General features: G+C 73.8%; 228 protein-coding genes, 2 pseudogenes and 1 riboswitch (1 of these 231 cut by a window edge). Of the genes and pseudogenes, 109 read left to right on the top strand and 121 right to left on the bottom strand.

Features of this window, described 5'->3' with window-relative positions:
- The 5 genes from ACNJ93_RS32250 to ACNJ93_RS32230 all read left to right on the top strand — a co-directional run.
- Nucleotides 1-1,004, top strand: partial view of a YncE family protein gene (locus ACNJ93_RS32250; protein ID WP_418961009.1) — the 3' portion only. 130 nt of this gene lie to the left of the window's left edge; 1,004 of the gene's 1,134 nt are visible here — the last part of the coding sequence; the start codon falls outside the window, past its left edge; its stop codon occupies nucleotides 1,002-1,004.
- 141 nt (nucleotides 1,005-1,145) lie between these two features.
- Nucleotides 1,146-3,452: a molybdopterin cofactor-binding domain-containing protein gene (locus tag ACNJ93_RS32245; protein WP_418961008.1), complete on the top strand. Its 2,307-nt coding sequence runs from the start codon at nucleotides 1,146-1,148 to the stop codon at nucleotides 3,450-3,452.
- 10 nt (nucleotides 3,453-3,462) lie between these two features.
- Entirely contained in the window at nucleotides 3,463-3,939 is a 477-nt protein-coding gene (locus tag ACNJ93_RS32240) for a (2Fe-2S)-binding protein (RefSeq protein WP_418961007.1), read from the top strand.
- A gap of 93 nt (nucleotides 3,940-4,032) precedes the next feature.
- A complete protein-coding gene (locus tag ACNJ93_RS32235) occupies nucleotides 4,033-5,148 on the top strand; it encodes a sulfite oxidase (protein ID WP_418961006.1) in 1,116 nt (371 codons plus the stop codon).
- A 95-nt stretch (nucleotides 5,149-5,243) separates the two neighbouring features.
- Nucleotides 5,244-5,693, top strand: a complete 450-nt coding sequence (locus ACNJ93_RS32230) for an SRPBCC family protein (RefSeq protein WP_418961005.1) — start codon at nucleotides 5,244-5,246, stop codon at nucleotides 5,691-5,693.
- A gap of 43 nt (nucleotides 5,694-5,736) precedes the next feature.
- Here ACNJ93_RS32230 and ACNJ93_RS32225 read toward each other — a convergent pair whose 3' ends face one another.
- Complete coding sequence (locus ACNJ93_RS32225) at nucleotides 5,737-6,360, bottom strand: isochorismatase family protein (protein ID WP_418961004.1); 624 nt, start codon at nucleotides 6,358-6,360, stop codon at nucleotides 5,737-5,739.
- Between the two features lie 140 nt (nucleotides 6,361-6,500).
- The gene (locus ACNJ93_RS32220; protein ID WP_418961003.1) at nucleotides 6,501-7,529 is read right to left on the bottom strand and encodes a GlxA family transcriptional regulator; all 1,029 of its coding nucleotides are present in this window, start codon (nucleotides 7,527-7,529) and stop codon (nucleotides 6,501-6,503) included.
- A gap of 297 nt (nucleotides 7,530-7,826) precedes the next feature.
- On the opposite strand from ACNJ93_RS32220, the gene ACNJ93_RS32215 reads away from it, so the two are divergent.
- From ACNJ93_RS32215 to ACNJ93_RS32190, 6 genes are all read left to right on the top strand, one after another.
- Nucleotides 7,827-8,555 carry a class I SAM-dependent methyltransferase gene (locus ACNJ93_RS32215; protein WP_418961002.1) on the top strand — a complete coding sequence of 243 codons (729 nt, stop codon included), beginning with the start codon at nucleotides 7,827-7,829 and terminating at the stop codon, nucleotides 8,553-8,555.
- 79 nt (nucleotides 8,556-8,634) lie between these two features.
- A complete protein-coding gene (locus ACNJ93_RS32210) occupies nucleotides 8,635-8,901 on the top strand; it encodes a hypothetical protein (protein WP_418961001.1) in 267 nt (88 codons plus the stop codon).
- 322 nt (nucleotides 8,902-9,223) lie between these two features.
- Nucleotides 9,224-10,324 (top strand): UDP-glucuronic acid decarboxylase family protein, encoded by a 1,101-nt coding sequence (locus ACNJ93_RS32205; protein ID WP_418961000.1) that lies wholly within the window; start codon nucleotides 9,224-9,226, stop codon nucleotides 10,322-10,324.
- Between the two features lie 112 nt (nucleotides 10,325-10,436).
- On the top strand, nucleotides 10,437-12,326 hold the full coding sequence (locus ACNJ93_RS32200) for a glycosyltransferase (protein ID WP_418960999.1): 1,890 nt from the start codon (nucleotides 10,437-10,439) through the stop codon (nucleotides 12,324-12,326).
- A 35-nt stretch (nucleotides 12,327-12,361) separates the two neighbouring features.
- Nucleotides 12,362-13,384, top strand: coding sequence for a UDP-glucose 4-epimerase GalE (gene galE / locus ACNJ93_RS32195; protein ID WP_418960998.1), 1,023 nt, complete (start codon nucleotides 12,362-12,364; stop codon nucleotides 13,382-13,384).
- Between the two features lie 55 nt (nucleotides 13,385-13,439).
- Nucleotides 13,440-14,852 (top strand): UDP-glucose dehydrogenase family protein, encoded by a 1,413-nt coding sequence (locus tag ACNJ93_RS32190; RefSeq protein ID WP_418960997.1) that lies wholly within the window; start codon nucleotides 13,440-13,442, stop codon nucleotides 14,850-14,852.
- Between the two features lie 129 nt (nucleotides 14,853-14,981).
- On the opposite strand, the gene ACNJ93_RS32185 is transcribed toward ACNJ93_RS32190, so the two are convergent.
- From ACNJ93_RS32185 to ACNJ93_RS32165, 5 genes are all read right to left on the bottom strand, one after another.
- Nucleotides 14,982-15,833 carry a GNAT family N-acetyltransferase gene (locus ACNJ93_RS32185; RefSeq protein WP_418960996.1) on the bottom strand — a complete coding sequence of 284 codons (852 nt, stop codon included), beginning with the start codon at nucleotides 15,831-15,833 and terminating at the stop codon, nucleotides 14,982-14,984.
- A 143-nt stretch (nucleotides 15,834-15,976) separates the two neighbouring features.
- Nucleotides 15,977-16,198, bottom strand: a complete 222-nt coding sequence (locus tag ACNJ93_RS32180) for a hypothetical protein (protein ID WP_418960995.1) — start codon at nucleotides 16,196-16,198, stop codon at nucleotides 15,977-15,979.
- Between the two features lie 56 nt (nucleotides 16,199-16,254).
- Nucleotides 16,255-17,034, bottom strand: coding sequence for an SDR family oxidoreductase (locus ACNJ93_RS32175; protein ID WP_418960994.1), 780 nt, complete (start codon nucleotides 17,032-17,034; stop codon nucleotides 16,255-16,257).
- Nucleotides 17,031-17,630, bottom strand: a complete 600-nt coding sequence (locus tag ACNJ93_RS32170; RefSeq protein WP_418960993.1) for a GNAT family N-acetyltransferase — start codon at nucleotides 17,628-17,630, stop codon at nucleotides 17,031-17,033. The genes ACNJ93_RS32175 and ACNJ93_RS32170 overlap by 4 nt, the downstream gene beginning before the upstream one ends.
- A gap of 115 nt (nucleotides 17,631-17,745) precedes the next feature.
- The gene (locus ACNJ93_RS32165) at nucleotides 17,746-19,434 is read right to left on the bottom strand and encodes a right-handed parallel beta-helix repeat-containing protein (protein ID WP_418960992.1); all 1,689 of its coding nucleotides are present in this window, start codon (nucleotides 19,432-19,434) and stop codon (nucleotides 17,746-17,748) included.
- Nucleotides 19,435-19,702: 268 nt separating this feature from the next.
- Here ACNJ93_RS32165 and ACNJ93_RS32160 point away from each other — a divergent pair, with 268 nt between their 5' ends.
- Both ACNJ93_RS32160 and ACNJ93_RS32155 read left to right on the top strand, forming a co-directional pair.
- Nucleotides 19,703-20,746: a LacI family DNA-binding transcriptional regulator gene (locus ACNJ93_RS32160; protein WP_418960991.1), complete on the top strand. Its 1,044-nt coding sequence runs from the start codon at nucleotides 19,703-19,705 to the stop codon at nucleotides 20,744-20,746.
- 55 nt (nucleotides 20,747-20,801) lie between these two features.
- Nucleotides 20,802-21,686, top strand: coding sequence for a formylglycine-generating enzyme family protein (locus tag ACNJ93_RS32155; RefSeq protein ID WP_418960990.1), 885 nt, complete (start codon nucleotides 20,802-20,804; stop codon nucleotides 21,684-21,686).
- A gap of 42 nt (nucleotides 21,687-21,728) precedes the next feature.
- Here ACNJ93_RS32155 and ACNJ93_RS32150 read toward each other — a convergent pair whose 3' ends face one another.
- Both ACNJ93_RS32150 and ACNJ93_RS32145 read right to left on the bottom strand, forming a co-directional pair.
- The gene (locus tag ACNJ93_RS32150; protein WP_418960989.1) at nucleotides 21,729-22,904 is read right to left on the bottom strand and encodes a four-carbon acid sugar kinase family protein; all 1,176 of its coding nucleotides are present in this window, start codon (nucleotides 22,902-22,904) and stop codon (nucleotides 21,729-21,731) included.
- 106 nt (nucleotides 22,905-23,010) lie between these two features.
- On the bottom strand, nucleotides 23,011-23,985 hold the full coding sequence (locus ACNJ93_RS32145) for a helix-turn-helix transcriptional regulator (RefSeq protein WP_418960988.1): 975 nt from the start codon (nucleotides 23,983-23,985) through the stop codon (nucleotides 23,011-23,013).
- A 140-nt stretch (nucleotides 23,986-24,125) separates the two neighbouring features.
- Between ACNJ93_RS32145 and ACNJ93_RS32140 the strand changes: the two genes are divergently transcribed.
- Nucleotides 24,126-24,521, top strand: coding sequence for a RidA family protein (locus tag ACNJ93_RS32140; protein WP_418960987.1), 396 nt, complete (start codon nucleotides 24,126-24,128; stop codon nucleotides 24,519-24,521).
- 99 nt (nucleotides 24,522-24,620) lie between these two features.
- Nucleotides 24,621-25,136 carry a hypothetical protein gene (locus tag ACNJ93_RS32135; protein ID WP_418960986.1) on the top strand — a complete coding sequence of 172 codons (516 nt, stop codon included), beginning with the start codon at nucleotides 24,621-24,623 and terminating at the stop codon, nucleotides 25,134-25,136.
- A gap of 25 nt (nucleotides 25,137-25,161) precedes the next feature.
- On the opposite strand, the gene ACNJ93_RS32130 is transcribed toward ACNJ93_RS32135, so the two are convergent.
- From ACNJ93_RS32130 to ACNJ93_RS32115, 4 genes are all read right to left on the bottom strand, one after another.
- Nucleotides 25,162-25,716 carry a dihydrofolate reductase family protein gene (locus ACNJ93_RS32130; protein ID WP_418961598.1) on the bottom strand — a complete coding sequence of 185 codons (555 nt, stop codon included), beginning with the start codon at nucleotides 25,714-25,716 and terminating at the stop codon, nucleotides 25,162-25,164.
- 111 nt (nucleotides 25,717-25,827) lie between these two features.
- Nucleotides 25,828-26,301, bottom strand: coding sequence for a DNA-binding protein (locus tag ACNJ93_RS32125; RefSeq protein WP_418960985.1), 474 nt, complete (start codon nucleotides 26,299-26,301; stop codon nucleotides 25,828-25,830).
- 75 nt (nucleotides 26,302-26,376) lie between these two features.
- Nucleotides 26,377-26,907: a hypothetical protein gene (locus tag ACNJ93_RS32120; protein ID WP_418960984.1), complete on the bottom strand. Its 531-nt coding sequence runs from the start codon at nucleotides 26,905-26,907 to the stop codon at nucleotides 26,377-26,379.
- Complete coding sequence (locus ACNJ93_RS32115; RefSeq protein ID WP_418960983.1) at nucleotides 26,900-27,256, bottom strand: S26 family signal peptidase; 357 nt, start codon at nucleotides 27,254-27,256, stop codon at nucleotides 26,900-26,902. The genes ACNJ93_RS32120 and ACNJ93_RS32115 overlap by 8 nt, the downstream gene beginning before the upstream one ends.
- A 165-nt stretch (nucleotides 27,257-27,421) precedes the next feature.
- On the opposite strand from ACNJ93_RS32115, the gene ACNJ93_RS32110 reads away from it, so the two are divergent.
- Complete coding sequence (locus ACNJ93_RS32110; protein WP_418960982.1) at nucleotides 27,422-27,949, top strand: hypothetical protein; 528 nt, start codon at nucleotides 27,422-27,424, stop codon at nucleotides 27,947-27,949.
- 73 nt (nucleotides 27,950-28,022) lie between these two features.
- Here the strand turns inward: ACNJ93_RS32110 and ACNJ93_RS32105 are convergent, their stop codons facing one another.
- From ACNJ93_RS32105 to ACNJ93_RS32085, 5 genes are all read right to left on the bottom strand, one after another.
- On the bottom strand, nucleotides 28,023-28,523 hold the full coding sequence (locus ACNJ93_RS32105; protein WP_418960981.1) for an NUDIX domain-containing protein: 501 nt from the start codon (nucleotides 28,521-28,523) through the stop codon (nucleotides 28,023-28,025).
- A gap of 117 nt (nucleotides 28,524-28,640) precedes the next feature.
- Nucleotides 28,641-29,495 carry a YhjD/YihY/BrkB family envelope integrity protein gene (locus ACNJ93_RS32100; protein WP_418960980.1) on the bottom strand — a complete coding sequence of 285 codons (855 nt, stop codon included), beginning with the start codon at nucleotides 29,493-29,495 and terminating at the stop codon, nucleotides 28,641-28,643.
- An 83-nt stretch (nucleotides 29,496-29,578) separates the two neighbouring features.
- Nucleotides 29,579-30,391 (bottom strand): RNA polymerase sigma factor SigJ, encoded by an 813-nt coding sequence (sigJ, locus tag ACNJ93_RS32095; RefSeq protein WP_418961597.1) that lies wholly within the window; start codon nucleotides 30,389-30,391, stop codon nucleotides 29,579-29,581.
- A gap of 155 nt (nucleotides 30,392-30,546) precedes the next feature.
- A complete protein-coding gene (locus tag ACNJ93_RS32090; protein ID WP_418960979.1) occupies nucleotides 30,547-30,948 on the bottom strand; it encodes a luciferase family protein in 402 nt (133 codons plus the stop codon).
- Between the two features lie 142 nt (nucleotides 30,949-31,090).
- A complete protein-coding gene (locus ACNJ93_RS32085; protein WP_418960978.1) occupies nucleotides 31,091-32,305 on the bottom strand; it encodes a PP2C family protein-serine/threonine phosphatase in 1,215 nt (404 codons plus the stop codon).
- 196 nt (nucleotides 32,306-32,501) lie between these two features.
- Here ACNJ93_RS32085 and ACNJ93_RS32080 point away from each other — a divergent pair, with 196 nt between their 5' ends.
- The 3 genes from ACNJ93_RS32080 to ACNJ93_RS32070 all read left to right on the top strand — a co-directional run bounded on the left by ACNJ93_RS32080 (nucleotide 32,502) and on the right by ACNJ93_RS32070 (nucleotide 35,353).
- Nucleotides 32,502-32,849 (top strand): hypothetical protein, encoded by a 348-nt coding sequence (locus ACNJ93_RS32080; protein ID WP_418960977.1) that lies wholly within the window; start codon nucleotides 32,502-32,504, stop codon nucleotides 32,847-32,849.
- A 189-nt stretch (nucleotides 32,850-33,038) separates the two neighbouring features.
- Nucleotides 33,039-33,926, top strand: a complete 888-nt coding sequence (locus ACNJ93_RS32075) for an AAA family ATPase (protein WP_418960976.1) — start codon at nucleotides 33,039-33,041, stop codon at nucleotides 33,924-33,926.
- On the top strand, nucleotides 33,923-35,353 hold the full coding sequence (locus ACNJ93_RS32070) for a vWA domain-containing protein (RefSeq protein ID WP_418960975.1): 1,431 nt from the start codon (nucleotides 33,923-33,925) through the stop codon (nucleotides 35,351-35,353). Before ACNJ93_RS32075 ends, ACNJ93_RS32070 begins: the two co-directional genes overlap by 4 nt.
- A 29-nt stretch (nucleotides 35,354-35,382) precedes the next feature.
- Here ACNJ93_RS32070 and ACNJ93_RS32065 read toward each other — a convergent pair whose 3' ends face one another.
- Complete coding sequence (locus ACNJ93_RS32065) at nucleotides 35,383-36,345, bottom strand: GlxA family transcriptional regulator (RefSeq protein ID WP_418960974.1); 963 nt, start codon at nucleotides 36,343-36,345, stop codon at nucleotides 35,383-35,385.
- Between the two features lie 97 nt (nucleotides 36,346-36,442).
- Between ACNJ93_RS32065 and ACNJ93_RS32060 the strand changes: the two genes are divergently transcribed.
- The 3 genes from ACNJ93_RS32060 to ACNJ93_RS32050 all read left to right on the top strand — a co-directional run bounded on the left by ACNJ93_RS32060 (nucleotide 36,443) and on the right by ACNJ93_RS32050 (nucleotide 37,664).
- Entirely contained in the window at nucleotides 36,443-36,871 is a 429-nt protein-coding gene (locus ACNJ93_RS32060; protein WP_418960973.1) for a hypothetical protein, read from the top strand.
- Nucleotides 36,872-36,973: 102 nt separating this feature from the next.
- Entirely contained in the window at nucleotides 36,974-37,117 is a 144-nt protein-coding gene (locus ACNJ93_RS32055; protein ID WP_418960972.1) for a hypothetical protein, read from the top strand.
- Between the two features lie 55 nt (nucleotides 37,118-37,172).
- A complete protein-coding gene (locus tag ACNJ93_RS32050; protein WP_418960971.1) occupies nucleotides 37,173-37,664 on the top strand; it encodes an OsmC family protein in 492 nt (163 codons plus the stop codon).
- A 13-nt stretch (nucleotides 37,665-37,677) separates the two neighbouring features.
- Here ACNJ93_RS32050 and ACNJ93_RS32045 read toward each other — a convergent pair whose 3' ends face one another.
- Nucleotides 37,678-37,899: a hypothetical protein gene (locus ACNJ93_RS32045; RefSeq protein ID WP_418960970.1), complete on the bottom strand. Its 222-nt coding sequence runs from the start codon at nucleotides 37,897-37,899 to the stop codon at nucleotides 37,678-37,680.
- 179 nt (nucleotides 37,900-38,078) lie between these two features.
- Between ACNJ93_RS32045 and ACNJ93_RS32040 the strand changes: the two genes are divergently transcribed.
- Nucleotides 38,079-38,666, top strand: coding sequence for a nucleosidase (locus tag ACNJ93_RS32040; RefSeq protein WP_418960969.1), 588 nt, complete (start codon nucleotides 38,079-38,081; stop codon nucleotides 38,664-38,666).
- 12 nt (nucleotides 38,667-38,678) lie between these two features.
- Here ACNJ93_RS32040 and ACNJ93_RS32035 read toward each other — a convergent pair whose 3' ends face one another.
- From ACNJ93_RS32035 to ACNJ93_RS32000, 8 genes are all read right to left on the bottom strand, one after another.
- On the bottom strand, nucleotides 38,679-39,461 hold the full coding sequence (locus ACNJ93_RS32035; RefSeq protein WP_418960968.1) for an alpha/beta fold hydrolase: 783 nt from the start codon (nucleotides 39,459-39,461) through the stop codon (nucleotides 38,679-38,681).
- 147 nt (nucleotides 39,462-39,608) lie between these two features.
- Nucleotides 39,609-39,740, bottom strand: a complete 132-nt coding sequence (locus ACNJ93_RS32030) for a hypothetical protein (RefSeq protein WP_418961626.1) — start codon at nucleotides 39,738-39,740, stop codon at nucleotides 39,609-39,611.
- A 29-nt stretch (nucleotides 39,741-39,769) separates the two neighbouring features.
- Nucleotides 39,770-41,659, bottom strand: a complete 1,890-nt coding sequence (locus tag ACNJ93_RS32025) for an ABC transporter ATP-binding protein (RefSeq protein WP_418960967.1) — start codon at nucleotides 41,657-41,659, stop codon at nucleotides 39,770-39,772.
- A complete protein-coding gene (locus ACNJ93_RS32020; protein WP_418960966.1) occupies nucleotides 41,656-42,093 on the bottom strand; it encodes a lasso peptide biosynthesis B2 protein in 438 nt (145 codons plus the stop codon). Before ACNJ93_RS32020 ends, ACNJ93_RS32025 begins: the two co-directional genes overlap by 4 nt.
- Complete coding sequence (locus tag ACNJ93_RS32015) at nucleotides 42,090-44,267, bottom strand: lasso peptide biosynthesis PqqD family chaperone (protein WP_418960965.1); 2,178 nt, start codon at nucleotides 44,265-44,267, stop codon at nucleotides 42,090-42,092. Before ACNJ93_RS32015 ends, ACNJ93_RS32020 begins: the two co-directional genes overlap by 4 nt.
- Before the next feature lie 26 nt (nucleotides 44,268-44,293).
- On the bottom strand, nucleotides 44,294-44,416 hold the full coding sequence (locus ACNJ93_RS32010) for a keywimysin-related RiPP (protein ID WP_418960964.1): 123 nt from the start codon (nucleotides 44,414-44,416) through the stop codon (nucleotides 44,294-44,296).
- A 745-nt stretch (nucleotides 44,417-45,161) separates the two neighbouring features.
- Nucleotides 45,162-46,520 (bottom strand): MFS transporter, encoded by a 1,359-nt coding sequence (locus ACNJ93_RS32005; protein ID WP_418960963.1) that lies wholly within the window; start codon nucleotides 46,518-46,520, stop codon nucleotides 45,162-45,164.
- Between the two features lie 104 nt (nucleotides 46,521-46,624).
- Entirely contained in the window at nucleotides 46,625-47,218 is a 594-nt protein-coding gene (locus tag ACNJ93_RS32000; RefSeq protein ID WP_418960962.1) for a TetR/AcrR family transcriptional regulator, read from the bottom strand.
- 116 nt (nucleotides 47,219-47,334) lie between these two features.
- Here ACNJ93_RS32000 and ACNJ93_RS31995 point away from each other — a divergent pair, with 116 nt between their 5' ends.
- Entirely contained in the window at nucleotides 47,335-48,393 is a 1,059-nt protein-coding gene (locus ACNJ93_RS31995; protein ID WP_418961596.1) for a magnesium and cobalt transport protein CorA, read from the top strand.
- A gap of 22 nt (nucleotides 48,394-48,415) precedes the next feature.
- On the opposite strand, the gene ACNJ93_RS31990 is transcribed toward ACNJ93_RS31995, so the two are convergent.
- The 3 genes from ACNJ93_RS31990 to ACNJ93_RS31980 form a co-directional block, all read right to left on the bottom strand.
- Nucleotides 48,416-49,087: a class I SAM-dependent methyltransferase gene (locus ACNJ93_RS31990; protein ID WP_418960961.1), complete on the bottom strand. Its 672-nt coding sequence runs from the start codon at nucleotides 49,085-49,087 to the stop codon at nucleotides 48,416-48,418.
- A 54-nt stretch (nucleotides 49,088-49,141) separates the two neighbouring features.
- Entirely contained in the window at nucleotides 49,142-50,200 is a 1,059-nt protein-coding gene (locus tag ACNJ93_RS31985) for a GNAT family N-acetyltransferase (RefSeq protein ID WP_418960960.1), read from the bottom strand.
- A 138-nt stretch (nucleotides 50,201-50,338) separates the two neighbouring features.
- Nucleotides 50,339-51,586 (bottom strand): YncE family protein, encoded by a 1,248-nt coding sequence (locus tag ACNJ93_RS31980; protein WP_418960959.1) that lies wholly within the window; start codon nucleotides 51,584-51,586, stop codon nucleotides 50,339-50,341.
- A 239-nt stretch (nucleotides 51,587-51,825) separates the two neighbouring features.
- Between ACNJ93_RS31980 and ACNJ93_RS31975 the strand changes: the two genes are divergently transcribed.
- From ACNJ93_RS31975 to ACNJ93_RS31960, 4 genes are all read left to right on the top strand, one after another.
- Nucleotides 51,826-52,659 carry a hypothetical protein gene (locus ACNJ93_RS31975; RefSeq protein WP_418960958.1) on the top strand — a complete coding sequence of 278 codons (834 nt, stop codon included), beginning with the start codon at nucleotides 51,826-51,828 and terminating at the stop codon, nucleotides 52,657-52,659.
- Nucleotides 52,660-52,723: 64 nt separating this feature from the next.
- Complete coding sequence (locus tag ACNJ93_RS31970; protein ID WP_418960957.1) at nucleotides 52,724-53,107, top strand: hypothetical protein; 384 nt, start codon at nucleotides 52,724-52,726, stop codon at nucleotides 53,105-53,107.
- A gap of 82 nt (nucleotides 53,108-53,189) precedes the next feature.
- Nucleotides 53,190-53,693 (top strand): hypothetical protein, encoded by a 504-nt coding sequence (locus ACNJ93_RS31965; protein ID WP_418960956.1) that lies wholly within the window; start codon nucleotides 53,190-53,192, stop codon nucleotides 53,691-53,693.
- A gap of 166 nt (nucleotides 53,694-53,859) precedes the next feature.
- Nucleotides 53,860-54,501, top strand: a complete 642-nt coding sequence (locus ACNJ93_RS31960; protein WP_418960955.1) for a LysE family transporter — start codon at nucleotides 53,860-53,862, stop codon at nucleotides 54,499-54,501.
- On the opposite strand, the gene ACNJ93_RS31955 is transcribed toward ACNJ93_RS31960, so the two are convergent.
- Nucleotides 54,488-56,080: a molybdopterin-dependent oxidoreductase gene (locus ACNJ93_RS31955; protein WP_418960954.1), complete on the bottom strand. Its 1,593-nt coding sequence runs from the start codon at nucleotides 56,078-56,080 to the stop codon at nucleotides 54,488-54,490. The genes ACNJ93_RS31960 and ACNJ93_RS31955 overlap by 14 nt on opposite strands.
- A 97-nt stretch (nucleotides 56,081-56,177) precedes the next feature.
- Entirely contained in the window at nucleotides 56,178-56,984 is an 807-nt protein-coding gene (locus tag ACNJ93_RS31950; RefSeq protein WP_418960953.1) for an alpha/beta fold hydrolase, read from the bottom strand.
- Between the two features lie 179 nt (nucleotides 56,985-57,163).
- Here ACNJ93_RS31950 and ACNJ93_RS31945 point away from each other — a divergent pair, with 179 nt between their 5' ends.
- Nucleotides 57,164-57,751 (top strand): hypothetical protein, encoded by a 588-nt coding sequence (locus tag ACNJ93_RS31945; RefSeq protein ID WP_418960952.1) that lies wholly within the window; start codon nucleotides 57,164-57,166, stop codon nucleotides 57,749-57,751.
- 77 nt (nucleotides 57,752-57,828) lie between these two features.
- Here ACNJ93_RS31945 and ACNJ93_RS31940 read toward each other — a convergent pair whose 3' ends face one another.
- Nucleotides 57,829-58,512, bottom strand: a complete 684-nt coding sequence (locus ACNJ93_RS31940) for a helix-turn-helix domain-containing protein (protein WP_418960951.1) — start codon at nucleotides 58,510-58,512, stop codon at nucleotides 57,829-57,831.
- A gap of 155 nt (nucleotides 58,513-58,667) precedes the next feature.
- Here ACNJ93_RS31940 and ACNJ93_RS31935 point away from each other — a divergent pair, with 155 nt between their 5' ends.
- Nucleotides 58,668-59,267 carry a CBS domain-containing protein gene (locus ACNJ93_RS31935; protein ID WP_418960950.1) on the top strand — a complete coding sequence of 200 codons (600 nt, stop codon included), beginning with the start codon at nucleotides 58,668-58,670 and terminating at the stop codon, nucleotides 59,265-59,267.
- A gap of 200 nt (nucleotides 59,268-59,467) precedes the next feature.
- Here the strand turns inward: ACNJ93_RS31935 and ACNJ93_RS31930 are convergent, their stop codons facing one another.
- Together ACNJ93_RS31930 and ACNJ93_RS31925 are read right to left on the bottom strand one after the other, a co-directional pair.
- The gene (locus tag ACNJ93_RS31930) at nucleotides 59,468-59,767 is read right to left on the bottom strand and encodes a DUF1876 domain-containing protein (protein ID WP_418960949.1); all 300 of its coding nucleotides are present in this window, start codon (nucleotides 59,765-59,767) and stop codon (nucleotides 59,468-59,470) included.
- A gap of 85 nt (nucleotides 59,768-59,852) precedes the next feature.
- Nucleotides 59,853-60,608, bottom strand: a complete 756-nt coding sequence (locus tag ACNJ93_RS31925; protein ID WP_418960948.1) for a VOC family protein — start codon at nucleotides 60,606-60,608, stop codon at nucleotides 59,853-59,855.
- A gap of 277 nt (nucleotides 60,609-60,885) precedes the next feature.
- Here ACNJ93_RS31925 and ACNJ93_RS31920 point away from each other — a divergent pair, with 277 nt between their 5' ends.
- Nucleotides 60,886-61,479: a hypothetical protein gene (locus ACNJ93_RS31920; protein ID WP_418960947.1), complete on the top strand. Its 594-nt coding sequence runs from the start codon at nucleotides 60,886-60,888 to the stop codon at nucleotides 61,477-61,479.
- A gap of 11 nt (nucleotides 61,480-61,490) precedes the next feature.
- Here ACNJ93_RS31920 and ACNJ93_RS31915 read toward each other — a convergent pair whose 3' ends face one another.
- The 3 genes from ACNJ93_RS31915 to ACNJ93_RS31905 form a co-directional block, all read right to left on the bottom strand.
- Nucleotides 61,491-62,984 carry an Ig-like domain-containing protein gene (locus ACNJ93_RS31915; RefSeq protein ID WP_418961595.1) on the bottom strand — a complete coding sequence of 498 codons (1,494 nt, stop codon included), beginning with the start codon at nucleotides 62,982-62,984 and terminating at the stop codon, nucleotides 61,491-61,493.
- A gap of 183 nt (nucleotides 62,985-63,167) precedes the next feature.
- Nucleotides 63,168-63,653, bottom strand: coding sequence for an SRPBCC family protein (locus ACNJ93_RS31910; RefSeq protein WP_418960946.1), 486 nt, complete (start codon nucleotides 63,651-63,653; stop codon nucleotides 63,168-63,170).
- Nucleotides 63,654-63,828: 175 nt separating this feature from the next.
- A complete protein-coding gene (locus ACNJ93_RS31905) occupies nucleotides 63,829-64,458 on the bottom strand; it encodes a TetR/AcrR family transcriptional regulator (RefSeq protein ID WP_418960945.1) in 630 nt (209 codons plus the stop codon).
- A 63-nt stretch (nucleotides 64,459-64,521) separates the two neighbouring features.
- Between ACNJ93_RS31905 and ACNJ93_RS31900 the strand changes: the two genes are divergently transcribed.
- The 6 genes from ACNJ93_RS31900 (at nucleotide 64,522) to ACNJ93_RS31875 (ending at nucleotide 69,428) form a co-directional block, all read left to right on the top strand.
- On the top strand, nucleotides 64,522-65,715 hold the full coding sequence (locus ACNJ93_RS31900) for an FAD-dependent monooxygenase (protein WP_418960944.1): 1,194 nt from the start codon (nucleotides 64,522-64,524) through the stop codon (nucleotides 65,713-65,715).
- Nucleotides 65,716-65,790: 75 nt separating this feature from the next.
- Nucleotides 65,791-66,354 carry a PadR family transcriptional regulator gene (locus ACNJ93_RS31895; protein ID WP_418960943.1) on the top strand — a complete coding sequence of 188 codons (564 nt, stop codon included), beginning with the start codon at nucleotides 65,791-65,793 and terminating at the stop codon, nucleotides 66,352-66,354.
- Between the two features lie 106 nt (nucleotides 66,355-66,460).
- Nucleotides 66,461-66,916 (top strand): peroxiredoxin, encoded by a 456-nt coding sequence (locus ACNJ93_RS31890; protein WP_418960942.1) that lies wholly within the window; start codon nucleotides 66,461-66,463, stop codon nucleotides 66,914-66,916.
- Nucleotides 66,917-66,991: 75 nt separating this feature from the next.
- Nucleotides 66,992-67,435, top strand: a complete 444-nt coding sequence (locus ACNJ93_RS31885; RefSeq protein ID WP_418960941.1) for an RrF2 family transcriptional regulator — start codon at nucleotides 66,992-66,994, stop codon at nucleotides 67,433-67,435.
- Between the two features lie 115 nt (nucleotides 67,436-67,550).
- Entirely contained in the window at nucleotides 67,551-68,732 is a 1,182-nt protein-coding gene (locus ACNJ93_RS31880) for a globin domain-containing protein (protein WP_418960940.1), read from the top strand.
- 120 nt (nucleotides 68,733-68,852) lie between these two features.
- A complete protein-coding gene (locus tag ACNJ93_RS31875; RefSeq protein WP_418960939.1) occupies nucleotides 68,853-69,428 on the top strand; it encodes a DUF664 domain-containing protein in 576 nt (191 codons plus the stop codon).
- 263 nt (nucleotides 69,429-69,691) lie between these two features.
- Here the strand turns inward: ACNJ93_RS31875 and ACNJ93_RS31870 are convergent, their stop codons facing one another.
- Nucleotides 69,692-70,063, bottom strand: coding sequence for a hypothetical protein (locus ACNJ93_RS31870; RefSeq protein ID WP_418960938.1), 372 nt, complete (start codon nucleotides 70,061-70,063; stop codon nucleotides 69,692-69,694).
- A gap of 161 nt (nucleotides 70,064-70,224) precedes the next feature.
- On the opposite strand from ACNJ93_RS31870, the gene ACNJ93_RS31865 reads away from it, so the two are divergent.
- Nucleotides 70,225-70,794 (top strand): DUF6328 family protein, encoded by a 570-nt coding sequence (locus ACNJ93_RS31865; RefSeq protein WP_418960937.1) that lies wholly within the window; start codon nucleotides 70,225-70,227, stop codon nucleotides 70,792-70,794.
- A gap of 6 nt (nucleotides 70,795-70,800) precedes the next feature.
- On the opposite strand, the gene ACNJ93_RS31860 is transcribed toward ACNJ93_RS31865, so the two are convergent.
- The 8 genes from ACNJ93_RS31860 to ACNJ93_RS31825 all read right to left on the bottom strand — a co-directional run bounded on the left by ACNJ93_RS31860 (nucleotide 70,801) and on the right by ACNJ93_RS31825 (nucleotide 79,423).
- Nucleotides 70,801-72,405 carry an ATP-dependent DNA ligase gene (locus ACNJ93_RS31860; protein WP_418960936.1) on the bottom strand — a complete coding sequence of 535 codons (1,605 nt, stop codon included), beginning with the start codon at nucleotides 72,403-72,405 and terminating at the stop codon, nucleotides 70,801-70,803.
- An 18-nt stretch (nucleotides 72,406-72,423) separates the two neighbouring features.
- Nucleotides 72,424-73,560: a DUF6397 family protein gene (locus tag ACNJ93_RS31855; protein ID WP_418960935.1), complete on the bottom strand. Its 1,137-nt coding sequence runs from the start codon at nucleotides 73,558-73,560 to the stop codon at nucleotides 72,424-72,426.
- Nucleotides 73,561-73,705: 145 nt separating this feature from the next.
- Complete coding sequence (locus ACNJ93_RS31850) at nucleotides 73,706-74,122, bottom strand: roadblock/LC7 domain-containing protein (protein WP_418960934.1); 417 nt, start codon at nucleotides 74,120-74,122, stop codon at nucleotides 73,706-73,708.
- 88 nt (nucleotides 74,123-74,210) lie between these two features.
- The gene (locus ACNJ93_RS31845; protein ID WP_418960933.1) at nucleotides 74,211-74,864 is read right to left on the bottom strand and encodes a GTP-binding protein; all 654 of its coding nucleotides are present in this window, start codon (nucleotides 74,862-74,864) and stop codon (nucleotides 74,211-74,213) included.
- Entirely contained in the window at nucleotides 74,845-75,264 is a 420-nt protein-coding gene (locus tag ACNJ93_RS31840) for a DUF742 domain-containing protein (protein ID WP_418960932.1), read from the bottom strand. The genes ACNJ93_RS31845 and ACNJ93_RS31840 overlap by 20 nt, the downstream gene beginning before the upstream one ends.
- A gap of 174 nt (nucleotides 75,265-75,438) precedes the next feature.
- Nucleotides 75,439-75,873: a roadblock/LC7 domain-containing protein gene (locus ACNJ93_RS31835; protein ID WP_418960931.1), complete on the bottom strand. Its 435-nt coding sequence runs from the start codon at nucleotides 75,871-75,873 to the stop codon at nucleotides 75,439-75,441.
- Entirely contained in the window at nucleotides 75,870-78,545 is a 2,676-nt protein-coding gene (locus ACNJ93_RS31830; protein ID WP_418960930.1) for a nitrate- and nitrite sensing domain-containing protein, read from the bottom strand. Before ACNJ93_RS31830 ends, ACNJ93_RS31835 begins: the two co-directional genes overlap by 4 nt.
- 50 nt (nucleotides 78,546-78,595) lie before the next feature.
- Nucleotides 78,596-79,423 carry an MHYT domain-containing protein gene (locus ACNJ93_RS31825; RefSeq protein WP_418960929.1) on the bottom strand — a complete coding sequence of 276 codons (828 nt, stop codon included), beginning with the start codon at nucleotides 79,421-79,423 and terminating at the stop codon, nucleotides 78,596-78,598.
- 193 nt (nucleotides 79,424-79,616) lie between these two features.
- Here ACNJ93_RS31825 and ACNJ93_RS31820 point away from each other — a divergent pair, with 193 nt between their 5' ends.
- The 4 genes from ACNJ93_RS31820 (at nucleotide 79,617) to ACNJ93_RS31805 (ending at nucleotide 83,386) form a co-directional block, all read left to right on the top strand.
- Nucleotides 79,617-80,216 (top strand): class I SAM-dependent methyltransferase, encoded by a 600-nt coding sequence (locus ACNJ93_RS31820; RefSeq protein WP_418960928.1) that lies wholly within the window; start codon nucleotides 79,617-79,619, stop codon nucleotides 80,214-80,216.
- A gap of 114 nt (nucleotides 80,217-80,330) precedes the next feature.
- Nucleotides 80,331-80,642, top strand: coding sequence for a hypothetical protein (locus ACNJ93_RS31815; RefSeq protein ID WP_418960927.1), 312 nt, complete (start codon nucleotides 80,331-80,333; stop codon nucleotides 80,640-80,642).
- A 109-nt stretch (nucleotides 80,643-80,751) separates the two neighbouring features.
- On the top strand, nucleotides 80,752-81,798 hold the full coding sequence (locus ACNJ93_RS31810) for a hypothetical protein (protein ID WP_418960926.1): 1,047 nt from the start codon (nucleotides 80,752-80,754) through the stop codon (nucleotides 81,796-81,798).
- A gap of 190 nt (nucleotides 81,799-81,988) precedes the next feature.
- A complete protein-coding gene (locus ACNJ93_RS31805; RefSeq protein ID WP_418960925.1) occupies nucleotides 81,989-83,386 on the top strand; it encodes a tannase/feruloyl esterase family alpha/beta hydrolase in 1,398 nt (465 codons plus the stop codon).
- 12 nt (nucleotides 83,387-83,398) lie between these two features.
- Here ACNJ93_RS31805 and ACNJ93_RS31800 read toward each other — a convergent pair whose 3' ends face one another.
- Complete coding sequence (locus ACNJ93_RS31800; protein WP_418960924.1) at nucleotides 83,399-83,581, bottom strand: hypothetical protein; 183 nt, start codon at nucleotides 83,579-83,581, stop codon at nucleotides 83,399-83,401.
- Nucleotides 83,582-83,610: 29 nt separating this feature from the next.
- Nucleotides 83,611-84,687, bottom strand: a complete 1,077-nt coding sequence (locus tag ACNJ93_RS31795; RefSeq protein ID WP_418960923.1) for a fatty acid desaturase family protein — start codon at nucleotides 84,685-84,687, stop codon at nucleotides 83,611-83,613.
- Nucleotides 84,688-84,980: 293 nt separating this feature from the next.
- On the opposite strand from ACNJ93_RS31795, the gene ACNJ93_RS31790 reads away from it, so the two are divergent.
- Together ACNJ93_RS31790 and ACNJ93_RS31785 are read left to right on the top strand one after the other, a co-directional pair.
- Complete coding sequence (locus ACNJ93_RS31790) at nucleotides 84,981-87,896, top strand: DEAD/DEAH box helicase (RefSeq protein WP_418960922.1); 2,916 nt, start codon at nucleotides 84,981-84,983, stop codon at nucleotides 87,894-87,896.
- An 86-nt stretch (nucleotides 87,897-87,982) separates the two neighbouring features.
- Nucleotides 87,983-89,428, top strand: coding sequence for an SWF or SNF family helicase (locus ACNJ93_RS31785; RefSeq protein WP_418960921.1), 1,446 nt, complete (start codon nucleotides 87,983-87,985; stop codon nucleotides 89,426-89,428).
- A gap of 203 nt (nucleotides 89,429-89,631) precedes the next feature.
- Here ACNJ93_RS31785 and ACNJ93_RS31780 read toward each other — a convergent pair whose 3' ends face one another.
- Both ACNJ93_RS31780 and ACNJ93_RS31775 read right to left on the bottom strand, forming a co-directional pair.
- On the bottom strand, nucleotides 89,632-90,390 hold the full coding sequence (locus ACNJ93_RS31780) for a hypothetical protein (protein ID WP_418960920.1): 759 nt from the start codon (nucleotides 90,388-90,390) through the stop codon (nucleotides 89,632-89,634).
- 215 nt (nucleotides 90,391-90,605) lie between these two features.
- The gene (locus ACNJ93_RS31775) at nucleotides 90,606-91,457 is read right to left on the bottom strand and encodes a bifunctional 5,10-methylenetetrahydrofolate dehydrogenase/5,10-methenyltetrahydrofolate cyclohydrolase (protein ID WP_418960919.1); all 852 of its coding nucleotides are present in this window, start codon (nucleotides 91,455-91,457) and stop codon (nucleotides 90,606-90,608) included.
- Between the two features lie 25 nt (nucleotides 91,458-91,482).
- Nucleotides 91,483-91,574, bottom strand: a riboswitch (ZMP/ZTP riboswitch).
- A 179-nt stretch (nucleotides 91,575-91,753) separates the two neighbouring features.
- Between ACNJ93_RS31775 and ACNJ93_RS31770 the strand changes: the two genes are divergently transcribed.
- Nucleotides 91,754-93,049, top strand: coding sequence for a GAF domain-containing protein (locus ACNJ93_RS31770; RefSeq protein WP_418960918.1), 1,296 nt, complete (start codon nucleotides 91,754-91,756; stop codon nucleotides 93,047-93,049).
- A gap of 46 nt (nucleotides 93,050-93,095) precedes the next feature.
- Nucleotides 93,096-94,619: an aldehyde dehydrogenase family protein gene (locus ACNJ93_RS31765; protein ID WP_418960917.1), complete on the top strand. Its 1,524-nt coding sequence runs from the start codon at nucleotides 93,096-93,098 to the stop codon at nucleotides 94,617-94,619.
- Between the two features lie 541 nt (nucleotides 94,620-95,160).
- Here ACNJ93_RS31765 and ACNJ93_RS31760 read toward each other — a convergent pair.
- The 4 genes from ACNJ93_RS31760 to ACNJ93_RS31745 all read right to left on the bottom strand — a co-directional run bounded on the left by ACNJ93_RS31760 (nucleotide 95,161) and on the right by ACNJ93_RS31745 (nucleotide 98,472).
- On the bottom strand, nucleotides 95,161-95,427 hold the full coding sequence (locus tag ACNJ93_RS31760) for a metal-sensitive transcriptional regulator (RefSeq protein ID WP_008741329.1): 267 nt from the start codon (nucleotides 95,425-95,427) through the stop codon (nucleotides 95,161-95,163).
- A 57-nt stretch (nucleotides 95,428-95,484) separates the two neighbouring features.
- A complete protein-coding gene (locus ACNJ93_RS31755) occupies nucleotides 95,485-96,381 on the bottom strand; it encodes a sulfite exporter TauE/SafE family protein (protein WP_418960916.1) in 897 nt (298 codons plus the stop codon).
- Nucleotides 96,378-96,962, bottom strand: coding sequence for a rhodanese-like domain-containing protein (locus ACNJ93_RS31750; protein ID WP_418960915.1), 585 nt, complete (start codon nucleotides 96,960-96,962; stop codon nucleotides 96,378-96,380). The genes ACNJ93_RS31755 and ACNJ93_RS31750 overlap by 4 nt, the downstream gene beginning before the upstream one ends.
- 121 nt (nucleotides 96,963-97,083) lie before the next feature.
- Entirely contained in the window at nucleotides 97,084-98,472 is a 1,389-nt protein-coding gene (locus tag ACNJ93_RS31745; protein WP_418960914.1) for an MBL fold metallo-hydrolase, read from the bottom strand.
- A 645-nt stretch (nucleotides 98,473-99,117) separates the two neighbouring features.
- Between ACNJ93_RS31745 and ACNJ93_RS31740 the strand changes: the two genes are divergently transcribed.
- From ACNJ93_RS31740 to ACNJ93_RS31725, 4 genes are all read left to right on the top strand, one after another.
- Nucleotides 99,118-99,516, top strand: a complete 399-nt coding sequence (locus ACNJ93_RS31740; protein ID WP_418960913.1) for a DUF302 domain-containing protein — start codon at nucleotides 99,118-99,120, stop codon at nucleotides 99,514-99,516.
- Between the two features lie 327 nt (nucleotides 99,517-99,843).
- Nucleotides 99,844-100,389, top strand: a complete 546-nt coding sequence (locus ACNJ93_RS31735; RefSeq protein WP_418960912.1) for a flavodoxin domain-containing protein — start codon at nucleotides 99,844-99,846, stop codon at nucleotides 100,387-100,389.
- 190 nt (nucleotides 100,390-100,579) lie between these two features.
- Complete coding sequence (locus tag ACNJ93_RS31730) at nucleotides 100,580-100,864, top strand: BON domain-containing protein (RefSeq protein WP_418960911.1); 285 nt, start codon at nucleotides 100,580-100,582, stop codon at nucleotides 100,862-100,864.
- A 51-nt stretch (nucleotides 100,865-100,915) separates the two neighbouring features.
- The gene (locus ACNJ93_RS31725; protein WP_418960910.1) at nucleotides 100,916-101,605 is read left to right on the top strand and encodes a response regulator; all 690 of its coding nucleotides are present in this window, start codon (nucleotides 100,916-100,918) and stop codon (nucleotides 101,603-101,605) included.
- A gap of 1 nt (nucleotide 101,606) precedes the next feature.
- Here ACNJ93_RS31725 and ACNJ93_RS31720 read toward each other — a convergent pair whose 3' ends face one another.
- The 4 genes from ACNJ93_RS31720 to ACNJ93_RS31705 are packed head-to-tail and all read right to left on the bottom strand — an operon-like array spanning nucleotide 101,607 to nucleotide 105,599.
- Complete coding sequence (locus tag ACNJ93_RS31720) at nucleotides 101,607-103,343, bottom strand: GAF domain-containing sensor histidine kinase (RefSeq protein ID WP_418961594.1); 1,737 nt, start codon at nucleotides 103,341-103,343, stop codon at nucleotides 101,607-101,609.
- Between the two features lie 51 nt (nucleotides 103,344-103,394).
- Complete coding sequence (locus tag ACNJ93_RS31715; RefSeq protein WP_418960909.1) at nucleotides 103,395-104,306, bottom strand: HAD-IC family P-type ATPase; 912 nt, start codon at nucleotides 104,304-104,306, stop codon at nucleotides 103,395-103,397.
- Nucleotides 104,198-104,731, bottom strand: coding sequence for a cation-transporting P-type ATPase (locus ACNJ93_RS31710; RefSeq protein ID WP_418960908.1), 534 nt, complete (start codon nucleotides 104,729-104,731; stop codon nucleotides 104,198-104,200). The genes ACNJ93_RS31715 and ACNJ93_RS31710 overlap by 109 nt, the downstream gene beginning before the upstream one ends.
- A gap of 7 nt (nucleotides 104,732-104,738) precedes the next feature.
- On the bottom strand, nucleotides 104,739-105,599 hold the full coding sequence (locus tag ACNJ93_RS31705) for a universal stress protein (protein ID WP_418960907.1): 861 nt from the start codon (nucleotides 105,597-105,599) through the stop codon (nucleotides 104,739-104,741).
- 570 nt (nucleotides 105,600-106,169) lie between these two features.
- On the opposite strand from ACNJ93_RS31705, the gene ACNJ93_RS31700 reads away from it, so the two are divergent.
- The 6 genes from ACNJ93_RS31700 (at nucleotide 106,170) to ACNJ93_RS31675 (ending at nucleotide 110,708) form a co-directional block, all read left to right on the top strand.
- The gene (locus tag ACNJ93_RS31700) at nucleotides 106,170-106,793 is read left to right on the top strand and encodes a CBS domain-containing protein (protein WP_418960906.1); all 624 of its coding nucleotides are present in this window, start codon (nucleotides 106,170-106,172) and stop codon (nucleotides 106,791-106,793) included.
- 228 nt (nucleotides 106,794-107,021) lie between these two features.
- Nucleotides 107,022-108,449, top strand: a complete 1,428-nt coding sequence (locus tag ACNJ93_RS31695) for an MBL fold metallo-hydrolase RNA specificity domain-containing protein (protein ID WP_418960905.1) — start codon at nucleotides 107,022-107,024, stop codon at nucleotides 108,447-108,449.
- A gap of 91 nt (nucleotides 108,450-108,540) precedes the next feature.
- Nucleotides 108,541-108,945 carry a cyclic nucleotide-binding domain-containing protein gene (locus ACNJ93_RS31690; protein WP_418960904.1) on the top strand — a complete coding sequence of 135 codons (405 nt, stop codon included), beginning with the start codon at nucleotides 108,541-108,543 and terminating at the stop codon, nucleotides 108,943-108,945.
- 10 nt (nucleotides 108,946-108,955) lie between these two features.
- The gene (locus ACNJ93_RS31685; protein WP_418960903.1) at nucleotides 108,956-109,441 is read left to right on the top strand and encodes a CBS domain-containing protein; all 486 of its coding nucleotides are present in this window, start codon (nucleotides 108,956-108,958) and stop codon (nucleotides 109,439-109,441) included.
- On the top strand, nucleotides 109,438-110,052 hold the full coding sequence (locus ACNJ93_RS31680; RefSeq protein ID WP_418960902.1) for a CBS domain-containing protein: 615 nt from the start codon (nucleotides 109,438-109,440) through the stop codon (nucleotides 110,050-110,052). The genes ACNJ93_RS31685 and ACNJ93_RS31680 overlap by 4 nt, the downstream gene beginning before the upstream one ends.
- Nucleotides 110,049-110,708, top strand: coding sequence for a DUF4389 domain-containing protein (locus ACNJ93_RS31675; protein ID WP_418960901.1), 660 nt, complete (start codon nucleotides 110,049-110,051; stop codon nucleotides 110,706-110,708). The genes ACNJ93_RS31680 and ACNJ93_RS31675 overlap by 4 nt, the downstream gene beginning before the upstream one ends.
- Here the strand turns inward: ACNJ93_RS31675 and ACNJ93_RS31670 are convergent.
- The 7 genes from ACNJ93_RS31670 to ACNJ93_RS31640 all read right to left on the bottom strand — a co-directional run bounded on the left by ACNJ93_RS31670 (nucleotide 110,678) and on the right by ACNJ93_RS31640 (nucleotide 116,986).
- Nucleotides 110,678-113,380, bottom strand: coding sequence for a cation-translocating P-type ATPase (locus ACNJ93_RS31670; protein ID WP_418960900.1), 2,703 nt, complete (start codon nucleotides 113,378-113,380; stop codon nucleotides 110,678-110,680). The genes ACNJ93_RS31675 and ACNJ93_RS31670 overlap by 31 nt on opposite strands.
- Nucleotides 113,370-113,963: a hypothetical protein gene (locus ACNJ93_RS31665; RefSeq protein ID WP_418960899.1), complete on the bottom strand. Its 594-nt coding sequence runs from the start codon at nucleotides 113,961-113,963 to the stop codon at nucleotides 113,370-113,372. The genes ACNJ93_RS31670 and ACNJ93_RS31665 overlap by 11 nt, the downstream gene beginning before the upstream one ends.
- Before the next feature lie 48 nt (nucleotides 113,964-114,011).
- Nucleotides 114,012-114,515 (bottom strand): flavodoxin domain-containing protein, encoded by a 504-nt coding sequence (locus ACNJ93_RS31660; RefSeq protein ID WP_418960898.1) that lies wholly within the window; start codon nucleotides 114,513-114,515, stop codon nucleotides 114,012-114,014.
- Nucleotides 114,512-114,967: an Hsp20/alpha crystallin family protein gene (locus tag ACNJ93_RS31655; protein WP_418960897.1), complete on the bottom strand. Its 456-nt coding sequence runs from the start codon at nucleotides 114,965-114,967 to the stop codon at nucleotides 114,512-114,514. Before ACNJ93_RS31655 ends, ACNJ93_RS31660 begins: the two co-directional genes overlap by 4 nt.
- A gap of 212 nt (nucleotides 114,968-115,179) precedes the next feature.
- Nucleotides 115,180-115,593 carry a CBS domain-containing protein gene (locus ACNJ93_RS31650; RefSeq protein ID WP_418960896.1) on the bottom strand — a complete coding sequence of 138 codons (414 nt, stop codon included), beginning with the start codon at nucleotides 115,591-115,593 and terminating at the stop codon, nucleotides 115,180-115,182.
- 55 nt (nucleotides 115,594-115,648) lie between these two features.
- The gene (locus tag ACNJ93_RS31645) at nucleotides 115,649-116,044 is read right to left on the bottom strand and encodes a hypothetical protein (protein ID WP_418960895.1); all 396 of its coding nucleotides are present in this window, start codon (nucleotides 116,042-116,044) and stop codon (nucleotides 115,649-115,651) included.
- A gap of 36 nt (nucleotides 116,045-116,080) precedes the next feature.
- The gene (locus tag ACNJ93_RS31640; protein WP_418960894.1) at nucleotides 116,081-116,986 is read right to left on the bottom strand and encodes a universal stress protein; all 906 of its coding nucleotides are present in this window, start codon (nucleotides 116,984-116,986) and stop codon (nucleotides 116,081-116,083) included.
- A gap of 223 nt (nucleotides 116,987-117,209) precedes the next feature.
- On the opposite strand from ACNJ93_RS31640, the gene ACNJ93_RS31635 reads away from it, so the two are divergent.
- Nucleotides 117,210-118,067 (top strand): universal stress protein, encoded by an 858-nt coding sequence (locus tag ACNJ93_RS31635; RefSeq protein ID WP_418960893.1) that lies wholly within the window; start codon nucleotides 117,210-117,212, stop codon nucleotides 118,065-118,067.
- A 123-nt stretch (nucleotides 118,068-118,190) separates the two neighbouring features.
- On the opposite strand, the gene ACNJ93_RS31630 is transcribed toward ACNJ93_RS31635, so the two are convergent.
- The gene (locus ACNJ93_RS31630) at nucleotides 118,191-118,904 is read right to left on the bottom strand and encodes a helix-turn-helix domain-containing protein (RefSeq protein ID WP_418960892.1); all 714 of its coding nucleotides are present in this window, start codon (nucleotides 118,902-118,904) and stop codon (nucleotides 118,191-118,193) included.
- Entirely contained in the window at nucleotides 118,904-119,803 is a 900-nt protein-coding gene (locus ACNJ93_RS31625; protein ID WP_418960891.1) for a universal stress protein, read from the bottom strand. The genes ACNJ93_RS31630 and ACNJ93_RS31625 overlap by 1 nt, the downstream gene beginning before the upstream one ends.
- A gap of 395 nt (nucleotides 119,804-120,198) precedes the next feature.
- Here ACNJ93_RS31625 and ACNJ93_RS31620 point away from each other — a divergent pair, with 395 nt between their 5' ends.
- Nucleotides 120,199-120,594 carry an HPP family protein gene (locus ACNJ93_RS31620; RefSeq protein WP_418960890.1) on the top strand — a complete coding sequence of 132 codons (396 nt, stop codon included), beginning with the start codon at nucleotides 120,199-120,201 and terminating at the stop codon, nucleotides 120,592-120,594.
- 25 nt (nucleotides 120,595-120,619) lie between these two features.
- Here ACNJ93_RS31620 and ACNJ93_RS31615 read toward each other — a convergent pair.
- Nucleotides 120,620-120,799, bottom strand: a pseudogene (locus ACNJ93_RS31615) (DUF1918 domain-containing protein); the annotation flags it as partial.
- A gap of 248 nt (nucleotides 120,800-121,047) precedes the next feature.
- Here ACNJ93_RS31615 and ACNJ93_RS31610 point away from each other — a divergent pair.
- From ACNJ93_RS31610 to ACNJ93_RS31575, 8 genes are read left to right on the top strand one after another with little or no spacing between them, the layout of a single operon-like run.
- Entirely contained in the window at nucleotides 121,048-121,725 is a 678-nt protein-coding gene (locus ACNJ93_RS31610) for a CBS domain-containing protein (protein ID WP_418960889.1), read from the top strand.
- Nucleotides 121,722-123,521: an acetate--CoA ligase gene (gene acsA, locus ACNJ93_RS31605; RefSeq protein WP_418960888.1), complete on the top strand. Its 1,800-nt coding sequence runs from the start codon at nucleotides 121,722-121,724 to the stop codon at nucleotides 123,519-123,521. Before ACNJ93_RS31610 ends, acsA begins: the two co-directional genes overlap by 4 nt.
- Nucleotides 123,521-124,585, top strand: a complete 1,065-nt coding sequence (gene pdhA / locus ACNJ93_RS31600; protein ID WP_418960887.1) for a pyruvate dehydrogenase (acetyl-transferring) E1 component subunit alpha — start codon at nucleotides 123,521-123,523, stop codon at nucleotides 124,583-124,585. Before acsA ends, pdhA begins: the two co-directional genes overlap by 1 nt.
- Nucleotides 124,582-125,592, top strand: a complete 1,011-nt coding sequence (locus tag ACNJ93_RS31595) for an alpha-ketoacid dehydrogenase subunit beta (RefSeq protein ID WP_418960886.1) — start codon at nucleotides 124,582-124,584, stop codon at nucleotides 125,590-125,592. The genes pdhA and ACNJ93_RS31595 overlap by 4 nt, the downstream gene beginning before the upstream one ends.
- A gap of 1 nt (nucleotide 125,593) precedes the next feature.
- The gene (locus ACNJ93_RS31590) at nucleotides 125,594-126,931 is read left to right on the top strand and encodes a 2-oxo acid dehydrogenase subunit E2 (protein WP_418960885.1); all 1,338 of its coding nucleotides are present in this window, start codon (nucleotides 125,594-125,596) and stop codon (nucleotides 126,929-126,931) included.
- Nucleotides 126,928-127,197 (top strand): phosphopantetheine-binding protein, encoded by a 270-nt coding sequence (locus ACNJ93_RS31585; RefSeq protein WP_184931898.1) that lies wholly within the window; start codon nucleotides 126,928-126,930, stop codon nucleotides 127,195-127,197. Before ACNJ93_RS31590 ends, ACNJ93_RS31585 begins: the two co-directional genes overlap by 4 nt.
- Complete coding sequence (locus ACNJ93_RS31580; protein ID WP_418960884.1) at nucleotides 127,197-127,877, top strand: CBS domain-containing protein; 681 nt, start codon at nucleotides 127,197-127,199, stop codon at nucleotides 127,875-127,877. Before ACNJ93_RS31585 ends, ACNJ93_RS31580 begins: the two co-directional genes overlap by 1 nt.
- Nucleotides 127,874-128,728 (top strand): universal stress protein, encoded by an 855-nt coding sequence (locus ACNJ93_RS31575; RefSeq protein WP_418960883.1) that lies wholly within the window; start codon nucleotides 127,874-127,876, stop codon nucleotides 128,726-128,728. The genes ACNJ93_RS31580 and ACNJ93_RS31575 overlap by 4 nt, the downstream gene beginning before the upstream one ends.
- Nucleotides 128,729-128,740: 12 nt before the next feature.
- Here the strand turns inward: ACNJ93_RS31575 and fdhF are convergent, their stop codons facing one another.
- The 3 genes from fdhF to ACNJ93_RS31560 form a co-directional block, all read right to left on the bottom strand.
- Entirely contained in the window at nucleotides 128,741-131,434 is a 2,694-nt protein-coding gene (fdhF, locus tag ACNJ93_RS31570; protein ID WP_418960882.1) for a formate dehydrogenase subunit alpha, read from the bottom strand.
- Nucleotides 131,431-133,041 (bottom strand): NAD(P)H-dependent oxidoreductase subunit E, encoded by a 1,611-nt coding sequence (locus tag ACNJ93_RS31565; RefSeq protein ID WP_418960881.1) that lies wholly within the window; start codon nucleotides 133,039-133,041, stop codon nucleotides 131,431-131,433. The genes fdhF and ACNJ93_RS31565 overlap by 4 nt, the downstream gene beginning before the upstream one ends.
- A 128-nt stretch (nucleotides 133,042-133,169) precedes the next feature.
- On the bottom strand, nucleotides 133,170-133,427 hold the full coding sequence (locus ACNJ93_RS31560; protein WP_418961593.1) for an SHOCT domain-containing protein: 258 nt from the start codon (nucleotides 133,425-133,427) through the stop codon (nucleotides 133,170-133,172).
- Nucleotides 133,428-133,551: 124 nt separating this feature from the next.
- Here ACNJ93_RS31560 and ACNJ93_RS31555 point away from each other — a divergent pair.
- Nucleotides 133,552-134,074 (top strand): annotated as a pseudogene (locus tag ACNJ93_RS31555) (MFS transporter); the annotation flags it as partial.
- A 43-nt stretch (nucleotides 134,075-134,117) separates the two neighbouring features.
- Nucleotides 134,118-134,309: a hypothetical protein gene (locus ACNJ93_RS31550; RefSeq protein ID WP_418961625.1), complete on the top strand. Its 192-nt coding sequence runs from the start codon at nucleotides 134,118-134,120 to the stop codon at nucleotides 134,307-134,309.
- An 86-nt stretch (nucleotides 134,310-134,395) separates the two neighbouring features.
- On the opposite strand, the gene ACNJ93_RS31545 is transcribed toward ACNJ93_RS31550, so the two are convergent.
- The 3 genes from ACNJ93_RS31545 to ACNJ93_RS31535 all read right to left on the bottom strand — a co-directional run bounded on the left by ACNJ93_RS31545 (nucleotide 134,396) and on the right by ACNJ93_RS31535 (nucleotide 136,667).
- Complete coding sequence (locus tag ACNJ93_RS31545; protein WP_418960880.1) at nucleotides 134,396-134,914, bottom strand: flavodoxin domain-containing protein; 519 nt, start codon at nucleotides 134,912-134,914, stop codon at nucleotides 134,396-134,398.
- Between the two features lie 6 nt (nucleotides 134,915-134,920).
- Nucleotides 134,921-135,253, bottom strand: a complete 333-nt coding sequence (locus tag ACNJ93_RS31540) for a GYD domain-containing protein (RefSeq protein ID WP_418960879.1) — start codon at nucleotides 135,251-135,253, stop codon at nucleotides 134,921-134,923.
- A 355-nt stretch (nucleotides 135,254-135,608) separates the two neighbouring features.
- Nucleotides 135,609-136,667 carry a hypothetical protein gene (locus tag ACNJ93_RS31535; RefSeq protein ID WP_418960878.1) on the bottom strand — a complete coding sequence of 353 codons (1,059 nt, stop codon included), beginning with the start codon at nucleotides 136,665-136,667 and terminating at the stop codon, nucleotides 135,609-135,611.
- A gap of 451 nt (nucleotides 136,668-137,118) precedes the next feature.
- On the opposite strand from ACNJ93_RS31535, the gene ACNJ93_RS31530 reads away from it, so the two are divergent.
- Both ACNJ93_RS31530 and ACNJ93_RS31525 read left to right on the top strand, forming a co-directional pair.
- A complete protein-coding gene (locus ACNJ93_RS31530) occupies nucleotides 137,119-137,979 on the top strand; it encodes an alpha/beta hydrolase family protein (protein ID WP_418960877.1) in 861 nt (286 codons plus the stop codon).
- 172 nt (nucleotides 137,980-138,151) lie between these two features.
- On the top strand, nucleotides 138,152-140,725 hold the full coding sequence (locus ACNJ93_RS31525; RefSeq protein ID WP_418960876.1) for a LuxR C-terminal-related transcriptional regulator: 2,574 nt from the start codon (nucleotides 138,152-138,154) through the stop codon (nucleotides 140,723-140,725).
- A gap of 13 nt (nucleotides 140,726-140,738) precedes the next feature.
- On the opposite strand, the gene ACNJ93_RS31520 is transcribed toward ACNJ93_RS31525, so the two are convergent.
- Nucleotides 140,739-142,193, bottom strand: coding sequence for an RNB domain-containing ribonuclease (locus ACNJ93_RS31520; protein ID WP_418960875.1), 1,455 nt, complete (start codon nucleotides 142,191-142,193; stop codon nucleotides 140,739-140,741).
- Between the two features lie 161 nt (nucleotides 142,194-142,354).
- Here ACNJ93_RS31520 and ACNJ93_RS31515 point away from each other — a divergent pair, with 161 nt between their 5' ends.
- The 3 genes from ACNJ93_RS31515 (at nucleotide 142,355) to ACNJ93_RS31505 (ending at nucleotide 145,037) form a co-directional block, all read left to right on the top strand.
- Nucleotides 142,355-143,248 carry an AraC family transcriptional regulator gene (locus tag ACNJ93_RS31515; RefSeq protein WP_418960874.1) on the top strand — a complete coding sequence of 298 codons (894 nt, stop codon included), beginning with the start codon at nucleotides 142,355-142,357 and terminating at the stop codon, nucleotides 143,246-143,248.
- 167 nt (nucleotides 143,249-143,415) lie between these two features.
- Entirely contained in the window at nucleotides 143,416-143,508 is a 93-nt protein-coding gene (locus tag ACNJ93_RS31510) for a putative leader peptide (protein WP_418960873.1), read from the top strand.
- 128 nt (nucleotides 143,509-143,636) lie between these two features.
- Nucleotides 143,637-145,037, top strand: a complete 1,401-nt coding sequence (locus ACNJ93_RS31505; protein ID WP_418960872.1) for a sulfatase — start codon at nucleotides 143,637-143,639, stop codon at nucleotides 145,035-145,037.
- Nucleotides 145,038-145,115: 78 nt separating this feature from the next.
- Here ACNJ93_RS31505 and ACNJ93_RS31500 read toward each other — a convergent pair whose 3' ends face one another.
- Complete coding sequence (locus ACNJ93_RS31500; RefSeq protein WP_418960871.1) at nucleotides 145,116-146,219, bottom strand: glutamate--cysteine ligase; 1,104 nt, start codon at nucleotides 146,217-146,219, stop codon at nucleotides 145,116-145,118.
- A gap of 259 nt (nucleotides 146,220-146,478) precedes the next feature.
- Here ACNJ93_RS31500 and ACNJ93_RS31495 point away from each other — a divergent pair, with 259 nt between their 5' ends.
- The 5 genes from ACNJ93_RS31495 to ACNJ93_RS31475 all read left to right on the top strand — a co-directional run bounded on the left by ACNJ93_RS31495 (nucleotide 146,479) and on the right by ACNJ93_RS31475 (nucleotide 149,820).
- Nucleotides 146,479-147,945, top strand: coding sequence for an aminotransferase class I/II-fold pyridoxal phosphate-dependent enzyme (locus ACNJ93_RS31495; RefSeq protein WP_418960870.1), 1,467 nt, complete (start codon nucleotides 146,479-146,481; stop codon nucleotides 147,943-147,945).
- Between the two features lie 106 nt (nucleotides 147,946-148,051).
- A complete protein-coding gene (locus tag ACNJ93_RS31490) occupies nucleotides 148,052-148,459 on the top strand; it encodes an FKBP-type peptidyl-prolyl cis-trans isomerase (protein WP_418960869.1) in 408 nt (135 codons plus the stop codon).
- A 244-nt stretch (nucleotides 148,460-148,703) separates the two neighbouring features.
- A complete protein-coding gene (locus ACNJ93_RS31485) occupies nucleotides 148,704-148,964 on the top strand; it encodes a hypothetical protein (protein WP_418960868.1) in 261 nt (86 codons plus the stop codon).
- A complete protein-coding gene (locus tag ACNJ93_RS31480; RefSeq protein ID WP_418960867.1) occupies nucleotides 148,961-149,119 on the top strand; it encodes a hypothetical protein in 159 nt (52 codons plus the stop codon). Before ACNJ93_RS31485 ends, ACNJ93_RS31480 begins: the two co-directional genes overlap by 4 nt.
- A gap of 53 nt (nucleotides 149,120-149,172) precedes the next feature.
- Nucleotides 149,173-149,820, top strand: a complete 648-nt coding sequence (locus ACNJ93_RS31475) for a DoxX family protein (protein ID WP_418960866.1) — start codon at nucleotides 149,173-149,175, stop codon at nucleotides 149,818-149,820.
- Between the two features lie 73 nt (nucleotides 149,821-149,893).
- Here ACNJ93_RS31475 and ACNJ93_RS31470 read toward each other — a convergent pair whose 3' ends face one another.
- From ACNJ93_RS31470 to ACNJ93_RS31460, 3 genes are read right to left on the bottom strand one after another with little or no spacing between them, the layout of a single operon-like run.
- Nucleotides 149,894-150,568 carry an HAD family hydrolase gene (locus ACNJ93_RS31470; RefSeq protein WP_418960865.1) on the bottom strand — a complete coding sequence of 225 codons (675 nt, stop codon included), beginning with the start codon at nucleotides 150,566-150,568 and terminating at the stop codon, nucleotides 149,894-149,896.
- Nucleotides 150,568-151,323 (bottom strand): SDR family oxidoreductase, encoded by a 756-nt coding sequence (locus tag ACNJ93_RS31465; protein WP_418960864.1) that lies wholly within the window; start codon nucleotides 151,321-151,323, stop codon nucleotides 150,568-150,570. Before ACNJ93_RS31465 ends, ACNJ93_RS31470 begins: the two co-directional genes overlap by 1 nt.
- A 26-nt stretch (nucleotides 151,324-151,349) precedes the next feature.
- Nucleotides 151,350-152,567, bottom strand: coding sequence for an acetyl-CoA C-acetyltransferase (locus ACNJ93_RS31460; RefSeq protein ID WP_418960863.1), 1,218 nt, complete (start codon nucleotides 152,565-152,567; stop codon nucleotides 151,350-151,352).
- Between the two features lie 176 nt (nucleotides 152,568-152,743).
- On the opposite strand from ACNJ93_RS31460, the gene ACNJ93_RS31455 reads away from it, so the two are divergent.
- Nucleotides 152,744-153,640 carry an MBL fold metallo-hydrolase gene (locus ACNJ93_RS31455; RefSeq protein ID WP_418960862.1) on the top strand — a complete coding sequence of 299 codons (897 nt, stop codon included), beginning with the start codon at nucleotides 152,744-152,746 and terminating at the stop codon, nucleotides 153,638-153,640.
- Between the two features lie 322 nt (nucleotides 153,641-153,962).
- Here the strand turns inward: ACNJ93_RS31455 and ACNJ93_RS31450 are convergent, their stop codons facing one another.
- The 10 genes from ACNJ93_RS31450 to ACNJ93_RS31405 form a co-directional block, all read right to left on the bottom strand.
- Entirely contained in the window at nucleotides 153,963-154,331 is a 369-nt protein-coding gene (locus ACNJ93_RS31450) for a hypothetical protein (protein WP_418960861.1), read from the bottom strand.
- A 38-nt stretch (nucleotides 154,332-154,369) separates the two neighbouring features.
- On the bottom strand, nucleotides 154,370-154,645 hold the full coding sequence (locus ACNJ93_RS31445) for a gas vesicle protein K (protein ID WP_418960860.1): 276 nt from the start codon (nucleotides 154,643-154,645) through the stop codon (nucleotides 154,370-154,372).
- Nucleotides 154,642-154,830 (bottom strand): gas vesicle protein, encoded by a 189-nt coding sequence (locus ACNJ93_RS31440; protein ID WP_418960859.1) that lies wholly within the window; start codon nucleotides 154,828-154,830, stop codon nucleotides 154,642-154,644. Before ACNJ93_RS31440 ends, ACNJ93_RS31445 begins: the two co-directional genes overlap by 4 nt.
- Nucleotides 154,827-155,654 carry a GvpL/GvpF family gas vesicle protein gene (locus ACNJ93_RS31435; protein WP_418960858.1) on the bottom strand — a complete coding sequence of 276 codons (828 nt, stop codon included), beginning with the start codon at nucleotides 155,652-155,654 and terminating at the stop codon, nucleotides 154,827-154,829. The genes ACNJ93_RS31440 and ACNJ93_RS31435 overlap by 4 nt, the downstream gene beginning before the upstream one ends.
- Complete coding sequence (locus tag ACNJ93_RS31430) at nucleotides 155,651-155,965, bottom strand: gas vesicle protein (RefSeq protein WP_418960857.1); 315 nt, start codon at nucleotides 155,963-155,965, stop codon at nucleotides 155,651-155,653. The genes ACNJ93_RS31435 and ACNJ93_RS31430 overlap by 4 nt, the downstream gene beginning before the upstream one ends.
- Nucleotides 155,962-156,198 carry a gas vesicle protein GvpG gene (locus tag ACNJ93_RS31425; protein WP_418960856.1) on the bottom strand — a complete coding sequence of 79 codons (237 nt, stop codon included), beginning with the start codon at nucleotides 156,196-156,198 and terminating at the stop codon, nucleotides 155,962-155,964. The genes ACNJ93_RS31430 and ACNJ93_RS31425 overlap by 4 nt, the downstream gene beginning before the upstream one ends.
- 5 nt (nucleotides 156,199-156,203) lie before the next feature.
- On the bottom strand, nucleotides 156,204-156,923 hold the full coding sequence (locus tag ACNJ93_RS31420; RefSeq protein WP_418960855.1) for a GvpL/GvpF family gas vesicle protein: 720 nt from the start codon (nucleotides 156,921-156,923) through the stop codon (nucleotides 156,204-156,206).
- Complete coding sequence (locus tag ACNJ93_RS31415) at nucleotides 156,920-157,360, bottom strand: gas vesicle structural protein GvpA (RefSeq protein ID WP_418960854.1); 441 nt, start codon at nucleotides 157,358-157,360, stop codon at nucleotides 156,920-156,922. Before ACNJ93_RS31415 ends, ACNJ93_RS31420 begins: the two co-directional genes overlap by 4 nt.
- 178 nt (nucleotides 157,361-157,538) lie before the next feature.
- Nucleotides 157,539-157,847 (bottom strand): gas vesicle protein GvpO, encoded by a 309-nt coding sequence (gene gvpO / locus ACNJ93_RS31410; protein ID WP_418960853.1) that lies wholly within the window; start codon nucleotides 157,845-157,847, stop codon nucleotides 157,539-157,541.
- An 88-nt stretch (nucleotides 157,848-157,935) separates the two neighbouring features.
- On the bottom strand, nucleotides 157,936-158,199 hold the full coding sequence (locus ACNJ93_RS31405; protein ID WP_418960852.1) for a GlsB/YeaQ/YmgE family stress response membrane protein: 264 nt from the start codon (nucleotides 158,197-158,199) through the stop codon (nucleotides 157,936-157,938).
- 128 nt (nucleotides 158,200-158,327) lie between these two features.
- On the opposite strand from ACNJ93_RS31405, the gene ACNJ93_RS31400 reads away from it, so the two are divergent.
- The 4 genes from ACNJ93_RS31400 to ACNJ93_RS31385 all read left to right on the top strand — a co-directional run bounded on the left by ACNJ93_RS31400 (nucleotide 158,328) and on the right by ACNJ93_RS31385 (nucleotide 160,962).
- Nucleotides 158,328-158,777, top strand: a complete 450-nt coding sequence (locus tag ACNJ93_RS31400) for a MarR family winged helix-turn-helix transcriptional regulator (RefSeq protein WP_418960851.1) — start codon at nucleotides 158,328-158,330, stop codon at nucleotides 158,775-158,777.
- Nucleotides 158,764-159,291 carry an aspartate carbamoyltransferase gene (locus ACNJ93_RS31395; RefSeq protein WP_418960850.1) on the top strand — a complete coding sequence of 176 codons (528 nt, stop codon included), beginning with the start codon at nucleotides 158,764-158,766 and terminating at the stop codon, nucleotides 159,289-159,291. Before ACNJ93_RS31400 ends, ACNJ93_RS31395 begins: the two co-directional genes overlap by 14 nt.
- 122 nt (nucleotides 159,292-159,413) lie before the next feature.
- Nucleotides 159,414-159,851: an SRPBCC family protein gene (locus ACNJ93_RS31390; RefSeq protein ID WP_418960849.1), complete on the top strand. Its 438-nt coding sequence runs from the start codon at nucleotides 159,414-159,416 to the stop codon at nucleotides 159,849-159,851.
- Nucleotides 159,852-159,903: 52 nt separating this feature from the next.
- The gene (locus ACNJ93_RS31385) at nucleotides 159,904-160,962 is read left to right on the top strand and encodes a MerR family transcriptional regulator (RefSeq protein WP_418960848.1); all 1,059 of its coding nucleotides are present in this window, start codon (nucleotides 159,904-159,906) and stop codon (nucleotides 160,960-160,962) included.
- A 10-nt stretch (nucleotides 160,963-160,972) separates the two neighbouring features.
- Here the strand turns inward: ACNJ93_RS31385 and ACNJ93_RS31380 are convergent, their stop codons facing one another.
- From ACNJ93_RS31380 to ACNJ93_RS31355, 6 genes are all read right to left on the bottom strand, one after another.
- The gene (locus ACNJ93_RS31380) at nucleotides 160,973-161,749 is read right to left on the bottom strand and encodes a DUF1295 domain-containing protein (protein ID WP_418961592.1); all 777 of its coding nucleotides are present in this window, start codon (nucleotides 161,747-161,749) and stop codon (nucleotides 160,973-160,975) included.
- Nucleotides 161,750-161,802: 53 nt separating this feature from the next.
- Nucleotides 161,803-163,101, bottom strand: coding sequence for a class I SAM-dependent methyltransferase (locus ACNJ93_RS31375; protein WP_418960847.1), 1,299 nt, complete (start codon nucleotides 163,099-163,101; stop codon nucleotides 161,803-161,805).
- Entirely contained in the window at nucleotides 163,098-163,850 is a 753-nt protein-coding gene (locus ACNJ93_RS31370; protein ID WP_418960846.1) for a DUF1365 domain-containing protein, read from the bottom strand. The genes ACNJ93_RS31375 and ACNJ93_RS31370 overlap by 4 nt, the downstream gene beginning before the upstream one ends.
- A complete protein-coding gene (locus ACNJ93_RS31365) occupies nucleotides 163,847-165,103 on the bottom strand; it encodes an NAD(P)/FAD-dependent oxidoreductase (RefSeq protein ID WP_418960845.1) in 1,257 nt (418 codons plus the stop codon). The genes ACNJ93_RS31370 and ACNJ93_RS31365 overlap by 4 nt, the downstream gene beginning before the upstream one ends.
- A gap of 139 nt (nucleotides 165,104-165,242) precedes the next feature.
- Nucleotides 165,243-165,845 carry a sigma-70 family RNA polymerase sigma factor gene (locus tag ACNJ93_RS31360; RefSeq protein WP_418960844.1) on the bottom strand — a complete coding sequence of 201 codons (603 nt, stop codon included), beginning with the start codon at nucleotides 165,843-165,845 and terminating at the stop codon, nucleotides 165,243-165,245.
- Nucleotides 165,846-166,025: 180 nt separating this feature from the next.
- On the bottom strand, nucleotides 166,026-167,399 hold the full coding sequence (locus ACNJ93_RS31355; RefSeq protein WP_418960843.1) for a cryptochrome/photolyase family protein: 1,374 nt from the start codon (nucleotides 167,397-167,399) through the stop codon (nucleotides 166,026-166,028).
- A gap of 197 nt (nucleotides 167,400-167,596) precedes the next feature.
- Here ACNJ93_RS31355 and ACNJ93_RS31350 point away from each other — a divergent pair, with 197 nt between their 5' ends.
- From ACNJ93_RS31350 to ACNJ93_RS31340, 3 genes are all read left to right on the top strand, one after another.
- Nucleotides 167,597-167,782, top strand: a complete 186-nt coding sequence (locus ACNJ93_RS31350) for a hypothetical protein (protein ID WP_418960842.1) — start codon at nucleotides 167,597-167,599, stop codon at nucleotides 167,780-167,782.
- A 194-nt stretch (nucleotides 167,783-167,976) separates the two neighbouring features.
- The gene (gene sigK / locus ACNJ93_RS31345; protein ID WP_418960841.1) at nucleotides 167,977-168,564 is read left to right on the top strand and encodes an ECF RNA polymerase sigma factor SigK; all 588 of its coding nucleotides are present in this window, start codon (nucleotides 167,977-167,979) and stop codon (nucleotides 168,562-168,564) included.
- Nucleotides 168,561-169,310: an anti-sigma factor gene (locus ACNJ93_RS31340; protein ID WP_418960840.1), complete on the top strand. Its 750-nt coding sequence runs from the start codon at nucleotides 168,561-168,563 to the stop codon at nucleotides 169,308-169,310. Before sigK ends, ACNJ93_RS31340 begins: the two co-directional genes overlap by 4 nt.
- A 24-nt stretch (nucleotides 169,311-169,334) precedes the next feature.
- Here the strand turns inward: ACNJ93_RS31340 and ACNJ93_RS31335 are convergent, their stop codons facing one another.
- The 8 genes from ACNJ93_RS31335 to ACNJ93_RS31300 all read right to left on the bottom strand — a co-directional run bounded on the left by ACNJ93_RS31335 (nucleotide 169,335) and on the right by ACNJ93_RS31300 (nucleotide 180,254).
- Complete coding sequence (locus ACNJ93_RS31335) at nucleotides 169,335-171,410, bottom strand: MMPL family transporter (RefSeq protein WP_418960839.1); 2,076 nt, start codon at nucleotides 171,408-171,410, stop codon at nucleotides 169,335-169,337.
- A 191-nt stretch (nucleotides 171,411-171,601) separates the two neighbouring features.
- Entirely contained in the window at nucleotides 171,602-172,519 is a 918-nt protein-coding gene (locus ACNJ93_RS31330) for an SDR family oxidoreductase (protein WP_418960838.1), read from the bottom strand.
- A 135-nt stretch (nucleotides 172,520-172,654) separates the two neighbouring features.
- Nucleotides 172,655-173,302 carry a fasciclin domain-containing protein gene (locus ACNJ93_RS31325; RefSeq protein WP_418960837.1) on the bottom strand — a complete coding sequence of 216 codons (648 nt, stop codon included), beginning with the start codon at nucleotides 173,300-173,302 and terminating at the stop codon, nucleotides 172,655-172,657.
- A 429-nt stretch (nucleotides 173,303-173,731) separates the two neighbouring features.
- Nucleotides 173,732-175,258 (bottom strand): SDR family oxidoreductase, encoded by a 1,527-nt coding sequence (locus tag ACNJ93_RS31320; protein WP_418960836.1) that lies wholly within the window; start codon nucleotides 175,256-175,258, stop codon nucleotides 173,732-173,734.
- A 254-nt stretch (nucleotides 175,259-175,512) separates the two neighbouring features.
- Complete coding sequence (locus ACNJ93_RS31315; protein ID WP_418960835.1) at nucleotides 175,513-176,871, bottom strand: DUF5685 family protein; 1,359 nt, start codon at nucleotides 176,869-176,871, stop codon at nucleotides 175,513-175,515.
- A 233-nt stretch (nucleotides 176,872-177,104) separates the two neighbouring features.
- Complete coding sequence (locus ACNJ93_RS31310; protein WP_418960834.1) at nucleotides 177,105-178,739, bottom strand: phytoene desaturase family protein; 1,635 nt, start codon at nucleotides 178,737-178,739, stop codon at nucleotides 177,105-177,107.
- On the bottom strand, nucleotides 178,726-179,208 hold the full coding sequence (locus tag ACNJ93_RS31305; RefSeq protein ID WP_418960833.1) for an SRPBCC family protein: 483 nt from the start codon (nucleotides 179,206-179,208) through the stop codon (nucleotides 178,726-178,728). The genes ACNJ93_RS31310 and ACNJ93_RS31305 overlap by 14 nt, the downstream gene beginning before the upstream one ends.
- Before the next feature lie 68 nt (nucleotides 179,209-179,276).
- Nucleotides 179,277-180,254, bottom strand: a complete 978-nt coding sequence (locus ACNJ93_RS31300; protein ID WP_418960832.1) for an SDR family NAD(P)-dependent oxidoreductase — start codon at nucleotides 180,252-180,254, stop codon at nucleotides 179,277-179,279.
- Between the two features lie 76 nt (nucleotides 180,255-180,330).
- Here ACNJ93_RS31300 and ACNJ93_RS31295 point away from each other — a divergent pair, with 76 nt between their 5' ends.
- The gene (locus ACNJ93_RS31295) at nucleotides 180,331-180,510 is read left to right on the top strand and encodes a DUF2283 domain-containing protein (protein ID WP_418961591.1); all 180 of its coding nucleotides are present in this window, start codon (nucleotides 180,331-180,333) and stop codon (nucleotides 180,508-180,510) included.
- Between the two features lie 32 nt (nucleotides 180,511-180,542).
- On the opposite strand, the gene ACNJ93_RS31290 is transcribed toward ACNJ93_RS31295, so the two are convergent.
- The gene (locus ACNJ93_RS31290; RefSeq protein WP_418960831.1) at nucleotides 180,543-181,805 is read right to left on the bottom strand and encodes a PucR family transcriptional regulator; all 1,263 of its coding nucleotides are present in this window, start codon (nucleotides 181,803-181,805) and stop codon (nucleotides 180,543-180,545) included.
- 198 nt (nucleotides 181,806-182,003) lie between these two features.
- On the opposite strand from ACNJ93_RS31290, the gene ACNJ93_RS31285 reads away from it, so the two are divergent.
- Nucleotides 182,004-183,362 carry a lipase family protein gene (locus ACNJ93_RS31285; protein WP_418960830.1) on the top strand — a complete coding sequence of 453 codons (1,359 nt, stop codon included), beginning with the start codon at nucleotides 182,004-182,006 and terminating at the stop codon, nucleotides 183,360-183,362.
- A gap of 93 nt (nucleotides 183,363-183,455) precedes the next feature.
- On the opposite strand, the gene ACNJ93_RS31280 is transcribed toward ACNJ93_RS31285, so the two are convergent.
- The gene (locus tag ACNJ93_RS31280; RefSeq protein ID WP_418960829.1) at nucleotides 183,456-184,010 is read right to left on the bottom strand and encodes a dihydrofolate reductase family protein; all 555 of its coding nucleotides are present in this window, start codon (nucleotides 184,008-184,010) and stop codon (nucleotides 183,456-183,458) included.
- A gap of 96 nt (nucleotides 184,011-184,106) precedes the next feature.
- Nucleotides 184,107-184,808: a helix-turn-helix domain-containing protein gene (locus ACNJ93_RS31275; RefSeq protein WP_418960828.1), complete on the bottom strand. Its 702-nt coding sequence runs from the start codon at nucleotides 184,806-184,808 to the stop codon at nucleotides 184,107-184,109.
- 190 nt (nucleotides 184,809-184,998) lie between these two features.
- Here ACNJ93_RS31275 and ACNJ93_RS31270 point away from each other — a divergent pair, with 190 nt between their 5' ends.
- From ACNJ93_RS31270 to rocD, 4 genes are all read left to right on the top strand, one after another.
- On the top strand, nucleotides 184,999-185,820 hold the full coding sequence (locus tag ACNJ93_RS31270; protein ID WP_418960827.1) for a dienelactone hydrolase family protein: 822 nt from the start codon (nucleotides 184,999-185,001) through the stop codon (nucleotides 185,818-185,820).
- Nucleotides 185,821-185,899: 79 nt separating this feature from the next.
- Nucleotides 185,900-186,499 (top strand): Lrp/AsnC family transcriptional regulator, encoded by a 600-nt coding sequence (locus ACNJ93_RS31265; protein ID WP_418960826.1) that lies wholly within the window; start codon nucleotides 185,900-185,902, stop codon nucleotides 186,497-186,499.
- A 170-nt stretch (nucleotides 186,500-186,669) separates the two neighbouring features.
- A complete protein-coding gene (gene ddaH / locus ACNJ93_RS31260; RefSeq protein WP_418961590.1) occupies nucleotides 186,670-187,500 on the top strand; it encodes a dimethylargininase in 831 nt (276 codons plus the stop codon).
- Nucleotides 187,497-188,744, top strand: coding sequence for an ornithine--oxo-acid transaminase (rocD, locus tag ACNJ93_RS31255; protein WP_418960825.1), 1,248 nt, complete (start codon nucleotides 187,497-187,499; stop codon nucleotides 188,742-188,744). Before ddaH ends, rocD begins: the two co-directional genes overlap by 4 nt.
- Nucleotides 188,745-188,812: 68 nt before the next feature.
- Here rocD and rpsR read toward each other — a convergent pair whose 3' ends face one another.
- The 4 genes from rpsR to rpmG are packed head-to-tail and all read right to left on the bottom strand — an operon-like array spanning nucleotide 188,813 to nucleotide 190,695.
- Complete coding sequence (rpsR, locus tag ACNJ93_RS31250; RefSeq protein ID WP_418960824.1) at nucleotides 188,813-189,049, bottom strand: 30S ribosomal protein S18; 237 nt, start codon at nucleotides 189,047-189,049, stop codon at nucleotides 188,813-188,815.
- 37 nt (nucleotides 189,050-189,086) lie between these two features.
- The gene (locus tag ACNJ93_RS31245) at nucleotides 189,087-190,238 is read right to left on the bottom strand and encodes a CobW family GTP-binding protein (RefSeq protein ID WP_418960823.1); all 1,152 of its coding nucleotides are present in this window, start codon (nucleotides 190,236-190,238) and stop codon (nucleotides 189,087-189,089) included.
- The gene (locus tag ACNJ93_RS31240; protein WP_418960822.1) at nucleotides 190,238-190,483 is read right to left on the bottom strand and encodes a type B 50S ribosomal protein L31; all 246 of its coding nucleotides are present in this window, start codon (nucleotides 190,481-190,483) and stop codon (nucleotides 190,238-190,240) included. Before ACNJ93_RS31240 ends, ACNJ93_RS31245 begins: the two co-directional genes overlap by 1 nt.
- Nucleotides 190,484-190,530: 47 nt before the next feature.
- Nucleotides 190,531-190,695 (bottom strand): 50S ribosomal protein L33, encoded by a 165-nt coding sequence (rpmG, locus tag ACNJ93_RS31235; RefSeq protein ID WP_099198435.1) that lies wholly within the window; start codon nucleotides 190,693-190,695, stop codon nucleotides 190,531-190,533.
- A gap of 67 nt (nucleotides 190,696-190,762) precedes the next feature.
- Here rpmG and rpmB point away from each other — a divergent pair, with 67 nt between their 5' ends.
- The 3 genes from rpmB to ACNJ93_RS31220 all read left to right on the top strand — a co-directional run bounded on the left by rpmB (nucleotide 190,763) and on the right by ACNJ93_RS31220 (nucleotide 193,394).
- Nucleotides 190,763-190,999, top strand: a complete 237-nt coding sequence (rpmB, locus tag ACNJ93_RS31230) for a 50S ribosomal protein L28 (protein ID WP_418960821.1) — start codon at nucleotides 190,763-190,765, stop codon at nucleotides 190,997-190,999.
- Entirely contained in the window at nucleotides 190,999-191,304 is a 306-nt protein-coding gene (gene rpsN, locus ACNJ93_RS31225) for a 30S ribosomal protein S14 (RefSeq protein ID WP_418960820.1), read from the top strand. The genes rpmB and rpsN overlap by 1 nt, the downstream gene beginning before the upstream one ends.
- A gap of 290 nt (nucleotides 191,305-191,594) precedes the next feature.
- Nucleotides 191,595-193,394, top strand: coding sequence for an ATP-binding SpoIIE family protein phosphatase (locus tag ACNJ93_RS31220; RefSeq protein WP_418960819.1), 1,800 nt, complete (start codon nucleotides 191,595-191,597; stop codon nucleotides 193,392-193,394).
- A 27-nt stretch (nucleotides 193,395-193,421) separates the two neighbouring features.
- On the opposite strand, the gene ACNJ93_RS31215 is transcribed toward ACNJ93_RS31220, so the two are convergent.
- Entirely contained in the window at nucleotides 193,422-194,348 is a 927-nt protein-coding gene (locus tag ACNJ93_RS31215; protein WP_418960818.1) for a TIGR03564 family F420-dependent LLM class oxidoreductase, read from the bottom strand.
- A gap of 158 nt (nucleotides 194,349-194,506) precedes the next feature.
- Between ACNJ93_RS31215 and ACNJ93_RS31210 the strand changes: the two genes are divergently transcribed.
- Nucleotides 194,507-195,070 carry a hemerythrin domain-containing protein gene (locus tag ACNJ93_RS31210; RefSeq protein ID WP_418960817.1) on the top strand — a complete coding sequence of 188 codons (564 nt, stop codon included), beginning with the start codon at nucleotides 194,507-194,509 and terminating at the stop codon, nucleotides 195,068-195,070.
- A 134-nt stretch (nucleotides 195,071-195,204) separates the two neighbouring features.
- Here ACNJ93_RS31210 and ACNJ93_RS31205 read toward each other — a convergent pair whose 3' ends face one another.
- The 5 genes from ACNJ93_RS31205 to ACNJ93_RS31185 all read right to left on the bottom strand — a co-directional run bounded on the left by ACNJ93_RS31205 (nucleotide 195,205) and on the right by ACNJ93_RS31185 (nucleotide 197,325).
- The gene (locus ACNJ93_RS31205) at nucleotides 195,205-195,345 is read right to left on the bottom strand and encodes a hypothetical protein (protein ID WP_418960816.1); all 141 of its coding nucleotides are present in this window, start codon (nucleotides 195,343-195,345) and stop codon (nucleotides 195,205-195,207) included.
- Nucleotides 195,346-195,578: 233 nt separating this feature from the next.
- Nucleotides 195,579-195,896, bottom strand: a complete 318-nt coding sequence (locus ACNJ93_RS31200; RefSeq protein ID WP_418960815.1) for a DUF6213 family protein — start codon at nucleotides 195,894-195,896, stop codon at nucleotides 195,579-195,581.
- A 186-nt stretch (nucleotides 195,897-196,082) separates the two neighbouring features.
- Nucleotides 196,083-196,898, bottom strand: a complete 816-nt coding sequence (locus ACNJ93_RS31195; RefSeq protein WP_418960814.1) for an SDR family oxidoreductase — start codon at nucleotides 196,896-196,898, stop codon at nucleotides 196,083-196,085.
- A gap of 18 nt (nucleotides 196,899-196,916) precedes the next feature.
- Entirely contained in the window at nucleotides 196,917-197,090 is a 174-nt protein-coding gene (locus ACNJ93_RS31190; RefSeq protein WP_418960813.1) for a hypothetical protein, read from the bottom strand.
- 73 nt (nucleotides 197,091-197,163) lie between these two features.
- Entirely contained in the window at nucleotides 197,164-197,325 is a 162-nt protein-coding gene (locus tag ACNJ93_RS31185) for a hypothetical protein (protein ID WP_418960812.1), read from the bottom strand.
- 221 nt (nucleotides 197,326-197,546) lie between these two features.
- Here ACNJ93_RS31185 and ACNJ93_RS31180 point away from each other — a divergent pair, with 221 nt between their 5' ends.
- The 10 genes from ACNJ93_RS31180 (at nucleotide 197,547) to ACNJ93_RS31135 (ending at nucleotide 208,565) form a co-directional block, all read left to right on the top strand.
- Nucleotides 197,547-198,506: an NAD-dependent epimerase/dehydratase family protein gene (locus ACNJ93_RS31180; protein WP_418960811.1), complete on the top strand. Its 960-nt coding sequence runs from the start codon at nucleotides 197,547-197,549 to the stop codon at nucleotides 198,504-198,506.
- A 68-nt stretch (nucleotides 198,507-198,574) separates the two neighbouring features.
- Nucleotides 198,575-200,284, top strand: coding sequence for a carbamoyltransferase (locus ACNJ93_RS31175; protein ID WP_418960810.1), 1,710 nt, complete (start codon nucleotides 198,575-198,577; stop codon nucleotides 200,282-200,284).
- Entirely contained in the window at nucleotides 200,272-201,351 is a 1,080-nt protein-coding gene (locus ACNJ93_RS31170; RefSeq protein WP_418960809.1) for a glycosyltransferase family 2 protein, read from the top strand. Before ACNJ93_RS31175 ends, ACNJ93_RS31170 begins: the two co-directional genes overlap by 13 nt.
- Nucleotides 201,348-201,968 carry a D-glycero-alpha-D-manno-heptose-1,7-bisphosphate 7-phosphatase gene (locus ACNJ93_RS31165; protein WP_418960808.1) on the top strand — a complete coding sequence of 207 codons (621 nt, stop codon included), beginning with the start codon at nucleotides 201,348-201,350 and terminating at the stop codon, nucleotides 201,966-201,968. Before ACNJ93_RS31170 ends, ACNJ93_RS31165 begins: the two co-directional genes overlap by 4 nt.
- Nucleotides 201,965-203,026, top strand: a complete 1,062-nt coding sequence (locus ACNJ93_RS31160) for a glycosyltransferase family 9 protein (protein WP_418960807.1) — start codon at nucleotides 201,965-201,967, stop codon at nucleotides 203,024-203,026. Before ACNJ93_RS31165 ends, ACNJ93_RS31160 begins: the two co-directional genes overlap by 4 nt.
- A complete protein-coding gene (locus ACNJ93_RS31155; RefSeq protein ID WP_418960806.1) occupies nucleotides 203,023-203,985 on the top strand; it encodes a glycosyltransferase in 963 nt (320 codons plus the stop codon). Before ACNJ93_RS31160 ends, ACNJ93_RS31155 begins: the two co-directional genes overlap by 4 nt.
- Nucleotides 203,982-205,328, top strand: coding sequence for a glycosyltransferase (locus tag ACNJ93_RS31150; RefSeq protein WP_418960805.1), 1,347 nt, complete (start codon nucleotides 203,982-203,984; stop codon nucleotides 205,326-205,328). The genes ACNJ93_RS31155 and ACNJ93_RS31150 overlap by 4 nt, the downstream gene beginning before the upstream one ends.
- A gap of 110 nt (nucleotides 205,329-205,438) precedes the next feature.
- Nucleotides 205,439-206,098 carry a D-sedoheptulose-7-phosphate isomerase gene (locus ACNJ93_RS31145; protein ID WP_418960804.1) on the top strand — a complete coding sequence of 220 codons (660 nt, stop codon included), beginning with the start codon at nucleotides 205,439-205,441 and terminating at the stop codon, nucleotides 206,096-206,098.
- Nucleotides 206,095-207,540 (top strand): PfkB family carbohydrate kinase, encoded by a 1,446-nt coding sequence (locus ACNJ93_RS31140; RefSeq protein ID WP_418960803.1) that lies wholly within the window; start codon nucleotides 206,095-206,097, stop codon nucleotides 207,538-207,540. Before ACNJ93_RS31145 ends, ACNJ93_RS31140 begins: the two co-directional genes overlap by 4 nt.
- Nucleotides 207,537-208,565, top strand: a complete 1,029-nt coding sequence (locus ACNJ93_RS31135; protein ID WP_418960802.1) for a glycosyltransferase family 9 protein — start codon at nucleotides 207,537-207,539, stop codon at nucleotides 208,563-208,565. The genes ACNJ93_RS31140 and ACNJ93_RS31135 overlap by 4 nt, the downstream gene beginning before the upstream one ends.
- Before the next feature lie 14 nt (nucleotides 208,566-208,579).
- On the opposite strand, the gene ACNJ93_RS31130 is transcribed toward ACNJ93_RS31135, so the two are convergent.
- Complete coding sequence (locus ACNJ93_RS31130) at nucleotides 208,580-209,881, bottom strand: MFS transporter (protein WP_418961589.1); 1,302 nt, start codon at nucleotides 209,879-209,881, stop codon at nucleotides 208,580-208,582.
- Nucleotides 209,882-210,286: 405 nt separating this feature from the next.
- Between ACNJ93_RS31130 and ACNJ93_RS31125 the strand changes: the two genes are divergently transcribed.
- Nucleotides 210,287-211,057, top strand: coding sequence for an SDR family oxidoreductase (locus ACNJ93_RS31125; protein WP_418960801.1), 771 nt, complete (start codon nucleotides 210,287-210,289; stop codon nucleotides 211,055-211,057).
- Between the two features lie 67 nt (nucleotides 211,058-211,124).
- Nucleotides 211,125-212,309, top strand: a complete 1,185-nt coding sequence (locus ACNJ93_RS31120; protein ID WP_418960800.1) for an alcohol dehydrogenase catalytic domain-containing protein — start codon at nucleotides 211,125-211,127, stop codon at nucleotides 212,307-212,309.
- Nucleotides 212,310-212,414: 105 nt separating this feature from the next.
- On the opposite strand, the gene ACNJ93_RS31115 is transcribed toward ACNJ93_RS31120, so the two are convergent.
- Nucleotides 212,415-212,888 (bottom strand): hemerythrin domain-containing protein, encoded by a 474-nt coding sequence (locus ACNJ93_RS31115; protein ID WP_418960799.1) that lies wholly within the window; start codon nucleotides 212,886-212,888, stop codon nucleotides 212,415-212,417.
- A 164-nt stretch (nucleotides 212,889-213,052) separates the two neighbouring features.
- Here ACNJ93_RS31115 and ACNJ93_RS31110 point away from each other — a divergent pair, with 164 nt between their 5' ends.
- Entirely contained in the window at nucleotides 213,053-214,219 is a 1,167-nt protein-coding gene (locus ACNJ93_RS31110) for a DNA topoisomerase IB (protein ID WP_418960798.1), read from the top strand.
- A 9-nt stretch (nucleotides 214,220-214,228) separates the two neighbouring features.
- Here ACNJ93_RS31110 and ACNJ93_RS31105 read toward each other — a convergent pair whose 3' ends face one another.
- A complete protein-coding gene (locus ACNJ93_RS31105; RefSeq protein ID WP_418960797.1) occupies nucleotides 214,229-214,837 on the bottom strand; it encodes a hypothetical protein in 609 nt (202 codons plus the stop codon).
- Between the last annotated feature and the right edge of the window lie 107 nt (nucleotides 214,838-214,944).

Here is a 214,944-nt window from a genome sequence, read left to right as displayed (position 1 = left end):
CGCCCGCGCCGACGGTCACCGGCCGGACGCCCGCCGGCACCCTGATCGTCGCCGACTTCGGCGCGGACACCGTCAGCTTCGTCGACCCGGCCCGGGGCCGGTTCGACTCGGTGCGCGTCGGCACCGCCCCGTACGGACTGGTGGTCGGCGAGGACGGCCGCGCCTGGGTGGCCACGGCCGAGGGCGTGGCCGTGGTCGACACCGCGGCCCGCGAGCGCCTCGCCCTCGTGCCGTACGAGACGGAGACCGGCCGCGCGACCACCGGCGAGTACCGCGGCGGCGGCATGGGCATCGCCCTCTCCCCCGACGGCAGGCAGGCCTACGTGGGCGTGAACGTGCCCGGCGGGAACGGCGCCCTGGAGATCGTCGACACCGAGCGGCTGGAGGTCACGGAGTCCGTCCCCGTCGGCCGGCGCCCCTTCGACGTCGACGTCTCGCGCGACGGCACGGAGGTGTACGCGACGAACCACGACTCCTTCGACATCACCGTCGTCCCGACCCGTTCCCCTTCGGACACCCGCCGGATCGAGGTCGCCCCGTACGGCACCGAGGGCGGGCTCGGCTCCTGGCTGAAGCCGCACTACGCCGCGGTCCGGGCCTCCGACGGCAGGCTGCTGCTGCCCTTCGAGGGCGAGCGGCTGGCCGTCGTCGATCCGGAGTCCGGCCGGGTGGACGTCGAGCGGATGACCGCGAACACCCACCAGCACGGCGCGGCGCTCGCCCCCGACGGCTCCCTGCTCGTCGTCGGCACCGGCCCGATCGACCTGGACGAGGACGAGGGCCCGTCCCTGACCGTCCGCAGGCCCGACGGCTCGGAGCGGGTGCACCCGCTGGAGGGACCGCACGAGGACGTCGCGGTCTCCGCCGACGGCCGCACGGCGTACGTCACCGGCGGTTTCACGCGCGACGGGTACTGGGACGGCATCACCGTGATCGACCTGGGCAGCGGGGACACCCGCCGCCTCGCGGCCGGCGAACGCCCGCTGGGCATCGCCGTGTTGTGAGGCCCCGGAGGGCGTCGGCCACGGTGTGACGACCGTGATGTGGACGTCCCGTGAAGAACCCGATCACCTGCCTGCCGCAGGGCAGTCTGTGGGCAGCACGCGACCGCGACGGCGATCCAGGTTCCCCGGAGGGCGACACGCATGGCAGACACCGCAGGGCCCGAGGGGGTCGGGCGGCGCAGGGTGCTGGCGTACCTGCTGGCCGCGCCGACCCTCGCCGTCGGGGTACGGCTCGGGGCGGACGCCGTCGCCCCGCAGTCCGCGCGGGCGGCCGTCCCGACGCTGCCGCAGCCGGAGAACCTCTTCGACCTGGGGGACATGCAGAACCTGGCCGCGGCCCCCACCTCCGGCCTGGTCACGGTGCGCCTCCACACGGACGGCACGGCGTCGTTCGAGGTGCCGCGCGCCGAGGTCGGCCAGGGCATGACCACGGCCGTCGCGATGCTGATCGCCGAGGAGCTGGACCTGCCGCTGGAGCGGGTCCGGGTCACCTCGGCGGACGCCCGGCCGGAACTGCTGATGAACCAGCTCACCGGCGGCTCGAACTCGATGCGCAGCCTGTACCTGCCGGTCCGCACCGCCGCGGCGGTCGCCCGGCAGCGGCTGGTGGAGACGGCCGCGGCTCAGTGGGGCGTCCCGGCCGACCGGCTGACGACGCGTGACGGGGTCGTGGCGTACGGGAGGGCGCGCAGCGCCCCGTACGGCTCGCTCGCCGAGGCGGCGGCCGGCACGGCGACGACCGCGCTGACGGCGCGGCTCAAGGACCCCGCCGAGTTCCGGATCGTGGGCACCCCGCGCAGCCGGGTCGACGCGCGGGACATCGTGACGGGGCGCAAGAAGTACGGCATGGACCTCCAGGTGCCGGGCGCGAAGCCGGCGATGGTGCGGCGCCCGCCGACGATCAACGGCACGGTGGTGGCGGTGCACAACGCCGACGCGGTGCGCGCGATACCGGGCATCACCGACGTCGTCACGGTCCGGCACGGCGTGGCGGTGCGCGGCGACACCTTCGGCCAGTGCGTCGACGCGCTGCGGGCGCTTGAGGTGACCTGGGGTCCGGGCACGGTGGACGGCGAGTCCGACGCGACCGTGCACGCCAAGCTGAAGCGGGCGGCGCTGCCGATGGCGGTGCCGCCGCTGCTGACGAAGAAGGTGGACGCCGAGTTCACCTTCGCGTTCGCCAGCAACACGCCGCTGGAGCCGGACAACGCGATCGCGGACGTGCGGGAGGACCGGGCGGAGATCTGGGCCAGTCTGAAGGTGCCGATCGTCGCGCAGCGGGAGATCGCGGCGCAGCTCGGGCTGCCGCAGTCGGCCGTGACGGTGCATGTGGTCGACGGCGGCGGCTCGTTCGGCCGGCACCTCTTCCACGACGTGGCGGCGGAGGCGGCCGAGATCTCGCAGAAGACGGGCAAGCCGGTCAAGCTGTCCTGGTCGCGGACCGACACCTTCCGCCAGGGGCGCGCCCACCCGATGAGCATCTCGCGGGTGCGGGCCACGTACGCGCTGGGCAACGTGCTCAGCTTCGAGCAGCGGCACACCAGTTCCGAGACCGACTTCGGCCACGGGCTCGGCGAGATGATCACGTCGACGGCGGCGCGGCTGCCGGTGGCGGGCAATCTGTCGTTCGCCGAGACGATCTTCGCGCTGACGCAGTCGTCGCCCTACCACTTCGGCGTCACCACGCAGGTGCTGAACGAGGTGCCGCTGAAGTTCAACACCGGCAGCATGCGAAACATCTACTCGCCGAACGTGGCGTGCGCCCGCGAACTGGTGGTGGACGAGCTGGCGCGGCAGATGGACAAGGACCCGGTGGCGTTCCGGCGGGAGTTCCTGCGGGACGAGCGGCTGCGCGCCGTGCTCGACAAGGCGGCCGAGGCAGGCGAGTGGGGCCGGTCGCTGCCGGCCGGGGTGGCGCAGGGCATCGGGCTGCACGCCGAGTACCGGGGCGCGGTGGCCGCGCTGGTCGAGATCGACTGCCGTCCGGAGACGGTGAACCGGAAGATCCCGAACGCGGTCACCGGCCCGCGGGTCACGCGTGCGCTGATCGTCGTCGACGCGGGTCTGCCGATCAACCCGCGCGGTCTGGAGGCGCAGATGATGGGCGGGTTCAACGACGCCCTCGCCCTGGCGCTCACCTCCAGCCTGCACATCGAGGACGGCATCCCGCTGGAGGGCAGCTGGGACCAGTACTTCTACACGCGCCAGTGGAACACCCCACCGGAGCTGAAGGTCCTCGTCATGCCGGCGACCTCGGAGAGTCCCGGCGGCGCGGGCGAGCTGGGCGTCGCGCCCGCGTTCGCCGCGATCGCCTGCGCGTACGCCCGGGCCACCGGCGCGATGCCGACCCGCTTCCCGGTCAACCACGGCACGCTGAGCTTCACGCCGCCGCCGCTCGAACCGTCCACGCCGCAGTCCCCCACCGACGGTCTCGACCACGCCTACTGAAGGAGCCCCCATGCCCCGCCACACCTTCACGCTCAACGGCGAGGTCGTCACCGTCGAGGCCGAGGACGACGTCCGGCTGCTGTGGGTCCTGCGCGACCTGCTCGGCGTGACCGGTCCCAAGTACGGCTGCGGGCTCGGCGTCTGCCAGTCCTGCACCTCGCACATCAACGGCAAGGCGTTCAACCCCTGTTCGGTCCCGGTGTCGAAGCTCTCGGAGGACGACGAGGTCACCACCATCGAGGGCCTGGCCGCCAGTGTCGGGAAGGACCTGCACCCGATGCAGGAGGCGTGGCTGGAGCTGGACGTCGCGCAGTGCGGCTACTGCCAGCCGGGGCAGATCATGACCGCGGTCGCCAAGGTGCGGCAGGCCGCCGCGGAGGGCCGTGAGCTCACCGACGCCGATCTGGACCAGATCCGGAACATCTGCCGGTGCGGCACGTACAACCGGATCCGCGAGGCGATCAAGGCGGGCGCCCGGCGCATGTAGAGCTCTCGTGTCAGAGGTTCCGCGCATGAGAGCCGTCGTGCCGGAGGACCCGCCCGACGTGCCCGGCGGCGGGGCGCGGCGCACCATGAGGGCATGGACGGTTCTCTGCAGAGCGTCAGCGGGCCGGGGCGGGTCGCGGATCCCGGGGAGGGCATCAGCACGCAGGAGCTGGCGCTGGCGGCCCGCAACCACGGGCTGCCGCTGGAGGGCCTGCGGTACGACGTGACCCCGCCTGGGCTGCACTACGTGCTGGTCCACTACGACATCCCCGCCGTCGACGCGACCGGCTGGGAGCTGACGGTGGACGGCCTGGTGCGCACGCCGCTCGCGCTGGACATCGCGGCGCTGCGCTCGTACCCGGCGGTCACGCATCGGGTGACCATGGAGTGCGCCGGCAACGGGCGGGCGCTGCTCAGCCCGAGGCCGGTCAGTCAGCCGTGGCTGGTGGAGGCGGTCGGGACGGCCGAGTGGACGGGCGTGCCGCTGCGGATCCTGCTCGACGAGGCGGGGGTGGAGCCGGGGGCGGTGGAGGCCGTGTTCACGGGCGCGGACCACGGCGTCGAGCGGGGCGTGGAGCAGGACTACCGGCGCAGCCTGCCGCTGGACGTGGCGCTCGGGGACTTCCCCGAGGTGCTGGTCGCGTACGCGATGAACGGGGAGCCGCTGCCTCCGCAGCACGGGTACCCCATCCGGCTGGTGGTGCCCGGCTGGTACGGGATGGCGCAGGTGAAGTGGCTCCGTGAGGTGACCGTCGTGGACGCCCCGTTCACGGGGTTCCAGCAGTCCGTGGCGTACCGGATCCGGCAGTCGGCGGACGAGCCCGGGGAGCCGGTCACCCGGATCGCGCCGCGCGCGCTGATGGCGCCGCCGGGCTTCCCGGACTTCATGTCGCGGCACCGGGTGGTCCGGCCCGGACTCGTCGCCCTGGAGGGGCGGGCGTGGTCGGGGTGGGCGCCGGTCGAGCGGGTCGAGGTGAGCACCGACGGCGGCGGGACGTGGACGGACGCGGACGTGGGACGGCAGGCCCGGCATCCGTGGGCGTGGGCGGGCTGGCGGGTGCTGTGGACGGCCACGCCGGGCTCGTACGTGCTGGCGGTGCGGGCGACCGACGTCGACGGGCGCACGCAGCCGCTGGAACAGCCGTGGAACCGGGGCGGGTTCGCGAACAACCTGGTGCAGCGCGTCCCGGTGCTGTGTGTGAGCCCGTGACCACGGAAGGTGTGCGGCCGGCGGGTTCCTCCGGCGTGGTCGGGGACGGCGTGCCGTGGGATCATTTTCCCGTAGGAGCGACCCAAGGGGGCGCCATGTCCCGCATCGAAGAGACCATCGACATCTCTCGCAGCCCCGAGGAAGTCTTCACGTACATGATGGATCCGGCGCACATGCCGGAATGGCAGGAGAGCGCCGTCTCGGCCCGCAAGGTGACCGCCGGACCGCTCGGCGTCGGCTCCCGGATCTCGGTGAAGCGGCGTCTCGGCCGCCGCGAGATGCCGATGACCATGGAGGTCACGGAGTTCGACCCGCCGCGCAGTTGGCACTTCCACGGAGTGGACGGTCCGGTCCGCGGCGATGTGCAGGGCACCATCGCACCGCTCGAGGAGGGCAGGAGGTCCCGGGTGACCCTGTCCGTCGACTTCGAGTCGCACGGCATCGGCAAGGTGCTGGTCCCGATGGTGGTCAAGCCGCAGGTCCGCAAGGAGATGCCGCGCAACGAGGAGCACCTCAGGGACCTGCTGGAGTCCGGCACGGTGTGAGGCGGGTGCGGCCGGGCCCGTGCCGGTGCCCGGCCGCGGCCGCTCAGTCCCGCAGCGCGTCGGCCGTCGGGACGACCAGGCCGAACAGGTCGGTGACGGTGGTCAGCGCGGCGGCCTGCAGGGCCTGGGCGGGCAGGACGGCGCCGTCCGGGCCGGCCAGGGAGCGGGTGGCGGTGGCGTCGGCGACGACGGTCGGCCGGTAGCCGAGGTGGAAGGCCCCCTGCGCGGTGTGGGCGACGCACATGTGCGTCATGAATCCGGCCAGGACGAGGTCCTTTCCGCTGCCCGGCGCGGCGCCGAGGCCGGTGAGGGTTCGCGCCAGGTCGGTGTCGTGGAAGGCGTTCGGGAAGCCCTTGACGACGACGGCCTCGCCCTCGGCCGGCGCGACCTCGTCGCTGATCGCGCCGATGTGCGCGCGGATGTCGTACGGGCTGCCCTCGCCGGCGTCGTTGAGGACGTGCACGACCGGCGTGCCGGCGGCGCGGGCGCGGGCGAGCAGCGCGGCTCCCGCCTTGAGGGCCTCCTCGGCGCCGGGGAGGGCCATGACGCCCGTGCGGTAGGTGTTCTGGAAGTCGATCAGGACGAGGACCGACTCGCCCAGCCGCGGCAACCGGTTGTCGAGACCGAAGACCTCGCGGAGGGACGCGGACGGGGTGGTGACGGACATGGGGAACCTTTCGGTCGAGGCGGTGTGACGGGGGCGTGCGGGCAGGGCGAAGTGCTCCGCCTCGCCGCATGCCGAGGGGAACGTGGTCGGTGGGGAGCCGGGGGCGGGTCAGCCCGTCCCGGCGGGGGAGCCGGAGCCGGTCAGCCCGTCCCGGCGGTGGGAGCCGTGGCGGGTCGGCCCGTCCCGGTGGTGCGGAAGCGACGGCGGTAGGCCGCGGGGGTCGTCGCGAGCTGCCGCCGGATCGCCCGGTGCAGCGTCTCCGGCGAGCCCAGCCCGGAGGCGGCGGCCACCGCGTCGAGCGGGGCGTCGGTCGTCTCCAGGAGCCGCCGGGCCACTTCGACGCGGGCGGCCTCCACGTAGGCGGCGGGGCTGGTGCCGGTCTCCTGGCGGAAGACCCGGGCGAAGTGCCGCTCGCTCAGGCACATCCGGGCGGCCAGGGCCGCCGCGGACAGGTCCTCGCCCAGGTGGTCGGCGATCCACAGGCGCAGGTCGTCGATGTCCCGCCGGGTCGCGGCGGGCCTGCTGAGGGGGACGGAGAACTGGCTCTGCCCGCCCTGCCGTTTGAGGTACATGACGAGCTGGCGGGCCACCGCCAGGGCGGCCTGCTCGCCCTGGTCCTCGGCGACCAGGGCGAGGGCGAGGTCGAGGCAGGCGCTGATCCCGGCGCCGGTCCACAGCCGGCCCCGGTCGGTCCGGACGAAGATCGGATCGGGGTCGACCGTCACCTCCGGGTGATCGGCGGCCAGTTGGGCCGCGGTGGACCAGTGGGTGGTGGCCGTCCTGCCGTCGAGCAGCCCCGCGGCCGCCAGGACGTGCGCGCCGACGCAGACCGACGCGACGCGCCGGGCGTGCGGGGCGGTGCGCCGGACCCAGTCGACGACGGTGTCGTCGAGGCGGGCGACCGGACCGGCGTCGGTCATGTCGACCGCGCCGGGCACGAGGAGGGTGTCCACCCGGCCGCCGACCTCCTCGAAGGACAGGTCGGTGACCAGCCGCACCCCCGCCGAGGTCCGCACCTCGCCGACGGTCGGCCCGGCGAGCCGGACCTCGTAGCCGGCGCGGCCCGCAGCCTGACGGTTGGCCAGCGCGAAGACCTCGGCCGGGCCGGTCACGTCGAGGAGGTCGACATCGGGGAAGACCGCGATGACGACACGGTGCGGAAGGGGCATGCCCTCATCCTCCGTGCCGTGCGCGATGGCCGCAATGACGCTTCTCTGTCACATCCGGACATGCGCCGGGCGGCCCGCAGGAGAAAGTCCAACAGGTGCCCCGGGCACGGCCCGTGAAGGCCCCGCGAGGGCGCTGGAACGGCCCCGTAAGGCCCGTACGGGCGGCGGGAGAGGGGTCCGGTCGAGGCAGGGGCGCGGACCCCGCAGACGCCCTCCCACCCCCTCACCGCACCAGCTCTGACCTGGGCTTTCTCCGTGTCTCGGCATAGTGTCGGGGACGTCGCGAAAGGAGCCCGGATGCACCGGAACATACGCACGGTCGAGGACGTACTGCGCCTGATGGACGAGCTGTTCGCCCCCGAGGCGGACCGCTGGACGGCGGACGGCGCCGGCTGGTGGGACGGCTTCTACGCCGACCGCTCGAAGCCGGTGCCGTTCTTCGTGGCGAAGCCGGACGAGAGCCTGGCGGCGCACGTGGAACGAGGTCTCGTCCCGTCCGGCGGCCGGGTGCTGGACCTCGGCTGCGGCCCGGGCCGCAACGCGCTGTACCTCGCCTCGCGCGGGTTCCGGGTGGACGCGATCGACCTGTCCTCGTCGGCACTGGAGTGGGCGGCGGAGCGGGCCCGGGAGTCCGGGGCGGAGGTGCGGTTCGTGTGCGGGGACGCGTTCGGCGAGGCCGGCGCGGCGCTGGAGGGGCCCTACGACCTCATCCACGACTCGGGCTGCTTCCACCATCTTCCGCCGCACCGCCGGGTCAGTTACCTCGCGCTGCTCGGCCGGCTGCTGGCTCCGGGCGGCCATCTGTCGATGACGTGCTTCGCGGCGGGCGGGATGGGCTCGGAGCTGCCCGACGCGGCGTTCTACCGGGAGGCGGGACTGCAGGGCGGTCTCGCGTACACGGCGGAGGAACTGCGCTGGATCTTCGGCGAGCTGACGGAGGTGGAGCTGCGGCGCATGACGGACGAACCGGACGACTCTGCGCGCTTCGGCGAGCCGTTCCTGTGGACGGCGCTGTTCCGCCGCTGAGCGCACTGAGTACCCGAGGGCGGCGGATCTGAGTACCTCAGCGCATCCGCCCGGGCGCGGCCGTTGCTGGAATGAAGGCATGACCTTCGCAGACCGGCGGCCGCGCCCCCGCATCCAGCACGTCACCGTGGCCGGCACCGCCCTCGCCGCGGCCGTGCTGCCCCTGGTGGTGGGCGTCCTGCTCGCCAAGGCCGCCGCGGCCGACCCGATGACGTCGGTCAACGCCCTGATCACGAACGGCGCCCACCGCCCGCGCCTCTCCCCCGCGGAATGGCGCACCTGCGGCCGCAACGCCCTGCGCCGCCGCCGCGCGTGGCGCCGGGCCCAGGAGACCCACCGCGCCTGACGCGGTCCGCGCCCCTTGTGCGCTGGGCCGGCCGGGGCGGGCGCGCCCAGCACACCCCACACGAACGGGTGACGACGGTCGACCGGGCCGTTCGAAGGCCGGGCGCGGAGGAACCGGGAAGCGGGCATGTGAGCGGTCCTGGCCGGGGACCGCCGAACGGCGCAGCCGTCGATTTGCCTCCGCATAAATCCCTACTTATGCCCATACTCTCGTCTTGCGTTTTCCGAGAGAGTGCTCCGCTTGTCGGTTGGTCCGGTGATCCTTCCGGTCGGCCGCGCGGCGGGGCGTGAGGCCCTTCCGGTTCCCATTCCTGGAGAAACAAATGCGCGTTGCCGTGACCGGTGGCGGTGGTTTCCTCGGGTCCCACCTGTGCGAGGCGCTCTTGCGGCGCGGCGACTCGGTGGTGTGCCTGGACAACTTCTCTACGGGCGACCCCGAGAACATCGCCCATCTCCTCTGCGACCCGGCCTTCGAGTTCCAGCATGCCGACGTCAGCGAGGCCGTGGAGGTCGCCGGCCGCGTCGACGCCGTCGCGCACCTGGCCTCCCCCGCCTCCCCGCCCGACTACCTGCGCCAGCCGCTGGAGACCCTCGCGGTCGGCAGCCGCGGCACCGAGAACGCCCTGCGGCTGGCCCTGCGCCACGACGCCCGCTTCATCCTCGCGTCGACGAGCGAGATCTACGGGGACCCGCTGGTCCACCCGCAGGAGGAGGCGTACTGGGGGAACGTCAACTCCATCGGCCCGCGCAGCGTCTACGACGAGGCGAAACGATACGCCGAAGCGGTGTCCGCCGCGTACCGCCGCACGCACGGCGTCGACGTCGGCATCGCCCGCATCTTCAACACCTACGGCCCCCGGATGCGGCCGCACGACGGCCGCGTGGTGTCCAGCTTCATCACCCAGGCGCTGACCGGCGAGCCGCTCACCATCTACGGCGACGGCAAGCAGACCCGCAGCTTCTGCTACGTGGACGACCTCGTCCGCGGTCTCCTCGCGCTCCTCGACTCCTCCGAGCTGGGCCCGTTCAACCTCGGCAACCCGGTCGAGCGCACCGTCGCCGAGCTCGCCGAACTCGTGCTCGGCATGACCGGCTCCGCGTCCGAGGTGAAGTACCACCCGCTGCCGGTGGACGACCCGGTCCGCCGCCGCCCGGTGATCACCCGCGCCCGCGACGTCCTCGGCTGGGAGCCGGAGTTCGACATCACCGAGGGACTGCGCCGCACCGTCGCGTACTTCGCGAGCCGCCCCGAGCGGCTCCGCGCCTCGGCGGCGGCGATCCGCGGCAGCCAGGACGAGACCGTGCCGCTGTCCGCGGTGACGGGGCCCTCCGCGCCCGCCGCCCAGACGATCCCCGGCCCGGCCACCGCCGCCTCCGGCGTGGCGTCCGCCGCCGCCCCCGGCCCGTCCGCCACGGGCGCCTGAACCCCGCGCCGACGCCGGACGGCCCTGCCCCGTCCGGCGCCGGCGGTCCCCGCCGTCCTCCCCGCACGGCCCCCCACGGCCCGCTCTCGCACCGCCTGGAGTACCCGCTGTCATGACGTCGTTGGAGCAAGGTCCCCTCGGCGGGACCGGCACCGTCCAGGACCTCCCGGTCCTCGCCCCCGCCCCCGGCTCGCCGGAGGAGTGGCGGGCGCTGGGGCACGAGATCACGGCCCTCTCGAACGGCACGGTCCTCTCCATCGGCCCCGACGGGCCCGTCTTCGCGGGGCCCCGCCGCACCCGCACACCCCGCAAGGGCAGCTTCGTACGGCCGCTCCGGCTCGGCGACCGCCTTCTCGTGATGGTCCTCGCGCTCGGCTGGGTGGCCAGCGCCGTGACGTTCTGGGTGTGGTGGCTGCAGCCGGAGCACCGGGTCAACTGGGTCGGACTCGCCGTCAACAGCGCGCTGCTCCTCTACCTGGCCGTGCTCCCCATCCTGTTCCTCACGTCGATGCTCCGGCTCCGACGCTTCGACCCCACCGCGAAGGTCCCGCCGCTGCGCACCGCCTTCGTCGTCACCCGTGCTCCCTCGGAGCCCTGGAGCGTGGCGCGCAAGACGCTGGAGGCGATGCTCGACCAGGACTTCCCGCACCCGTACGACGTGTGGCTCTGCGACGAGGACCCGAGCGAGGAGATCCTCACCTGGTGCCGGACGTACGGCGTCGGCCTCTCCTGCCGGCGCGGCCGCGAGGACTACCACCGCGCGGACTGGCCGCGGCGCACCCGGTGCAAGGAGGGCAACCTCGCCTACTTCTACGACCACTGGGGGTACGAGCACTACGACGTCGTCGCCCAGCTCGACTGCGACCACGTGCCCCACCCCCACTACCTGACCGAGGTCGTCCGCCCCTTCTCGGACCCGGCCATCGGCTACGTCGCCGCCCCCAGCATCTGCGACGCCAACGCCGGCGCGTCCTGGGCCGCCCGCGGCCGGCTGCACCGCGAGGGCGCCTTCCACGGCCCCGTCCAGCTCGGCTACTCCGCCGGCCTGGCCCCGCTGTGCATCGGCTCGCACTACGCCGTGCGGACGGCGGCGCTCCGTGAGATCGGCGGTCTCGGCCCCGAGCTCGCCGAGGACATGTCGACCACGTTCCTGCTCACCTCGGCCGGCTGGCAGGGCGCGTTCGCCATCGACGCGGAGGCGCACGGCGACGGTCCGATGACCTTCGCCGCGATGGTCACCCAGGAGTTCCAGTGGTCCCGGAGCCTGGCGATGCTCGGCTTCGGCCTCGTCCCGCACCACATGCGCCGGCTCCCCGGCAGGCTGCGGCGCCGGTTCCGCTTCGTGCTCTCCTACTACCCGCTGCTCGCGCTGACCACGGTCATGGGCGTGGCGCTGCCGCCGGTCGCGGCCGTGACGGGCATGCCCTGGATCAATGTCAACTACGCCGAGTTCCTGGTCCGCTTCTGGGCCATGTCCTTCTGGCTGGTGCTGCTGATGCTGCTCTGCCGCCGCCTCGGCCTGCTGCGTCCGAAGAACGCGCCGCTGGTCAGCTGGGAGGGCTGGCTCTACGCGCTGGCCCGCTGGCCGTACGCGGTCTGGGGCATCACGGCGGCGGTGCTGCACCGGCTCCGCCCTCGCCAGATCACCTTCAAGGTGACGCCCAAGCGGACGGGCGGGCTCGAACCGCTCCCGGTGCGCGCCGTCTCCCCGTACCTGCTCATCACCACCTTCCTGTCCTCCTCCGCCGTCGTCGGCGAGTTCACCGGACCGGCCGTCGGCTACGTGTTCCTCTCCATCCTCGGCGCCCTGACGTACACCACGGTGACGCTGGCGATCGGCGCCCTGCACATCGGGGAGACCGCACGGGCGGCCGGCGTGCCCCGCCGCCGCGCGGTGCGGACCGCGGCCCTGCCGCTGTCGATGGGCCTGCTCACGCTGCTTCCGGTGGCGCTCGCCATCGGCGTCTTCCCCACCTACTTCGCCGGCTTCTACGCCTGGTGACGGCCCTCGCGGCCGTTCGAGAAACGAGGTCCCCCGTGCCCAAGACCGTCCTGGTCACCGGCGGCGCCGGATTCATCGGCAGCCACACCTGTGTCGAACTCCTCCGGTCCGGTCACGAGGTGGTCGTCCTCGACGACCACTCCAACAGCTCCCCGGAGGCCCTGGAACGCGTCGCGAAGATCGCGGGCCGTCCGATCGCCGCCGTGCACACCGCGGACGTCCGCGACCGGCGGGCGCTCGACGAGGTGTTCACGAGCCACCCGGTCGACGCGGTGATCCACTTCGCCGCGAAGAAGGCCGTCGGGGAGTCGGTGCGGATCCCGCTCACGTACTACGACATCAACGTCGGCGGCACCACGGCCCTGGTCGCGGCCATGCACGACCACGGGGTGCACCGGCTGGTGTTCTCGTCGTCCTGTTCGATCTACGGCAACGCGACGGTCGTCCCGCTCACCGAGGAGTCCCCGGCCGCGCCCACCAACCCGTACGCCACGACCAAGTGGACCTGCGAGCAGATCCTCGCCGACCAGTGCCGGCACGTCCCCGGGCTGCGGGTCCTGGCCCTGCGGTACTTCAACCCGGCGGGCGCGCACCCCAGCGGTCTGCTCGGCGAGGACCCGAGCGGCGTGCCCAACAACATCATGCCGTTCCTCACGCAGATCGCGGTGGGCCGCCGTGAGGAGCTCAGCGTCTTCGGCGACGACTACCCGACGCCGGACGGCACGGGGATCCGCGACTACATCCACGTCGTGGACGTCGCCGAGGGCCATGTGGCCGCGCTCGACCACCTCGACGACGAGCCGGGTCTGCAGGTCTTCAACCTCGGTACCGGGCGCGGCTCGTCGGTGCTCGACCTCGTGCGGACCTTCGAGGAGGCGTCCGGCCAGCCGATCCCGCACCGCATCGCGCCGCGCCGGCCCGGTGACGTCGCGGAGCTCGTGGCCGATCCGTCGAAGGTCGCCGCGGCCTGGGGCTGGACGGCGCGGCGCGACCTGGCCGCGATGTGCCGCGACGCCTGGCACTTCCAGCAGCTGAACCCGTACGGCTACGCCCCCTGACCCGGGCCGTGCCTCGTCCCCTCCCCGCATTTCCGCTCAGACAGGAGAACCCCGCATGCGGTTGACCGTCATCGGTACGGGATACCTCGGAGCTGTGCACGCCGCGTGCATGGCCGACATCGGGCACGACGTCCTCGGTGTCGACGTCGACACCGAGAAGATCGACGCCCTCGCCGAAGGCCGGACCCCGTTCTACGAGCCGGGGCTCGACGACGTCCTGACCCGCGCCCTCGCCTCCGGGCGGCTGCGCTTCACCACGAGTCTGCGCGAGGCGGCGGCGCACGGCGAGGTCCACTTCGTGTGCGTCGGCACCCCGCAGCAGGCGGGCTCACAGGCGGCGGACCTGCGGTACGTGGACGCCGTCGTCGACGGGCTCGCGCCGCATCTGCCGGCGTCCTGCCTGGTCGTCGGCAAGTCCACGGTGCCGGTGGGCACGACGGGCCGGCTGACGGCCCGGATCGCGGGGCTCGCGCCCGCGGGGGTGCGGGCCGAGGTGGCATGGAACCCGGAGTTCCTGCGCGAGGGCTTCGCGGTCGAGGACACGCTGCGGCCGGACCGGCTCGTGGTCGGCGTCACCAGCCGCGAGGCCGACGCCACGCTGCGGCAGGTGTACGCGCCGATGCTGGAGGCGGGCGTCCCGTACATCAGCACCGACCCGAGCACGGCGGAGCTGGTGAAGGTGGCGGCGAACTCCTTCCTCGCCACGAAGATCTCGTTCATCAACGCGATGGCGGAGGTCTGCGACGCGGCGGGCGCCGACGTCGTCACCCTCGCCGACGCGCTCGGCCACGACACCCGGATCGGCCGGCGGTTCCTCAACGCCGGTCTCGGCTTCGGCGGCGGCTGCCTGCCGAAGGACATCCGGGCGTTCACGGCGCGGGCGCAGGAGCTGGGCGTCGGGGCGGCGGTCGCGTTCCTCGACCAGGTCGACGAGATCAACCAGCGGCAGCGGGCCCGGACCGTCGCCCTCGCCCGCCAGGCGGTCGGCGGGGACCTGACCGGCCGGCGGGTGACCGTCCTGGGCGCCACGTTCAAGCCGAACAGCGACGACGTGCGGGACTCGCCGGCGCTGGCAGTGGCGGCGGCGCTGCACCGTGAGGGCGCGGACGTCCGCGTCCACGACCCGGAGGGCAGCGCCAACGCCCGGCGCGCGCACCCGGAACTGCGCTGCACCGACGACCTGCTGACCGCCTGCCAGGGCGCCGAGCTGCTGCTCCACCTCACCGAGTGGAGCCAGTACCGCGAGGTGGACCCGGTCAAGCTGTCCCGGGTGGTCCGCGAGCCGGTCCTCATCGACGGACGCAACGCGCTCGCCCACGAGGAGTGGCGGGCCGCCGGCTGGACGGTCGAGGCGCTGGGCCGCCCCGCGCCGGCGGACCAGCCGCAGACGGGCCTTCCGCACGAGGCCCTGCGCACCACCATCGCCGCACCCGCCGCCGGCCCGGACCGCTCGACGGCCCTGGCCTAGGGGCCGGCGGCGCGGCCGCGTCAGCGTCGCCCCCGGTCGCCCTCGCTGCCCTGCTCCCGCGGTCTCGCACCGCGTGGGCAGGGCGGTTCGGCGTGTCCCCCCGACGGCCCGATGGCCGGCCCCGGCGCGTCACTGCGCGGCGGGCTCCGCGATGAGTGCCGTACCGATCCGGCGGAAGCCGAGCCGTCCGTAGATCCGGGCCACGTCGTCGTCCCCGGCGGACAGGAACGCCGTCCGCACGCCCCGGGCGCGCGCGTCCTCCGCGAGGGCGGCGGTGACCGCCAGTCCCAGGCCGCGCCGGCGGGCGGCCGGAAGCGTGCCGACGCCGACGATCTCGCTGACGTCCCCGACCGGCTGGTGCTGCCCCGCGCACAGCACGGCGCCGTCCTCGAGCGCGGCCGCCACCCGTGTCAGCCCGCTCTCGATCCGCCCCGCGACCCGTTCCACCGCGCCCGATCCGGAGTTCTCCCGCATCTGCTCGGCCAGTTCCGGCGCGCCCGCCTCGCCGACCGCGGTGCCCGGCGCGGCGAACGCCAGGTACGGGACGGTGACCGCGCCGAGCAGCGCGGGGTCATCGGCGGCGAGCATCCGCACGACCGCGCCGTCGGCCCGCGGCGGTTCCCCGGACTCGGCGGGCGCGTCGAGGTCGAGCGCCATCAGCGGGTGCGCGTGGACGACGAGTCCCGTCGCCTCGACCGCGGCGCGCAGCCTCGGCGTGGTCTCCTCGACCCACTCGAACGCCTCGGGCACGCCCAGCTCCCGCTGCCGGGCGCGGACCCGCTCCACGTCGTCGGCGGTCGCCCCGGCCGCCGCGCCCAGGGCGGGCCGCCCGTAGTAGGGCCAGCCCGCCCCCTCCTGGACGAACAGGGTCAGGGGCCCGAAGTCCTCGGCGCGGGCGGACGATCGGGGGACGGCGTCGTAGTACCGCTCGATGCGGTCCAGCAGGTCGCGGCGGGGTGCGGAGTCAAGATCGGAAGTCACGGCCGGAATCCAAGCACGAAGCCCGCGACACCGCTGGGGATTTACGCCCCGGCCCTCGCCCCCGCTCCGGCCCCGGGCGTCGACGACGCCCGAAGGGCCACGACGGACGTCCGTCGTGGCCCTTCGGTTCCGCCGTGCGGCGTTCAGTGCTGCGAGAGCAGCCCGTCGCCCGCGCCCGGACCGGCGAGCTGTCCGCTGCCGAGGTCCTCCACGGTGTCGGTGACGACGGACCCCACGGTCGTCGGGTCGGGCAGGAGGTTCAGGCCCTCGGCGCCGACGGCGGCGGAGGCGGGCGAGGGGCTGACGATGGCTGTGACGACGCCGGCGGCGAAGGACGCCACGGCGAGCATGCTGCGCTTCTTCATGACCAGAACAACTACTGGGACGCCGTTCGGTCACGCCCGCCCGCCGACGAATCCGATCACCGCCCGCCGGCGACCCGCAGCACGGTCCCCGTCGTGTACGAGGCGTCCGGCGACAGCAGCCAGGCGATCGCGGCCGCGATCTCGGCGGGCTGCCCCGCCCGGCCGAGCGGAGTCACCGCCGCGACCTTGGCCGGACGGTCGGGATCGCCCATGGCCGCGTGCATGTCGGTCTCGATGGTGCCCGGCGCGACGGCGTTGACGCGGATGCCCTGGGGGCCGAGTTCCTTGGACAGGCCCACGGTCAGGGCGTCGGTGGCCGCCTTCGTGGCCGCGTAGTGCACGTACTCGCCGGGGCTGCCGAGCGTGGCGGCGGCGGACGACACGTTCACGATGGCCCCGGAGCCCCGGGCGGTCATCTCCCGGGCGGCCCGCCGCGCGCAGAGGAGGTACCCGAGCAGGTTGACGTCGATCACGCGCCGCAGGTCCTCGGTGCGGACGTCGACGAGCCGGGTGAGGGGTCCGGTGACGCCGGCGTTGTTCACCAGGCCGGTGACCGGACCGAGTTCGCCGGCAGCGACGTCGAACAGCCGGTCCACGTCCTCCTCCTGGGACGTGTCTACGCGCACCGCGACGCAGCGGGCGCCCGCGGCACGGACCGCGGCCGCCGTGGCCTCGGCCGCCGCGGCGTCGCGCACGTACCCGAGGACCAGGTCGTGGCCCTCGCGCGCGAGCCGGACACAGGTCGCGGCGCCGATGCCCCGGCTGCCTCCGGTGACGACGGTGACGGGGCGGAGGCCGGAACGGGGGGCGGGGCGGTCGGTGGGCGAGGCGGTCACCGGGCGCTCCCCGACGTGCTCGGGAGGCGCTCGAGGTCGTGCGCGAGCGCGGCGTAGACGTACTCGCTGCCCCAGCGGTCCCCGTCGAGGTCGTTCTCGACGAGGTGTGCCTCGCGCCGCATGCCGAGCCGCTCGCAGACCTTCGCGGAGGCGGTGTTCTCCACGTCCAGGCGGGCGTAGAGCCGGTGGGCGCCCAGCGCGTCGAAGGCCAGGGCGGCGAGGGCACGCGCGGCTTCGGTGGCGTAGCCGCGGCCCTCGTACGCGGGGTGGAAGACCCAGCCGATCTCCACCTGACGGGCGCGGGCGGCGGCCAGTTTCACGCCGACCTCGCCGATGACGCCGGGTTCGTCGGCGTGTGTCACGGCGAGGACCAGTTCGTCCCCGTTCTCGGCCCAGCGGGGAGGTCCGGAGATCTTGTCGATGACCTCGGCGCAGCGCTCGCGGGTGTGCGGCGGCCGGTACAGATAGCGGGCGACGCTCTCCAGGCCCTGGTACGCGTGCATGGCGTCGACGTCGTCCGCGGTGAACAGGCGCAGCCTCAGCCGCTCGGTGGTGACGGGCAGCGTGATGAGGTCGATGGGGTTCGTGTGGTCCATGTGCGCTCCTGGCGATCGTGGTCCGCACGAGCGTATGCGCGATCTTGAACTCGGGCAGCCGTATTACGGCCGGGTCAGCCGAACCCGGCCGTAATACCGCGATGTTGACCTTGCGTCAGTCCTCGGTTCGGGGCTGCGCGGCCCCCACGGTCACGGAGTCGGTCAGCGGGGTGCCGAAGTAGTCGGCGGGGCCGAGCTCGATGCCGATCTCCTCGGCCGTGAGCCCCGCGGGCACCTTGCCCGCGCAGCGCGGTACGAGGTTCCCGGCGCCCGCCCGGTCGGTGACCGGGGCGGCCATCCCCCGCAGGCAGGGGTCCTCCTTGGAGCCGGTCGGCTCACCGTCCAGGAGCTCCTGGCGGGAGCCCTGGCGCCAGCCGGCGAGCGACCGGTAGCGGTCGTCGCCCCACAGCAGGCTCCAGTCGCCGGTGCTGTAGTAGTCGTTGCCCTGCAGCCGCAGGTACGCGGGGCTGTACGGCGACTGGGCCTCGACCAGCGGGCCGCCGTCGGTCACGAAGATGTTGTTGTGCACGCGCACGTTGCGCATGCCGTCGCGCAGTCGCAGGGCCGGGGGCCGCTCGCCGGTGTCCTCCGTGGCGGGCAGTCCGTCGGTCCGCATGACGACGGTGTTGTGGTAGATGTCCAGGTTCCTCATGCGGGTGCCGAAGGCGACGATGCCGCCGTAGTCGGGCAGGCTCCGCGCGTCGTCCCAGCTCATGTTGAAGCGCACGATGTTGTTCTTGTGGGCGCCGGTCGGCATTCCGGAGTAGACGAGGAAGCCGGGGCCGTCGTTGCCGTAGGCGAGGTTGTACTGCATGACCGACGACGACACGTTGTTGTCGAGTCCGAAGCCGCCGCCGTCGACCGTGGAGCCGGTGCGGTTGCGGTACGACGTGTTGTGCTCGAGGACCATGCGGGTGGAGTCGTAGACCCAGATGCCCTCGGGGCCCTCGTCGGCGTTGGCCGAGGACTTGCCGCCGTTGTCGTGGGCGACGGAGCGCTGGATCTTCCCGTCCCGGACGCTGCCGAGTTTGATGCCGTTGCCGGTGTTGCGGTAGTCCTGCTCGGGGTCGCCGCTGTTGCGGTACGCCTTGACGCGCTCGATGCGGACGCGTTCGTGCGCGTACGTGGGCGCGTCGGCGTCGAAGTCCGGGCCGCCGAAGGCGATTCCCGCCTCCAGGTTGTGGTGGACGGCGGAGTCGGTGATCCGTACGTCGCTGAAGCCCACGTGCTGCTTGCCCGCCCCGACGCTGATCCCGTTGCGGAAGCCGCTGACGTCCACGTTCGTGATCCGGACGTGGTCGAGGCGCTTGCGGTCCGGGCGCTTGTTCAGGAAGGTGATGCCCTCGCCGTAGCGGAGCGAGCCGCCGGCGCCGACGAGCGAGAGGTTGCGGATCACCACACCGGCGGTGTCCCGGACGGCGATTCCCGAGGTGCCGGCGGTGGTGAGGACGGCGCGGCCGGTTCCGAACGACTCGATGACGACGGGCCGGGTCGCGCTGCCCGCCTCGTTCCTGTCGAGGGTGAGCCGGCCCTTGAACGTCGCGCCGCCCCGGAGGCGCAGGCGGTCCCCCGGCCGAAGGCGGGCCGAGTCGGCGTGGGCGAGGGTCCGCCACGCCCGGTCGGGCGACATGCCGTCGTTCTTGTCGTCGCCGTCGGGACTCACGTAGAAGGTGAACGGCCCTCCGCTGGCCGGGCGGGCGGGGCGATAGACGCCCGGCACCTCACAACCCGTCAGCAGCAGGAGCACCGCGACCGAGACTCCCGCGGCGCTCCTCGTGGTCCGGCTCCGCTTCACCGCTCTCACTGCCACCCCTTAGGACGTTCCGGCGCCATGTCGAGCACACACAACACGACAGACTGCCAGAAAAGGTGCATAAGAAACGCCGATGGGCGTTGCGGCATCCGAGTCACAGGCGTGCCGTCATCCGTACCGGTGATCCACTCCCGGGGGCTGCGCCGCCCGCGCGACCGCGCGTCGTGGGTGGACACCGGCCGCGACCGCGGCGAAAAAGCGTCAACCGTCCCGCAGGGCCGACCTCGTGGCACCCCGGCGCGCCTACCATCAGGTGAACATGACGACTGCAGCTCACCGACGCTCCCGCATGGGCATCCGGGACGTGGCCGCCGCCGCCGGGGTCTCCATCACGACTGTCTCCGACGCGCTCAACGGCAAGGGCCGGCTCCCGGACGCCACCCGCCGCCACGTCCGCGAAGTCGCCGACCGACTGGGCTACCGCCCATCAGCAGCGGCCCGCACCCTCCGTACCGGAAAGTCCGGCCTCATCGGCCTGACCGTCACCACCTACGGGGATGAACCTTTCACCTTCACCGAATTCGCCTACTTCGCCGAAATGGCCAGAGCCGCCACCTCCGCCGCACTCGCCCGCGGATACGCCCTGGTCATCCTCCCCGCCACCAGCCGACACGACGTCTGGTCCAACGTCGCCCTCGACGGCACCGTCGTCATCGACCCCTCCGACCACGACCCCGTCGTCACCGAACTCGTCCGCCAAGGCCTCCCCGTCGTCTCCGACGGACGCCCCGCCGGCACCCTCCCCGTCACCGCCTGGGTCGACAACGACCACGAAGCCGCCGTCCTCGACCTCCTCGACCACCTCGCCGCCGCCGGCGCCCGCCGCATCGGCCTCCTCACCGGCACCACCACCGACACCTACACCCGACTCTCCACCCAGGCCTACCTCCACTGGTGCAACCGCGTCGGACAGGACCCCGTCTACGAGGCCTACCCCGCACACGACCCCTGCGCCGGAGCCGTCGCCGCCGACCGCCTCCTCGCCCGACCCGACCGACCCGACGCCGTCTACGGACTCTTCGACCCCAACGGCACCGACCTCCTCGCCGCCGCCAGACGCTACGGACTCCGCGTCCCCGACGACCTCCTCCTCGTCTGCTGCAGCGAATCCACCGTCTACGCCACCACCGAACCCCCCATCACCACCCTCTCCCTCAAACCCCGCCGCATCGGCACCGCCGTCGTCCAACTCCTCATCGACGCCATCGAAGGGATCGGCCACGACCATCCGGACGGCATCACGATGCCCACGCAGCTCATCACCCGCGCGTCCAGCCGGGGGCGCCGACACTGCGACGCGTAGATCACAGTCGGGGCGATATGACCGTATTGCCTGTTCTGTCGCTAAGCTCTCCGGCATGACTGAGGGCCTGGAAATTCACGGGGTGCGTGCGGTGCCCGAGGGCATGGTGTGGGTCCCCGGAGGGACCTTCGCGATGGGCAGCGAGAACTTTCACCCGGAGGAACGGCCGGTCCGGCCGGTCTCCGTCGCAGGCTTCTTCATGGACATCCGGCCGGTGACGAACGCCGAGTACGCGGCCTTCGTGCTGGCGACCGGTCATGTCACCGCGCCCGAACGGCCCTCCGCGCCGAACACCGCGTCCCGGGTGCCCGGCTCGTACGTCTTCCGGCAGACCCAGGGCCCGGTGCCGCTGGAGGACCGGAACCAGTGGTGGGCGTACGTGCCCGGCGCCGACTGGCGCCACCCGCTCGGCCCCGCCTCCACGCTCGAGGACCGCGCGGACCATCCGGTCACCCACATCACGTACGCGGACGCCACCGCGTACGCGGACTGGGCCGGCAAGCAGCTGCCCACCGAGGCGGAGTGGGAGTTCGCGGCGCGCGGCGGGCTGGCGGGCACCGCGTACCCCTGGGGAGACGAGCTCGCCCCGCACGGCCGCAGGATGGCCAACACCTGGCACGGCGACTTCCCCTGGCGGCGCGCCACCCCGCCCGGCACCTCCCCCGTCGGCGCGTTCGACCGCAACGGCCTGGGGCTGCACGACATGGTCGGCAACGTCTGGGAGTGGACGGCGGACGCGGCGGACACGGACCTCTCGGCGGCCCCCGCGCACCCGTGCCGGCTCCCGGACCCGGTGGAGCCGGGCGGGCGGCGGGTCGTGAAGGGCGGCTCCTACCTCTGCGCGCCGCGCACCTGCCACCACTTCCGCCCCGCCGCCCGGGTGGCCGAACCGGAGACCACGGCCGCCTGCCACCTCGGCTTCCGGTGCGTCAGCCGCTGAGCCTGCGGTCCACGCCGTGCAGGGCCCGTGGCGGGCCCGGCGTCACACGCGCTCGGCGGCGGCGAGGGTGAGGCGGCAGAGCCGTACGAGAGTGTCGTCGTCGCCGAAGCCGCCGGCCTTGACCAGGACGGGCAGGGCGGCGGGGCCGCCGACCAGGGTGCCGCGCGCGACGCCGGGCTCGGGCTCGTCGACGAGGTCGAGGCCGGTGGCGTCGAGGGCGTGAAGGACGACGGCGGCCGTCTCGCCTCCGGTGACGACGAGCGCGTCCACCGTCCCGTCCGCGGCGAGCGAACGCACCGTCGCGGCCATGGCGGCGGCGAGGCCACGCGCCGTGCCGGGGGCGATGCGGTCGTCCGGGGTGGCCAGGGTGAGGACCGGCGCGGTCAGGCCCTGGAGCGCGGCGGCGGTGGCGGCCGGGTCGGGGCCGGCGGTGACGCCGTCGGCGTCCGCCTCGGCCCGGAGCCGGGCGAGTTGGCGGCGGGTGGCGGGGTTGGCACTGCCCACGACGACCAGGGGGCGGCGGGCCGTAACGAGCGCGTCGGCCGTGGCACCGCCGGGGCGGGCGTGGTGGCGCGCCAGCGCGGCGGCAAGGCCCGGGGAGCCGACCCACAGCACCTCGTCGGGCCGGGGCACGGATGCGACGATCCGGTCGAGGTCGGCGTCGGTGGTGGCCGAGCAGACGTACAGACCGCCGCCCTCGGCGAGCAGTCCGGGCAGGCGCGTGACCGCGTCGCCGGGCCGGACGTGCACGGCGCCGGGCAGGACGGCGGTGAGGTCGGCGCGGGTGACGGGGTGGACGGGGTCGCGGGCGAACTCGCTCTCGTGCACCGGCACTCCCCTGACGTACTGGACGGCGTCCCGCGTCGTCCGCCCCTCGGCGGGGAAGGCCGGCGCGACGACCACGGACCTGCGGCCGGAACCCGCCCACGCGGCGCGGATCTCGGCGGCGAGGTGGCCGCGGAGGGTGGAGTCCACCGTCTTGAGGAGCAGTCCCGCTCCGGCGAAGGCCGCGGCGGCGCGACGGGTGACCTCGGCCGCGGCGGCCTCGTCGAGGAGCCGGCTGCCGAGATCGACGGCGGTGACGCCGGGGGTGAGGCCGGGGGTGGACGGTGCCGGGGCGGCGAGCTGGATGCGGGCCGGGTGGCCGGCCCGGCGGAAGGGCGCGGCGCCGTCCGCGGCGCTGGTGAGGTCGTCGGCGAGGATGGCGAGGGCGGCCATGCCGGTGCCTCCAGAGGTGGGAGTGGGTCGCGGTGACGGACCCGATCTTGACCGGTGGTGTCGCGCCGCGACAAACGGCGACGGTAGGGGGCGGTGGCCGACGACGTCACCCGGGCGGGTTGCCGTACCGGGCGACGAGCGCGGCGGCGCGGTCGCGCAGGGCGGTGCGCAAGGACTGCGGGGCCAGGGCTTCGGCGTCCGTGCCGAGCTGCCACAGCGCCCACTCGGCGTGGCGGGCGTCCTGGAAGGTCACTTCCAGCCGCAGCCGCCCGTCGGTGTCGGGCTGTTCCGCGCGGACGGCCAGCGCGGTGTCCAGGAGTTCCTCCCGCCGCGCGGGGTTCAGCTTCAGCAGCACGGTGAGGTGGCTGTCGGAGAGGAACCGGGCGGAGCGCTCCCGCCAGATCCGGTCCAGGTCGACCCGGTCGGGGCGCTGTGCCGGTTCGGGCAGTTCCTCGGCGGCGCGCACCCGTGACAGCCGGTACGTGCGGTCCTCGCCGGACCTGGTGGCCAGCAAGTAGGCCCGGTCGCGGACGGTGACCAGACCGATCGGGTCCACCGTGCGCCACTCGGGCGTGCGCCCGGCGGCCGCGTAGTGGATGCGCAGTTTGTGCCCGGCGAGTACCGCGCGCCGGACCTCGAGCATGGTGGTGCCGGGTATCTCCTCCGTGACCAGTCTGCGGGAGAGCAGGTCCGTCTCCGGGTCGACGAGGAAGCGCCGGGCGGCGTCGCCGGCCGTGGCGCGGTGGTTCTCCGGCAGCGCGTCGACGACCTTCCGCATGGCCGAGGCGAGCGCCGAGCCGAGGCCGAACACCTGCTCGCCGCGGCCCGAGCCGGCGGTCAGCAGGGCGAGGGCCTCGTCGTGGTTCAGGCCGGTGAGTTCGGTCCGGAAGCCGGGCAGCAGGGCGAAGCCGCCGTGCCGGCCGCGTTCGGCGTAGACGGGGACGCCGGCCGCGGAGAGCGCCTCGATGTCGCGCAGCACCGTGCGCGTGGACACCTCGAGCTCGCGGGCCAGCGTCTCCGCGGTGAGCCGACCGCGTTGACGCAGCAGCAGGACGAGGGAGACCAACCGGTCGGCGCGCATGCGGGAACCGTAGCGGAATACATGACAGAGGGTGTCGTGATGTGCCGGGAGGCTCGTGATCACGACGTCGGGGCTCGGCGGTTGCCGGGCCGGTGGACGTCCGTACGCCTTCCTGCGAACCGAATGGAGTGGATGGAGCGATGGAACGAACCGCGGTCAATCCGGTGACGTGGTCGACGGAGTTGGGCTTCAACCAGGGTGAGGTCGTCTCCGGGCAGACACGGACCCTGTACCTCTCGGGCCAGGCCGCGACGGCCGACGACGGCAAGCCCCGGCACGAGGGGGACATGGCGGGGCAGTTGGGGCTATGCGTCGACAACATGGAGGCCGTGCTGAGGGAGGCCGGCATGTCGCTGGCGAACCTGGTCCGGCTCACGGTGTACACCACCGACGTGGATCTGCTCTTCCCGCATTACGGCGTGCTGGCCGGGCGGTTGGCCGCCGCGGGGGTGGCTCCCGCGACCACGATGCTCGGGGTGACGCGACTGGCCCTGCCAGGCCTGATGGTCGAACTGGAGGGCACCGCCGTCGCGTGATGCGGCATCGCCGCCCTCGGCCACCCGTGCCGTGCCGGTCCGGCGTCGGCACGGGTGGCCGGTGTCGGACGTGCGGGGCGGTGGTGACAGGCTGGGGTCATGAGAGCCACGGGTACGACGGGTGCACGCCAGAACGGCGGCCTCAACTCGCTGGGTGAGGTGGCGTGCCGCTACCGGGCGGGCGAGATCCCCCCGGAGGACCTGCCGATGATCGCCGCGGAGGCGCTCGCGGCGGGGCTGGACGCCCCGACGCTGTGCGAGCTGGCCGGCTGGCCGCGCACCGCGGATCCCCGCGACATCCGCGAGGCGTTCGAACAGGCCCTCTGCGAGTGCGGAATCGCGCTGCCCGATCCGGCGGTTGCGCGGCGCCACGGTCTGCGCCGGCTGGCGGCGCGGTTCGTGGCCGGAGAGCTGACGACCGCGGATCTGGCGACGGACGACTGGTGGGAGACGGAGGCCGAGACCGCCGAGGAGTGCGCGTTCGTGGCCCTGATCCCGCAGTGCGCGTGCTGCGTCGCGTACACGCTGGGCCTGGACGAACGTCAGTGGGACGCCGAGCTGCGCGTCGCGGCGGCGGCCCTGGCGTCGGCGTCGCCGCTCGCCCCCGGCTGCTGAGCGCGGCCGGGGGCGAGCGGCGACGTCAGTCGGACACGGACTCCTCGCCGGCGCGCCGGTAGCGCTCGAAGATCACGCGCGAGGCGAAGGTCCTGGTCTCGACCAGGTCCAGGCGCAGTTCGTCGAAGACGGGCGGCAGGAAGGGCGTGCCGCCCCCGACGACGACCGGATAGCGGAACATCTGCAGCTCGTCGACGAGACGCTGCTCGATCGCCGTCGCCGCGAGGCCGGCTCCGCCGATCCCGACGTCCTTGTCCGTCGCGTCCAGCGCCGCGGCGGCCTCCTCGGCCACGGACGCCTCGGCGAGCCGGGCGTTGCCCTGGACGCTGTCGAGCGTTCGGCTGAAGACGATCTTGGGGAGGGCGCACCAGACGTCGGCGAACTCGGCCTCGGCTTCGGTCGCGCGCATCGCGGGATCCGTCTCCCAGGGCAGCATGGTCTCGTAGAGCCTGCGCCCGCAGAGAAAGCGCCCGAGCTGCCGCGTCTGCTCGATGTGGAACCGGAACTGCTCGTCGTCGGGACGGGACCAGTCGAACGTGCCCTCACGGTCTTTGATGAACCCGTCCACGGAGACGCTCATCGAGTAGATCAGCACGGCGTCGAACCCTTCCCCACGAAGCGGCCTTCGGCGACATTCACCCCGGAAGACTCCCGCAGCGAACGCCGCGGTGCACCTTGACTCGCGGAGAGGTCAGGCGTTCGAGTCGTCGGGGGTGGTGGTTCGGGTGACGAGGCGTTCGTAGCGCTGGCGGGCGGCCTGGGGGGTGCCGAGGCCGAGGCCGAAGGCGATCTCGGGCCAGGTCATGCCGCGGCCGCGGGCCATCTGCAGGAGGCCGGCCTCGAGCTCGTCCATCTCGCCGCGGACGAGCGGCACGAGGCTCAGGGCGGCGGTGATGTCCGCGCGGTCCACCTCGGGTTCGCCCTCCTCCAGCAGGGCCGCGCCGCTGAGCAGGAACGACACCAGCCGTACGGCCTCGTGCGGGGCCAGCACGTACGGGTGCGTCTGGCGGCCGCGCTGCTCGCTCGTCGCGGCGTGCCGCTCGGCGATGCGGAAGAGCGAGGCATGGACGCGCTGCGCGCGGGCCTGCTCCGGGTCGGCGGGAGTGAAGGGGTCCGTGGCCTCGGTGGTCTCGGTGGCGGGCGTCGGGTCGGGAGTCGCTGTCATGGGTCCAGGATGCAGGGGCACACATCACGGTGTCAACGAGTTAAGATGAACAAGTTGTTTGCTTCCTGCGTGTGCCTACTGCAAGGCGTGCACCCGGGTGCGGGCGTCCGGCGGGCCGAGGGTCAGGCCGTTCTCGTCCAGCGCGTTGAAGACCGTGAGCCGGCGGCCACCCTCGAACGCGAAGGCGACGTCGATCCCCTCGCCGGCCCTTCCGTCGGGGCCGATCCACTCCACGAACTCGACGCGCGCCAGGGTCCGGCCCAGCACGGAGGCCGGCTCCGGCAGTGCGTCGTCACGCCAGCACAGGTCGAAGTCCGGCCAGACGACCGGCCGGCGGGGGTCACACTGGTTCCAGGTGACGGACAGCTCGTCGAACTTCTTGTGGTTCAGTTCGAGCCGCTCCCCCTCGAAGTCGAGCAGGACGGGACAGTCGGCGAACCATTCGTCGTCCTCCGTGTCCCACACCACCCACACGCCTGACAGCCGCCGCCCCACCAGCCCCCGCAGCCGCCGCCCGTGCGCCGCCTCGACGGCACGGCCGCCGACGAGCCACTCGGGCCGGTATCCCGCGATGCCGAAGTCGAACACGTCCCGCCCTTCACCCACAGGACTCCACCCGCACCTTGCTCCCGGCCCCCGGGCGCGCCACATCCTCGACGGCGACACAGATCCCGAAGACGCGCTCGTACCCGGTCCAGCCGTTCACCCGCCCCCGGTTGTTGCTGATCCGCATCCGTCGCCTCGCCCGGTCGACGGCGGAGACGAGATGCAGGTACACGGTTCCCGAGACCTTGGTGAGGACGATGTCGCCGGGCCCGACCCGCTCGGGGTCCGCGGGCGCCACGGTCACCCGCTGACCGCTACGGATCAGCGGGACCATCGAGGACCCTCGGGGGCGGAACTCCACGGTCTGGCCGGCGGCCACGCGCCCGGCCATGACGTCCATCATGCCCATCGCCCGATCCTGCCCGGCGGGACCGGCGACGGCCAGTGATTTTCGGCAGAGCCGGTCGTCGATTTCTCTGCCCTTTTCGCATATCGGGTGGAACCATGTCTTTCCGGGAGGTGTCTTCCCCTGTGACACCACAGTCCCCACCGCACCAAGGAAATCGGGGGCGTCATGTTCCACCGCAAGGGCCTCGCGGCCGCCGCCGCGGGCATGCTCCTCACCGCCGGGATCGGCGCCACCATCCCGGCCTCCGCTTCCGCTCCGCAGTCCGCCTCCGCCTCCACCACCGCCCCGTCGACCGCACTCGTGGTCAACGCCCGGTGGGGCGGGCACGGCTCCTTCGACCGGCTCGTCATCGACGTGAAGGGCAAGATGCCGCCCGTCACGGTGAAGCCGGTGAAGGTCCTGCGGTACGACGGCTCCGGGAACAGGGTTCCGCTCGCCGGGAAGTACTTCCTGGAGATCAAGCTCTCCCCCGCCGCCGCCCACAACGACGCCGGCCAGTCCGTCTACAAGGGGCCCCGGCTCGTGAAGATCTGGCTGCCGACGCTCAAGGGGCTCGCGTTCACCGGAGACTTCGAGGGCGTCGTCACCTTCGGCACCGCCTTCCACACCAAACCCGTGTACAAGACGTTCACCCTGCACTCCCCGGAGCGCTTCGTGCTCGACGTCCGGAACACGGCCCACTGCCCCGTCTGAGCCGCACGGCCGGACGGGCCGAACACCGCGGGCCCGGCCCACCCCACCGCCGGGCCCGCCCCCTGCCGTCGCGCTACGCGAACGCCCCGGTCTCCAGGTACACCGCCGCACCCTCCCGGCGCGCCCGGTCGATGTGCGCGAGCCGGTGGAAGTTGCGCGGGGACATGATCCGCTCCCACTCGGCGAGCGTGAGCACCCGGTACTCGGTGTGCTCCTCCGGGTCCAGGACGACGCCCGCGATCTGCTCGTCGTCAAGCGTCCCGCCGTCGAAGATGAAGCCGATGTGGTTGGCGGGCCAGTCCTCGCCGCACGGCGCCAGGAAGTGCGCGGCGAGCAGCCGCGGCTCGCCCTCGAACAGGATCCCGGTCTCCTCCCGGCACTCGCGCACGGCCGTCTGCCAGGGCGTCTCCCCCGGGTCCATGTTCCCGCCCGGCCACTGCCAGGCACCCGAGCCGTACACCGAGCGGAGCTGGAACGGCCGGCCGGCGGTGTCGGTGAAGTACAGACAGGCGTACGCCGTGGCCTTCGGCAGGGTCGCGACGTACTCGACGGGTGGCAGCCAGGTCCTCGCCATGAAGTCAGCTTTCTCTCGACGGTTCTCCCGGCCCATCCTGGCGGCCGGCCCGCGCCGATCCGACCGCCTCCGTGCGGATCACCGGATCGGGTGAGCCGCGGTCGGCCGGCCCGCCCGTCAGCCCCAGTCGAGCGGCTCCAGGTCCAGGCGGCGCATCACCCGGCGCTCGTGGAACAGCCGCCCCACGAGGGCGCTGCCGTAGACCACGAAACCCACCCCGACCAGCCAGGACTGGAGCACGAGGACCGTGCCGAACTGGCCGTACGTCACCGCGTTCGAGGCGATCAGCGGGGAGAAGACGAACTGCGAGAACACCCGCAGCCCCAGCAGCCCCAGGGCCGTGAGGACCGCCCCCGGCATCAGGGCGCGCCAGCGGATGCGGCCGCAGAGCAGGAAGCGCTGCGACCACCAGAAGAACAGGAAGGCGCCGGCGAGGTCGGCCAGGGACACCGCGACCGTCAGCCAGGCGGACGACTGCGCCGGCTGGGGCGCGGCGACGAACAGCAGCAGCGCGCCGATGAGGACGGCGAGCCAGACGACGTGCCGCCACATGGTGTGCCAGCGGGCGGTGGGCAGGTCCCACACCCGCTCGTACCCGGTCTGCACCGCCGAGCCGAAGGTGACGCCGAACGCGGCGAGCGCGGCGAGACCGAAGGCGGTGGTCCGCTGCAGGGCCTGCCCGGGCTTTCCGAAGAGCAGCTCGACCTCCTCCTGGGAGACCTCCGTGACTCCGAGTCCGGCGACCAGCCAGCGCGCGAAGCCCTGGCCGCTGGCCAGGTCGGCGGCGGCGACCACGATGAGGAGCGGGACGAGCGTCAGCAGGCTCAGCGCCGCGAAGCCCATCGCCCGGTGCATCAGCTCCATCTCCCGGCCGCGGGCCCAGACCAGTCCGACGGCGGAGAAGATCACGTGCTCGTGGAACCGGTGGAACCAGTGGCCGTGCGCGGGCTCGGGTCCGGTGGAAGGGGGCATGCACCGTCGAGTACCCGCACGGGGCCCCGACGTCCCCGTCGTGCCGCCGAACGGGGGACGGCACGTTCGTCGAACGAGCGGGCCTAGAGGCTGTGTTCCTGGAGTACGCCGGAGAGTTTCTCCGGGTTCACCTGGAACCGCAGGTTCACCACGCGCCCGTCGACCAGGTCGAAGGTGACCGCCGCGACCGGCACGTCGCCCCGGAAGGCGAGCGCGCCCTCCTCGCCGTTGATGTGGGCGCGCCGCGTCGTGATGCCCTGGGCCTCCGGCTTGGCCATGACGCCGAGGATGAAGCGGGCGATCGCGTCGGCGCCGTGCAGCGGCCGGAGCGCGGCCCGGACCTTGCCGCCGCCGTCGGACCAGGCCGTGACGTCGGGGGCGAGGAGTTCCATGACGGCGTTGAGGTCGCCGCCGGCGCAGGCGGCGAGGAAACGGTCCGTCACCTCGCGCCGCCGGGTGCTGTCGGTGTCGTACCGGGGACGGCGGGCCTGTACGTGTTCCCGCGCCCGGTGGGCGGTCTGACGGACCGTGGCCTCGCTGCGCCCGAGGGTCTCGCCGATCTCGGCGTACGAGTAGCCGAACGCCTCGCGCAGCAGGAAGACGGCGCGTTCTAGGGGGCTCAGGCTCTCCAGGACGACCAGCAGGGCCGTGGAGACCGTGTCGGCGAGTTCCGCCTCGTCGGCGATGTCCGGTGTGGTGAGCAGCGGTTCGGGCAGCCAGGGGCCGACGTAGGCCTCGCGGGCGGCTCGGGCGGAGGTGAGCCGGTCGAGGGAGAGGTTGGTGACGGTCCGCACGAGGTAGGCACGGGGGTTGCGGACGGTGGAACGGTCGGCGCGGTCCCACTGGAGCCAGGCGTCCTGGAGCACGTCCTCCGCGTCGGTGACGCTGCCGAGCATGCGGTAGGCGGTGGCGAAGAGGAGCCGCCGGTGCTCGGTGAACGGCGTGAGCGGGTCGGCGGCGGACGGCGTGTCGATCACTCGTGCCACCCTGCCAGCCGCCCCGACCGTACGGCAAGCGGGATCGGGGCGCGGCGGACGGGAGTTGGCGTGGGTCAGGGGCGGCCGACGGCGCGCGGGGACGCTTCGCGGCGGGATTCCCGGGTGCAGCGGTCCGCGGCGGGGACCTCCGCGCCGCCGGGCAGAACGGCGGTCGACGCCTGGAGCGCGGCGCTCACGAGCGTCGCGAGCAGGTCGATGTCGGACTGCATGTCGAGACGGACCGTCACCCAGGCGGAACCGGCGCGGAGTCGTACCGCGGTGGATCCGATGAGTGCCGGACGGAGTTTGGCGATCATGGATCGGGTGAGGTGGACGTCGGCTTCGTGCTCTCCGTGGAAGTGCACGATCTCCTGCGTGGTGGTGCGCAGTCCGAGTTCCGCACCGCAGTGGGCTCGGTCGGCGATCAGCGACGGCCAGCTCATCAGCCGTTCACTGGCGTGCCGGGCAGTGTTCATACCCGGATCGTGCCGCCCTTCGGGTGACTCGCACAAGCGGGATGAGCGAGCAATTCGCGTCGTCACCGCGCGAGTACGCATCCGGCAGCGTACGGGTGTACGAACCGGGAGGTTTCGGCGGCCCGCCGCCGCGAAGAGACGCTCAGACGACGGAGACCGGGGTGCGGTCGCGTATGCGGGCGGCGAGTACGGCGACGTCGTCCTCGGCGTTGCGGGCGTCGAGCCGGACGAGCACCTCCTCGACGACGGCCTCCAGGCCGGAGCCCGGGGGCATGCGGACGCCGGCCAGCCGGTCCAGGGAGTGGTCGATGTCCTCGCCCCGGCGCTCCACGAGCCCGTCGGTGAAGAGGAGCAGCGTCTCGTGGGCGGACAGCTCGCGGGTGCCGAGTTCGTAGCCGCCGACGCCGGTGCCGAGCGGGGGTCCCACCGGTACGTCGACGATCTCGGCGGACCCGTCGGCGGTGAAGACCACCGGCGGCAGGTGTCCGGCGCTGGCGAAGCCGGCGGCGCCGCGCGCCGGGTCCACCTGGACGAGCAGACAGGTGGCGGGGCGGCGGGCGCCGTCCTCGGCGACGGCGGCGTCGAGCTGGCGCAGGACGCGGTGCGGAGGGAGGTCGGTGGAGGCGACCTCCCTCAGGGCGGTGCGGTAGGCGTTCATGTCGACGGCGGCGTCGAGTCCGTGGCCCATCACGTCGCCGACGACGAGCAGGGTGCGGCCGAAGTGGAGCCGGACGGTCTCGAACCAGTCGCCGCCCACGAGGGTGCGCCGGCCGGCCGGGAGGTAGCGGCCGGCGACCTCCAGGTTCGGGTGGGGGCGACCGGGCTCGGCGACGAGGGCGCGCTGCAGATGCAGCGCGGTGTCCTCGATCGCGGCGAGGCGGCGCGCGTGGCCGAGGTGGAGCGCGGCGAGGCGGGCGGTGGTGCGCAGGGTGGCGCGCTCGTGCCCGGTGAAGGCGGCGGCGGCGCGGGTCACGAGGAGGGTGCCGTGGAGCAGGCCCTGGGCGGCGAGGGGGACGGTGACCAGGTCGGCGGGGTCGGCGGCCTCCAGGAGTTCGGCCGGTCCCGACCGGGCGACGCGGTGGCCGGACGCGCGCTGACCGGGGCGGGACGGCGCAGCGGCGGGGAAATCCTCCGTCGGCGCGTCCTTCGCCTCGGCAGGCTCCGGGAGGAGGTCGACCGCGGCAGCGTCGCAGAGCCGCAGCCGGTCGTGCAGGAGGTGCACGAGTTCGCGGCAGACCGCTTCCGTGTCGAGGGTCGTTCCGAGCCGCTCGGCAGCCTCTTCCAGGGCCCGCAGCCGGTCGCGCACCGCTGCGTGCTCGCGGGCCGAGGTCTCCTGAGGTCCCTCACTCGCCGACACGGCACCTCCATCACGGCAGCCACGCTGGGCAGCACCGTCACAGCCATTCCACCAGCACCACGGGCACCCCGGCACACCGAACGGGTGACGGGGGATCGTTTCAGCAGGTCAGAGAGGTACGACGGGGTGACAACCGGGGAAGGCGAGTCCTGTCGTGCGCTCCGCACGGCCAGCAGCTTATCGATCAAGGATTCCCATGCGTCTTCGCCTTGCCGCGACCGCCGCCGCCGGCGCCTTCGCCCTCCTCCTCTCCCTCCCCGGCTCCGCCTCGGCCGCCTCGGGCCAGTTCACGTACGTGTACGCCGACGAGAACGGTGACCCGGCCGTCGGGCGGCTCTTCGACCCGCCCAGCGGCGTCTGCCTCACGCTGTCCGAGGTGGCGGACGAGGCGACGACCCCGCCCGCCCACTCGCCGCGCAACCGCACGGACGCGGTCGCCACGGCGTTCACCGGCACGGACTGCACCGGCGACGCCTTCTCCATGCGGCCGCACACGGGATACGGCTCGGAGCGGCTGAAGCTGCGCTCGGTCTTCTTCTCCTGAGCCCTGCGCACCGGTCCGGGCGGCTCGGCTCCCTCCGGCGAGCCGCCCGGAGATGCGGACCGCCCCGATCACGCCTGCGTGACGTTCGCCGCAAAGACGCGCGCGGCGTTGTGCGGCGGCGCGCACGGTGATCGAGTACGGGCGACAGGAACCGTGCGGCCGTGCGTGCCGCGAGAGTCGGGGGGATCCATGACGACCGGGGACGACGCCTCCACCGGGTACTTCACGTCGGTGGACGACGTGGCCGTGCGGCTCGCCGAGACGGGCTATCTCGCCTCCCCCGCCGTCGCCACGACCGTCTTCCTGGCCGACCGGCTCGGCAAACCGCTGCTGGTGGAGGGCCCGGCCGGCGTGGGCAAGACCGAGCTGGCCAAGGCCGTCGCGCAGGTCGCCGAGGCCCGTCTCGTACGGCTCCAGTGCTACGAGGGCGTGGACGAGTCGCGGGCGCTGTACGAGTGGAACCACGCCAAGCAGCTGCTGCGGATCACCGCGGGCCGGGGCGAGAGCTGGGACGAGACCCGCACGGACATCTTCGGCGAGGAGTTCCTGCTGCCCCGGCCGCTCCTGACGGCGATCCGCGGCGACGAGCCGAAGGTGCTGCTCGTCGACGAGCTGGACAAGGCGGACATCGAGGTCGAGGGCCTGCTCCTGGAGGTCCTCGGTGACTTCCAGGTGACCGTGCCGGAGTACGGCACGATCCGGGCGACGCGCCGCCCGTTCACGGTGCTCACCTCCAACGCCCACCGCGAGCTCTCCGAGGCGCTGCGCCGCCGCTGCCTGTTCCTCCACATCGGCTACCCCGACGAGGAGTTGGAGCGCCGCATCGTCCGCATGAAGGTGCCGGGCGTCGACGAGACGCTGACGGCCTCGGTGGTGCGGGTCGTGGCCGCGCTGCGCGCGATGGACCTGCGCAAGGCGCCGTCCGTCGCGGAGACCGTGGACTGGGCCCGCACGCTGCTGGCGCTCGGGGCGACGACGCTGGACGAGACGGTGGTGCGGGACAGTCTCGGGGTGATCCTGAAGCACCAGGAGGACGTCCTGAAGGCCGCCGCCAAGCTCGACCTGGACGCCGTGTGAGCGTCGAGCCGGGCACGTCGCCCGCGGAGGGCGTCTCCGGCCGGCTGACCGGTCTGGTCCGGACGCTGCGCGCGCACGGCCTGCGCATCGGGCCGGGCGAGACCGTGGACGCCGGTCGGGCCCTGGAGGTCCTCGGGTTCGCGGACCGGGAGCGGATGCGGGAGGGCCTGGCGGCCACGCTGCTGCACCAGGAGGGGCACCGGCCCCTGTTCGACCGCGTCTTCGACCTGTACTTCCCGCTGCGCGTCGGCATCCCGGACGCCCCGCCCGCCCAGGAGGGGCCGCCCGACACCGCCGAGCTGCGCGAGCGCCTGGTGGCGGCGCTGGCGGCCAGCGACGAGGCACTGCTCGGACGGCTGGCGGCGGAGGCGGTGGGCGCGCTCGGCGGGTACGGCACGACGCCCGGGTCGGACGGCTGGTCCTCGTACCAGACTCTGCAACGGCTGCGGCCCCAAACACTGCTCGTACGGGTCCGGGAGGCGGTGCGGGCCGGCCGGGCGGCGGCCGGCGGGTCCGGCGGCTCGGGCGCCCCGGCCGAGGGCGAGATGTTCACCGACCGGCTGGACGACGACGAGATCCGGCGCCGGATCGAGGCGTTTCGGGAGCAGGTCGCGACCGAGGCGCGGAGGCGTGTCGCCGAGCAGCGCGGCACCGAGCGGATCGCCCGGCGCGCGGTCGGCGGCACCGCGGACGGCGTGGACTTCCTGCTGGCGGGTCGCGCCCAACTCGACGAACTGCGCCGTACGGTGCGCCCGCTGGCCCGCAAGCTGGCCACCCGCCTCGCCGCGCGGCGCAGGAAGGCGGCGCGGGGAACCATCGATCTGCGGCGGACGCTGCGCGGTTCGCTGTCGACCGGCGGTGTGCCGATGCGTCCGGTGCTGCGCCGGCGGCGGCCGGGCCGGCCCGAACTGGTGCTGCTGTGCGACGTGTCGGGGTCGGTGGCCGGCTTCGCGAACTTCACGATGCTGCTGGTCCAGGCCCTGCACGACCAGTTCAGCAAGGTCCGGGTGTTCGCCTTCGTCAATCGGGTGGACGAGGTCACCGACCTGGTGGCGCGCGCCTCGGCCGATCCCGCCGGCCTCGGTGAGCGGGTCCTCGCGGAGGCGACGCTGACGGGCTGGCACGGCCAGAGCGACTACGGCGCGGCACTGGGCGAGTTCGCCGAACGGTACGTGGAGGCGGTCGGCCCCCGGACCGTCGTGTTCGTGCTCGGGGACGCGCGGACGAACATGAGCGATCCGAACCTTCCCGCGCTGAAGACCGTCGCGGACCGGGCGCGGCGGGTGTACTGGCTCAACCCCGAGCCGCCGTCGCTGTGGCAGACCGGCGACTCGGTGGCAGACACGTACGCCGGGCTCGTCGAGATGCATCCGTGCCGCAACGCCCGTCAGCTGGGCGCGCTGATCGCGCGGCTGCTGCCGGTGTGACACCGCGGGCCGCCTCCCGGCGCGCGTCTTCAGGAGCGGACCGAGGCGGCGCGGTAGCGGGACGGGGTGATGCCGTACCGGTCGACGAACGCCTGGCGCAGGGACTCCGTCGTGCCGAAGCCGCAGCGGCCGGCGACGGCGGTGAGCGGCAGCGTCCCGCCGGCGAGGAGCTGGGCGGCGGCCTCGGTGCGCACCCGCCGCACGTACCGGCCGGGCGTGGCGCCGAGGTGCTCGCGGAACAGGCGGGTGAGGTGCCGCTCGCTGACGCCGCCGAGGGCGGCCAGCGTGGCCGTCGACAGATCGCCGTCGAGATGGCCGGTGATGTGCGCCGCCATCCGCCGGACGAGGTCGTCGGTCACGGGCGGGGCGTCGGTGAAGATGCTCATCTGGGCCTGGTTGCCCGGTCTTTGCAGGTAGACGACCAGCTCCCGGGCGATGCGACGGGCGGGTTCGGCGCCGTGGTCCTCCTCGACGAGGGCGAGGGCGAGGTCCAGGGCGCTGGTGACGCCGGCGGCGGTGAGGACGTGTCCGTCGCGTATGTAGATGGGTGTCGCGTCGACGTCGACGGAGGGGTGTCGCCGGGCGAGCCGGTCGGCGTACCGCCAGTGCGTGGTGGCGCGGCGGCCGTCGAGGAGGCCGGCGGCGGCGAGGATGCCCGCTCCGGTGCAGACGGAGGCGACGCGCCGGCTGACCGCGGCGAGCCGGCGGACGTGGGCGACGATCCGGGCGTCGGAGGTGGCCGCCTCGAACCCGAACCCTCCGGCGACGATCAGCGTGTCCAGCGGGCCGGTGAGCCGCTCCAGGCTCTCGTGGCCCTGCATCACCAGGCCGGTCGGGCAGGTGATGGGCCGTCCGCCGGGCGTGGCCAGCAGGACGCGGTACGGGGGCTTCACCTCCCCGGTGACGTTGGCCATGGCGAGGCTGGTGTTGAGGGAGGCGATCTCGAGGAGCTCTGCGCCGTCGTACCCGACGACCACGATGCGGCGTTCCATGCCGTCAACCTAGGCCGGAAGGACGGCTACCCCAAGGTTTCGGACCTCCCGCGCCACCGGACTTCCGCCGGGGCGGGGCGCCGCGGACCGTGGGGGCATGGAGAACACACAGCAGCAGCACGTCCACGTCGCCGGCCGTCTCGCGCGGCGCTGGCCCACGGTGGTGGCCCTGGTCTCGGTCGCGGTCATCTTCTGGGACGGCGGGGTCGACTGGCGGTCCTTCGCCGTCATCATGGTCGCCCTGCCGGGCGCGTACCTGGTCTTCGGGACGCTGCGGGGCGAGTTGCGCAGCCTGCGCGCGTTCGGGATCCAGCTCGCGGGGCTCGCGCTCTGGTCCGCGCCCGCGCTGGCGGCCTTCGCGCTCGGCGACCCCTGGGCGGTGTACATCGTCGCCGGGGCCTGGTTCGCGCACGCCGCCTGGGACTTCGCGCACCACCGGGCCCGCGCGGTGGTGCCGCGGGCGTACGCGGAGTGGTGCATGGTCGTCGACGCGCTGGTGGCGGTGGGGCTGGTGTGGTCCGCCTGAGCCTGTTTGGCCAGGAGCCGCCAACCGCGTCTGCGCGGCCCGGCCCGGGGAAGCAATCACTCGACGTGAGCGCGAGCGGCGCTTCTGACGGGAGGGGACGGGATGTCGGTGACGCGGGTGGGCGGTGACGGCGGGGCGCGGCCGCGGGTGCTGCTGCTGTGCGAGGGCGGCAAGAGCCGTTGGGAACAGTTCCTGGACGCGTACGAACGGGCGCGAGCCCGGCGTGATCGACGAGCCATCCCCTGAGGCCCGGTCCGGGCGGTGCGACGACCGGCGCGCCCGCTTGGTGCGGGTGACCGACGTGGGGTTCCTTGGGTGGCACGCCGTACGCGACCCCGAGGAGCCCCGCACCATGGCCGAGTACCGGATCGAGAGCACCCGTGACGGGTTCCGCCGCTGGACCGCCCGCAACGACCGGGGCGCGGAGGTCCGGATCGCCGCGGCGGACGACGACGCGGCTCAGCCGTCGTTCACGCCGGTGGAGCTGCTGCTCGCCGCCATGGCGGGCTGCGGCGGGCTCGTGGTCGACCGGACGGCCCGGACCGTCGACCACGACGACCTGCGGATCGTCGTGGAATCGGTGTCCGGCCCGGACGACGACGGCCGGCTCGGCCGGATCAGGGTCAGCTACGAGCTGGACCTGCCGGCGGAGGACGCCCGGGCCGTGGAGACGTTCGCCCGGGGCGTGCGGCTGACCCATGAGCGCTACTGCACGGTCAGCCGCACCGTCGAGCACGGCGCCGCCGTGGAGGCGGTGCTGCCCGACGGCACGACCGCCTTCCAGGGCGGCTGACCGGCCTCCGCCGTCACTCGTCCACGGGCCAGATGCCGGCCGCCGCGCGCTCCGCGGCGGCGTGCCACCAGGCGGGCGGGGAGGCCGTCGGGCGGGAGGTGGGCTGGTCGGGGTGGAGCCCCAGGGGCGGCAGGGCCTCGGCGCGGACGCGAACGTCGAACCAGCCGCGCCAACGGCCGTCCGGGCCCGGTCCGCAGCTCAGGCCGATGCGGAGGTCGTCGGGGCGGAACGGCATCCAGTCGATGCCCCGCTCACGCAGTCAAGCGCGGAGCGCGGCCAGGGGGGCCGGGCAGCCGGGCAGGTTCTCGTACGCGGCGACGGTGATCCACTCGGGCTCGGGGGTGTGTGCGGCGATCATGGGTCCATCATGCACCCGGTCTCGGGCGCGGCGGCCCGTCCCGTTAGCGTGGGGGCATGGAACTCATGGGGCAGATCTCCGCCGACCGTCCGCTGCTGGTGCTCGCCGTCAAGGAAGAGGCACAGCATCTGGACACGCGCCTGCCGGTGCTGCTGACCGGCATGGGGAAGGTCAACGCGGCCACGGCCCTCGCCACCGTCCTCGGACGGGGGCCGCTGCCCTCGGCGGTCGTGAACCTCGGCACGGCCGGTGCGCTGCGCCCCGGCCTTTCCGGGACGCACGTCATCGGCACGGTGATCCAGCACGACCTCGACGGCGAGCTGCTCGCGTCGCTCACCGGGGAGCTGTACGGCGCTCCCCTGACGCTGCCGGAGCCGGACGGCGGTCCGACGCTGGCCACCGGTGACGCGTTCATCTCGGACGAGGCCGCCCGGGCCCGGCTCGCGGAGCGGGCGGCGCTGGTCGACATGGAGGGCTACGCCCTGGCGACGGTGGCGCAGCGGGCCGGCGTGCCGATCCGGCTCGTGAAGCACGTCAGCGACGAGGCCGGCGAGGGCGCGGCACGCAGCTGGCGCGAGTCGGTCGCCGACTGCGCCCGCGCGCTGGCCGGCTGGGCGGCCCGGCACGTACCGCACCACTCCTGAGCCGCGGTCCCGTCACGGCGTGGCGGGGCGGGCTCCGGCCAGGGCCCGCAGGAGGGTCTCGGCGAAGCCGTCGGGATTGTCGATCAGCATGTTGTGCCCGGCGCCGGGCACCTCGAAGACCGGGACGCCGGCCGCCGCCATGGCGTCCGCCTCCGCGTCGGGACGGCTGTGCGCGCCGACCAGGAAGGCACGCGGCCGGTCGAGCCCGGTGAGCAGGTCGCCCTCGGCGGGCGCGTCGCCCACGACCAGGGCGACGGCGCTGCGGTGCAGGGCGACCGGGTCGGCGAGACGCAGCCGCGCCGCGTAGTCGGGGGCCTGCTCGGCGACCATGCGGGCATGGCCCTCGCGGACGAACTCCGCCTCGGACTGTCGCGCGACGGGGGTGCTGAACACCCCGCCGCCGGGGTAGAGGTTCGGCTCGGCCACGACGAGCCGGGCCACCAGGTCGGGGCGCGCGGCGGCGAGCCGGATCGCGACCGCACCGCCCATCGAGTGGCCGACGAGGTCCACGTCGCGGAGCCCTTCGTGGTCGAGCAGTTCGGCGACGACCGCGGCCTGCTCGGCCATGGTGTACCCGAAGTCCCGCGGCCGGTCGCTGAGTCCGTGGCCGAGCAGGTCGACGACCAGCGCACGCGACCCCCGCAACCCGGGCCGCGCGACGACGTGCGCGAAGTCGGAGGGCCCGGTGCACCCCAGCCCGTGCACGTACACCCGCACCGGCGCCCCCGCCTCGTCGCCCGGCAGGTCGAGCCACCGCACGTACGCCCGTGTTCCCTTGAGTTCCAGCTCTCGCACCCCGAACCCCCTGTGAAGCAGTCATTCTGCGTCCCGTCACGACGAGTCGGCCACTCTAGAGGGCCCCTTGACGGACCTCACCACCGGGGCAGTCACGGACCCGGCAACCCTCCCGTCCCCCGCGGCGCGGGCATGCCGACACGGGACCTACGGTGGCCGGTACGGCAGGACCGTCACCGTCACGTCGCCGGCCGACCGGGAGAAGTACGCGACCGCCGCCGAACCGCGCGCCCCGAGGCGTTCGACCGCGCCTTCCCCGGCTTCCACAGCGAAGCCCACGGCGTCACCATCGACCCCGGCACCGGCGACTACCTGATCGAATGCGTCCGCCAGGCGCCGTGACCGGGGGGCGCTCCGTCCGGTCCGTCCGGTGCCCCCGCGGCAGCGGCGCCGGCCGAGTCCTCGGCCCGCCGCGCGAGCGTCTGGGCGACGGCCAGATCGCGGTAAAGGGTGCTGGTGGCCAGGAGTTCGTGGTGACGTCCCTGCGCCGTGACGCGGCCGTCGGTCAGGACGACGATCCGGTCGGCGTGCTGGACGGTGGAGAGGCGGTGGGCGATGACCAGGACGGCGCACTGCCGGCCGATGTCCTGGAGGGCGGCGGTGAGCGCGGCCTCGTTGACGGCGTCCAGGTGGGAGGTGGGCTCGTCGAGGAGGAGGAGCGACGGGCGCGTGAGCAAGGCACGGGCCAGGGCGACGCGTTGGCGTTCGCCGCCGGAGAGGGTGGCGCCGTGCTCGCCGACGGGGCCGTGCAGGCCGTCGGGCATGCGGTCGACGACGCCCTGCAGGCGCGTCAGGCGGACCACGCGGCCGACCTCGTCGTCGGGCGCGTCCGGGACGCCGTAGGTGATGTTGTCGTGGAGGGTGCCGCTGACGACGTGGGTGTTCTGGTCGACGACGGCGATGCGCTCCCGGCAGGCCTCGCGGCTGAGTTCGGCGGCCGGCCGGCCGTCGAAGTAGAGGGTGCCGGAGTCCGGTTCGTAGAAGCGCGCGACCAGCGCGAAGATCGTGCTCTTGCCCGCGCCCGAGGCGCCGACGAGCGCCACCTGCCCCCGGCGCGGCACGGCGAAGGAGACGCCGCGCAGCACGGGGGTGCCGGAGGGGTAGGTGAAGTGGACGTCGTCCAGGACCAGGGCCGGTGCGGTGTCCGTGTCGTCCTGGGCGGTCGCCGGCATTGACGGCGGAGTGCCGGCCGGCGTGGGGCAGGCCGGTTCCACGGGCAGTTCCAGGGCTTGCGCGACGCGCGCGTGTGCGCCCATGCCGCGCTGGATGAGGCCGACCGCGCGGAACACGGCGGACAGGGGCAGGACCAGGTAGGAGGCGTACAGCAGGAAGGCGACCAGGTCTCCGAGGGACTGTCCCTGCCCCACCCGCAGTCCGCCGATGACCAGGACGATCAGGAACGAGCCCTGGACGGCCAGTTCGACCGCCGAGCTCATGACGGCGGCGTACTTCGCGGTGCGGATGCCGTACGTGCAGGCCTCGTCGACGCGGTCGCCGATGCGGCCCGCCTCCCGTTCCTCCGCCCGGTGCACCCGCACCATGGGAAGCGCCCCGAGGGCGCGCTCCAGGTCGGCGGCGACCGAGCCGACGGCGTGCTGCATGCGTTCCGACGCCGCCCTGATCCGCTTGAGCAGCGAGCCGACCACGGTCGCGGCGACGGCGACGGTCACGGCGACGAGGAGAAGCAGCAGGGGGTCGATCCACGCCATCAGCGCCAGCGCGCCGACGGCGGCCAGCGCCCCGGTGACGAGGTCCACGAGGGCCTGGGACACCACCTCGCGCAGCAGGACGGTGTCGGAGGTGACCCGGGCGACGAGATCGCCGTTGCGCAGCCTCCCGTACTCGCGCATCTCCAGTCTCAGCAACCGCCCGACCAGGCTGAGCCGCAGTTGCCGTACGACTCCTTCCCCGGTGCGCTCCAGCAGGAACCGGCCGACGGCGCCGGTGACGGCCTCGGCGGCGAACACGGCGCCCAGGAGCAGCAGCGGTGGCCAGAAGGCGCCGTCCCCGGTGTGCGCGTCCACCACCTGTTTGGCGAACAGCGGCTGCGCGAGTCCCAGCGCGGAGGCCGCCAGCGTGAGCAGGGCTGCGGCGGCGATGGCGGGCCGGTGTCCCTCGGTCAGTCCGTACACCGCCGCGATCGCGGCCCGGTCGGCCCCGGGGCGGGCACGGCGCCTTCGCCCGTGCCGTGCGGTCACCGGGTCTCCGCTTCCGGCAGCGGGCCGATGGTGATCAGGCGGGCGAAGTAGTCGTCCGGCACCCCCTCGTCGACCGGCCGGCCCGCCACCTCGATCCAGGCGTGGGCGGTGAACGGCGGCACGACGCGCACTCCCGTGCACCAGGTGGGCCAGGCACCGGAGAGCCGGCACAGCAGGGTGGCGCCGATGGAGCGGGGCAGACAGCCCTTGGGTCCGGCGCAGCGCAGACTCACCGCGCACATGGCGTCCCGCGCGTTCTTGGCCTGACTCGCGTCGGCCGGTGCCGCGCCGCGGCGGAGCAGTCCGAGGACCGCGCGGATCCGTCGGGGCGGCAGGGCGGACAGGAGCAGAGCCGGTACGAGGACGAGGCCGGCGGCGACCCGGCGACCGAGCGGGACGCCGTCCGGCCGCTCGATGGCGCTCGGGGTGGTCATACGATCAGTCCGCCGGAGCGCAACTGCCGGACGAGGGCGGTGATGTCGGCACGGGCCTGTGCGTCGTCGATGTCGAACTCCTCGACGAGCGCGGCCGCGGCGGTGTCCTCGTCGCCGCCGTCCATCAGCGTGCCGACGACGCGTGTCGCGGTCGGGTTCAGCTCCCAGTAGTCACCGGACCGCTGGTTCAGCAGAACGGTGCCGTACTCGGTCTTGGCGGTGGTGACGTCGGGGCCGAAGCGCAGTGCCATGGAAGCTCCTTGGTCGGCGTGGGGGCGACGGTCGGACTGGTTCAGTTCGATCCGCGGCCGGGACCGGTGGTCGAGGTTCGTTCGGGCGTCCTGACGCGCGCGGGCGAGCGAGCGCAGCCACACTTCGGCCGCGATGGTCGAGTACAGGACGGCGTCGCGCAGTTCGGGGGTGGCGGGGCGCTGGGCCAGCCGGCGCAGGTGTGCGCCGTCGACCAGGCCCATCCGCTCCAGATGCGAGTCCTCCCACAGGGCCAGGAGGTCCCCGCGGTGCCGGCGGAGCCCGTCGGCGGCATCCATCGACGCGGCCGCCTTGTTGCTGCGCCGCAGGCAGGTCTCGGGCACGATCCCGTCCATGGCGGCGGTGAGCAGCGGCTTGTAGCGCCAGGGGGTGACCCGTTCGTCGGGGCGCACGGCGAGGCACGCCTCGATGACCCGGTCGTCCAGGAACGGGGACGCCATGGGCAGACCGGTCCGGGCCGCCATGTGGTCCCACTGCCGGATGATGCGGCTGCAGGAGAGGATCTGCTCCAGGTCCCCGTGCATGCCCCGGTCGGGGTGCAGCGGCCGGGCCCGCTCGGCCTCGGTGCGCAGCACCGTCCGGACCAGGCGCTCGGCGTCCGGGGTCACCCACGGGAAGAGGCGCGGGCTCATGCCCCAGCCGAGCCCCGCGAGAACCGTGTCGGGCAGCGGTCCGCGCAGCTCTCCCGCGGCGTCCGCGAGCCAGGCGCCGTACGGCCGGCTGTCGGTCAGCGCGCGGAGCATGCCGCCGAGGGGCCACTGCCACAGCGCCCTGAACCCGCGCAGCTGCCGCAGCGCGAACAGGGGGCGCCGGCGCAACAGGCGGTGGTAGTACGCCTCGGAGCACCAGGCGACATGGTCGCCGCCGATGCCGGTCAGATGCACCCGGCTGCCCCGCCGGGCCATGGCCGGGAGATGGCGCAGGACCCTGGAGCGGTCCATGACGCCGATGGTCGGTTCGTCGAGCAGGTCCTCGATGCCGAGCAGGTCGGTGTAGACGAGGGGCGAGGCCTCGGCGTCCCACACCACGTGCTCGACGTCGGGCAGCGCCCCGGCGGCCTGCCGCGCCCAGTGCAGGTCGGTGTCGGCGGGGTCGCGTCCGGGCCAGGTGGACGCGATGACCTGTGCCGGGGAACGGTCGGCGAGGAAGCAGACGGACGTGGAGTCCAGCCCGCCGGACAGATCGCAGCTCACCACGCCGCCCTGCCGGGTGCGGGCGCCGACCGCCTCGGCCAGTGCCTCGCGGACCTGGAGCGCGCCGGCCGCCAGCGGGCGGTCCGGCTCCGGGGGCGTCCACCAGGTGGAGTGGCGCGCCGTGCGGCCGTCGGCCGTGACGACCAGCGCGTCCTGAGGCGGTACCGCGGTGATGGCGTGCCACATCGGGGCCTGGTAGAGGGGGTACGGCGCCGGCCACATGAGCCGCACCGCCACCTGCTCGGGGTCGAGTTCCGCGTCGAGGGCCCGGGCGAGGACGTCGGCGCGGCTCGCCGCGACCTGGACGCCTTCGACGGCGGCGTGGAAGACCAGCCGGAGCCCGGAGGCCGTGCCGTGGACGCGGATCGCCCCGTCGACCGAGGCGACCAGATGGAAGCTGCCCGGCAGGGAGCGTGCCCAGGCGCCGAGTTCGGCGGCGTCGCGCACGCGGGCCGCTGTGCGCTCGAGGGTCGTGGACGGGACGGGAGCGCAGCCGATGAGGGCCAGGGAGACGGCGCCGGCCCGTGCCGTGACGATCTCGCTCCGGTCCCATCGGCCGACGAGCCAGGGCCGGCCCGAGGCGTGCTCCACCGTGCGCGTTCCGGGGAGGGCGAACGAACGGGCCACGGCGGCCGCGTCCGCGCAGTCGGGGAAGACCGCGAAGGACGCGTCGCCGGGGCCCGCCTCCGCACTCGCGTGCAGATCGATCATGACGTCGTGTCAGTGACCGGCGTCCGTCAGTTCTTGCTCAGGATGAGCCGGTCGTTGCCCGACCGGCCCAGCAGGCCGGTCTGCTTGCGGAAGGAGCCCAGACGCACGAGCGTCGGTGCCTCGTACGCCTTCTTCGTGACCTTCTTCATGGCCTTTCCTTTCATCGGAACGACGACGCCCCCACCTGTTGTCCGACCGCAGCACGAACTCATGCCGTGCCGCCGGCCGATTCCCTCGGCCCGTCGAGGACTTCGGGAACGAAAGGGACGCGGTCACCGACTATGAGCGAAGGTGAAAGGATCCGGCAAGCGATCTCAAAAGGTGTGATGATCTAACAAACGGGCGCGGTGGCGCATCTTGGTGGGGTGGCCCGGGGTGGCGCAGAATGACGCACGTCCGGGCGGGGAGCGCGCCACGCCCAGCCTCCGTACAGCGCGGCAAGGCCGTCGTCGAGCTCGACCGCCACGGCTTCCTCGGCCGGCGCCACGACCGAGTGCGCCCTGGCCAGAAAACGCCGCAGGACGCTCGTCTCGAAGCGGAGCGCGGCGACGCCCTGGGGCGCGATCAAGCTGCACGAGCGTGTGGTTCGGCCACTTCGGCCCGATCCTCACACGGCCGAACCCGGCTCCCGCGAGCAGCCACCGTGAGGAACCGTGCGGGAGGCCGGCGGAGAGGAAGACGCGGTGGTCGGCCGCGAAGGTGAACCCGAACCGCTCCTCGACCGCGTCCAGCTCACGCTCACTCAGCCCTGGCCCGATCTCGGTGCGGAGCATGCTCTGCAGGGCCCTGGCGGCTGCCGGGGTCAGGGACGACGCCGAGGACCTGATCATGCCCGCCGGCGTAGATGAGCGACAGGTCCTGCCCGGTCCCTCGATCACAAAGCGTCGGTACGGGTCAGGTTCGCGGCAGGCGGGTGGCGAGGCAGGCGCCCGTGGCCGCGAGGGTGGCCAGGGCGGTCAGGGCGGGGCCGGCGGATTGGGTGAAGGGGGCTTGGGCGAGCAGCGTGGTCGCCAGGGCGACGCCCAGGACGGGGCCGACGTTCATGGCGGTCTGCTGGAGGCCGCCGGCGACGCCGGCGTCGGCCTTCGGGGCGTGGCGCACCACGACCGTGGTCGCCGTGACCATCACCGCGCCGAATCCCGCGCCGACGAGGGCGGAAGCGCCCGCGATCGCCGTGCGCCCACCGGAGACACCGGCCCCGGCGAGCAGCAGGACGCCGAGGGCGAGCAGCAGTGCCGCGCCGGCCGTCGTCCACCGCGGTCCCCGGCGCCGCGCGAGGTGCGCCGCGAGGGGTGCGGCCAGGACCATCATGACGGCGAGCGGCAGGACGGTCAGGCCGGTGGCCAGCGGGTCGAGGCGCAGCACGTCCTGGAGCAGGTACGTGCAGACGAAGAGTGTGCCGAGCAGCGAGGCGGAGGCCGCGACGAGCGTGCCCAGTGCCGCGCGTACGGCGGCGGACCGCAGGACGTGGGGCGGCACGAGCGGTGCCGGGACCCGCCGTTCGCGGCGGACGAAGACCGCGCCGAGGCCGCAGGCCGCCAGCAGGCCGAGGAGGGACGTCGCGCCGGGGCCGGTCTCGGGCAGGGTGACGAGGGCGTGCACGAGGCATGCCAGGCAGGCGGCGAGCAGCGCCGCGCCGGGCAGGTCCAGTGCGGCGGCCGCTGCAGGACGGTCGGCGTCGGCGCGGGCCTTGGGGTCCGGTGCCGGCCGCGGCTCCTGCTCTCCCGCGAGGCGTTCCGCGTCGCGGACGAGCAGGGCGGGCACGGCGATCGCCACGGCGGGGACGACGGTCAGCAGGAAGACGGAGCGCCAGCCGAGGTGCGTCACGAGGACGCCGCCGATCAGCGGCCCGGCGGCGGCCGCGGCGCCGATCGCGCTGGTGCGCAGGGCCAGCGGCGTGCCGAGCCGGTCGGGTGGGTAGGCCGCGCGCAGCATCCCGAGCGTCGCCGGCTGCAGCAGCGCCCCGAAGACGCCCTGGGCGACGCGGAGTCCGACGACCCAGCCGATGCCGGGGGCGAGCCCGATGCCGGCGGAGGCGGCGGCGAAGCCGAGGGTGCCGAGGGCGAAGAGCCGCCGGTGCCCGTACCGGTCCCCGAGCCGTCCGGCCAGCACGAGGAGGGACGCGACGGCGATCAGGTAGCCGGTGCTGGTCCACTGGACCTGGGCGAACGAGGCGTCCAGATCGCGCTGGAGGGTCGGCTGCGCGACGGTGAGCAGCGTCCCGTCGAGGGCGACGAGCACGGCTCCGCCCACGCTGGCGAACAGGACCGATCGACGTCTCCGGGCCGCAGCGCCTCCTCCGGCGGAGACCTTCGGCGCGGAAGCGACCCGCCGGTCCGACGGCCGCGTGCTGCCTCTCACTGCCCCTCCCCCGCTCCCAGATGCGCGTCCAGCACCGCACGCAGCAGCGGCTCCACGTCCTCCGCGCCCGTCGCCAGCTGGAGGCTGCCCCAGCCCCACAGTTGCGCGATGCCGTGGAGGCCCGCCCAAAGGGCGCCCGCCACGACCGCGGCAGGGATCTCGGAACGCGGCCGGGCCTGGTCCACGAGAGCCGTGAACTGTTCGAAGAGCGGCAGGCTCGTTGTCCGCAGCCCTCCCTGGCGGCCGCTCTCCAGCAGATCGTGGCGGAACATCAGCTCGTACATGCCGCGTTCGGTGCGCGCGAACTCCAGGTAGGCCCGCCCCAGCGCGGCCACCCGCGCCCTGGGCGCCGGGCCCGCGGCCTGCGCGGCGACCGCGAGCCGGGCCCCCAGCAACGCGAAGCCCTCCGCCGCGATGGCGGACAGCAGGGACAGATGGGTCGGGAAGTGACGGCGGGGCGCGCCGTGCGAGACGCCCGCACGGCGCGCGATCTCGCGCAGGGTCAGCGCCTGCACGCCCTCCCGCGCGACGAGTTCGACGCCGGTCGCCACGAGCCGGGCGCGCAGCCCGGCTTCTTGTCGTTCGTTCATAGACACTGTCTACCAGCCACTCGTAGACAGTGTCTACACCGAGGAAATGGCACACTGACCGCCGGTCGAATGAAGGAGCAAGTTCCGTGTCCGTGATCCGCAACCTCCGGCGTCTGATGCGCCGTGCCTACCGCCGGACCGTGGATCTCAGCCATCCCGCCCGTTCCCCGCTGGGGAGTTCGGTGGTCAAATGCGTGATCTACGAGAACGGCGTCCGGCAGCCGGGCGCGTGTCCGGCGGAGGAGGCGGTGGCGCGGGTCCGCAAGGCCGGTACCGGTTTCGTGTGGGTGGGCCTGCACGAGCCGACGGCCGAGGAGGTCACCGCGATGACCGACCTGTTCGCGCTGCACCCGCTCGCTTCGGAGCACGCCCTGCACCCGCACCAGCGGCCGCGCTTCGAGCGGTACGACGACACGCTGCTCGCCGTCCTGAAGACGTGCCGGTACGTCGACCACGCGGAGCTCACCGCGACCAGCGAGATCGTCGACACCGGCGAGCTGCTGGTGTTCGCGGGCCCGGAATTCGTCCTCACGGTCAGCCGCGGCCGGCACGGCTCGCTGGGCCCGCTCCGCGAGGCCCTGGAGTCGGTGCCCGAGCAGCTCGCCAAGGGTCCGGCGGCCGTGCTGCACGCGGTGATGGACCGGGCGGTGGACGACTACCTCCGGGTGACCGACGCCCTGCAGAACGACGTGGACGCCGTCGAGACGGAGGTGTTCAGCGAGGACTCCGCCCGCGCCGACGCCGGGCACATCTACCAGCTGAAGCGCGAGCTGATGGAGTTCAAGCGGGCGGTGGCCCCGCTGGACCGCCCGCTCCAGCAGCTGGTGGGGCTGCCCACGGCTCCGCTCGACCCCGAACTCCTGCCGTACTTCCGGGACGTGGTCGGGCACCTCACGCGCGTGACCGAGCAGATAGCCGCGTACGACGCGCTGCTCGACTCCATCCTCCAGGCCCATCTCGCCCAGGTCACTCTGGCGCAGAACGAGGACATGCGGAAGATCACCGCCTGGGCCGCGATCATCGCGGTGCCGACGATGGTCTGCGGGGTGTACGGCATGAACTTCGAGCACATGCCGGAACTGCGCTGGACCTACGGCTATCCCGGCGCGGTCGCCACGATGGCCCTCGCCTGCTTCCTGATCCACCGCACCTTCCGCCGCAAGGGCTGGCTGTGACCCGCCCGCCCAGTCCGGCGCCCTACTCCCCCTTGCGGGCCAGCAGGTACGCCTGAGGGGTCGTCTCCGCTCCGTGCGCCTCGCGTTCCATGCGGGCCCGGACGGTGAACCCCGCCTCGTGGAGCTGCCGTTCGAGGCGCTCCGGGCGGATCCGGTGGAAGTCGAGGGCGACCTCCTGCCCGAACGCCTCGGTGTAGCGGACCGGTTCGTCGCCGACCTGGAAGGCGAGCAGCAGGAGACCACCGGGCGCCAGGACGCGGTGGAACTCGCCCAGGGTGTCCGGAACCGCCTCCGGGGCGATGTGGATGAGCGAGTACCAGGCGACGAGGCCGCGCAGCGTCTCGTCGCCCGCGTCGAGGGCGGTCATGCTGCCCTCCTCGAACCGCACGTGGGGGTGGTCGCGACGGGCCCTGGCGACCATCGCCGGGGAGAGGTCGACACCGTGCACGTCGAGCCCCTGGGCGTGCAGCCGGGCGGTGACCTCGCCCGGTCCCGACCCGGCCTCCACGACGGGGCCGCCGCCGGCCGCCCGGACCAGGGCGGCGAAGGCGTCCAGCATCGCGAGGCCGAGGGGCTCGGTGTCGTGCACGCCGGCGTACTGCTCGGCGTAGGCGGCGGCGATGGCGTCGTACGAGACGCGGGTGGCGGTCAGGAACCCGGCCTCGGGCGCCGGCCCGGTCGTGCGCTCGGTCATGGTGGACGACCGTACCGGCTCGCGACGACCCGGCGCCCCGCCCGCGCGGTCGCGTCAGCCGGACGTCGCCCTGCGGAGCTCGTACGAGATCGTTCCGGTCTCCACGAATCCGGCGCGGACGAGCACGCGCCGCGAGGGGTCGTTGTCCTCGTCGACGCGTGCCCGCAGGGACGTCACCTCGGGCCGGCGCAGCGCCCAGTCGGCGAGGACGCGCACGGCCTCCGTGGCGTACCCCTGGCCGCGGGCGGAGTCGACGAGGTCGTAGCCGATCTCGACGGCGCCGTCCGCCTCCGGCTCGCCGTGGAACCCGGCGCCGCCCAGGGCGAGCCCGTCGGCGACGCGGACGATCGCGTACGGGCCCCAGCCCGGCCGGAACACGCCCTTGTCGCGGGCCTTCACGACCTGTCCGGCCGCCGCCCGGGTGCCCTCGCCCGGTACTCCGCCGGCCCAGGCGAAGCCTCCCGTGCCGCCGGCGACCAGGTCGTCCGCGACCCGGGGCGAGATCTCGCAGAGCGCGACGCGTTCGCCGCGCAGCGGCTCGGCGTACCAGCGCCAGGCGGACAGCCGGGGCAGTCCGGGCCGTTCGGTCCGGCCGGTGGCCCACAGCAGGTCCTGCCAGGGGTCGTCGCTGCGCGGCGTGTGCGGGAAGAGCCGGTCGAGGACCTTGGCGGCGAGCGGGGCCGAGCCCGGCCAGTCGGGGACGCCGAGCGCGCCGAGGATGTCGTAGGTGTGCAGCAGCGTCTCGAGGACGCCCATCGCGGCGAAGCCGTCGCCGCCGGCACTGCCGAAGGGGTGCCAGGCGGTGAGGTCGGCGGGGGCCGTGCGGACCACGGCGGAGAGCAGACCGCCGGTCGACTCGATGATGCGGACCAGGCCCTCGGGGGTGGTGCCGGGGTCGGCGGTGATCTCGAACGGGACGTAGTCGTCGGTCGCCCGGCCGGTCAACTGCCCCGCGTAGGCGGTGAAGTCACCGCCGATGTGCACCGCCGTGTCGTAGCAGGTCCAGTCGAGGCCCGCGGCCGGGACCGACCAGTCCCGGTCCGTCAGTTCGCGCAGTGTGGCGGCGGTGAGTTCGACCGCCCGGTCGATGTCGTCCGCTCCGATGATCATCATGGAGGCCGACCCTAGGCCGTGGCGGCCGGGGACGCCATCGCTTTCCGTCTTCGACGGCCGCGCCTGCGTGCGGAGGAGCACCGCCGGCCCGCGGGGAGCACCGCCGGCGCGTCGGTGGACGCGCCGGCGGCCGGCCGGTCAGCGCCGCCAGTCGGCGGTGACGTGACCGAGGCGCACGCGCTGCGGATGGTCGCCCACGGGCACCGAGGCGACCTTCCGCCCGGTGGCGAAGTCGATCGCCGTGATCCGGTCGGCGCCGCTCTCGGAGATCACGCAGGACTTGCCGTCGCCGCTGACGGTCGCCCAGTACGGCTTGGAGGCGGGCACGAGCGGGCCCTCCTGCAGGGTCGCGCGGTCGACGACGGTGGCGTAGTCGTCCATGGTCCCGGCGACGCAGAGCTTGTCGCCGCCGGGGCTCATGGACAGTCCGTGGTGGCGCGAGTCGTTGACCCAGGTGGTGCGGTCCTCGCTGGTGGCGGGGTTCTTGGGCAGGGTCTTCACGCGGGTGACCCTGTCCCCGGCGACGTCGTACTCGACCAGGCCGTTGAAGAACGACACCTGGAAGTAGAGGTTCTTCTCGTCGGGGGTGAAGGCCACCGGGCGGACCGCGTCGGAGAGGTCCTTGCGGCCGAAGGCGTCGAGGCGCTCGCGCATGTCGATGGTGCGCACCGTGCGGTACGTGGCGGCGTCGACGACGGTGAGGTGCCGGTCGCCCTTGGTGAAGTCCAGCCAGGGCGCGTCCAGGGCCGTGTTGACCTCGCCGATCGCCATGTTCCACAGCAGCTTGCCGTCCCGGCTGAAGACGTTCTCGTGCGGCTTGTCGCCGCCCTTGAAGGAGCCGAGTTCGCGCCCCGTGCGGATGTCGAGGACGTGCACGGTGTTGGAGGTCGACGCGGAGACGGCGACCCGTTCGCCGTCCGGCGAGACGGCCATGTGGTCCGAGCGGAAGCCGGAGACCGGGAACCGCCAGTTGATCTTCCCGGTGGCGAGGTCGAGGGAGACCACGTCGGCGAAGCTCGGCCGCGACACGACGACGGCGGTGCCGTCGGGGGTGGAGTACATGTCGTCGACGAACTGGTCGTGGCCCTCGCCCGCGCTCTCCCGGATGCCGAGGAAGAAGGCCAGCTTCACCGGGTTGAGGTAGATCTCCCGGAGCCGCTCCTCCTTGTCCGGGATCACGTCGATCCGGCCGATCGGGGCGAAGTCGCCGCGCGACTCGACGACGTCGGCGGTGCCGTCCCAGTTGTTGCCGACGAACATGACCTCGCGCAGCCCGGGCTCGGCCGCCGCCGGAGCGGCCCCCGAACCGGTGGCGGCGAGCACGGCGAGCGCGGCGGCGATGCACCCGGCCGTCCGGCGGGAGCGGCCCCGCGGTGCGGCAGACACGATGGTCCTCCTGGTGTTCTTCTCTGGTGTTACTCCCGGTGTTACTTCCAAGTAATCAACCGGAACCGTAGGGAGGCCGGGGCGAGCTGACAAGAGTCGTGCACGAACCCGGCCGACGGCCGCCCGTCCGCCCCGCCCCTCCGGCGGCCTGTCGCCCCCGTGCGCCCCCGGTGCGCACGGGACCACGGGGGCGGGCGGCGCGCAGGATCGCCGGGGGTGCGCGCGGTGCGACCCTGGACGTGGAGAAGGAGGCGTACGCCATGGCCGGCAAGGCGCGGTTCGACGACATCTACGACCAGCCCGACCCCCGGTCGTACTTCCGGCGGCTGGCCCCGCTGGAGTACGAGATCCCGCAGCACGCGCAGCCCGCCTTCCGGCGCGCCGCGGCCCACCCGGGGACGGGGACGGTGCTGGACCTGGCCTGCTCGTACGGGATCAACGCGGCCCTGCTGAACCACGACGTGACGCTCGCGGAGCTGTACGCGCACTACACCGGCCCCGAGGCCGAAGGGCTGACGACGGCGGAACTCGTGCTGCGGGACAAACAGTTCTACGGCGCCCGGCGGCGCGCCGACGCCGTCCCCGTCATCGGCCTCGACATCGCGGCGCGCGCCCTGCGCTACGCCCAGGACGTCGGGCTGCTCGACGACGCGTACGCCGAGAACCTGGAGCGCGACGCGCCCGGCGCGCGGCTTCGGGAGGCGATGGGCGGAGTAGGCCTGCTGACCCTCACCGGCGGCGGCAGCTACCTGACCCGGCGCACCTTCGACGCGCTGCTGGACTGCGCGCGGCGGCCGGTGCGGGTCAGCGCCTTCGTGCTGCGCACGGTCTCGTACGCCCCTGTCGTGGAGGCCCTGGCGGCGCACGGGCTGCGCACGGTCTCCGACCCGTCCCGGACGTATCCGCAGCGGCTGTTCACGGACGCCCGCGAGGAGGAGTTCGCCGTCGAGGCGGTCCGGGCGCTGGGGGCGAACCCGACGGGCCGCGAGCTGTCGGGGCCGGAGGGACCGGGACGGTTCCACACCGTGCTGTACGAATCCGGCCCGGCGGAGGCGTGGGAACCGGGGCGGTGAGGGAAGACCTCCTACGGGGCGGGACCGGGGCAGGACCCGGCCGGTGCCGAAGGAGGCCGACGAGATGCGGACGTGGGGAGCCGACGTGGTCGTCGGCCTGCTGGTGCTCGGTCCCGGGGCGCTGCTGATGGCGGCCGGGCTGGTCTGGAAGGGCCGCGCCGTGCGCCCGCTGTGGCGGGCCCGCGCCCGGAGCGTGGACGCCCGGCAGTACCAGCGGCATCTGCTGCGCTCCGCGGACCTCGTGATCGCGTCCGCGCGCGCCGCGGCCGGGCCGGGCGAGCCGGCGATCGTGACCGTGGACGACGTCCTGCGCGTGCTCGACGAGCGGTTCGGGTACGTGGACGTCCCCCACTGGCAGGCCGGCGCGGCACTCCGGCACCGCTTCGAGCGCGCCGGCTGCGCCCGCGACTGCGTGACGGACGCCTACCACCGCGCCTGGCAACGCTGACCCGGGGGCGCACGGCGACACTCCCCGGCGCGGCGGCGCAAAAGCACCGGTGGTACGGTCCTCGTCCATTCCCAGGGGGACCATGACAGAGGACGAAGCGATCGACCGGCTGCGGCAGTTGGCCGTCGAGCGGATCGCGTACGGGGTGGTCGGCGCCGACCGCCTCATCGGCGCAGCGCTCGACGCGCTGCTCGCCGGGGTGGACTCGCCGTCGCTCGCCCAGCTCGCCGGGCTGACCCGGCGCGAGGAACCGGAGGCGTCCGGCCTCTTCGAGGCCGTCCTGGACGAACTCGCCTTGCGGGAGGGGCTGCCGGCCACGGAGGTCGGCGCTCGCCGATTGCGGATCCGGCAGCTCCTCACCCAGATCGTGCGGGGCACGGTCGATCCGCTCCTCGGGGCGGACCGGGTGTGGGACCTCTCGCACTCCGTGCGCTGGTACGACACCGCGGTCGCCCCTGCCGTGCAGGGCCTGCTCACGGCGTACGACTGCGACGAGAACGATCCGGTCCGCCTGGAGGAGGCCCGCGAGGAGATCCGCGCAGCCGCCCGTGCGCTTCTCGTCCTCCCGGAGCCGCCGGAGGCGTGAGTGGTGTCGGCGGGGGCGAAATCTGGTTGTGCGCCGCGCTGGTCGTCCCTCAGGATCCGGGCATGAACTCGACCTCGTACGCCTCGCTGCCCCTGCACCCCGCCGGCCGTCCGGTGCGCGAGCAGCAGCAGACCGGCTGCCCCGGAAGGCCCGATCCCGTGCTCGCGTGAGCGGGGCGCTGGTCTCGGGACTGCTCGCCGGACTCGGCATCGCCATGCCGGTCGGAGCGGTCGGGACCTACCTCGTCGCCGTCACGGCCCGGACGAACCTCAGGACGGGCGCGGGCGCGGCCCTGGGGGTCGCCACGGCCGACGGCCTGTACGCGCTGCTCGCCGTCGCCGGCGGCGCGGCGCTCGTCCCCGTCCTGCGCCCGGTCCTGGTGCCGCTGCGCATCGTCTCCGGAGTCGTCCTCCTCGCCCTCGCCGTGCACGCGGCGGTCAAGGCGGTCGCCCGCCACCGGGCTCGTGCCGGCACCGGACCCGCGCGCGAGCAGACCCCGCTGGGCCCGCGCCGGGCCTATCTCGGCTTTCTCGGCATCACCCTCATGAACCCGCTGACCGTGGTGTACTTCACCGCTCTCGTCATGGGCGGTCAGGGCGCCTCGCTCACCGACCTGCCGCGGCAGTCGGTCTTCGTGGCCGCCGCGTTCGCCGCCTCGGCCGCCTGGCAGCTGCTGCTCGCCTCCGGGGGCGCGCTTCTCGGCCGCTCGCTGACGGGCGACCTGGGGCGGCTGCTGACCGCCACCGCGTCCAGCGCGCTGATCGCCGCGCTGGCCGTCCAGTTGCTCGCCTCGGTCACTCCACCGTGACCCTGACCTCGTGATGGCCCGTCGCACCGTCCGGTCTGATGTCGGTGCGGCGGGCCGTCTGCGTCGCACCGCCGCCGTCGGTCGCGCGGACGGCGAGCGTGTGCCCGCCGGGGGTCGCCGACCAGCGCAGGTACCACTGGCGCCAGGTGTCGGGGCCGTCGGACGCGGCGAGTTCGGCCCGCTGCCACGGGCCGTCGTCGACCCGGACCTCGACCCGTTCGATCCCGCGCCGCTGCGCCCAGGCGACGCCGGCGACCACCACCGTCCCGGCGCGCAGCCGGGCGGAGCCGCGCGGGGTGTCGATGCGCGACTGCGTCTTGACCGGGGCCCGTGCGGCCCAGCCGTCCCGCACCCAGTACGCGTCGTAGGCGTCGAAGGTCGTCAGCTCAAGCTCCTCGATCCACTTGCACGCGGAGACGTAGCCGTACAGGCCGGGGACGAGCATCCGGACGGGGAAGCCGTGCCGGAACGGGAGCGGTTCGCCGTTCATGCCGAAGGCCAGCAGGGCGTCCCGGCCGTCCATGACGTCGGCGACGGGCGTGCCGATCGTCATGCCGTCCACGGACCGGGCCACGAGCTGGTCGGCCGGACCGCCCCGCGAGGGCGGCCGGACGCCCGCCTCGCGCAGGAGATCGGCGAGGCGGACGCCGGTCCAGCGGGCCGTGCCGATGTAGGGCCCGCCGACCTCGTTCGAGACGCAGTTGAGGGTGAGGTCGCGCTCGACGACGGGGCGCGCCAGGAGGTCCCGCAAGGTCAGGGTGAGCTCGTCGGCGACCCCGAGGCCGTGGATACGCAGCCGCCAGCGGTCGGCGTCGATCCTGGGGACGACGAGAGCGGTGTCGACCCGGTAGAAGTCCTTGTTCGGCGTGATGAACGGGGCGACGCCGGGGAACGCGAGCTGCGCGCCGCGCGGGCGCGGCGGCGCCGGGTCGTCGGGCCGGGGCAGTCGTAGGGCCGCGCGGGACGCCTCGGCGTCCTGGGAGCGGCCGGCCCCGAGTGCGCGGCCGAGGACGACGGCACCGGCGGCGGCCGCGGCCGTGCCCCCGGCCGCGAGCAGGAAGCGGCGGCGGGCCGGGGCGGGCGCGCCGGATGCGGCGGATGCGGCGAGGACGCGGCCCACGAGCCAGTACAGCAGCGCCGCACCGGCCGACGCGCCGACCAGGGACGGCAGCGCGTCGGCCGCCGAGGCGTCGGGGCGGCTCACGGCGGCCGTCGCGCCGACGACCCCGAGCACGACCGCACCGGCGGCGCCCGCGCCCCGCCGCGCCAGCTCCCAGCGGCCGAGGAGCAGGGCGACGGCCGCGAGGACGACCACGATGCCGACCTGGAGAACCGCCTTGTCGGCCTCGCCGAACGTGCGGATCGCCCATTCCTTGACCGGTGCGGGCGTCAGGTCGATCGCCGCCGCGCCGACCGCGGTCACCGGCGACGCCTCGGGCCGTACGGCCGCGGCGACGAGTTCGGCGACGCCCAGCCCGCCGAGCCCGGCCACCGCGCCCGCGAGCCGGGCGTGCAGTCGGTCGGTGGGGGTGGGCGGGGACGGCTGGGGCGGGGCGGGGAGCGGGGGTGTCGTGCTCACCCGCCCATCATCGACGCGGCCCCGCGGCGCCGCCAGGCGGTCGGGCCGCCCGTAAGGAGTGCGTAATGCCCTGCGCGCCCGCCCAGGTGACCTCCCGTCAGGGCGCGACCGACTCCAGGAACGCCGCCAGCACCGCGTGCAGGGCGTCGGGGCGTTCGAGGTGGAGGTCGTGGCCGGTGCCGGGGACGCACGCCCCGTACGTGTCGTCGGGCCGCCGTGCGAACATTCCGGCGACCTCGTCCGGGTCGACGAAGCTGTCCTGGCCCAGCACCGCCAGCGCGGGGCAGGCCACCGCCTCCCACTCCGGCCACCAGGAACGCGTGGCGTTCTCCGCGAGCGCGGCGACCATGACGTCCGGGTCGAACCGGGGCCACCAGCCGTCGGCGCGCCGCTCCAGACCGGCCGCCCAGCCCTCGCCGACCGCGCCACCGCCGAGGTGTTCCACGGCGGCCTCCCGCGTGGCGAACGGCACGGGCCAGCCGCGCAGCCAGCCGCCGATGGCGCCGGGGCTCTCGGGGTGCGGCCCGCCCGGAGAGGCGTCCACCAGGACGAGGGCGGCGACCCGGTCGGGGTGCGCGGCGGCGGTCAGCAGCGCCGTGTGCCCGCCGAGCGACTGACCGGCCAGAACCGCGCGCTCGAGGCCCAGCGCGTCGAGGACGGCGACGACGTCGGCCACGTAGGCGGCCCGGGACACGTCCGCGGGACGGCGTGCGCTCGCGCCGTGCCCGCGCTGGTCGAAGGCGACGACGCGGTGGCGGGACCTCAGCGACCGGGCCGTGGCGTCCCACTCCCCCGCGTGCCCGGCCAAGCCGTGCAGCAGGACGACCGGCGGGCCGTCGCCGCCGCCGTCCCGGACCGCGAGGGCCACCCCGTCCCGTACGACCGTCCGTCGCTGCCACTCCATGCCGTGCGCCCCCCTCGACCGGTCCGGCCGCGGGGTCCGGATCCCCTCCGGCCGGGTGGAGTCGATCATGGCACGGCGGCGTCCGGGGCGGGGCGGGAGGCGGATCCGGTGGCCGCGTGGCGGGCTCGGGTGGCCAGGGGCACGCTGGAGTGGAAGCCCCGCGAAGGGGGGTGGGAACGATGCCCGCGCCCGTGTGGAGACAGGAGTGGCGCGCCCATCCGCTGCGCCGGCCCGTGGACGTCGTCGAGGCCTGGGCCCTGCTGCTGGTCGCGGCGGCGCTCTGGGTGGCCGCGCCGGTCGCCGGTCTGACCGTGGCGTGGTCGGTGCAGCGGCACGACCGGACGCTGGCGGTCGAGCAGGCCGCGACCCGGGACCGGGTGGTCGCGGTGGCGCTGGCGGACGCGCGGGACGTGGCCCCGTCCGCCTACGACTCGGGGCGGGGCGTCCAGGTGCACGTGCCGGTGCGCTGGACCGCGCCCGACGGCCGCCAGGGGCAGGGCGAGGCCCTGGTGCCCGCGGACCTGAAGCGCGGCGAGCAGACGCGGATCTGGCTGGACGAGCGCGGCCGGGTGACCGCTCCGCCGCTCGACGACGCCGACATCTGGCTCGGTTCGGCCACGATCGGCGCGACCGCGACGGCGCTCGGGGCGGGCACGGCCGCGCTGGCGGGCCTGTGCGTACGCCGGCTCGCGGACCGCAGGCGCGCGGCGCAATGGGAGTACGAGTGGCGGCGCACCGGGCCGGACTGGACCCGTGGACACGCCTGACGGACGTCGTTCTGACGCACGTCGTGCTGACGGACGTCGTGCTGACGGACGTCGTTCGGGGGCGGATCCGGCGCGGCTCAGGGCTCGGCGAGCAGGATGCGGCGACCGGTGACGCGCTGCGGCGCGAGGAGCGTCCAGTGACTGCCCTCGCCGCCGGTCCACGGGCCACCGTCCGCGCGGGCGGCGAGCCGCTCGACCGCGGCGGGGTCGGTGACGTCGTGGACCGGACCCACCAGCAGCACGCTCCAGCCCTGGCCGGACGTCTCGTCGATGTGGTCGGCCTCGAAGGCGAGATCGGCGTCGGCGGTTCCGGAACTCGTGGGAGTGGTGCTGCGGAAGGCGACCCGGCCGTCCGTGACCAGGTAGTTCACCGGCAGCACGACCGGTCCGTCCGGCGTCTGCCGGGCGATCCGGCCGACGCCGTGGGTGTCGAGGAGCGCCCAGCAGGCGGCGGGGTCCAGCTCCACGGTGCGCAGCAGCTCGGCGGGCGGTGGGCCGGCGGCGGCGCCGGTCAGGGCCGGGACGGTGGTCTCCAGCGCGTCCGCGAGCCGCAGCAGGAACGCCACTCCGGGGGTCGCGGGCTGCTCCTCCAGGTACTGGATGTAGCCGGGCGCGGATCCGGCGCGGAGCGCCAGGTCCTCGCGGGACAGGCCGAGCTCGTGGCGGCGGGCCGCCACCCGGCGGCCGACGTCGCCGCGCGGGTGCGCCGGCGCGCGGCGCGGCGCGTGCGGCTCGGGATGCATGGGGGTCTCACGGTGCATGGCGGCCTCTCGGCGCATCGGGGCCGGTCCCTCGTACGGGCCCACGGCCCCTCCGACGGGGAACCTCCTCCATGGAATCACCCGTTCCGATATCGGGACACCGGAGACGCCGGTGCCGACGCCCCTGCGCGGGGCGGAGAAGGGACGAGCGAGCGATGAGGCACAGGAGTGTCGCCGATCTCATGACCCCGACGGCGGTCGCCGTGCAGCGCGGCACACCGTTCAAGGAGATCGCGCGGCTGCTCGACGAGTACGGCATCACCGCCGTGCCCGTGGTCGACGACGACGGACGGCCGGTGGGGGTCGTGTCGGAGGCCGATCTGTTGCGCCGGCACACCGAGAAGAACGGCCCCAGCACCGCCGAGGGCATGATGACCAGCCCGGCCGTGGTGGCGCGGCCCATGTGGAGTGCGGTCGAGGCGGCGCGGGTGATGGAGCGGAACCGGATCAAGCGGCTGCCGGTGGTCGACGGGGACGGTCGGCTGATCGGCGTGCTGAGCCGCAGTGACCTGCTGCAGCTGTTCCTGCGCCGGGACCGGGCGATCCAGGAGGAGATCCTGGAGGAGATCGTCACCCGTACGCTCCGGCTGCCGCCGTCGGCCGTCTCGATCGACGTGTCGGAGGGCCGCGTCACCTTGAGCGGCACGCTCCCGCGCCGCAGCCTCGGCCCGATCGTCGTCCGGCTCTGCGAGACCGTGGACGGGGTCGTGGAGGTCGAGGACCGCCTCACGTACGAGGAGGACGAGGCGGCGTAGGCGCAGGGCCGCCTCAGGTACGGCGTATGGACGGACGCCCGTGCGTCGCGCTGCTGTCTCTGCCCGGGCAAGCAGGATCGCGGGCAAGCAGCCGGGGGCAAGCAGGATCGCGGGCACGCGCGAGCGGGGCGCGTGCCCGCGCGACGCCTCGCCCCCCGCGCGCGTGGCGACGGATCAGCGGCGGGGCGGCGGGCGGCGGCTCAGGTCACCGCCTCCGGCCAGCCGTAGCCGGGGCCGGTGTGCTGCGGCACGGTGTCGGCGCCGACGGCCTCCATGTCGCGGTTCGCCACGCGCATCAGCTGGGCCGCGAGGTCCTTCATGGCGCGGCTGGCGGCGAGTTCGTCGCCGATCGCGGGGACGTCCACGTCCGACGGGTTGCACCGGGCGGTTCCCTTCCCGGTGATCTTCGCCGAGCCCATGTCGAGTTCCGCACGGGCCTTCGTGGTGCCCTCGTCCTCGGTCAGGTCCACGCCGACCGTCCAATGCAGCGTGCGTGTCATGGCCTGCCTCCTTGTCCGCGGGCCTTTCCTGTTCCCAGGATCCACCCGCCGGTCGGCGGCCGCACGCCGCCGCCCGGCCCGCCGTTCAGACGAGCGGCCGGGCGGGGGCCGCGGCGCCCGAGGCGCCGATGGTGAACACCCCGCCGTCGGGGTCGCGCAGGGTGGTCCAGCTCCCGACGCCGTCGCCGTGCGCGCCGCGCACGACGCTGCCGCCCAGCCGGATCGCCGTCTCGGTGGCCGCGGCCACGTCCGGCACCCGGAAGTGCACGTGCCAGCGGGGGCGCACCTGCGGGTCGGGCGCGGTCTCGACCGCCCCGCCGCTGAGCCGGGCGACGGCCATGCCGCCGTGCCGCAGCACGACGTACTCGCCCTCGTACGAGACCTGGACGCAGTCGGGCCGGCCGCTCGCCCAGTCGAGCACCTCGCCGTAGAAGATCGCCGCGGCGAACGCGTCGCGGGTGCGCAGTTCCAGCCAGGCGGGGCCGCCGTCGTCGGCGTCGGAGCGCCAGTGCGGGATGGCCTTGCCCTCCCAGATGCCGAAGACCGCGCCCTGCGGGTCGGCGGCGAGGGCGGCTCGGCCGGTGCCGAAGGACAGCGGGCCGACGGCGAGGGTGCCGCTCCGCTCGCGGATCCGGGCGGCGGCGACGTCGGCGTCGCCGACGGCGAAGTACGGGGTCCAGGCGACGGGAACCGACAGGCTCCCGGCCATCGCGCCGATGCCGGCGAGCGGGCGGCCGCCGAGGAAGCCCACGCAGAACTCGGGCCCGAGCTCGGACGGCCGGAACCGCCAGCCCAGGACTTCTCCGTAGAAACGCTGCGCCGCTTCGAGGTCGCGTGCCATCAGGCTGACCCAGCACGGTGCGCCGAACGCTTCGTGATGTGGTGTCGACACCCCGCCAGACCTCATCCCTCGCGTGTGACCGGACTCTCGCACGCTAACCCGGCGGCGGTCGCGGCGCAGCCAGGCGCGGCTCCGGCGCGGGCCGCGGCGGCCGGTCGGGCCCGTTCGGCCGCCCCGGGATGCGGCCGCGGCGGGCCGGGGCTGTCATGGGCTCGACGCCCCGTGGCCCGCCCGGTGCGCCGGACGTGTTCCCCTCGCCCGGACGGAGGACCCGCCCATGACCCGAACCCGTGGCAGCCGCCTGGTCGTGTCGGCGGTTCTGGCGGTGGCGCTGGCGTTCCCGGCGGCGTGCGGCGCGGGCGAGACCGGGCGGGACGGCCGCAGGGGGCCGGCGTCGGGCGGCCGTCCGGAGCGGGGCGCGGACGAGGCATGGTTCACCACGGCGGGGGTCACGCCGCAGGACCCGGCGGTGCTGCTGCGCGAGCTGCGGGCAGGGCGGACGCCCCGGGCGCTGGGGCTGGTCCGTTCGGGCGCGGCGGCGGACGTGTCGTACGTGTACGTCAACTGGGCGTGGACGCTGTGGCCGCCGGGGCTGCGGCCGGTCGGCGTGGCGCTGGCACCGGTCCGGGTGACGGGCTCGACGGTGGCCGTGGGGCCGGTGCGGCGGCACGGCCGTGTGCCGGAGCTGTCGCTACGGGTACGGGACGCGGGCGGCGCGGCGCGTACGGCGACGCTGCGGGAGTGGCAGCGCGCCGCGCACACCTTCCCGGGCGGCGGGCCGGGGCGGGGGTTCACGTACCAGTTCGTGGTGGCCGGAGAGCCGGCGATGGACGCGCTGGAGGCTCCGGGCGGCGGGCCGCGGCGGCCCTGACCGGCGGACGGTCAGACCTCGGGCCGCAGCGGGCCGTTCCCGCTCTGGCCGGGCCGGCTGGGGGCGGCGCCGAGCGTGCTGCCGCGCTGCCAGACGGGCCAGGGGACGTTCCAGTCGCCGTAGCCGTTGTCGAAGGGGGTCATCTCCTCGCCGAGGCCGTTGACGACCTGGACGAGGTCGCCCTCCCGGAGGGTGGCGTACAGCCAGGCGGCGTCCTCGGTGCTCATGCCGGTGCAGCCGTGGCTGACGTCCGCGCTGCCCTGGGCGTCGACGGACCACGGGGCGGCGTGGAGGTACTCGCCGCTCCAGGTGACGCGGGTGGCCCAGCGGACCTTGAGGTCGTAGTAGTCCTTGCTCTTCTTGGAGATGCCGATGGAGTCGCCGCGCATGCGGACGAGGCGTTCCTTGCCGAGGACGACCTTGATGCCGCCGCGGGTGCGGTAGCCGGCCTTGCCGGTGGTGACGGGGATGGTGCGGACGACGTGGCCGTTGCGGCGGACGGTCATGTGATGGGTGGCCACGTCGGTGACGGCCTCGACGCGGTCTCCGGTGGTGAGGGTGAGCGGCTGGGAGGGGCCGCCGACGAGCCGGCCCGTGACGGGCAGTCCGTCGAGCGCGGAGCGGACCCGGACGGTGGCGTGGACGGGCCAGTACGTGCGGGGCCGGTAGTGCAGGGTGGTGGGGCCGACCCAGTGCCAGGCGCCGTCGACCCGGGGTTCGGAGGCGACTTCCAGGGCCCGTTCGACGGTGCGGCGGGCGCGGGCGTCGTCGGCGGGCACGGGGTGGCTGAGCTCGGCGGTGAGCGGCTGGCCCACGCCGTACCGGCCGGGCGCGGGCCCGAACGTGACGGTGAGCCGGCCGTCGTCGGCGACGGCCGGTGCGGTGCCGAAGTCCAGGCGGGCGTGACGGCGTCCGCGGCCCGTGGCGCCGGCGGGCCCTTCGACGACGAGCCTCGCGGTGAAGCGGCTGTCGGCGGGGAGGGGGGCGGTGCTGGTCCAGCGGGTGCCGTCGGGGCCGACGGTTCCGGCGACGCGGCGGCCGCGCGCGTCGGCGACGGTGATGTCGGCGAGGACGCCGGGCGAGCGCAGCGCGATCTCGACCGGGCCGCCGCCCGGCCGGACGGCGAGCGCAGGGGCGGGGGCGTCCCCGCCCGGCCACCCCGGGTTCTCCGGCAGCGCGGACTTCTCGTGCCGGGCGGTGAGCACCGCGGTGCGGTGCACGGCGGCCGTCGCGGCGCAGACCCGGTCGGCGTCGGCGCAGTCGTCCAGCACGGCGGTGGCGTCGGGGAGGGTGCGGCCGACGGAGACCACGGTCTCCGCGTCGCCCGTGGCGGCCGTCCCGCTTCCCGGGCCGGCCGCGGGCCCGGGGGCCGGCGGCTGGCCCGTGGTGGTCAGCAGGACGACGCCCGCCACGGCCGCGGCCGCGCCCCAGTTCTTGGCGCTCCTGCGGACGTCCGCGCCTCTGCGGGCGTTCCCGTTCCCGTGGCCCCGCGCGCTCCGGTGCACCGTTGCCAAGTCGGCCCTCCCCGTCTCGTCCGTGTGATGTCGGGCATCGTGGTGTCCGAGCATCAAAACGGACGCGGTCCGAAAAGATGATCAACGGACGAGGCGTGGCGCGGGTCCGGACCCGGAGACGACTCGAATGCACCAACGCCCGCCCGTCGGGGAAGGCCGACGGTCGACGGAGCGTCAGCGGGCCGGTTCGGGCAGCGGTTCGCCGGTCTCGAGCAGGGTCTTGAGGCTGGAGAGGATGACCGGCCAGCCCTCGCCGATCAGCCCGCGGATGGTGCCGTCCGGTTCCAGGTCGTCGTGCACGACCGTCAGCTTCACGATGTCGCCGGAGGGTTCGATCACGTACGTCACCTTCGAGCGCCGTTCGGCGGCGAGCCGCGCCAGCACGTCCTCGTCGATGCCGGCCATGCGCGCCCAGTCCTCCGTGAACGTGTGCCAGGTGTAGGCCAGTCGGCGGCCAGGCACCGCTTCGAGCACCTTCTGCTCCGGGTCGGCGGTCTTCCGGCCGTCCTCGTCCCACACCATCGCCGCCCCGGGGACCCACTCCGCCTCGAAGGCCACCCCCCAGTACTGCCGGGTGAGCTCCGGCTCGGTCAACGCCTTCCAGAGGTCGTCGGGCGTGGTGAGGATGTACGTCGTGTAGACGAACGCGTTGCTGTCCATCGGGGTCTGCTCCCATGCGGTGTTCCGGGGCGGCGGGCGGCTCCCGCGCGGCGCGCCGGGCCCGCGCCCCGGGCGTACTGATCCTTCAGCCACTCGTTCGTACGACCGCGGGACGAGCCGGTGCGGTCCGACACGCCGCCGGAGTCACCCGCCTCGCCCAGTGGCCCGGTGCCGTTCACGGGCGCAGCGCGGCCACGACGAGGCCCTCGATCTCGTCCTCGGAGACGGTTCCGCCGGACACGACGCGGTCGAGGACGAGGCCGTCGACGCAGGCGAGCAGCGTGAGCGTGCGCCCCTCGGCGTCGCGCACGCCCTGGCCGTCGAGGAAGCGGCGGACGGCGTCGCGCCCCGGGTTCTCGCGGGGGACGAGGATCTCGCGCAGTTCGGGGTCGCGGACGCTCTCGACGGCGCAGGCGTGCCGGGCGAGGGAGCGGCGACGGCCCTCCCCGGTGAGCCGGGCGTCCACGAGCGAGGCGATGCCACGGACCAGTTCGGCGGCGTCGCGCGGGACTCCGGCCCGCTCTCCCGCGGCCCGCAGCTCGGCCTGGTCGAGGTCGACGAGCCGGCGCACGAGGGCGGTGAGCAGGGCGGAGCGGGTGCGGTAGTACGCGGAGGTGGTGCCGGGCGGGAGCCCTGCGGCGGCGTCGACGGCCCGGTGGGTGAGGCCGCGCATACCGGCGTCGGCGAGGACGCCGAGGGCGGCGTCGGCGAGGAGGGTGCGGCGGTCGGGGGTCGAGGGGCGGCGGTCGGGCGTCGGGGTGCGGCGGTCGGTTGCGGGGGTGGGGGTGCGGCGGTCGGTGGTCACCCCTTCTTTCTACACCTGTAGAGTTCTTCTACAGGTGTAGAAGAACTGACCTGAGGGGGCAGCATGGGCAGGACCGCGCTCGTCGTCGGCGGAGGCATCGGCGGACTCGCCGCGGCGATCGGACTGCGCCGCATCGGCTGGGACGTGACCGTCGTCGAGCGGAACCGCGTCCTCGACGACTCCGGGGCCGGGATCTCCCTGGCCGCGAACGGACTGCGTGCGCTCGACGCCCTCGGCGTGGGCGCCGCCGTCCGGGCGGCGGCCCGGAGCCAGTACACCGGCGGCACCCGCACGCCGGGCGGCGCCTGGCTCGCCCGGATGGACGGCGCCGCCCTGGAACGCGCCCTCGGCTCGCCCGTCGTGGGCATCCCCCGCGCGGGGCTGCACGCGCTGCTGCGCGCCGCGCTGCCGCCGCAGTGCCTGGTCACCGGCGCGCGCATGACGGCGCTCGACCGCTCCGGGCCCGACCGCGTGCGGGTCGGGTACGCGCACGAGGACGGCCGGCGCGCGGAGGCGGAGGCGGACGTGGTCGTCGGCGCCGACGGGATCGGCAGCTGGACGCGCGCCCTGCTCTTCCCCGGCCACCCAGGCCCGGCCCACAGCGGCTCCACGGTGCTGCGCGCGCTGACGAGGGGGCCGGTGAGGGTGGAGTCCGACTTCGAGCTCACCTGGGGACCCGGCGCGGAGTTCGGCCACATCCTCCTCGCGGACGGCCGGGCGGAATGGCACGCCGTGCTCAACGCGCCCGCCGGAGTGCGCCATCCGGACCCCCTGGCAAGACTCCGCCGCCGGTTCGCCGACTGGCACGCGCCGGTCCCGGACCTGCTGGCCGCGACCGACCCGGACGCCGTGCTCCACCACGACATCGGCGAACTCGCCGAGCCGCTCCCCTCGTTCGCCGTCGGCCGTGTCGCCCTGCTGGGCGACGCCGCCCACGCCATGACCCCGCACCTGGGCCAGGGGGCGTGCCAGGCCCTGGAGGACGCGGTCGTCCTGGCGGCCGCGCTGGCCGACGGCCCGGACGTGCCGGAGGCGCTCGCCCGCTACGACGCCGAGCGCCGCCCGCGCGCCCAGGGCGTCGCGCGGGCAGCGCGCCAGGCGGGCCGCATGGGGCAGCAGTTGGCGCATCCGGCGGCCGTCGCGCTGCGGAACACCGCCCTGCGGCTGGCCCCGTCGGGCACGGCCCTCCGGATGATCCTGCGCCACGCCGCCTGGACGCCGCCGAGGCTGCCGGAGGTCGCCGCGGGCGTCGAGTAGACCTCGCGTCTCGACCTCTCATCGTCGTCGATTAGGTGCGAAGTCGATTAATCGCCGAAGTGCTAACGTGACCGGATGTCTCTCAAGCACGCGGTGCTGGCCGCCCTCCTGGAGGGCGAGTCGTCCGGCTACGACCTGGCCAAGGTCTTCGACGTGTCCGTGGCCAACTTCTGGGCCGCCACGCCCCAGCAGCTGTACCGGGAGCTGGACCGGCTGGCCGAGGACGGCCTCGTGGCGGCGCGGGTCGTGCAGCAGGAACGACGGCCGAACAAGCGCCTGTTCCGGCTGACGGAGGCGGGTCGGGAGGAGCTGCACGCGTTCACGGCCGCCGAACCGCGCCCCACGGCGATCCGCGACGAACTCATGGTGCAGATCCAGGCGGTGGACGTGGGCGACTCCGCGGCCGTGCGCGGCAGCGTCCGGAAGCACCTGGACCGGACGCGGGAGCGGCTGGCCCGCTTCGACCGGCTCCGCGAGCACATGCTGGCCGGCCGCGACGAGGCCACGTATCTGCGGGAGACCGAGCGGGTCGGGCCGTATCTGACCCTGATGCGGGGCCGGTCCTTCGAGCAGGAGAACCTGCGCTGGGGCGAGCGGGTCCTGGACGTCCTCGCCGCGCGGGAGGCACGAGGCGTGTGAGGAGTGTGCAGGCCCCGGGTCCGGCGTCGCCGCGTCCGCATACCGTCCGGTAGGGTCGCGGCGTTCCGCAGGGAGCGGGGCGTTCTCCGGAAGGGGCGGAAGTCGGATGAAGATCGGTGACGTCGTCGAGGACTTCAGCCTGCCCGACGAGACCGGCACGGTGCGCACGCTCAGCGAACTGCTGCAGGACGGGCCGGTCGTGCTGTTCTTCTACCCCGCGGCGATGACTCCCGGCTGCACCGCCGAAGCCTGCCACTTCCGTGATCTGGCCGCCGAGTTCAAGGCCGCCGGCGCGCAGCCGGTCGGCGTGAGCGGCGACCCGGTCGACCGGCAGCAGGAGTTCGCGGACCGGCACAGCCTCGGCTATCCGCTGCTGTCCGACCCGCAGGGCGCGGTGCGCGGCCGGTTCGGCGTCCAGCGCGGCTTCTCGCTGGCGCCGACGAAGCGGGCCACGTTCGTCATCGACCAGGACCGGACCGTGCTGGAGATCGTCCGCAGCGAGTTCCGGATGAGCGCCCACGCCGACCGGGCCCTGGCGGCGCTGCGCACGCGCACCGTCTGACCACCCCCGACTCCCCTCACTCGGCCGGGACCCCCTTAATCAGTATCGTGGATGCGCATTTGATACGGTCCTGCCGTGCGGTTGACGAAGTTCACCGACCTGGCGCTGCGTGCCGTCATGCGCCTGGCGGTCTCGGGACAGGACGACTCGGAGACCACCCGCGAGGTGGCCGAGACGATGGACGTGCCGTACGCGCACATGGCCAAGGTCGTCACCCGGCTGCAGCACCTCGGCGTCGTGGAGGCGCGGCGGGGCCGCAACGGCGGGCTGACCCTGACCGAGACCGGCCGGCGGGCCTCCGTCGGCTGGCTCGTACGGTCACTCGAAGGCGACGAGGAGGTCGTCGCCTGCGAGGGCGATCCACCCTGCCCGCTGCGCGCGGCATGCCGGCTGCGAGGGGCGCTCCGGTCGGCCCAGGAGGCGTTCTACCGGACGCTCGATCCGCTCACCGTCGCCGACCTGGTCGAATCCCCGACCGGGCCGGTGCTGGTGTCCCTGTCCCGCACCCGCCCCGGCTGACGCACCCCGGCACCTTTCGGCGCCGCTCCCCCGCCGTCGCAGCTCCTGCCACCGTTCGAGCCGTGCTTCCGCGCGGCCGAAAATACGCAGATGATCTACCAGAATTGGAGTCACGATGCTCTCCGAGCAGGCCACCCCGGTCGTTCGCGCCACGCTCCCCGCGGTCGGCGCCGCCCTCGACGAGATCACCGAACGGTTCTATGCGGGCCTCTTCGCCGCCCACCCCGCACTCCTGCGCGACGTGTTCAACCGCGGCAACCAGGCCACCGGCGACCAGCGGCGCGCCCTCGCCGGCTCGATCGCCGCGTTCGCCGGGGCGCTCCTGGAGCACCCGGAGGCCCGCCCGGACGTCATGCTCGGCCGGATCGCGCACAAGCACGCTTCTCTGGGGGTCACCTCGGAGCAGTACAAGATCGTGCACGAGCATCTGTTCGCGGCGATCGTGGACGTCCTCGGCGAGGCCGTCACGGCCGAGGTCGCGGCGGCGTGGGACGAGGTGTACTGGCTGATGGCGAACGCCCTGATCGCCCTCGAGTCGGACCTCTACGCGCAGGCCGGCGTCGCCGAGGGCGAGACCCGGCGGCCGATGGAGATCGTCGAACGCCACGAGGAGACGCCCGACACGGTCTCTTTCCTGCTGCGCCGGGCCGACGGCGAGCCCGTCGAGGCGTTCCGGCCGGGCCAGTACGTCAGCGTCCAGGTCGAACTTCCCGACGGCGCCCGGCAGCTACGCCAGTACAGCCTGTCCTCGGCCCCCGGCCGGCCCCACTGGCGGATCACGGTCAAGCGGATCGACGGGGACCCGGCCGGCGAGGTGTCGTCCTGGCTGCACGCGCACGGCGCCCCCGGCGACGTCCTGTCCGTCTCCGCTCCGTTCGGCGACCTGGTCCTGCCGGAGGGCGACGGACCGCTGCTGCTCGCCTCGGCGGGCATCGGCAGCACCCCGATGCTCGCCATGCTCGACCACCTCGCGGTGACGGGTTCCCGTCGTCCCGTCACGGTCGTGCACGCCGACCGCTCCCCCGCGGCGCACGCGCACCGGGACGAGCTGCTGCGCCTGGTGGACGCGCTGCCGGACGCCCGGCTGCACCTCTGGTACGAGGAACCGGGCGACTCCGGCGCCCGCCGCGGCCGCGCCGAGGTGGGGCTGCTGGACCTGCCGGCCGGGACGACGGCGTACCTCTGCGGCCCGCTCCCGTTCATGCGCGCCGTGCGCGGCGATCTGCTCGGCCGGGGCGTGGCCGCCGCCGACGTCCACTACGAGGTCTTCGGCCCGGACCTCTGGCTCGGCGCCTGAGAGCCCGCTCGTCCCGGCGGTCGGCTCCGGCCCCCGACCCTGGCCGTTGGCCTACCGCCGGGCGCGACGCTCGCCCCCTATTCGCTGGCGCACGCGCCCCGGCCGCACCACGATGCCGGGATGGACATCGACGAGCGTGACGAGGCGACGGCGACACGGTGGTCGCCCGCGACCGTCCACCCCGACATGTGGGTGGACCCCGACGACGACCCGCGGGAGACCGACGCGGTGACGGCGGACGAGCGCGGCGCGCTGCTGGAGGGCCTGCGGCACTTCCGCCTCACCCTCGAGATGAAGTGCGCGGGCCTGGACGCCGAGCAGATGGCGCGGCGCTCGGTCCCGCCCTCGACGATGTCCCTGCTGGGCCTGGTCCGCCACATGGCCGAGGACGAACGGCACCTGCGCCGGCTGGCGGGCGAGGACACGCCCCGGATCTACCGCACCGCCGAGGACCGCGAGGCGGACTGGAACGGCGCGGTCGCCGACCCGGCGGTCGTGGAGGAGGCCTGGCAGCGGTGGCGGGCGGAACGGGAGCTGACCGACGGGTTCATCGCCTCCTTCGCCGACCTCGGCACCCGGCCCGGCGGTGACGCGCAGCTGCGCGAGCTGGTGGTGATGCAGATCACCGAGTACGCGCGCCACTGCGGCCACGCCGACCTGCTGCGGGAACGGATCGACGGCCGCGTGGGGCAGTGAGCCCGGCCGGCGCGCAGGGCGCCATCGGCCGAGGGCGCCGGGATACGACAGAGCCCCGGCTGGACGGGGGATTCCAGCCGGGGCCGATGTCGTGGCCGGAGGCTTGCCTCACCCGGGGGGGGGGGGGGAAGGGGTGGGCCCGCCGTATCGTCACGGCCACATGTGAATGAACGATAAACCATGCCCCGGTGTTCCGGACTTCTCCACCCCTAGGGTGTGAGTCACCTCACCGCCGCCCCGACCGGCTCAAATCTCCCCCGCGGTCACCGGGAGGCGAGCAGGAGGCGGGCCTCGGTCTCCTGGTCCCCGGAGACGGACTCCAGCGACCGCACGTCGAAGGACTGCGCCAGCACCTTCTCGATCTCGTCGACCGCGTGGTACCCGCCCGTGAGCAGCACGGGAACCTCGCCGCTGAGGTGGGCCGGACGAGCCGTGCCGCCCCGCGAGGCCGCCGTGTCGAAGGTGGCCATCCACACCGTCGGCGCGGGAACCTGCGACTCGATCCCGGCCGTCGGCGCGTCCTCGATCGCGTAGACCCGGTCCAGCGCCTCGAACACCGCTCGGGCGTCCTCGCCGGAGCAGCTCAGCTGCACCGTCACGTCGGTGTCGATGTGTCGTTCGTCCACGTCGCTCATCTCCTCCCGGCCGCCATCCCGGCGTCACCCTCCAGCATCGCCCGGCACCCGCCGCTCCGCGACTCTCACCCGGCCGGCCCAGCCGTTGCGGTTCTCGCACCCCGCTCCGGGTACCCGTCCCGGCAGGGCCGAACGGCCGCGGCCGAGACCGAGGAGGACCCATGTCGGGGCAGGAGCGAGACCGGGCCGACAGCGGCGACACGGGCGGGCGCGGCAAGCGGGGCGGGCCGGACCGGGACGAGTCCGACTCGGACGGCCTGTACTACGGCCGGCACGAGACGCCGAACGAGCGGGCCGACCGCCGGTGGGGCGAACTGGTCCAGGAGATCCGCGTGGCCCAGACGGGTGTGCAGATCCTGCTCGGCTTCCTCCTCACCGTCGTGTTCGCACCCCGCTTCGCCGAGCTCTCGTCGGCCGACCGCGCCCTCTACATCACGACCGTGGCCCTCGGTTCGGCCGCGACGGGCGCCCTGATCGGCCCGGTGTCGTTCCACCGCATCGTGGCCGGGCGGCGCATCAAACCGCAGGCGGTGCAGTGGGCCTCCCGGCTGATCGCCGTGGGGCTGGCGCTGCTGCTCGCGACGCTCACCTCCGCCCTGCTGCTGGTCCTCCGCTTCGCGACGAGCGCCGCGTACGTGCCCTGGCTGGTGGCCGGACTGGTGTTCTGGTACCTCCTCTGCTGGTACGTGCTTCCGTTCTGGGCCCGCCACCGGTACACCAGCGGCGACTGAGCCGCATCAGCCCTCGTCCTCTCCCCCGGGCCCCGCACCGGACGGGCCTGCGCCCGGTGCGCCGCCGGGGCCGCCGCCCGTGAGGCGGTCGACGGTGTCGGCCTCCTCGGGGCGCTTGTCCGGCCGGTACCGCACGACCCTGGCGAAGCGGAGCGTGACGCCGGCCGGGTAGCGCGTGGAGCGCTGGACGCCGTCGTACGCGATCTCCACGACGAGTTCCGGCCGCACCCGAACGGTGAACCCGTCGTCCTCGACGGCGAGCTCCCGCAGCTGTTCGGTCTGCAGCCGCAGCATCTCGTCGGTGAGTCCCTTGAACGTCTTGCCGAGCATCACGAACCCGCCGTCGGCGGTCCGCGCACCCAGGTGCAGGTTCGAGAGCAGGCCGGTGCGGCGGCCGTGCCCCCACTCGGCGGCGAGGACGACGAGGTCGAGCGTGTGGACGGGTTTGACCTTCAGCCAGGTGCGGCCCCGGCGGCCCGCGACGTACGGGGCGTCGAGCGCCTTCACGAGCACGCCCTCGTGCCCGCGGCGCAGGGTCTCGGCGAAGAACGCGTCGGCCGCCTCCTTCTCTGCGGTGGACGTGGGGTCGTCGACGACGGTCCGGCGCACCCTCAGGTGCTCCGGCAGCAGCCGGGCGAGCGCTGCCTGCCGCCGGTCCCCCGGCTCGTCGATCAGGGTCTCGTCCCCGACGGCGAGGACGTCGAAGAAGACGGGTGACAGGGGCCGAGCGGCGCGGGCGGTGTCGACGTCGACGCGGGAGCCGACCCGGGCAGCGGTGTCCTGGAAGGCCAGCGGCCGGCCCGTCTCGTCGAGGGCGAGCACCTCCCCGTCCAGGACGAACGACTCCGCCGCGAGGCCCCGGGCCACCGCCACCACCTCCGGCAGCCTGCCGGTGATGTCGTCGAGCGACCGGGTGTACACCCGGACGTCGTCGCCGTCCCGGTGGACCTGGATGCGGATGCCGTCGAGCTTCTCCTCCACGGCGCAGCGCCCGAGCGCCTCGACCGCCTCGCGGACCGATCCGGCCGTATGGGCCAGCATCGGCTGCACGGGACTGCCGACCCGGAGCGAGAACGCCTCCAGCGCCGCTGCTCCCTCGGCGAGCACCGCCCGCGCCACCCGCGGCAGCGAACCCTCGAGCATCACCGCCCGGCGCAGCGTGTCCGCCGGCACCCCGGCCGCCCGCGCGACGCCCTCCAGGGCCACCGCGTCGAGCGCCCCCTGCCGCACCTCCCCGCCGAGCAGCCGCACCAGGAACTCCTGCTCCCCGAGCGTCGCCGCCGCCATGAGTTCCCGAAGCCGCCGGATCCGCTCGGCCTGTGCCCCCGCTCCCGAGACGGCCGCCAGTTCCGTCATGGCGGCGTCCGTCTCGGCCAGCGTGAGCGCCGGGTTCTCGGCCGGGGCGACGTGAGGAGGGACGACGTGCTTGAGGACGCTCCAGCCCACGCCGATCCGGCCCTGCGGCAGGCTTCCGGCGAGGTAGGCGATGACGAGCGGACTCTCCTCCGGCTCCGCCTCGGCGAACAGCCCGGCCAGCGCGGCGATCTTCTGGGACCGCGCGGAGGTGGCGGCGACCTGACGGGAGACGTCCGCGAGACGCACCAGCAGCATGCGCCCATGGTCCCCGCCTCAGGCCTCCCCCGCACTCCCTGCCGCCGTCGGCTCAGGCCATCCGCTCCCTCTCACCCGTCTCTCCCGCTCAGCCGCCCCTCCCGCTTCTCGCGCTGGGCCCGGTTCCGTCCCTCGCCCGGCCGCTTCCGCCGGGTGGGCGCCGGGCCGGGAGCCGCGGCGCAGCCTCAGCCGGGTCAGCAGGTTGCGCGAGCTCGTCGGCGGCCGCACCGACTCCCGGGCACGCCCGCTCCTTCCCGGCCCGGCCGGAGGGGCGGACGCACGGACGGCGGCCGGCGGAGGCGCGGGCGCGGGCATGCGCGCGTGTGCGGGCTCAGGCACGGGCAGCCGGGAGGTACGGGCCGCCGGCCGAGGCGCGGTCTGCAGCTCGCGTGCCTCCTCCAGTGCCATCGCGAGGCTGGTGCGGTGCCACAGGATCTCGTCCGGATCGTCGGCCACCATGAGCCGGTCGGCGATCTCCCTCGCCGAAGAACCCTCCGGCAGCCCCGGTGGCAGCGGCGGCCTGAGCCGCAGCAGGAACGACCGCTCGTACGGATCCACGACGACCTCGGCGAGCTGGACCGGATCGAGCAGCGAGGCGATGGCCGCCGCCCGTTCCCAGGGGTCGTCCGTGGCCCGCAGCAGCAGCCCGAGCCGCCTGGCCCGCCAGTTGCGCGGCCGTCGGTCCTCGCCCGCGGCCCGACGGTCCCGGGCCTCGCGTCCCATCCTGGCCTTGAGCAGCTCGGGATGATCCCGGGCGAACTCGCGCAGTTCCCCGGCGAGATAGAGCCAGACGACGGTGTTGTAGCGGTTCAGGTAGAACCGCACGGGACGGACGTGCCCGGTTCGCGCCAGCCAGGTGAAGCGCTCGGCCGACACCGAGAGCAACGCCGCCGCCTCCGCCGTGCCCACCGCCCGCACACGCTCGCGCAGTCCGTCCGGGAAGTCCGGCGCCGCGCGCAATCGGTCGACCTCCCCGGGCTCCACCCTGATCCGGGGCCCTGTCCCGGGCAGTGTGCGCACCAGGCCCATCTGCACGGCGAGTTCGAACTCGTCCCATTTCAATGCGAGCCGTTGCGCCGCCGGTCCCGGCGACAGCACCGCCGAGCCCGCCGCCGCGCCCTGCGCCTCCGAACCGATGCCTTCGGTCGTGGTCATCACGATCCTCCCCCGCGAGTGCCAAATACTCTCGGTGACGATCGTAACGCAGAGTGACAGAATCCGTCGAAGCCCTGTGGACAACTCGACCGGCACCCCCCCGCCCACTCCCCAGGCAGGCCCCACATCCACCGTCAGGAACGGATCAGAACTCGCCGAGGACCCCCGCCGTCCCCGGCTGCCGAGCGGCCACGCCCAGGTGCTCGCCGACCCGGTTGACCAGGAGCGTCATCTCGTAGGCGACCTGGCCGACGTCGGCCTCCGCCGCGCTCAGCACACACAGGCAACTGCCCTCGCCGGCCGCCGTCACGAACAGCATCGCGTCGTCGAACTCCACCATCGTCTGGCGCGCCTTGCCCGCCCGGAAATGCCGGCCTGAGCCCCGCGCGAGACTGTGCAGCCCGGACGACACCGCGGCGAGGTGCTCGGCGTCCTCCCGCTCCAGTCCCGCGCTCGCCCCCGTGACCAGCCCGTCGTTCGACAGCACCAGCGCGTGCCGGATGTACTCCACCCGTCGCGTCAGGTCGTCGAGGAGCCAGTCAAGTTCCTTGTCCAGCGCCATGCTCGGTCCTCCCCGTTGGTGCGGTCCCGTGTCACGGGCTCCGCGTGTTCCGCGTAAGCCTTACGCACAGTCCTGGACTGGGCAAGCATCACGAACGGTTCCCGACGTGCCCCGCCGCCTGCGGCTCACCGACCGAATCCAGCAACCGCGCGGTGTGCATCCTGCCCGCGTACTCCACCAGCCGGATCAGGACCTCCTTGCCCGAGTCGCGGTCCCGCGCGTCGCACAGCACGACGGGCGTCCCGCGGTCCAGGTCGAGCGCCTGCGAGACCTCGTGCGCTCCGTAGTCCCGCGCGCCGGCGAAGCAGTTCACGGCCACCAGGAAGGGAATCCGCCGGTGCTCGAAGTAGTCCACCGCCGGGAAGCAGTCCTCCAGGCGGCGCGTGTCGGCGAGCACCACCGCGCCCAACGCGCCCTGGGACAGTTCGTCCCAGAGGAACCAGAACCGGTCCTGCCCCGGAGTCCCGAACAGGTACAGGGAGAGCCCCGAGCGGATCGTGATGCGGCCGAAGTCCATCGCCACCGTCGTGGTGGTCTTCTGTGCCACGCCGTCCGTGTCGTCGACCGACTCGCCGAGCCGGCTCAGCTGCTCCTCGGTGCGCAGCGGGCGTATCTCGCTGACCGCGCCCACCAGGGTGGTCTTGCCGACGCCGAACCCGCCGGCGACGAGGATCTTCAGGGCGAGGGCGGCGGTGTCCGCCCCGTCGCCCCCGCCGGTGCTTTCAGAGGGCTCGGAGACCATCGATCACTTCTTTCAGGATCCGCTCGTCGGGGAGCTGGGCGGGTGGTACGGGCCGGCTGACCTTGACGAAGCCGGATTCGAGCAGGTCGCCGAGGAGGACCCGGACCACGCCGACCGGCAGGTCCGCGTCCGCGGCGAGTTCGGCCACGGACTGCGTCTCGGCCCGGCACAGGGCGAGCAGCGCCCGGTGCTCGGGGCCGAGGAGCGCCTCCTCGGCGTCGCCGGGCGGGTCGTCGTCCACGACGACGAGGGCGATGAGGTCGAACCGCACGTTGCTGGGCCCGGGCTTGGTCCGGCCGCCGGTCATCGCGTACGGGCGGACCAGTGGGCCGGCCTCGGCGTCGTACCACTCGCTGCCCGGCGGCGCGCCGTCGGCGCCGGTGGTGCTGTCGTCGTTCACAGGGGTCTCCGGGTCGGTCCGGGCGGGGCCGGGTGGATCCGTGCGGGTCCACGTGGGGCGGGCGGGGCCAGGTGCGGTGCGAGGCGGTCCACTACGACGCCTGCGCCCACCGTTGCGTGCGGTTCCGCCGTACGTGCGGTTCCGCCGTACGTGCGGTTCAGTCGTGCGTCCGGTTCAGCCGGCGGCCGACGGGGACGTCGTCACGCGGGGCGGCGTGTACAGGTGCTCGCCGACGCGCTTCACCAAGCGCGCCATCTCGTACGCGATCAGGCCGATGTCCGCCGCGACGGAACTCAGCACGGCGAGACAGGATCCGTCGCCGGCCGCGGCGACGAACAGGAACCCGTCGTCCATCTCGACCATGGTCTGCCGCACGCCGCCGGTCCCGAACTGGCGGCCGGCGCCCTTGGCGAGGCTGTGGAAGCCGGAGGCGATCGCGGCCAGATGCTCGGCGTCCTCGCGGCTCAGGCCGCTGGAGGCGCCGACGGCGAGGCCGTCGTTGGACAGCACCACGGTGTGCCGGACCTCGTTGACCCGCACGACCAGATCGTCGAGGAGCCAGTCGAGTTCGCCCGAGCGGTGCGGGGCCACCCTGTCGTGGTCGATCATGCGTCGTCTCCTTCACTGCCGTCGCTGCGGAATCCAGTGCTGAGCGGCCTGCGGGCCCCGGGAGCCGCTCCGCCGCCGCGGGTCCAGCCCTCGCGGTACGCGGCCATCCGGTCCCTGGCCTGCTCCGGGGTGCGTTCCCCGTCGGCCGCCGCACCCCAGGTGGGCGCCGGGCCGGACTTGGGCGCCTCACGCAGTTGCGGGACGAGGCTGGCCTGCCGTACGCGGCGAGGCAGACCGCCGCCGCGCGGTTCCGCCGGCGGTCGCGTCTCCTCCGGCTGCTCCGCGTCCGGACGGGTACGCAGGCGCAGGGTCGTGACCTGCGCCGGAGGCGGCTCGTCGGCACCCTGCCTGGCATCCGGACCCCGGTCGTCGCCTCCCCTCAGGACGCGGCGCGCGGGCGGCGAGGCCGCTCCGTGTACACCCACAGGCTCCGGCCGGTCGGGCCGTTGCGCGTGCTCCTCTTCGTCCAGCCGTTCCGTCGAAACCACCGCCTGCGCCTCCGCGGCTGCACGGCTCCCGGCCGGCAGCGCGCCCTGCAGCAGCGCCATGGGGAGGAGGACGACCGCCGTCGTGCCGCCGTACGGGGAAGGGCGCAGCTGGACCTTGATGTCGTGCCGGGAGGCGAGCCGGCTGACCACGAACAGTCCCAGCCGGTCGCTGTCGAACAGGTCCAGCGCCTCGGACTGCCGGATCCGGCCGTTGGCCTCGGCCAGGGTGTCCGGGCCCATGCCGAGTCCGCGGTCCTCGATCTCCAGTGCGTAGCCGTTGCCGACCGGTTCGCCGCTGATCCGCACCTTGGTGTGCGGCGGCGAGAACTGGGCAGCGTTCTCGATCAGTTCGGCGAGCAGGTGCGTCAGGTCGGCCACGGCCGCACCGACGACGGCGGTCTCGGGGAACCGCCGGACCTCGACGCGGGCGTAGTCCTCGATCTCGGAGACGGCGGCGCGCACGACGTCGGTGAGCTGGACGGGCATCCGCCAGGCCCGGCCGGGGGCCGCGCCCGACAGGATGATCAGGCTCTCGGCGTGCCGCCGCATCCGCGTCGTCAGATGGTCGAGCCGGAACAGGTCGCCGAGTTCGTTCGGGTCGTCGGCGCGGCGCTCCATGCTGTCGAGCAGGTTGAGCTGCCGGTGGACCAGGACCTGGCTGCGCCGGGCGAGATTGACGAAGACCCCGGAGATGCCGCTGGCGAGTTCGGCGCGCTCCACCGCGGCGCTGAGCGCGGCCCGGTGCACGATGCCGAGGGCCTCGCCCACCTGGCCGATCTCGTCCTGCGCCGGAGGCCCGGCCGGGGCCTCGGCGGGTACGTCGATCTCCTCGCCGGCGCGCAGTCGGCCCATGGCCTGCGGGAGTTTGCGCCGGGCGATCTCCAGCGCGGTGTTGCGCAGGCTGATGAGTTCGATGACGAGGCCGCGGCCGATCCGCACGGAGATGACGAGGGAGGCCGCGACGGCGGCGAGACCGAGGAGGACCGCCGCGCCGCCCGGCGTGAACACGCCGCCGGCGAAGGGGTTGGACGCTTCGGCGGCGGCCCGGCGGGCGTCACGTTCGACGGCGGCGAGTCCCTCGCGTACGGAGGACTGCGCGCTGTCCCAGGTGGCGGCCGGGACTGCCTGGGCGGCGCGCCGGCCGGCGGGTGCCGCGACGATGCGGTCCTCCGCGGCGGTCAGGCGCCGCTGCGCGTCCTGCGCGGCGCGTGTACGCCAGGCGTCGCGGGCACCGCGGGGCAGGTCGGCGGCCGCGGAGGCGAGCAGGGTACGGCGGGAGTCGACGGCGCCGGTGAACAGCCGGAGCCGCGGGGCGTCGAGTTTTCCGGTCAGCTGTGCGGCGCCGAGCAGGGCGTCCTCGCGGGACAGCATCTCCCCGGCGCGGGCGAGTTCGAGCAGGACGCGTGCGTCCGCGCCGGACCGGGCGTCGTGCAGGGCGGCGAGCGAGCCGCCCACCTCGAAGGCGGTGGCGATGGCGTCGGTGTAGGCCGTGTAGACCTTGTCGCCGGGGGCCGTTCCGGGGGCCGAATCAGTCGCCGAGCCGCTCGCCGGGCCCTCCCGGCCGTCCGCCGTGCCTTCCGCCGCCCGGGTCCGTAGCGGGGCGAGCGCTTCGGCCTGCCGGACGAAGCGGCCGACGCGCTCGCCCAGTTCGGCCGGCAGGTCGCCGGTGTCGCCGACCGTGTGGCCGTCGCCCAGGCGCAGCCGGGCGAGCGCCGCGTCGGTGCGGCGTCCCTGCTCCCTCAGCTCGGCGGCCCGCCCGGCGCCGGGACTGGCGAGCTGCCGTACGGCGGCGCGGCGTTCGGCCTGCAGGGCGGTGACGGCTCGGGCGACCGGTTCACGGATCTGGGCGTCGACCCGCTGGAGCTGGCGCAGGCGGGAGACGTCCTGCGCGGTGGTGACCGTGGCGAACCCCCACAGGGCGAGCAGCGAGACCACGGGGACCATGAGCAGCGAGACGATCTTCGCGCGGACGGTCCTGGGGCGCAGTCCGCGCCGGGGCCGCCCGGCGTCCGTCCCGGTGCCGGGGGCCGCCTCGCCTTCCGGTGCTCCCGCCGCCGGGGCTTCTGGCGAAGGCGTCTCGTCGGCCGGCGGTCCTGCGTGGGCCCGCCGTCCGCGGGCGGCGGGACCGGGCGCGGGCACCGGCGGCCGTGCCGTGGCGTCGGGGGTGTTGCGGGGAGTTCGCATGTCCTCCTCGTTCCGGATGCGGTGCGGGTGTCGTACGGGGGTGCGCCGCCTCAGGCGCGGCCGTTGCCGACCGTCTCGCGGAAGCCTGGCGGGGCGACGTCGACGGCCCGCTCGTCCGGCTCCACCAGTTGTCCGGCGGAGGCGTACGCGGCGCGTTCCGCGGCGGTGGGCGAGAGGGCGACGAACGCGGAGGTGATGAAGAGGTAGGAGCCGAGGCCGACGGCGAGGGGGAAGATGAACTGCATCGCCGTGACCCCGGAGAGGGTGCCGGAGGACGGGACGACGTCCACCTCGACGGCGAACATGCCGGTGTAGTGCATGCTGCTGACGGCTGCGCCCATGACGAGCGAGGCGACGGCGACGGCCACGGGGGCGTGGATGTTGAGGGCCGCCCAGAGGGCGGCGGTCGCGGCCACGACGGCGATGACGACGGAGAGCGCGACGAGCAGCGGGTCGTAGCGCACTTCGCCGTGCAGGCGGAGTGCGGCCATGCCCATGTAGTGCATGCTCGCGACGCCGACGCCGGTGGTGAGTCCGCCGACGAGCAGGGCGCGGACGCGGTCCCGGCCGTAGCCGACGGCGAAGACGCCGAGCCCGACGACGACCATGGCGACGACGAGGCTCAGGATGGTGAGCGGTACGTCGTAGCGGATGTCCGTGCCTGTCACTCCGAAGCCGAGCATCGCGACGAAATGCATCGTCCAGATGCCGGTGCCGATGGCCGAGGCCGCCGTGAGAAGCCAGTTCCGCCGGGATCGGCCGCTCGCTTCCAGGGCTCGTACGGTGCAGCGCAGGCCGAGGGCGGCGCCGGTGCAGGCCATCGCGTACGACAGCACGGGGGTCAGCCAGCCGAAGGTGGCGTGGTCCAGGTGTCCCATGACTCGGGGACGCTAGGGGGGCAGGGGCGCACGGACGGGGTGCATTTCGAAAGCTGTTGGAATATGACAGAGAGATGGTCTGGAACGATCGCGCCGGTCTCGAACGAGTGCGCCGAACTTTCACCGTGACGATGGACGAAACCACCGGATCGGGGGACGGGACGAGGGCCCCGGCCTGCGGGATCATGGACACATGAGCGACGACCCGAAAAACGTCCAGGAGTTCTTCGGCGCCCGCGCCGCCGACTGGGACGCGCGGTTCCCCGACGACGGCCCCGCCTACGCCGCCGCGGTGGCGGAACTCGGCCTGCGCCCCGGCGACTCCGTCCTGGACGCCGGCTGCGGTACCGGCCGCGCCCTGCCCCCGCTGCGCGCGGCGGTCGGCCCGTCGGGCACGGTGATCGGGGCGGACCTCACGCCGGAGATGCTGACGGCCGCCGTCGCGGCCGGACGCGGCGAGGGAGTGCACCTGATACGGACGGACGTCACCCGCCTGCCCGTACGGACCGGTGCGCTGGACGCGGTGTTCGGCGCGGGGCTCATATCCCATCTGCCCGATCCGGCCGCCGATCTGCGCGAGTTGGCTCGAACGGTCCGCCAGGGCGGGCGGCTCGCCCTCTTCCACCCGGTGGGCCGCGCCGCGCTCGCAACCCGGCACGGCCGGCAGCTCACCCCGGACGATCTGCGCGCCGAGCCCAACCTGCGTCCGCTGCTGGCGGCTTCCGGCTGGCGGATGGAGCGCTACGTGGACGAGGACGACCGGTACCTCGTCCTGGCGGCCCGCGAGGCCTGAGCACGTATTCCGGCCAGGAGGGTACGGAGGGCCTCATCGGCGGTCTTCTGCCGCGGCCGTCCGCTCTCTACGGTGGTGGTGTCGGTGGCCGCGCCCGCAGGAAGGCGGTGGACCATGTCCGGAGGCGTGCTGGAGAGGTTGCGCAGACTGCGGGAACGCAGGGCGAATCCCGACGGGAAGCCACGGATTCCGCAGCAGGAGGGGAGGCGCCGGCGGAATCTGTTCGAGGCGGCGGCCGACTACGTCGTCGGCTGTGTGGAGGACGACCAGGACCGGATCGAGGAAGCCGTCACGTCGGTGCAGCCGGAGGCGCTGACGTTCGGGATCAACGAGCTGGCCTGCCGGGCCGTGATCGCGCTCGCCCGGGAGCGCGACCAGTCCCCGGAGACCGTCGCGCGGGATCTGCTCGGGCTGCCGCCGGCCTGAGCGTCGAGACCGGAATCGGTCGCCGGAAGCCTCTCGACGCGCGGGTTACTCGGTGGTTAAGGTGCGCCGACGACCGATGGGGACGCCTGACGCTGATGGGGAGGCCGCTGTGGCCGGGACGGACGAGACCGCCACCGCCGACGTGGAGGAGGCCGTCGTCGACACCGCCGTCGACGACGACCCGCTGTACGTGCTGACGGCCGTGCTCCTCACGCCCGCCCAGTTCCCGAGCGTGCTCGGCGACGACTACCCGGCGGCCTGCGCGGCGCTCGGCCTGGAGGCGTACGCGGACGGGTACGGGCTCGTGCTCGGCCAGGACGGCGACGGGGCGCGCTGGACGGTGGTCGTCGACGACGTCTCCCTGGTCGCGGTGGCCATCGCGTCGTGGGACTGCGGGATGGAGTACGACCTCTCGCCCGACGAGCGCAGTGTCGTCGCCGCCCTGCCGGGGTGGCCGCTGGCCGTGGCCACCGCGGCGCCCGGCCTGCCCGCGCCGCACGACCCCGCGCCCGAGCAGGGCGACCCCGCGCCCCTCGCCCCGCCGGACGGCGGCGCATGGGGGCCGGCCCAGCGACGCCTCGGCGCGGACGAGGTGGCGCTGCAGTGGTCGGCGTGGCGGGCGCAGTTCGACGACGGTCAGAGCCAGGCGGCCGCCGCAACGGGCGGGAACGGCCGGGGCGAGCAGGGCGGGCAGGAGACGGGTGGGGCTTCGGCCGGCTCGGCTGAGGTGGAGGCTGACGCAGCCGTGGCCGCCGGCGACCGAGCGGGGGACGGTGCCCATGGCGCGGTCGCCGAGGCCGGCCCGGCCTCTACCGACGGGTCCGGTGCCGGTGGCGCTGCTGCCGATCCCGGTGCCGCCGGCGATGTCGGGGGCGGTGTGCGGGATCCGTACGACGGGGTCCGGCGGGCGCTCACCGAGCTGCGGGGCTATCTGGAGGCCGCGCCGCCGGTCGGCAGGGTCCGGTCGAGCTTCGCGCCCGACGGCGCGCGGATGCTGCGGGCCGACGGCCCCGGCTGGTCGCTGGTCGCCCGGACCGACGACATGGCGTTCGTGCTCCTGGACGACGAGCCGCGCGAGGTGCTGCCCGTGGCGCGCGGGCCGAAGCTGCCCGCGCTCCTGGAGGCGCTGGACGCCATCGCGGTCAGACCCTCCTGACCCTGCCGCCGACGGGCGGAGGGAAGCCACCCCGACCCTGCGCCCGACACGCGAGGGGGAAGACACCCGGGCCCCACGGCCGGCCACATGCGCGGCCGGTCCGGGATGTGGTGCGGGCCCATGGCCGGGCGGTGGGGGTGGCCGCAGGATGGGGCGCCGCACCCGTCCGCACCCCTTCCGGAGGCCGCCCATGCGCCCGTTCCGAGGCGTACCCCTGCTCGCCGCGTTCCTCGCGGCGCTGACCCTCACCGGTCCCGCGAGCCCCGCCGGGGCCGCGGAGACCGAAGCTCCGGCGCCGCCCGGCCACTGCGCCCGGCAGGATCGGGTCCGCGTGCCCGGCGCCGAGCACCAGCGCCTCGCCTGCCTTCCGGACCTGACGACCGCCGGTCTGGCCGGCACCCCGTACACGGACATGGCCGACCAGGCGGGACTGTCCGCCAGGGCGACGAATAACCCCTCCGGTGTCCCCGGCCTCCAGATCGACGGCTACTTCCCCGACGACTCGACGCTCAACGCGACGCACGGCTGGGCCCACGACGCCCAGTTCGTGATCCGGCTGCCCGACCGCTGGAACGGCGGCCTGGTCGTCACCGGCGCCCCCGGCACCCGCCGCCAGTACGCGACGGACACGCTCATCTCCGACCAGGTGCTGGCCCAGGGCTACGCGTACGCCGCCACCGACAAGGGCAACACCGGCCCCGACTTCTTCACCGACGGCCGCCGCCCCGGGGACGCGGTGGCCGAGTGGAACCGCCGGGTGACCGAGCTGACCGTGGCGGCCGAGCAGGCGGTCCGGTTCCGCTACGGGAAGGGCCCCGCGCGCACGTACATGACCGGCATATCCAACGGCGGCTACCTCACCCGCTGGCAGCTGGAGAACCGGCCGGAGCTCTACGACGGCGGCGTCGACTGGGAGGGGGTCCTCTGGACCGCCAAAGGCCCGAACCTGCTCACCAGCCTGCCCGTGACCGTGGCCCGCACGCTCGGCCGGGCCGACGACGAGGCGCTGCTGAGGGCCGGTTTCGCGCCCGGTTCGCAGTTCCTGTGGCCGTACCACGAGAAGGTCTACTGGGGGCTCACGCAGAAGCTCTTCCGTGCCGAGTTCGATCCGGCGTACGACCCGGCGTGCCCCGGCGCCACGGCCGGTTCGACGGCGGAGCAGATCTTCGCGCCCTGCGCGTCGGACGCCGCGTACGACTACGCCTCGCGCCCGGACTCGGTGCACCGGGCCGTCGCCCGGATCGCGCTGACCGGCCGGATCGGCCGGCCGCTGATCACCCTGCACGGCGACCTCGACACGCTGCTCCCGATCTCCACGGACTCCGACGTCTACGCCGGGATGATCGACGCCCGCGGCCGTGGCGGCCTGCACCGCTACTACACCGTCGCCGACGGCACGCACGCCGACGGCCTGTACGACACGTTCCCCGACCGGCTGCGGCCCATCCTGCCCTGCTACCGCTCCGCCTTCACCGCCCTCACGGCCTGGGTGGAGCACGGCAAGCAGCCGCCCGCCGACCACCGCGTGGCACGCCCGGCGACGGGTGACGTGGTCAACACCTGCGACCTGGCCGCGTCCCACCGGTGACGGCGGAGCTCCTCAGCGGCCGATCTCCCTGCGGGAGGTGCGCCGGAGCCGGCGGCGCTGCTCGGGGTCGAGGGTGAAGTACGCCAGCGTGGGGACGCCGACGACCACGAGCAGCGACAGCCAGAATCCGATGAGGGGCCAGAGGAGGAGGCCGACGGCCACTCCCCCGATGACGATCTTGGTCCTGGTCGACATGTCCGACGCCTCCTTCGCGGGCTGCGGAGTCAGGCGCTCCGCAGCGGCTCGCCGACGTCGTGCAGGTGCCCGAGGGCCTGCCGGTAGGAGTCGACGAATCCGGTCTCCGTGTACCTGATACCCAGTGCGCGGCAGTGTGCGCGCACGGCGGGCTGGGCGAGCCGCAGGTGCGGGCGCGGCATGCTCGGGAAGAGGTGGTGCTCGATCTGGTAGTTCAGTCCGCCGAGGAACCAGTCGGTGACGGCTCCGCCCCGGATGTTGCGGGAGGTGAGGACCTGGCGGCGCAGGTGGCCCCAGGACTCGCCGTCCGCGTCGGGCGTCTCCATGCCCTTGTGGTTGGGCGCGAAGGCGAGACCGAGGTGCAGTCCGAGCAGCATCTGGTGGATCAGGGCGAACACCAGCGCCTGGGCCGGGGTGAGCACGGTCAGCAGCAGGGCGACGTACCCGAGGACGTGCGCGGACAGCAGAGCGCCCTCGACGAGCCGGTCGCGCCGGTTCCGGTAGGGGCCGTCGGCGGCGAAGAGCGCCTGGAAGCCGTACACCTTGAGGGCGATGCCCTCCAGGGTGGTCAGCGGGAAGAACAGCCAGGCCTGGTGGCGGGTGAGCCAGCCGCGCCAACCGGAGCGGCCCTCCGCCTGGTGCGCGGCGAAGACCAGGATGTCGGGGGCGACGTCGGGGTCCTTGTCGAGGTGGTTGGGGTTGGCGTGGTGCCGGTTGTGCTTGTCGTTCCACCACTCCTGGCTCATGCCGAGCAGGACGTTCGCGTACAGCCGCTGGATCAGACGGTTATGGCGCCGGTCGGCACTGATCTGTGCGTGCCCGGCGTCGTGGGCGACGAACGCCGCGCGGGCGGAGAGCAGGGCGAGCGGCACCGCGAGCGGCAGCGCCCACCACGTGGGGCCGAGGAGGACGAGGCCGGCGACGACCGCGGCCAGGCCGAGCAGGTTGACGGCGATCCCGCGGGCGTACCAGCCGGGCCGTCCCTCCAGCAGGCCCTGCTCCTTGATGGTGCGCAGCAGGGGCGCGAACTCGCTGCCGCCGCCGGAACCGCGGCGGGGGGCGGGCGGTCGGGCGGGGGCCGTGAGCGTTGCGGTGGCCTGGGGCATGGCGGTCTCCGGTCTCCGTGAGGGGATGCTGTGTCTTTGTCGCTGCCGGCCCTTGAAACCTACGGATCGGTGATCGTCTCCGGCCATGGCGGCATCCCCCGGATCCCCGGGGCGGGATCCCCCGGCTCCTCAGGGGGTTGGCACGGGGCGCGGGGTGGGGCTGTCCCCACCCCCGCCCGCTCGACTACCGATGTAGTGACGCACCTCACAGCCGGGACGCCAGCACACGAGGAGGGTTTCCTGTACTCTCGGCCGCTCGCACATTAGTCAAATTTGAGGAGTGCGTCTTCACCGTGCAGCGCCCCGCACCGCTCGCCGCCCCGACCGCCCCCGCCACCCCGCTCACCCCCGGCTCCCCCGGCTCCCCCCGCTCCGCCGACCCGGGCCGCCTCGCCCGCTGCTCCGCCGTCTTCCTGCCGGGCGACCCGGCCCGTACCGGACGGATCGCCTTCTGGTCGCCCGACGAGCCGCTCGGCGCGTCGGAGGGAAGCGAAGAACTCGTCGTCGTACGGGCGGACCTGCGCCGCCACACCGTCCCGGCGCTGTTCCTGCCGGTGCGCGAGGCGCTGCCGGTGCTGACCCGCGCGAGGCTCGCCCCCGGCGCCTCGCCCGCCACCGCCTTCTGGGGCTCGGCCGCCCTGCTCGCCCTCCACCTCGTCGCCCGGGGTCTGCTACTGCCCGGACTGACCGAGACGGACCGGGACTCCTGGCGCGTCGGGCCGCTCGGGCCCGGGGAGTTCGACCTCGTACGGACGCTCGCCGCCTCGATGCCGCCGGCCGCCCACGCCGTCCCGCTGGACGCCGACGGGCCGGAGCCGCTGCTGCCGGAGCCCGAGCAGTTGCTGCGCGCCTTCCTCGACGCGGTCGCCGACGACCTCCCGCGGACGCCGGCCGCCGAAATCGCCGCGGGCGGCCCGGCGTTCGCGGCCGTGGCGCCGCAGACCGTCCCCGAGCAGCGCGCCTGGGCCACGGACGTCGCCGCCGGCCACGACGCCGGCGTACGGCTCTCCCTGCGCATCGAGGTCCACGGCCTGACCGAGGGCGAGCGGGAACCGGAAGCCGCGACGCCACGCTTCCGCGCCGTGCTCCAGATGCACAGCGCCGCCGACCCGACGCTGCTCGCCGACGCCGCCGACGTGTGGTCCGGCGCAGCCGGGACCACCGTGACGGCCTTCGGGCCGCGGGCCCGGATGGACGCCCTGCTCGCCCTGCGCCGCGCCGCGCGTGCCTGGGCGCCCCTGACGCCGCTGCTGTCGGCGGCCGTCCCGGACGCCCTCGAACTGGCCGACGACGAACTCGCCGAACTGCTCGGCCCTGCCGCGGGCCACCTCGCCGCCGCGGGCGTCCCGATCCACTGGCCGCGTGACCTCGCGCAGCGCCTCACCGCCCGCGCCGTCGTCGGCCCGCCGGACGGATCCGGCGACGACGACACCTGGGGAGACGGCCTTCCGTCGTTCCTCTCCGCCGACGCCCTGCTCGCCTTCGACTGGCGTTTCGCCGTAGGCGACCAGCCGCTCGACCGCGCCGAACTCGACCGGATCGCCGAGGCCGGCCGCCCGCTGGTCCGGCTGCGCGACCAGTGGGTCCTCATCGACCCCGAGGAGGTCCGCCGCGCCCGCGACTCCCGCGACCGCAAGCTGACCCCGGTCGATGCGCTCGGCGTCGCCCTCACCGGGAGCGTCGAGGTGGACGGCCGACAGGTCGAGGTCGCCGCGTCCGGCGGGCTCGCCGCGCTTCGCGACCGCATCGCCGACCCGGAGGGCGGCACGCAGGACGTCGCCCAGCCCGCGGCGCTCGCCGCCACCCTCCGCGACTACCAGCTCCGCGGCCTCAACTGGCTGCACCGCATGACCTCGCTGGGCCTCGGCGGCTGCCTCGCCGACGACATGGGCCTGGGCAAGACCATCACCCTCATCGCGCTCCATCTGCACCGGCAGACGGACGAAACCTCCGCGGGCCCGACGCTCGTCGTGTGCCCGACGTCCCTGATGGGCAACTGGCAGCGCGAGATCGAGAAGTTCGCGCCGGGCACCCCCGTCCGCCGCTTCCACGGCCCGGCCCGCTCCCTGGAGGGCCTGACGGACGGCGAGTTCGTCCTCACCACGTACGGCACCATGCGCCTCGACGCGCCCCGGCTGGCCGCCGTGCACTGGGGCATGGTCGTCGCCGACGAGGCGCAGCACGTGAAGAACCCGTACTCGGCGACGGCGAAGGAACTGCGGACCATCGACGCGAAGGCCCGCGTCGCGCTGTCCGGCACCCCCGTCGAGAACAACCTGTCCGAGCTGTGGGCGATCCTCGACTGGACGACCCCGGGCCTCCTCGGCCGCCTCGGGACCTTCCGCAGCCGCTACGCGCAGGCCGTCGAGGGCCGCCGGGACCCGGCGGCGGCCGCACGACTGTCGGCGCTGGTACGGCCGTTCCTGCTCCGGCGCCGCAAGTCCGACCCGGGCATCGCGCCCGAGCTGCCGCCGAAGACCGAGACCGACCGCGCGGTGTCGCTCACCGCCGAACAGGCGGGCCTGTACGAGGCGGTGGTGCGCGAGACGCTCGCCGCCATCGCCGAGGCCGACGGGATGGAGCGGCGCGGCCTCGTGGTCAAACTGCTCACTGCCCTGAAGCAGATCTGCAATCACCCGGCCCAGTACCTGAAGGAGGACCGGCCGCGCATCGCGGGACGCTCGGGGAAGCTCGAACTCCTCGACGAACTGCTGGACACGATCGTGGCCGAGGAGGCGAGCGTGCTCGTCTTCACGCAGTACGTGCAGATGGCGCGGCTGCTGGAGCGGCACCTCGCCGACCGGGGCGTACCGTCGCAGTTCCTGCACGGCGGCACGCCGGTCGCGGAGCGCGAGGCGATGGTGCGGCGCTTCCAGGACGGTGAAGTCCCCGTGTTCCTGCTGTCGTTGAAGGCGGCGGGGACGGGCCTGAACCTCACCCGCGCCGAGCACGTCGTGCACTACGACCGCTGGTGGAACCCCGCCGTCGAGGCGCAGGCCACGGACCGGGCGTACCGGATCGGCCAGACGCAGCCGGTCCAGGTGCACCGGCTGATCGCGGAGGGCACGGTCGAGGACCGGATCGCCGAGATGCTGCTGCGCAAGCGGGAGCTCGCGGACGCGGTCCTCGGCTCCGGCGAGGCGGCGCTCACCGAACTGTCCGACGCGGAGCTGGCGGAGCTGGTGGAGCTGCGCGGGGGCGAGCGATGAGCGGACGGGCACGGGTCCACGCGGAGGCATACGCGCACGCCGACGCATACGCGCACGCCGGCGCTTACGGGAACGGGGACGCATACGTGGACGGGGACGCATACGTGGACGGCGATGCGTACGCGGATGACCGCGCATACGCGAGTGGCCAGGCATACGGGCACGACGACGAGGACGGGGACGACACGCTGGACGCCTACGGGACCGACGACGAGCAGGACCACGAGCACGGCCACGCGGACGCCCACGGCGCCGGCGCCCGGGCGACCGGCTCCGAGGAGCGGACCTTCGCCGCGCTGCCGCCCGTCGGCGGCCGCGGTTTCGCGCAGACCTGGTGGGGCCGCGCCTGGCTGCAGGCGCTGGAGGACACGGCGCTCGACGGCCGGCAGGTGAAGCGGGGCCGGCAGGCGGCCCGCAAGGGCGCCGTGGGCGCGGTGTCGGTCCGTCCCGGACGAATCACCGCGGTCGTGCGGGACCACGACGGCAGCGCGTACCGCGGCGACGTGCTGCTGCGGGAGCTGAGCGACGAGGAGTGGGACCGGTTCCTGGACATGGCCGCGGACAGCGCGGGCCACATCGCGGCACTCCTCGACCGCGACATGCCGCCGCATCTGGTGGAGGACGCGGCCGGGCTCGGGCTCGAACTGCTGCCGGACATCGGCGATCTGGAGCCGGAGTGCACGTGCGGCGCGTGGGACCACTGCGCGCACACGGCGGCGCTGTGCCACCAGGTGGCCCGGCTGCTCGACCAGGATCCGTTCGTGCTGCTCCTGATGCGGGGCCGGGGCGAACGGCGGCTGCTGGACGACCTGCAGGCGCGGAGCGTCGCGCGGGCCGAGCCGGTACGGGAGCCGGCGCGGCCGGCCGGCGTGCCGGCGGCGGAGGCGTACGCGACGGGGGACATCCTGCCGCCGCTGCCCGCTCCCCCGCCGCTGCCCGACGCGCCCGGCGCCGCGCAGTCGCTGGACACGGAGACCGAGCCGGCGCCGGGCCTCGACCCGGCGGCGCTGGAGTTCCTGGCCGCGGGCGCGGCGGCGCGGGCGCGGCGGCTGCTGGCCGACGCCCTGGCGGCGGACCACGTCCGGGCTGCCTTGGAGCCTGCGCCGACGGTCGACGAGGACGCGGTGCGGCTGGCGGCGGCCGGTCCGGCTCCGGAGGTCGCGGCCCGGCTCGGCGCGGGTACGGGTCGCGGTCGTACGGGGCTGGCGGCTGCGGCCGAGGCGTGGCGGCTCGGCGGCGCGGCGGCCCTGGCCGTGCTCGACGGGGCCCCGCCGGCGTCCCCGGAGGTCCTGGCGCGCGCGAAGGCGGCGCTCGACGACGCCTGGGAGCCGGCGGACCGGCCGGTGCTGCGCGCCGCCGGGCCCGGCCGTTGGACGGTGGTCGGCGCGGACGTTCAGCTGCGGGCGGGCGAGGACGGCCGCTGGTGGCCGTTCCGCCGCGCCGGGGCGCAGTGGACCCCGGCGGGCCAGCCGGCCGCGGACCCCGCGTCGGCGCTGGAGGGCGCGAACGAGCAGCCGGTGGAGACGGACTGACCAGCGGCTGCGGCCGGGGCCGACGTCCTGGCCGGGGTCCGGTCCGGGGCGCGGCCTGGGGTCGGGGCCGGGGTCCAGGCCAGGGTCCGGTCCGGAGTCTGGGGTCCGGGGCCGGGGTCGGCCTGGGACCCGGCCAGGGTCCGGCCGGGGTCGAGCCCGGGTCCGGCCTGGGGTCGGGGCCGGGGTCCGGGCCCCGCCGGCCGTCACTGCAGCGGTGCGTGGAGCTTGCCGCCCGACTCGGAGAGCACGGCGAGGCTGCACACGACCGTGTCGGAGCCGAGCAGGTAGCCCGTGCGGTACGGGTACTGGACGTACGTCGTCCAGTACGTGCCCGACGGCTGCGCGGCGGCCTTGGCGCGCAGCGGCGCGCGGCACAGCTCCGCCGCCCGCAGCCGGATCTCGTCGTCGGTCCGGAACAGCCCCGAGAGCCGGAGCCGGGCGACGGCCTCGGCGTCGTGCGGGCTCGCGCAGCGGCGGCGGTACGGGGTGCCGGGGTCGTCGCGGTTGACGTCGAAGCACTCGCCGACGCGCAGCCGCTCGTACGGGACGGGCTCGCCGCCGCTCGGGCGGGCCGGCGTCCCGGACGGCTTCGGAGTCGGGGCGGAGCGCCCGCGGGGCGCCGTGGGGGTGGCCGAGGGGGTGGGCTTCGCGGGGGGCTTGCGCCGGGCGCGCGGTTCCCCCTTCGGCATGACCTGACGGGAGGCCAGCCGTGCCGGGTCGCCGCCGGCCGCGGAGGCCCCGGAGCTGGGGGTGCCGTGGCGGCCGGCGCCGTCGGTCCCGCCGGTCGGCCCGTCGGGTGCCGTGGGGGCGCTGCGCCGGGCGTCGTCGCGTACGTCCTCGGCTCGGAACGTGTCCCGGGCCGCCACGACGGCGGCGGCGACGAGCGCGGCAACCATGATCAGCACCAGCGGCCCGGGCATCAGGCGGCGGTGCGGACCGGGGGCAATGGGTCGCTCAGCCATTGCACCAGGGTGACCGGTGGCCCGTCGTCCCGCGAGACCGGGTCGGCGGTTACGGCCGCGGACGTACGGAATCGTGACATTCGAGGGTGCGAATCCACCCGAAACACCCCTGGAGACAGGCCCGTCGGTTCCGTGCGGGCCTGTCGCCCCGGCGTGTCGCACCGTCGTGATCCGGCCACAGCGGCGCGGCCTGACCCTTTGCCGTGCGTGCGGACTCACACCACATGGCGCTCGGCCGCCTCCACGGTCTGCGCGAGGAGCACCGCGATCGTCATGGGGCCGACGCCGCCCGGGACGGGCGTGATCAGGGAGGCGCGCTCGGCGGCCGGTGCGAAGTCGACGTCGCCGACGTTGCCCGGGTTGTAGCCGGCGTCGATGACGACGGCGCCCGGCTTGATGTCCTCGCCCTTGATGAAGCGCGGCTTGCCGACGGCGGCCACGAGGATGTCGGCCTCCCGGACGATCGACGAGAGGTCGGTGGTGCGCGAGTGGCAGTAGGTGACGGTGGCGTCGCGGCCGAGGAGCAGCAGTCCGGCGGGCTTGCCGAGGATGGCGCTGCGGCCGACCACGACCGCGCGCTTGCCCGTGAGCCCGACCTCGTACGCGTCGAGGAGGCGCATGATGCCGCCGGGGGTGCAGGAGACGAAGCCCGGCAGTCCGAAGCCCATCGCGGCGAAGGAGGCCATGGTGACGCCGTCGACGTCCTTCTCCGGGGCGATCGCCTCGAAGGCGGCGCGCTCGTCGATGTGCGGGCCGACGGGGTGCTGGAGCAGGATGCCGTGCACCTCGGGGTCGGCGGAGAGCGCGCCGATGGTGGCGACGAGCTCCTCGGTGGTGGTGGCGGCGGGGAGTTCGACGTGCCGGGAGCGGATTCCGGCCTTGGCGCAGCGGTTCTGCTTCATCTTCACGTACGTGACGGAGGCCGGGTCCTCGCCGACGAGCACGGTGGCGAGGCAGGGTGTGACGCCGGTGCGACGGGTGAGTTCGGCGGCGCGGGCGGCGGTCTCCTCGACCGTGCGGCGGGCGAGGGCGGTGCCGTCCATGAGGGTGGCGGTGCTGGTGGACATGGGCTGCTCCTGGGCTTCGACGGTGGGAAGTCGCCCAGGCGCGCGGCAGTCGGGCGGAGATCCGCCCGGGCCGCTCCCCGGTGGTGATCCACCCAAGCGCCAGTCACGGCCCGGGCACCACTCTACGTGACCGCTCGGGGAGCCGGTCCGGCCAGGGCGGTGCGCGCACGCTTGTCGGCGGACGGCCGCGGCACCACCATGACGCGCACGGGGCTACGGGCACGAGCCCGCGCGGGGCTTCGGGCAGGACCGCGCGCGGGTCGCGGGCCAAGGGACGACCTCGGCGGGAGGCCGACGTGGACGAGTGCGGGACGACGGGTGCCGGCGCCTCCGGTGTGCGGGACCCCGGCGCGGTGCGACGGGCGCACGAGGCGTTCACCTCGGGCAGCGCCCTGAGCCGGCCGACGGTGCGCGAGCTGGTCGCCGCGTCCTGGCGGCGTTCGGCGCGGGCCCGGGTCAGCCCGGACGGCGCGGCGTGCGTGGAGCTGGCGGACGACGATCTGGTCGCCTACCGGGAGGGGCATCCGCTGGCGGCGGCGATGCCGGTGGTCCGGGAGCTGATGGGCGCGTACGCCCGCGATGGCGAGCACCTGCTCGCGGTCTGCGACGCGTCGGGCCGGATGCTGTGGGTGGAGGGGCACCCGGGAACCCTGCGCAAGGCGGGCGGGATGAACTTCGTGGCGGGCGCGCGCTGGTCGGAGTCGGCGGCCGGGACGAACGCGCCGGGCACGGCGATCGCGGTGGACCGCCCCGTGCAGGTCTGTGCCGCCGAGCATTTCCGGCGTCGGGTGCAGGCGTGGACGTGCGCGGCCGCGCCGGTCCACGATCCGCACACCGGCCGGCTGCTCGGCGCGGTGGACATCACCGGCGGCGACGGTCTCGCGCATCCGCACAGCCTGGGGTTCGTGCAGGCGGTGGCGCGGGCGGTCGAGGCCCACCTGGCGCTGCGGACCCCGGCCGTGCCCGCCGACCGGCCGCGGCTGACGGCGCTCGGCCGGGACGAGGCGCTGCTGCGGATCGGCGGCCGCGGCGTACGGCTGAGCCGCCGGCACAGCGAGATCCTGGTGGTCCTGGCCCACCGCCCCGAGGGCGTGACCGGCGACGAACTGCTGGTGCAGCTCTACGAGGACGAGTCGGTGACCCCGGTGACGCTGCGCGCAGAGCTGTCGCGGCTGCGGGGCCTGCTCGGACCGGAGGTGCTGCGCTCGCGCCCGTACCGGCTCGCCTCCGCCGTGGACGCGGACTTCGCCGCGGTGGACCGGCGGCTCGCCTCGGGCTCGGTGGCGGCGGCGCTCGGCGCGTACGCGGGCCCGCTGTTGCCGGGTTCGCGGGCTCCCGGGGTCGTACGGCTGCGGGAGCGGCTCGCGGACCGGCTGCGGGCGGCGCTGGTGGACCGGGCGGACCCGGCGCTGCTCGCCGACTGGACGTACAGCGCGTGGGGCGAGGACGACGTGGAGCTGTGGCGGGCCCTCGCGGCCGTGGTGCCGGCGGCGCAGCGGGCGCCGGTGCTGGCGCGGCTGCGGGCACTGGACGCGGAACTGTCCGCGGGCGCAACGGTCTTGCAACGTCCGGGGCCGGACACTCGGCGGTGAGCGCCGGCCAGGGACGGCCGGCGCGGTCCGAGGGAGGCTTTCGCAGATGACCCGTTTCGCCGCACCCGGCACCGACGGCGCGCTCATGGCGTACCGGCCGCGCTACGACCACTGGATCGGCGGCGAGTACGTCGCCCCGGCCCGGGGCCGGTACTTCGAGAACCCGAGCCCGGTCGACGGCAGGCCCTTCACCGAGGTCGCCCGCGGCACGGCCGAGGACGTCGAACGCGCCCTCGACGCCGCGCACGCGGCGGCCCCGGCGTGGGGGCGGACGGCGCCGACGGAGCGCGCGAACGTCCTGCTCCGCATCGCGGACCGGATGGAGTCCCGTCTGACGGAACTGGCGGTGGCGGAGAGCTGGGAGAACGGCAAGCCGGTGCGCGAGACGCTGGCGGCCGACATCCCGCTGGCGATCGACCACTTCCGCTACTTCGCCGGCGCGCTGCGCGCCCAGGAGGGCGCGCTCAGCGAGGTCGACGACGACACGGTGGCGTACCACTTCCACGAGCCGCTGGGCGTCGTCGCGCAGATCATCCCGTGGAACTTCCCGATCCTGATGGCGGTCTGGAAGCTGGCCCCGGCCCTGGCGGCGGGCAACGCGGTGGTCCTCAAGCCCGCCGAGCAGACGCCGGCGTCGGTGCACTACCTGATGAGCCTCATCGGCGACCTGCTGCCGCCGGGCGTCGTCAACATCGTCAACGGCTTCGGCGCGGAGGCGGGCAAGCCCCTGGCGTCCAGCCCTCGGGTCGCGAAGATCGCGTTCACGGGCGAGACGACGACGGGGCGGCTGATCATGCAATACGCCTCCGAGAACATCAAGCCGGTCACGCTGGAGCTGGGCGGCAAGTCGCCGAACATCTTCTTCGACGACGTGTCGGCCGCGGACGACGACTTCCGCGACAAGGCGCTGGAGGGCTTCACGATGTTCGCCCTCAACCAGGGCGAGGTCTGCACCTGTCCGTCCCGCGCGCTGATCCAGCGCGGCCACTACGGCGAGTTCCTGGAGGCGGCGGTCGCCCGTACGGAGAAGATCCTCCCGGGCCACCCGCTGGACACCGACACGATGATCGGCGCCCAGGCCTCGAACGACCAGTTGCAGAAGATCCTCTCGTACCTGGACATCGGCCAGCAGGAGGGCGCCAAGATCCTGACGGGCGGTCAGCGCATCGAGTACGACGGCGAGCTGGCCGGCGGCTACTACGTCCAGCCGACGATCTTCGAGGGCGACAACCGGATGCGGGTCTTCCAGGAGGAGATCTTCGGCCCGGTCGTCGCGGCGACGTCGTTCACCGACTTCGACGACGCGATCGCGACGGCCAACGACACGCTCTACGGCCTCGGCGCGGGCGTCTGGACCCGCGACCTCAACACCGCCTACCGCGCCGGCCGCGCCATCCAGGCGGGCCGCGTCTGGACCAACTGCTACCACGCGTACCCGGCCCACGCCGCCTTCGGCGGCTACAAGCAGTCCGGCATCGGCCGCGAGACCCACAAGATGATGCTGGACCACTACCAGCAGACGAAGAATCTGCTGGTCAGCTACTCGCCGAAGAGGCTCGGATTCTTCTAGCGGCATGAAAGAAGGCGCCTGACCTGGGGTTTCGTCAGTCCTGACCAGCAGTTCGCGGCCATACACGGGCCAGATTGCGGCTCAGCCCTTGGGGCTGCTGTCCTCGCCGTGGGGCTGCTGTCCTCGCTGCGCCGGCTCCACTCCTGCATCGACTCCTCGATGAGCCGGTTGGAATGCTCCTGCGGACCGTCCAGGAACTTGGCGTAGTACTGGAAGAGCCCTGCCCTGGCCCACGCGGCGGCGGTCGGGCTCGCGCCGCACCTTTCGAGGAGCGGTAAGGGCTCGATGATGACGGAGTACATGGCGAAGGCGGAGAGGGTGAAGGCAGTGGCCGGCAGGACGAAGGGCCTGCGGCGTGCGGCCCGGCCGGCTGTTCGGGTTCCGGGAGTCCTTCACCCTGCTCACCAGCGACCACACACACCTGACCGCTGGGAAGATCAGCCCCCCAGCCGCCTCCGCGACGGCGGAAGCCGGCGCGCACGTGTCCGCCCGGGCGTGAAGCGACGGCGGCCGGCGGATGTCCGCCTGCCGCCGTCGTGTGTCACGCGAGCGTGAGGAAGAGTTTCTCCAGCTCCTGCTCGGTCATGGGGGGTGCGCCTTCCTCGCTCTCGGCGAGGCACTGACGCATGCCGCTGGCCACGATCTTGAAGCCGGCCCGGTCGAGGGCGCGAGAGACTGCCGCGAGCTGGGTCACGACGTCCTTGCAGTCGCGGCCGGCTTCGATCATGGCGATGACGCCCGCGAGCTGGCCCTGGGCGCGGCGCAGCCGGTTGAGGACCGCGGTCGCCGCCTCTTCTTCCACCTTCACCGGGTTCCTCCTTCTCACCGACGGTCAAATCCCAAGGATACCCCTCGGGGTATAACACTAGGTGTGTGCGGTCGATTCCCGGGAGCCTACCCGGGGCGCGTCCGCGTCTGGGCGTGGACGGTGAGCCCGCACTGCACTCCAGGTCGCGACGATCGCGACCGCGAGGCCGATGCCGGTCCAGGTGAGCGGGCCGGCCCAGTTCGCCAGGGGCAGTTGCCGACTGAGGACGACGACGCCCATGACGACGACGAACCAGCCGAACGCCTTGCGCAGGGCGTCCTGGGGGATGCGTCCGGCGAAGCGGCTGCCGATGAGGCTGCCGACGACGGCTGCGGCGGTCACGGCCAGGGCCAGGCCCCAGTCGATCTGGACTCCGTCGAGGTGACCGGCGAGTCCGGAGAACGACTTCATCGTGATGACCAGGAGCGAGGTGCCGACGGCAACGCTCATGGGCAGTCCGCCGATCAGGGCGAGGGCGGGGACGACGAGGAATCCGCCGCCCGAGCCGACCAGACCGGTCACCGCGCCGACGACGAGGCCCTCGACCATCACGTGCTTGACGGGCAGTTCCGTGTGGGCCGGCTTGACCGGCTTCGGCCGGCGGGACTTGCGGAGCATGGCGGCGGCGGTGGCCAGCATCATCAGGGCGAACGCGACGAGCAGGACGGTCTCAGGGACGTACGCGGCGAGGCGTCCTCCGCCGTACGCGCCGACCATGCTGACCGAGCCGAAGATCAGACCGGTGCGCCACCGCACCCGGCCGGCACGGGCGTGCGGGACGAGCCCGACCACGCTGGTCACGCCGACGACGAACAGCGAGGTGGCGATGGCCTCCTTGGTGTCCATGCCCGCGAGATAGACCAGGATCGGTACGGTCAGGATGGATCCACCGCCGCCAAGGATGCCCAGGCTGACGCCGATCAGGACGGATACCGCGAGGATGAGCGTGATCACGAGCGTTCCCGCAGGGAGGCGACCAGGGTACGGACGTCGGTGCGCGGGCCGCGATTGTAGGGCAGCTTGGACAGCATCATGCCCATGGCACAGGTGTTACTGAGCGCGGCGAACGTCAGCCCCGCGCCGATCGCGGTCCCGATCAGGTGCACCCCGGGCACGAACACGCCCACGACGCCGGCGACGAGCACGATCGATCCGGCGACCAGGCGGACCTGGCGCTCCAGGTCCCAGCGGGCCTCGCCCCGATTGACCGGGGCACCGGCGGCCTCCCAGGCCATCATGCCGCCGTCCAGGACGCGCAGATTGGGCAGGCCGGCCTCGGTGAGGGCCCGTTCTGCCTGGGCGGCGCGGGCGCCGGAGCGGCAGACGAGGACGACGTCCTCGTCGAGGTGGGTGAGGAGTTCGGCGCGGTGCTCGCGCAGCGTGTCCAGCGGGACGTTGTAGGAACCGGGGATGTGGACCGTTCGGAACTCGCCCGGGGTCCGCACGTCCAGCAGACGCGGTCCGCTGCCGTCCTTGAGCAGCTGCTGGAGGGAGGCAGGGGTGAGGCCGGCGGCGCGGGAGGCGTCGATGGGCATGAAAACTCCGTCATGGTGAGGGTGACCCGCATGAAGTACGGGGAGGGGTATACGCAGGGGCGGATGGGGGCGGCACCACCGCGCGGGGCCGGTCAGGGCGTTGGGGCGCCGGCCCGCCGGATCAGGCGGCTGCGGGGGTGTCCGACAGGGCCCAGGCGGCGTAGCCGCCGAGGATGTCGGAGACGTCGGTGAAGCCGTGGTGGCGCAGCAGGCTCGCGGCGATCGAGGAGCGGTGGCCGCCCGCGCAGTGCAGGATCAGGGGCCGGTCGCGCGGGATCTCGTCGAGGCGGCTGGGCAGCTCGCCCAGCGCGATGTGCAGAGCGCCGTCGATGAAGCCGTGCTCGCCGCGCTCGCCGCAGTTGCGGACGTCGATGACGACCGGCGGGTTCTCGCCCGACAGGGCGGCACGGACCTGCGCGGCGGTCAGGCGGCTGGCCGGAGTGACCTCCTCCGCCAGCGCGGTCAGGGCGTCCTCGGGAGAGCGCAGGTAGCCGGCCACACGGTCGAAGCCGATCCGGGCCAGGCGTGTGACGATCTCCTCCTCGCGGTTCTGCGGGGCGACGACCAGCAGGTCGGTGCCCGTGGGCAGGACCGTGCCGGCCTGCTCGGCGAACCGACCGTCGGCCGGGACGTTCACTGCGCCGCACAGGTATCCGGCGGCGAACTCCTGCGGGTCACGGGCATCGACGACAACGGCACCGGAGGCGCGGAGGCCGGTGAAGTCCTCGACACTCAGCGGCCTCGATGCGGCGGCCGGATCGAACAGCGGGCGCTCGCTGCGGTTAAGGATCGCGTCGTAGACGAAGTAGCCGGGAGCGGCGGACTGGCCGGCGGTCACGATGGCCACGAACTCGTCCTGCGTCATGGGCGCGCAGGCATAGTTGGTGGCACGCTGCTCGCCGATGGTGGACTGCTTCTCCGTCGAGAGGTTCTTGCCGCAGGCGGACCCGGCACCGTGCGCGGGAAAGACCCGCACCTCGTCCGGCAGACCCATCAGCTTGCCGTGCACGCTGTCGTACAGCATGGCGCCGAGTTCGTCGGCGGTGACACCGATGGAGGCGAGCAGGTCGGGGCGGCCCACGTCGCCGATGAAGAGCGCGTCGCCGGTCAGCACCCCGTACGGAACGGTGTCCTCGCCGCGCTCGTAGACCAGCACGCTGATCGACTCCGGGGTGTGCCCGGGCGTCTCCATGATCTCCAGAGTGACGTCACCGAGATCGATGACCTCCCCGTCGGCCAGCTCGCGGATGGGGTACTCCGTCTCGGCGCGACGTCCGTAGCCGATCCAGGCGCCGGTCTCGGCCGCCATCTCGAGGTGTCCGGCGACGAAGTCCGCGTGGAAGTGGGTGTTGATGACGCCGACCACCGTGAACCCGCGGGCCTCGGCGTCCGCCAGGTACTCCGAGACGTCCCGGCGGGGGTCGACGACCACCGCCTTGCCAGTGGTCTCGTCGGCGATCATGTACGACGCCTGGGAGAGGCAGTCGAGATAGTACTGGGCGAAGAACACGGAAAACCTCCGTAAGAGCGATGGATCGAGATACCCGGGGGGGTATCCGAGAGGTCAAAAGGTGACCCGCTCCCCGAAGGGGCGGGCGCGCGAGCAGGCCAGGTCGGACCGACCCCGGAGAGGGCCCCGTCACCGCCGGGCGAGCAGTGCCGTCCAGTCCCGAGTCCCGCCTTCACGAGACACGAGCCGGGTTCACCTCCCGATACCCCCCTGGGTATGACATCTTCGACGGTAAGCGCCTCCCGTCACGGCTGTCAAATACCCCCCTGGGTATTTTCAGCCAAAGGATCGCTGAAGCGTGGAACAAACCCACCCTTGGGCCGGTTGAACCTCCATATACCCCACCGGGTATATGGAGGAGAGTGGAACTCATGCCGACCGTCGAGCTGACTGGACGAGGTGGGCAGGCAGACCGCCACCGACACGGCCGAGCGGAACTGACCCGAGCACCAGCGCGACGTCATAGACGCCGCACGGCGCGGCCCCGCGCCATGGCGGACGGACTCGCACACCGGTCCCGGGAGGCCGAAGTCAGCCGGCACCGCGGAGCCAGCCACAGAGAACCCCGACCGACCTTCAGCAGCACGCCGAGCGGGATCGGTCACGTGCCGACGAGGCCATCATCGGAACAGTGAGGTGGAGACCATGCCGTACGGCCGCACCGTCAAGCCGACGGGCACCTTCGACGAGACTGTGGAGGCCGTCCGCCGCGCCCTTGCCGACCAGGGCTTCGGCATCCTGACGGAGATCGACGTCCAGGCCACGCTCAAGGCGAAACTCGGCCACGAGATGCAGCCCTACCTGATCCTCGGGGCGTGCAACCCCCCACTCGCCCGTCAGGCGCTGGACGCCGACCGCTCGATCGGGCTGCTGCTGCCCTGCAATGTTGTGGTCCGCACCGACGGCGACCAGGTGATCGTGCAGGCGATCGACCCTTCCGCCATGGTCACGCTCACCGGCGTCGACGCCATGGCCCCCGTCGCGGACGAGGCGGCACGCCGCCTCGACGCCGCACTCGCCACCCTCGCCGAGGGCGGTGGGTGAACCCTCGGGACGCATGCAGGGGCGACCTCCGCCCGAAGCCGAGGGCGTCGCCCGGGTGCGGCCACCTCCCCCTTCCCGACCCGGCCGGTGCTGAACCCCCGTGTCCACCGGGCACGAGGGCGAGGTTCTCCAGCCTCGCGCCTTTCCGGTGGGGCCAGGACGAACTGGATCCCGGTGGGATCCGGCGCGACGATGGAGGCACGGACCGCCCGTCAACTACTGGACGCTGGTTTCCCCGGGCGTCGGCATAGTGCTGCGCGGAGCGCTGCGGGCGATCGAAGCGGCAGCGGAGAGCAGAGAAGGAAGCACTTGAGGAGATGAGTCGTGATGCGTGCTGTGATCGTGTACGAGAGTCTGTTCGGCAACACGCGCGAGATCGCTGACGCCATCGGGGAGGGCGTGAAGGAAGCACACCCGGACGCCGAGGTCGAGTGCGTGGCAGTGGTCGACGCCTTGCCAGAGCGCATAGGCCCCACCGATCTGCTGGTCGTCGGCGGGCCGACCCATATACGGGGCATGACCACCGGGATGAGCCGGAAGATGGGGCTGAAGGCCGAGAAGCAAGAGGCCGAGGAGGGGGAGCGTCCCTTCACCCCCGAGGAAGGCGCCGAGGGGCCTGGTGTCCGGGACTGGTTCCACGACACGCTCCCGAAGGCCCACACCGGCACCCATGCTGCCGCGGCCTTCGACACCAGGGCGGACATGCGCCTGGCCGGCGCCGCCGCCAGCGGCATCGCTCGTCGCCTGCGCAGCCATGGCTACGAACTCGTCGCAGAACCGGAGGGATTCATCATCGAGGGCACAGAAGGGCCGCTACGCACGGGCGAACGGGATCGCGCAAGGGCGTGGGGTGCAGCCCTCCAGGTCGCTTGACTGATCCGCCCGGAACGCCACCGGCAAGCGTGGGGGTACCAAGGCCCACAGGCGACAGTGGCCGGTGGGCGAAGCTCAGGTCCGCGCACATCCTGGTTCGACGTCGTCCGCACCGCGGGAACCAAGGCGGGCTCCTCTCGCCTCGCATGGGCCGAAGAGGGCCCCGAGGGGGCCATCCGGCTCTCTGCCCGTGGTCAACGACGTCGGCATGCTGGAGGGCGTGGTCAGCCGGAGCGATCTGCTGAAGGTATTCCTCCGTACGGACGCCGAGATCGAGCAGGACATCCGCCGCTCCGTCCTCGGCGAGCCGGCCACCACCGTGGGACTGGATGTGACGGTCGCGGACGGTGTCGCCAAGATCCGCGGGCCGCTCGCCGACCGGCCGACGGTGCCGCTGGTCGCCCGCGCCGTGCGGGCCGTGGAGGGCGTCGACGACGTCCGGATGGATCTCGGTGCCCCTCGAGCCGCTCCATGACGGACAATCCTTGGGGGGGCGGTACCCACCCGACCGACCACAGGGGTAGCCATGACCGATCTGCCGGCAGCCTCCGCACCCACGCGGGTCTTCCTCGTCGACGATCACGAGGTCGTCCGCCGGGGCCTTCATGACCTGATCGATGACGAGCCGGACATGGAGGTGGTCGGCGAGGCGGCGACGGCGGAGCAGGCGCTGGCCAGGGGTCCGGCCCTGCGGCCCGACGTGGCGGTGCTCGACGTACGGCTGCCCGACGGCAACGGCATCTCCGTGTGCCGGGAACTGCGCTCCCGGATGCCCGAGCTGGCCTGCCTGATGCTGACGTCGTTCGACGACGAGGACGCCCTCCTGGACGCGATCATGGCCGGTGCGGCCGGATACGTCCTCAAGCAGATCAACGGGTCGGACCTCGTATCGGCGGTGCGGACCGTGGCCGCCGGGCAGTCGATGCTCGATCCCGCCACCACCGCCCGGCTGATGCACTCGCTCCGGGACCCGGAGGAAGCCAAGCCGCCGGAGGACGAGCGGCTCGCGGTGTTGTCCGAGCGAGAGCGGTCCGTACTCGATCTGATCGGCGAGGGGCTGACCAATCGGCAGATCGCCAAGCAGCTCTATCTGTCCGAGAAGACCGTCAAGAACCACATCTCACGGCTGCTCGGCAAGCTGGGCGTGGAACGCCGGGTACAGGCCGCCGTCATCGCCGCGCAGGCCCACGAGCACGACGCCGCCGAGGAGGCGTAGCTCAGTCGCGCTCGGTCGGCAGCGGGATCCGCCACTCGAGCACCGTGCCGCTGTCGCGCTCCGCCCGCCCGCGGACCGACAGGGTGCCGCCCAGCCGCTCGGCCCGTTCGGCCAGGTTCCGCAGCCCACTGCGCCTGCCGCCCTGCGGTATGCCCACGCCGTCGTCGCTCACCGTCACCGCCAGCACGCCCTCGTCGGCAACGACCGACACCTCGGCGCGGCGGGCCCGCGCGTGCCGGGCCACGTTGGTGAGGGCTTCACCGATGACCACGATCACCTGTTCGGCCGCCTCAGAGGGAACGTCCGTGTCGAGGAGGCCCTCCATGCGCAGGGCGGGAGCGAATCCGAGCGTGGTCGCGGCCTCGTCCACCGCCTTGGCCACCCGGCTCCTCAGCTTCGGGGCGGTACCGGGGGTGTCGTGCTCACGGAGCCCGAAGATGGTCGATCGGATGATCTTGATGGTGGCGTCCAGATCGTCGATCGCCCGTCCCAGCCGGTCCACGGCCTCCGGGTGCTCGACGAACCGCCGGGCGCTCTGCAGCGTCATCCCCGTGGCGAACAGGCGCTGAATCGCCAGATCGTGCAGGTCACGGGCGATCTGGTCGCGGTCCTCCAGGAGGCTCACCTGCTCGGCGTCACGGCGGCGGTCGGCCAGCTCGAGCGCGAGTGCCGCCTGCCCCGCGAATCCAGGAAGAGCAGTGATCTCCGCCCCTGTGAACGGAGACCGCCCATGGCGCCGCGCAAGGATCAGCACCCCGCTCAGCCGCTCCTTGGTGCCGACCGTGACGGCTACCGCCGGTCCGAGCCCCTTCCACCGTTCGGGCTGGACGGTGATGCGCGGCTCGTTCTCGACGTCCGCCACCGTGACCAGGCCGTCCTTCTGTGTGAGGGCGGCGGCGGCCAGAGTTCCCTCGCTGCTCGGCAGGACGACACCTGCGTGCACGTGGGCCCCGTCGCCCCGGGCGAGCGAGCCCCGCAGCTCGCCGTCGTCCCCCACCAGGTAGAAGACCCCCATGTCGGCGCCCGCGATGTCGACGGCCTGCTCCAGCATCCCGTCGAGGACCTCGGTCTCCTCCACGCCGGACAGGAGGGCGCTGGTCAGGTCGGAGCTCGCGGCAAGCCACCGCTGCCGGAGGCGGCCTTCCTCGTACAGGCGGGCGTTCTCGATGGCGATGCCGGCCGCGACGGCCAGCGTGGTCACGACGGCCTCGTCCTCGGCGTCGAAGTCGGCCCCTCCCCGCTTCTCGGTGAGGTAGAGGTTGCCGAAGGCCTCCTCGCGGACCCGGATGGGCACGCCGAGGAAGGTACGCATCGGCGGGTGGTGGGGCGGGAATCCGTACGAGGCGGGATGCTCGGACAACTCGGTAAGCCGCAGCGGCTCGGGGTTGCGGATCAGCTCGCCGAGCAGTCCGTGCCCGGAGGGCAGATCGCCGATCTGCGCCCGCAGGTCGTCCCCGATACCGATGGGGACGAACTCCGAGAGCTTCCTGTCGTCCCCGATGACGCCCAGAGCGCCGTATTCGGCGTCCACGAGGGTGACGGCCGCCTCCACGATGCTCCTGAGTACCTGAGGCAGGTCGAGTTCCCTGCCTACGGACATGACGGCTTCGAGGAGCCCGTTGAGACGGTCCCTGGTGCCCCTCACCTCGTCGATGCGCGCCTGGAGCTCGTCGAGCAGCTCGTCGAGTCTCAACCGTGGAAGTTTGCTGTCCGCCGGCACCGGCCGCTCGTGCTCCATCATCACCTCCGGCCACGCCGGGCGCATGGTCCTCGTCTGACGGGCACTTCTTCACGGTAGTTCCCGTGTCCCCGACGCTCCAGCCGGGTGTGTCCCACGGAAGGCGGTGCGGACGATTCGCGCGGCAAGGAACCCCGCGGGGGCGCCGGCCACGGCGATCCCGATGCCCGCCCAGCCGAGCGGTTCGGTCTCCAGGACCGAGCTCAGGAAGGGCACGTAGAGCGCTGCCCCGGCCAGCAGGGCGGAGGCGAGGACGGACAGGGGAAGGAATGGGTTCTTGCGGGTGAACAGCCGGGCGCGGAGTCCCAGGACAACGCCCAGCTGCGCGGCCAGGAGGGCGAGGAAGAGAACGCTCTGCCAAGCCAGGTCCAGCGCCTGAGCACCGAGTCCCGCGCCGAGAGAGGCTGCTGTGACGACAGCGGCCAGGACGAGCAGGCGCTGCCAGGCGCCTCCGCCGAGGATGTGCTGGTCCGGCGGGCGTGGCGGCCGCCGCATCGCTCCCGGGGAGGCTGGTTCCGCGCCCATGGCGACGCCGGTGAGGCCGTGCGTCAGGAGGTTGATCCACAGGATCTGGCCCGCTCGCAGAGGCAGAGGCAGCCCGAGCAGGGGGCCGATCAGCATGACGAGGATCTCGGCCGCGCCGCCGGCCATGCCGTAGACGAGGAAGCGGCGGATGTTGTCGTAGACGCGCCGTCCCTCGTCGACGGCCGCCACGACCGTCGAGAGCTCGTCGTCGGTGAGGACGAGGTCGGCTGCCTGCCGTGCGACCTCCGTACCGCGCGCGCCCATGGCGACGCCGATGTCGGCCCGATGCAGGGCGGGGCCGTCGTTGACGCCGTCGCCAGTCATGGCGGTCACGGCTCCCCTGGACCGCCACGCCTCCACGATGTCCAGCTTCTGCTGGGGGTCCGTGCGGGCGAAGACCCGCACCGAGGTGAGGTCGGCAACGCGGCCTGCGGCCACGTCCGCCCCCGTGACGACGTGGCCTTCCGTCTCCCCGCCGTCGCCCAGAAGGGCGACGGGTCGCAAACCGTGCCGTCGCGCCGCACGCGCGCGTGCGGGGCCGTGAGGGCAGAGAGCGCGGCGACAGCGTTGTCGGCACGGATCTCCTGCGCCACCCCCACGGTCGTGTTCACGAGTACGACCAGCCCGATGACGATCGCGTCAGGATGGTCACCGATCGCGAGGGTCAGCACGACGGCCCCGAGGAGCACCATGATCAGCGGGTCCGTCAGTTGGGCCAGAACCCGCTTGCGGAGCGGTACGGGCTTTCTCGCGGCCACCTCGTTGGAACCTGTGTCGGCGAGCCGTCGGGCGGCTTCCTCCTGGGTGAGTCCCGTTGTCTCCCGCCCCGGCGCAGGGGCCCGGTGCGGAGCCGACGCCGTCATGGCGCGCTCACCTGGCAGGGACGGTGACCACCGGACAGTGGGCCCGGTGCAGCAGCCCGTGGACGACGGAGCCGACGCGCATCCCGGTGTATCCGCCGCGGCCTCGACGCCCGACGACCAGGGCCATGGCGTGCTCGGCTGCGTCCGCGAGCTTCTCTACGGGGGAGCCGATGGGAACCTCGTGGGTGAGCCGGACGTCGGGATACTTCTCCGCCCAGCCCGCAGTGGCTTCCGAGAGCAGCCGCCGCTCGGCGTGGAACAGCGTGTCGGAGCTGTGCAGGGAGAAGACGGGGGGCTGCCAGACGGCGATGGCGCGCAGTGCGCAGCGCCGGAGGTCGGCTTCCTCAAAGGCCCAGGCCAGGGCTGCTCGGGAGGATTCGCTGCCGTCGACGCCGACCACGAGGTAGGGCATCTCCTGTGTGACGTGTTCGGCGTCGCCTACGACGACCACTGGGCAGTCCGCTTTCGCGGTGACCGGGACGACCAGGGAACCGGCGCTCAGGTACTCCTCGGTGCGGCTGAGGTGCCGGGATCCCAGCACGATCATGCCTGCGTCGTGTGACAGTCCGGCCAGGACCCCCGCCGGGAACCCGTCGAGAAGGGAGGCAACAGCCTCGACACCCGGCTGCCGGGCTTTCGCCCAGGCGAGCGCTGCATGCAGAGCTTCTGTTCCCGCCTGCCGCTGTGCAAGGTGGCGGGGGGTGTCGTCGACGTGTCGGGTGTCGTGCTGCGGTGGTACTGCGACCACCAGGCGCAGTCCACGTTCTCGCAGGTGAGCCTCGTCCGCGGCCCAGGCAAGGGCCATGTGCCAGTTCTTGATCGGGTCGATACCGACGACGATGCTGCCGCGATCCGTGGTGCTGGTCATGACGTGCTCCCATGTCCGGGTCCTGGCCGAGGGATGAGCTTCACGGGGCGGTAGGCGTGCTGCAGCAGGGTCAGCGTGATCCGGCCGAGCGTCGGTGCGAGGTGGCCGGGCGATCGTCGACCGCCGACGACCAGAAGGTCGGGTGGTGCGACGCGTCGACGAGAGCTCCGGGAACGCAGTGGCTCTTCTGGCCGTCGGCCTGCACGGTCGCTGCCCCGCAGCGCCGCCTCCGCCGCCCACATCGCCGCCGCGTCTGCGGACGGTGATCCGTCCACACCGACGACGACCCTGCGAGGCCGGAACGGGCTGTGGTTCCGTTCATGGCTTCTCCTCCCAGGGGCCGAGAGGCCTCCCGCCACTCTGGCAACTGGACGCGGGAGGTTGGAGGGCCGCTGGGGGCAATGACGGGACCGATGGTCCCCGCCCTCGGCCGGGCGGGACGCGAGCCCCGCATTGACGAGCCCGTTCGGTCCTGAGGGTGGACCGTTCGGCCCTCGCAGGCCCCGCCCCCGCGTCGGATGGTGGTGACGTAGGAAGCACCGTCCGGACCCTCGAACGGGAGGCGCGGTGATGAAGCAGATCAAGGTCGGCGGTCTGATGACCGACAACGTGCTCTCCGCCGTCCCTGCGACGTCGTTCAGGGAAGTGGCCAAGATGCTCGCCGAGCACGACATCAGCGGGGTCCCCGTCGTGGACGACGACGACCATGTCGTCGGAGTCGTCTCCGAGAGCGACCTCCTTGCCCGCCACGAGCCGACCGTGCGGGACCTGATGACAACGCCGGCCGTCACCGTGCACGCCGAGGAGACCGTTGCGGACGCGGCACGGCTGATGGTGCGCCGCGGAGTCGAGCGCCTTCCCGTCGTCGACGAAGAAGAACGACTGGTGGGCATCGTGACCCGCCGCGATCTGCTCTGTGTCTACCTCCGCCCGGATGCGGAGATACGGCGCCGCATCCGTGAGGACGTCCTCTCAGATGTCATGGAGCTGGCCGCGGACGCGGTGGACGTGCACGTACTCGACGGCGTGGTGACGCTGGGCGGCCGCCTCCGGCGGCGGAGTCAGGCCCTGACGCTCGTCGGACTCGCCGAGCGCGTGGACGGCGTCGTCGCCGTCGTGGACCGGCTCTCCTTCCACGAAGACGACACACCTTTCACCTACCCCACCCGGACTCGCCACGACACCTCTTGGTGAGTCACCGCAGACAGGACGAACCGTGTCTGCCACCGCCCTGACCCGACCACTCGTGACGTCGCTGATCGAAGACGCCGTCACGGCTTGCGGTCCTCGTCTGGCAGGCTCCGCAGAGCCCTTCGCCGGCACATGAGCCGATCGGCCCCCAAAGGGGCCCTCTCGGACCTCCGGACCGGGCAGGTCCGAATGGGAGGGTGGAGACCGGTCCACTCCGAAGGAGGGCTGACCATGTCCGAGGCAGCCCCGAACGCCGCTCCCACCGCTCTGCGGCCCGCGCTGCTCAGTTTCCTGGGCGGTGTGGGGACGGTCACCGGAAGCAAGTTCCTGGTCGAGAGCGACCATGCGCGGATCCTCCTCGACTGCGGTCTCTTCCAGGGTTTCGCGACCTTGCGGCGGCGCAACTGGGAACGGTTCGCCCGCGACGCCGCGGACGTCGACGCCGTGGTCGTCACCCATGCCCACCTGGACCACTGTGGTTATCTGCCGCGCCTGGTCCGGCAGGGCTTCCGGGGACCGATCCTGACCAGCGCCCACACCGCCCGGCTCGCCGGCATCGTGCTGCGCGACAGCGCCCGCCTCCAGATGGAGGCCGCCCGGCACGCCGACGAGCACGGCTGGTCCAAGCACCGCCCGGCCAAGCCTCTCTACGACGACTCCGATGTGGAGAAGACCCTGGCGTTCCTCGACCCGGTCCCGGTCGGTGAGGACGTGGAGATCATGGCCGGCACACGGCTGACGCTGCACCACGGCGGGCACATCCTGGGGTCGGCGTGGGCCCGCCTGACGCTGGAGGACGGCCACACCCTGGCAGTGTCCGGGGACCTGGGTCGGCCCGGGCACCCCCTTCTGCTTCCGCCCGAGCCGTTCTCCGGTGCCGACGTGCTGCTGATGGAGTCCACGTACGGCGACCGTCGCCACGACCAGGAATCCGCCCGCTCGGGGTTCGCCGCCGTGATCGCCCGGACCCTCGCCCGGAGCGGCACCGTCGTCATCCCCGCCTTCGCGATCGACCGCACCGAGGTCGTCCTGCACGAACTGACCCTGCTGCGCGAGACCGGTGTGCTGCCCCGCTCGGTGCCCGTGTACGTGGACAGCCCCATGGCCCTGGCCGCCCTCGACGTCTACCGGGACGCCGTACGCGAGGGCTCCCCCGAGCTGCGGCCGGAGATCCTCGCCGAGGGAAGTGCCGCACTGAGCCCGGAGCCGTTCCTCGCCGCCCGGACCGTCCAGGAGTCCATCGAGATCAACGAGGTCCACGGGCCCGCCGTCATCGTCTCCTCGGCCGGCATGGCGACCGGCGGCCGTGTCCTGCACCACCTGCACCGGCTGCTCCCCGACCCGCGCAACGCGGTCGTCGTGGTCGGCTTCGCCGCGGCCGGCACCCGGGCGCGGGACCTCGTGGACGGTGCCCGGACGCTCAAGATGTTCGGCGAGTACGTACCCGTACGGGCCGAGGTCGCCGACGTCCCCCACTTCTCGGCCCATGCCGACGCCGGACAGATCATCGACTGGCTGCGCGCCGCCCCTCCCCCGCACACCACCTACCTCGTCCACGGCGAACCGGCCGCTTCCGAGGCACTGCGCGACCGCATCGACCACGAACTGGGCTGGACTGCCGTCGTGCCCCGCTCCGGGGAGGCCGTCCTGGTCCGCTGACGGGGGCCCTTCGGCCCCCAGGTGGGACCTGCGCGGCCCTCCCCGTGGCGCCCGCCGCGCGGAAGCCTGGGGAGAGGGCTGGAGGCACATCATGAGCACCATGTGGATGCTGCTGAGCGAACTCTCTCCGGAGGCGCGGGACCAGCTCCTGCGGCAGGCCCGTCCGGTCCGGTTCCCCGCGGACACGCGCATCTTCCGGGAGCGGCAGCACGCCGACCGCTTCTGGATCATCGAGTCCGGGCGGGTCACCCTGAACAGGCGTCTTCCCGGGAGCAGCACCGCTCTCATCGACACCCTCGTCGCCGGCGACCTCCTCGGCTGTTCCTGGATGGCCCCTCCTCACCACTGGCGATTCGACGCCACGACGACCACCGAGGTACACGCCCTCGAGTTCGACGGGCAGGCCGTCAGGGAGCTCTGCGCACAGGACACCTCCGTCGGCGAGGCGGTATCCGCGGCCGTTGCGGCAGCACTGGCACGCCGACTCCTCAAGTAAGGAGAGAGCGATGACACCTCAGGCGTTCACCGTCGCCGATGTGATGACCAAGAAGGTGGTGGCCGTCCAGCCCGGCGCGGAGTTCAAGGAGATCGTCGCCGCCATGGAGCGGTGGAAGGTGACCGCCGTACCGGTTGTCGAGGGCGAGGGCCGCGTCGTCGGCGTGGTCTCCGAGGCCGACCTGCTCCTCAAGGAGGAGCTCCACGACCACCGCCTGGGTCTCGTGGAACAGATGCGGCGTCTCGACGCCACGGCCAAGGCGGGCTCTCACCGGGCCGAGGACCTGATGACCTCGCCCGCTGTCTCCGTCGCTCTCGGTGCGTCCCTGCCCCAGGCCGCCCGCCTCATGGCTGCCCATCGCGTGAAACGGCTACCAGTAGTGTCCGGCGAGGTCCGCGACAGCGCGCTCATCCCGCTCGCAGCCCGCCTTGCCCGCGCTGTAGAAGGCGTCGTGGACGTACGGTGCGAACTCACAGCCAAGGGTGACGGGCGATGAGGCACCGAAGCGTTGCGGATCTGATGACGCCCACAGCGGTCAGCGTCGTACCGGGCACGACGTTCAAGGAGATCGCTCGGCTCCTGGACGAGTTCGACATCACCGCGGTGTGCGTGGTGGACGAGGCGAACCGGCCTCTGGGCGTCGTCTCGGAGGCGGACCTGGTACGCCGCCGGGCCGCCGGGGCCCGGCTCGACACCGCGGGCGCGCTCATGTCGAGCCCCGCCATCGTCGCCCGACCCGAGTGGAGCGTGGTGCGGGCCGCCCGCGTGATGGACCGGGCGGGGGTGAAGCGCCTGCCCGTGGTCGACGACGAAAGGCAGCTCGTGGGCGTCCTCAGCCGCAGCGACCTCGTCCAGCTGTTCCTGCGCAGGGACCGGGCGATTCAGGAGGAGATCGTCGAGGACGTGGTCGCCCACACCTTGGGGCTGAGCCCGTCCGCCCTGTCGGTCGAGGTGGTGGACGGCCGGGTCACGCTCAGCGGCACGGTACGGCGTCGGAGCCTCGTGCCGGTGATTCTCAGGCTCTGCAACAGCGTCGACGGTGTCGTAGGGGTCATCGACCGGCTCACGTGCGAGGACGACGACCTGCCGAAGGAGGAACGATCATGAACGCCCCCAGCGCCCCTCATGGGCCCGTGGTGGTGACGGCCGAACTCGACAGCCGGCTGTCCCGTTGGCTGTGGCTGGTCAAGTGGATCCTGGTGATCCCCCACTGGATCGTGCTGTTCTTCCTCTGGATCGCCTTCCTCGTCGTGGCGGTGATCGCGTTCTTCGCCATCCCCTTCACCGAACGCTTCCCCCGGGGCCTGTTCGACTTCAATCTCGGTGTGCTCCGCTGGTCATGGCGCGTGTCGTACTACTCGTACGGCGCCCTCGGCACCGACCGCTACCCGCCCTTCAGCCTGGGCCCCGAGCCCGACTACCCCGCGCGGCTCGACATCGTCTATCCGGAGCGGCTCTCCCGCTCCCAGGTGCTGGTCAAGTGGTGGCTGCTCGCCATCCCCCACTACCTGGTGATCGCCTTCTTCACCGGCGGGATGGAGGTGCACTGGTGGAGCGGCGGCCTGATCACGCTGCTCACGCTCATCGCGGGCTTCGCCGTGGCCTTCACCGACCGGTATCCGCGCGACCTGTTCGCCCTGATCGTCGGACTGAACCGATGGGTCCTGCGCGTCGCCGCTTATGCGAGCCTCATGACGGACGTCTATCCGCCGTTCCGTCTCGACCAGGGTGGTTACGAGCCGGTCGTGGGTGCCGCTCGCTGACGGCGCCGCCTGGCGCGCCGCAGCTCGTCCGTGCCCCACACCAGGACCGGGAACGTCGCGATGAGCAGAACGACGTCCAGGGGGAGGGCGGCCGTGCCGAAGAGGTGTTGGAGCGGGGGCGCGTAGACGAGGGCGGCGGTGAACGCGAGTTCGAAGACGATACCTGCGAGCAGCAGCGGATTCGAGAGCACCCCGACGTCGCGGAGTGCCGCGTGGTCGGTGCGGGCCGCGAATGCCGTACCGACCTGGCAGGTGACGATGCCGGCGAAGGTGGCCGTGGTGGCTGTCACGTAGGCGTGGTGCAGGGGGCTGCCCGCGCCCGTGGGATCGCCCGGCTGCCAACCCGCGCGCCAGAGCACGTAGAAGAAGCCGACCATGACGAGGGCGGCCGACACCAGGCCCAGGAAGCCCCAGCTGCGGACGAGCATGTCGCGGGAGATCACGCCCTGGTGCGGCGGTCGGGGTGGCCGCTGCATGATGCCGGGCTCGGAGCGTTCCCGGCCGAGGGCGAGGGCGGGCAGGGTCTCGGTGCCGAGGTCGATGGCGAGGATCTGCAGCACGGTGAGGGGCAGCGGTACCGCGCCGGCGGAGAGCGCGAAGACGAGGAAGGGCACGATCTCCGGGGTGGCGTGGGCGAAGATGTAGACGATGAACTTGCGGACGTTGTCGTAGACGCGGCGCCCGGATTCGACCGCGGTCACGATAGTGGCGAAGTCGTCGTCGGTGAGCACCATGGTGGCGGCCTCGCGGGCCACGTCGGTGCCGGAGCGGCCCATGGCCACTCCGATGTGCGCGCGGTGCAGCGCGGGGGCGTCGTTGACCCCGTCACCCGTCATGGCGACGATCCGGCCGTGGGCCCGCAGAGTGTCCGCCACCTTGAGCTTCGTCTCGGGCGAGGAACGGGCGAAGACGATCTCGGCGTCGCCTTCCACGAGGAGCCGGTCGAGCTCGTCGTCGCCCAGCGACTCGGAAGCCGCCACCACGTGCAGGCCGGGCACTCCGATGCCCACCTCCCGGGCGACCGCCGCGGCGGTGGCTCCGCTGTCTCCCGTCACGATGTGCACGCGCATCCCGGCCTCGTGGCAGCGGCGGACGGCCTCCGCCACCTCGGGGCGCGGTGGGTCGTACAGCCCGACCAGACCGAGCAGTGTCAGTGCGGATTCGGCGTCCTGACGGCGCGACGGCGGCTCCGCGCCCGTCGGCAGGTCGCGTGCGGCGACGGCGAGGACCCGCATGCCTCCCTTGGCCAGCTCCTCGGCCGCCGACCGGGCCGCGTCCGCGGCGGAACCAGGCAGGACGCGGGCCAGGACCGCTTCAGGCGCTCCCTTGGTAACGATCCGCAGGCGACCCGTCATCTCGAAGTCCTGTACGACCGACATCAGCCGCAGTCGCGGATCGAAGCGGAACAGTCCGCGCCGTTCCGCGTCGCGCCGGGTGAGATCCACCGGGGCCCCGTGGTCGGCGGCCCCGGCGACGAGGGCGGCCTCGGTCGGATCACCGTGCAGCTCGCCTTCCTCCTCGCGGGTGACGGTGGTGCACAGCGCGCTCGCCCGCACCAGCTCCTGCGCCCAGGGTCCGGGTCCCGCTCCGTGGTCCGCGGTCCAGAGAACTCTCAGACGCATGCGGTTGCAGGTCAGCGTGCCGGTCTTGTCCGTGCAGATGACGTTCGTGGAGCCGAGCGTCTCCACCGCGCTGAGTCGTTTCACGAGCGCGCCTTCGCGGGCCAGCGCGCGGACGCCGACCGCGAGGGCCAGCGTGATGGTCGGAAGCAGCCCCTCGGGGACGTTGGCGACGAGGAGCCCGATGGCGAACATGAGGGAGTCGGTCACCGGCAGTCCGACGGCCACCCCCAGGACGAGGAACACGGCCCCCATACCGGTGGCGACGCCGGCGATGAGCCAGGCGACCTTCTTGACCTGTCGTTCCAGCGGGCTCGGCTCGCGCCGGGTCCGCTGGCTGAGTGCGGCGATCCGACCGATCTCGGTGTGGTTGCCGGTGGCGAACACGATGGCCCGAGCCTGACCCTCGACGCAGGTCGTCCCGCTGAAGACGAGGTTCGGCTCCTCCAGCAAAGGGGCGCCGAGAAGCCCGGCCGCGGCCATGCGTTCGGCAGGGACGGACTCCCCGGTGAGCATCGACAGATCGACTTCCACTCCGCCTTCGGTGACGCGCCCGTCGGCCGGTACCTTGTCGCCCTCTTCCAAGAGGATCACGTCGCCCGGCACCAGGTCGCGGGCTTCCACGGTGAGGGGCCGGCCGTCGCGTACGGCCAGGGCGTGCTCGGGCAGATAGCGCGCGAGGGTCTCCACCGCCCGCTCGGCCTGGCGTTCCTGCAGCAAGGCGAAGCCCGCGTTGACGGCGATGACTGCCAGGATCGCCCAGCCGAGCACTCCGAGGTCCGCGACGAAGGCCAGCGCGGCGGCGGCCCAGAGCAGCAGAGCGAGGGGATGGACCAGCTGTCCCGTCAGCTCCCGCGCGAAAGAGGAGCGGGCCTTGCGTCGTACCTCGTTGGGCCCGTGAACGGCGAGCCGGCGGGCGGCCTCGCGGGCGGACAGCCCGTCCGGCCCGGTGGCGAGTTCCCGGCGCAGCCTGGGCAGGGGCTCGCTGGGGTCGAAGGGCAGCGCCTCGGTGGGCGTGGCCGCCCGGCCCGTGGCGGCGCGGTCAGTCATCATCGGTCCCCGGAGCACTCCCCCGGCGGAGCCGACCGGACCACACGGGTTCGACCTGTTCCCACTCCTGTTCCAGGGCCGCGAGCCGACGGGCTTCGGTCCGCCGGCGCACGAGGACGAGAACGCCGGCCCCGATCGCTCCGACGGAGGCCGTGGCAACGCTGCCGCCCGAAAGCGCGGTCAGCGCGCGGTCAGCGGCGCTGCCCGGGGGGCGTGCAGGGGTGCCGGTGTCGTCCACCCAGATCGTCACCGTGCGGCCCTGGGGCGTCCGGGGAGGGACGTGGATGGTGCCGGATCGACGGACGTTCTCGGGCTGGTCCCAGACCGCGGGTGCGACGGACCGCGGTGTCGATCCGTACCGGGTGGCGACGGGCGGGTCCTTGGCCGGCCCGGTGGTGGTCGCCTGCACCTGGTGGCGGTGGGCGGCGAGTTCACGATCGGCCTTGGCGCCGGCGCTCCACAGGCTCGCGGCGGCCACGGCGCCGCAGATCAGGGAGATCGTCAGGACGAGGAGCAGTACGGCGCGCCCGCCACGTCCCCGCCCGGACGGCGTGGGTCGCGGTTCCGACCGCTTGCGGTGGTCCATGTCGCACCTCTGGGTGGAGTGGCCTCCAGGACGGGCCGACGAGACCGATCAGCGCGTGGCGCCGAGTTCGGTCCCGATGTGGTGGGCCCAGTCCTGGATCCGTTCCGGGTTGCGGAAGTCCCCTCCCTTGCCGTGGCGAACCAGGGACCGGCTGATACGGCCCGGCGTCTCGGCGGTCACGGCACCCCCGAAGGTCATGTGCTCCCGGGCGCCGAGTTTCTTCATCCGGCGGGCCACGCCGGGTACCGGCGGGATGTCGTGCTGCTCGGCGGGGCTGTCGATGGGCCCGCTGGTGAAGAGCCAGACGGGCCGATGGCGGAGCTGCCCGGCGTTGCGCCGGGCGCACCGTCGCGCCTTGCCGTTCCGGTGCCCGGCGTGGAGGGCCCCGCCGAGGACGACTCCGTCGTAGCCGCTGACGTCGGAGACGGTGCCGGTCGGCAGGACGACGGCCTCGAATCCGTCGTCCTGGAGCGTCCGGCCGATCTCGTCGGCAATCCCCTTGGTCGCGCCGTGCTTGCTGCCGTGGGCGACCAGGACTCGCTCGGGGTTCACGACGCGGCTCCTCCGGGCGGGGTACCGCCTCGCTTCACCGGGATGGTGCGTGCGGCGCCGGTCTTCTCCTCGGGCATCGGAACGCGGATGGTGAGGATGCCGTCCGCGTACGACGCCTCGACGTCGTCGGCCGGGATCGTGGCCGGGAGACGCACGGTCCTGCGGAACGATCCGTAGCGGAACTCCGAGTGCTCCTTGTCCTCCTCGCTCTCGCCGTGCTCCGCGCTCACCGTGATCAGGTTGTCATCGACGGTGATGGTGAAGTCGTCGGGGTCCATCCCGGGCAGTTCGGCCCGCAGCACGTACTCGCCGTCGCCGCTGGACACTTCCACCGGGATGGAGTGCGCAGCCGTCGCGGGTCGCCAGCCGGGCAGCCCCGGAAACTCACGGTTGATCCAGGTGTCGAAGTCGGGGAACAGGCTGTGCCTGCGTTCCGCCTTGCCTCCGGCCATTGTTCTGCTCCTCGTTCCGGGGCCCAGGACGGTCGCCGAGGACCCGAGTCGGTGCGGACGGGCGGTGGACCGGGTTACGGGGCCGGCCCGCCTCCGTAGCCCTATCGTCCGCCCGTGAGGTCATGTGGCGCAGCGTCCAAGAGGGCTGTCCGACGGGGCCGAACGGGCCACACCTGGACCGACCGGCCCATGGCGCCACGGCTCCGGTGCTGTCAGCGGCAGATCTCCTCGACGAAGTGGCCGACCCGTTCCTCCGGCAGGTGCTTCGCCAGGTCTGCCTCACTGATCATGCCGACCAGGCGGTGGTCGTCGATCACGGGCACGCGGCGGATGCGGTGGTCCTGCATCGTCCGGAGCACCTCTTCGCTGTCGGCGCCCGCGTCCACGGTGATGGGCTTGCCCTGGGCGAGGTGCCCGGCCGTCATCCGCTGGGGGTCCTTGCCCTTGGCGAGGCACTTCACCACGATGTCCCGGTCGGTGATGATGCCGTGCAGCCGGTTGTCCGGCCCGCAGATGGGCAGCGCGCCGACATCCAGTTCGCTCATGCGGCGTGCGGCATCCATCAGGGTCTCGTTCTCCTGCACGCAACTCGCCCCGGCGTGCATGATCTCTCTTGCGGTCGTCATGGCCGCGTCCTCCTTTCGGCCCCCCTGTTCGTGATCCGGCCGATTCGCCAGTGATTCAGAGGAAGACCCTCGACACCCTGACGGTGTGCACCGTGCGCTTGGGACGCTCGTTCGCACCCTCTGCGGTCGGCTGGTGATTCGTGGGGCGACCGCGCCATGTCTCCGTGGCCGCCTGTCGATCGAGGTTGACCGTCGGCCCGGTGTCCCGGGCGCCTCGGCGCCGTGTCTTCCTGGGCATGGTCACCCCTCCCTTCGTCCGGTGCCCCTCTCCATCGTTGCCTCCGCGCGGGTCCTCTGCGTTGGCAAGCGCCGACTCCGCGCGGAGGTGCAGGGTGCTCTGGTGGGCGAGCGCGTCGTACGGGAGCCCGTCGGTGGGCGGGACGGCCACGACCAGGCGGAGCGCCAGTCCTCTTCGTTCGGCCTCGTCGGCGGCCCAGACGAGAGCGGGCATCGTTGCTCCCCGGGTCGATTCCGAGCCGTATCTCGTTCACGTCTCCTCGACCCGGGTGGCGAAGGCGGGTGGGACGATCTCCACCGGGCAATGGGCGTGGTGGAGCAGGACGTGGGCGACGCGCCCAAGGGACGGGCCTGCGCCCAGAACCCGGTGTTCTCTGCCCATCACGAGCAGATCGGTGTGGGCACTCGCCTCCGCCAGGATCCCGGGCGTGCTCGTGCCCGTCTCGACGTGATGGCTGACGTTGAGCCCGGGATAGAAGTCACGCACGCGGTCGGCGAGCGCCTTGATCTCGTGCACGCGCTGCCCCGCGATCTCGTCGAGGTCGTCCAGCATGGTCGCGACGCTGCCGACGTGGGTGAGCACGTTCCAGACGCTCACCAGTCGCAACACCGCCTTGCGGGCGTCCGCCTCGGCAGCCGCGACCAGCAGCCAGCCGACATCCGAGGCACCGTGCACAGCTGCCGTCACGGAGGCCGACTCGGGGCGGTCACCGTCACCACGGACGACGATCACAGGCACCTCGGCGCGAGCCGCCACCCCCATACCGACGGAACCGAGCATGAGAGCCGAGAAGCCGCCGAGCCCCCGGTTGCCCACCACGATCGTGCCCCGGTGGCCGGCAGCCGCCCGGAGACCGGCGACCGGCTCCTGGCGGCTCAGTTCCTTCGTGACGGAAAGGTCCGGAAAGCGCTCGTGGACCGTGCTCTCGGTGTCGATCAGCAGGTCTCGGCCCGCTTCGCGCACGGCCTGGATCGTCTCGGCATTGACGAAGAGGGCACGACGGTCGGTGTCGGCCGCGTGGACGAGATGCAGGATCCGACCGCGTCGGTCCGCCTCGGCTGCGGCCCAGAACACGGCCGTCCGCGCGGAGGGGGACCCGTCGACTCCCACGACGACGTTGCCGAGCTCCGGTCGAGCGGGGATCTCGCTTGTCATGGCTCCACCTCCGTACGCCCTTCTCCCGGGAGCACGTCCCGAGGGGCGATACCTCCCACGCTGACACCGTGGCCGGCCTCCCCGGGATGGGCCGTTCGGCCCCGATCGAGACCTGCCCGGCCCTGCTGCGGGGAGGCACGGAACCGCCAGCCTGAAGTTCGGGACGTCCTCGTCCGTCCGGACCGCATATGGAACGGAGCGGACACGGCTGAGGAGGCACACCATGACGGCCCTGGTCACCGTCGGATTGGACGGTTCAAAGGAAAGCCTCGCCGCCGTGGGTTGGGCGGCGACGGCAGCGGTGTTGCGCGAGGTGCCCCTTCGACTGGTGCACGTGGAGGAGTGGCCGACCACCCCTGAGGTGCCCCTGCCGTACGCCGGGACCGTGGCCGAGCGGGCCGAGAGTCTCCTTCGGGACGAGGCGGACCGCGTACGGAAGGACCATCCCGGCCTCGAGGTGCTCACGGAGCGTGCGCGAGGCCGGGCGACCGAGGAACTGACGGCCGCCGCGAACGAGGCGGATCTGACGGTGCTCGGATCGCGTGGGCTCGGTGGGGTCCGGGGGTTCATCGTCGGCTCGGTCTCCCTTGCCGTCGTCGGCTCGGCGCGCCGGCCTGTCATCCTCGTGCGCGCGGAGGGCGCATCAGTGGCTCCCGAAGGCGGGATCGTGGTGGGCGTCGACATCTACCATCCGTGCGAGGCCCTGCTCGCGTTCTCTTTCAATGAAGCCGCCCGCAGAGGCATTCCGCTGCGGTTGCTGCACAGCTGGACGCTTCCCGCCTCGTACGGCTACGCGGCCGTCATGGACCCGGGAATCGGCGCGGAGCTGGGCGGCCACCTCCTCGGGGGTCTGGAGGACCTGGTGGAACCGTGGCGGAAGCGGTATGCGGGTGTGGACGTGGCGGCCACGGCGGTGGTGGGCTCGCCTGCCTACCAGCTGGTCGAGGCGTCGCAGACCGCGCAACTCGTCATCGTGGGACGACGGAGCCGGAAGCTGCCCCTCGGCGCGCATCTCGGCCATGTCGCCCATGCGGTCATCCACCACAGCCCCGCGCCGGTCGCCGTCGTCCCTCTGACGTGAGCGGACGGCGGCGATTCTGCTGTCGGCCGCGCCCGGATGAACGTCGTCCCGCTCCAGGTCTGACGCCTACGGGCCTCCGGGCCCCGAGGCCCCGCGGATTCGTGCCCGCCCGGCACTCACGGATCACTGACGGGACGGCCCTTGATCGGCAGACCCGGGCGCGGTGCCGGGCGCACCCGGCACACGGATACGACGGCCGGTCACCCGGCGCGGCGAGAGCGTCACCACGGTGTCCCGTCCATCCCCGGCCCACGGCTCGGAGTGGACGGCGTCCTTGATGCTCCGTACCGAGGTCTCGTCCGACACCGTGCGTGCCGGACCGACGAGGAGCACGCTCCAGCCCTGGCTGAAGGCTTCGTCCAGGCGATCCTCCTCGAAAGCGACTTCCGCACCGGACGCCGCGATGCGCGCGAGGGACGAGTCCGCTGCGGTCATGAAGACGATCTGCCCGTCCACGACCTGGTAGTTCACGGGGATCACCATGAGCCCGTCCCGTCCTTCGACGGCGATCCGGCCGACGCCGTGGTCGTCGAGCAGCTCCCAGCACTCGGCCTCGTCGATCTCCTCCATCCGTGGCCGATATCCGGCGCGGCCTCCGCCCGGCGCGAGGTCTGCCGTGGATCCGGTGAGGTCCTGGACGGTGGTCTCCAGGGCGTTCGCGAGGCGGACCAGGAATTCGATCCCCGGAGTGGGCACCTGCTCCTCCACGTAGGTGATGTAGCCGGGCGTGGAGCCGGCCCGGTCTGCCACGTCCTCCCGGGACAGGCCGAGTTGTGCCCGCCTGGCCTCGACGCGGCGGCCGAGGTCGCTCGGGGCGTGCCGGTCGGCTGTGTTCATCACGGCTCTCCTTCCGTGCTCTCGAGACGCCGCTGGGGTACGACGGCGACGGGACACGTGGCGTGGTGCAGGGCGCGGTGGGCGACCCTGCCGAGTTCCAGACCGACGAGCCCGTCCCGACGCCGGGCCCCGACGACCAGCAGGTCGGCGGCGGCGGAGCGCTCGGTCAGCACCCTGTGGGCGGGACCCTCGAGCGTGGCCCTGCGCAGGCGCACCCGGGGATGCTCGGTCACCGCGGCCTCCAGGGCCTTGTCGAGCGATTCGGAGGACTCTTCGGCGAGGTGGATCGCACGGTTGCCGCTCAGCAGCGGGTGGTCGATCGGTTCGTGGGCCGGCCGTCGCCAGGTGCGGACGACGTCCAGCTCCGCGTCCCGGGCTGCAGCCTCGCGGAAGGCGAAACGCACGGCGGGCGAGTTCACGTCGTGTTCTCCGACGCCGAGCAGTACGCGTCCATGGCGCGCCTCCAGGGAGTGCCGGTCCCCTCTTACGACGACGACCGGGCAGTGAGCCCGGGCTGCCACGACGAGGCCGACGGAGCCGAGCAGAAGGTCGGCGAACTCGCCGCGCCCGCGGGATCCGACGACGAGGATCGCTCCCTCCTGCCCTTCCCTGAGCAGCGCGGTGGACGCGTCCTCAGCCAGGACGTCCGCGGTGACCGGAAGGTCAGGTGCGCGCCGCCGAGCGCGTTCGGCTGCGATGCCGACGATGTTCTCGGCGAGGATCCGGCCCGACGGACGGTCCGTGGCCAAGGTCGGCACGTCTCCCTCGTACCGCTCCCACAGCGAGGCATGGACGATCCGCAGGGGAAGCCCGTGCCGTACGGCTTCGTCGACTGCCCAGTCCAGTGCCGTGAGGCTGGGGTCGGACCCGTCGACTCCTACCACCAGGGGCGATTCCATTGCGCCCACCGCCCTTTCCACGTTGAGGTGTCGCTGCCACGCTCGCACCGGACCGGAGGAGCCGGGTAGGGCCGGTCGGTCCCAGACCCGGCCCGCCCAGACCACTTGGGGAGGCGACGCGGTGACACGACAGGAGGAGGGGCCCATCCGCTTCTCGCGGATCCTGATCGCGCGGTGCACGGCTCGAAGCCGCTTCCCCGCGTCCCTGGGGCGGACCCCTCCTCACTTTCAGGAAAGCACCGGTCGACCGTCCGGGCCAGGGCCGGCCCGGTCACGACGTGCCCCTTTCGGCCCTTGTCGCCCGCCGCCCAGCGGCGGCGCCCTCGCAGGAACAGCGATTCGGGGCGCGGAAGCACCGGAGGCCGGTCATGAGGCACCGACGTACCGTCGAAGACGTGGGTCCGGTGACGGCGGGCAGTCTGATGTCGGCGCCGGCCGTCACCGCGCCGCGTGGCGCCACGATCGCGGGGGCGGCGCGGCTGATGGGGTGTGGGCCTCTCAAGCGGCTTCCCGTGGTGGACGAGGACGGCCGCCCGGTCGGTGTCGTGAGCCGGGGCGACCTGCTCAAGGTCTACCTACGCTCCGACGCCCGGCTCGCCGAGTACGTGAGGCACGAACCCCTCACGCACCTGATCGCTGAAGGCGACGCCGCACTCAGCGTACGGGTCACGGACGGGGTGGTGACGCTCGCCGGACGCCTGCCACCCTCCGTATCCCCGGATCTGGCCCCGCGGCTCACCCGGGCGGTGCCCGGCGTGGTGGACGCGGCGGCGGATTTCACGCCCGCGTAGCGGCCTTCGCGTCATGCGGCGGAAAGTGCTGCACCCGCGCGTCCGGGCCCGGGAACACCACGGTGACCCTGCCCGTGTCCGACCAGCGGACGTCGAAGGGGGGAGTGCCGTCCGCGTGGTGGAGCCCGACGATCTCACCGTCACGCCCCTCGTCCCCGACCGTGGAACCGCCCACGATCAGACGGTCGCCGACGCGAGCCCACAACCCTGCGCGGGGCGTCTGCCGGCCCTGCTGTGTTTCAGTCGCAGTCATGGTCCTCGCCTCCCGGCCCGAGCGACCGGTCACGGCCCTCCCGGGACCGGTGCTCACGCCTTCCAGCATGCGTCCCGATCGGCCGTTCGTCATGGGCCGACCCGTCCCGAAAGGGGACCATTCGGCACTGCCCGCGGGCCGGATCCGCGCAGCAGGGTGAGATCTACCGGGGCCGCCTCGTCCCGTGAAGGAGGACCGTCATGCAGCACCGTACGGTTTTCGAGGTGATGACCCACAACGTGGTCACCGCCGCCCCCCAGACTCCTTTCAAGCAGATCGCCCGGCTCTTCGCCGAACACGACGTCTCCGCGGTCCCGGTCGTCGACCCCGACCGGCGCCTGCTCGGCGTGGTCTCGGAGGCCGACCTGCTGCGGGCCACCGCCGAGCTCCCCGATCTGGAGGGTCGTTCGGCGGGCGTCCGACTCCTGTCCGGGGAGCGAGGGCTGCCCGACGCGGAGACGGCCGCACAGCTGATGACCTCGCCGGCCATCACGGCGCAGCCGGGCTGGAACCTCGTCGAGACGGCCCGGACGATGCACCGCAAAGGAGTGAAGCGGCTTCCCGTCGTGGACGAGACCGGTCGACTCGTCGGGATCATCAGTCGCAGCGACCTGCTGCGGCCCTTCCTGCGCAGTGACGCCGCGATCCGTGACGAGATCGAGCACGACGTCCTGGCCGACACTCTGCGCCTCGCTCCCGACACGATCCGTGTGACAGTCGACGACGGAGTCGTCAGGCTCACGGGTCGAGTCGAGGAACGCGCCGACGTCCGCGTGATCGCGCGGCTCTGCCGCTCGGTCGACGGAGTGGTCGCCCTGCACGAATCGATCGAGTACGCCTACGACAATCTCGCGCTCGACGTGGAGCCGCCGCGATGAACGCTCTGTGGGTGGCGCCGGTCATGCCCGACTACGACAGCGCCCGGGCCACGTTCTCCTGGCGACGCGAGCGGTCCCGGCTCGCCGGGCTTCCGGACGGCGGCGTCAACATCGGATACGAGGCGGTCGACCGGCACGTGCGCGAGGGCCACGGCGATCGCGTCGCGCTGCGCTGCGTCGACCGCGACGGCTCCGTGGCAACGGCGACCTTCGCCCGGCTCGCGGCCGAGAGCTCCCGCTTCGCGCACGTGTTGGAAACGCTCGGCCTGGAACGCGGCGAGCGGGTGTTCACCCTGCTCGGCCGCCGCTTCGAGCTGTACAGCACCGTCCTCGGAACGCTGCGGGCCGGGCGAGTCCTGTGCCCCCTGTTCACCGCCTTCGGTCCCGAACCCGTCGCACTGCGCATGGAGCTGGGCAACGCCCGGGCGCTGGTCACGACCCGGGAACTGTACGAGCGCAAGGTGGCCCCGGTACGGTCCCGGCTTCCTCACCTGCGGCACGTCCTTCTTCTCGATCCCGGGGCCGACCCGCCCCGGGGCACCCTCTCCTTCCCCGCGCTCACGGACGCCGCGCCTGACGAGTACACGGTGGGACCGACCGATCCGGCGGAGCCGGCGCTGCTGCACTTCACCAGCGGCACGACAGGCACCCCCAAGGGCGCGGTACACGTGCACGAGGCGGTCCTCGCCCATCACGTCACCGCCGCCTACGCCCTGGACCTGCACGAGGGGGACGTCTTCTGGTGCACCGCCGACCCCGGCTGGGTCACCGGCATGTCGTACGGCATCATCGCCCCGCTCACCCACGGGGTGACCACCGTCGTCGACGAAGGAGACTTCGCCCCCGCTCGCTGGTACGGGATCCTCGCCGACCAGCACGTCACCGTCTGGTACACCGCCCCCACCGCGCTCCGCATGCTCATGCGGGCCGCACCGCGCGGCGACCCGATGCCCGCCGCGCGCCACGACCTCTCGTCGCTCCGGTTCGTCGCGAGCGTCGGCGAGCCGCTCAATCCCGAGGCCGTGCACTGGGGGCGGGGAGCACTCGGGCTTCCGGTCCACGACACCTGGTGGCAGACTGAGACCGGTGCCATCATGATCGCCAATTTCGCGGCCGATCCGGTGCGGCCAGGGTCGATGGGCCGACCGCTTCCGGGTGTCGACGCCGCCGTACTGGCGTGCGGCGAGGACGGCCGGGCCGCGGTCACGGACGGGCACGTCCAGATTCTTCAGGAGCCGGGTGCTCAGGGCGAGCTCGCTCTGCGGGCGGGCTGGCCGTCGATGTTCCGCGGCTACCTCCACGAGCCGCAGCGTTACGAGGCGTGCTTCGCGGACGGGTGGTACCTGACCGGCGACCTGGTCAGCCGCGACGCCGGCGGCTGGTACTGGTTCGTGGGCCGGGCCGACGACGTCATCAAGTCGGCGGGGCACCTCATCGGGCCGTTCGAGGTGGAGAGCGCCCTCATGGAGCATCCGGCCGTCGCCGAGGCCGGTGTCATCGGCCGCCCTGACCAGCTGGCGGGCGCGATCGTCAAGGCGTTCGTGCTGCCGCGCCCCGAGTATCCGCCCGACGACGAACTGCGGCGGGACGTCCTGGCCTTCGCCCGTCGGCGCCTCGGGCCGGCTGTCGCCCCTCGCGAGATCGAGTTCGTCGAGGATCTGCCCCACACCCGGAGCGGAAAGGTGATGCGTCGCCTGCTGCGGGCCCGCGAACTGGGCCTGCCCGAGGGCGATGTGTCGACGCTGGAGACACCCGAACCGGCCCGGACGGCCAGGCCCCCGGGGAAGGAGCCGTGATGGCCACCTCACATGGCGGCACGTCCGCCAGGACAGCGCAGACGAAGCGGCCCCATCGCGCTCGGGGACCCGCGACGCCCGCCCTCAGCCCCGCGGCGGCCCACGACCTGGACCTCCTGCGGCAGATGCTGCTCATCCGGCGCTTCGAGGAGCGGTGTGTCGAGCTGTACAGCGCGGCAGCGATCCGCGGCTTCGTCCACCTCTACATCGGCGAGGAGGCGGTGGCGGTCGGTGTGCACCAAGCGCTCGGCGAGGCGGACGCGGTCGTCTCCACGTACCGCGAACACGGCCACGCGCTGGCCCGTGGGGTACCGCCCGAGGCCCTGATGGCGGAGATGTACGGGAAGGCCACCGGGTGCAGCCACGGGCGCGGCGGCTCCATGCACCTCTTCGACGCCGACCGCCGCTTCTACGGCGGCAACGCCATCGTGGGCGGCGGGCTGCCGCTCGCGGCCGGTCTGGCCCTGGCCGACCGGATGCGCGGCGAGCCCAGAGCGACCTGCTGCTTCTTCGGTGACGGAGCCTTCGCCGAAGGCGAGTTCCACGAGACCGCCAACCTGGCGGCGCTCTGGGGGCTGCCCGTGCTCTTCGTCTGCGAGAACAACCTGTACGCGATGGGGACGGCCCTCGCCCGCGAACATGCCCAGACGGACCTGGCGATGCGGGCGGCGTCGTACGGCATGGCGGCCTGGGCCGTCGACGGCATGGACGTACATGCCGTGGAGAAGGCGGCGCGCGGAGCGGTCGAGTCGATTCGGGCCGGCAACGGACCGCACTTCCTGGAGATGCGGACGTATCGGTTCCGCGCGCACTCGATGTACGACCCTGACCGGTACCGACCGAAGGACGAGGTCGAGGAGTGGAAGAAGCACGACCCCGTCATGGGACTCACCGAAGGCATGCGTAAGGCCGGCTTCCTCGACACGGACGCCCAAGAGGCCCTGGACCACGAGGTCATGGAGGCGATCGACCGGGCTGTGCGCGCGGCGGAAGAGGCTCCTGAGGAGCCGGCCGAGGACCTGCTGCTCCATGTCACGGGCCGACACGAGGAGGTTCCGTCATGAGCACGCGTACACGACCGCGGGCGCATCCCGACGACGGCACCACCACCTTCAGGGAGGCCCTGCGGGAGGGACTGCGTGAGGCGTTGGCGTCGGACGACCGGGTCTTCCTGATGGGCGAGGACGTGGGCCGCTACGGCGGCTGCTTCGGCGTGAGCCTCGGCCTCCTGGAGGAGTTCGGCCCCGATCGTGTCCGCGACACCCCTCTCTCGGAGTCCGCGTTCGTCGGAGCCGGAATCGGTGCCGCGCTGGCAGGGATGAGGCCGGTCGTGGAGATCATGACGGTCAACTTCAGCCTGCTCGCACTCGACCAGATCCTCAACAACGCCGCCACCTTGCGGCACATGTCCGGCGGGCAGCTCGGCGTGCCGCTGGTGATCCGCATGACGACCGGCGCGGGACGGCAGCTGGCCGCCCAGCACTCCCACAGCCTCGAGGGCTGGTACGCCCACATCCCTGGCCTCCGTGTCCTGGCGCCGGCCGCGATCGACGACGCCCGCCATCTGCTGTCCGCCGCGCTGGCCGATCCCGACCCGGTGCTGCTCTTCGAGCACGGCAGCCTGTACAACGCGGCGGGCACGCTCGATCCGGCCGTCCACGAGGTCGAACTGGACCATGCGGCCGTTCGCCGCGCGGGCGACGACGTCACCGTCGTCGCGTACGGCGGTTGCGTGCCCAAGGCCCTCGAAGCCGCAGAGGAACTGGCGGACGCGGGAATCAGCGCGGAAGTCGTCGACCTGCGGTCGCTGCGGCCTCTGGACGACGCCACGATCGTCGGCTCGGTCCGGCGGACCCACCGGGCCGTCGTGGTCGACGAGGGCTGGCGCAGCGGCAGTCTGTCCGCCGAGGTCGAGTCGCGCATCTGCGAGCAGGCGTTCTTCGACCTCGACGCACCCGTGGAACGCGTCTGCAGCGCGGAGGTCCCCATCCCCTACGCCCGCCGGCTCGAGGAGGCGGCGCTCCCCCAGCCGGCAGGAATCGTGGCGGCGGCCCGCCGGGCGGTGAGCTGAGATGGCCGAGTTCACCATGCCCGCGCTCGGTGCCGACATGGACGAGGGCATGCTCTCCGAGTGGCTGGTGCACCCGGGTGACCGCGTGGCGCGCGGCGACGTCATCGCGGTGGTCGAGACCGCCAAGTCCGCGATCGAGGTGGAGTGCTTCCACAGCGGTACGGTCGAGGCCCTCCTGGTGGACGAGGGAACCACCGTGCCGGTCGGCACCCCGCTGGCACGCATCGGCACGGCCTCCGAAAGCCCGTCCGCCGAAATCAGTCCGACCGAGAGCCGTCCGCCCGAAAGTCCACCCGGCGAAAGCCCGCCGCCGTCGACGCCCCTGGTCCGCCGACTCGCCCAGGATCTGCACGTCGACCTCACTGTTCTCCAAGGTTCGGGCCCGGGAGGCAGGATCACACGCGCGGACGTGGAGCACGCGGAACCAGCACCAGCACCAGCACCAGCACCAGCACCAGCACCAGAGCGTGACAAGAAGCCGGTGCGCGGGGGCGACGCCCCGGCCAAAGAGCTTCCCGCTCCGCTGCGTGTGAAGTCTTCTCCGCTCGCGCGGCGGCTTGCCACCGAGCTCGGCGTCGACCTCGCCGATGTGACCGGCACTGGTCGGGATGGCACCGTTCGTGCGGATGACGTCCGTTCCGCCACGGCCGCCGAGGGCGCGCAGCGGCCGGCCCACCCGGACATGGCGCGGGCGGCCACGGCCCGGCTCATGAGCCGCTCCAAGCGGGAGATCCCGCACTTCTATCTCGCCACGACCGTGGACATGGCAGCGGCCCTGGAGTGGATGCACGCCCGCAACCGCGAACTGCCGCTCTCCGCACGGCTGGTGCCCGCAGCACTCACGTTCAAGGCCGTCGCGCTGGCGGCACGGAAAGTGCCCGCGTTGAACGGGCACTGGGTCGACGACGGCTTCGTCCCCGCGGACGAGGTACGGCTGGGCGTCGCGGTCTCCCTGCGGGGCGGCGGTCTCGTCGTACCCGCCCTCGCCCACGCCGACACACTTTCCGTGCCCGAGGTGATGGCCGCACTCAAGGACCTGGTGGCGCGGGCACGGGGCGGCCGACTCCGGGCGTCCGAGACCGTCGACCCCAGCCTCACCGTCACCAACCTCGGCGACCAGGGCGTCGAGGCCGTGTTCGGCGTCGTCTACCCGCCGCAGGTCGCCCTCGTCGGCCTGGGCAGGATCGTCCAGCGGCCCGTGGCCGTGAACGGCCTGCTGGGAGTACGTCCCGTACTCACGGCGACGCTGTCCGCCGATCACAGAGCCGCCGACGGCGCCACCGGCGCGCGACTCCTGACCGCCCTGGACCGGCTCCTGCAACACCCGGAGGAACTGTGAACCACGACCAGGCGAAGGCGTTCGTTCGGCAAGCCGTACAGCGTGTCGTCCCCGGCGCCGACTTCACAGGGCTCGATCCCGGCGTGTCCCTCCGGGACACCTTCGAGATGGATTCGCTGGACTTCCTCGAGTTCGTGGAAGCGCTCGCCGAACTCAGTGGGAGGGAACTCACCGAGGACGACTATCCGGCCCTCGTCACCTGGGACGGCTGCGCCGCTCGCCTGGTGGCCGGAGCGGGTGCGTCCGCGCAGGGAAGGAGCGGGTGATGCGACACCGCAGGATCGACAAGCTGATGACCCGCGAGGTGGTGAGCGTCCGCGGCGACGCGCCGTTCAAGGAGATCGTGCGGGTGCTGTCGCAGCACCGAATCACGGCGCTGCCGGTGGTGGACGGAGAGAACCGGGTGATCGGAGTCGTGTCGGAGGGCGATCTGATGAGGAAGACGGCCGACCAGGCCACCACCCCGGGAGACGTGCCGGGCGTGCCGGGGCTCGAGGCGTGGGAGCGCGCGAAGGCCGGGGGAACGCGCGCGGAGGAGCTGATGTCGGCACCCGCCGTGTGCGCCCGCCCCGACTGGACCGTGGCGGAGGCGGCCCGGCTCATGGAGGTCCAGGGAATCAAGCGGCTCGTCGTCGTCGACGACGACGACCGGCTGGTGGGCCTCGTGAGCCGCCGCGACCTCCTGAGCATCTTCCTCCGCCAGGACGACGACATCCGCCGGGAGATCGTCGAGGACGTGCTCGGCGACACTCTGCGTCTCGACCCGGCCTCGCTCACGGTCGACGTGCGCGACGGGCGGGTCGACCTCACCGGGAAGCTGCGCTTCCGCGGCATGATCCCGGCCGTCGAACGCATGTGCGCGACGGTCGACGGAGTGGTCTCGGTCTCCTCGACCCGTCTCACCTACGACATCGACGACACCGAACGAGGAGGTGGACGATCATGACGCACGGCATCGTGGTCGGTCTGGACGGCACGGAGCAGGCGAACGCCGCCGCGCAGTGGGCGGCGCAGGAGGCGGTGCTGCGCGGCACCAAGGTGCACCTGGTGCATGTGAAGGAAACGTCGCCGGACGCCCTGCTGCCTTTCGCGGCGCGAGAGCCCGACGAGCCCTGGGCGGAGGATCTGCTCGCCCGCACGGCGGCCGGGCTGCGCGAACGCCATCCGGATCTGTCGGTGACCACCAGCCTGCTGCCGGCGGATCCCGTGGCGAGCCTCGTCGCCGCGGCCGAGCAGAGCGACCTGCTCGTCCTCGGCTCCCGCGCCCTGGGCGGTACGACCGGATACCTGATCGGCTCCGTCGGGATGACGGTCGCCGGTCTCGTCGAACGGCCCGTCGTCCTCGTACGGTCCCTCGACACGTCACCTCCGCAAGGACCCGTCGTGGTCGGCGTCGACCTCCGGCAACCCTCGGACACCGTTCTGGGATTCGCCTTCGAGGAGGCGGCCCGGCGGCTCGCCCGCGTGCAGGTCGTCTACGCGCAGCAGCTGCCTGTGTACGCGACGCTCGGCCCCGCCATGGTCCCGGACATCCGGCTCACCGTCGCCCCCGAGATCCAGCGTTCGCTCGACGATCTCCTCGAACCCTGGCGAGCGAAGTTCCCCGACGTGGCCGCGAGCGGGCGAGTGACGATCGGGTCGGCCGGCCAGGAGCTGGTGCACACCGCTGCGGACGCGGCCCTCGTGGTGGCCGGTCGGCGCACCAGGGGTTCGACGCTGGGCGCACACATCGGCAGTGTGGCCCACGCGGTGCTGCACCACAGTCGGTCACCGGTCGCTCTCGTCCCCCACGGCTGACCTCGGGGCCGATCAGCCGTCGGCTGCCGCCGGCCGCAGCCGTACCGCCGTGACCTTGTACTCCGGGCACGAGGTCACGGTGTCGGCGTGCTCCGAGGTGAGGGAGTTGACGCCGCTGGCCGGGAAGTGGAACGCGCAGAAGACCTGCCCCGGAGCTACTTGGGTCCCGACGCGGGCGACGAGTCGCGCCTGTCCGTGGCGGCTCTCGACAGTGACAGGGGTGCCGTCCCGCAGTCCGTGACGTGCGGCGTCCTCGGGATGCAGGTCCAGGCGGTCGTGCGCGTCGAGGAGGAGGTTGCCGCCGCGCCGAGTCATGCTCCCGGAGTTGTAGTGGGCCCAGCGGCGCCCTGTGACGAGCACGAGCGGATATTCTTCGTCCGGCTCTTCCCCGGGCGGCAGATAGGGGGCCGCCGACAGGTGTGCACGCCCATCAGGAGTGGCGAACTCCGTCCTGTACAGGGTGCGTTCGCCGGGCCGGTCCGGCGCGGGGCAGGGCCAGGGCACGGCCCCCTCCCGATCGATCCGCTCGTGCGAGAGACCGGCGAAGAGAGGCGTCACACGTCCGCACTCGGCGAGAGCCGCTGCCGGGGTGGGGCAGCCCAGGTCGGCACCCAGGGCATCGGCCACGGCGTGCACGACCTCGAAGTCGGAGAGCGCTGTTCCGGGCGGTGTCACCGCTTTCCGTACGCGCTGGAAGCGGCGGTCGAAGTTGACGAAGGTTCCGTCCTTCTCCAGCCAGGAGGCCACGGGCAGGACGACATCGGCGTGTCGGGCGGTCTCCGAGAGAAAGAGCTCGTTGACGACGACGAGCGGGCAGGCGTCGAGAGCCTCCGCGACCCGTCGGCTGTCGGGATCGGTCGCGCACACGTCCTCGCCGATGACCCACAGCGCCCGCAGCCGGCCCTGCCGGGCCGCCGCGAACATCTCGGGGATGCGCATACCCGGCCGCTCGGGGACCGGTCGCCCCCACACCGCCTCGGCGCGGGCGCGGGCCTCCGGGTCGGTGACACGGCCGTAGCCCGGGAGCAGATCGGGCAGGGCTCCCATGTCGGAGGCGCCTTGGACGTTGTTCTGACCGCGCAGAGGGCTGATGCCGAACCCGCGACCGGTGCCTCCGACGGCGCCGCGCAGGATGGGGAGGTTCGCCAGGGTCCGGACGCCGTCGGTGCCGTGCAGGTGCTCGGTGACCCCGAGTCCGTACACGACGGCCGGCCGCTCCGCGCGGCCGTAGAGCCGGGCGGCCTTCCTGATGTCGTCGGCGGGGACTCCGGTGATCCCCGCGACCCGCTCGGGCGGGTAGTCGGCCAGCAGGTCGGTGAGTTCGCCCAGTCCGGTGGCGCGCTCGTGGAGGAAGCCCGGGTCGGTCATGCCTTCGTCGACGAGGACGTGGGCGAGGCCGTGGAAGAGCGCGACGTTCGTACCGGGGCGCGGACGCAGGTGGACGTCGGCATGGTGGGCGAGGCCCACGGCACGGGGGTCGGCCACGATCAGGGAGGCGCCTGAGAGCGCCCGCTGCAGGAGGCGGGCACCGACGACGGGGTGGGCTTCGACGGGGTTGGCGCCGACGACCAGGAGGCAGTCGGCGGTCTCGACGTCGTCGAACGGGTCGGTGCCGCCGGCGCGTCCGAAGGACGCGGTGAGTCCTGCGGCGGAAGGGGCGTGGCAGAGGCGGGAGCAGTTGTCGATGTTGTTGGTGCCGATGACGGTCCGCAGGAACTTCTGGACGAGGTAGTTCTCCTCGTTGCTGGCACGGGCGGAGGAGATCGCGGCCACCGCGTCGGGGCCGCCGTTCTGCACTGCGGCACGCAGCCCATCGGCGACCAAGGCAATCGCCTCGGCCCAACTGGCGTTCCTGAGAGTACCGTTCTCGCGGACCAAGGGCTCGGTGAGACGTTCGGCCGAGCCGAGGTATCCGTAGGCGAAACGGCCTTTGACGCAGGCGTGGCCCCGGTTGACGGGGCCGTCCCCGGCGGGAAGCACCGCGGCGACGCGGTCCCCGCGGACGACGACGTCGAGGGTGCACCCGACACCGCAGTAGCCGCAGGTGGTGCGCACGCGGTCGGCGGGTGTCCGCCGGGAGGTGAGGCCCTGACCAGGTCCGGGCTGGGTGATCGCCCCCGTCGGGCAGGTGTCGACGCAGCCGCCGCAGGCGACGCAGTCGGATTCGGCCCAAGGGCCGCCGGTTCCCGGGGCGACGACCGTGTCGGCACCGCGCCCGGTGAGGGTGAGCGCGAAGGTGCCCTGGACGTCGGAGCACATCCGGACACAGCGCCCGCACGCGATGCACAGGTCCCGGTCGAGATGGACGTACGGGTGGCTCTCGTCCTGCCCGCGCGTGGGAACACCTGCCGCCGTGTCCGTCGGGATCTCCAAGGCCCTGCACGCTTCGGCCAGTTCCGTGGTCGCGCCGTCGGTAAGAGCGTGCGGCGGGAGCGCCGAGGCGATCAGGGCGACCGCGTCCCGGCGCAGGTTCCGCAGGCCCTCGTCGGCGGTGTCGACGGTGAGGTCCGGAGCCGCGGGTGTGACGCAGGCGGCGACGGTCCGGCCGTCGGCGCGGACCAGGCAGGTCCGGCAGGAGCCGGCCGGCCGGAGACGGTCGTCGTGGCAGAGAGCGGGCAGGTCGACTCCGGCCGCCCGTACCGCGTCGAGAAGCGAGGCCCCGGCGGACAGTTCGACCGGAACGCCGTCGACCTGGAGCCGGGTCATCGGTCCCATCCTTCGAGGACCGGCCCGTAAGCGCGGGCGAGGCTGCGGACGGCGGCGGGGACACGGCGGCCGAAGGCACAGAGGCTCGCCTCGCCCATCAGCCGTGCCAGTCGCTCGTAGGTCTCCCCCGGCCCGCCCCGGTCCCGCGCGAGTCCGAACCCTCGCCGGGTACCGACCCGGCAGGGCGAGCAGGCTCCGCAGCTCTCGTCGGCGGCGAACTCCCAGATATGTCGCATGAGCTCGTGCGGATCGGTGTCGGCGTCGAAGGCGACCATGCCACCGTGGCCGAGGGCGGCGCCGTGCGCGGCGAGTGCGGCCGTGGTGAGCGGGACGTCGAGGGCGGTCCCGGCGAGGAAGCCGCCGAGGGGTCCGCCGATCTGGAGGACGACGAGCTCACGGCCGTCCCTGAGACCGCCGCCGAACCGGGTGACGATCTCGTCCACGGGAGTGCCGAGTTCGACCTCGTACGCCCCGGGCCGGGCGAAGCGCTCGGAGAGGCACACCAGCTTGGTGCCGGTCTCGTCCGGTACGCCGCGTCGGGCGTAGGACGCTCCGCCATGGGCGACGATCCAGGGCACGGCTGCCAGCGTCTCCACGTTGTTGACCACGGTCGGCGCGTCCCACAGGCCGTGGTCCGTGGGGTAGGGGGGCCGGGGGCGCGCACAGCCGCGAGCACCCTCGAGGCGGGCGATGAGGGCGGTCTCCTCACCGGAGACGTAGGAACCCGCTCCTTCGACGACCTCGACGAACGGCCGCGGACCGGCCGCCCCGACCGAGGGAGCCAGGTCGCCCGCCTCCGTCGCGCGCTCCACCGCCCGGCGCAGCCGGGCCATGGCCCTCGGGTACTCGGAGCGCACCAGGACGACGCCGCGTCCGGCGCCGCAGGCGAGGCAGGCCAGCGCGAGTCCCGCGAGGACACGCTCGGGGTCCTCCTCCATGAGCAGCCGGTCGGCGTAGGAGCCGGGGTCGCCTTCGTCGCCGTTGGCGACGACGACCGCGCCCGGCTTCCCCACCGCCGCGGCCCACTTGTCGGCCACCGGGAACCCGGCGCCGCCGCGCCCGCGGAGCCCCGAGGCGGCGGTCTCCTGCCGTACGTCGTCGGGCCGCAGCCCCGCCACCGCCCGGCGCCACACGTCCCAGGCATCGTGCCCTCCCACGATCCCGGCGAGCAGGACGGGCGCCCCCGTGGTGTCGGCCACGGGGATGCCCGGCGCGCGCGGTTCCGTCCGCCCACCGAGTTGGTCGGCCAGGTCCGGGCCCGTGCGAGCCAGGGTGCCGTCGAGAGCGGCGGGGCCCGCGTAGCAGTAGCCGAGGCAGTGCACGGTCTGCAGCGAAGTCGAACCCGCCTCGTCGACCGCGCCCGCCACCACTCCGAGCGCGCGCTCGACCTCCGCCAGATGCCGTCCTCCCCGCGCGGCGAAGCACGCCGTCGCGGTGCACACCCGCACGTGCCGCTCGCCGCGCGGAGCGGTGAGATCGGCGAAGAAGGTGGCGGGGCCGAGCCCCGCGGCCGCCGGCAGTCCGGTCGCCTCCGCGACCTGGGGCGCCCATGCCCCGGGCTCCTCCGAGGTGCCCGATCTGGCGCGCTCCAGCGCGGCAGGCAACATCCCTCCGCGCCCTCCGTGCCGAACGGTCAGTTCACGGAGCGCGTCGGGGCGTCGGCCCGGCTCCCCGGGCTTCCGACCGGCCATGGTCCCAGGGTGACCGGCCGCGCCCCCGCTCGCATCCCGACCGGTCACGGTCCCCCGCTGCGCAAGGCGGTCAGGCGTCGGCGGTACTCCTCCTCGTCGATCTCACCGCGCGCCAGTCGCTCGCCCAGGATCTGCTCGGCCGACGCCGCTGCGCCGAAACCCCGAGGCCGTTCCGTGGCGCGGTCCAGTGAGCGGAAAAGCATCACCGCGACAGTGATGAGCAGCCCCCAGAACAGCACCATCCCGGCCGACATGGCGAACCAGCCCCATCCGTTCATGCCGTCGCCGTACCAGAACATCATCGCCACTCACACTCCCGACGGCGGACCGGCAGGAGCCGGACACTGCCTGGGGCCGGTCCGTCACTCCCACCGTGCCCGGCCCAGGACTCCCCGCACAGGGCCGACCGGCCCATGCCGTGGGGGGGTGGCCCGGTTCCTGCTCCGCGACCGTCCGGGACGCGCGACGGCGACGGGGTCGATGGCGTCGCGCACGGCCCTGGCCATGCGGACGCCGGCCACCTGGCAGCTGGCGTTCCTGTACGCCGTGTCCTTCGGCGGGTTCGTCGCTTTCAGCGTCTATCTCCCGACCTACCTCACCCGGGCCTACGAGCTCGGCCGCTCCGACGCCGCACTGGCTTCGTCGTCCTCGCCGTGGCGATGCGGCCCGTGGGCGGCTGGCTGTCGGACCGCACCCACCCCGTCCCCGTACCGACGGTTTCGTACGGTGTCGTTTCGGCGTGCGCCCTGGTCGCGGCTTTCGAGGCGGCCCTGGTCCCGGTGGGAACAGCGGCCTTCTTCGGCATGGCCGCCGGCCTGGGCGCCGGATCCGGGGCCGTCTTCGCGCTCGTCGCACGTCTGGTTCCGGCCGAGCGGGTCGGCTCGGTGACCGGAGTGGTCGGTGCGGCAGGTGGTCTCGGAGGCTCTTCCCACCCCTCGTGACGGGAGCACCTTCGTCGCCGTGGAGGGAATCTGCTCGGATCCCTGCTGGGCGTGCTGACGACCTGGCTGATGTACCAGAACAGCGCCGCATTCGAGGGCCTCGAAGGAGGGTTCCCCGTCGAATGGGCCGGCGTCGGCGGCCTGGCGGCAGCAACCTTCGCCGCCTCGCTCCTGGCCACGATCGGGCCGGCACGGCGCGCGGCCGCCGTCCGCCCGGCCCTCGCGGTCCGCGTCACCGAATGACGGGCAACCCAGGCCAGCTCATCTGGCCAACCCGGTGGTGAGGCGCCACCGCCACGAAATCCACTTCCCAGCGCACCGCCGCCTCGTCACGCGACGAGCTCCCGGGCGATGCCGTCCGCCCAGGCGTCGACCGCTGCCCAATCCCTGTGGTCGCCGTAACGGCAACCAAGCAACCGGAACAACAAGGCACCCTTCCGGTCGAGGTGCTCGCGCCGGATCACGCCCGAGAAACGCCGATGGTCCCGAGGACGGACGACCTCGACGAGAGCAGCAATACGAGGCTGCACCTTGCGTTCGGCAAGTCGGCGCAACGGCCCGGGCAAGGCGGCGGCCATGCCGACACTGAACATCCACGTCGGCTGATCGCCCATGCGATCAGCGTTGCTCCTGACGAAGCCCTCCGCCGCGGGCAGCCAAGCGCCGTCATGGACCGCGCTGCCCAGCACAAGCGCTTCGCCCGGCGAGGGCCACTGCCCGTCGGGGGACGTGGGCATTGCCTGGATCTCCACATGGTGTCCGTTCAGGCGCAATCGCTCACCGATACGGTCGGCGATCTCCTGCGTGGAGTGATGCTCGGACGCGTAGAAGACCCAAACGGAGACCATGGCAGTTCACTGCTCCGCGCCGGGAGCCCTGTACCGGACTTGCCCGGCTCGGCCCAGGGCATCCAGTGTTTCATCGACGGTCAGGAGAACGGTCGTCTCGAACGAGCTGAGCGCGCCGCCTCCACCGATCGCCAGCGCAACTGCAGCCATGGACACGTTGTCGGGAGCCTCCCACAGGTTGTAGCCGTCATGCGTGCCGAAGGCGTACCAGAAGCCGTGGAGCTTCCCGCCGACAGACTCGATGTACGACCGAGCGGCCTCTGCGCGGTCCTCGGGATGCCCGATCAGCCTCGCCCAGGTCTCCGGCGTGTAGCTGAACCTCGACAGATAAAGCGGCATCGGGTCTCTCCTTCGTTTCCCCCACGGATGCCCGCGCTGGGATGGAGAGCCGCCGGACAGGCCCGCAGATCCCCCGAACAGCGGGCACGATGACCGGCACAGCCCACCATTGACGGCGAGTCCCCATGGGCAGGCTCGCCCCCGCGGGCCATCGGTCAAAGGTCCACTCCGTGCCGACCAAGATCCGGGCCATACGCGAAGTCAGCGGCCATGCGAGGCGTGTACCACCAGCACTCGAAGAACCTCCTCGTCTCGTACGCGCCGAAGAAGCTCGGCTTCTTCCAGCGCCCAGGGTGCCTGTCCCGGGTCTGCCCGGGGCAGGCACCCTGGCGCCGCGCCGATCGGTGGGGGAGGTTCAGCCGGTCGGCAGGCCCAGCCCGTAGTAGGTGACGTGGTAGTCGCCCACGTATCCCGCCTCGCCTCCGATGATCAGGTCGGTGGGATCGCTCACGCCGGCCGCCCTGGCCGTGGCCACGAGCATCTCGGCGAGCGCGCGGCCCTTCGGTTCACCGGGGCCGCCCGCGGCCACACGCCACTTCGGGTCGTCATCGCCGAAGACCGACGCCGTGTCGGGGAATTCGGCGACCGTGCCCCACCCGAGCGCGGCCGGACCGATGTCGTCCGGCGCGAAGCAGGCGATCGAGAGCCGGTCGCCGCACACCACGTCGAAAAGGAGGGGCGCGCTGCGGCCGTCGCGCCCGTAGAACGGCATCGCGAGCCGGATCCCCAGGGCGGTGGTCTCGGCGGGCAGCGCTCCCAGGAACCCTCCCAGCGACCGGACGACGGTCTCCCAGCTACGGGCGGTCCAGCCGCCCGGGAAGCCGAGGCCGACGTTGGCCCGGTCACGGTTGCTGCCGAAGAAGCCGCTGATCGCGTGCTCCTCGCCATGGCCCTGACGCCAGAACCAGTTCTCCGCGGGATCGGTGGGTTGCAGCACCAGCTCCGGCCCCGACGTCCCGGCCCGCAGTTCGAGCGTGTCCGGGCTCCCGCGCCAGCGTACGAAGGGAGCGCCCCAGAGCGGCTCGCTGTCGTAGAAGGGGCCCATGTCACCGTGCGAGCCCATGATGGACGGCTCGCCCAGCGCGGCGGTCACTTCCTCCCTGGCGGCGCGGAAGGCCGCCGCTTGCGCCGCGGCGTCCGGCGCGGGGTTCGCCACGGGGACGGCGAGCTCCACGTACGACTCGCCGTCGGCGTAACGCTTCTCGTAGTCGCCGACCGGACGCAGGCGGGCATCGCCCGAGGGCCGCCCCGTGATCAGCACGGGAGCGTCCGGCGTGCCGCCCCAGCCCCACCCGAGCTCGGCCGCCATGGCCCTCACACCCTCCGGCGTCCAGCCGTCGGCGTCTGCCGCGACGAGTCGCCGGGCGAGCTCCCCGATGGACTCCACTGCCGAGCCTTCCTGTTGTACGTTCATCGGGCCATCCTGCCGCATCCCGGGCCGGATCCGCGCAGGCACCGGTACCGCCCCGCAGGCACCGGCGTGCTGACGCGCCGGGCCCGGCGGACGCAGCCTGTGCAACCCACACCGCCCCCTGCGGACTCGCCCTGTGCACCGGTGCATTCACGGGGGTGATCGGCGAACGGCCTGTCCGCCGTGCTCTGCGCCGCGGCCGCCCGCGCCCTGCCGAAGACCCGCCGCACCCTCCGGTTCGACCGCGGCGACAACCACCCACGGGCGCACGGCGGCGAGTTCGCCCACGCGCCCCTAAAACTCCGCGGCCGGTGGCCGGTCATTTCGCCGATGTCTTGCTCCGTCGTCGCCCCGACAGTGGCGGGGCCGGTCCACACCGGTGCGCCGGCCGGCTTCCGGCCGGCGTCGCGCAGCCCCCACCTTGAGGCACACGACGTGAGAGGACGACTCCGTCATGAAACGACACATCGCTGCCGTCGCGGCCCTGTCTTCCCTGGCCTTCCTGGCCGCGCCCACCGCCACCGCCGCGGACAATCCCTACCAGCGCGGCCCGGCGCCCACCACCGCCTCCATCGAGGCGGCCCGCGGGTATTACGCGGTCTCCCAGACCAGCGTCTCCTCCCTCGTCGCCACCGGGTTCGGCGGCGGCACCATCTACTACCCCACCTCCACCAGTGACGGCACGTTCGGCGCCGTGGTGATCTCCCCCGGGTTCACCGCGTACGAGTCCTCCATCTCGTGGCTGGGACCGCGGCTCGCCTCGCAGGGCTTCGTCGTCTTCACGATCGACACCCTCACCACGCTCGACCAGCCGGACAGCCGGGGCCGCCAGCTGCTCGCCGCACTCGACTACCTGACCCAGCGCAGCTCGGTCCGGGGCCGTGTCGACGCCTCACGGCTGGGCGTCATGGGCCACTCGATGGGCGGGGGAGGCACCCTGGAGGCCGCGAAGAGCCGGCCCTCGCTCAAGGCCGCCATCCCGCTCACCGGCTGGAACACCGACAAGACCTGGCCCGAGATCAGCACCCCGACCCTGGTCGTCGGCGCGGACGGGGACACGATCGCCCCGGTCGCCACCCACTCGGAGCCGTTCTACGAGAGCCTGCCTGCCTCGCTGGACAAGGCCTACCTGGAGCTCAACGGGGCCACCCACTTCACCCCCAACAGCTCCGACACGACGATCGCGAAGTACAGCATTTCCTGGTTGAAGCGGTTCATCGACGACGACACCCGTTACGACCAGTTCCTCTGCCCCCTGCCACGGCCGAGTCTGACGATCGAGGAGTACCGGGGCACCTGCCCCCTCGGCTCCTGACGTGCGCGAGGTCCTCGCCCCGGGTGGGCGAGGACCTCCGGTCCGGACGTTCGGGTTGTCCGCGTGCACAGCGGGCGGGCCCGAGGTGTGGACCCCGGCCCAACGTCGTCCTCATTCCTCACCTCATTCCTCACCTCTTCTCTCGCTGCTTACCGGCAAGTAAGGTGACGGCGTGAGTGGAGCGTCGAGGGCCGCCGCTGTTCCGGGGCTGTACGACCGTGCCTCCGAACTCGCCGCCGTGGCGGAGCTGTCGGCGCGGGCCGCCGAGGGGACGGGCGCCGTCCTGCTGCTCACCGGGGCCCCGGGCACCGGTCGCACCGCGCTGCTGGACCAGGCCGTACGGGACTCCCGGATCCGGGCCCACCGCGTGGCCGCGCCCGGCGGCAACCGCGTCCCCTGGAGCGGCGTGCGCGCCCTCCTCTCCGCCCTCGCCCCCACCCCCTCGGCCGCGCGCCGTGCCCTGCGGGCGGCCCGTGGCCCCGGCGGCGTGCCCGGCGCACTGGCGGCCCTGTGCCCCGGCGAGCCGCTGCTGCTCTGCCTGGACGACCACCACCTCTGGGACGCCCATTCCCGCGCCGCGCTCGACGCGGCCTGGCGCGGGAACACCGGACCATGGGCATGGGTCGTCTCGTTCGCCGCCCATCACCGGCCCCCCGAGGTGGCGGGTGCCCGGCTGCTGTCCCTGGGGCGGCTGAGCCGCGAGGGGGCGCGGTGCCTGCTCGACGACCTGTGCCGGGTGCCTCTGACGGCGTCCTTCCGCACGCGGCTCCTCGACGAGGCCGCAGGCCATCCCGGTGTCCTGGCGGCGACGGCCGTCCGCCTCTCCTCCGAGCCGAAGGCCGGTGACGGCCCGTCGGGTTCGGTCATCGACGACGTCTCGCTGTCCGAGGTGTACCGAGGGCTCCTCGGCTCGCTGCCGGCGGAGTGCGGGCGGATGCTGAGCCTGGTGGCCGTCGCCGGGGAGCCGGTTCCCGACACCGGGCGGCCGGACCCTGCGGCCGGGGTGCCCGACGCCGTACGCCCGGTCCGCGCGGACGCGGTCCTGGCGGTGGCCCGCGCCGTGCGCGCGTCGCCCGAGGCGCTCGACCGGCTGGTCGCCGACGGGCTCCTGCACGGGAGCCGGGAAGCACTCCGGTTCGACGACCCGTTCCTGCGGCGCGCGGTCCTGGGTGCCGTGCCGCCGTCCCGGCGCCGGGAGCTGTCCGCCCTCTTCGCCCCTCCCCCCGCATCCCGCTCGGACGACGGCACTCCCGGAGCCGACGCCCGGGCGCTGCCCGGTGTGGTGCGCGGAAGGGCGGAACTCGCGCGCGGCGTGGCCGGATTGGGGGACGGTCCGGTCGGGGACGCCCATCAGGTCCTGCTCCTCGCCGCCTCGCTGCTGCGCGAGGGGGCGCCCGAGGAGGCTTCGGAGGCGCGGTCCCTCGCCATGGACGCGGCGTGGGCGGCCGGGGACCCGGAGGCCTGCGCGATCGCTCTCGGCGCGAGCGGCCTCGGCGGCGCACGCACCGAAGCCTTCGCCGACACCGACGCGGTGGAACGGGACTTCCGCGACGGAATGTGTGCCGCGCTCGCGGTGCGGCTGGAGGAGGCACGTGCGCCGCTGGCCCGGGTCGTGGCCCACGACGGCACGTCCGACGAGCCTCGCCGCCTGTTGCGCGCAGGAGTCGCCGCCCTGGTCCTGGGGGACGCGCCCGCCGCCGTACGCGTGCATGCCCGTGCCCTGGCCAGGGTGCGCGCCGCGGCCGCCACCGCGCTGCTGCCCCGGGTCCTCGAACACCTGGCCTACGCCGAGTTGCGGGCCGGGCAGCACGAGCGTGCCGCCGCACACGCCAGGGAGGGGCTCCGCACGGCGGAGTCCACCGGGCAACGCAACGGGGCCGCCCACCAGCACGCGGTCCTCGCCCTGGCGGCCTCCGTCCGGGGCGACGTCCCGGCCGTCGTGGAGCATGCGGGCCGGGCGCTCGGGACCGCCCGCGCGCACGGCCTCGTCCAGGCGACGACGCTCGCCGAGTGGGCGATCGCCCGGACCGAACTCGCGGGGGGGCTCGCCGCGCAGGCCGCGGCGCGTCTCGCTCCCCTCGTCGGGAGGGGGCCGCGCGGCGGTCACTTCGCCCTGCGGATGCTCGTCGTGCCCTGTTTCGTCGAGGCCGCCTGCGCGGCGGGCCGGAGAGCCGAGGCCGGTACGGCGGCCGAGGAGTTCGCGGTCTGGGCCGGGCTCGGCCTCGACCCCCAGGCGCCCGCCCAACTGGCCCGCTGCCGAGCACTGCTGGCCGGCGAGGACGACGCGGCGGACCGGTACCGCGAGGCGCTGCGGCACCATGAGGGGAACGGCAACGACTTCGAACGGGCCCGGACCCTCCTCGCGTACGGCAAGTGGCTGCGCCGCCGCAGACGTCTGGTCGAGGCCCGGGGCCCGCTGAGCGACGCGCTGGTCACCTTCGAGCGCGCGGCGGCCGGGGTGTGGGCCGACCAGGCCCGGGCCGAACTGCGGGCCACCGGAGGGGCCGTGGGCCGGAGGACCGCCCCCGGTGCGGCGGGCGAGCTGACCCCTCAGCAGCAGCGCATCGCCGGACTCGTGGCGGCGGGGGCGACGAACCACGAGATCGCCGACCGGCTGTCGCTGAGCCCCCGCACGGTCGACCACCACCTGCGGAACGTCTTCGCCCGACTGGGAGTCCGCTCCCGCGTCGAACTCTCGGGGCTGCTGGCCCACGGCACGGGCGACGGCCGCCCTTCGGAGCGGTGACCCGGGCGGGCCGTCACACCACCGTGTTGAAGAGGATCTTGTGCCGGCCGGAGAAGAGGGGGTCGGCCCTCGTCAGCTCGGCCCGGACACTCGCGCCCAGGTCGAGCTCGGCGCCGGAGGTGATCCTGCCGATCACGGCGGGCTCCGCCAGGTGCAGCGTGCCCTTCTTCGGCTCGCCGTCCTCCGCGTCGGTGTCGATGACCGTGCCGCCGAAGATCTCGCCCACCCGGTCCTTGAGCACGGCCGCCTCCACCAGGTCGACGGCGCGCCGGTCCGCCAGTTTCCCCTTCCCCCGCGCCATGTCGCAGGGCAGGCAGGACAGGGCGTCGAGCACCCACTTCGGCGGGGCCTGGCCGGCGCACGCGGCCACGCACAGCTCACCGGTGTAGCGGTCGACCAGGCGCCGCAGCGGGGCCGTGCAGTAGGTGTACGGAGCCGCGATCGACGCGTGGAGCGTGTACTTCGGGAGGTGGTGGTCGCGGAAGGTGGCGTACTCCGCCTTGAGCAGCATGGCGACGGCCTCGCTGAGGAAGGCCATGTGCTTCGGGTCGGCCGGGTCGAGGGAGTTGACCAGCGCGGCGTACGAGACGCCCGGCTTCCACGTGATGCCCAGGAGCCTCGCGATGGCGCGCACGCGCCGGATCACGTCCTGGTCGTCCTGCTCCTTCTGGGTCCGCAGGATCCCGGTACCGCTGTCCAGCATGATCTCGGCCGCGGCCATCCCGGTCATGAGGGAGATCTGCTCGTTCCAGCCTTCGACGGGCAGAGCCGCCGCATGACTCAGCTGAAACGATCCGTCCTTCAGGGTGACCTCCTGGTCCGGCAGGTTCACCGACACCCCGCCGCGCGCGGCCTCGACGGCCTCCCGCAGCTTGCCGATCTCGCGCAGCAGGGCGACGGGCTCCTCGGCCGTTCCGGCGTCGATGTCCTGCTGGACGCCGTGGTAGTCGAGCTTGGCCCGGCTGCGGACCCTGGCCCGACTGACGGTCGAGGCGGTCACGTTGCCGTCGGCGTCGAGGTCGTGCTGCCACAGCAGGGCGGGGACGACCTGGTCCGGGAGCAGGCTGGCCGGCCCTTCGGAGAGGGAGGGCGGGTGCAGGGGCACCTTGAGGTCGGGGAAGTACAGCGTCTCGATCCGGTCGTGGGCCTCGTCGTCCAGCGGGCTTCCGGGCCTGACGAAGGCCGCCACGTCGGCGATGGCGTAGTGCACGCGGTACCCGCCGCCCGACCGCCGCTCCAGGTACATGGCCTGGTCGAGGTCCTTCGAGGTCGGCGGGTCGATCGTGAACAGGGGCACGTGGGTGGCGTCCTTGTCGGGGAGCCGGACCGCGTTCTTGGCGGCCTCCGCCGCTTCGAGGACGTGGGCGGGAAACTCCGCGGTGGCCTTCAGCTCGGCCCGTAGCCGCTGCAGTGCGGTGCGCAGGGCGTCCTGAGCCTCGCGGGACATGTGCATATGACGACGTCGCATGTACTCAGCGTATGCACATGAACACGGAGCGGCACGGCGAGCGGTGCGGACGGGCGCCCGCTCGGCGTTCCGGTCACCCGATCGTTCCGGGCACGGATCGTCGGGTCCTGGAAGGGTGGTGATTCCTACGGTGAAGGCAACAGAGGGAAGGACACGCACCCGTGCTGGAGCAGCTCAACCAGGCGCTCGACCACATCGAGGACTGCCTCCAGGCGGAGGCCGGCCGGGAGGTCGACATCGCCGAGGTCGCCCGGATCGCGACGACGTCGCAGTACCACTTCCGGCGCCTGTTCTCCGCGCTCGCCGGGATGCCGCTGTCCGTGTACGTACGGCGCCGGCGCATGACGCTCGCCGGCGCCGAGGTGCTGGACGGGGAGCGGACCCTGCTCGACGTGGCCGTGCGGCACGGCTACGGCTCGGGCGAGGCGTTCGCCCGCGCGTTCCGGTCGGTGCACGGCATCGGACCGGGCGAGGCACGGCGCACGGGTGCGACGCTGACGGCACAGCCGCGCATGTCCTTCCGAGTCGTCGTCGAAGGGAGTACGACCATGCGGTACCGGATCGTCGAGAAGGAAGCGTTCCGGGTCCTCGGCCGGAAGGCACGGGTCCCGCTCGTGCACGAGGGAGTCAACGCGGCCGCCGCCGCTCACGTGGAGACCCTGGACCAGCAGGCGATCCTCCGGATGAAGGAGCTCGCCGACGGAGAGCCGGAGGGCGTCCTGTCCGCGGTGGTGCACCTCACCGACAGCCGCGAGGAGGGCAGCGAGGTCGACTACTGGATCGGCGTGACGACCGGCCCGGAAGCGGCCGCGGAGGAGCTCGACACCCTGGAGGTCCCGGCCGGGACCTGGGCCGTCTTCGACAACCACGGCCCCTACCCCACCGCCCTCCAGGAACTGTGGCGCGACGTGTTCACCCAGTGGTTCCCCTCGAACCCGTACGTGAGCCGGCCCGGTCCGGAACTCCTGCGGACCCAGCCGGTGGAGATCGGCGCGGCCACGGACTCCCAGCTGTGGATCCCGGTCGAGCGGGCCGCCGGAACCGGCGGGGCGTGAGAACCGGGCCCCGGCCGTCCCTTCACCTCGAAGGCGACGTCCGGGGCCCTCCCCATGGACCGCATGCGCGCCAGGCTTGCGGTGGCGTGTCGATCATGCGAACTACGCGCGTCAACCTGGGCCTTCGCCGTTGACGCCCCTGTCGGCCCCGGCGAGACTCCTGGCTCATGCAGCCCCCGCGTGACCGCTCGGTCACCCTCGTCCGGCGCCGGCACGTGGACCTCGTCCGTGTCGCGAGCGCGGCCTGTCGCTGCCGCTGACCGGCCGGCCCTTCCCGCTCGCCCGGCCACGCCGCACGCACCTCCGCCCGCCCCGCCCGTGGGCCGTCCCCCGCCTGCCGGGCCCCGGAGGCATGCCCGTACGTCCGCACGCCCTTCTGGAGTCTCGTATGTCCACGCCCCTGTCCCGCCGCGCCCTCGGCGGGGCCGCCGCCGGTGTCGCCGCCGCGGCCGCCCTCGGCGCCGCCGCGCCCTCCGCGCAGGCGACCCCGGCCGAACCGCGGGAGCGCCCCTTCCGCGCCGCGCACCCGCGCCGCCACTCCCGGCGTCCGAACATCCTCTTCATCCTGGGCGACGACCTGGGCTGGGCGGACCTCTCCTCCTACGGCTCCCCGCACATCCGCACGCCGCACCTGGACCGCCTCGCCCGCGGCGGCGTCCGCTTCACCGACGCCTACTCCGGCTCCGCGACCTGCTCGCCCACCCGCTTCAGCCTCTACACCGGCCGCTACCCGGGCCGTACGAAGGGGGGCCTCGCCGAGCCGATCGCCGACAAGTCCGTCGGCCTCGAGCCCACCCACCCCACGCTCGCCTCCTTGCTCCGGGACTCCGGCTACGCCACCGCCCTCATCGGCAAGTGGCACTGCGGATACCTTCCCCACTACTCCCCCACCCGCTCCGGCTGGGACAAGTTCTTCGGCAACTTCGGCGGAGCCCTGGAGTACTACTCCAAGCTCGGGCTCGGCGGCGAGTACGACCTCTACGAGGGCGACGCCGAGTACAAGGACCTGCGCTACTACACCCGGATCCTCACCGAGCGGGCGAGCGAGTACGTCGGCCGCGACCACGACCGGCCCTGGCTGCTCAACCTCAACTTCACGACCCCCCACTGGCCCTGGATCGCCGACGGCGACGAGGACACGAGCGCCGAGATCGTCCGCCGGATCAAGTCCGGCGACCGCTCCGCCCTCTGGCACCAGGACGGCGGCTCGATCGACAAGTACCGGGAGATGGTCGAGGACCTCGACCGCTCGGTCGGGCAGGTGCTCGACGCGCTGAGGCGATCCGGCCAGGAGCAGGACACGCTCGTCCTGTTCGCCAGCGACAACGGCGGTGAGCGCTTCTCCTACAACTGGCCGCTCGCCGGGAACAAGGGCTCGCTCCAGGAGGGCGGCATCCGGGTTCCGACGGTCCTGCGCTGGCCGGCGCGGATCGACGGCGGGCAGGTCAGCGACCTGCCGGTGTTCACGCCCGACTGGACGGCGACCCTCCTCGACCTGGCCGGCGCCCGTCCCCACCCGGCGTACCCCCTCGACGGCACCAGCCTCGCCGGGCACCTCCTGCGCGGCGCCGAGGTACCCGAGCGGGACCTGTTCTGGCGGGTGCGGGGCGAGCGCGCCCTGCGGCGCGGCGACTGGAAGTACTACCGCGGCAGGTCCGGCCGGGACCAGCTCTTCCACCTGTCCGAGGACGCCCGGGAGCAGGCGGACCGAGCGCCCTTCGAACAGGCACGGCTCGCCGACCTGCGGGCCGCGTGGGAGCGCGTCGACGCGGGGCTGCTGCGCTACTGAGCGCCGCCGGATCGCGCGGTGGGCCAGCGCCCTCGCACGGTCGGACCCGGTCGTCCGTCCTGCTGACGGGCGACCGGGTCAGGCGGTGGCGGACGTCGTGATGCGGGCGCACTCGCGGACGACCTCGCCGAGGTCGAGGCCCGCCTCGTGGAGCTCGCGCTGACGTTGCGCGCCGGTGCCCCGCGCGCGGAGTTCGGCGAGGGCGCGGTGGGCGTCGTCCCGGTCGCCGTTGGCGCGGAGTGCCTCGTCGACGTGTTCGAGCAGGGCGTCCAGTGCCGCGTCGGCGGGCACCTCGCGCAGGGTGCGCGGGTCGAGGAGGGGCCCCGGGAGACCGGAGCGGGCGGCGCGCCAGGAGGCCAGGCGGAGCAGGCTGACGGGGACCCGGGCGGGCGGTTCGCCGTTGCGCCAGGCGCGGGCGGCGGTGTCCACGAGTCCGCGGACGAGGGTGGCCACCAGGACGGTCGTGTCCGCCTCCAGGCAGACGTCGGCGACGCGGATCTCCACCGTGGGGTAGTTCTGGGCCAGCCGGGCGTCGAAGTAGATCATGCCGGTGTCGTGCAGGACGCCGGTCGCCACCATGTCCCGTACCCGCTCGTGGTAGTGCTCGGCGCTGCCGAAGGACTCGTACGCTCCGGCGGACGGCCACCGGTTCCACACCCGGCTGCGGTAGCTGCAGTAGCCGCTGTCCCGGCCGCTCCAGAAGGGCGAGTTCCCGCTGATCGCGATCAGCAGGGCGAGCCAGGGCCTGATCCGGTCCAGGACGGCCACGCCCTCCTCGTCGGACTCCACGGAGACGTGGACGTGGCAGCCGCAGGTCAGCTGCTCCTCGGTGGTGAGGGCGAACTGCTCGGCCATCCACCGGTACCTGCGGCCGAGGCTGCGTGACGGCTCGACGGGCAGCGGCGAGGTCGCGAGGGCGGCGACGCGTGCCCCGGCCGCCTCGGCGTGGTGTGCCGCCTCGCCGCGCCAGCGGACGATCTCCTGGCGCAGGGCACGCATGTCCCGTACCGGCCGGGTGGCGAACTCCAGCATCTCCTGGTGGAGCTCCGCCTCGAACACCTCCCGCGCGTCCTCGTCCCCGCTGCCGGCCGCCGAGGCCAGCACGGCGGACGACACGGCGAGCGGCTCGCCGGTCGTGGCGCTGACGAGCAGCAGTTCCTCTTCGACTCCCACAGTGCGCATCTCGGCTCCTGTACGACGCTGGGCTGCGCTTCTCGCGTGCCCCGCCCGGCGCGATTGACGCCTCACGCCGGTGCCCCGCGTCGTCAGCCGCTGTGCCCAGCGTCCTCCCGCGGGTGCGAGGCCGCCATCGGGCCCGTCCCGGCGGTGGCGGGGCCCGCCGTCCGGACGCGGCCGTCGTTTCGCGGCGGCGGCGCGGGGCACACGAGCCCACGCCGCACGCGGCGACCGAGCCTGGGAGACGCCAGAACCCGGAGGAGCCATGGACCACTCGCGCGCACCCGTACTCGAGGAGCTTCAGGACTTCCGGCGCCGGGGGGACGTCGTCTTCGGACCCCCGGGGCACAAGCAGGGCAGGGGCGCCGACCCCCGGGTGGCCGAGGTCGTCGGCATCGACGTCTTCCGCTCGGACGTGCTCACCCTCAACGGTCTCGACGACCGGCGGGAGTCGCAGGGGGTGCTCGAACACGCGCAGGAGCTGATGGCCGACGCGGTCGGCGCGGAGCGGGCGTTCTTCTCGACGTGCGGCAGCTCGCTCTCGGTGAAGACCGCGATGCTGGCGGTCGCCGGGCCCGGCGAGAAGCTGCTGCTGTCGCGCAACGCGCACAAGTCGGTGATCGCCGGCGTGGTGGTCAACGGGGTCGAACCGATCTGGGTGCACCCGAAGTTCGACGGCGAGCGGCACCTGGCCCACCCCCCGGAGCCGGACGACGTGCGCCGGAAGCTGGAGGAGCACCCCGACGCCAAGGGGATGCTCCTGATCACCCCCACCGACTGGGGCACCTGCGCCGATGTCGCGGGCGTGGCCGAGGTGTGCCACGCGTACGACGTGCCGCTGATCGTCGACGAGGCGTGGGGCGCGCACCTGCCCTTCCATCCTGATCTGCCGGTCTGGGCCATCGACGCGGGAGCGGACCTGGTGGTCACCAGCGTGCACAAGATGGGCGGGGCGATCGAGCAGAGTTCGGTGTTCCACCTCCAGTACCACCGGATCTCCGCCGAGGTGCTGAAGCAGCGGGAGGACCTGCTCGGGACGACGAGCGCGTCCTCGCTGGTGTACGCGACGCTGGACGGCTGGCGGCGGCAGATGGTCGAGGAGGGCCGGGAGCTGCTGGACTCCGCGCTGCGCAGGGCGGACCGGGTGCGGAAGGCCGCTTCCGAGCTGCCGGGGGTCACGGTCATGGGGCGCGAGGTGGTGGAGGCGGGGCTCGCGGCGGATCTGGATCCGCTGAAGGTGGTGATGGACGTCCGGGGGCTCGGCGTCAGCGGGATGCAGGCGGCGGAGTGGCTGCGGACCGAATGCAGGGTCGACGTGGGAAGCTCCGACACCTGCCGGATCAGCGCCTCGATCACGCACGCGGACGACGACGAGACGGAGCGGGTCCTGGTCGACGCGCTGCGCGCCCTGGTCGACGGGGCCGAGGGAATGGAACGGCGGCCCCCGGTGCGGCTGCCGGAACCGCCGGCGCTGGAGCTGGAGCAGGCCCGGCTGCCGCGGGACGCCTTCTTCGGGGAGGCCGAGCACGTCGCGGCGAAGGACGTGGTGGGCCGGATCGCGGCGGAGACGATCAGCCCGTACCCGCCGGGGGTGCCCGCGGTGGCGTCGGGCGAGGTGATCACCGCCGAGGTCGTGGAGTACCTGCGCAGCGGCGTACGGCACGGGCTGTTGATCCCCGACGCGGCCGATCCGTCCCTGGAGACCTTCCGCGTGGTGGCACGCCACCGCTGACCGGGCGCCCTCACCGTCCTCGGTACCGTGAGCGTCTGCCGCATGGGGTGTCCATGCGCCCGGCCGGCCCCGGTGAGGGCTACCGGTGGAAGGTGATGAGGCTGCGATGAGCGAACGGACGAAGCCCGAGATCGACGTGCCGGAGGGTGACGCTCCCACCGAGCTGACCGTCCGGGACCTCGTCGTCGGGGACGGGCCCGAGGCGAAGCCGGGCATGGTTCTCCGGGTTCACTACGTGGGGGTGACGTTCGAGTCCGGGAAGGAGTTCGACGCCTCCTGGGACCGGGGCGAGCCGTTCAAGTTCGCCCTGGGCGGTGGCAGGGTCATCAAGGGCTGGGACCGGGGACTGAGAGGGATGAGGGTCGGCGGCCGGCGGGAGATCATCGTTCCTCCGCGGCTCGGCTACGGCAACCAGTCGCCCTCGGCGCTGATCCCGGCGGGGTCGACCCTGGTCTTCGTGGTGGACCTGATCGACTTGTACTCCGGCACGGCCGGGTGGAGCAGCAGCCAGTGACAGCCTGACCGCCCTCCGGCCCGACACGCCGCCGCGCCGCCGCAGGCCGCCCCGCACGGGCGGTCCGAGGCCGCGGATGCGACGTGCGTCACATCGGCTGTTGTCACTTTTCGTGGTGCCCGCGGTGTCTTGGGGGCATGACGGAACACAGCTCACGAGGCGACAAGGTCGTGGTGATCGGCGGTGGCTACGCCGGGGCGCTCGCCGCCGATCGGCTGCGGGTGCGTTCCGGCGTGGAGTCCGGTTGGTCGTCGACATCGCCGCCCGCACGGTCGAACCGGCGTCGGGGGGCGCGCTGGACTACGACTACGTCATCTACGCGGTCGGCAGCACCGGGGCGACGCCGGCCGTGCCCGGCGCGGCCGAATTCCCCCATGACCCCAACGAGTTCGAGGGCGCCCGGCGCCTGCGCGACCGGCTGGGCGAGGTGCCGTCCGACGCCCGTCACGCCTGGGCCGGCGCAGCGCCGTCCGGCTGGTCGCCGGCAAGGACGACAGCCCGGTGAACGTCTACGTCGGCGGCCGCGCGGGCGCGGCCGTCAAGGAGCTGACCTGCAGGTTCGGGGTGGGCAAGATCCGCCGCGAGGCGCGCAGGCAGGGGTCCCTCGACTGGCCCAGGGACGGCCCTCGTCCCGCGCAGGCGGTCGGCGCGACGCGGTGAGCCGCGTCGCCGCTCCGCACGGTCATCGACTCGACAAGGAACAAGGAACCGAGATGCACACGGAAACGACCCGCGGCCGACCGCTCACGACCGGCGGGAGGCCGGGCTCCACGGCACGGAGCAACAGGAGCTGGATCCGCCCCGCGGCCTTCTGGTTCACCACCCTCGTCATCACCTCCGAGCTGTTCGCCGGAGCGGCCTGGAACCTGCTGACGATCGACTGGGTCGACGACCAGCTGGACCACCTCGGATACCCGGACCACTTCGCCCAGGTACTCGGCGTGTGCCAGTTCGCCGCGGCCGTCGCGATCCTCGTGCCCGGGTTTCGGCTGCTCAAGGAATGGGCGTACGCGGGCGTCTTCTTCTTGTGGTCGGGTGCCGTGGTGTCGCATCTGACGCTGGGTGACACGGCGGTGTCGTGGGGACCGCCGCTGATGTACCTGGTGTTCGCCGTCGCGTCGTGGGCGTTGCGGCCGGCCGACCGCCGGCTCCGGGGGACGCGGCTCGGCCGTGACGGCTCCGCCGACCCCGGCTGGGACACGGCCGCGGGCCGGCCGGAAACCGGTCCGCGCGCCTGGGCCGTGCCGGTCGGGATCATCGTGGTCCTGTCCGCCCTCTCGTTCGCCACGCTGCCTGTCGCCGAGGACATCACGGACGGGTGGGCGGCCGAGCGCGGCTGGGTCGACGAACAGCGGCCGTGATCGTCCCCTGCCGACAGCCACCGCACGTCCCGCTCCTGGCGAGCCTCCGCTTCGGAGCGGGACGTGCGGGACGTCATGCGCTCGACTCCTGTGCCAGGGGCGCTGGTCGCGCAGCCAGCCCGGGTACGAGGTCGGCCAGTACGGTCCGGGTGGTGTCGGCGTCGGTGTGCTGCAGGGCCCGCATGCCGACGGCGCGGGCGCCGAGCACGTTGGGCTCGGCGTCGTCGACGAAGAGCACGCGGTCGGCCGGCAGGCCGAGGCGGTCCAGCGTGAGCTCGTAGATGGGCGCGAGCGGCTTGCGCAGGCCGACCTCGCCGGAGATCACCACGGGGTCGAAGAGTCCGTCGATCTGCTCCCGCGGGTAGGTGTTGCCCCAGCTGTTGGACAGCAGGGCCACCCGCACGCCGAGGTCGCGCAGTTCGCCGGCCAGCGCGAACATCGCCGGGTCGGGGCGCATCCCGGCGAAGAGCCGGTCCAGTACCCCGACCGGGTCGACCGGGCCGCCGTCGACCGTGTCCAGCTCGGCGGCGAGCAGGGCGTCGAACTCCGCGACGGTCAGGTCGCCGGTCTCCAGGCGGTGGATGGGGGTGCCGTGCTCGGCGTCCCGGGAGAGCCAGGCGCGGAGCGTGCGGGAGAACGACTCGGGCGCGATGCCGTCGGCCGCGATCCACACAGCGATCGAGTCGCGGACGGGCCCGGTGAGGACACCGCCGTAGTCGAAGACCACCGCGTCCACGCGCGCCGCCATCAGGCACCCCCGGTCAGCGTGACGCCGCCGTCGACGACCAGCAGTTGACCGGTGATCCAGGAGGCGTCCTCGGACAGCAGGAACGCGACGACGCCGCCGATGTCCTCGGGCAGGCCGAGCCGCTTGAGCGGGTACGCGGCCGCGGCCTCCTCCTCCCGGCCCTCGTAGAGGGCGGTGGCGAACTGGGTCTTGACGACGGCCGGGGCGACGGCGTTCACCCGGATGTCCGGGCCGAGTTCGACGGCCAGTTCCTTGGTGAGGTGGGTGAGCATCGCCTTGCTGGCGCCGTAGAAGCCGATGCCGGGCGCGGGTTTGATCCCGGCCACCGACGAGACGTTGACGACCGCGCCGCCGTGGTCCTTCATCCAGGCGCGGTGGACCTGCTGCACCCATGAGAGGGCGGCGATGCAGTTGACCTCGAAGATCTTGCGGGCGGCGCCGAGGTCCACCTCGACCATCGGGCCGTAGGCCGGGTTGATGCCCGTGTTGTTGACGAGCAGGTCGGCGCCGCCGAACGTCTTGACGGCGCGCTCGACCACCTCCGCCTGGTGGTCGGCGTCGTCCGCGCGGCCCGCGATGCCGAGTGCGTGCTCGGGGCCGCCGAGGTGGGCGACGGCCTCCGCAAGGGCCTCCGGCCTGCGGGCGGTGACGACGACCTTGGCGCCTTCGGCCACCAGCCGCTCGGCGACGGCCAGTCCGATGCCGCGGCTGGCGCCGGTGACGATCGCGGTCCGCCCGGTGAACTTCCCGGTCATGGCTTCTCCTTGGTCGGTCCTGGTGGTCACGAGAGGCGCTCGATGACCATCGCCATGCCCTGGCCGCCGCCGACGCACATGGTCTCCAGGCCGAACTGCTTGTCGTGCCACTGCAGCGAGTTGACGAGGGTGCTGGTGATCCGGGCGCCCGTCATGCCGAAGGGGTGGCCGACGGCGATCGCGCCGCCGTTGACGTTGAGCTTCTCCTCCGGAACGCCGAGCTCGCGGGCGGACGGGACGACCTGGGCGGCGAACGCCTCGTTGATCTCCACCAGGTCGATGTCGCCGATGGTCAGACCGGCCCGCGCCAAGGCGCGCTGCGAGGCCTCGACCGGGCCGAGGCCCATGATCTCCGGCGAGAGGCCCGAGACCCCGGTGGAGACCACCCGGGCCAGCGGCGTGAGGCCCAGCTCGCGGGCCTTCGCGTCGGACATGATGACGAGCGCGGCAGCGCCGTCGTTCAGCGGGCAGCAGTTGCCGGCGGTGACGGTGCCGTCCGGCCGGAACACCGGCTGCAGCGCGGAGACCGCTTCGAGCGTAACCCCGGCGCGGGGTCCGTCGTCCTGGGACACCACGGTGCCGTCCGGCAGTGTGACCGGGGTGATGTCGCGCTCCCAGAAGCCGTCGGCGATGGCCTTCTCGGCGAGGTTCTGGCTGCGCACGGCGAACGCGTCCTGCTCCGCGCGGGTGACGCCCTTGAACTGGGCGACGTTCTCGGCCGTGTGCCCCATGGCGATGTAGGCGTCCGGCAGCAGGCCCTGCGTCCGCGGGTCCACCCAGGTGCGGCCGCCGGCGGCGAACCGCTCGGTGCGGGACTGCGCCTCGGCGAAGAGCGGGTTCCTGGTGTCGGGCAGGCCGTCCGCGTTGCCCTTGGTGTAGCGGCTGACGGTCTCCACGCCGGCGGAGACGAACACCTCGCCCTCGCCGGCCTTGATCGCGTGCAGCGCCATGCGGGTGCTCTGGAGGCTGGACGAGCAGTAGCGGTTGACCGTGGTGCCGGGCACCTCGTCCAGGCCCGCCAGGACGGCGACGATCCGCCCCAGGTTGAAGCCGGACTCACCGGCGGGCTGGCCGCAGCCGAGCACCAGGTCGTCGATCGTCCTCGGGTCGAGCGCGGGCACCTTGGCGAGGGCCGCCCGGACCATCTGTACGGCGAGGTCGTCGGGACGCATGTCCTTCAAGGAGCCCTTGTGCGCTCGCCCGATCGGCGAGCGGGCGGTGGCGACGATGACGGCTTCGGGCATGACGTTCCTCTCGGCGCATACTAAGCAGTTGCTTAGCAGGGAGACTGCAGCAGGCCGGTGGTGTTCGTCAACGGCCGGGAGGGCTCCGGTCGCGTGTGGGAACGGTCACACCGGGCGCAAGCGCCTTCTTGAGGCACGGCGGAGTAACCGAATGCCTCAGGGGAGAGTCCATAGTCATGAACACGCAGGCCGCAGGCTGCACAGCAGAGGAATACGGAGGGGTCGGCGTCCTCGTCGGCCCGGAGCGCGGCGCGTACCCGTACGGCAACTCGCTGCTCGTACGCGGCGCGAGCGCCTCGCTGGTCGTCGATCCGTCGCTCTCCCTCGCCGAAGGGGCGCCACCCGCGGACGTGGTCCTGGTGAGCCACGCGCACGAGGACCACATCGCCGGGCTCGGGAGTTACGAGGTGCCGGTCCACGTTCACCGGGGCGACCTCGAAGCGCTGCGGTCCCGTGACGTGCTCGTCGCCGGGTTCGGACTGCCGCCCGAGGCGGCCGCGGAGGTCGACCGGACGATGCGGGACCGGTTCCATGTGCGGGGACGTCCGGACGCCGTCGGGTTCGAGGACGGCGCCGTGTTCGACCTGGGCGGGCGCACGGTGACCGTCGTCCACCTGCCGGGCCACACCGCGGGCCACAGCGGCTTCCTGATCGAGCCGGACGGCTTCCTGTTCGTCGCGGACATCGACCTGACGTCGTTCGGCCCGTACTACGGCGACGTCGGCAGCAGCCTCGTGGACTTCGAGACGTCGATGCGCCGCTGCCGGGAGATCGACGCCCGCTGGTACGGCACGTCCCACCAGAAGGGCGTGATCGAGGGAGCCGCGGAGTTCCGGCGCCGGCTCGACGCGTTCGCCGGCGTGGTGGAGAAGCGGGACGCGACACTCCTCGCGTTCCTCGGCGAGCCGCGGACCGTCGAGGACATCGTCGACCACCGGCTGGTCTACCGCCCCCACGTCGAAGGCCCGCACGTGCGGCCGGCGGAGCGGAGGACGGCGGTGCAGCACCTGGAGCGGTTGACGGCCGGCAGACTGGTCGCGGAGGTGGAGCAGGGACGGTTCCGCGCGGTGTGAGTCGCGGCCCGCCATGGAGGACGGGGACGCGAGGTCGCACCCCCGGGCAAGTCCCCTGCGAAATCCGGGATTCGAGAGGTGTGAGGCTCGGTTTCCCGGGCAGGCGAAGGCCAGCGGGCGACCTCCTCGCTCCGACTGCCGCCTCGGGCTCCCCCCTCCCGCAGGCGGCAGTCGTGTGTCTGCGTGCGGCCCGGACCTTCACCGAACGGGACGGTCTCGGAGTCCGCCGCACCCGCGAACTGCACACGCGAGGCGGGGACGGCCGCTCGGGACCGTCCCCGCCTCGTCGTTCGTACGGGGCCCTCCTCGGGGGCCGTAGGGCTCAGATGCGTCCTCCGGTGAGCCGGGAGAGCGGGCCGCGCCGGCGCAGTCCGGCCCGCCGGCCCAGGGCGTACGCGGCGGTGAGCGCCGCGGCTGTACCCGCCGCGGCTCCGCCGCTGAGGGCCTTGCGGTCGCGGAGGGCCGTCCACACCCAGCCGCCGGGGCCGACGCTGCCCCGTACGGCGTGCACCGCGGCCTGCGTCTTCTCCGCCACGGGGGCGGGCAGAGCGGTCAGGGTCCCGGTGATCGTGTCCTCGGTGCCCTTCGCCGCCCGCGCCGCAGTGCCGCGCGTGGAGCCCGAGCCGTTCGAGCCGGCACGCGAACCACCGTTTCGGGACTGGCTGTTCTGGGTCTTCTCGGAAGCACTCATAAGGTGCGTCTGACCGCTCGTGGCGGCGTCAAACACCCTCACAGCAGTTTGCCGAGAGGGCCGAGGTCGATGTTGAGATCTTCCGGGCGCAGGCCGAACCGCTCCCGGAGCAGCTCCATCCGGTCCTCCAGGAGCATCAAGGTCAGCCCCAGCCGTTCCTCCTGCTCCTCGCTGAGATCGCCCGTCTCCACCCGGCGCAGGGCCTGACGCTCCATCAGCTGCCGCAGCAGCTCGACGACGGTCAGGACGAGGGCGGCCAGATCGCGTTCGACGGTGTCGGGGTCGAGCTCGACCCTCCGGGGCCGGGTCGTCATCGGGTCACCTGTTTCCACGGGGAGGGCACGACGTCGTCGTCGACCGAGCTGATCAGCGCCTTGAGGTCGATGCGTACCAGGTCGATGTCGGCGATCCTCAGGGTGATGTCGCCGGCGAGGACCACGCCGCCCGCCAGCAGCCGGTCCAGGAGGTCGACGAGCGCGACTTCTTGCTGCTCGTTCATCGGTCCGGGTCGCGGTCCGGGCCGGGCTCGGCTTGCGCGAAGGAGTACGGGGCCCAGGGGCCCGTGACGTCGACGCGCAGCCCCTGCGGCAGGTCGTCGGCCGCCGGTACGGCTTCCAGGAACGTCTCCCGTTCGCGGTCCGGCACCAGGTAGGCCGCGTTGAGGACGTTCCGGCCCGGCGCCCGGGACAGCCGCGCCTGTTGCGGGGGGTGCAGCACGGCGGCGGACGCCCGGGACGCCAGTCGGTCGTGGAGGTGCCGCGCGGTGCGTGACGCCTCCCCTTCGCGGTCCTGGCGGGCGCGGCGCTCCTGCATCCGGCGGCGCAGGAACGCGCGCCCGCTCGCCCCGTCCGTGCCGGAGGCCTCCGGCGTCCCGCCCGCGTCGGGGGCGGTCGCCCCTTTTCCGGCGGCCGGCTCCGTCTCCACGTACACCTTGACGCCCCACTCCGCGGCGCCGTGGACCCGGTCGAGGGCGGCCGTGATCGGGTCACGGCCGTTCCGCAGGAGTCTGCGGACGCCTTCCTCGCCGCGGCAGACGGTGGCGAGCCGGAGCGGCACGGTGGTCGTCCGGCGGGCGACGGCGCCGACCACGCCGTGGTGGGCCCGGGCGACGCGCGCGAGCCAGTCCAGGTCCTCCAGACGCGTGCGCAGCGGTTCCTCGCCGAAGTCGCCGGCGTCGACGGGCTCCGCCACCGCCGTCAGGCCCTCGTGCTCCACCACCGTGAGCCCCTCGCCGAGTGCCGTGCCAGGGTGGTCGGCGGGCAGCGGCGGTGCCGGGGCGGCGCGGACCACGGCGTACACGTACAGCAGCGGTTCGGGCGTCACGGTTCGTGCCTCTCTTCCAGTTCGCGCAGGCGGCGGCGCAGTTCCTCGTTCTCCCGGCCCAGCTCGCCCTGCCGTGCCCGGGAGGACAGCGCGGGGTCCTGTTCCCACCAGTCGATGCCCATCTCCTTGGCCCGCTCGACCGACGCCACGACCAGCCGCAGCTTGATGGTGAGCAGTTCGATGTCGAGGAGGTTGACCCGGATGTCGCCGGCGATGACCACGCCCTTGTCCAGGACCCGTTCGAGGATGTCGGCAAGGTTGCCGCCCGAGTGGTCGTCGTAGGGGCGGGCGAGTCCGGAGGGTGTCGTCATGGCCGCCACCTCCCGTCCTCCAGCCGCTCCAGGAGCTCGTCCTCACGGCGGTCGAACTCCTCCGCCCCGATCTCGCCCGCCTCGAACGCCTCCACCAGCTCGGCGAGTTGGCGCTGCACGACCGCGGGGTCCCGGTACTGCCGTTCCGCCTCCGCGACGACCTGCCGGAGCACCCACGCCGTGCCGCGCAGCGGTGCGGCCGGCAGCAGCAGCACTTCCGAGAGCAGACCCATGCCGCTCAGCCCGTCTCGGCGAAGCTGTACGGGGGAAGGGGGCCGGTCGCCTGCACGTGGAGGCGCGGGTGCTGCTCGGGGAGGCGGCGCAACGCCTCCTGGAACTCCTCGCGCCGGTCGCGGGCGACGAGGAGCGACAGATTGACCAGCCGGCCGGAGCCCTCCGGACCGTGCCGGACGCCGGCCGCGCAGGGGGCGAGCTTCCGCTCGATCAGCTCGGCGTCGGCCTTCTCCCGCTCCGCGACGGCGCGGGCCATGAGCTCGCCGAAGGCGAGTTTCTGCTCGTGACTCCCGCCGCCGGCCGCCCGGAGGGCCTCGCTGCGGGCGCGCAGCTCGGGGTCCTCGCCCAGCACGGCCGCCAGCACGGCCTGCTCGTGGTGGGCGGCCTTGACGTTGTACTCGTCCTTGTCCTCCAGGGCCGCCAGCCGCTCCAGGTAGCGGCCGTGGTGCTCTTCGAGGACGGCGCTGACCGTGTCGTCGTCCGGCGAGACGCCGCCGAACCTCAGGGGCAGCACCGGCCCGTGGTCGCCGGCCCGGGTCACGACCCGCTGGTGCGCCAGGAGGTCCCGGCGCTTCGGCTTCAGTTCCGGGGGCGCGTCACTGCACAGGGCCACCAGGTCGCCGCTGCGTACCGTCCTGACGGGGAGCGCCGGTTCGCCGATCCCCTCCAGGCCGTCGGGCAGTTCCTGGTCCGCGCGGGCGATGCCGTAGACGTACGTGCTCATTCCTTCTCCTCCTGACGGGTGCTGGTGCGCCGCCGCGGGCGGCTCGCGGTCTTCTCCTCCTCGGCGTCCTCGCCCTTCGACGAGTGGAAGGCGTCGGAGATCGTCTGCACCGCGCCGCTCAGGGCGCCCTTGGTCTTGCCGCGCGCTCCGGACTCCGTCATCTCGCCGACCAGCTCGGGCAGTCCGGGGTCCTTGCGGGGACCCGCTTCGAGGTCCAGGCGGTTGCACGCCTCGGCGAACCGCAGATAGGTGTCCACGCTGGCGACGACGACCCGTACGTCGATCTTCAGGATCTCGATGCCGACCAGGGAGACCCGCACGAACGCGTCGATCACGAGACCTCGGTCAAGTATCAGTTCGAGTACGTCGTACAGGCCGCTGGAACCGCCGCCTCGCGAGACGGGGGCGGCGACGGGCTGTGCCGGAAGGGTGGTCATGGTTCTCGGTCTCCTTCTCGTGTCGCGGAACGGAGACGGGTGCGGACGCGATGCGTGCGGGGGCGCGCGAGCGACGCGGCCGCGTCCGCTCACGGACCGCCTCCGGGACCGGCGAGGCAGGTGGCCGCCGGCGACGAGCAGCACGCCGGACGGCCCTGCGCTCTCGGGTTCTTCGGGTTCAACGGCCGTCCGCACGGCCTCTCTCGTAGCGGCGGGTACGCCGGTATCCGACGATCCGGCCGCGCCCGTCGACGTCCACGTCGTACGAGGCCAGCAGGCTCATCGTGTCCGGCACCCGGCGCAGTTCGAGGACCTCCACGGACAGCCGCCAGCCGCCGTCGTCGTCCTGTGCGCACGAGCTGACCGCCTCGGCCGGCTGCGCGAGCAACTGCGACAGCTGCTCCGTCGCCGCTCGGATCACACCGGCGACGGGCAACGGCTCCGCTTCGTTCGCCTTCTCCGTGCCGTATTCGGGTGAATCGGGCATGACTTCCTCCTGGAGCGTATGACCGCCGCCGACGGACCCAAACCGGCGTCCGCCCGACGGCCTCGGGCCGAGTGCGGTCCGCCGAACGTCAGTTCAGGGCCTTCACCCGCGACAGCGCGGCGACACCGAGCGCCGCGAGGAGTATCTGGATCAGCCACTCGACCCAGTCCACACCGTTGGTGTCCGCCAGGCCCGCGCTCCGCGCGATCGCCGTTCCGACCAGCGCGGCGGCGATGCCGACGACGATCGTCCACAGCACTCCGATGTGCTGCCGCCCGGGCAGCAGCCAACGCCCCAGCACCCCGACGACCGTACCGATCACCAGCGCGCTCAGGATCCCCGAAATCTCCATGTCTTCAGCCTCCTTGAGGTGCGTTCGTACCCGACTGGACCCTTTTCGCCTGCCCGATGCGTCCCGCGCTACGCCACCGATTCGAGGACTGGTTGTGCTGTCGAACCATCTGGTTGTACGGTCGAACCATGTCCAGGGATCACAGAGTTGACGACCCGGCCGCTCTCCAGGAGGCGGTGGGCAGCTTCGTCCGGGCCTTCGGACTGCACCGGCCGGACTCGACCCCCTGCGGCCGGCCCCTCTCGGTCTCCGAGGCGCACGCCTTGGGCGAGCTGGCGCGGGAGAGCGAGACGCGTCAGGTCGAACTCGCCCGTCGCCTGCGGCTGCAGAAGAGCACGGTGAGCCGGCTCGTGGGCCAGATGTCCGCCCGCGGGTGGGTGGAACGCGCCCCGGCCCCCGACGACGGACGCGGCGTGGTCCTGCGACTCACGCCTTCGGGAAAGCGGGCGGCGACGAGCCTCGCCGAGGCGCGCCGGGAGCGGTTCTCCCGGCTGCTCGACGCGATACCGGCCCATGAGAGAGCGGGCGTCCTGCACGCCCTCGACGTGATGGTGGAGGCATGGGATGAAGAGCAGTAGACGCGGGTCCCTGGTGGCGGGCGCTGGTGTGGTGCTCGTCGGCGTGGTGGCGGCCGTCACCTTGGCGGCGGGCGGCTCGGAGCGGGAACCGGGCGAGGACCGGACCGAGCGGCAGGCGTCGGTGGCCGAGCGGGGCGCGACCGTGATGCCGTTCGACCTCGAGCGGACCACCCACCGCTTCACCCCCACGGCCGCCGGCGGCGTCCAGGATGTCGTGGCCGACCGGCGGGGCGACTCGGAGCAGGTCCGTCTGATACGCGCCCACCTGCGCAAGGAGGCGGAGGCGTTCGGCCGGGGGGACTTCGCGGACCCGGCCCGGATCCACGGCGACGACATGCCGGGCCTCGTCGCACTGCGGAGCGGGCACGACCGCGTCGACGTGCGCTACCAGGAGCGCGCCGATGGAGCCACGCTGACCTACACCACCGAGGACGCCGCGCTGGTCGACGCCCTGCACGACTGGTTCGAGGCTCAGATCGGCGACCACGGCGCGCACGCCGAGTCCGGCCACTGACGACGGACGCGTCTCCGCGTCGCACGGAGGCCCGGTGCATCCGGTGCCCACGCCCGGCCGGAAGCATCGGTGACCGGTGCCGTCCCTGAGCTCCGGTGACACGCGGGAAGGAGGGCCGTGCGGTGGTCGGTGTGGAGCGGGTGATCGTGGTGCAGCGTCCCCTGGCCGAGGTCGTGGCCTATCTGGAGGACTTCGGCCGCACCGAGGAATGGGACCCCGGCACCGTCCGGTGCGTGCGTCTCGACAGCGGTCCGGTACGGGCGGGAGCGCGATGGCGGAACACGTCGCGGTTCCGTGGCCGCACGACCGAGCTGCGGTACGAACTCGTCGTGCGGGAGCGCGCCCGGCTGATGTTCGTCGGGGAGAACAGCACGGTCACCGCGCGGGACGACCTCCGGTTCGCCGAGGAGGGAACGGCGACGCGGCTGACCTATCGGGCGTCGCTGAGGTTCAAGGGCCTGGCCCGGCTGGCCGCGCCGTTCCTGCGCGGCGAGTTCGAGCGGCTGGCCGACGGGGTGGTCACCCGCCTTCCGGCGGCCGCGGAGGCGTGGCGCTCCTGAGCATCCACAGGGGCCGTCGGCTCGCATCGTTTGCGCATCGTACGGTGGGAGCATGAACGACACCGCTCACGGGATCACCACGGGCGCCGTGGCCCGCCGCCTGGGTGTCTCCCCCACCACCGTGCGCTCATGGGACCGGCGGTACGGGATCGGGCCCGCCGCCCGCGCGGACGGGCGGCACCGGCGGTGGAGCCCCGAGGACGTGGCGATGCTGGAGGAGATGTGCCGCCTGACGTCGTCGGGGGTGCCGCCCGCCGAAGCGGCACGGGCCGCCCGGCAGGTGCGTCCCCCGGCCGTACGGGACCGCGGCGGCGAGACCGCCGGTGGTCCTCCGGCCGCGGCCCTCGCCGAACCGGCCGGGTCCGCCACGACGACGCCGGCGACGGAGACCGCCCGGCGGACGACGGACGGCAGCGGCCTGCCGCTCGGCGACGTGCGGCACGAGTGCCGCGGGCTCGCCCGGGCCGCCGTGCGCCTCGACGGACCGGTGATGGAGGCACTGCTCCGGGCGGCGCTGGCGGAGCACGGGCTCGTCGCCGCCTGGGAGGAGATCATGGCCCCGACGCTGCACGCGGTGGGCCGGAAGTGGGAGTCCTCCGGCGACCGCTACGTCGAGGTGGAGCACCTGCTCTCCTGGCACATCTCCACCGCGCTGCGGCGGGCCGCCGTCACCGGACCGGAGGCCGTTTCCGCAGCGTCTCCCGTCGTGCTGGCCTGCGTGCCGTCGGAGCAGCACACACTGCCCCTGGAGGCGCTCGCCGCCGGCCTCGCCGAACGGGGCCTGCCGACCCGGATGTTCGGCGCGGCCGTGCCCGCCGAGGCCCTCGACGCGGCGGTGCGACGGTCCGGGCCGGCCGCCGTCGTCCTCTGGTCCCAGGCCCGCTCCACCGCGAACCACGCGCTGGCGCGCCACGTCGCGGGAACCGCGTTCGGGGTGCGAGGCGCACGCACCGCTCCCCTGGTCCTTCTCGCGGGCCCCGGCTGGCTCGGCCGGACGCCCGCTCCGGGCATGGTCCGCCCTACCGGCCTGCGCGAGGCGCTGGGCATCGTCTCCCGGCTCTACGGCGGGACGGGGGAGGACGAGGCGCGGGTCGGAGGCACCGGACGCTGAGCCCCGCCCCTCAAGGACGAGGCCGGCTCACCCGTCGGCCCGGTTCGTCGGCCGGCCGGTGCCGGGGCGGCCGGGGGAGGAAGCCGCTCGTGCGCGCCCGGTAGGCGGCGTACCCCGGCCGGTCCGCCATGTGGGCCTCCAGGAGCCGTTTGCCGCTGCCCCAGATGAGCAGGGCGCTCATGACCAGGGGGGAGACCACGGTGAGCAGCGCGGTCCGCCAGGTGGCGCAGGCCGTGAGGTAGAGGCCCCACCAGACGAGGAAGTCGCCGAAGTAGTTGGGGTGGCGGGTCCAGCTCCACAGGCCCCGGTCCATGACGCGTCCCCGGTTCGCCGGATCCGCCTTGAAGCGGGCGAGCTGGTGGTCCCCCACCGCCTCGAAGGCGAAGCCGGCCGCGCACACCGCGAGGCCGACGACCGCTGCCGCGTCCGGCGGCTGGGGCAGCAGGACCGCGACCTGGACGGGGAGGGACACGAGCCAGACCAGCGCGCCCTGGAGCAGGTAGACCTTCCACAGGGCGTGGAGGGTGGGGTTGCCGCGAGAGCGCGCGAGCATCCGCGCGTACCGCGGGTCCTCCCCCTGACCGCGTCCCCGCCGGGCGATGTGGACCGCGAGCCGCAGCCCCCACACGACGGTGGCGAGCGCGACGGCGGTCCGGCGGACGTCGTCGCCGTGCCCGGCCGCCAGGAACCAGGCCACGGCCGCGACGGACGCGAAGGCGATCCCCCAGGCGACGTCGACGATCCGGTGCAGTCGTCGCACGGTGCCGACCGCGAAGGTCACCAGCATGACGGTGAGCGCGGTGGCCGCGGAGGCGGCCAGAACCGGGCCGAGGGCGGAGCTCACCGGGACGCCCCCGTGTCGGCGACGAGCCGCAGTTGGCGTACGTCGAGCGAGCGGGAGCGGAATCCGGCCTCGGAGTAGGCGAGGTAGAGGTCCCACATGCGCCGGAAGACGGGGTCGAAGCCGAGGGCCGTCACGGCGGCCTCCTCACGGCGGAAGCGTGCGCGCCACTGGTGGAGGGTCTCGGCGTAGTGGTCGCCGTACCCCGTGTCGTGGGTGATGCGCAGCCCGGCGGCGGCGCTCTCGCGGGCGAGGGCCTCCGGGGAGGGGATGAGGCCGCCGGGGAAGACGTATTTGCTGATCCAGGTGTGGGTGCGCGCGGTGGCGAGCATCCTTGCGTGCGGCATGGTGATGGCCTGCAACGCGACGCGGCCGCCGGGGGCGAGGAGACGGCGGAGCGCGGTGAAGTAGTCCGGCCAGAACTCGGCGCCCACGGCCTCGATCATCTCGACGCTCACGACCGCGTCGTAGCACCCCCGGACGTGGCGGTAGTCGAGGAGTTCGACGGTGACGCGGTCGGCGACGCCGGCCTCGGCGACGCGACGGCGGGCCAGGGCGAGCTGTTCCTCGGACAGGGTGACCGTGCGCACGCGGGCACCGCGGGCCGCGGCGCGGATGGCGAGCTCGCCCCAGCCGGTGCCGATCTCCAGCAGTTCGGTGCCCGGACCGGTGCCCGCCAGGTCGAGCAGGAGATCGATCTTGCGGTGCTGGGCCGCGGTGAAAGCCGTGTCGGGGAGGACGTCCGAGGCGTGCGGGAGGGGGTCGAAGACGGCCGAGGAGTAGCTGAGCCCGGGGTCGAGGAACAGGGCGAAGAGCTCGTTGGAGAGGTCGTAGTGGCGTCGGATGTTCGCGCGTGCCCCGTCGGGCGTGTTCAGGTCGGCTCGCGGTCTGCGACGCACCCAGGCGCCTCGGAACCGCTGCAGCGGTGCGGGGACGAGGTCGTCGACGTGGCGGGCGAGGACGGTGAGGGCGCCGACGAGGTCGTCGGCGTCCCACTCGCCGGCCATGTACGACTCCCCGAAGCCGATCAGCCCGTCGGCGGCGATCCGGCGGTGGAAGGCGTCCGGGTCGTGGAGCGTGAGCGTCGGCACCGTGCTGCCGTCGCCCGTGCGCGGGCCCGCGAGGAGCGCGCCGTGGCCCGTTCGTATGCGCAGGGGCAGCCGCGCGAACGCGCGCCGCACGAGCAGGCGGGCCAGGGCGGTGCGCGCGGCGGAGGCGCGCGGCGGGCGGGCGACGTCGGGCCAGCGGTCCGGGTCGGCCTGGACACGCCCGGCGGACGGAGGGGACGAGAGGCTCACGGGGTGCCTTCCTTCGGGGTAGGGGCGCTCCGGGGCCGGACGCGCAGGCCCTTGAGGTAGAGGTGGACGCCGTGCCGGCGGATGCCGAGGGAGACGGCGGCGGTCGCCCAGGGGTGACGGAGCACGGCGGCGAGCAGCGCCCGGGGGCGGGCGGAGCGCCGCGTGCCGCGGACGGTGGCGGTCAGCGGGCGGGTGCCGTCCGTGTGACGGAGCTGGACGGTCAGGTCGAGGCGGTCGCCGGGGACCGGCAGCCTCATGCGGTAGACGCCCTCGACGTCGAGGAACGGCGACACGTAGAAGACCTTGGCGGTCTCGGCGCGGCCTTGTGCGTCCGGGTGCAGCAGATAGGTGTGGCGTCCGCCGTACGTGTTGTGCACCTCGGCGACGACACAGACGGGACGGCCCGCGCGGTCGTGGCACCAGTACAGGGTGAGCGGGTTGAAGACGTGACCCAGCACACGCGCGTGGGCGAGCATCAGGACCCGGCCGTCCGCGCCTCGTACGCCGTGCGCGGCCAGACAGGCGTCGAGCCCGGCCCGGAGGGTGGGGGCGTCGCCGTCGAAGTGGTCGGCCGGGTCGAAGCGGGCGAGGGGGCGCAGAAGCCGGGGAAGGACGGGCAGGTCGTCGACGTCGACCAGCCACATGTAGGTGCGGTGGCGCAGCGAGTGACGGAGCGGAGTGACGCGCGTGTGGGCGATCTCCGTCTCGTACAGGGCCGGAAGGGGTGGCGGGCCGGCGGCGGCCGTCATCGCACGGCTCCCAGGTGACGGGCGGCGGCGACGCCCGACCGGCAGCCGTCCTCGTGGAAGCCCCAGCCGTGGTAGGCGCCCGCGTAGGCGGTGACGGCGGTGCGGAGGGTGGGCAGGAGGCGCTGGGCCGCGACGGACTCCGGCGTGTAGACGGGGTGTTCGTACGTCATGCGGGCCAGGACGGTCGAGGCGTCGACGCGGTCGCCGGGATTCAGGGTGACGATGTGCGGCTCGCTGGTACGGAGTCGCTGGAGGCGGTTCATGTCGTAGCTGACCTGGACGGCTCCCGGGCGGGCGGTGCACGAGGGCAGGAGGTAGTTCCAGGAGGCGCGGGCGTGCGGCGAGCGCGGCAGGAGCCTCGTGTCGCGGTGCAGGACGGTCGGATTGCGGGAGTAGGTGAAGGCGCCGAGGACCCGCCGTTCCTGCTCGGTGGGGTCGGCGAGGAGCCGCAGGGCCTGGTCGGGGTGGACCGCGATGACGGCGGCGGCGTGCTCGGCGGACTCGCCGTCCGCGGTGACGACCGTGGCACGGTCGCTGCCGCGGACGACCGCGCGGACCGGGGTGGCGGTCCGTACGGAGGCGATCTGCTTGGCGACGCGTGCGACGTAGGCCGCGGATCCGCCCACGACGGTCTTCCACTGCGGGGACCCGGTCACCGAGAGGAGCCCGTGGTGGTCGAGGAAGCGGAAGAGGTACGCGGCGGGGTACCGCAGGGCCGTGTCGGGGGCGCAGGACCAGACGGCGGAGACGAGGGGGATCGCGAAGTGGCTGACGAAGTGCGCGGAGAAGCGGTGGGCGCGGAGGAAGCCGCCCAGGGTGAGGGTCATGTCGTCGGCCGCGAGCAGGCCGCGGGCGGCCCGGTGGAAGCGGGGGACGTCGGCGAGCATCCGCAGGTGCCGGCCCCGGCGGGCGCTGCCGCCGCCCAGGAGCCCGCGGATGCCTCGCGCGCCGGCGTACTCCAGGCCGCAGCCCTCGCAGCGGACCGACATGCTCATCTCGGCGTCCTGGGTGACGACCCCCAACTCGCTGAAAAGGCGTAGGAGATGCGGGTAGGTGCGCTCGTTGTGGACGATGAAGCCGGTGTCGACGTGGAGCGTGCCGCCCTCGGCGGCGGGCAGTTCGTGGGTGTGCGCGTGGCCGCCGAGCCGGTCCTCCGACTCGTACAGCACCACGTCGTGCGTGCGGGACAGGAAGTGGGCCGCGGTGAGGCCCGCCACTCCCGCCCCCACCACGGCGACGCTGCGTCCGGTCATCGTTCTCCCTCCTTGTGTGGCTGCTGCTGTCGGTCCGTTCGGAGCCCCCGGCCGGGCGGATGGGTCAGGGGGCGGTCGCGTGCGGCGGCCGGACGGCCTCACCCGTCGACCCGGCGGGCGGGCGGTCGGACCGGGCCGGTCAGAGGCCGGCGCCGGCCATGTCGAGGCTGTGCCGCATGCGCTGGAGGCCGCGGCGGGCGTGGCTCTTGACCGTGCCGAGCGGCATGCCGGTGCGGTCGGCGATCTGGGTCTGCGTCAGGTCGGCGAAGTAGGCGAGTTCCAGGACGTCTCGCTGGACGCGGGGCAGCCTGGACAGTTCCTCGGTGAGGAGCATCCGGTCGAGGATCCGCTCGGGCGCCTCGCTCGTCCGGTCCTCGTGCTCCAGGACGCCGCCGAGGGTCGCCGCGAGCTCGGTGCGGCGGGTGCGGGCGGTCAGGGCGTCGGCGATCTTGCGTCGGGTGATGCCGGTGAGCCAGGCCGGCAGAGTGCCTCGTTCGGGACGGTAGGTGGCCCGGCCTCGCCAGGCGGCGACGAACACCTGCTGGGTGACGTCCTCCGCCTCGCGCGGGTCGCCCAGGGCGCGGGCCGCCAGGGTGTGGACCAGGCGGCCCCAGCGCTGGTAGGCGGCGGCCAGGCAGTGCTCGTCGCCTCCGATCAGGCCGCGGGCGAGCCGCTCATCTGTTTCCGCCGACGCGTCACCGACGGTGGGGGCGAGGGTTCCGGTCGTCCGGTGTGCGGTCATGACGCTTCCTCCTCGGCGTGGTGGCGCGGGCGTCCACCGGCGGTGCCGCCGCCGTGGGACCGGCGGCGCCGGGGCCTCAGCGGCCCCGCTGCCCCTCACGCTCCGTCCCCGGCACACTTCGCCACAACTCGCATCGGTTGCGCATCGAAAACGAGTACCGCGACGTTGTGGGCTCACGGATCACGCGGATCCGCGCAGCTCCCGGAAGCGCGCCAGACCCTCCCGAAGCCCGACCAGCGGGTCCGGGTAGTCGAGGGCCGCCCGGTCGAGTCCGGCCAGGCGCCAGGGCTCGTGGACGGCCGGTCCGTCGAGGCCCGCGAGCTCGGGGACCCAGTGGCGGACGTAGCCGCCGTCGGGGTCGTACCGCTTGGCCTGCGCCACGGGGTTGAGGACGCGGTTGGGCCGGGTGTCCGTGCCGGTGCCCGCCACCCACTGCCAATTGAGCTGGTTGTTCGCGACATCGCCGTCCACCAGCAGGCCGAGGAAATGACGCGCCCCTTCGCGCCAGTCGATGCAGAGGGTCTTCGACAGGAAGGAGGCGGTGATCAGCCTGCCGCGATTGTGCATCCATCCCTCGTGGGCCAGCTGACGCATGGCCGCGTCGACGACCGGATAGCCGGTGCGTCCCTCGCGCCAGGCGGCGAGGTCCGCCTCGGCGTCCGCGCCCACCCGCCAGCGCCCAGGGCGGGACCGGTAGTCGGCCTCGGCCGCCCGGGGGCGCGCGGCCAGCACCTGGTGGTGGAAGTCCCGCCAGCACAGCTGCCGCACGAACGCGTCGGCGCCCTGCCCGCCCCGCCCGCGCGCCCGGTGGACCGCCTCGGTGGCGGAGAGGGCGCCGAAGTGGAAGTAGGGCGAGAGACGGGAGGTGGCGTCGCCCGCCAGGTCGTCGTGACCGTCGTCGTACGTGCCGAGGCGGCCGGTCAGCCACGAACCGAGCCGCTTGCGGCCCTCGCTCTCCCCTCCCACGGGGAGACCCGGGGAGACGCCCGCGACGGCGGAGCGCCGCGGGATCGGCTCGGAGCGCACGCCCGAGGGCACGCGCAGCCTCCTCGGGGCGGCGAAGGGGGCCCGGATCGGTTCGGCGGCCCAGCGCCGGAAGTAGGGCGTGAAGACGGCGAAGTGGTCCGAACCCTGCGGGAGGACGTCGCCGGGCGGGACGACGGTGACGACGCCGTCGTGCACGTACAGGCGACAGCCGTCCTCCTCCAGCGCCCGGCGCAGACGGGCCTCCCTCCGCCGGGCGAAGGCCGTCACGCCCGCGGCCATGTGGACCTCGTCGGCGTCGATCTGACGTACCAGCGCCCGCACTTCGGAGACGGTGTCGCCCTCCCGCAGCACGAGACGGCCGCCCCGCTCCCGCATGGCCCGGTCGAGGTCCTCCAGGCAGTCCGCCAGGAAGGCCAACCGGTTGGGCGCGGCGAAGCCCGCGCGGTCGACGGCCGGGTCGCGGACGAACACCGGGACGACCTCTTCCGCCCCCTGGGTCGCTGCCCTGAGCGGCGGATGGTCGTGGACCCTGAGGTCGGAGGTGTACAGAACGACGGAGACGGTCATCGCGCTCTCCCTGCTCGGCCGCCGGCCACGGACGCGCGGCGCCGCGCCGGGGTACTGGTGGGGCACTCCTGCATCTGCGGTTCCCCGTTCTGCGGGGTGCCGGATGCGCGCGGGCCGGTTGGTTCGCCGGGTCGGAGGATGCCCGCGCGCCGCGACGGGGAGAGCCACGGCCGGCCTGCGACGGGGCCTACACGACGGTGACGAAGACGCCGTGGTGGCCGCTCGCCCCGTCGGGGGTGGTCCCGCTGCGCCGCTCGGTCTGGACCTGTCCGGTGCCGGCGGTGGCCCGGACGGTGAGGATCCGCCCGAGCGCGCCCGTGGCGGCCGCGGCGACGGCGGTGGCCGGCGGGGACGCCCTGTCCGTCCCCGGGGCGCCGTCGTGACCGGACCGAGACCATCCGTCGCGCCGTCCGCGCCGAAGTACGTGCGGGAGCCGTCCGCAGGCTCCGCGCCGTCCTTCGCCGAGAAGGCCGACGCCACCCGCCCCGCCCGTGAGGATCAGCATGCAAGGGCCCCCCTCCCCCAGAACGACCGCCCCGGACGTCTCCGCCCCGTCCCGGCGACCGGAGCCGGGCCGATGACGCGCCCCCTCCCCTCCGGTGTCCCCGGGCCCGGCGCCCGAGGGGACCTCGCCGACGTGATGCGGCAGGTCGCCCGGGGCGACAAGCACGCCTTCACCACGCTCTACGACGCCCTCGCGCCCCTGGTGTTCGGCATCGTCCTGCGGGTGGTGCGCGACCGGGCCCAGACCGAGGAGGTCACCCAGGAGGTCATGATCGACCTGTGGCGGCAGGCCGCCCGCTACGAGCCCGCGGCCGGGAGCGTCACCACCTGGGCGGCGACCATCGCCCACCGGCGCGCCGTGGACCGTGTCCGGTCCGCCCAGGCAGCCTCCGACCGGGAGCGCGCCCAGGCGGCACGCGAGCACGCCACCGCCTTCGACGAGGTCGCCGAGCAGGTCGAGACCCGGCTGGAGAGCGAGCGGGTGCGCCGATGCCTGCGCGGCCTGACCGAACTCCAGCGCCAGGCCGTCACCCTCGCCTACTACCGGGGGCTGACCTACCGTCAAGTCGCCCAAAGCCTGCAGACCCCGCTTCCCACCGTCAAGACACGCATGCGCGACGGGCTGATCCGACTCCGCGACTGCATGGGGGTGCCCTCGTGAAACAGCAGCACGGCGACCTCCACGCCTTCGGCGCCGCGTACGCGCTCCACGCCCTCGACGGCGCCGAGCGGGACGAGTTCGCCGCCCATCTCGCGCACTGCGAGGACTGCCGCGCGGAGGTGAGCGCGTTCGAGGCGACCGCCGCCCGGCTCGCGGCCGCCGTCACCCAGAACCCGCCGGACGGTCTCAGGGCGAGGACCCTGGCCGCCGTCGAAGGGGTGCGCCAACTTCCTCCGCAGGTCCCCGCCGCTCGCGCGGCCGGCTTCGCCGACGGGCTGAAGCGCAGGGCGGTGCCGCTGGCGCTGGCCGCGAGCATCGCCGCCACCGTGTCGTTCGCCGGGCTCGCCGCCTGGCAGCACCGGCAGGCGGAGGACGCGCAGCTCCACGTCCGTCGGGCCGAGCAGCGGCTGGAGGCCGTCGGCGACGTGCTGGCCGCGCCCGACGCACGTGCGGTGCACGGGCGCACGGTCGACGGCGCCCTCGCCACGGTGGTCTCGTCCGAGCGGCGCAACCGGGCCGTGTTCACGGCCACCGGCCTGGCCGCTCCGGCCCAGGGCCGCACCTACCAGCTGTGGCTCGACCACGAGGGCACGATGCGGCCTGCCGGGCTCGTCCACTCCGACGGCACCGTCCTCATCGAGGGTGACCCCGCCGAGGCCACCGCGGTCGGTCTGACCGTCGAACCGGCCGGCGGGTCCGCCCGGCCCACCACGAAGCCGCTGCTCCTCCTCTCTCTCCCGTCCTGATGCTCCGGTTCCGCCTCCGCCCCCTCAGGGGCGGTGGCGGAGTGCGCCCGGCCACCAGACGGTGGAACCGATGTCCCGGACCAGGGCCGGCACCAGGAGCGACCGGACCACGAGGGTGTCGAGCAGGACGCCGAAGGCCACGATGAAGGCGATCTGGACGAGGAACGCCAGCGGGATGACGCCCAGGGCCGCGAAGGTGGCGGCGAGGACGACGCCGGCCGAGGTGATGACCCCTCCGGTGGCGACCAGCCCGCGGCGCAGGCCCTCGCGGGTGCCGTGCGACTCCGTCTCCTCGCGCACCCGCGACATGAGGAAGATGTTGTAGTCGACGCCGAGGGCGACCAGGAAGACGAAGCCGTAGAGGGGCACGGCGGAGTCGGTCCCGGTGAAGCCGAGGACGTGCTCGAACACGAGGGCCGAGATCCCCAGTGTGGCGAGGAAGTTGAGCGCGACGGTGGCCACCAGGAGGAGAGGAAGCAGCAGCGAGCGCAGCAGGCCGACCAGAATGACGAGGATGACGGCGAGCACGACGGGAACGATGAGCGTCCTGTCCCGTTCGGCGGTGAGCTGGGTGTCGTACTTCTGGGCGGTGGCTCCGCCGACGAGGGCGTCGGCGCCGGGTACCGCGTGCAGCGTGGTCCGCAGGGCGGCGACGGTGTCCCTGGCCGCGTCGGAGTCCGCCGCGTCCGCGAGGGTGACGTCGATACGGACGCGCCCGTCGGCGACGAGCGGCCGCGGCGCGCCGGGGGCGGCGAAGAGGGTCGCGGAGTCGACCCCCTCGACGCCCGCGGCGGCCGTCCGTGCCTTCTCCGCGGCCGCGGCGTCGGCGATGACGACGGCGGGGGTGCCGGCACCGCCCGGGAAGTGCTCGCTCAGGCGCGCCTGGGCGGCGACGGAGGGGGCGTCCTCGACGAAGATCTCGTCGAACGGGACGCCCTTGGAGTCGAGCGTGAACGAGAAGGCGGCGCAGGCGAGCAGGGCCGCCAGGGAGCCGGCCCACACCTTGCGCGGGGCGCGGTCGACGAGCGTGGCGACCCTGCGCCACACGGGGTGGGCCGCCTCGCCGTCGGCCGCGGCCCGGGGGCGGGCCGGCCAGTACGCGGCCGGCCCGAGCAGCACCAGGGCGGCGGGGAGGAACGTCACCGCGCTCAGCACGGCGCAGGCGATGCCGACGGCGCCCACGGGTCCGAGGGCCCGGTTGTTGGTGAGGTCGCTGAACAGCAGGGCGAGCAGGCCGAGGGCGACGGTGGCGGCGCTCGCCACGATCGGCCCGAAGGACTGCGCGAGCGCGGCACGCATCGCGGGCATCCGGTCGCCCTCACGGGCGGCCAGCTCCTCCCGGTAGCGGGCCGCCAGCAGCAGGGCGTAGTCGGTGGCCGCCCCGATGACCAGGATGGACAGGATCCCCTGGACCTGGCCGTCGACCCGCACGACGTCGTGGTCGGCGAGGACGTAGACGACGGCGCACGCCAGACCGAGGGCGAAGACGGCGCCGAGGATGATCAGCAGCGGCAGCAGGACGCTCCTCTGGACGAGGAGCAGGATCACCAGGACGGTCACCAGCGCGACGACGAGCAGGAGGCCGTCGATGCCGGCGAACGCCTCACCGAGGTCCGCCTGCGTCGCGGCGGGGCCCGCCAGCCACGTCTCGGTCCCCGGCACGGCGGAGGCAGCGGCCTCCACCTCCGCCAGGACCGCGGGCAGTTCGTCGCCGAGGTCGGGGCGCAGCTGGACGATTCCCCGCAGGGCCTCGCCGTCCTCGGAGGGGAAGGCCGGGGAGGGTGCGCCGACCACGCCGTCGGCGCCCGTGAGGGACGCCAGGGCCCGGGTGGCGGTCGCCGGCGCGGACGGGCCGAGCCGGCCGCCGCCGTCGGCCGTCCAGACCACGAGGGCGGGCAGGGACTCCTCCTGCCTGAACGCCTCCTGGGCGCGCAGGACCTGGGTCGACTCGGCGCTGCGCGGCAGGAAGGCGGCCTGGTCGTCGGTGGCCACCTCGCCGAACTTCCCGGCGTACGGGCCGAGGGCTCCTCCCACGACGAACCAGACGACGAGCACCAGCAGCGGCAGAAGTCTGCCCAGCCGGCGCGCGGGTGCGGACATGGAACCCTCCCCGGGGAGATCTCACCGATCGACCGTCCTGGTGATCGGGACCGTTGAATCGCGGAACGGACGGGCATCGCTGCCCGCCTCCCCGCGTGACGGAACCGGTCCGCCGACATCTTCCCTTCCCCGCACCGCCACCCCTCGGATGCGGGCCACCGGGACTCGGCACGCGACGTGGGCCGCACGGCTCAGCGGCCGGTCTGCCCGTCTCGCGTCCGACGGGCGGCGGAGCGGTCGATCAGCGTCTCCTCGATGCGGCCGCCCTCGCCGAGCAGACCGGTCTGCTCGAAGGGGTGTTCCCGCATGAGCCGGGGCAGTTCGCGGCGGGACTGCAGATCGACCGCGAGGGGGAAGATCGGCCGTCCGGCCTGTGCGAGCCGCAGCCACGGCGGAGCGTAGACGGACGCGGAGCGCCGTGCGACACCCCGTACGAGCCAGGTCGAGACCCGGTCCACCGAGTGGACGCGGCGGGCGGGGGCGGGCATGTGGCCGCGCAGTTCGCGCAGGACCGCGTGACGGTCGACGTCGCGGACCATGGCCGTGTCGGTCCAGTGCAGGTACGCCACGCCGACGCCGACGCCCCGGTGGGCCACCTCCGCCCGCAGGGAGCGGGCGAACGCCTCGACGCCCGCCTTGGAGGCGCAGTAGGCGCTCATCATCGGAGCCGCGCCGAAGGCGGCGGTGGAGGCGATCTGCAGGAAGTAGCCGCGGGTGGACCGCAGGCCGGGGAGGAAGGCGCGGGCGGTGACCGCGCTTCCCACGAGGTTGACCTCCACCACCCGCCGCCACGTGTCGGGGTCGGAGGTCTCGAAGGGGCCGCCTTCGGCGACGCCGGCGTTGGCGATGACGACCGACGGGGCGCCGAGCGTCCGCGTCACCTCCTCGGCGGCCCGCTCCATCGCCGCGTCGTCCGTGACGTCGACCTCCACGACGTGGCTCTCGGTGCCGAGCGTCTCGGCCACCAGGGCGAGCGTGGCGTGCTCCCGTCCCAGCAGTGCCACGCGCATGCCGCATCCGGCCAGCCGGCGGGCCAGGCCCGCGCCCAGCCCCCGGGCGGCGCCGGTGACGACCGCGGTACGTCCTCGCGGGTTCCAGGAGCGGACCATGAGGGCCTCCGGTGTCGGACGGGTGCGGAGCCGACGTCTCGTTCCGGTCTCGCGCCGTGCCTCGAACGAGTGCACATGCGGTCTTCTCCGGCTGTGGGTGCGCCGGATGCACTCGGGCGCACCCCGGGGACCCCGCTACTTGGGCATGAGGACGGTGTCGACGATGTACACGTGGGCGTTGGCGGTCTTCACGTTGCCGCAGACGACCTTGGCGGTGTCGTTGACGGTGTAGTCCTCACCTGAGCCCTTCGTGGTGACCGTGCCCTTCTGCAGGGTCTCGAAAGTGCCGTTCTCCAGCTGCTGCGGGGAGAGCTTCATGCCGACGACGTGGTAGGTGAGGATCTTGGTGAGGGTGGCCCTGTCGGCGAGGACCTTGTCGAGGTCGGCCTTCGGGATCTTGGCGAAGGCGTCGTCGGTCGGCGCGAAGACCGTGATGTTCTCCGCGTTGTTGAGGGTGTCGACGAGTCCCGCCTGCTTCACCGCGGCGACCAGGGTGGAGAGTGCCGGGTTGTTCGACGCGGCGGTCGCGACGGGGTCCTTCGCCATGCCGTCGAAGGACCCCGCGCCCTCCTTCGGCACGCCCGCGCAGGCCGGGCCGAACGGCGCGTCCTCGGCCATGGCGCCCTCCGCCGGGGTCCCTGCGGTGGTCGGGTCGGCAGCGGCCGAGGCCGGTGCCGCGGCCTTGGTGCCGCCGTCGGAGTCCGAACAGGCGGCGAGCGAGAAGGGCAGAAGGGCGGCGGCGGTCACGGCGATCGCGCCACGACGGATGCGCAGGGAGTTCATGACAGTTACTCCTTGAGGGTTCTTCGTCCGGTGGTCCCGCAGGAATCGGGGTCGCCCGGTCCGGACCGGACCTTCGCCACGAAGGGCGTTACGGGTCCGGACGGTGGTGCCGCTGCGGAAGATGCTCACGTCCGGTCATTCGGCCCCGGCCGCCGGGCGGATGGGCCCGTCACTCGAACGAGTGACGAAGGGCTCGTTCCGCGCCGGTTGTCTCCCGAGAGTGAGTGCACCCGGGAGCGGCGGGCGTCGCCTCCCGCGCCGTCACGTCGGCGCGGAAATACGCGCGCGCAGGCCCATGGGCCGCCACAGTGCACAGCCCCGCCTCGCTCGTCGGGAGCGTCGCGGGACGGGTGCCTGCCCCGTCCCCCCGGCCCGGGCACGAGACCGGCGGGTCGCACGGTCACCGTGCGACCCGTGCGCGCGGCGCGGTCAGCCTCGGCTCGGTGCCGCGTTCGTCCGTCCGCTCTCCGTCTCGGCGGTGCGGGCGATGTTCCTGGCCATGCCGCCGAAGACCACGGCGTGGAACGGGGCCACGCCCCACCAGTACACCTGACCGGCGAGGCCCCGGGGATGGAAGAGGGCCCGCTGCCGGTACGACGTCCGGCCTTGCTCGTCCCGGTCGACGGCCATCTCCAGCCAGGCGAGGCCCGGCAGGCGCATCTCGGCCCTCAGGCGCAGCAGGCGCCCGCGGTCGATCGCCTCGACGCGCCAGAAGTCCAGCGCGTCACCGACCCGGAGGCGCTCCGCGTCCCTGCGTCCCCGCCGCAGTCCCACGCCCCCGGCAAGCCGGTCGGCCCAGCCGCGGACGGCCCAGGCGAGCGGGAACGAGTACCAGCCGTTCTCCCCGCCCACGCCCTCGATGACCCGCCACAGCGCCTCGGGGGTGGCGTCGACGGTGCGGGAGCGTTCGTCCGTGTAGAGGCTGCCGCCCGCCCAGTCCGGGTCGGTCGGCAGCGGGTCGCTCGGCGCACCGGGCGGCGAGGCGGAGGACCAGCGGGTGGTGACGCGTGCCTCGCGCACGCGGCGGAGGGCCAGCCGGAGGGCCTCGTCGAACGGGACGGGCCTCCCGGGGGCGTCGGGGGCGAAGCGGCTGATGTCGTTCTCGGTGCAGACCACCTCGTGCCGGAGCGATTCGGTGAGCGGCCGGGCCAGGGAGGCCGGCACGGGTGTGACGAGGCCGATCCACTGGCTGGACAGCCTGGGCGTGAGCACCGGCACGGGCACGATGAGGCGCCTGCGGAGCCCCGCGACCTCCGCGTACCGCACCATCATGTCCCGGTAGGTGAGCACGTCGGGCCCGCCGACGTCGAAGGTGCGGTTGACATCGGCGGGCAGGCGCGCGCTCTCCGCCAGGTACCTCAGCACGTCGCGGACCGCGATGGGCTGGACGCGGGTGCCGACCCAGCTGGGGGTCACCATGACGGGGAGCCGTTCGGTGAGGTACCGGAGCATCTCGAAGGAGGCCGATCCGGAGCCGATGACGACGGCCGCCCGCAGGACGGCGGTGGGGACGCCCGAGTCGAGGAGGATGCGGCCCACCTCGGTGCGGGAGCGCAGGTGCGGCGAGAGCTCGTCCTCCGGCACTCCCCTCGGGGCCAGTCCGCCCAGGTAGACGATGCGCCGGACCCCGGCGGACCGGGCCTCGGCGGCGAAGGTGCGGGCGGCCAGCCGGTCGGCGTCCTCGAAGCGCGCCGTCGAACTCATGGAGTGGACGAGGTAGTAGGCGACGTCGACGCCGGCGAGCGCCTCGCGGAGGCTCTCGGCGACGGTGACGTCGCCGCGTACGGTCTCCACCCGGTCGGCCCAGGGAAAGTCGCGGAGCTTCTCCGGGTGCCGGGCGAGGCAGCGCACCCGGTACCCCCTGTCGAGCAGCTCGGGTACGAGGCGGCCCCCGATGTAGCCGCTCGCGCCGGTGACCAGGCAGAGTGCGCCCTCGGCCGGGCTGGGACTGTCCATGCGCTCATCCGTTTCACCGATTGCCGCGGCGTACACGCTCCGTGCCGGTTCTTCGCCGTCACGGCGGCGCGCGGATGCGGTCGGGGCGCACAAACGCGGGTCGGGCGCACGGACGCGGGTCGGGGCGCACCGCACCCGGCCGTGGCGGGGCGCCGCAGGCCCTCGCCTCGGCACGGGCACGGGCGCGGTGTCCATGACGTACCCGGTCGGATCCGACGTCCGCGGGTCGCCGCGGACGTCGGGGGCCGGTTCGTTCAGTCGCAGCAGTCGCAGCACTTGCACGGGTTGCAGCAGCCGTCGCCGCCGCAGCAGCCGTCGCCCGAGCCGCCGGAGCCGTTGCCGCCGCCGGAACCGTGGCCGCCTCCGGAGTTGCCGCCGCCCTGGCCACCGCCCCGGCCGCCGCCGCCCTGGCCGCCGAACCAGCCGTCGCCGCCGGAGCCGTCCCGGTTCGAGCCGCCGCCGCGGTTGCCGTCGCCGAACTGCACCGGCTCGCCCTCGTCGCCGCCGTAGTCGTCGCCGCAGCGGCAGCAGTTGAAGCACACCCGGCAGTCGGCGCACAGCCGGCGCCACTGGCCGCACCGCTGGCACTGCCCCTCCGGCGGCCGGCCCGACGCCCAGGCGGCGCCCTCCGGGGCCGCGAGCGCTCCGACGCCGCACGTCGCGCCCGTGGCCGGCTCCGGAGGCGTCGCCGTACGGCGCCCGAGCCAGGGCAGCATGCGCACGCCCCGCGCCTGGTGGCGGTGCTCGTGGTGGCGGTGCCGCGGGTCGAAGGCCCGGTCGACGGCGCGCTCCAGCTCGCCGCCGAGGAGCGCGTGCACCAGCCGGCCGTCGACGAACTCCGCCTCCGCCAGGGCGAGTCGGATCCCGTGGACGGCGTCGTCGCAGAGACGGCGCACCTCGGCCCGGTCCGCCCCGGTCACGGCGATGGGGTTCCACGCGCCGGCCGCCTCGTCGGCGTCCAGGTCCTCCACCGCGTCCAGCAGGTGCGCCAGCCGGCCGAAGAGACGGCCGGCCTCGGCCAGCGGTTCGGCGTTGCCCGGCCGGCCGGTGAGCACGGCGGTGTGCGCGAACGCGGCGGCGGTCGCCGTCTCCGTCGGCTCCGTGACGGTCAGCAGCGAGCCGCCGCGACCGGTCAGCCGCTCGATCTCCGGCTGGCGCTCCACGGCTTCGAGCAGCACCGCGGTGTCGAAGCCGAGCCGTTCGCCGCCCGCGGCGCCCGCGCGGTCCCAGCCGCGGGCGATCCGGCGGGCTGCCGCCTTGACCGGGCGGCGCCCCAACAGGCCGTCACCGTCGGCCATGTGGTCGCGTATCTTCCCCGCGGCCAGCACCAGGGACACCGTCGCCGCCAGCCGCGCGCCCTCGCCCTGCGCCACGTCCGCCGACCGCATCCCGCGCAGCGGGCATGGGCCGGCGCCGCGCCGCCAGTCGCCGCTGCGCTCCGACTGCGCCTCCGTCAGCACCGAGACGATGAGGCCGTCGTAGTTGGTGGCCACCCGCGCGAACTGCCCGTACTCGCTGCGCAGCGCCAGGCAGAGGCCGCACAGATGCGCCATCCACTCGGTACGCAGCCCCTCGCCCAGGCGATGGCGGCAGGGCCTGATGATTCCGAACACCGAAGTACTCCCCCGTACGAACAACTGACTGCCCGGCATCCGGCCGGACGGACGGCCCACGGCCGCATGACCACGCGTGACGTCAACCGCAGATGACGTCGACGCGCGGCCGACATCCTAGAGGGTCGCTGGTCCGGCGGCCGGACCCGGCCGACCGGCCCTCGCCTCCCCGTGCCGGCCCTCACCTCCCGCTGCCCGCCCTTCCTTCGGCGCCGGGCCCGTCGACGCTCGTTTCAGGGCCGTCGGCGCCGGCGCGGGAGACGTGGGGTGCGCAGGGCCGCCCGGGCCGCGTTCGCGCCGGGGGCTCCGTGGACGCCGCCTCCCGGATGGGCGGTGGCGGAGGCGAGGTAGAGGCCGCGGACGGGGGTCCGGGGGCGGCCGTCGCCGGGCACGGGCCGGAAGAACAGCTGCTGGTGGAGGCTGGTCGTGCCCTGGTTGACGGCACCCCCCACCAGCGCGGCGTCGAGCCGCTCCAGATCCGGCGGTGCGAGGACGCGCCGTGCCTCGATCGCGTCGCGGAACCCCGGGGCGAGGCGCTCGATCCCCGCCTCGACACGGTTCGCGATCGCGTCCTTCTCGCGCGCGTCCCACGCGCCGGTGATGCCGTCGTCGCCGGCGTCGGACCGGATGCGCTGCGGCACGTGCGTGTACCCCCAGGCCGATTCCGTGCCCGCCGGCGAGCGAGAGGGATCCGCCGTGGTCATCTGGCCGAGAACGGTGAAGGGCACGTCCGGCACCTGCTCCATGGCCAGTTGACCGCCGAACCTGGTGAGCGCGTCGACGCCGTCGGCGACGTGGACGGTGCCCGCGCCGTGCGCGTCCTCGCAGGTCCAGGGGATCGGACGGGACAGCGCCCAGTCGACCTTGACGGTGGCGAAGTCCCACTGAAATCGGCTCAGATCGGCGCGGAGGCGGGGCGGCAGGTGTTCCGGGCCGACGAGACGTTCGTAGAGCAGCGGTGCCGGCACGTCGGCGAGCACGGCCCGCCGCACGGGCGTCTCCATGCCGTCGGCGGTGCGTACGGAGACGGCGCGGCCGTCGCGGACCAGCACCTCGGTCACCGCGTGTCCGCAGCGCAGCTCGCCACCCCGGTCGAGGAGTCTGGCGACGAGGGCCTGCGTGAGCCGGCCCGCCCCGCCGACGGGGACGGGGAAGCCGTGGGCCTGCCCGAGCATGGACATCAGCCAGCCGAACCCGCCGCCGAGCGCGGATTCCGGTCCCAGGTCGGCATGAAGGGCGTTGCCCGCGATCAGCAGCCTGCCTCCTTCGCCGGCGAAGTGCTCCTCGCCGAAGCGGCGGGCGGGCAGGAGCAGGGTGCGCGCGAGGCGCAGCCCTTCGGCGGCGCGGGCGCGCGCGGCGAGCCGCAGGCCGGACCGGACCGGGGGGAAGGGCGTGAAGAGGCACGCCACGAGGTCGTCACCGTAGCGGCACCACAGGTCGTACAGGCGGTACCAGGCGTCGGCGTCCGCGGGGGAGAAGCGGGCCAGTGAGGCCGCGGTCCGCTCGACGTCGCGGCTCAGGACCGCACAGCGTCCGTCCGGGAGGGGATGGCCCACGACGGCGGGCGCGTGGCTCCAGCGGAGTCCGTACCGTTCCAGTCCGAGGTCCCGGAGGACGGGCGAGGCCGCGGCCAGGGGATAGAACGCGCTGAACGTGTCGTGGACGTAGTCGGGATGGACGCCCCGGTCGCTGCGTACCGCACCTCCCGGTTCCCCCTGGGCTTCGAGGACGGCCACGTCCCAGCCGGCGTCGGCGAGGAGGTTGGCGGCCACCAGTCCGTTGGGGCCCGCCCCGATGACGACCGCGTCCCGGGCGGTCCGCGTGCCGGCCGGGGGGTGGGAGCCGGCCGCGGCGTCAGGCGGGGCCACGGTGCTCCGCCTTCCCCGATGCGACGGCTCCGCCTTCGGCGGCCCTGCCCTCGACGATCCTTCCGAGGCGCGCCAGCATCCCTCGGTGTCGCAGGCGCAGGAACGCGTCCAGCACGGCGTTGTGCCAGCGTGCCGCAGGACCGCGCAGGGGGTGCTCGTCGACGACGACGAGGGTCTCGTCCCCCCAGGGTTCGACACGGAAGGCGATGCGGGCGCTGCCGAGTCCGCTCATCGCCTCCAGTTCCAGGCGCCGGACCGGCTCGCAGAGGCGGGAGACGGTGCGGCCTCGATAGGTCCAGGGGCCCGCCTTCAGCGAGTACGCGAGTTCGGAGCCCTCGGCCGGCCACTCCGGATCCTTCTGCACGGAGTCGTGGGCGCCCACGACCCATCGGGAGTACGACCGGCCGTCGCTCAGGACGGACCAGACGTCCTGGGGGGCGGCGTGCACGAGGCGATGCCACTGTGCCATGACCTCGAACCTCCTCGACTGGACGAAGCGGACGGGAGACCTGCTGCGTTGCGCTCGGCGGACGTCCGTCAGCCGGGCCGGGGGCGACGTGCCGCGACCGCCTTCAGCGCCGCCGTCGAGGCCGCCGCCGCGCAGGCCGCCGCGACGGCCCGGCGGGCGGCGGTACGGGCACCCGCGTGCCGCCCGCCCCGGATGCCGGCCGTGGCCCCGGAGGGCTCGTGGAGCACGCCGGTGGAGAGGGGTGCGGTGCCGGCGGCGTCCAGATAGCCGTGCTCGATGCGGCGGGAGATGACACCGCGGACCAGCCCCGGCGCGGCGGCGTACAGCCTCGGCAGCAGCCGCGCTCCCGGGCCGACGACGACGCGCCGCCGTGGCCGGGCGGCGGCCCGCACGATGCGGCGCGCCACCCGTTCGGGCGTCGCGACGGCGGGCAGCCTGCGCACGCGGCGCCGGGTGTGGTTGGCCGCGTGCGAGAAGAAGGGGGTGTCCACGCCCGCGGGCAACACGGTGCAGACGGTGACGCTACCGGTGCCGGTGCCGCTGAGGGCCAGTTCCTCGCGCAGCACGTCGTCGAGCATGACCAGGGCGGCTTTGGAGACGGCATAGGCGCCCATGTACGGGGCGGGGACGGCGCCGCCGAGGACGGACGAGACGTTGATGAGCACGCCGCGCGGCCGGCGGCGGAGCGCCGGGAGTGCGGCACGGGTTCCGTTGAGGACGCCCAGCACGTTGACGTCCCAGAGGCGGCGCACATCGTCCACGGGCAGCCGGTCCAGGCGGCCGATGAGGCCGACGCCGGCCGCGTTCACCCACACGTCCATGCCGCCGTAGTGGGTGAGTGCCGCCTCCGCGACGCGCACCATGGCGTCCGGGTCGGTGACGTCCCCCGGGACGGCCAGTGCCTGTGCCTCGGGGTGCTCGTCGGCGCACTGCCGCGCCACCTCTTCCAGGGCTTCCGTGCTACGGGCCGTGACCACCAGCCTCGCGCCCTGCCGGGCGAAGGCGACGGCGGCGGCACGGCCGATCCCGCTGGAGGCGCCCGTCACGACGACGACGGGCCCGGGTGTCCGAGCGTTCGGAGGTTCCTTCACGTCCCGCGAGTGACCCGGATCGCCGGTCCTAATCCTCCCCAGGACATTCCGGGCGGAAGCGACCGGCAGGCCGCGCCGTCCCCACGGCATGATCAACCTCGACTTCGACGAGGAGGGCCGCCTCGTCGGCATCGAGGTGCCGGCCGCCGACGCGAAGCTGCCCGCGTACCTGCTCCGGTCCGCGGAGCGCCTGGACGCCGATGAGGCGTGAGGCGTGCGGGGCAGTGCGGGGCCTCCTCGGCCTCACCCCCGTCGCATCGCGTCCCGCGCCGTCAGGGCCGCGTGGAGGGTCAGGAGGTCGGTGCCTCGGGCGGCGTCCAGGCCGGTGAGGTCCGCGACCTTGCGGAGGCGGTAGTCGACGGTGTTGGGGTGGACCTGGAGCCGTGCGGCGGCGCGGCGGCGGTCGAGGCCGCAGGCGAGGAAGGCGCGGAGAGTGCCCACGAGTTCGGGGCGGGCGTCCAGCGGGGCGAGCAGTGCGGCGAGGCCGGCCCGTGCCGGGCTCGGGCGGCTCAGCTGGTATTCGAGCAGGACGTCGTCCAGCAGGTACAGGCCGGGTTCCCGGCCGGACGCCTCGGCGACCTCGCGCACCTCGGCCGCCAGCCGGGCGGCCTCCGCGACGCCCTCCGGGGGCGCGGCGACCGCCGCCACCAGCAGGTCGGCTCCGCACATGCGGGCGAGGTGGCCGACCAGCCCGGCGAGCCGGTCCCGGTCCGCAGAGCCGAAGGCCGCGGGCGCGGTGTCGCAGGGGAAGAGCACCAGGCCGCCGTCGCCGGACAGCGCGGACAGCGGCACGCCCGTCGTGTGCCGCTGCAACTCGCCCCGCAGCCGCCGGAGTTTACGGCGCACCACGACGAACCGGTTCACCCCGGGCAGCAGTTCGTCGGGGTGCGGGCCCACGGCGATGCTCAGTGCCAGGTAGCAGGGCGGGAGACGGACGCCGGCCCGGTCGGCGGCGCTCTGCGGGCTGCCGCCCTCCAGCAGCCGGGACAGCAGCGACTGCAGGGCGACCTGCTCGTCGCTGAGCGCCGCCTGCCGCTCCTGGACGTACCCGGCGGCGACGGCCGAGCTCACCTGCCGCAGGTAGCCGAGGACGCGCCGCTGCACCAGCAGCGCGTCCCGCAGGTCGCCCGGCCGGACCGCCGCGAGGACGTGGTCGGAGCACTCCTCCGCGCCGAGGTGGTACGCCCCGACGACGGCCTCCAGGGGCACGCCCTCGTCCGCGCGCTGCGCCGCGGACTCGCGGACGGCCGCCTGCTCGGCCTCCCCCAGCGGCTCGCCGGTGCGCAGCAGTTCGGCGCAGGTCCGGATGGCGCGGCCCGTCTGCCGCGCGATCTCGCCGCGCAACTGCTCGGAGGGCAGCGTCCCGTAGACGGGCACCTGCTCCACGAGCCGGGCCATGACCGCCGACTCCAGTTCCGCCGCGGCGGCCAGCAGACGTTTGTGCACCGGTACGCCGCCGAAGTGGGGCACCGGGCCGGTGCCGCCCTCTGTGTTGGATCCGGTCACAAACCGCCTCGCGCATCTCTGTCGTACGCAACGGAGGCGCGGTCCCGCACGCGCTCCATCATGGTCTCCGGGAATTCCCTACCGGTTGGTAACACATCCCCCCGGTCCTTGTCAGCCAGGGGCGGAACGCGGCAGCGCCGCCCCTCGCCCCCTCTCCTCCCCCCACCCGAGTCCGTCACTGTCACGAATCGAGGGAGCATGACCCAGGCGGCCGTTCGAATGATCGCCGTGTCCGTCGCCACCGCAGCGGCCATGACCACCGCTCCGACGGCCGTCGCCGTCGAATCGACAACCGCAGCACCCGCGACAGCCGCGGCGACGGCGTCGGCGAGCGACCCGTTCTACGCGTACGACGGCAGTGAGCCGCTGTCCTCGTTCGCGCCGGGCGCCGTGCTCAAGACCCGCACGCTGCAGTACCACCTCCTCGGCATCCCCACGCCGGTGAGGGCGATCCAGCTCCTCTACCGCACCACAGACGCCCAGGGCCGCCCGGCCGCCAACGTGACCACGGTCGTGCGCAGTCACCACGGCGACGGCAGCAGGGCCGTGTCCTACCAGTCGTTCTACGACTCGCTCGACCCCGAGGACGGTCCGTCGCGCGCCATCGCCGGCGACGTCACCCTCGGCGGCCTCATCCCCAACAGCGAGAGCGCCTTCCTCGCGCCGCTCCTGCTGAAGGGCTACGACCTGGTCATCCCCGACACCCAGGGCCAGCGCGCCGACTTCGCCGCGGGACCCGAGTACGGGACCAACACCCTGGACTCGATCCGCGCCGCGACCCGCTCCGCGGAGACCGGTCTGAACAGCGGCACCCGGTTCGGCCTCATGGGCTACTCCGGCGGGGCCATCGCCACCGGCTGGGCCGCCGCGCTCGCCCCCGGCTACGCCCCCGACGTGAACGACCGGCTCGTCGGCTTCACCGAGGGCGGGCTGCTCGTGGCCCCCGCGCACAACCTCAGGTACGTGGACGGGTCCGTCGTCTGGACCGGTGTCATCCCCATGGCGGTCATCGGCGTCGCCCGCTCCTACGACATCGACCTCAGGCAGTACCTGAGCCCGTACGGCCTGCAGGTGTACGACGAGCTGGAGAACGCCTCCATTCTGGAGGCCAACGGCCGCTACCCCGGGCTGACCTGGAAGAAGATGGCGAAGCCCGAGTACGCCGACCCCAACTCCGTGCCCGAGTTCCTCACCGCGGTCAACAAGCTGAACCTCGGCTCCGCCGCCACCCCGACCGTCCCCGGCTTCATCGCCCAGGGCAACGCGGGCGTCCTGGAGGGCACCTTCAACAACCCTCCGGGCATCGGCACGGGAGACGGCGTCATGGTCTCCGGCGACGTACGGGCGCTCGCCCGGCAGTACTGCGCCACCGGCAACACCGCCATCAAGTACAGCCAGTACGACCTGCTCAGCCACCTGGGCGCGCCCGTGGTCTGGGCGCCCGCCGCCATCGCCTGGCTGGACGACCGCTTCGCGGGCAGGACGGCCCCGTCCGACTGCGGCCGCATCCCGGCGGGGAACTCCCTCGAACCGGAGAAGGCCGCCCCGACGTCCTGAGCCCGCCCGAGGGCCCTGCCGCACCGCCCGCACCGAGCCCTGCCGTGCCGATCGGGCCTGGCCGGCAGGGCCCGGCTGCCGCCAGCCGTCGGCTCAGCGCTCCGGGCGGTACGTGGCGATGATGACGCCGCTGCTGGTGGGCCGGGCGCCGACGAGCCGGAGCTTCTTCAGCGCCATGTCGTCGGTGAACAGCTTGTTGCGGCCTTCGCCTGCGACCACCGGGTGGATCAGCAGGACGAGTTCGTCGAGCAGGTCCAGCTCCAGCAGCGAGCGCACCAGCGTGGGGCTGCCGGCGACGGTGATGTCCTTGCCCTCGCCCGCCTTGAGCTCCTCGATCGCGGTCACGAGGTCGCCCTTGATCAGGGTGCTGTTCGCCCAGTCGTCGACGCTGTCGAGCGTCGAGGAGACGACGTACTTGGGCGACTCGTTGATCCACTTCGCGAAGCCGGCGTCCTCGCCGCTGGTGACCGTCGGCCAGTATCCGGCCCATTCGGTGAAGGTCACCCGGCCCAGCAGGATCGTGTCGGCGGTCTCCAGCGTGTCGGCCAGCGCCGCGCCCATCTCCTCGTCGAACGCGAACTGCCACTCGTTCGGCGACTGGGCGACGCCGTCCAGCGAGACGAACAGACCCGAAACGACCTTGCGCATGATTCCTCCACGACGAATGCAGGGGTCCGGCCCGCTCCGCGGCCGGGGCGGCCGATTCCCTCGGCCACGTGAGGAACAGTAGGCAGGCGCCGGGGGTCAGGTCTTGTACAGAAGCGACAGCGGCTCCGTCGTGTCCGGCCGGCTCAGCTGCGTGGCGGTCCGTCCCACGTACCGCTTCAAGGACCGCGCCAGATGCGGCTGGTCGAAGTACCCGAGCCGGTGCACGACCTCCTGGGCCGGCACGCCCTCCTGGATCGACACCGCCGCCTGGCGCGCGCGGTGGATCTGCCGGACGGCGCCCTGCGTCAGTCCGGTCGCGGCGACGAAACGCCGCTGCAGGGTGCGGTCGGTGACGTCGGGGGCCGCGCCGCCGAGCACCGCCGGAACGACGGGGTCGAGGTCCACGATGCCCTCGCGCACCATCCGGCGCACGAACGCCTCGGCGTTGTCGTAGTCGGGGACGTGCCAGGCGGAGCCCTTCAGCCACACCGAACGCCGCGTCACATCGGGGATCGCCACGTTGACGCCCACCAGCCGGCTGACCGGGATGTGCGGCATCGACGTGCCCAGCGCGAAACTGATGCCGAAGAAGACGGCGTCGCCGGGGACCGGGGCGGGGGACGCCTTCGCCTCCGGTCCCAGCACGGCCGCCTGCACCTCGCCCCGGTGCTCCCAGAACACCAGCTCCCAGTGCGAGGTCGCGACCGACATCATCCGGCTGACGTCCTCGCTGCGGCTGCGCCAGACCCGCTCGATGAACGGCAGTTCCGACGGCCGGCTCTCGATCTCCAGGCCCAACGCCCTTCCCTCCCCCGCAACACCGCACCCCGCCCGCTCCTCGGTCCGGAGCGCGGCGTGCGGGCAGTATCGCCCGGCTTCTTGTGCTCCGCACCACGCAACAGGTCGTACGAACCCGCCCGCAGGCCGGTTACCGGAGAGTAGGGTGACCCGGGCCGGCCACTCCTTCCCACCCGGACCAGGAGGACACGTGTCCGACGACCCGCTGACGGACTTCGTACGCGAACGGTTCACGCACGAGGGCCGCAGCCATGCCGTGCTGCGCTCGGGGACCGGGCCGGCCGTCATCGTGATGGCGGAGGTGCCCGGCATCACGCCGAAGGTCGCCGGATTCGCGCGCCGCGTCCGCGACATCGGCTGCACCGTCGTGATGCCCGACCTGTTCGGCGTCGCCGGACGTGACCCCGACCCGAAGGCCCACGGCCGCACGGGCACGGTGAGGACGGGGCTGCGCGCCTTCGCGCAGATCTGCGTCAGCCGCGAGTTCACGATCCTTGCGGCCGGCCGCACCTCCCCCGTCGTCACCTGGCTCCGCGCCCTCGCCGTGCGCGAGCACGAGCGGTGCGGCGGCCCGGGCGTGGGCGCGGTCGGCATGTGCTTCACCGGCGGGTACGCCCTGGCCATGGCCACCGACGACCGCCTGCTCGCGCCCGTGCTGTGCCAACCGTCCCTCCCCCTGGCCGTCACCGCGCGCAACCGCCGTTCGATCGACATCTCCCCCGGCGACCTGCGCAAGGTCCGACAGCACTGCGCCGAGGGCCTGACCGTCCTCGGGCTGCGCTTCCGCGGCGACCGGCTCGTGCCCGAGGCACGGTTCGACCTGCTGCGCGAGAAGCTCGGCCCGTCCTTCGTGGCGGTCGAACTCGACGACGGCGCCGCGAACCCGGACGCTCTGCTGCCCCCGCACTCCGTCCTGACCGAGCATCTCGTCGACGAACCGGGCCAGCCCACCCGCCAGGCCCTCGACCAGGTCCTCGACCACTTCCGCCGACGGCTCCTGACCCGGTGCTAGCGTGCCGTACGGCCCGTGCGGCAGCGCCGACCGCGCGCACGGGGGCCGTACGGGCACGACCAGAGGAAGACACGCAGCCATGACCGCACGGTTCACGCCGTTCGACGAGCTCGACGAGAAGATCGTCGCGACCCTGATGGAGAACGCGCGGGCGAGCTTCGCCGAGATCGGCGCGGCGATCGGTCTGTCGGCCACCGCCGTCAAGCGCCGTGTGGACCGGCTGCGCAAGGCCGATGTGATCACGGGCTTCCGCGCCACCGTCCGGCCCTCCGCGCTCGGCTGGCGAACCGAGGCGTACGTCGAGGTGTACTGCGACAGCGCCGCACCACCCAGGCGCCTCGCGGAGGTGGCCCGCAAGTACCCGGAGATCGCGGCGGCCATGACAGTGACGGGGGCGGCCGACGCGCTGCTGCACGTCAGGGCCACGGACGTGGAGCACTTCGAGGAGGTGCTGGAGCAGATCCGCAGTGAGCCCTTCATCCGCAAGACGGTCAGCTACATGGTCCTCTCGCACCTGCTGCCGGACAGCCCGGAGGCGGGCGCCAGCTCGTCCGCGTCGGAGTCCGCGGCGACGCCTGCCTCCGGGACCGGTTCAGAGCCCGTACCGGGGTCCGCCTCGGGGTCCGCACCGTGGCCCGCTTTCGGCGACACGCCGGGGGACGCAGCAAACCTGCTCTGAGCCCGGGAACCGCGCAGCGATCGTGCGCGTACGCGCAGCTTCCTCTTCTTGTCGCGCGAATCGGCCCCTTTCTACGGTGGGACCATCCCTCACCGCCGTGGAACGGAGGACCTTCTGTGCCCGTGGGCCGTACCCCGCTCAGCCGTGACCGGCGCCCCCGGCGCTATCTCATGTGCGAGCCGCGCCATTTCGAAGTGCGCTACGCGATCAACCCGTGGATGGACACGGACACCCCCGTGGACACCGCGCTCGCCCGCGAGCAGTGGGCGCGTCTGGTCCAGGTCTACCGGGACCACGGCCACACGGTGGAGACGGTGAGCCCGGTCGAGGGCCTGCCGGACATGGTGTTCGCCGCGAACGCGGCCGTGGTGGTGGACGGCCGGGTCCTCGGCTCGTCCTTCCACGCACCGGAACGGCGGCCGGAGTCGGCGGCGTACGAACTCTGGTTCAAGAACTCCGGGTTCGACGTCCACCCGCCCGGTTCGGTGTGCGAGGGCGAGGGCGACCTCGTGCCGTGCGGCCCGTACATCCTCGCGGGTACGGGCTTCCGTACCGAGTGGGCGGCCCACCGGGAGGCGCAGGAGTTCTTCGGCCGGCCGACGATCAGCCTCCAGCTGGTCGATCCCCGCTTCTACCACCTCGACACGGCGCTCTTCTTCCTCGGCGAGGAAGGCGACGGCGAAGGCCAGGACGACGGCGACGGCAACGGAACCGGCAGGCGCGCGGGGAACATCGCGTACTACCCCCCGGCCTTCTCCCCCGGCAGCCGTGAGGTCCTGCGCCGGCTCTACCCGCGGGCGGTGATCGCCTCCGAGGACGACGCCCTGGCGTTCGGGCTGAACTCCGTCTCCGACGGGCGCCACGTCTTCATCGACCCTCAGGCGCAGGGTCTGGTCGACCAGCTCGCCGACCGAGGCTATGTCCCCGTCCCCGTCGACCTCTCGGAGTTCCGCAAGGCCGGCGGGGGCATCAAGTGCTGCACCCAGGAGATCCGCTCATGACCAGCCCCGTCACCTCCCTCCCCGCGCCCGGCTCCGGTTCCCGGACGCGCTCGTCGGAGGAGCTGATCCGCGCCGAGGCCCCGGTGCTCGCGCACAACTACCACCCGCTGCCCGTCGTCGTGGCCCGGGCGGAGGGCAGCTGGGTCGAGGACGTCGAGGGCCGCCGCTACCTCGACATGCTGGCCGGTTACTCGGCCCTCAACTTCGGGCACCGCCACCCCGCCCTCACCGAGGCCGCGCACCGCCAGCTCGACGAGGTCACGCTCACCTCCCGGGCCTTCCACCACGACCGGCTGGCCGGCTTCGCCGAGGGCCTGGCCCGGCTGACCGGCCTCGACATGGTCCTGCCGATGAACACCGGCGCCGAGGCCGTGGAGAGCGCGGTCAAGGTGGCCCGGAAGTGGGCGTACGAGGTCAAGGGCGTCGCTCCGGACCGGGCGACGATCGTCGTCGCGGACGGCAACTTCCACGGCCGCACGACGACGATCGTGAGCTTCTCGACGGACGAGTCGGCCCGCGCCGGCTTCGGGCCCTTCACCCCGGGCTTCCGGGTCGTCCCGTACAACGACCTCGCCGCGCTCGAAGCGGCCGTGGACGAGACGACGGCGGCTGTGCTGATCGAGCCGATCCAGGGCGAGGCGGGCGTCCTGATCCCCGACGACGGCTACCTCACGGGGGTGCGCGAGCTGACCCGGCGCGCGGGCTGTCTCTTCATCGCCGACGAGATCCAGTCGGGCCTGGGGCGCACGGGCCGCACGCTGGCCGTCGACCACGAAGCGGTCCTTCCGGACGTGCTGCTCCTGGGCAAGGCGCTGGGCGGCGGCATCGTGCCGGTGTCCGCGGTGGTCGCCCGCCGTGAGGTGCTCGGCGTGCTGCGGCCGGGTGAGCACGGTTCGACGTTCGGGGGCAACCCCCTGGCGGCGGCGGTCGGTTCGGCCGTGGTCGACCTGCTGGCCACCGGTGAGTTCCAGCGGCGGGCCGCCGAGCTGGGCGGCGTACTGGACCGCGAACTGGCCTCCCTGGTCGGCTCGGGCGTCACGGCCTACCGGTCGCGCGGGCTGTGGGCGGGCGTGGACGTCGATCCCGCGGTCGGCACGGGGCGGCAGATCAGCGAACGGCTGCTCGCGGAAGGCGTGCTGGTCAAGGACACGCACGGTTCGACGATCCGGCTCGCACCGCCGCTGACCATCACCGAGGAGGAGCTGCTGTCCGCGCTCGCGGTCCTGCGCAAGGTCCTGGCGTAGCGGCGCCGCCGGCCCTCGAAACGCCTGTGAGGCCCGCCCCGGGACGGGGGCGGGCCTCTCTGCTGCCGTCAGCGGTCGGCGTACGGCAGCAGGGCCATCTCGCGGGCGTTCTTGATGGCGGTGGCGAGGGCGCGCTGCTGCTGGACGGTCACGCGGGTGACGCGCCGGCTGCGGATCTTGCCGCGGTCGGAGATGAACTTCCGCAGCAGGTCGGTGTCCTTGTAGTCGATGTATGTGATCCCGGCCGCGTCGAGGGGGTTGGGGCGGGACTTGAGGGGCTTGCGCGGGTCGTGGCGTCGGGCCATCGCGGCGTCTCCTTGGTGGGGTGCTTCTCGAAAGTGGTCAGGCGGCGTCGAGGAGGGAGTCGAAGGCGGCGGGCAGGTGCTTCCACGCCTCGCGTCCCGACGCGTACTCCGCGTCCGTCAGGAGGCAGGAGTCCAGGAGCCGTTCCAGGCCGTCCCGGTCGAGGCCGGGCGAGGTGAAGACGAGGTGCTGGCAGCAGTCGCCGTGCTCCGTGTGCCAGTCGAGCGCGGCCGCGGCGCGGCGCACGGGAGGGACCATCTCCCAGGCCGCGTCCGGCAGCGACGCCAGCCAGGGGCCGGCGTTCTCCACGCACAGCGCCCCGCCGGCCGCGTCCCAGTGGAGCAGGGTGTCGGGACGGTCGGCGAGCCAGAACCGGCCGCGGCTGCGGGCGGCGGCGCAGCACAGGTCCTCGAGCGCCTGGTAGAGCCGTTCGGGGTGGAACGGGCGGTGGCGCCGCCAGACGAAGGTGGCGACGCCGGCCTCGTCCGCCTCCTGCGGCAGCAGCGCGCAGGCGGGGTGCTGGGCCGCGGCCGCGGCCTCGACGTCGAAACCGGCGAGGGCGGCCCGGGCGAGTTCGGCGGAGGCCGCCGGGATGCGCCGTGCGGTGGGGTGCAGCTGGGCGAGGAGGGCGCGGTCCTCGTCGTCGGCCGCGTCGTTGTCGACGACGGCGAGGACGGGCGCGTACTCGAGCTGCCGCGCCCAGGTGTCGGCGACGGTCCGCCGGTCGGTGGGGGCGGCGGCAAGGCCGGCGTCGGCCAGGTCGTCCCCGTTGCCGAGGCAGGGCAGGACGAGGGCGGGATCCACGGCGGTGATCACGTTCGTCAGGCTCAGCCGGTCGTTGCCGTGTCCGGCGATGACCTCCGCCATGGCCTTCGGCTCGACGGAGTCCCACAGTTCGACCACGGCGAGGCGGGTCAGGCCGCTGTCGGCCATCCGTTCCAGTTCCGGGACGAGGTCCTCGCGCAGGGCGCAGCAGGCGCAGTCGTTGACGAGGGGCGTCTCGCCCCGGGAGACGGTGCCGGTGGCGTCGCGGATCAGCCGCAGGACGGTGCCGTCGCCGGCCGCCGACAGATCGTGGTGCAGCGCCACACTCCCCGGAACGGCCTGGAGCAGGCGGTCGACGACCTCCGTCCGGGCCTCGGCGTGCAGGCCGGCGACGAGGACGACGGGCATCTGGTGGACGTGCTCCATCAGCGGGCTCCGTAGCGGCGCTGGAACTTCTCGACGCGGCCGGCGGTGTCGAGGACGCGTGCGGTGCCCGTGTAGAAGGGGTGGCTCGCGGAGGAGATCTCGACGTCGACGACGGGGTAGGTGTTGCCGTCCTCCCACTCGATCGTCTTGTCGCTGGTCATGGTCGAGCGGGTGAGGAACGCGGTGCCGGAGGCGGTGTCGCGGAAGACGACGGGCTCGTACGCGGGGTGGATTCCGGGCTTCATGGAAGGGCCTTTCGACGGCGTGGGGCGGGAGCTGGGTGCGGCGCGGGTCAGCGCTCTTCGCGGAAGTCGACGTGGCGGCCGACGACCGGGTCGTACTTGCGGAGCACCAGCCGGTCCGGGTCGTTGCGCCGGTTCTTGCGGGTGACGTAGGTGAACCCGGTGCCCGCCGTCGAACGGAGCTTGATGACCGGGCGGATCTCGTTGCGTGCCATGCGGCTAGTATACGACAATGATTTCCATTACCAACACGCTCCCCCAGCGAGAAAGGCGGCTGTCCTCATGTCGGCCCACTGCCAACTGACCGGCGCCAAGCCCGGCTTCGGCAACTCCATCTCCCACTCGCACCGGCGCACCTCGCGCCGCTTCGACCCGAACATCCAGCGCAAGCGCTACTGGCTGGCGAGCGAGGGGCGGTACGTCCGGCTCACCCTGAGCGCCAGGGCGATCAAGACCGTGGACGTGATCGGTGTCGAGGCGGCCGTGGCGCGGATCCGCGCGCGGGGAGGGAAGGTCTGATGGCGAAGAAGAGCAAGATCGCGCAGAACGAGAAGCGGAAGGCGGTCGTCGAGCGGTACGCCGCCCGGCGGGCCGAGCTCAAGGAGGTCATCCGCCGCCCGTCGTCCACCGCGGCCGAACGCGAGGCCGCCCAGGCTGAACTGCGACGGCAGCCGCGCGACGCCAGCCCCACGCGCGTGCGCAACCGCGACAGCGTCGACGGACGCCCGCGGGGCTACCTGCGCACGTTCGGACTCTCGCGGGTGCGGATGCGGCAGCAGGCCCACGCCGGATTCCTGCCGGGAGTGACGAAGTCCTCCTGGTAGCCGCCGCACCGGCTCGGGGCGGCCCCGCGGGGCCGCCCCGAGCGCCCGCAGGCGACACCCGCCGGCGGCTGGCGGGATCTTTTCCCTCTCCGACGCCTTCCCCGCTCGGGGAGACGTACGGCATCGTGGTCACCTGCGAGCACGGGCGGGCCGTCCGGACGTCTCCGGCGAACCTCTCCGGAGCCCCGGCGGGCACCCGGCCGGGCCGCGTGAGCGGGAGGCGCGGTGCGGGGTTTCGGGGCAGACTGGGCTCTGCAGAGAGGTGTCGAGTCCTGTTGGGGGCCCTGAGGGTGAACGACGGCAGCGGCGGACGGAGACTGCCCGGCCGCGGCTCGGCGGGGCGGGACCCGGCGGCACGCCGCTCGGCCGCCGAGAGCGTGCGGTTCCGGTGGAGCAGGGGCGTCCTGGCACCGGACCGGGTCAGTACGCGCAGCAGACTCGCCTGGCTGAATTCCGCCACCTCCAGGATCGGCACGACCCTGGAGGTGGAACGCACCGCGCAGGAGCTCGCCGAGTTCACCGTCCCGCGATTCGCCGACGGGGCGGCCGTCGACATCCTGGAGAGCGTGCTGCGCGGCGAGGAGGGCGCCCGGTGGACGGAGCCGGGCATCCCGGCCATGCGCGCCATGGCGGTGACCGCCATCGACGAGCTCTCCGACCTGGAGCCGACCCCGGTGGGCGAGACCGTCGTCCACTCCGAGCAGCCGCACGAGACCCTGCTCCACCAGTACTGCCTGCGGCAGGGGAAGCCCGTGCTGCTGAGCCGGATGCGCACCGACGACTTCGTACGCGTCGCCCCGACCGCGAGCGGCGCCGCCAAGATGCGGGCCGCCGGCGTGCACAGCTACCTGGCCGTGCCGCTGATCGCCCGCGGGCTGCTGCTCGGCAGCGCCGACTTCGTCCGGGGCCCGGGGACCCCGCCGTTCTCCCCCACCGATCTGGCCCTGGCGGAGCAGCTGGCCTCCAAGGCGGCCGTCTTCATCGACAACGCCCGGCTGTACACGCGGGAACGCGAGCACGTCGTCTCCCTGCAGCGCAGCCTGCTCCCGCGGGTGACCCCGGCGGCGCCGGGCCTGCTGGTGCACTCCGAGTACGCGCCCTCGGCGGCGCACCACGGCGTGGGCGGGGACTGGTACGACGTGATGGCCCTGCCCGGCGGGCGGACGGCCCTCATGGTGGGGGACGTGATGGGCCACGGGCTGCCCGCCGCCGCCACGATGGGGCGGCTGCGGACCGTCGCCCGCACGCTGATGACCCTGGACACCGCGCCCGAACGGATTCTGGCGCGGCTCGACCTGGCCACCCGCGACCTGGAGGACGACCAGGTCGCGACCTGCCTGTGCGCGGTCTACGACCCCGCCGACTCCACCTACACGCTGGCCAGCGCCGGGCATCTGCCGCCCCTGCTCCTCGACGGGCGCGGCGGCGCCGAGTTCGTCCGCGTCCCGGCCGGTGCGCCGCTGGGCGCCGGGGTGATCCCGTACGACCCGCTGCGGCTGCGGGTGCCGGAGGGCGCCCACCTCGTCATGTACACGGACGGCCTGGTGAAGACCCGGGGCGAGGACGTGGACGACCAGCTGGACCGGCTCCGTACGGCGGCGCTGGGCCTGGCGCCAGGGACCCTGGAGCGGGGCGGTCTCGTGGAGCGTGCGCCGGCCGCCGCCGCGCGCTTCGACGAGGCGGTGCTCCTGGTCACCACGAGCGCCGCGCTGCCGGCCGGGGACCTGCGCGTGTGGGAGCTGCCCCGGGACGGGCGGGCCGCCTCCGTCGCCCGGGGCCTGGTCACCGACCAGCTCGCCGCCTGGGGGCTCTCGGAACTCGCCGACGTCTCCGAGCTCGTCGTGTCCGAGCTCGTCGGCAACGCCCTGCGGTACGGGAACGGCCCCGGCATGCTGCGCCTGATGCGCGGGGAACGGCTCGTCGTGGAGGTCTCGGACACGGGCCCCGACCTGCCCCAGATCCAGCACGCGGACCTCAGCGACGAGGGCGGCCGGGGGCTCCAGCTCATCAACATGCTGTGCCGCAGGTGGGGTTCCTGCCGCACGGTCACCGGCAAGGTGGTCTGGGCCGAGCAGAACATGCCCTCCTGAGGAGGCCACGGCGCGGTGCGGGCCGCCTCAGGCCTGCGCCAGTTCGCCGAGCAGCTTCCATGTGCGGCGGCGGTCGTCCTCGCCGCCGATCTCCGTCGCGGTGAACACCACCTCGGTCGCCCCCGCCTCGCGGTAGCGGCGTACCTCGGCGGCGACGGTCTCCTCGTCGCCGAGGACGGCGAGGTCGGCGGCCCGGTCGACGCCGGAGAGCTCCAGGGCCCGCCGGTACGAGGGGATCCGCTCGTAGAGGGCGAGGGACTCGGCCGCGCGCTGCCGCACGCCCTCGGGGTCGGCCGTGACCACGCCCGGCACGAGGGCCACGATCCGCGGGGCGGGCCGGCCCGCCGCCTCCGCCGCGGCCGTGACGGCCGGGACGAGGTGCTCGCCGAGCGCGCGCGGGCCCGCCAGGAACGGCAGGATGCCGTCGGCGAGTTCGCCGCTGACCCGCACCGCCTGCGGCCCCATGGCCGCCACCAGGACCGGGACCGGCGGCCGGGCACCCGGCACCGCTCCCGAGTACGGCGTCCGCGCGGTCAGCAGCTCGCCCCGGTGGTCGGCCTCGCCCGTCTCCAGGAGCGGCCGCAGGGCGGTGAGGAACTCCCTGAGCAGGCCGATGGGCCGCTCGTACGCGAGGCCGAAGCCGGTCTCGGTGAGGTGCTTGGTGCCGAGCGCGAGCCCCAGGTGGTAGCGGCCGCCGGTGGCGGCCTGGGCGGTCTGCGCCTGGCTGGAGACCAGCAGGGGGTGCCGGCCGAAGATCGGGATCGCGGCCGTGCCCACCTGCAGGGCGGGCACCTCGCGTCCGACGACGGCGGCCAGCATGGGCGAGTCGTACGCGAAGGTCTGGCCGAACCACGCGGACCGCAGGCCGGCGTCCGCCGCTTCGCGGGCGAGCCGCACGGTGGTGTCGAGGGGCAGCTGGCGGGCGGTCGTGCCGAGGGTCACTCCGAGAGTCATGTAGGCGGCAACCGGCGTCTCCGGCCACGCCATTCCTGTTCCGTGTGAACAGCATGTTGCGGCTTCGGGGGGCTGTGAGGTTTGGGGCCGCGGGGACGGGCGAGACGCCGGGCAGACGTCCCAGCGGATCCGACGGACGAGGATGCATCATGACCGGCATGACGACGGAACCCGGCCGCCCGGCCGGGCCCGAGGACGACATCCTGGAACAGCTTCTGCAGCAGCACGAGGAGATCCGGAACCTGTTCGCCGAGACGCTCGAGTCGGAGGGCGAGGCCAAGCAGCAGTGCTTCGACGAGCTGCGCGGTCTGCTCGCCGTCCACGAGACCGCCGAGGAGATGATCCTGCGGCCGGTGGCCCGACGGGTCGCGGGGAAGGAGGAGGCCGCGGCGCGCAACGACGAGGAGTCGCGGGCGAACGAGGAACTGGCGGCGCTGGAGAAGCTGGACGTGCACAGCGCGGAGTTCGACGCGCGGCTCACCGCCTTCCAGCGTGAGGTGGAGCACCACGCGCAGCACGAGGAGCGGGAGGAGTTCCCCCGCGTCCGCGCGGAGTGCACGCTCGACGACCGGCGCGCGATGGGCCGCCGCCTGCGCGCGGCGGAACGCCTGGCGCCGACGCATCCGCATCCCGGCACGGCCGGTTCGACGGCCGCGCAGTGGACCGTCGGCCCGTTCGTGGCGCTCCTGGACCGCGCCAAGGACGCGTTGCGCCCCGACTGAGCGGCGGTGACGGCGATGCGGCGGAAGAGGAGCGGCGGCGGGGTCGACCCGCGGGCGGTGGCCCTCGGGCAGGGGGCCTTCAACCTGGTGGGCGGGCTGTGGCCGCTGGTCTCGTTGCGTACGTTCGAGCGGGTCTACGGGCCGAAGACGGACGACTGGCTGCAGAAGACCTCGGCCGGGCTGCTGGCCGCGGCCGGGGTCGCCATGCTGCGGGCCTCGGGCAGCCCCGAGGGGCTGCGCCACGCGCGGCGGACGGGGATCGGGACCGCGCTCACGTTCCTGGTCGTGGACCTCGTCTACGTGCCGCGCGGGCGGATCAGCCCGGCGTACTCATGGACGCGGCGAAGGAGACGGCGTGGCTCGTGGCATGGTGCAGAGCGGGCCGGGCCTCGTCCTGGTAGGGCGGTGGGCCCGTACGCCGGCTCCCCCGGAGTGCTCTCCGGGGGAGCCGGCGGTCAGTTGTGGGTGTTCGCGGCGGTCGGTTGTAGGTGCTCGCGGGAGACGGCGGTCAGTCGTGCGTGCCGTCCGCCGGTCCCTCGCCGCCCGCGGCGTCCTTGCCGACCTCGTCGGCCTCGCCGCTCTCGACGTCCTCGCCGTTCTCGCTCCGGAGCGGCATCAGCGCGATGCACTCGACGTCGATCTGGTCGGCGATCTCCATGAGTCCCGTCGCCAGGGACAGGACGGTCTCCGGGTCGAAGTCCGCCTCGCCGGTGTCGGTGGCCTGCAGCCACACGGCCGCGACATGCCTCAGCAGGCCGGTCATCTGGTCGGCGCGCAGCAGGAGGTGACCGTCCGCCAGGTGCATCGGGGCTCCGGGCGACGTCATGACGCACCGTTCCCGGTGCGGCGGCGGGCGGTCGTCGGGAGGGGGTCGGTCGGGGTCGCAGGGCGCGTGCGCGTCATGGGGTTCTCCTCTCCCGTCGGCCACGCCGGCGAGCGGGGCTCCTGTCGGACCGGCTACCCAGGGCGGTGGCGGGTACGCCTCGCTCCCCCGCGGCGCGGCCCCGCCGTGTCAGCCGTCGCGCCAGTCGTCCTCGTGCAGGTGGGAGCCCGCCATCGGGCCCATCCGCAGCATGCCGCCGTCGACGACCCACGAGGCGCCGGTGACGTACGAGGCGTTCGGGCCGGCCAGGAACGCGATGACGGCGGCGACCTCACGGGCGTCGCCGGGGCGGCCGAGCGGGATGCCGGGGCGCTGCTCGGTGTGGACGTCCGTGTCCTCCTGGCCGGTCATGGGCGTCGCGATCTCGCCGGGGGCCACCGCGTTGACGGTGATCCCGTGGACGGCGAGTTCCAGGGCCATGACCTGGGTCAGCAGCCCGAGACCGCCCTTGGCCGCGCAGTAGGGCGCCGCGCCGACGCGCGGCTGGTGCTCGTGCACCGAGGTGACGTTGACGATCCGGCCGCCCTGCCCCTGGCTGATCATGCGGCGCGCGGCGTGCTGTGCGCACAGCAGCGGGCCGACGAGGTCCACGTCGAGGACGTGCCGGACGGTCTCGTGGTCGAGTTCGAGGAAGGGCGTCGCCGTTCCCGTCCCGGCGTTGTTCACCAGGACGTCGACGCCGCCGAGGCGTTCGGCGAGCACGTCGACGACCTCGGCGGCCTCGGGCAGCCGGCTCAGGTCCAGGTGCTCGACGTACGCCTGGCGATCCGCGTGCTGCAGCCGTACCTCGTCGGCCGTCTCCTCGGCGCCGCGCAGATCGCGGTGCCAGGTGAGGCCGATGTCCAGGCCGGCCGCGGCCAGGCGGACGGCCGTGGCCCGGCCGATGCCGGAGTCGGCTCCCGTGACGATGGCGGTCTTGGCGGGGACCGCCCGCGGAATGTTCATGGCGCCTCCCGGGGCCCGTCAGGGTGTGCGGTGTCCGGCACGCCGCCGAAGCCGGATCGGCTGGACGGAGAGGGTCGGCAGTACGGCGTGCACGATGAACGGCAGGGTGCCGGCGATGGTGAGGGTCCCGCGGGTCTCGCCGTCGCGCGCCCGGTGGGGGTCGTCGCCTCTCCGGCTCGTTGTGAAGGCCATGTCGTTCTCCTTCGCCCACGGGGCCCGCCGCCGCACGCGGGCGGCGGCAGGCGGGACCCCGGTCGCGGCGGCGTCAGTCGTCGCCTCGCACGATGTGGCGCTCCGGGTCGGTCGCGTCGCGCTCGTCCGGCAGCGGGGTGTCCGGCTCGATCAGGGCGGGACGGCAGGTGCTCAGAGTGCGGTCGCGCAGGGGAACGGTCTCGTCGGGCGGGGGTATGTCGATCCGGGTGTTCATCCCGGCCATCTCCTCGGGTCGTAGCCCGGCCGTCCGGCCGGAGCGTCGCGCACGCGCCTACCCGACTCTCCTCCGAGAAGTCTTGTTTTTCCGCATTGAACGCCCTTTTGCACGTTTCTCCGATTCGGTGAGATTCGAGGCGAATGCGAGGAGTAGCGCTGCTCCGCCCGGGTAACTGCCGGGCCGATGCAGTTCACCGTCCAGGCCGAGGAGTGTCCGCCATGGCCAGGTCCCACCCCCGCTGGGAACACGCCGTCGTGACCGGAGGTTCGGGGTTCGTCGGTTCCCATCTGTGCGCCGCGCTGCTCTCCGAGGGAACGGAGGTGACGTGCGTCGACGACTTCAGCACCGGCACGCCCGCCAATGTCGCGGACCTGCGGGAGCACCCGGGGTTCCGGCTGGTGGAGGCGGACGTCCGGGAGCCGCTCGCGGTGGACCGGGATCCCGATCTGGTCCTGCACTTCGCCTCGCCGGCGTCCCCCGCCGACTATCTGCGCCTGCCCGTGCACACGCTGGAGACGGGCAGCCTCGGGACGCGGAACGCCCTGGCCCTGGCGCATGCCTGCGGCGCCCGCTTCGTCCTGGCGTCGACCTCGGAGGTCTACGGCGATCCGGAGGAGCATCCGCAGAGCGAGCGGTACTGGGGCCATGTGAACCCGATCGGGCCACGGAGCGTGTACGACGAGGCGAAACGATTCGGCGAGGCGCTGACCACCGCCGCCGCGCGGTCCCGCGGCACGGACACCCTGATCGTGCGGCTGTTCAACACGTACGGGCCGCGCATGCGCGGCTACGACGGGCGGGCCGTGCCGACGTTCATCCGCCAGGCGCTGGCCGGCGAACCGCTCACCGTCTCCGGCGACGGGCGCCAGACCCGTTCGCTCTGCTACGTCGACGACACCGTGAGCGGCGTGCTCGCCGCGGCGGCGCACGGCATGCGCGGCCCCGTGAACATCGGCAACCCGTCCGAGATCTCGATGCTCGACCTGGCCCGCTGGATCGTGGACCTGACCGGCTCGGACTCCCCCATCCGCTTCATCGCGCGGCCCGTCGACGACCCCGCCGTGCGCTGCCCCGACATCACCCTGGCCCGGGACAAGCTCCAGTGGCAGCCCCGGGTCACCGCCGCGCAGGGTCTGCGGCGGACGATCGCCTGGTTCCGGTCCCAAGGGGCCGGCTGAACCGGCCCCTTCCGAGCGGAGCCGCGCCGCGAGCCGCCCGCTCCCCCGCACCCCCTCGAAAGGCCGTCATGCGCGTACTCGGCATCAACGCCCTCTTCCACGACCCCGCCGCCGCCGTGGTCGTCGACGGGATCACCGTCGCCGCCGCCGAGGAAGAACGCTTCTCCCGGCGGAAACACGGCAAACGGCCGGTGCCGTTCGCCGCCTGGGAACTGCCCGAGCAGGCCGCCCGGTGGTGTCTGGAACAGGCGGGTCTGCGCCCCTCGGACCTCGACGCGGTCGCGTACTCCTACGACCCCGCGCTGGCCCGCCCCGCCGCCGAGCTGGGACTCGACGACCCCTGGGACGGCCTGCGCCAGGACTACGCCCGGCACGCCCCCGGCTTCCTGGCCACGGCACTGCCCGGGCTCGACCGGGAGTCGGTCCGGTTCGTCGGGCACCACATGGCCCATGCCGCCTCGTCGGCCTTCGCCGCCGAGGACGCCGAGCGGTCCTCCGTCCTCGTCCTCGACGGGCGCGGCGAACGCGCCTCGCACCTCGCCGCCCGGCGCGTCGGCGACCGGCTCGAACCGCTGCACGCGCAGGAACTGCCCGAGTCGCTCGGCCTGGTCTACGAGGAGCTGACCGAGCACCTCGGGTTCCTGCGCTCCTCCGACGAGTTCAAGGTGATGGCGCTCGCCTCGCACGGCCGGCCCCGGATGCTCGCGGAGCTGCGGCGGTACGTGCACCCCACCGGCGACGGCGGTTTCGTGGCCCACGGGGTGCCGTGGGGCGAGCTGTGCCCGCCGCGCGCCGGGGACGAGCCGTGGACCGCCGCGCACGCGGACGTCGCGGCGAGCACGCAGGCCGTCCTGGAGGAGACGCTGCTCGACCTGGTGCGGTGGCTGCACGGCCGGACCCACGACAGCGTCCTCACCCTCGCCGGCGGTGTCGCGCTCAACTGCGTGGCCAACGCGCGGATCGCGCGCGAGGGCCCGTTCTCCCGCGTCTGGGTGCAGCCCGCGGCGGGCGACGCGGGCACCGCGCTCGGCGGGGCCCTGCTGCTGTCCGCGCAGGCGGGCGACGGGCCGGAGCCGATGCCGGGTGCCGACCTCGGCCGGGAGTGGTCGGACGCGGAGCTGGCCGCGCGCCTGAAGACGGCGGCCGTGCCCTTCGAACGGCCTCCCGACATCGCCGCCGCCGCTGCGGACGTGCTGGCCTCGAACGGCGTCGTGGCCTGGTTCCAGGGCCGCTCCGAGTACGGTCCGCGCGCCCTCGGGCACCGCTCGCTCCTCGCTCATCCCGGGCACGCCGGGAACCTGGAGCGGCTGAACGACATCAAGGGCCGTGAGCAGTTCCGGCCGGTCGCGCCGATGGTGCTCGCCGAACGCGCCCCCGAGATCTTCGACGGCCCCCAGCCGAGCCCGTACATGCTGTTCGTGCACGACGTCGCCCCGCACTGGCGCGACCGCATCCCGGCCGTCGTGCACGTGGACGGCACGGCACGGATCCAGACCGTGGACCGGCGGCAGGAACCGCTGGTGGCCCGGATGCTGGAGGCGTTCGAGCGACGGACCGGGCTGCCGGTGGTCGTCAACACCAGCCTCAACACGGCCGGCCGGCCCATGGTCGACGACCCGCGCGACGCCCTGGAGTGCTTCGGCTCGACACCGGTCGACCTGCTCGCGATCGGGCCGTTCGCGGTCCGCAGGAGCGACCTGTTCGACCGGTCCGCCGAGGCCGCCGGCGACGCCCCCGGCGCCAACGGCTTCACCACGCGAGAAGGGTGCGCCCAGTGAGCGCCCGTCCGCGCGGCCCCCGGTACGCGGTGGTCGTCCCGACCGTCGGCCGGCCGAGCCTGCAGCGCTGCCTGGAGGCCCTCGCCCGGGGCCGCGGGCCGCGGCCCGAGCGGGTGGTGATCGTCCACGACCGGCCCGCGGCCGACGGCACCGCGCCCCCGCTGCCCGTGCCCGCCGAGCTGCGCGCGGTCACGGAGGTCGTCCCGGGCCCGGCCCGCGGCCCGGCCGCGGCACGGAACACGGGCGCGCGGCTGGCCGGAGACGTGCCGTGGATCGTCTTCCTGGACGACGACGTCGTCCCGTCGCCGGAGTGGGCCGAGGACCTCGCCCGGGACCTGGCGGACGCGCCGGACGGCACGGGTGCCGTGTCCGCGCGGATCGACGTTCCCCTGCCGGCCGACCGCCGCCCCACCGACGGCGAGCGGAACACGGCCGCGCTGGCCACCGCCCGGTGGATCACGGCGGACATGGCCGTGCGCAGAGCGGCCCTGGAAGGGGTCGGCGGCTTCGACGAACGCTTCCGCCGCGCCTACCGCGAGGACGCGGACCTGGCGCTGCGGCTGCGCGACGGCGGCTGGGACCTCGTACGGGGCCTGCGCCGCACGGACCATCCCCCGCGCGAGGCGGACCGCTGGCTGTCCGTCCGCCAGCAGGCGGGCAACGGCGACGACGTCCTGATGCGCCGGATCCACGGTCCCGACTGGCGCGAGCGCGCCGGGGCGCCGGCGGGGCGGCTGCCGCGGCACCGTGCCGTCACCGTGCTCGGGGCCGCCGCGCTCGCCGCGGCGCTCGCCGGCCGGCGCCGGACCGCCGCCCTGTGCGGCGCGGGCTGGGGCGTCCTGACCGCGGAGTTCACCCTCGCCCGGGTGCTGCCCGGGCCGCGTACCCGCGCGGAGGTCCTCGACATGATCCTCACCAGCGTGGCCATTCCCCCGGCCGCCACCTGGCACTGGCTGCGCGGCCTGGTCGTGCACCGCACCGTGCCCAGGGGGCCGGCCGGGCCGGCCGAGCCGGCCGTGCCACCGGCCGTGCACGACGGGGCCGCGCGCGCGGAGGCCGTCTCGTGAGCGCCGGCGCGGCTCGGGAGCCGTGGGTGTCGGTGGCCGCCGACGCCCCGGACCGGGCCGCGACGCCGCGCGAGGACCTGCCGGACGCCGTCCTGTTCGACCGGGACGGCACGCTCGTCGTGGACGTGCCGTACAACGGCGATCCGGACCGGGTCGTCCCGCTCCCAAGCGCCGCGGAGGCCCTGGACCTGCTGAGGGGGCTCGGGATTCCCGTGGGCGTGGTGAGCAACCAGTCCGGTGTGGGCCGCGGGCTGCTCACGCGGGAGCAGGTGTGCGCGGTGCGGCGGCGCGTGGACCGGCTGCTCGGGCCCTTCGACGTGTGGGCGGTCTGTCCGCACCTCTTGGACGACGGCTGCGGCTGCCGCAAGCCCGCCCCGGGGCTCGTGCTCGCCGCCTGCGAGCGGCTGGGGGCCAGGCCCTCGCGGACGGTGGTCGTCGGCGACATCGGCAGCGACATGGCCGCCGCCCGCGCAGCCGGCGCCCAGGGCGTCCTCGTCCCCACCACGGTCACGCTTCCGGACGAGATCGCCGGGGCGCCCATGACCGCGCCGGACCTCCTCGCGGGCGTCCGTCTCGGGCTCGCCGCCTGCGGCCGGCTCCTCGGCGGTGTGCCGTGAGCGCGGCCCCGCGCACGCTGGTCGTGCGGCTGGACAGCGCCGGTGACGTCCTGCTGGCCGGGCCGGCGGTGCGCGCCGTGGCCGCGGGTTCCTCGTGGACCGGGATGCTGTGCGGCCCGGCGGGCGCGCCGGCGGCGCGGCTGCTGCCCGGGGTGGACGAGGTGCTGGAGTACGACGCTCCCTGGGTCGGGCTGGAACCTCCGCCGGTGTCGGCGGGCGCGGTGCGACGGCTCGTCGAGGCGGTGGCGGCGGGCCGGTACGACCGGGCGCTGGTGCTCGTCTCGTACCACCAGAGCCCGCTGCCGGCGGCGCTGCTGCTGCGGCTGGCCGGGGTGCCGTGGATCGCCGCCGACAGCGAGGACTACCCCGGCGCCCTGCTCGACCTGCGGCACCGCCGCGGCGAGGGCCGGCACGAGGCGAAGGCCGCTCTCGACCTGGCGCGCGCGGCGGGATTCCGCCTGCCGCCCGGCGACGACGGCCGGCTGCGGGTGCTGCCCCCGCCGGAGACGGCGCGTCCGGCCGAAGACGGCCCGTACGTGGTGGTGCACCCAGGCGCGGCGGTGCCGGCCCGGGCGTGGACGCCCGCGCGGGCGGCGCGCGCCGTGGAGGCGCTGCACACGGCAGGCCACCGGGTGGTGGTCACCGGCGGACCGGCGGAGCGCGCGCTCACCGCGCACGTCGCGGGCCGGCACGGAGTCGACCTGGGGGGCCGGACGACCGGCCTGGGCGACCTCGCGAGTGTCCTCGCCCGGGCCGGTTCCGTCGTCACCGGCAACACCGGCCCGGCGCACCTCGCGGCGGCCGTCGGGACGCCGGTGGTCTGCCTGTTCGCCCCGGTGGTGCCGGCCGAGCGCTGGCGGCCCTACGGGGTGCCCCACGTGCTGCTCGGCGACCAGGGGGCGCCGTGCGCCCTGACCCGGGCGCGGGTCTGCCCCGTACCCGGACATCCGTGTCTCGACGGGGTCACCGACGCGGAGGTCGTCGCGGCGGTGACGGCCCTGCTGGAGGGCCGCTCCGGTCCGGCCGTCGCGGCCGGGACGAGAGGAGGTACCGCATGAACATCCTGCTGTGGCACGTCCACGGGTCCTGGACGACGGCGTTCGTCCAGGGACCGCACACCTGCCTGGTGCCCGTCACGCCCGACCGCGGCCCCGACGGCCGGGGCCGGGCCCGGACCTTCTCCTGGCCGGACTCGGTGCGCGAGGTCGCGCCGGAGCGGCTGCGCGACGAGCCCGTCGACCTGGTCGTCCTGCAGCGGCCGCACGAGGAGGAACTGGCCGCCCGCTGGCTGGGCCGCCGCCCCGGCCGGGACGTGCCCGCGGTGTACGTGGAGCACAACACGCCCCGGGGAGAGGTCCCGCTGACCCGTCATCCGATGGCCGACCGGCCCGACCTCACCCTCGTGCACGTCACCCATTTCAACCGGCTGCTGTGGGACAACGGCACGACCCCGACCACCGTCGTCGAGCACGGCGTGGTCGATCCGGGCCACCGCTACACGGGCCGCCTCGCGCGCGCCGCGGTGGTGGTCAACGAGCCGGTGCGGCGGGGCCGTTTCGTCGGCACGGACCTGCTGCCGGACATCGCGCGGACCGTGCCGCTGGACGTCTTCGGGATGCGGACCGAGGGGCTGGCCGCGCACCTGGGGTTGCCGCCGGACCGCTGCCGCACCGAGGACCTGCCCCAGGCGCGGCTGCACGAGGCGATGGCCCAGCGGCGGGTCTACCTGCACCCCGTGCGCTGGACGTCCTTGGGACTGTCCCTGCTGGAGGCGATGCACCTGGGTATGCCGGTCGTCGCCCTCGCGACCACCGAGGCGGTCGAGGCGGTGCCCCCGGGCGCCGGAACCCTGTCGAACCGCCCGGAGGTGCTCGCGGAGGCGGCCCGGCGCTATCTCGACGACCCGCACGCGGCCGCCGCCGACGGCGCGCGCGCCCGTCAGGCGGCCCTCGAACACTACGGCCTCAAGCGCTTCCTGGACGACTGGGAGCGCCTCATCACGGAGGCATGCTCATGACTTCGCTCTCCACTCCCGCGAACCCGGATTCTCCCGCGAGCCCGGATTCTCCCGCGACCGGGGCGACGCCGGCGCCCTCGCCGTCCTCCCCGGCCCGTCCGGCGTCCGCCGGCACGGGGGCCGGCCCGCCGCTCTCGGTGGCCCTGGTCTCCGAGCACGCGAGCCCGCTGGCCACCCTGGGCGGCGTGGACGCGGGCGGCCAGAACGTGCACGTCGCCCAGCTCGCGGGCGCGCTCGCCGACCGGGGGCACCGCGTGACCGTGTACACCCGGCGGGACGACTCCGCCCTGCCCGTGTCGGTGCCGCTGCGCCCCGGGGTGCTGGTCCACCACGTGCCGGCCGGTCCCGCCGAGCACCTCCCGAAGGACGAACTGCTCCCCCACATGGCGCCGTTCGCCCGCTATCTCGCCGGCCTGTGGCGCGCGGAGCCGCCCGACGTGGTCCACTCGCACTTCTGGATGTCGGGCCTGGCCGCCCTGTGGGCGACGCGGGGCACGGGCGTGCCGCTGCTGCACACGTACCACGCCCTCGGCACCGTGAAGCGCCGCCACCAGGGCGCGGCCGACACCAGTCCGCCCAGCCGCATCCGGCACGAGACGGACGTGGGCCTCGGCTGCGACCGGGTCATCGCGACCTGCCGCGACGAGGTGGAGGAGCTGGCCGCCATGGGCGTCGCCCGCGCCAAGACGGACATCGTGCCGTGCGGCGTCGACCCGGCCGTGTTCCGGCCCGACGGGCCGGCCGCGCGGCGCGGGGCGCACCGGTACTCGCTGCTGCACCTGGGCCGGCTCGTGCCCCGCAAGGGCGCGGCCGTCTCGATCGCCGCCCTGGCGCGGCTGCCCGAGGCCGAACTGGTGATCTCCGGCGGACCGCCGCCGGACCGGATCCGCGAGGACCCGGAGGTACGACGCCTGCGCGGCCTCGCCGAGGAGGCGGGCGTGGCCGACCGGGTGCACTTCACCGGGGCGGTGCCGGCGCCGGCCGTGCCGGTCCTCATGCGCGGCGCGGACGTCGTGCTGTGCCCGGCGGACTACGAGCCGTTCGGGATCGTGCCGCTGGAGGCCATGGCCTGCGGGCGGCCGCTGGTCGCGAGCGCCGTCGGCGGCCAGCTGGACACCGTCGCCGACGGGGTGAACGGCCTGCTGGTGCCGCCGCGCGACCCCGGTCTGCTGGCCGCCGCGGTGCAGCGGCTGCTCGACGACCCCGGGCTGCGCGCCCGGTACGGCAGGGCGGGGCGGGATCGCGTCCTCGCACGCTACTCGTGGCGCTCCGTGGCCGCGGCCACGGAGGAGTCCTACCGGGCGGTCCGCACCACGCACGCCCCCCTGGCCGGAGCACTCTGACCCACCCGGGCCGCCGGGGCAGCCCGGCGGCCCGGACGAGACAGGCGAAGGAGGTGCGGCCGGTCCCGGCGGACCCCGCAGTCCCCCGCACGGGACACCGGCCGACCACCATGAACGAATCCCAGACCTACGAGGACGCCAGGCTCCACTGCCGGGCCCTGTGCGAGGCGGTCGACCGCCTCGACGGAGCGGACCTGCAGCGGCTCGCCCGCTGGGGACGCCGCCTCGCGGCCGTGGCCACCAACGGCGGGCGGCTGCTCGCCGCAGGCAACGGCGGCAGCGCCGCGCAGGCGCAGCACCTGACCGCGGAGCTGGTCGGGCGGTACCGCGACGACCGTCCCGCGTACTCGGCGCTGTCCCTGCACGCGGAGACGTCGAGTGTCACGGCCATCGGCAACGACTACGGCTTCGAGCAGGTCTTCGCCCGGCAGGTCGCCGCTCACGGCCGGGCCGGGGACGTCCTGGTCCTGCTGTCGACCTCGGGCCGGAGCCCCAATCTGCTCTCCGCCGCGATGACGGCCAGGTCCCGCGGGCTGGGCGTGTGGGCGCTGACGGGGCCCGCGCCGAATCCGCTGGCCGAGGCCGTGGACGAGGCGCTGACCGTCGAGGCGAAGGCCACGGCCACCGTCCAGGAGACGCATCTGGTGGCCGTGCACCTGCTGTGCGAGTTCTTCGACGCGTCCCTCGTCGGGAACGCGAACGGGCAGGCGGCGGCGGGCCGGCCGGCCGCCGCGCACGACGGGTCGCCGCTCTCCGGGAGGATGCCGTGAACCGTGGTCCGCTGGTCGTCGTCGGCGACCTCCTGCTGGACGAGGACATCGAGGGCGAGGCCGACCGGCTGGCGCCCGACGCGCCCGCGCCCGTCGTGGACGTGGCGGGCGTGCGCAGGCGGGCGGGCGGGGCCGGACTCGCCGCGCTGCTGGCGGCGCGTCCGGGCGCGCGGCGGGGCCTCGAGGTCGTCCTCGTCACCGCTCCGGGCTCCGACGCGTCCGCAGCGGCGGCGCTGAAGTGCCTCGGGGACCGCGTCCGGGTCGTCGCGCTCCCCCTGGACGGCACGCTGCCGGTGAAGACCCGCGTCCTGGCGGGCGGGCGGCCGCTGGTCCGGCTCGACCGGGGCGGCGGCCGTCCCGGCAGACCGGGGGCGGAGGTGCTGGGCACGCTCGCCGGGGCCCGTACGGTGCTGGTCTCCGACTACGGGCGGGGCGTCGCGGGCGTGCTGCGCGAGGCGCTCGTCGCCGCCGCGCGGCGCGTACCGGTCGTGTGGGACCCGCACCCCCGGGGCGGCGCGCCCGTGCCGGGCGTGCGGCTGGCGACGCCGAACGCCAAGGAGGCGGCGGCGTTCAGCCCGGTGGGCGGCTCGTCGCTGCGGGCGCACGCGGAACGGGGAGCGGACCTGGCCGAGCGGTGGGGCGCCACGCACGTGGCCGTCACCCTCGGGTCGCGCGGGGCGCTGCTGACCCGGGCCGGTTCGACCGCGCCGCTCCTGGTCCCGGCGCCGCAGGTCACGGGCGGCGACCCGTGCGGCGCCGGGGACTGCTTCGCGGCCGCTGCGGCGGTGGCGCTGGCCGCCGGGGCGCTGCCGGAGGAGGCGGTGGAGCGGGCCGTGGCCGAGGCCGCCGGGTTCGTCGCGGCAGGAGGGGCCTCGGCGGTGTCGGTGGACGACGGTGGGCGGGCCGGGGATGCGGGGTCTGCCGGCGACGCGGTCGAGGCGGTGGGACCGGCGGCGCCCGAGCCGCCGGGGGACGCCTTCGCGGTCGCCCGGCGGGTGCACGAGCGCGGCGGCACGGTCGTCGCGACGGGCGGCTGCTTCGACCTGCTGCACGCCGGGCACGTGGGCCTGCTCGAACGGGCGGCCGGCATCGGCGACTGCCTCATCGTCTGCGTCAACTCGGACGCCTCCCTGGCCCGGCTCAAGGGCCCGGGCCGCCCGCTGACGCCGCTCGCCGACCGGATGCGCGTGCTGTCCGCGCTGGCCAGCGTGGACGCGGTCGTCTCGTTCGACGAGGACACCCCGGAACGTCTCCTGGAGGCGCTGCGCCCCGACGTGTGGGTGAAGGGCGGCGACTACGCGCCGGACGGTCTGCCCGAGAGCCGCGCCCTGCGCCGCTGGGGCGGCCAGACCGTCGTCCTGCCGTACCTGGACGGCAGGTCCACGACCTCCCTCGCCCGGCGTGCCGCCCGGGCGGCGACGGCAGGAGGGTCCGGCCGATGAGCGAACCGGCCCGTCCCCCCGTCCCGGCCGCCGGCCCCGCCGACGGCCGGCCGGTGCTGCTGGTGCTGCGGGCGCTGGGGCTCGGCGATCTGCTGGCCGCCGTGCCGGCGCTGCGCGCCCTGCGGCGCGCGTACCCCGGCCACGAGCTGGTGCTCGCCGCCCCGGCCGAGCTGGCCGGGGCGGTACGGGCGGTGGGCTGCGTGGACCGGCTGCTGCCCGCCGGAGCGCCCGGGCGGCAGGTCCCGGACCGGCTGCCGCCCGGCGCGGGGCGGCCGGAGCTGGCGGTGAACCTGCACGGCAGGGGTGCGGCCAGTCACCGGCTGCTGGAGACGCTGCGGCCGCGGCGGCTGTGGGCGTTCCGGCATCCGACGGTGCCGGAGGTGCCGGGCCCGGCGTGGCTGGAGGACGAGCACGAGCGGGTGCGCTGGTGCCGGCTGCTGCGCTGGTACGGGGTGACCGCCGATCCCGACGACGTACGGATCGAGGCGCCCCCGGCGCGCGGGGCGCCGAGCGGCGCGGTCGTGGTGCACCCGGGGGCCCAGGCGGCGTCCCGGCGCTGGCCTGCGGACCGGTTCGCGGCGGTGGTGCGGGCGGTCCGCCGGGCGGGCGTTCCCGTCCTGGTGACGGCCGGACCGGGCGAGGCGCCGCTGGCCCGGTCGGTCGCGGAGCGCGGCGGTCTGGCGCCCTCGGCGGTGCTGGGGGCGGACCGCCGGCTCACGTTCGAGGAGCTGTGCGCCGTGGTCGGCGCGGCGCGCTGCCTGGTGGTGGGCGACACGGGGCTGGCGCATCTGGCGAGCGCCCTGGGGGCGCGTTCGGTGGTGCTGTTCGGACCGGTGTCCCCGGAGCTGTGGGGGCCGCCGCGGGACGGGCCGCAGGTGGCGCTCTGGCATCCGAACGGCGACGGGGGCGCGGGGCGGCCCGGGGATCCGCACGCGGACGTGCCGGACCCCCGGCTGCTGCGGATCACGGTCGACGAGGTCCTGGAGGCCGTGCTCGCGCCCGCGGCCGGAGGGGCGCGGCCGTGAGCGGGCTCACCGGGTCAGGCCGCGCTCTCCAGGGCCGGCCGGACGGGCGCGGCCAGGGCCGGTTCGGTCACCGGCCCGACGACCGGGGCGGTGCCGGCGATCCGGACGGGCCGGGGAGCCGGGACGGCGCGGTTCTTGCGGGGGCCGCGCAGCAGCCAGCCGGCGCTGACCGCGGCCGCGACGACCAGGCCGCCGGTCACCAGGGCGCCGCGCGCCCCGAGGACCTCCATGAGCAGGCCCAGGGCCGGCGGAGCGGCCAGGCCCCACAGGGTGCGCACGCTGTTCCAGGCGCCGAGGACACGGCCGCGCATGTGGGGCGGCGGGTCGGTCTGGAGCAGGGTGTTCTGCGCCGTGTCGGTGACGGACTCGGCGACGGCCAGGGGCAGGGCGAGCACCACCAGGAAGGCCAGGGAGGGCGAGAAGCCGGCGAGGACCTGCAGCAGCGCGCCTCCGGCGGTGAGCGCGGCGACCAGGCGGACCCGGGGGCTGCGCAGCCGCGCGCCGAGCACGGCGCCGACGATGCCGCCGACGGCGAGCGCGGTGGAGACCGCGCTGAAGGAGCTCGCGGAGCCGGCCATCGGGCCGGTCACCAGGACCGCCAGGGTCAGCGAGTAGTTCCGGCCGAACAGGGCGCTGACCGCGTTCAGCCCGGCGAGGGCGACCAGGCGGGGACGGCGGGCGAAGAAGAGCAGGCCGCCGCGGACGCTGGTGTCGGCCGCCTCGGGACCCGCGGCCGTGGGTGCGGCGTCGGCGGCGGGGCCGCCTCGGCCGGTCATCAGGGGCAGGAAGGGGATCACCGCCGCGACGAAGAAGAACGACAGCCCGTTGGCGACGTAGGCGGCGGCCGTGCCGAGCGCGGCGACGGTGATGCCGGCCAGCGCGGCGCCCGCGAGGCGGCCCGCGCTGTGGACGAGGGAGCCGACGCCGATGGCGGAGGGCACGTCGCGCACGGGGACGAGGTCGTTGCCGAGGAGCGCGCAGGCCGGCCCGTCGACGGTGGCGATCAGGCCGGTGACGACGGCGAGCCCGATGAGGACCGGCAGGTTCAGCCCGTCGGTCGCCACGAGGAACGCCGTGGCCAGGGCGACGAGGCCCAGGGCCACCTGGGCGACGGTCGCGGTGACCTTGCGGGGCCAGCGGTCGACGGCGGCGCCGCCGAGCATGCCCACGAGCAGGCCGGGAGCCGCCTGGGCGGAGATCGACAGGCCGGCCGCGGCGGGCGAGCCGGTGATCTGCAGCACCAGGAGGTTCTGGACGGTCAGCTGCATCCAGGTGCCGGTGTTGGACACCAGATGGGCGAAGGCCCACCAGCGCATGCCGCGGTGGCGGAGCGAGCGCCACGGCGACCGGTCGTCGGCGGGACGGCCGCGCCGCGACGGGGACGCGGTCGAGGAGGACGTGGACGGGGAGCGGAGCAGGCGTGGGGAAGGCACGGAGTCACCTGGGGCAGCGCGGAACGCGTACGCGGGGCAGGGGAAATGGGGCGGGCGGAGCACTCGCGTTCCGGTGTGCCGAGGGTGCCGGCACCCGGCTGGCGGGCCGGGGCCCCATCGTGGCAGACGGTCCCCGAGAAGAGGGATCGCCTGTCTCGGGGTCCGTCGCGCACGGGCCGCTCACCACCCCAACTCCCCGTCCGCGCACCGGTCGTGGGTACGGCGTGGGCTTGCTCACACCGGCGCGGAGCAGACCGTTCGGAAGGCACGAGAGGAGTGAGGTACGTCATGAGCAGTGGAGTGCAGATCACGCTCGACGGCCGGCGGGCCCTGGTGACCGGCGGCGCGCGCGGGTTGGGCGCGGCGATCGTCCGCGGGCTGGCCCGGGCCGGAGCGGCGGTCGTCGTGGCCGACGTCCGGCAGGAGCAGGCGAAGGAGCTGTGCGAGAGCCTGATCGCGGAGGGCCGGCAGGCCCGGCCCGTCGCCCTGGACGTCCGGGACCCGGAGGCGGTGGCCGAGCTGTTCGAGGAGCTCGACGCCCACACGGGCACGCCGGACGGGGCGGCGGGCGAGGCGGTGGACATCCTGGTGAACTGCGCGGCCGTCGACGTGACGAAGTCGGTGGCCGAGCTGACGGCGGAGGAGATCACCCGGGTGATCACGACGGACCTGCTCGGTCCGATGTACCTGTGCCGTGAGGCCTACCGCCGCATGGTCGCCGCGGGCGGCGGCCACATCGTGAACATCCTGTCCACGGCCGCGGTCGGGACCTGGACCGAGGCCGGCCCGTACTCCGCGGCCAAGACGGGGCTGCGGGCGTTCACCCACACCCTCTTCAAGGAGGCCCAGCGGGACTGCCCGGGCATCGGTGTGACCGGGGTCATCGCGGGCGGGATGGAGACGCCGTTCATCATGGACCGCTTCCCGGACACCGACACGGCCCTGCTGCAGAGCCCGGAGGTCGTCGCGGACGCCGTGATGTACGCCCTTTCCGTGCCGCCGGGCAGCGCCGCCGCCGAGCTGGTGGTCGTGCCGCGGCGGGAGGTGTCCTGGCCGTGAGCCCGGGCACTCGCCCCACACGGCCGCCCGCCGCCGGACGGCCGGTGACCGACGGAAGGTGGCCGCCATGAAGGCCGTGACGTGGCAGGGCCGGCGGAAGGTCTCGGTGGAGACCGTGCCGGACCCGGTGCTGCAGGAGCCCACGGACGTGATCGTGCGGATCACGACGAGCGGGCTGTGCGGTTCGGATCTGCACCTGTACGAGGTCCTCGGCCCGTTCCTCGACCCGGGCGACGTGCTGGGGCACGAGCCGATCGGCGTGGTCGAGGAGGCGGGCGACGGGGTGCACCGGCTCAGACCGGGCCAGCGGGTCGTCGTGCCGTTCAACCTCTCCTGCGGCACCTGCGCGATGTGCGCCGAGGGGCTGCACTCGCAGTGCGAGACGACGCAGGTGCACGCCTACGGCACCGGGGCCGCCCTGTTCGGCTACACGAAGCTGTACGGGCAGGTCCCCGGGGCCCAGGCGGAGTATCTGCGGGTGCCGTTCGGGAACACCCTGCCGATCCCCGTGCCGGACGGGCCGCCGGACGACCGGTTCGTCTATCTCTCGGACGTGCTGCCGACCGCCTGGCAGGCCGTGGCGTACGCGGAGGTGCCGAGCGGCGGTTCGGTCGCGGTCCTGGGCCTCGGCCCGATCGGGGACATGGCCTGCCGCATCGCCCTGCTGCGCGGGGCCGGGACGGTGATCGGCATCGACCCGGTGGCCGAGCGCCGCCTGCGCGCGGCCGCCCGCGGGGTGCACGTCCTGGATCCCGTCGAACTCGACTCACAACTGGTCGACGCCGTACGGGATCTGACGGACGGCCGGGGGCCGGACGCCGTCATCGACGCGGTCGGCATGGAGGCGCACGGCGCCCCCGTCGCCCAGACGCTGCACACGCTCGTCGCCCATCTGCCCGACACGCTCGCCCGGCGTCTGATGCGCCGGTTCGGCGTGGACCGGCTCTCCGCGCTGCACCTGGCGGTGGAGCTGGTGCGGCGCGGCGGGACCGTGTCGCTGGTCGGGGTGTACGGGGGCGCGGCGGACCCGATGCCGCTCCTGGTCATGTTCGACAAACAGCTGCGGCTGCGGATGGGCCAGGCGAACGTGCTGCGCTGGGTCCCCGACCTGCTGCCGCTGCTGAGCGACGACGACCCGCTGGGCGTCGACGACTTCGCCACGCACCGGCTGCCACTGGCGCAGGCCCCCGAGGCGTACGAGATGTTCCAGACCAAGCGGGACGGGGCGGTGAAGGTGCTGTTCAAACCCTGAGGCCGGGCCGCCGCGGCGGACGGCCGGGCGGCGGGGACGCGGTGCGCGCCTCGCCGCCCGTGCCGTGTCCCGCCGCCAGTGCCGTGTTCCGCCGCGGCGGGCGCGTCAGTCGTCGGCGCTCGGGACCTCCAGCGGGTCCTCCGGCGCCGTCGCGCGGTCGGCCTCCATCCGCTCGCCGAGGGCGAGCAGGCGCTTGCGCCCCATGGCCTTGCGGACCTCGGGGAACCACTCCTTCTCCTCCTCCTCGACGTGATGGCGCACGTACTCCATGAGCACCGTCATCTTGGCGTCGAACCGCTCGTCCTTCGGGTCGAGTCCCCGGAGTTCGGAGAGCATCCACAGCACGGTGTGGTGCTCCTCGACGCTCTCCAGGACGTGGTCGGTGGTCTCGGGGGCCGTCTCGCGGGCGGCCGGGTAGAAGACCCGCTCCTCGATCCAGGCGTGGGTGGTCAGCTCGCGGATCACCTCGTCGGCGATGTCCCGCTTCCGGTCGTGCGCGTCGTCGCCGGCCCGCTCGAACTCCTTGAACAGCTTCTCGACGGTCTTGTGGTCCTCACGGAGCAGCACGATGCCGTCCATCGGTGTCCTCCTTCCCGGGGGCGTCGCCCCGCCCGGGCGGCCGGGGCGCTCCACACCTGCGACTGCCCCGGCGGCACGGCACGAACCGCCGGACCGGCGGCGGGCGCGGGCGTGGTGTGCGGCGGGCCCCGTGTGGGACGGCCCCGACGGGGCACCTTTCCTGCATGCGGCTGCGGACGAGCGATCCGGAGCGGCCGGGCTGGCAGCGGGTCCGCCACGGCCGCGGTTTCCGCTATCTCGACGAGGCCGGCTGGCCGCTCCCGGCCGCCGACCGGGCCCGGGTGCGGGCCCTCGTGATCCCGCCGGCCTGGCGGGACGTGTGGATCTGCCCGTGGCCGAACGGGCATCTGCAGGCCGTGGGCACGGACGCGGCGGGCCGCAGGCAGTACCTGTACCACGAGGAGTACCGGGCCCGGCAGGAGCGCGCCAAGCACACCCACGTGCGGGAGGTCGCCGAGGCCCTGCCCCGGCTGCGGAAGGCCGTCGAACAGGACCTGACCCGGAGAGGGCTGTGCCGCGAACGGGTGCTCGCCTGCGCGGCGCGCCTGCTCGACCTGGGTTTTCTGCGCGTCGGCGGCGAGCGGTACCAGCGCGACAACGACTCGTACGGGCTGTCGACCCTGCGGCGCGAGCACGTCCGGCTCGCGCGCGGCCGGCTCGTGCTCGACTTCTCCGGCAAGGCGGGGAAGCGGATCACCCTGGACGTGGCCGACGAGTCGGTCCGCCGGGTGGTGCGCGCTCTGCTGCGCCGCAACGGCGGCGGGGACCGGCTCTTCGCGTACTGGGAGGGCCGGACCTGGCACGATCTGCGGGCCGACGAGCTGAACGCCTATCTGCGGGAGCGGTCGGGCACGGAGATGAGCGCCAAGGACTTCCGGACCTGGCACGCCACGGTCCTGGCCGCCGTGGCGCTGGCGGTCTCGGAGCAGGCCGGCCGGGATTCGGTCACGGCGCGCCGCAGGGCGGTCCGCCGGGCCGTGTGCGAGGTCGCCGACTACCTGGGAAACACGCCGGCCGTGTGCCGGACCTCGTACATCGCGCCCCGGGTCCTGGAGCGGTACGCCGAGGGCGAGACCGTCTCCGCCGCGCTCGGACGGCTCGGGGAGCACGGGGAGTTCGGCCATCCGGCCACGCAGGGCGCGGTGGAGCGGGCCGTCCTGGACCTCCTCGACGGGGAGGGGGCGCACACGAAGTCGGTGCGCGAGGGCGCGGCGCGTACGGGCGCGACACCTGCGGCGACGACGCGTTCGGGTTCCGCGCGTACCCGTACGGGCTCGGCTCGCGCGGGCGCCGCACGTAAGGCGTCGCGTTCCGCGCGCCCGGGCGGGTAGTCCGCCGCGTCAGGGACGGTCGGAGCCGGGCGGACGGTCGGGGCCGGGCGGTTCGCCGGGGCGGCCGGCGTCGCCGGAGCCGTCCGTGAGCAGGTCGTCGAAGAGGACCCGGTAGAGCACCATCGCGCCCCGCAGTTCCTCGGTCGTGACGCCCTCATCCTCCGACGTGCTGCGTGTCTTGATCTCGTGCGCCGCCCGGTAGTTCTCCAGGGTGCGGCCGTGCTCCACCGAGAGGTCCCGCAGGCGCTGCTCGTAGTTCTCGGTGGGGTAGCCGCGGTCGTGCATGAGCGAGGTCACCAGGACGTCGGCGTCGCGCACCGCGTCGCGGGGCCGGTCGACGAACTCCTCCTGCACGCCCCGCCACTCCCGCGCGTAGCGCTCCTTCACGCCGCTCGACAGCGGCGTGAGGTCCAGGGACGCATGGCGCTTCTCGCGTTCCTCCAGGTCCCGTTCGGCGGCCCGCCGGCCGCCGGCCTCCTCGACCGCGCGGTCGTACTCGGGGCCGAACTGTTCGCGCAGCCGCCCTCGCCGCCGCCGGTCCAGGACCACTGCCACGGCGATCAGCAGGATCACCACGGCGGCGGGAATGACGATGGCCAGAATCGTTCCGGTCGACATCGGCCTCGCCCCCTTGCCTCTTGTCCTCGACCCCGCGGCTGCCCCGCGCCCGCGACCTGAAACCGCTGGTCACGGGCGCTGGGCCGGGGGTCTGGTGGGTGTGCTCC

Source organism: Streptomyces tritici (assembly GCF_048500665.1).
GTDB classification, from domain to species: Bacteria; Actinomycetota; Actinomycetes; order Streptomycetales; family Streptomycetaceae; genus Streptomyces; species Streptomyces tritici.
The sequence above is the reverse complement of the archived record's forward strand: the minus strand, read 5'-3'. Positions and strand labels throughout refer to the sequence as shown.

Excerpts from the sequence above, each read along its gene's own strand:
- ACNJ93_RS32245 (WP_418961008.1), top strand. The coding sequence starts at position 1,146 with ATGGCAGACACCGCAGGGCCCGAGGGGGTCGGGCGGCGCAGGGTGCTG.
- ACNJ93_RS32240 (WP_418961007.1), top strand. The coding sequence starts at position 3,463 with ATGCCCCGCCACACCTTCACGCTCAACGGCGAGGTCGTCACCGTCGAG.
- ACNJ93_RS32235 (WP_418961006.1), top strand. The coding sequence starts at position 4,033 with ATGGACGGTTCTCTGCAGAGCGTCAGCGGGCCGGGGCGGGTCGCGGAT.
- ACNJ93_RS32230 (WP_418961005.1), top strand. The coding sequence starts at position 5,244 with ATGTCCCGCATCGAAGAGACCATCGACATCTCTCGCAGCCCCGAGGAA.
- ACNJ93_RS32225 (WP_418961004.1), bottom strand. The coding sequence starts at position 6,360 with ATGTCCGTCACCACCCCGTCCGCGTCCCTCCGCGAGGTCTTCGGTCTC.
- ACNJ93_RS32220 (WP_418961003.1), bottom strand. The coding sequence starts at position 7,529 with ATGCCCCTTCCGCACCGTGTCGTCATCGCGGTCTTCCCCGATGTCGAC.
- ACNJ93_RS32215 (WP_418961002.1), top strand. The coding sequence starts at position 7,827 with ATGCACCGGAACATACGCACGGTCGAGGACGTACTGCGCCTGATGGAC.
- ACNJ93_RS32210 (WP_418961001.1), top strand. The coding sequence starts at position 8,635 with ATGACCTTCGCAGACCGGCGGCCGCGCCCCCGCATCCAGCACGTCACC.
- ACNJ93_RS32205 (WP_418961000.1), top strand. The coding sequence starts at position 9,224 with ATGCGCGTTGCCGTGACCGGTGGCGGTGGTTTCCTCGGGTCCCACCTG.
- ACNJ93_RS32200 (WP_418960999.1), top strand. The coding sequence starts at position 10,437 with ATGACGTCGTTGGAGCAAGGTCCCCTCGGCGGGACCGGCACCGTCCAG.
- ACNJ93_RS32190 (WP_418960997.1), top strand. The coding sequence starts at position 13,440 with ATGCGGTTGACCGTCATCGGTACGGGATACCTCGGAGCTGTGCACGCC.
- ACNJ93_RS32180 (WP_418960995.1), bottom strand. The coding sequence starts at position 16,198 with ATGAAGAAGCGCAGCATGCTCGCCGTGGCGTCCTTCGCCGCCGGCGTC.
- ACNJ93_RS32170 (WP_418960993.1), bottom strand. The coding sequence starts at position 17,630 with ATGGACCACACGAACCCCATCGACCTCATCACGCTGCCCGTCACCACC.
- ACNJ93_RS32160 (WP_418960991.1), top strand. The coding sequence starts at position 19,703 with ATGACGACTGCAGCTCACCGACGCTCCCGCATGGGCATCCGGGACGTG.
- ACNJ93_RS32155 (WP_418960990.1), top strand. The coding sequence starts at position 20,802 with ATGACTGAGGGCCTGGAAATTCACGGGGTGCGTGCGGTGCCCGAGGGC.
- ACNJ93_RS32150 (WP_418960989.1), bottom strand. The coding sequence starts at position 22,904 with ATGGCCGCCCTCGCCATCCTCGCCGACGACCTCACCAGCGCCGCGGAC.
- ACNJ93_RS32145 (WP_418960988.1), bottom strand. The coding sequence starts at position 23,985 with ATGCGCGCCGACCGGTTGGTCTCCCTCGTCCTGCTGCTGCGTCAACGC.
- ACNJ93_RS32140 (WP_418960987.1), top strand. The coding sequence starts at position 24,126 with ATGGAACGAACCGCGGTCAATCCGGTGACGTGGTCGACGGAGTTGGGC.
- ACNJ93_RS32135 (WP_418960986.1), top strand. The coding sequence starts at position 24,621 with ATGAGAGCCACGGGTACGACGGGTGCACGCCAGAACGGCGGCCTCAAC.
- ACNJ93_RS32130 (WP_418961598.1), bottom strand. The coding sequence starts at position 25,716 with ATGAGCGTCTCCGTGGACGGGTTCATCAAAGACCGTGAGGGCACGTTC.
- ACNJ93_RS32125 (WP_418960985.1), bottom strand. The coding sequence starts at position 26,301 with ATGACAGCGACTCCCGACCCGACGCCCGCCACCGAGACCACCGAGGCC.
- ACNJ93_RS32115 (WP_418960983.1), bottom strand. The coding sequence starts at position 27,256 with ATGGGCATGATGGACGTCATGGCCGGGCGCGTGGCCGCCGGCCAGACC.
- ACNJ93_RS32110 (WP_418960982.1), top strand. The coding sequence starts at position 27,422 with ATGTTCCACCGCAAGGGCCTCGCGGCCGCCGCCGCGGGCATGCTCCTC.
- ACNJ93_RS32105 (WP_418960981.1), bottom strand. The coding sequence starts at position 28,523 with ATGGCGAGGACCTGGCTGCCACCCGTCGAGTACGTCGCGACCCTGCCG.
- ACNJ93_RS32100 (WP_418960980.1), bottom strand. The coding sequence starts at position 29,495 with ATGCCCCCTTCCACCGGACCCGAGCCCGCGCACGGCCACTGGTTCCAC.
- sigJ (WP_418961597.1), bottom strand. The coding sequence starts at position 30,391 with ATGCTCGGCAGCGTCACCGACGCGGAGGACGTGCTCCAGGACGCCTGG.
- ACNJ93_RS32090 (WP_418960979.1), bottom strand. The coding sequence starts at position 30,948 with ATGAACACTGCCCGGCACGCCAGTGAACGGCTGATGAGCTGGCCGTCG.
- ACNJ93_RS32080 (WP_418960977.1), top strand. The coding sequence starts at position 32,502 with ATGCGTCTTCGCCTTGCCGCGACCGCCGCCGCCGGCGCCTTCGCCCTC.
- ACNJ93_RS32075 (WP_418960976.1), top strand. The coding sequence starts at position 33,039 with ATGACGACCGGGGACGACGCCTCCACCGGGTACTTCACGTCGGTGGAC.
- ACNJ93_RS32065 (WP_418960974.1), bottom strand. The coding sequence starts at position 36,345 with ATGGAACGCCGCATCGTGGTCGTCGGGTACGACGGCGCAGAGCTCCTC.
- ACNJ93_RS32060 (WP_418960973.1), top strand. The coding sequence starts at position 36,443 with ATGGAGAACACACAGCAGCAGCACGTCCACGTCGCCGGCCGTCTCGCG.
- ACNJ93_RS32055 (WP_418960972.1), top strand. The coding sequence starts at position 36,974 with ATGTCGGTGACGCGGGTGGGCGGTGACGGCGGGGCGCGGCCGCGGGTG.
- ACNJ93_RS32045 (WP_418960970.1), bottom strand. The coding sequence starts at position 37,899 with ATGCCGTTCCGCCCCGACGACCTCCGCATCGGCCTGAGCTGCGGACCG.
- ACNJ93_RS32040 (WP_418960969.1), top strand. The coding sequence starts at position 38,079 with ATGGAACTCATGGGGCAGATCTCCGCCGACCGTCCGCTGCTGGTGCTC.
- ACNJ93_RS32020 (WP_418960966.1), bottom strand. The coding sequence starts at position 42,093 with ATGACCACCCCGAGCGCCATCGAGCGGCCGGACGGCGTCCCGCTCGGT.
- ACNJ93_RS32015 (WP_418960965.1), bottom strand. The coding sequence starts at position 44,267 with ATGATCGATCTGCACGCGAGTGCGGAGGCGGGCCCCGGCGACGCGTCC.
- ACNJ93_RS32010 (WP_418960964.1), bottom strand. The coding sequence starts at position 44,416 with ATGAAGAAGGTCACGAAGAAGGCGTACGAGGCACCGACGCTCGTGCGT.
- ACNJ93_RS32000 (WP_418960962.1), bottom strand. The coding sequence starts at position 47,218 with ATGAACGAACGACAAGAAGCCGGGCTGCGCGCCCGGCTCGTGGCGACC.
- ACNJ93_RS31995 (WP_418961596.1), top strand. The coding sequence starts at position 47,335 with ATGCGCCGTGCCTACCGCCGGACCGTGGATCTCAGCCATCCCGCCCGT.
- ACNJ93_RS31990 (WP_418960961.1), bottom strand. The coding sequence starts at position 49,087 with ATGACCGAGCGCACGACCGGGCCGGCGCCCGAGGCCGGGTTCCTGACC.
- ACNJ93_RS31985 (WP_418960960.1), bottom strand. The coding sequence starts at position 50,200 with ATGATGATCATCGGAGCGGACGACATCGACCGGGCGGTCGAACTCACC.
- ACNJ93_RS31970 (WP_418960957.1), top strand. The coding sequence starts at position 52,724 with ATGCGGACGTGGGGAGCCGACGTGGTCGTCGGCCTGCTGGTGCTCGGT.
- ACNJ93_RS31965 (WP_418960956.1), top strand. The coding sequence starts at position 53,190 with ATGACAGAGGACGAAGCGATCGACCGGCTGCGGCAGTTGGCCGTCGAG.
- ACNJ93_RS31950 (WP_418960953.1), bottom strand. The coding sequence starts at position 56,984 with ATGGAGTGGCAGCGACGGACGGTCGTACGGGACGGGGTGGCCCTCGCG.
- ACNJ93_RS31945 (WP_418960952.1), top strand. The coding sequence starts at position 57,164 with ATGCCCGCGCCCGTGTGGAGACAGGAGTGGCGCGCCCATCCGCTGCGC.
- ACNJ93_RS31940 (WP_418960951.1), bottom strand. The coding sequence starts at position 58,512 with ATGCACCGTGAGACCCCCATGCATCCCGAGCCGCACGCGCCGCGCCGC.
- ACNJ93_RS31935 (WP_418960950.1), top strand. The coding sequence starts at position 58,668 with ATGAGGCACAGGAGTGTCGCCGATCTCATGACCCCGACGGCGGTCGCC.
- ACNJ93_RS31930 (WP_418960949.1), bottom strand. The coding sequence starts at position 59,767 with ATGACACGCACGCTGCATTGGACGGTCGGCGTGGACCTGACCGAGGAC.
- ACNJ93_RS31925 (WP_418960948.1), bottom strand. The coding sequence starts at position 60,608 with ATGGCACGCGACCTCGAAGCGGCGCAGCGTTTCTACGGAGAAGTCCTG.
- ACNJ93_RS31920 (WP_418960947.1), top strand. The coding sequence starts at position 60,886 with ATGACCCGAACCCGTGGCAGCCGCCTGGTCGTGTCGGCGGTTCTGGCG.
- ACNJ93_RS31910 (WP_418960946.1), bottom strand. The coding sequence starts at position 63,653 with ATGGACAGCAACGCGTTCGTCTACACGACGTACATCCTCACCACGCCC.
- ACNJ93_RS31900 (WP_418960944.1), top strand. The coding sequence starts at position 64,522 with ATGGGCAGGACCGCGCTCGTCGTCGGCGGAGGCATCGGCGGACTCGCC.
- ACNJ93_RS31895 (WP_418960943.1), top strand. The coding sequence starts at position 65,791 with ATGTCTCTCAAGCACGCGGTGCTGGCCGCCCTCCTGGAGGGCGAGTCG.
- ACNJ93_RS31890 (WP_418960942.1), top strand. The coding sequence starts at position 66,461 with ATGAAGATCGGTGACGTCGTCGAGGACTTCAGCCTGCCCGACGAGACC.
- ACNJ93_RS31880 (WP_418960940.1), top strand. The coding sequence starts at position 67,551 with ATGCTCTCCGAGCAGGCCACCCCGGTCGTTCGCGCCACGCTCCCCGCG.
- ACNJ93_RS31875 (WP_418960939.1), top strand. The coding sequence starts at position 68,853 with ATGGACATCGACGAGCGTGACGAGGCGACGGCGACACGGTGGTCGCCC.
- ACNJ93_RS31870 (WP_418960938.1), bottom strand. The coding sequence starts at position 70,063 with ATGAGCGACGTGGACGAACGACACATCGACACCGACGTGACGGTGCAG.
- ACNJ93_RS31865 (WP_418960937.1), top strand. The coding sequence starts at position 70,225 with ATGTCGGGGCAGGAGCGAGACCGGGCCGACAGCGGCGACACGGGCGGG.
- ACNJ93_RS31860 (WP_418960936.1), bottom strand. The coding sequence starts at position 72,405 with ATGCTGCTGGTGCGTCTCGCGGACGTCTCCCGTCAGGTCGCCGCCACC.
- ACNJ93_RS31855 (WP_418960935.1), bottom strand. The coding sequence starts at position 73,560 with ATGACCACGACCGAAGGCATCGGTTCGGAGGCGCAGGGCGCGGCGGCG.
- ACNJ93_RS31850 (WP_418960934.1), bottom strand. The coding sequence starts at position 74,122 with ATGGCGCTGGACAAGGAACTTGACTGGCTCCTCGACGACCTGACGCGA.
- ACNJ93_RS31845 (WP_418960933.1), bottom strand. The coding sequence starts at position 74,864 with ATGGTCTCCGAGCCCTCTGAAAGCACCGGCGGGGGCGACGGGGCGGAC.
- ACNJ93_RS31835 (WP_418960931.1), bottom strand. The coding sequence starts at position 75,873 with ATGATCGACCACGACAGGGTGGCCCCGCACCGCTCGGGCGAACTCGAC.
- ACNJ93_RS31830 (WP_418960930.1), bottom strand. The coding sequence starts at position 78,545 with ATGCGAACTCCCCGCAACACCCCCGACGCCACGGCACGGCCGCCGGTG.
- ACNJ93_RS31825 (WP_418960929.1), bottom strand. The coding sequence starts at position 79,423 with ATGGGACACCTGGACCACGCCACCTTCGGCTGGCTGACCCCCGTGCTG.
- ACNJ93_RS31820 (WP_418960928.1), top strand. The coding sequence starts at position 79,617 with ATGAGCGACGACCCGAAAAACGTCCAGGAGTTCTTCGGCGCCCGCGCC.
- ACNJ93_RS31815 (WP_418960927.1), top strand. The coding sequence starts at position 80,331 with ATGTCCGGAGGCGTGCTGGAGAGGTTGCGCAGACTGCGGGAACGCAGG.
- ACNJ93_RS31805 (WP_418960925.1), top strand. The coding sequence starts at position 81,989 with ATGCGCCCGTTCCGAGGCGTACCCCTGCTCGCCGCGTTCCTCGCGGCG.
- ACNJ93_RS31800 (WP_418960924.1), bottom strand. The coding sequence starts at position 83,581 with ATGTCGACCAGGACCAAGATCGTCATCGGGGGAGTGGCCGTCGGCCTC.
- ACNJ93_RS31795 (WP_418960923.1), bottom strand. The coding sequence starts at position 84,687 with ATGCCCCAGGCCACCGCAACGCTCACGGCCCCCGCCCGACCGCCCGCC.
- ACNJ93_RS31780 (WP_418960920.1), bottom strand. The coding sequence starts at position 90,390 with ATGGCTGAGCGACCCATTGCCCCCGGTCCGCACCGCCGCCTGATGCCC.
- ACNJ93_RS31775 (WP_418960919.1), bottom strand. The coding sequence starts at position 91,457 with ATGTCCACCAGCACCGCCACCCTCATGGACGGCACCGCCCTCGCCCGC.
- ACNJ93_RS31765 (WP_418960917.1), top strand. The coding sequence starts at position 93,096 with ATGACCCGTTTCGCCGCACCCGGCACCGACGGCGCGCTCATGGCGTAC.
- ACNJ93_RS31750 (WP_418960915.1), bottom strand. The coding sequence starts at position 96,962 with ATGCCCATCGACGCCTCCCGCGCCGCCGGCCTCACCCCTGCCTCCCTC.
- ACNJ93_RS31740 (WP_418960913.1), top strand. The coding sequence starts at position 99,118 with ATGCCGTACGGCCGCACCGTCAAGCCGACGGGCACCTTCGACGAGACT.
- ACNJ93_RS31735 (WP_418960912.1), top strand. The coding sequence starts at position 99,844 with ATGCGTGCTGTGATCGTGTACGAGAGTCTGTTCGGCAACACGCGCGAG.
- ACNJ93_RS31725 (WP_418960910.1), top strand. The coding sequence starts at position 100,916 with ATGACCGATCTGCCGGCAGCCTCCGCACCCACGCGGGTCTTCCTCGTC.
- ACNJ93_RS31720 (WP_418961594.1), bottom strand. The coding sequence starts at position 103,343 with ATGGAGCACGAGCGGCCGGTGCCGGCGGACAGCAAACTTCCACGGTTG.
- ACNJ93_RS31710 (WP_418960908.1), bottom strand. The coding sequence starts at position 104,731 with ATGACGGCGTCGGCTCCGCACCGGGCCCCTGCGCCGGGGCGGGAGACA.
- ACNJ93_RS31705 (WP_418960907.1), bottom strand. The coding sequence starts at position 105,599 with ATGACCAGCACCACGGATCGCGGCAGCATCGTCGTCGGTATCGACCCG.
- ACNJ93_RS31700 (WP_418960906.1), top strand. The coding sequence starts at position 106,170 with ATGAAGCAGATCAAGGTCGGCGGTCTGATGACCGACAACGTGCTCTCC.
- ACNJ93_RS31695 (WP_418960905.1), top strand. The coding sequence starts at position 107,022 with ATGTCCGAGGCAGCCCCGAACGCCGCTCCCACCGCTCTGCGGCCCGCG.
- ACNJ93_RS31690 (WP_418960904.1), top strand. The coding sequence starts at position 108,541 with ATGAGCACCATGTGGATGCTGCTGAGCGAACTCTCTCCGGAGGCGCGG.
- ACNJ93_RS31685 (WP_418960903.1), top strand. The coding sequence starts at position 108,956 with ATGACACCTCAGGCGTTCACCGTCGCCGATGTGATGACCAAGAAGGTG.
- ACNJ93_RS31680 (WP_418960902.1), top strand. The coding sequence starts at position 109,438 with ATGAGGCACCGAAGCGTTGCGGATCTGATGACGCCCACAGCGGTCAGC.
- ACNJ93_RS31675 (WP_418960901.1), top strand. The coding sequence starts at position 110,049 with ATGAACGCCCCCAGCGCCCCTCATGGGCCCGTGGTGGTGACGGCCGAA.
- ACNJ93_RS31670 (WP_418960900.1), bottom strand. The coding sequence starts at position 113,380 with ATGATGACTGACCGCGCCGCCACGGGCCGGGCGGCCACGCCCACCGAG.
- ACNJ93_RS31665 (WP_418960899.1), bottom strand. The coding sequence starts at position 113,963 with ATGGACCACCGCAAGCGGTCGGAACCGCGACCCACGCCGTCCGGGCGG.
- ACNJ93_RS31655 (WP_418960897.1), bottom strand. The coding sequence starts at position 114,967 with ATGGCCGGAGGCAAGGCGGAACGCAGGCACAGCCTGTTCCCCGACTTC.
- ACNJ93_RS31650 (WP_418960896.1), bottom strand. The coding sequence starts at position 115,593 with ATGACGACCGCAAGAGAGATCATGCACGCCGGGGCGAGTTGCGTGCAG.
- ACNJ93_RS31645 (WP_418960895.1), bottom strand. The coding sequence starts at position 116,044 with ATGCCCGCTCTCGTCTGGGCCGCCGACGAGGCCGAACGAAGAGGACTG.
- ACNJ93_RS31640 (WP_418960894.1), bottom strand. The coding sequence starts at position 116,986 with ATGACAAGCGAGATCCCCGCTCGACCGGAGCTCGGCAACGTCGTCGTG.
- ACNJ93_RS31635 (WP_418960893.1), top strand. The coding sequence starts at position 117,210 with ATGACGGCCCTGGTCACCGTCGGATTGGACGGTTCAAAGGAAAGCCTC.
- ACNJ93_RS31630 (WP_418960892.1), bottom strand. The coding sequence starts at position 118,904 with ATGAACACAGCCGACCGGCACGCCCCGAGCGACCTCGGCCGCCGCGTC.
- ACNJ93_RS31625 (WP_418960891.1), bottom strand. The coding sequence starts at position 119,803 with ATGGAATCGCCCCTGGTGGTAGGAGTCGACGGGTCCGACCCCAGCCTC.
- ACNJ93_RS31610 (WP_418960889.1), top strand. The coding sequence starts at position 121,048 with ATGCAGCACCGTACGGTTTTCGAGGTGATGACCCACAACGTGGTCACC.
- acsA (WP_418960888.1), top strand. The coding sequence starts at position 121,722 with ATGAACGCTCTGTGGGTGGCGCCGGTCATGCCCGACTACGACAGCGCC.
- pdhA (WP_418960887.1), top strand. The coding sequence starts at position 123,521 with ATGGCCACCTCACATGGCGGCACGTCCGCCAGGACAGCGCAGACGAAG.
- ACNJ93_RS31595 (WP_418960886.1), top strand. The coding sequence starts at position 124,582 with ATGAGCACGCGTACACGACCGCGGGCGCATCCCGACGACGGCACCACC.
- ACNJ93_RS31590 (WP_418960885.1), top strand. The coding sequence starts at position 125,594 with ATGGCCGAGTTCACCATGCCCGCGCTCGGTGCCGACATGGACGAGGGC.
- ACNJ93_RS31580 (WP_418960884.1), top strand. The coding sequence starts at position 127,197 with ATGCGACACCGCAGGATCGACAAGCTGATGACCCGCGAGGTGGTGAGC.
- ACNJ93_RS31575 (WP_418960883.1), top strand. The coding sequence starts at position 127,874 with ATGACGCACGGCATCGTGGTCGGTCTGGACGGCACGGAGCAGGCGAAC.
- fdhF (WP_418960882.1), bottom strand. The coding sequence starts at position 131,434 with ATGACCCGGCTCCAGGTCGACGGCGTTCCGGTCGAACTGTCCGCCGGG.
- ACNJ93_RS31565 (WP_418960881.1), bottom strand. The coding sequence starts at position 133,041 with ATGTTGCCTGCCGCGCTGGAGCGCGCCAGATCGGGCACCTCGGAGGAG.
- ACNJ93_RS31560 (WP_418961593.1), bottom strand. The coding sequence starts at position 133,427 with ATGATGTTCTGGTACGGCGACGGCATGAACGGATGGGGCTGGTTCGCC.
- ACNJ93_RS31545 (WP_418960880.1), bottom strand. The coding sequence starts at position 134,914 with ATGGTCTCCGTTTGGGTCTTCTACGCGTCCGAGCATCACTCCACGCAG.
- ACNJ93_RS31540 (WP_418960879.1), bottom strand. The coding sequence starts at position 135,253 with ATGCCGCTTTATCTGTCGAGGTTCAGCTACACGCCGGAGACCTGGGCG.
- ACNJ93_RS31535 (WP_418960878.1), bottom strand. The coding sequence starts at position 136,667 with ATGAACGTACAACAGGAAGGCTCGGCAGTGGAGTCCATCGGGGAGCTC.
- ACNJ93_RS31530 (WP_418960877.1), top strand. The coding sequence starts at position 137,119 with ATGAAACGACACATCGCTGCCGTCGCGGCCCTGTCTTCCCTGGCCTTC.
- ACNJ93_RS31520 (WP_418960875.1), bottom strand. The coding sequence starts at position 142,193 with ATGCGACGTCGTCATATGCACATGTCCCGCGAGGCTCAGGACGCCCTG.
- ACNJ93_RS31510 (WP_418960873.1), top strand. The coding sequence starts at position 143,416 with ATGCAGCCCCCGCGTGACCGCTCGGTCACCCTCGTCCGGCGCCGGCAC.
- ACNJ93_RS31505 (WP_418960872.1), top strand. The coding sequence starts at position 143,637 with ATGTCCACGCCCCTGTCCCGCCGCGCCCTCGGCGGGGCCGCCGCCGGT.
- ACNJ93_RS31500 (WP_418960871.1), bottom strand. The coding sequence starts at position 146,219 with ATGCGCACTGTGGGAGTCGAAGAGGAACTGCTGCTCGTCAGCGCCACG.
- ACNJ93_RS31495 (WP_418960870.1), top strand. The coding sequence starts at position 146,479 with ATGGACCACTCGCGCGCACCCGTACTCGAGGAGCTTCAGGACTTCCGG.
- ACNJ93_RS31490 (WP_418960869.1), top strand. The coding sequence starts at position 148,052 with ATGAGCGAACGGACGAAGCCCGAGATCGACGTGCCGGAGGGTGACGCT.
- ACNJ93_RS31475 (WP_418960866.1), top strand. The coding sequence starts at position 149,173 with ATGCACACGGAAACGACCCGCGGCCGACCGCTCACGACCGGCGGGAGG.
- ACNJ93_RS31470 (WP_418960865.1), bottom strand. The coding sequence starts at position 150,568 with ATGGCGGCGCGCGTGGACGCGGTGGTCTTCGACTACGGCGGTGTCCTC.
- ACNJ93_RS31465 (WP_418960864.1), bottom strand. The coding sequence starts at position 151,323 with ATGACCGGGAAGTTCACCGGGCGGACCGCGATCGTCACCGGCGCCAGC.
- ACNJ93_RS31460 (WP_418960863.1), bottom strand. The coding sequence starts at position 152,567 with ATGCCCGAAGCCGTCATCGTCGCCACCGCCCGCTCGCCGATCGGGCGA.
- ACNJ93_RS31455 (WP_418960862.1), top strand. The coding sequence starts at position 152,744 with ATGAACACGCAGGCCGCAGGCTGCACAGCAGAGGAATACGGAGGGGTC.
- ACNJ93_RS31450 (WP_418960861.1), bottom strand. The coding sequence starts at position 154,331 with ATGAGTGCTTCCGAGAAGACCCAGAACAGCCAGTCCCGAAACGGTGGT.
- ACNJ93_RS31445 (WP_418960860.1), bottom strand. The coding sequence starts at position 154,645 with ATGACGACCCGGCCCCGGAGGGTCGAGCTCGACCCCGACACCGTCGAA.
- ACNJ93_RS31440 (WP_418960859.1), bottom strand. The coding sequence starts at position 154,830 with ATGAACGAGCAGCAAGAAGTCGCGCTCGTCGACCTCCTGGACCGGCTG.
- ACNJ93_RS31430 (WP_418960857.1), bottom strand. The coding sequence starts at position 155,965 with ATGACGACACCCTCCGGACTCGCCCGCCCCTACGACGACCACTCGGGC.
- ACNJ93_RS31425 (WP_418960856.1), bottom strand. The coding sequence starts at position 156,198 with ATGGGTCTGCTCTCGGAAGTGCTGCTGCTGCCGGCCGCACCGCTGCGC.
- ACNJ93_RS31420 (WP_418960855.1), bottom strand. The coding sequence starts at position 156,923 with ATGAGCACGTACGTCTACGGCATCGCCCGCGCGGACCAGGAACTGCCC.
- ACNJ93_RS31415 (WP_418960854.1), bottom strand. The coding sequence starts at position 157,360 with ATGACCACCCTTCCGGCACAGCCCGTCGCCGCCCCCGTCTCGCGAGGC.
- gvpO (WP_418960853.1), bottom strand. The coding sequence starts at position 157,847 with ATGCCCGATTCACCCGAATACGGCACGGAGAAGGCGAACGAAGCGGAG.
- ACNJ93_RS31405 (WP_418960852.1), bottom strand. The coding sequence starts at position 158,199 with ATGGAGATTTCGGGGATCCTGAGCGCGCTGGTGATCGGTACGGTCGTC.
- ACNJ93_RS31400 (WP_418960851.1), top strand. The coding sequence starts at position 158,328 with ATGTCCAGGGATCACAGAGTTGACGACCCGGCCGCTCTCCAGGAGGCG.
- ACNJ93_RS31395 (WP_418960850.1), top strand. The coding sequence starts at position 158,764 with ATGAAGAGCAGTAGACGCGGGTCCCTGGTGGCGGGCGCTGGTGTGGTG.
- ACNJ93_RS31385 (WP_418960848.1), top strand. The coding sequence starts at position 159,904 with ATGAACGACACCGCTCACGGGATCACCACGGGCGCCGTGGCCCGCCGC.
- ACNJ93_RS31380 (WP_418961592.1), bottom strand. The coding sequence starts at position 161,749 with ATGCTGGTGACCTTCGCGGTCGGCACCGTGCGACGACTGCACCGGATC.
- ACNJ93_RS31370 (WP_418960846.1), bottom strand. The coding sequence starts at position 163,850 with ATGACGGCCGCCGCCGGCCCGCCACCCCTTCCGGCCCTGTACGAGACG.
- ACNJ93_RS31365 (WP_418960845.1), bottom strand. The coding sequence starts at position 165,103 with ATGACCGGACGCAGCGTCGCCGTGGTGGGGGCGGGAGTGGCGGGCCTC.
- ACNJ93_RS31360 (WP_418960844.1), bottom strand. The coding sequence starts at position 165,845 with ATGACCGCACACCGGACGACCGGAACCCTCGCCCCCACCGTCGGTGAC.
- ACNJ93_RS31355 (WP_418960843.1), bottom strand. The coding sequence starts at position 167,399 with ATGACCGTCTCCGTCGTTCTGTACACCTCCGACCTCAGGGTCCACGAC.
- sigK (WP_418960841.1), top strand. The coding sequence starts at position 167,977 with ATGACGCGCCCCCTCCCCTCCGGTGTCCCCGGGCCCGGCGCCCGAGGG.
- ACNJ93_RS31335 (WP_418960839.1), bottom strand. The coding sequence starts at position 171,410 with ATGTCCGCACCCGCGCGCCGGCTGGGCAGACTTCTGCCGCTGCTGGTG.
- ACNJ93_RS31330 (WP_418960838.1), bottom strand. The coding sequence starts at position 172,519 with ATGGTCCGCTCCTGGAACCCGCGAGGACGTACCGCGGTCGTCACCGGC.
- ACNJ93_RS31325 (WP_418960837.1), bottom strand. The coding sequence starts at position 173,302 with ATGAACTCCCTGCGCATCCGTCGTGGCGCGATCGCCGTGACCGCCGCC.
- ACNJ93_RS31320 (WP_418960836.1), bottom strand. The coding sequence starts at position 175,258 with ATGGACAGTCCCAGCCCGGCCGAGGGCGCACTCTGCCTGGTCACCGGC.
- ACNJ93_RS31305 (WP_418960833.1), bottom strand. The coding sequence starts at position 179,208 with ATGGCACAGTGGCATCGCCTCGTGCACGCCGCCCCCCAGGACGTCTGG.
- ACNJ93_RS31285 (WP_418960830.1), top strand. The coding sequence starts at position 182,004 with ATGACCCAGGCGGCCGTTCGAATGATCGCCGTGTCCGTCGCCACCGCA.
- ACNJ93_RS31280 (WP_418960829.1), bottom strand. The coding sequence starts at position 184,010 with ATGCGCAAGGTCGTTTCGGGTCTGTTCGTCTCGCTGGACGGCGTCGCC.
- ACNJ93_RS31265 (WP_418960826.1), top strand. The coding sequence starts at position 185,900 with ATGACCGCACGGTTCACGCCGTTCGACGAGCTCGACGAGAAGATCGTC.
- ddaH (WP_418961590.1), top strand. The coding sequence starts at position 186,670 with ATGTGCGAGCCGCGCCATTTCGAAGTGCGCTACGCGATCAACCCGTGG.
- rocD (WP_418960825.1), top strand. The coding sequence starts at position 187,497 with ATGACCAGCCCCGTCACCTCCCTCCCCGCGCCCGGCTCCGGTTCCCGG.
- rpsR (WP_418960824.1), bottom strand. The coding sequence starts at position 189,049 with ATGGCCCGACGCCACGACCCGCGCAAGCCCCTCAAGTCCCGCCCCAAC.
- ACNJ93_RS31245 (WP_418960823.1), bottom strand. The coding sequence starts at position 190,238 with ATGGAGCACGTCCACCAGATGCCCGTCGTCCTCGTCGCCGGCCTGCAC.
- ACNJ93_RS31240 (WP_418960822.1), bottom strand. The coding sequence starts at position 190,483 with ATGAAGCCCGGAATCCACCCCGCGTACGAGCCCGTCGTCTTCCGCGAC.
- rpmG (WP_099198435.1), bottom strand. The coding sequence starts at position 190,695 with ATGGCACGCAACGAGATCCGCCCGGTCATCAAGCTCCGTTCGACGGCG.
- rpmB (WP_418960821.1), top strand. The coding sequence starts at position 190,763 with ATGTCGGCCCACTGCCAACTGACCGGCGCCAAGCCCGGCTTCGGCAAC.
- rpsN (WP_418960820.1), top strand. The coding sequence starts at position 190,999 with ATGGCGAAGAAGAGCAAGATCGCGCAGAACGAGAAGCGGAAGGCGGTC.
- ACNJ93_RS31215 (WP_418960818.1), bottom strand. The coding sequence starts at position 194,348 with ATGACTCTCGGAGTGACCCTCGGCACGACCGCCCGCCAGCTGCCCCTC.
- ACNJ93_RS31210 (WP_418960817.1), top strand. The coding sequence starts at position 194,507 with ATGACGACGGAACCCGGCCGCCCGGCCGGGCCCGAGGACGACATCCTG.
- ACNJ93_RS31200 (WP_418960815.1), bottom strand. The coding sequence starts at position 195,896 with ATGACGTCGCCCGGAGCCCCGATGCACCTGGCGGACGGTCACCTCCTG.
- ACNJ93_RS31195 (WP_418960814.1), bottom strand. The coding sequence starts at position 196,898 with ATGAACATTCCGCGGGCGGTCCCCGCCAAGACCGCCATCGTCACGGGA.
- ACNJ93_RS31190 (WP_418960813.1), bottom strand. The coding sequence starts at position 197,090 with ATGGCCTTCACAACGAGCCGGAGAGGCGACGACCCCCACCGGGCGCGC.
- ACNJ93_RS31185 (WP_418960812.1), bottom strand. The coding sequence starts at position 197,325 with ATGAACACCCGGATCGACATACCCCCGCCCGACGAGACCGTTCCCCTG.
- ACNJ93_RS31180 (WP_418960811.1), top strand. The coding sequence starts at position 197,547 with ATGGCCAGGTCCCACCCCCGCTGGGAACACGCCGTCGTGACCGGAGGT.
- ACNJ93_RS31175 (WP_418960810.1), top strand. The coding sequence starts at position 198,575 with ATGCGCGTACTCGGCATCAACGCCCTCTTCCACGACCCCGCCGCCGCC.
- ACNJ93_RS31155 (WP_418960806.1), top strand. The coding sequence starts at position 203,023 with ATGAACATCCTGCTGTGGCACGTCCACGGGTCCTGGACGACGGCGTTC.
- ACNJ93_RS31150 (WP_418960805.1), top strand. The coding sequence starts at position 203,982 with ATGACTTCGCTCTCCACTCCCGCGAACCCGGATTCTCCCGCGAGCCCG.
- ACNJ93_RS31145 (WP_418960804.1), top strand. The coding sequence starts at position 205,439 with ATGAACGAATCCCAGACCTACGAGGACGCCAGGCTCCACTGCCGGGCC.
- ACNJ93_RS31135 (WP_418960802.1), top strand. The coding sequence starts at position 207,537 with ATGAGCGAACCGGCCCGTCCCCCCGTCCCGGCCGCCGGCCCCGCCGAC.
- ACNJ93_RS31130 (WP_418961589.1), bottom strand. The coding sequence starts at position 209,881 with ATGCGCTGGTGGGCCTTCGCCCATCTGGTGTCCAACACCGGCACCTGG.
- ACNJ93_RS31125 (WP_418960801.1), top strand. The coding sequence starts at position 210,287 with ATGAGCAGTGGAGTGCAGATCACGCTCGACGGCCGGCGGGCCCTGGTG.
- ACNJ93_RS31120 (WP_418960800.1), top strand. The coding sequence starts at position 211,125 with ATGAAGGCCGTGACGTGGCAGGGCCGGCGGAAGGTCTCGGTGGAGACC.
- ACNJ93_RS31115 (WP_418960799.1), bottom strand. The coding sequence starts at position 212,888 with ATGGACGGCATCGTGCTGCTCCGTGAGGACCACAAGACCGTCGAGAAG.
- ACNJ93_RS31110 (WP_418960798.1), top strand. The coding sequence starts at position 213,053 with ATGCGGCTGCGGACGAGCGATCCGGAGCGGCCGGGCTGGCAGCGGGTC.
- ACNJ93_RS31105 (WP_418960797.1), bottom strand. The coding sequence starts at position 214,837 with ATGTCGACCGGAACGATTCTGGCCATCGTCATTCCCGCCGCCGTGGTG.